194 protein-coding genes, 9 tRNA genes and 1 pseudogene (1 of these 204 running past the window's edge) are annotated in these 225,567 nt (G+C 46.5%); 85 read left to right on the top strand and 119 right to left on the bottom strand.

Annotated features, from left to right (window positions below; genetic code table 11):
• The 5 genes and pseudogenes from XMG48_RS05025 to XMG48_RS05045 form a co-directional block, all read right to left on the bottom strand.
• A pseudogene (locus XMG48_RS05025) lies at nucleotides 1-743 on the bottom strand (SLBB domain-containing protein); its annotated part reaches 1,459 nt to the left of the window's first position; the annotation flags it as partial.
• Complete coding sequence (locus XMG48_RS05030) at nucleotides 697-1,620, bottom strand: hypothetical protein (RefSeq protein ID WP_173480971.1); 924 nt, start codon at nucleotides 1,618-1,620, stop codon at nucleotides 697-699. The pseudogene XMG48_RS05025 and the gene XMG48_RS05030, both read right to left, overlap by 47 nt.
• On the bottom strand, nucleotides 1,610-2,089 hold the full coding sequence (locus XMG48_RS05035; protein WP_173480972.1) for a hypothetical protein: 480 nt from the start codon (nucleotides 2,087-2,089) through the stop codon (nucleotides 1,610-1,612). Before XMG48_RS05035 ends, XMG48_RS05030 begins: the two co-directional genes overlap by 11 nt.
• A 68-nt stretch (nucleotides 2,090-2,157) precedes the next feature.
• Nucleotides 2,158-3,357 carry a glycosyltransferase family 4 protein gene (locus XMG48_RS05040; RefSeq protein ID WP_173483977.1) on the bottom strand — a complete coding sequence of 400 codons (1,200 nt, stop codon included), beginning with the start codon at nucleotides 3,355-3,357 and terminating at the stop codon, nucleotides 2,158-2,160.
• Nucleotides 3,354-4,634, bottom strand: coding sequence for a lipopolysaccharide biosynthesis protein (locus XMG48_RS05045; RefSeq protein WP_173480974.1), 1,281 nt, complete (start codon nucleotides 4,632-4,634; stop codon nucleotides 3,354-3,356). Before XMG48_RS05045 ends, XMG48_RS05040 begins: the two co-directional genes overlap by 4 nt.
• 127 nt (nucleotides 4,635-4,761) lie before the next feature.
• Here XMG48_RS05045 and XMG48_RS05050 point away from each other — a divergent pair, with 127 nt between their 5' ends.
• From XMG48_RS05050 to XMG48_RS05060, 3 genes are read left to right on the top strand one after another with little or no spacing between them, the layout of a single operon-like run.
• Nucleotides 4,762-5,652 (top strand): DUF6492 family protein, encoded by an 891-nt coding sequence (locus XMG48_RS05050; RefSeq protein WP_173480975.1) that lies wholly within the window; start codon nucleotides 4,762-4,764, stop codon nucleotides 5,650-5,652.
• 1 nt (nucleotide 5,653) lies between these two features.
• Nucleotides 5,654-7,054 carry a sugar transferase gene (locus XMG48_RS05055; RefSeq protein ID WP_173480976.1) on the top strand — a complete coding sequence of 467 codons (1,401 nt, stop codon included), beginning with the start codon at nucleotides 5,654-5,656 and terminating at the stop codon, nucleotides 7,052-7,054.
• Complete coding sequence (locus XMG48_RS05060) at nucleotides 7,054-8,367, top strand: hypothetical protein (protein ID WP_173480977.1); 1,314 nt, start codon at nucleotides 7,054-7,056, stop codon at nucleotides 8,365-8,367. The genes XMG48_RS05055 and XMG48_RS05060 overlap by 1 nt, the downstream gene beginning before the upstream one ends.
• 83 nt (nucleotides 8,368-8,450) lie before the next feature.
• On the opposite strand, the gene XMG48_RS05065 is transcribed toward XMG48_RS05060, so the two are convergent.
• The 3 genes from XMG48_RS05065 to XMG48_RS05075 form a co-directional block, all read right to left on the bottom strand.
• A complete protein-coding gene (locus tag XMG48_RS05065; RefSeq protein WP_173480978.1) occupies nucleotides 8,451-9,623 on the bottom strand; it encodes a nucleotide sugar dehydrogenase in 1,173 nt (390 codons plus the stop codon).
• Between the two features lie 74 nt (nucleotides 9,624-9,697).
• Nucleotides 9,698-11,095 (bottom strand): mannose-1-phosphate guanylyltransferase/mannose-6-phosphate isomerase, encoded by a 1,398-nt coding sequence (locus XMG48_RS05070; protein ID WP_173480979.1) that lies wholly within the window; start codon nucleotides 11,093-11,095, stop codon nucleotides 9,698-9,700.
• A gap of 55 nt (nucleotides 11,096-11,150) precedes the next feature.
• Nucleotides 11,151-12,650 (bottom strand): trehalase family glycosidase, encoded by a 1,500-nt coding sequence (locus tag XMG48_RS05075; protein ID WP_173480980.1) that lies wholly within the window; start codon nucleotides 12,648-12,650, stop codon nucleotides 11,151-11,153.
• A gap of 111 nt (nucleotides 12,651-12,761) precedes the next feature.
• Here XMG48_RS05075 and XMG48_RS05080 point away from each other — a divergent pair, with 111 nt between their 5' ends.
• A complete protein-coding gene (locus XMG48_RS05080) occupies nucleotides 12,762-14,333 on the top strand; it encodes a bifunctional GNAT family N-acetyltransferase/carbon-nitrogen hydrolase family protein (RefSeq protein WP_173480981.1) in 1,572 nt (523 codons plus the stop codon).
• 238 nt (nucleotides 14,334-14,571) lie between these two features.
• On the opposite strand, the gene XMG48_RS05085 is transcribed toward XMG48_RS05080, so the two are convergent.
• Nucleotides 14,572-14,910: a HopJ type III effector protein gene (locus XMG48_RS05085; RefSeq protein WP_371731435.1), complete on the bottom strand. Its 339-nt coding sequence runs from the start codon at nucleotides 14,908-14,910 to the stop codon at nucleotides 14,572-14,574.
• Nucleotides 14,911-14,927: 17 nt separating this feature from the next.
• A complete protein-coding gene (locus XMG48_RS05090) occupies nucleotides 14,928-15,590 on the bottom strand; it encodes a phosphotransferase family protein (RefSeq protein ID WP_173480983.1) in 663 nt (220 codons plus the stop codon).
• A gap of 188 nt (nucleotides 15,591-15,778) precedes the next feature.
• On the opposite strand from XMG48_RS05090, the gene thiB reads away from it, so the two are divergent.
• From thiB to XMG48_RS05105, 3 genes are read left to right on the top strand one after another with little or no spacing between them, the layout of a single operon-like run.
• Nucleotides 15,779-16,780, top strand: a complete 1,002-nt coding sequence (thiB, locus tag XMG48_RS05095; RefSeq protein ID WP_173480984.1) for a thiamine ABC transporter substrate binding subunit — start codon at nucleotides 15,779-15,781, stop codon at nucleotides 16,778-16,780.
• On the top strand, nucleotides 16,756-18,366 hold the full coding sequence (locus XMG48_RS05100; protein WP_173480985.1) for an ABC transporter permease subunit: 1,611 nt from the start codon (nucleotides 16,756-16,758) through the stop codon (nucleotides 18,364-18,366). The genes thiB and XMG48_RS05100 overlap by 25 nt, the downstream gene beginning before the upstream one ends.
• Nucleotides 18,356-18,970 (top strand): ATP-binding cassette domain-containing protein, encoded by a 615-nt coding sequence (locus tag XMG48_RS05105; RefSeq protein WP_173480986.1) that lies wholly within the window; start codon nucleotides 18,356-18,358, stop codon nucleotides 18,968-18,970. The genes XMG48_RS05100 and XMG48_RS05105 overlap by 11 nt, the downstream gene beginning before the upstream one ends.
• 175 nt (nucleotides 18,971-19,145) lie before the next feature.
• Here the strand turns inward: XMG48_RS05105 and XMG48_RS05110 are convergent, their stop codons facing one another.
• Together XMG48_RS05110 and XMG48_RS05115 are read right to left on the bottom strand one after the other, a co-directional pair.
• Nucleotides 19,146-20,129 (bottom strand): quinone oxidoreductase, encoded by a 984-nt coding sequence (locus XMG48_RS05110; RefSeq protein WP_173480987.1) that lies wholly within the window; start codon nucleotides 20,127-20,129, stop codon nucleotides 19,146-19,148.
• A 10-nt stretch (nucleotides 20,130-20,139) separates the two neighbouring features.
• Entirely contained in the window at nucleotides 20,140-20,934 is a 795-nt protein-coding gene (locus tag XMG48_RS05115; RefSeq protein ID WP_173480988.1) for a DUF4198 domain-containing protein, read from the bottom strand.
• A 24-nt stretch (nucleotides 20,935-20,958) separates the two neighbouring features.
• On the opposite strand from XMG48_RS05115, the gene XMG48_RS05120 reads away from it, so the two are divergent.
• Nucleotides 20,959-22,089, top strand: coding sequence for a HupE/UreJ family protein (locus tag XMG48_RS05120; RefSeq protein WP_173480989.1), 1,131 nt, complete (start codon nucleotides 20,959-20,961; stop codon nucleotides 22,087-22,089).
• A gap of 255 nt (nucleotides 22,090-22,344) precedes the next feature.
• On the opposite strand, the gene XMG48_RS05125 is transcribed toward XMG48_RS05120, so the two are convergent.
• Entirely contained in the window at nucleotides 22,345-23,475 is a 1,131-nt protein-coding gene (locus tag XMG48_RS05125; protein ID WP_173480990.1) for an aminotransferase class V-fold PLP-dependent enzyme, read from the bottom strand.
• Nucleotides 23,476-23,634: 159 nt separating this feature from the next.
• Here XMG48_RS05125 and XMG48_RS05130 point away from each other — a divergent pair, with 159 nt between their 5' ends.
• Nucleotides 23,635-24,522, top strand: coding sequence for a DMT family transporter (locus XMG48_RS05130; protein ID WP_173480991.1), 888 nt, complete (start codon nucleotides 23,635-23,637; stop codon nucleotides 24,520-24,522).
• A gap of 64 nt (nucleotides 24,523-24,586) precedes the next feature.
• Entirely contained in the window at nucleotides 24,587-26,179 is a 1,593-nt protein-coding gene (locus XMG48_RS05135; RefSeq protein ID WP_173480992.1) for an ATP-binding protein, read from the top strand.
• A gap of 78 nt (nucleotides 26,180-26,257) precedes the next feature.
• Here XMG48_RS05135 and XMG48_RS05140 read toward each other — a convergent pair whose 3' ends face one another.
• Entirely contained in the window at nucleotides 26,258-27,085 is an 828-nt protein-coding gene (locus XMG48_RS05140; RefSeq protein WP_173480993.1) for a PhnD/SsuA/transferrin family substrate-binding protein, read from the bottom strand.
• A 484-nt stretch (nucleotides 27,086-27,569) separates the two neighbouring features.
• On the opposite strand from XMG48_RS05140, the gene XMG48_RS05145 reads away from it, so the two are divergent.
• The 3 genes from XMG48_RS05145 (at nucleotide 27,570) to XMG48_RS05155 (ending at nucleotide 30,635) form a co-directional block, all read left to right on the top strand.
• Nucleotides 27,570-29,027 (top strand): hypothetical protein, encoded by a 1,458-nt coding sequence (locus tag XMG48_RS05145; protein ID WP_173480994.1) that lies wholly within the window; start codon nucleotides 27,570-27,572, stop codon nucleotides 29,025-29,027.
• 142 nt (nucleotides 29,028-29,169) lie between these two features.
• A complete protein-coding gene (locus XMG48_RS05150) occupies nucleotides 29,170-30,276 on the top strand; it encodes a hypothetical protein (protein WP_173480995.1) in 1,107 nt (368 codons plus the stop codon).
• 59 nt (nucleotides 30,277-30,335) lie between these two features.
• Nucleotides 30,336-30,635, top strand: coding sequence for a hypothetical protein (locus XMG48_RS05155; protein ID WP_173480996.1), 300 nt, complete (start codon nucleotides 30,336-30,338; stop codon nucleotides 30,633-30,635).
• Between the two features lie 32 nt (nucleotides 30,636-30,667).
• Here the strand turns inward: XMG48_RS05155 and XMG48_RS05160 are convergent, their stop codons facing one another.
• Both XMG48_RS05160 and XMG48_RS05165 read right to left on the bottom strand, forming a co-directional pair.
• Nucleotides 30,668-32,755 carry an ATP-binding protein gene (locus XMG48_RS05160; protein WP_173480997.1) on the bottom strand — a complete coding sequence of 696 codons (2,088 nt, stop codon included), beginning with the start codon at nucleotides 32,753-32,755 and terminating at the stop codon, nucleotides 30,668-30,670.
• 185 nt (nucleotides 32,756-32,940) lie between these two features.
• Nucleotides 32,941-33,918 carry a calcium/sodium antiporter gene (locus XMG48_RS05165; RefSeq protein ID WP_173480998.1) on the bottom strand — a complete coding sequence of 326 codons (978 nt, stop codon included), beginning with the start codon at nucleotides 33,916-33,918 and terminating at the stop codon, nucleotides 32,941-32,943.
• A 303-nt stretch (nucleotides 33,919-34,221) separates the two neighbouring features.
• On the opposite strand from XMG48_RS05165, the gene XMG48_RS05170 reads away from it, so the two are divergent.
• Nucleotides 34,222-34,309 (top strand) — tRNA-Ser (locus XMG48_RS05170).
• 365 nt (nucleotides 34,310-34,674) lie between these two features.
• Here the strand turns inward: XMG48_RS05170 and XMG48_RS05175 are convergent.
• The gene (locus XMG48_RS05175; RefSeq protein ID WP_173480999.1) at nucleotides 34,675-35,388 is read right to left on the bottom strand and encodes a YebC/PmpR family DNA-binding transcriptional regulator; all 714 of its coding nucleotides are present in this window, start codon (nucleotides 35,386-35,388) and stop codon (nucleotides 34,675-34,677) included.
• A gap of 115 nt (nucleotides 35,389-35,503) precedes the next feature.
• Between XMG48_RS05175 and XMG48_RS05180 the strand changes: the two genes are divergently transcribed.
• The 3 genes from XMG48_RS05180 to XMG48_RS05190 are packed head-to-tail and all read left to right on the top strand — an operon-like array spanning nucleotide 35,504 to nucleotide 37,823.
• Nucleotides 35,504-35,755 carry a Trp family transcriptional regulator gene (locus tag XMG48_RS05180; RefSeq protein WP_173481000.1) on the top strand — a complete coding sequence of 84 codons (252 nt, stop codon included), beginning with the start codon at nucleotides 35,504-35,506 and terminating at the stop codon, nucleotides 35,753-35,755.
• Nucleotides 35,752-37,146, top strand: coding sequence for an anthranilate synthase component I family protein (locus XMG48_RS05185; RefSeq protein WP_173481001.1), 1,395 nt, complete (start codon nucleotides 35,752-35,754; stop codon nucleotides 37,144-37,146). The genes XMG48_RS05180 and XMG48_RS05185 overlap by 4 nt, the downstream gene beginning before the upstream one ends.
• 14 nt (nucleotides 37,147-37,160) lie before the next feature.
• Entirely contained in the window at nucleotides 37,161-37,823 is a 663-nt protein-coding gene (locus XMG48_RS05190; protein ID WP_173481166.1) for an aminodeoxychorismate/anthranilate synthase component II, read from the top strand.
• Between the two features lie 142 nt (nucleotides 37,824-37,965).
• On the opposite strand, the gene gcvP is transcribed toward XMG48_RS05190, so the two are convergent.
• The gene (gene gcvP / locus XMG48_RS05195; protein WP_173481002.1) at nucleotides 37,966-40,830 is read right to left on the bottom strand and encodes an aminomethyl-transferring glycine dehydrogenase; all 2,865 of its coding nucleotides are present in this window, start codon (nucleotides 40,828-40,830) and stop codon (nucleotides 37,966-37,968) included.
• A gap of 170 nt (nucleotides 40,831-41,000) precedes the next feature.
• Complete coding sequence (gene leuA / locus XMG48_RS05200; protein ID WP_173481003.1) at nucleotides 41,001-42,668, bottom strand: 2-isopropylmalate synthase; 1,668 nt, start codon at nucleotides 42,666-42,668, stop codon at nucleotides 41,001-41,003.
• Nucleotides 42,669-42,834: 166 nt separating this feature from the next.
• Here leuA and XMG48_RS05205 point away from each other — a divergent pair, with 166 nt between their 5' ends.
• The 5 genes from XMG48_RS05205 to kdsA all read left to right on the top strand — a co-directional run bounded on the left by XMG48_RS05205 (nucleotide 42,835) and on the right by kdsA (nucleotide 47,358).
• Complete coding sequence (locus tag XMG48_RS05205) at nucleotides 42,835-43,293, top strand: Lrp/AsnC family transcriptional regulator (protein WP_173481004.1); 459 nt, start codon at nucleotides 42,835-42,837, stop codon at nucleotides 43,291-43,293.
• A gap of 47 nt (nucleotides 43,294-43,340) precedes the next feature.
• Nucleotides 43,341-44,303: an MBL fold metallo-hydrolase gene (locus tag XMG48_RS05210; RefSeq protein ID WP_173481005.1), complete on the top strand. Its 963-nt coding sequence runs from the start codon at nucleotides 43,341-43,343 to the stop codon at nucleotides 44,301-44,303.
• The gene (locus XMG48_RS05215; RefSeq protein WP_173481006.1) at nucleotides 44,300-46,033 is read left to right on the top strand and encodes a DEAD/DEAH box helicase; all 1,734 of its coding nucleotides are present in this window, start codon (nucleotides 44,300-44,302) and stop codon (nucleotides 46,031-46,033) included. The genes XMG48_RS05210 and XMG48_RS05215 overlap by 4 nt, the downstream gene beginning before the upstream one ends.
• 75 nt (nucleotides 46,034-46,108) lie before the next feature.
• Complete coding sequence (locus tag XMG48_RS05220; RefSeq protein WP_173481007.1) at nucleotides 46,109-46,315, top strand: DUF2788 domain-containing protein; 207 nt, start codon at nucleotides 46,109-46,111, stop codon at nucleotides 46,313-46,315.
• Between the two features lie 191 nt (nucleotides 46,316-46,506).
• A complete protein-coding gene (kdsA, locus tag XMG48_RS05225) occupies nucleotides 46,507-47,358 on the top strand; it encodes a 3-deoxy-8-phosphooctulonate synthase (RefSeq protein ID WP_173481008.1) in 852 nt (283 codons plus the stop codon).
• A 208-nt stretch (nucleotides 47,359-47,566) separates the two neighbouring features.
• Here the strand turns inward: kdsA and XMG48_RS05230 are convergent, their stop codons facing one another.
• The 3 genes from XMG48_RS05230 to XMG48_RS05240 all read right to left on the bottom strand — a co-directional run bounded on the left by XMG48_RS05230 (nucleotide 47,567) and on the right by XMG48_RS05240 (nucleotide 50,303).
• The gene (locus XMG48_RS05230; protein WP_173481009.1) at nucleotides 47,567-48,034 is read right to left on the bottom strand and encodes a tetratricopeptide repeat protein; all 468 of its coding nucleotides are present in this window, start codon (nucleotides 48,032-48,034) and stop codon (nucleotides 47,567-47,569) included.
• Nucleotides 48,034-48,939, bottom strand: coding sequence for a Dyp-type peroxidase (locus XMG48_RS05235; RefSeq protein WP_173481010.1), 906 nt, complete (start codon nucleotides 48,937-48,939; stop codon nucleotides 48,034-48,036). The genes XMG48_RS05230 and XMG48_RS05235 overlap by 1 nt, the downstream gene beginning before the upstream one ends.
• A gap of 80 nt (nucleotides 48,940-49,019) precedes the next feature.
• Entirely contained in the window at nucleotides 49,020-50,303 is a 1,284-nt protein-coding gene (locus XMG48_RS05240) for a tryptophan--tRNA ligase (RefSeq protein ID WP_173481011.1), read from the bottom strand.
• A gap of 136 nt (nucleotides 50,304-50,439) precedes the next feature.
• Here XMG48_RS05240 and XMG48_RS05245 point away from each other — a divergent pair, with 136 nt between their 5' ends.
• Complete coding sequence (locus XMG48_RS05245; RefSeq protein ID WP_173481012.1) at nucleotides 50,440-50,709, top strand: hypothetical protein; 270 nt, start codon at nucleotides 50,440-50,442, stop codon at nucleotides 50,707-50,709.
• Between the two features lie 48 nt (nucleotides 50,710-50,757).
• On the top strand, nucleotides 50,758-51,534 hold the full coding sequence (gene yaaA / locus XMG48_RS05250; protein WP_173481013.1) for a peroxide stress protein YaaA: 777 nt from the start codon (nucleotides 50,758-50,760) through the stop codon (nucleotides 51,532-51,534).
• A gap of 146 nt (nucleotides 51,535-51,680) precedes the next feature.
• Here yaaA and clpX read toward each other — a convergent pair whose 3' ends face one another.
• From clpX to XMG48_RS05300, 10 genes are all read right to left on the bottom strand, one after another.
• A complete protein-coding gene (gene clpX / locus XMG48_RS05255) occupies nucleotides 51,681-52,952 on the bottom strand; it encodes an ATP-dependent Clp protease ATP-binding subunit ClpX (RefSeq protein WP_173481014.1) in 1,272 nt (423 codons plus the stop codon).
• Between the two features lie 19 nt (nucleotides 52,953-52,971).
• A complete protein-coding gene (locus XMG48_RS05260; RefSeq protein WP_173481015.1) occupies nucleotides 52,972-53,637 on the bottom strand; it encodes an ATP-dependent Clp protease proteolytic subunit in 666 nt (221 codons plus the stop codon).
• Nucleotides 53,638-53,750: 113 nt separating this feature from the next.
• Nucleotides 53,751-55,055, bottom strand: coding sequence for a trigger factor (gene tig, locus XMG48_RS05265; RefSeq protein ID WP_173481016.1), 1,305 nt, complete (start codon nucleotides 55,053-55,055; stop codon nucleotides 53,751-53,753).
• A gap of 221 nt (nucleotides 55,056-55,276) precedes the next feature.
• Nucleotides 55,277-55,361, bottom strand: a tRNA-Leu gene (locus XMG48_RS05270).
• 54 nt (nucleotides 55,362-55,415) lie between these two features.
• A tRNA-Leu gene (locus XMG48_RS05275) sits at nucleotides 55,416-55,500 on the bottom strand.
• A 25-nt stretch (nucleotides 55,501-55,525) separates the two neighbouring features.
• Nucleotides 55,526-55,601 (bottom strand) — tRNA-His (locus XMG48_RS05280).
• A gap of 27 nt (nucleotides 55,602-55,628) precedes the next feature.
• Nucleotides 55,629-55,705, bottom strand: a tRNA-Arg gene (locus XMG48_RS05285).
• 446 nt (nucleotides 55,706-56,151) lie between these two features.
• Nucleotides 56,152-57,537 (bottom strand): cysteine--tRNA ligase, encoded by a 1,386-nt coding sequence (gene cysS, locus XMG48_RS05290; protein ID WP_173481017.1) that lies wholly within the window; start codon nucleotides 57,535-57,537, stop codon nucleotides 56,152-56,154.
• A 12-nt stretch (nucleotides 57,538-57,549) separates the two neighbouring features.
• On the bottom strand, nucleotides 57,550-58,443 hold the full coding sequence (locus tag XMG48_RS05295) for a hypothetical protein (RefSeq protein WP_173481018.1): 894 nt from the start codon (nucleotides 58,441-58,443) through the stop codon (nucleotides 57,550-57,552).
• Nucleotides 58,444-60,120, bottom strand: a complete 1,677-nt coding sequence (locus XMG48_RS05300; protein ID WP_173481019.1) for a glutamine--tRNA ligase/YqeY domain fusion protein — start codon at nucleotides 60,118-60,120, stop codon at nucleotides 58,444-58,446.
• Nucleotides 60,121-60,250: 130 nt separating this feature from the next.
• Between XMG48_RS05300 and XMG48_RS05305 the strand changes: the two genes are divergently transcribed.
• Nucleotides 60,251-60,745 (top strand): peptidylprolyl isomerase, encoded by a 495-nt coding sequence (locus tag XMG48_RS05305; RefSeq protein WP_173481020.1) that lies wholly within the window; start codon nucleotides 60,251-60,253, stop codon nucleotides 60,743-60,745.
• A gap of 2 nt (nucleotides 60,746-60,747) precedes the next feature.
• Nucleotides 60,748-61,488 carry a UDP-2,3-diacylglucosamine diphosphatase gene (locus XMG48_RS05310; RefSeq protein WP_173481021.1) on the top strand — a complete coding sequence of 247 codons (741 nt, stop codon included), beginning with the start codon at nucleotides 60,748-60,750 and terminating at the stop codon, nucleotides 61,486-61,488.
• Here XMG48_RS05310 and XMG48_RS05315 read toward each other — a convergent pair.
• Entirely contained in the window at nucleotides 61,485-62,099 is a 615-nt protein-coding gene (locus XMG48_RS05315; RefSeq protein ID WP_371731436.1) for a tRNA-(ms[2]io[6]A)-hydroxylase, read from the bottom strand. The genes XMG48_RS05310 and XMG48_RS05315 overlap by 4 nt on opposite strands.
• Nucleotides 62,100-62,400: 301 nt before the next feature.
• Here XMG48_RS05315 and acnB point away from each other — a divergent pair, with 301 nt between their 5' ends.
• Entirely contained in the window at nucleotides 62,401-64,998 is a 2,598-nt protein-coding gene (gene acnB / locus XMG48_RS05320) for a bifunctional aconitate hydratase 2/2-methylisocitrate dehydratase (protein ID WP_173481023.1), read from the top strand.
• A 298-nt stretch (nucleotides 64,999-65,296) separates the two neighbouring features.
• On the opposite strand, the gene XMG48_RS05325 is transcribed toward acnB, so the two are convergent.
• The 13 genes from XMG48_RS05325 to XMG48_RS05385 form a co-directional block, all read right to left on the bottom strand.
• Nucleotides 65,297-65,842 carry a DUF1415 domain-containing protein gene (locus XMG48_RS05325; RefSeq protein WP_173481024.1) on the bottom strand — a complete coding sequence of 182 codons (546 nt, stop codon included), beginning with the start codon at nucleotides 65,840-65,842 and terminating at the stop codon, nucleotides 65,297-65,299.
• Between the two features lie 355 nt (nucleotides 65,843-66,197).
• Entirely contained in the window at nucleotides 66,198-66,476 is a 279-nt protein-coding gene (gene yfaE / locus XMG48_RS05330; protein ID WP_173481025.1) for a class I ribonucleotide reductase maintenance protein YfaE, read from the bottom strand.
• Nucleotides 66,477-66,491: 15 nt separating this feature from the next.
• Nucleotides 66,492-67,622 carry a class Ia ribonucleoside-diphosphate reductase subunit beta gene (gene nrdB, locus XMG48_RS05335; RefSeq protein ID WP_173481026.1) on the bottom strand — a complete coding sequence of 377 codons (1,131 nt, stop codon included), beginning with the start codon at nucleotides 67,620-67,622 and terminating at the stop codon, nucleotides 66,492-66,494.
• 64 nt (nucleotides 67,623-67,686) lie between these two features.
• On the bottom strand, nucleotides 67,687-69,954 hold the full coding sequence (gene nrdA, locus XMG48_RS05340; RefSeq protein WP_173481027.1) for a class 1a ribonucleoside-diphosphate reductase subunit alpha: 2,268 nt from the start codon (nucleotides 69,952-69,954) through the stop codon (nucleotides 67,687-67,689).
• A gap of 313 nt (nucleotides 69,955-70,267) precedes the next feature.
• Entirely contained in the window at nucleotides 70,268-71,221 is a 954-nt protein-coding gene (locus XMG48_RS05345; RefSeq protein WP_173481028.1) for a sensor histidine kinase, read from the bottom strand.
• Nucleotides 71,214-71,756: a heme NO-binding domain-containing protein gene (locus XMG48_RS05350; protein ID WP_173481029.1), complete on the bottom strand. Its 543-nt coding sequence runs from the start codon at nucleotides 71,754-71,756 to the stop codon at nucleotides 71,214-71,216. The genes XMG48_RS05345 and XMG48_RS05350 overlap by 8 nt, the downstream gene beginning before the upstream one ends.
• A gap of 91 nt (nucleotides 71,757-71,847) precedes the next feature.
• Complete coding sequence (locus XMG48_RS05355; RefSeq protein WP_173481030.1) at nucleotides 71,848-73,197, bottom strand: Do family serine endopeptidase; 1,350 nt, start codon at nucleotides 73,195-73,197, stop codon at nucleotides 71,848-71,850.
• A 184-nt stretch (nucleotides 73,198-73,381) separates the two neighbouring features.
• Nucleotides 73,382-74,599 carry an FAD-dependent monooxygenase gene (locus XMG48_RS05360; RefSeq protein ID WP_173481031.1) on the bottom strand — a complete coding sequence of 406 codons (1,218 nt, stop codon included), beginning with the start codon at nucleotides 74,597-74,599 and terminating at the stop codon, nucleotides 73,382-73,384.
• Nucleotides 74,600-74,619: 20 nt separating this feature from the next.
• Complete coding sequence (serS, locus tag XMG48_RS05365) at nucleotides 74,620-75,900, bottom strand: serine--tRNA ligase (RefSeq protein WP_173481032.1); 1,281 nt, start codon at nucleotides 75,898-75,900, stop codon at nucleotides 74,620-74,622.
• 22 nt (nucleotides 75,901-75,922) lie between these two features.
• Nucleotides 75,923-76,294, bottom strand: a complete 372-nt coding sequence (gene crcB / locus XMG48_RS05370) for a fluoride efflux transporter CrcB (protein ID WP_173481033.1) — start codon at nucleotides 76,292-76,294, stop codon at nucleotides 75,923-75,925.
• On the bottom strand, nucleotides 76,294-77,646 hold the full coding sequence (locus tag XMG48_RS05375; protein ID WP_173481034.1) for a replication-associated recombination protein A: 1,353 nt from the start codon (nucleotides 77,644-77,646) through the stop codon (nucleotides 76,294-76,296). The genes crcB and XMG48_RS05375 overlap by 1 nt, the downstream gene beginning before the upstream one ends.
• Nucleotides 77,643-78,278, bottom strand: a complete 636-nt coding sequence (lolA, locus tag XMG48_RS05380; RefSeq protein WP_173481035.1) for an outer membrane lipoprotein chaperone LolA — start codon at nucleotides 78,276-78,278, stop codon at nucleotides 77,643-77,645. Before lolA ends, XMG48_RS05375 begins: the two co-directional genes overlap by 4 nt.
• 4 nt (nucleotides 78,279-78,282) lie before the next feature.
• Nucleotides 78,283-80,796, bottom strand: a complete 2,514-nt coding sequence (locus tag XMG48_RS05385) for a DNA translocase FtsK (protein WP_173481036.1) — start codon at nucleotides 80,794-80,796, stop codon at nucleotides 78,283-78,285.
• Nucleotides 80,797-80,939: 143 nt separating this feature from the next.
• Between XMG48_RS05385 and trxB the strand changes: the two genes are divergently transcribed.
• The 4 genes from trxB to infA all read left to right on the top strand — a co-directional run bounded on the left by trxB (nucleotide 80,940) and on the right by infA (nucleotide 83,686).
• Nucleotides 80,940-81,896 carry a thioredoxin-disulfide reductase gene (gene trxB, locus XMG48_RS05390; protein WP_173481037.1) on the top strand — a complete coding sequence of 319 codons (957 nt, stop codon included), beginning with the start codon at nucleotides 80,940-80,942 and terminating at the stop codon, nucleotides 81,894-81,896.
• Between the two features lie 4 nt (nucleotides 81,897-81,900).
• Nucleotides 81,901-82,614, top strand: a complete 714-nt coding sequence (gene aat / locus XMG48_RS05395) for a leucyl/phenylalanyl-tRNA--protein transferase (protein WP_173481038.1) — start codon at nucleotides 81,901-81,903, stop codon at nucleotides 82,612-82,614.
• Entirely contained in the window at nucleotides 82,592-83,317 is a 726-nt protein-coding gene (locus XMG48_RS05400) for an arginyltransferase (RefSeq protein WP_173481039.1), read from the top strand. Before aat ends, XMG48_RS05400 begins: the two co-directional genes overlap by 23 nt.
• A 150-nt stretch (nucleotides 83,318-83,467) precedes the next feature.
• Nucleotides 83,468-83,686: a translation initiation factor IF-1 gene (gene infA / locus XMG48_RS05405; protein ID WP_169450742.1), complete on the top strand. Its 219-nt coding sequence runs from the start codon at nucleotides 83,468-83,470 to the stop codon at nucleotides 83,684-83,686.
• Nucleotides 83,687-83,710: 24 nt separating this feature from the next.
• Here the strand turns inward: infA and clpA are convergent, their stop codons facing one another.
• Both clpA and clpS read right to left on the bottom strand, forming a co-directional pair.
• Complete coding sequence (gene clpA, locus XMG48_RS05410) at nucleotides 83,711-85,975, bottom strand: ATP-dependent Clp protease ATP-binding subunit ClpA (protein WP_173481040.1); 2,265 nt, start codon at nucleotides 85,973-85,975, stop codon at nucleotides 83,711-83,713.
• Between the two features lie 11 nt (nucleotides 85,976-85,986).
• Nucleotides 85,987-86,343 (bottom strand): ATP-dependent Clp protease adapter ClpS, encoded by a 357-nt coding sequence (gene clpS, locus XMG48_RS05415; RefSeq protein ID WP_217362057.1) that lies wholly within the window; start codon nucleotides 86,341-86,343, stop codon nucleotides 85,987-85,989.
• Between the two features lie 195 nt (nucleotides 86,344-86,538).
• Here clpS and XMG48_RS05420 point away from each other — a divergent pair, with 195 nt between their 5' ends.
• Nucleotides 86,539-86,748 carry a cold shock domain-containing protein gene (locus tag XMG48_RS05420; protein WP_173481041.1) on the top strand — a complete coding sequence of 70 codons (210 nt, stop codon included), beginning with the start codon at nucleotides 86,539-86,541 and terminating at the stop codon, nucleotides 86,746-86,748.
• A gap of 76 nt (nucleotides 86,749-86,824) precedes the next feature.
• Nucleotides 86,825-87,454 carry a pseudouridine synthase gene (locus XMG48_RS05425; protein ID WP_173481042.1) on the top strand — a complete coding sequence of 210 codons (630 nt, stop codon included), beginning with the start codon at nucleotides 86,825-86,827 and terminating at the stop codon, nucleotides 87,452-87,454.
• Here the strand turns inward: XMG48_RS05425 and XMG48_RS05430 are convergent.
• Nucleotides 87,414-87,872: a molybdenum cofactor biosynthesis protein MoaE gene (locus XMG48_RS05430; protein ID WP_173481043.1), complete on the bottom strand. Its 459-nt coding sequence runs from the start codon at nucleotides 87,870-87,872 to the stop codon at nucleotides 87,414-87,416. The genes XMG48_RS05425 and XMG48_RS05430 overlap by 41 nt on opposite strands.
• 86 nt (nucleotides 87,873-87,958) lie before the next feature.
• Here XMG48_RS05430 and XMG48_RS05435 point away from each other — a divergent pair, with 86 nt between their 5' ends.
• The 5 genes from XMG48_RS05435 (at nucleotide 87,959) to XMG48_RS05455 (ending at nucleotide 92,689) form a co-directional block, all read left to right on the top strand.
• A complete protein-coding gene (locus XMG48_RS05435) occupies nucleotides 87,959-88,429 on the top strand; it encodes an NUDIX hydrolase (protein ID WP_173481044.1) in 471 nt (156 codons plus the stop codon).
• 4 nt (nucleotides 88,430-88,433) lie between these two features.
• Complete coding sequence (gene mnmA / locus XMG48_RS05440; RefSeq protein WP_173481045.1) at nucleotides 88,434-89,555, top strand: tRNA 2-thiouridine(34) synthase MnmA; 1,122 nt, start codon at nucleotides 88,434-88,436, stop codon at nucleotides 89,553-89,555.
• Nucleotides 89,556-90,230 (top strand): high frequency lysogenization protein HflD, encoded by a 675-nt coding sequence (gene hflD, locus XMG48_RS05445; protein ID WP_173481046.1) that lies wholly within the window; start codon nucleotides 89,556-89,558, stop codon nucleotides 90,228-90,230. It abuts the gene before it with no gap.
• 296 nt (nucleotides 90,231-90,526) lie between these two features.
• Nucleotides 90,527-91,891: an adenylosuccinate lyase gene (gene purB / locus XMG48_RS05450; protein WP_173481047.1), complete on the top strand. Its 1,365-nt coding sequence runs from the start codon at nucleotides 90,527-90,529 to the stop codon at nucleotides 91,889-91,891.
• 69 nt (nucleotides 91,892-91,960) lie between these two features.
• On the top strand, nucleotides 91,961-92,689 hold the full coding sequence (locus tag XMG48_RS05455; RefSeq protein ID WP_173481048.1) for an RNA methyltransferase: 729 nt from the start codon (nucleotides 91,961-91,963) through the stop codon (nucleotides 92,687-92,689).
• A 189-nt stretch (nucleotides 92,690-92,878) separates the two neighbouring features.
• On the opposite strand, the gene XMG48_RS05460 is transcribed toward XMG48_RS05455, so the two are convergent.
• Genes XMG48_RS05460 through XMG48_RS05470 form a run of 3 tightly spaced genes read right to left on the bottom strand, consistent with a single transcriptional unit; the run spans nucleotide 92,879 to nucleotide 94,807 of the window.
• The gene (locus XMG48_RS05460; RefSeq protein WP_173481049.1) at nucleotides 92,879-93,301 is read right to left on the bottom strand and encodes a heme-binding protein; all 423 of its coding nucleotides are present in this window, start codon (nucleotides 93,299-93,301) and stop codon (nucleotides 92,879-92,881) included.
• A gap of 16 nt (nucleotides 93,302-93,317) precedes the next feature.
• Nucleotides 93,318-94,301 (bottom strand): VTT domain-containing protein, encoded by a 984-nt coding sequence (locus XMG48_RS12180; RefSeq protein ID WP_173481050.1) that lies wholly within the window; start codon nucleotides 94,299-94,301, stop codon nucleotides 93,318-93,320.
• Entirely contained in the window at nucleotides 94,298-94,807 is a 510-nt protein-coding gene (locus tag XMG48_RS05470) for a GNAT family N-acetyltransferase (RefSeq protein WP_371731437.1), read from the bottom strand. The genes XMG48_RS12180 and XMG48_RS05470 overlap by 4 nt, the downstream gene beginning before the upstream one ends.
• A 104-nt stretch (nucleotides 94,808-94,911) precedes the next feature.
• Here XMG48_RS05470 and XMG48_RS05475 point away from each other — a divergent pair, with 104 nt between their 5' ends.
• From XMG48_RS05475 to XMG48_RS05500, 6 genes are all read left to right on the top strand, one after another.
• Nucleotides 94,912-95,268, top strand: a complete 357-nt coding sequence (locus XMG48_RS05475) for a hypothetical protein (protein WP_173481051.1) — start codon at nucleotides 94,912-94,914, stop codon at nucleotides 95,266-95,268.
• A 25-nt stretch (nucleotides 95,269-95,293) separates the two neighbouring features.
• A complete protein-coding gene (locus XMG48_RS05480) occupies nucleotides 95,294-96,424 on the top strand; it encodes a cupin domain-containing protein (RefSeq protein WP_173481052.1) in 1,131 nt (376 codons plus the stop codon).
• Nucleotides 96,425-96,875: 451 nt separating this feature from the next.
• Nucleotides 96,876-98,480 carry an isocitrate lyase gene (locus XMG48_RS05485; protein WP_173481053.1) on the top strand — a complete coding sequence of 535 codons (1,605 nt, stop codon included), beginning with the start codon at nucleotides 96,876-96,878 and terminating at the stop codon, nucleotides 98,478-98,480.
• Between the two features lie 227 nt (nucleotides 98,481-98,707).
• Nucleotides 98,708-101,908, top strand: coding sequence for an ATP-binding protein (locus XMG48_RS05490; RefSeq protein WP_173481054.1), 3,201 nt, complete (start codon nucleotides 98,708-98,710; stop codon nucleotides 101,906-101,908).
• A gap of 1 nt (nucleotide 101,909) precedes the next feature.
• On the top strand, nucleotides 101,910-102,608 hold the full coding sequence (locus XMG48_RS05495; RefSeq protein WP_173481055.1) for a fumarylacetoacetate hydrolase family protein: 699 nt from the start codon (nucleotides 101,910-101,912) through the stop codon (nucleotides 102,606-102,608).
• A gap of 36 nt (nucleotides 102,609-102,644) precedes the next feature.
• Entirely contained in the window at nucleotides 102,645-102,833 is a 189-nt protein-coding gene (locus tag XMG48_RS05500; protein WP_173481056.1) for a DUF2892 domain-containing protein, read from the top strand.
• A 243-nt stretch (nucleotides 102,834-103,076) separates the two neighbouring features.
• On the opposite strand, the gene XMG48_RS05505 is transcribed toward XMG48_RS05500, so the two are convergent.
• The 7 genes from XMG48_RS05505 to XMG48_RS05535 all read right to left on the bottom strand — a co-directional run bounded on the left by XMG48_RS05505 (nucleotide 103,077) and on the right by XMG48_RS05535 (nucleotide 112,049).
• Nucleotides 103,077-104,261 carry an NAD(P)/FAD-dependent oxidoreductase gene (locus XMG48_RS05505; RefSeq protein WP_173481057.1) on the bottom strand — a complete coding sequence of 395 codons (1,185 nt, stop codon included), beginning with the start codon at nucleotides 104,259-104,261 and terminating at the stop codon, nucleotides 103,077-103,079.
• The gene (locus tag XMG48_RS05510) at nucleotides 104,258-104,584 is read right to left on the bottom strand and encodes a hypothetical protein (protein WP_173481058.1); all 327 of its coding nucleotides are present in this window, start codon (nucleotides 104,582-104,584) and stop codon (nucleotides 104,258-104,260) included. Before XMG48_RS05510 ends, XMG48_RS05505 begins: the two co-directional genes overlap by 4 nt.
• Entirely contained in the window at nucleotides 104,581-105,495 is a 915-nt protein-coding gene (ylqF, locus tag XMG48_RS05515; RefSeq protein WP_173481059.1) for a ribosome biogenesis GTPase YlqF, read from the bottom strand. Before ylqF ends, XMG48_RS05510 begins: the two co-directional genes overlap by 4 nt.
• Before the next feature lie 112 nt (nucleotides 105,496-105,607).
• Complete coding sequence (locus XMG48_RS05520) at nucleotides 105,608-107,032, bottom strand: glyceraldehyde-3-phosphate dehydrogenase (RefSeq protein WP_371731438.1); 1,425 nt, start codon at nucleotides 107,030-107,032, stop codon at nucleotides 105,608-105,610.
• Between the two features lie 266 nt (nucleotides 107,033-107,298).
• On the bottom strand, nucleotides 107,299-109,842 hold the full coding sequence (locus XMG48_RS05525; protein WP_173481060.1) for an HWE histidine kinase domain-containing protein: 2,544 nt from the start codon (nucleotides 109,840-109,842) through the stop codon (nucleotides 107,299-107,301).
• A complete protein-coding gene (locus XMG48_RS05530) occupies nucleotides 109,835-111,448 on the bottom strand; it encodes an ATP-binding protein (RefSeq protein ID WP_173481061.1) in 1,614 nt (537 codons plus the stop codon). The genes XMG48_RS05525 and XMG48_RS05530 overlap by 8 nt, the downstream gene beginning before the upstream one ends.
• On the bottom strand, nucleotides 111,441-112,049 hold the full coding sequence (locus tag XMG48_RS05535; protein ID WP_173489202.1) for a biliverdin-producing heme oxygenase: 609 nt from the start codon (nucleotides 112,047-112,049) through the stop codon (nucleotides 111,441-111,443). The genes XMG48_RS05530 and XMG48_RS05535 overlap by 8 nt, the downstream gene beginning before the upstream one ends.
• Before the next feature lie 230 nt (nucleotides 112,050-112,279).
• Here XMG48_RS05535 and XMG48_RS05540 point away from each other — a divergent pair, with 230 nt between their 5' ends.
• Nucleotides 112,280-113,065, top strand: a complete 786-nt coding sequence (locus XMG48_RS05540) for an amidohydrolase family protein (protein WP_173481063.1) — start codon at nucleotides 112,280-112,282, stop codon at nucleotides 113,063-113,065.
• Nucleotides 113,046-114,740 (top strand): ShlB/FhaC/HecB family hemolysin secretion/activation protein, encoded by a 1,695-nt coding sequence (locus tag XMG48_RS05545; protein WP_173481064.1) that lies wholly within the window; start codon nucleotides 113,046-113,048, stop codon nucleotides 114,738-114,740. The genes XMG48_RS05540 and XMG48_RS05545 overlap by 20 nt, the downstream gene beginning before the upstream one ends.
• A 4-nt stretch (nucleotides 114,741-114,744) precedes the next feature.
• Here the strand turns inward: XMG48_RS05545 and XMG48_RS05550 are convergent, their stop codons facing one another.
• Together XMG48_RS05550 and tpiA are read right to left on the bottom strand one after the other, a co-directional pair.
• Nucleotides 114,745-115,686, bottom strand: a complete 942-nt coding sequence (locus XMG48_RS05550; protein WP_173481065.1) for an MBL fold metallo-hydrolase — start codon at nucleotides 115,684-115,686, stop codon at nucleotides 114,745-114,747.
• Between the two features lie 48 nt (nucleotides 115,687-115,734).
• Nucleotides 115,735-116,490: a triose-phosphate isomerase gene (tpiA, locus tag XMG48_RS05555; RefSeq protein WP_173481066.1), complete on the bottom strand. Its 756-nt coding sequence runs from the start codon at nucleotides 116,488-116,490 to the stop codon at nucleotides 115,735-115,737.
• 198 nt (nucleotides 116,491-116,688) lie between these two features.
• Here tpiA and XMG48_RS05560 point away from each other — a divergent pair, with 198 nt between their 5' ends.
• Entirely contained in the window at nucleotides 116,689-117,669 is a 981-nt protein-coding gene (locus XMG48_RS05560; RefSeq protein ID WP_173481067.1) for a glutathione S-transferase family protein, read from the top strand.
• 164 nt (nucleotides 117,670-117,833) lie between these two features.
• On the opposite strand, the gene pgl is transcribed toward XMG48_RS05560, so the two are convergent.
• Both pgl and zwf read right to left on the bottom strand, forming a co-directional pair.
• On the bottom strand, nucleotides 117,834-118,520 hold the full coding sequence (gene pgl, locus XMG48_RS05565; RefSeq protein ID WP_217362056.1) for a 6-phosphogluconolactonase: 687 nt from the start codon (nucleotides 118,518-118,520) through the stop codon (nucleotides 117,834-117,836).
• A gap of 18 nt (nucleotides 118,521-118,538) precedes the next feature.
• The gene (zwf, locus tag XMG48_RS05570) at nucleotides 118,539-120,008 is read right to left on the bottom strand and encodes a glucose-6-phosphate dehydrogenase (protein ID WP_173481069.1); all 1,470 of its coding nucleotides are present in this window, start codon (nucleotides 120,006-120,008) and stop codon (nucleotides 118,539-118,541) included.
• A gap of 224 nt (nucleotides 120,009-120,232) precedes the next feature.
• Here zwf and XMG48_RS05575 point away from each other — a divergent pair, with 224 nt between their 5' ends.
• Nucleotides 120,233-121,078: a D-hexose-6-phosphate mutarotase gene (locus XMG48_RS05575; protein WP_173481070.1), complete on the top strand. Its 846-nt coding sequence runs from the start codon at nucleotides 120,233-120,235 to the stop codon at nucleotides 121,076-121,078.
• A gap of 358 nt (nucleotides 121,079-121,436) precedes the next feature.
• Here XMG48_RS05575 and XMG48_RS05580 read toward each other — a convergent pair whose 3' ends face one another.
• From XMG48_RS05580 to XMG48_RS05600, 5 genes are all read right to left on the bottom strand, one after another.
• A complete protein-coding gene (locus XMG48_RS05580; RefSeq protein ID WP_173481071.1) occupies nucleotides 121,437-122,072 on the bottom strand; it encodes a bifunctional 4-hydroxy-2-oxoglutarate aldolase/2-dehydro-3-deoxy-phosphogluconate aldolase in 636 nt (211 codons plus the stop codon).
• Between the two features lie 14 nt (nucleotides 122,073-122,086).
• Nucleotides 122,087-123,910: a phosphogluconate dehydratase gene (edd, locus tag XMG48_RS05585; RefSeq protein ID WP_173481072.1), complete on the bottom strand. Its 1,824-nt coding sequence runs from the start codon at nucleotides 123,908-123,910 to the stop codon at nucleotides 122,087-122,089.
• A 147-nt stretch (nucleotides 123,911-124,057) separates the two neighbouring features.
• Nucleotides 124,058-124,348 carry a hypothetical protein gene (locus XMG48_RS05590; protein ID WP_173481073.1) on the bottom strand — a complete coding sequence of 97 codons (291 nt, stop codon included), beginning with the start codon at nucleotides 124,346-124,348 and terminating at the stop codon, nucleotides 124,058-124,060.
• A gap of 8 nt (nucleotides 124,349-124,356) precedes the next feature.
• A complete protein-coding gene (locus XMG48_RS05595) occupies nucleotides 124,357-124,971 on the bottom strand; it encodes a YitT family protein (protein WP_254442928.1) in 615 nt (204 codons plus the stop codon).
• A gap of 84 nt (nucleotides 124,972-125,055) precedes the next feature.
• The gene (locus XMG48_RS05600) at nucleotides 125,056-128,583 is read right to left on the bottom strand and encodes a response regulator (RefSeq protein WP_173481074.1); all 3,528 of its coding nucleotides are present in this window, start codon (nucleotides 128,581-128,583) and stop codon (nucleotides 125,056-125,058) included.
• A gap of 129 nt (nucleotides 128,584-128,712) precedes the next feature.
• Here XMG48_RS05600 and XMG48_RS05605 point away from each other — a divergent pair, with 129 nt between their 5' ends.
• The 3 genes from XMG48_RS05605 to XMG48_RS05615 are packed head-to-tail and all read left to right on the top strand — an operon-like array spanning nucleotide 128,713 to nucleotide 132,993.
• On the top strand, nucleotides 128,713-130,374 hold the full coding sequence (locus tag XMG48_RS05605; protein WP_173481075.1) for a VRR-NUC domain-containing protein: 1,662 nt from the start codon (nucleotides 128,713-128,715) through the stop codon (nucleotides 130,372-130,374).
• On the top strand, nucleotides 130,371-132,608 hold the full coding sequence (locus XMG48_RS05610) for an ATP-dependent DNA helicase (protein ID WP_173481076.1): 2,238 nt from the start codon (nucleotides 130,371-130,373) through the stop codon (nucleotides 132,606-132,608). The genes XMG48_RS05605 and XMG48_RS05610 overlap by 4 nt, the downstream gene beginning before the upstream one ends.
• Before the next feature lie 55 nt (nucleotides 132,609-132,663).
• Nucleotides 132,664-132,993, top strand: a complete 330-nt coding sequence (locus XMG48_RS05615) for a hypothetical protein (protein WP_173481077.1) — start codon at nucleotides 132,664-132,666, stop codon at nucleotides 132,991-132,993.
• Between the two features lie 36 nt (nucleotides 132,994-133,029).
• Here XMG48_RS05615 and XMG48_RS05620 read toward each other — a convergent pair whose 3' ends face one another.
• The 3 genes from XMG48_RS05620 to uraH all read right to left on the bottom strand — a co-directional run bounded on the left by XMG48_RS05620 (nucleotide 133,030) and on the right by uraH (nucleotide 135,644).
• Nucleotides 133,030-134,328: a uracil-xanthine permease family protein gene (locus XMG48_RS05620; RefSeq protein ID WP_217363822.1), complete on the bottom strand. Its 1,299-nt coding sequence runs from the start codon at nucleotides 134,326-134,328 to the stop codon at nucleotides 133,030-133,032.
• Between the two features lie 221 nt (nucleotides 134,329-134,549).
• Nucleotides 134,550-135,272, bottom strand: coding sequence for a GntR family transcriptional regulator (locus XMG48_RS12000; RefSeq protein ID WP_173481078.1), 723 nt, complete (start codon nucleotides 135,270-135,272; stop codon nucleotides 134,550-134,552).
• 15 nt (nucleotides 135,273-135,287) lie between these two features.
• Nucleotides 135,288-135,644 carry a hydroxyisourate hydrolase gene (gene uraH, locus XMG48_RS05630; RefSeq protein ID WP_173481079.1) on the bottom strand — a complete coding sequence of 119 codons (357 nt, stop codon included), beginning with the start codon at nucleotides 135,642-135,644 and terminating at the stop codon, nucleotides 135,288-135,290.
• Nucleotides 135,645-135,838: 194 nt separating this feature from the next.
• On the opposite strand from uraH, the gene puuE reads away from it, so the two are divergent.
• The 6 genes from puuE (at nucleotide 135,839) to XMG48_RS05660 (ending at nucleotide 141,141) form a co-directional block, all read left to right on the top strand.
• Entirely contained in the window at nucleotides 135,839-136,747 is a 909-nt protein-coding gene (gene puuE / locus XMG48_RS05635) for an allantoinase PuuE (protein ID WP_173481080.1), read from the top strand.
• Nucleotides 136,747-137,268: a 2-oxo-4-hydroxy-4-carboxy-5-ureidoimidazoline decarboxylase gene (uraD, locus tag XMG48_RS05640; RefSeq protein WP_217363823.1), complete on the top strand. Its 522-nt coding sequence runs from the start codon at nucleotides 136,747-136,749 to the stop codon at nucleotides 137,266-137,268. Before puuE ends, uraD begins: the two co-directional genes overlap by 1 nt.
• Nucleotides 137,269-137,278: 10 nt before the next feature.
• Nucleotides 137,279-138,265 (top strand): allantoicase, encoded by a 987-nt coding sequence (gene alc / locus XMG48_RS05645; RefSeq protein ID WP_173481081.1) that lies wholly within the window; start codon nucleotides 137,279-137,281, stop codon nucleotides 138,263-138,265.
• A 12-nt stretch (nucleotides 138,266-138,277) separates the two neighbouring features.
• The gene (locus XMG48_RS05650; RefSeq protein ID WP_173481082.1) at nucleotides 138,278-138,796 is read left to right on the top strand and encodes an ureidoglycolate lyase; all 519 of its coding nucleotides are present in this window, start codon (nucleotides 138,278-138,280) and stop codon (nucleotides 138,794-138,796) included.
• Nucleotides 138,797-138,804: 8 nt separating this feature from the next.
• Nucleotides 138,805-139,983, top strand: coding sequence for a urate hydroxylase PuuD (locus tag XMG48_RS05655; RefSeq protein ID WP_173481083.1), 1,179 nt, complete (start codon nucleotides 138,805-138,807; stop codon nucleotides 139,981-139,983).
• A gap of 261 nt (nucleotides 139,984-140,244) precedes the next feature.
• Nucleotides 140,245-141,141: a prenyltransferase gene (locus XMG48_RS05660; protein WP_173481084.1), complete on the top strand. Its 897-nt coding sequence runs from the start codon at nucleotides 140,245-140,247 to the stop codon at nucleotides 141,139-141,141.
• 207 nt (nucleotides 141,142-141,348) lie between these two features.
• On the opposite strand, the gene XMG48_RS05665 is transcribed toward XMG48_RS05660, so the two are convergent.
• The 11 genes from XMG48_RS05665 to recQ form a co-directional block, all read right to left on the bottom strand.
• On the bottom strand, nucleotides 141,349-141,780 hold the full coding sequence (locus tag XMG48_RS05665; protein ID WP_173481085.1) for a hypothetical protein: 432 nt from the start codon (nucleotides 141,778-141,780) through the stop codon (nucleotides 141,349-141,351).
• An 11-nt stretch (nucleotides 141,781-141,791) separates the two neighbouring features.
• The gene (gene soxA, locus XMG48_RS05670; protein ID WP_173481086.1) at nucleotides 141,792-142,652 is read right to left on the bottom strand and encodes a sulfur oxidation c-type cytochrome SoxA; all 861 of its coding nucleotides are present in this window, start codon (nucleotides 142,650-142,652) and stop codon (nucleotides 141,792-141,794) included.
• Between the two features lie 24 nt (nucleotides 142,653-142,676).
• Nucleotides 142,677-142,988: a thiosulfate oxidation carrier complex protein SoxZ gene (gene soxZ, locus XMG48_RS05675; RefSeq protein ID WP_173481087.1), complete on the bottom strand. Its 312-nt coding sequence runs from the start codon at nucleotides 142,986-142,988 to the stop codon at nucleotides 142,677-142,679.
• Nucleotides 142,989-143,015: 27 nt separating this feature from the next.
• Entirely contained in the window at nucleotides 143,016-143,468 is a 453-nt protein-coding gene (gene soxY, locus XMG48_RS05680) for a thiosulfate oxidation carrier protein SoxY (RefSeq protein ID WP_254442920.1), read from the bottom strand.
• A gap of 31 nt (nucleotides 143,469-143,499) precedes the next feature.
• A complete protein-coding gene (soxX, locus tag XMG48_RS05685; RefSeq protein ID WP_173481089.1) occupies nucleotides 143,500-143,856 on the bottom strand; it encodes a sulfur oxidation c-type cytochrome SoxX in 357 nt (118 codons plus the stop codon).
• Nucleotides 143,857-143,938: 82 nt separating this feature from the next.
• Nucleotides 143,939-144,967: a c-type cytochrome gene (locus XMG48_RS05690; RefSeq protein ID WP_173481090.1), complete on the bottom strand. Its 1,029-nt coding sequence runs from the start codon at nucleotides 144,965-144,967 to the stop codon at nucleotides 143,939-143,941.
• On the bottom strand, nucleotides 144,951-146,291 hold the full coding sequence (gene soxC, locus XMG48_RS05695) for a sulfite dehydrogenase (protein ID WP_173481091.1): 1,341 nt from the start codon (nucleotides 146,289-146,291) through the stop codon (nucleotides 144,951-144,953). Before soxC ends, XMG48_RS05690 begins: the two co-directional genes overlap by 17 nt.
• Before the next feature lie 291 nt (nucleotides 146,292-146,582).
• Nucleotides 146,583-147,515, bottom strand: coding sequence for a tRNA 2-thiocytidine(32) synthetase TtcA (gene ttcA / locus XMG48_RS05700; RefSeq protein WP_173481092.1), 933 nt, complete (start codon nucleotides 147,513-147,515; stop codon nucleotides 146,583-146,585).
• 79 nt (nucleotides 147,516-147,594) lie between these two features.
• Nucleotides 147,595-148,383, bottom strand: a complete 789-nt coding sequence (locus tag XMG48_RS05705; RefSeq protein WP_173481093.1) for a hypothetical protein — start codon at nucleotides 148,381-148,383, stop codon at nucleotides 147,595-147,597.
• Nucleotides 148,383-148,802, bottom strand: a complete 420-nt coding sequence (locus tag XMG48_RS05710; RefSeq protein WP_173481094.1) for a YqaA family protein — start codon at nucleotides 148,800-148,802, stop codon at nucleotides 148,383-148,385. The genes XMG48_RS05705 and XMG48_RS05710 overlap by 1 nt, the downstream gene beginning before the upstream one ends.
• Before the next feature lie 6 nt (nucleotides 148,803-148,808).
• The gene (recQ, locus tag XMG48_RS05715; protein WP_173481172.1) at nucleotides 148,809-150,935 is read right to left on the bottom strand and encodes a DNA helicase RecQ; all 2,127 of its coding nucleotides are present in this window, start codon (nucleotides 150,933-150,935) and stop codon (nucleotides 148,809-148,811) included.
• Between the two features lie 99 nt (nucleotides 150,936-151,034).
• Between recQ and XMG48_RS05720 the strand changes: the two genes are divergently transcribed.
• Nucleotides 151,035-151,613 carry a YecA family protein gene (locus XMG48_RS05720; protein ID WP_173481095.1) on the top strand — a complete coding sequence of 193 codons (579 nt, stop codon included), beginning with the start codon at nucleotides 151,035-151,037 and terminating at the stop codon, nucleotides 151,611-151,613.
• 21 nt (nucleotides 151,614-151,634) lie between these two features.
• Here XMG48_RS05720 and XMG48_RS05725 read toward each other — a convergent pair whose 3' ends face one another.
• Genes XMG48_RS05725 through XMG48_RS12185 form a run of 3 tightly spaced genes read right to left on the bottom strand, consistent with a single transcriptional unit; the run spans nucleotide 151,635 to nucleotide 153,629 of the window.
• Nucleotides 151,635-152,033: a VOC family protein gene (locus XMG48_RS05725; protein WP_173481096.1), complete on the bottom strand. Its 399-nt coding sequence runs from the start codon at nucleotides 152,031-152,033 to the stop codon at nucleotides 151,635-151,637.
• On the bottom strand, nucleotides 152,033-152,497 hold the full coding sequence (locus tag XMG48_RS05730) for a glycine zipper 2TM domain-containing protein (RefSeq protein WP_173481097.1): 465 nt from the start codon (nucleotides 152,495-152,497) through the stop codon (nucleotides 152,033-152,035). The genes XMG48_RS05725 and XMG48_RS05730 overlap by 1 nt, the downstream gene beginning before the upstream one ends.
• Nucleotides 152,498-152,555: 58 nt before the next feature.
• Nucleotides 152,556-153,629, bottom strand: coding sequence for a HupE/UreJ family protein (locus XMG48_RS12185; protein WP_173481098.1), 1,074 nt, complete (start codon nucleotides 153,627-153,629; stop codon nucleotides 152,556-152,558).
• 161 nt (nucleotides 153,630-153,790) lie between these two features.
• On the opposite strand from XMG48_RS12185, the gene XMG48_RS05740 reads away from it, so the two are divergent.
• The gene (locus tag XMG48_RS05740) at nucleotides 153,791-155,692 is read left to right on the top strand and encodes a 5'-nucleotidase C-terminal domain-containing protein (protein WP_217362054.1); all 1,902 of its coding nucleotides are present in this window, start codon (nucleotides 153,791-153,793) and stop codon (nucleotides 155,690-155,692) included.
• Nucleotides 155,693-155,872: 180 nt separating this feature from the next.
• On the opposite strand, the gene XMG48_RS05745 is transcribed toward XMG48_RS05740, so the two are convergent.
• Nucleotides 155,873-156,109: a YdcH family protein gene (locus tag XMG48_RS05745; protein WP_173481099.1), complete on the bottom strand. Its 237-nt coding sequence runs from the start codon at nucleotides 156,107-156,109 to the stop codon at nucleotides 155,873-155,875.
• A gap of 170 nt (nucleotides 156,110-156,279) precedes the next feature.
• On the opposite strand from XMG48_RS05745, the gene aroA reads away from it, so the two are divergent.
• Nucleotides 156,280-157,557 (top strand): 3-phosphoshikimate 1-carboxyvinyltransferase, encoded by a 1,278-nt coding sequence (aroA, locus tag XMG48_RS05750; protein ID WP_173481100.1) that lies wholly within the window; start codon nucleotides 156,280-156,282, stop codon nucleotides 157,555-157,557.
• Nucleotides 157,558-158,062: 505 nt separating this feature from the next.
• Here aroA and XMG48_RS05755 read toward each other — a convergent pair.
• From XMG48_RS05755 to XMG48_RS05780, 6 genes are all read right to left on the bottom strand, one after another.
• Complete coding sequence (locus XMG48_RS05755) at nucleotides 158,063-158,380, bottom strand: BolA family transcriptional regulator (RefSeq protein ID WP_173481101.1); 318 nt, start codon at nucleotides 158,378-158,380, stop codon at nucleotides 158,063-158,065.
• A 1-nt stretch (nucleotide 158,381) separates the two neighbouring features.
• Nucleotides 158,382-159,728, bottom strand: coding sequence for a DUF3422 family protein (locus XMG48_RS05760; protein ID WP_173481102.1), 1,347 nt, complete (start codon nucleotides 159,726-159,728; stop codon nucleotides 158,382-158,384).
• A gap of 10 nt (nucleotides 159,729-159,738) precedes the next feature.
• Nucleotides 159,739-160,089, bottom strand: coding sequence for a hypothetical protein (locus tag XMG48_RS05765; RefSeq protein ID WP_173481103.1), 351 nt, complete (start codon nucleotides 160,087-160,089; stop codon nucleotides 159,739-159,741).
• A 255-nt stretch (nucleotides 160,090-160,344) separates the two neighbouring features.
• Nucleotides 160,345-163,758, bottom strand: coding sequence for an SbcC/MukB-like Walker B domain-containing protein (locus XMG48_RS05770; protein WP_173481104.1), 3,414 nt, complete (start codon nucleotides 163,756-163,758; stop codon nucleotides 160,345-160,347).
• Nucleotides 163,745-164,464, bottom strand: a complete 720-nt coding sequence (locus XMG48_RS05775; protein ID WP_173481105.1) for a DUF4194 domain-containing protein — start codon at nucleotides 164,462-164,464, stop codon at nucleotides 163,745-163,747. Before XMG48_RS05775 ends, XMG48_RS05770 begins: the two co-directional genes overlap by 14 nt.
• Complete coding sequence (locus XMG48_RS05780; RefSeq protein ID WP_173481106.1) at nucleotides 164,464-165,864, bottom strand: Wadjet anti-phage system protein JetA family protein; 1,401 nt, start codon at nucleotides 165,862-165,864, stop codon at nucleotides 164,464-164,466. Before XMG48_RS05780 ends, XMG48_RS05775 begins: the two co-directional genes overlap by 1 nt.
• A gap of 296 nt (nucleotides 165,865-166,160) precedes the next feature.
• On the opposite strand from XMG48_RS05780, the gene XMG48_RS05785 reads away from it, so the two are divergent.
• The 3 genes from XMG48_RS05785 (at nucleotide 166,161) to XMG48_RS05795 (ending at nucleotide 169,842) form a co-directional block, all read left to right on the top strand.
• Entirely contained in the window at nucleotides 166,161-168,425 is a 2,265-nt protein-coding gene (locus XMG48_RS05785) for an Orn/Lys/Arg decarboxylase N-terminal domain-containing protein (RefSeq protein ID WP_173481107.1), read from the top strand.
• A 43-nt stretch (nucleotides 168,426-168,468) separates the two neighbouring features.
• Nucleotides 168,469-169,332 carry an RluA family pseudouridine synthase gene (locus tag XMG48_RS05790; protein WP_173481108.1) on the top strand — a complete coding sequence of 288 codons (864 nt, stop codon included), beginning with the start codon at nucleotides 168,469-168,471 and terminating at the stop codon, nucleotides 169,330-169,332.
• A gap of 90 nt (nucleotides 169,333-169,422) precedes the next feature.
• Nucleotides 169,423-169,842: a hypothetical protein gene (locus tag XMG48_RS05795; RefSeq protein WP_173481109.1), complete on the top strand. Its 420-nt coding sequence runs from the start codon at nucleotides 169,423-169,425 to the stop codon at nucleotides 169,840-169,842.
• Nucleotides 169,843-169,900: 58 nt separating this feature from the next.
• On the opposite strand, the gene XMG48_RS05800 is transcribed toward XMG48_RS05795, so the two are convergent.
• From XMG48_RS05800 to ycaO, 3 genes are all read right to left on the bottom strand, one after another.
• Complete coding sequence (locus XMG48_RS05800) at nucleotides 169,901-170,548, bottom strand: LON peptidase substrate-binding domain-containing protein (protein WP_173481110.1); 648 nt, start codon at nucleotides 170,546-170,548, stop codon at nucleotides 169,901-169,903.
• Between the two features lie 55 nt (nucleotides 170,549-170,603).
• Nucleotides 170,604-171,602 carry an ArsJ-associated glyceraldehyde-3-phosphate dehydrogenase gene (locus XMG48_RS05805; protein WP_173481111.1) on the bottom strand — a complete coding sequence of 333 codons (999 nt, stop codon included), beginning with the start codon at nucleotides 171,600-171,602 and terminating at the stop codon, nucleotides 170,604-170,606.
• A gap of 465 nt (nucleotides 171,603-172,067) precedes the next feature.
• Nucleotides 172,068-173,813, bottom strand: coding sequence for a 30S ribosomal protein S12 methylthiotransferase accessory factor YcaO (gene ycaO, locus XMG48_RS05810; protein ID WP_173481112.1), 1,746 nt, complete (start codon nucleotides 173,811-173,813; stop codon nucleotides 172,068-172,070).
• A gap of 154 nt (nucleotides 173,814-173,967) precedes the next feature.
• Between ycaO and XMG48_RS05815 the strand changes: the two genes are divergently transcribed.
• The 6 genes from XMG48_RS05815 to XMG48_RS05840 all read left to right on the top strand — a co-directional run bounded on the left by XMG48_RS05815 (nucleotide 173,968) and on the right by XMG48_RS05840 (nucleotide 175,174).
• Nucleotides 173,968-174,043, top strand: a tRNA-Asn gene (locus tag XMG48_RS05815).
• A 24-nt stretch (nucleotides 174,044-174,067) separates the two neighbouring features.
• A tRNA-Pro gene (locus XMG48_RS05820) sits at nucleotides 174,068-174,144 on the top strand.
• 18 nt (nucleotides 174,145-174,162) lie between these two features.
• Nucleotides 174,163-174,239 (top strand) — tRNA-Pro (locus XMG48_RS05825).
• Nucleotides 174,240-174,248: 9 nt separating this feature from the next.
• A tRNA-Thr gene (locus XMG48_RS05830) sits at nucleotides 174,249-174,324 on the top strand.
• 89 nt (nucleotides 174,325-174,413) lie between these two features.
• Nucleotides 174,414-174,599 carry a DUF6726 family protein gene (locus tag XMG48_RS05835; protein ID WP_173481113.1) on the top strand — a complete coding sequence of 62 codons (186 nt, stop codon included), beginning with the start codon at nucleotides 174,414-174,416 and terminating at the stop codon, nucleotides 174,597-174,599.
• 92 nt (nucleotides 174,600-174,691) lie between these two features.
• A complete protein-coding gene (locus XMG48_RS05840; protein ID WP_173481114.1) occupies nucleotides 174,692-175,174 on the top strand; it encodes a universal stress protein in 483 nt (160 codons plus the stop codon).
• A 3-nt stretch (nucleotides 175,175-175,177) separates the two neighbouring features.
• On the opposite strand, the gene XMG48_RS05845 is transcribed toward XMG48_RS05840, so the two are convergent.
• Both XMG48_RS05845 and XMG48_RS05850 read right to left on the bottom strand, forming a co-directional pair.
• Complete coding sequence (locus XMG48_RS05845; protein ID WP_173481115.1) at nucleotides 175,178-175,597, bottom strand: DUF4426 domain-containing protein; 420 nt, start codon at nucleotides 175,595-175,597, stop codon at nucleotides 175,178-175,180.
• Between the two features lie 11 nt (nucleotides 175,598-175,608).
• On the bottom strand, nucleotides 175,609-176,175 hold the full coding sequence (locus XMG48_RS05850; RefSeq protein ID WP_173481116.1) for a peroxidase-related enzyme: 567 nt from the start codon (nucleotides 176,173-176,175) through the stop codon (nucleotides 175,609-175,611).
• A 115-nt stretch (nucleotides 176,176-176,290) separates the two neighbouring features.
• Between XMG48_RS05850 and XMG48_RS05855 the strand changes: the two genes are divergently transcribed.
• Nucleotides 176,291-176,695, top strand: a complete 405-nt coding sequence (locus XMG48_RS05855; protein ID WP_173481117.1) for a response regulator — start codon at nucleotides 176,291-176,293, stop codon at nucleotides 176,693-176,695.
• A 98-nt stretch (nucleotides 176,696-176,793) separates the two neighbouring features.
• Here the strand turns inward: XMG48_RS05855 and modF are convergent, their stop codons facing one another.
• Nucleotides 176,794-178,239 carry a molybdate ABC transporter ATP-binding protein ModF gene (gene modF / locus XMG48_RS05860; RefSeq protein ID WP_173481118.1) on the bottom strand — a complete coding sequence of 482 codons (1,446 nt, stop codon included), beginning with the start codon at nucleotides 178,237-178,239 and terminating at the stop codon, nucleotides 176,794-176,796.
• Between the two features lie 97 nt (nucleotides 178,240-178,336).
• The gene (gene ilvC, locus XMG48_RS05865; protein WP_173481119.1) at nucleotides 178,337-179,809 is read right to left on the bottom strand and encodes a ketol-acid reductoisomerase; all 1,473 of its coding nucleotides are present in this window, start codon (nucleotides 179,807-179,809) and stop codon (nucleotides 178,337-178,339) included.
• Between the two features lie 176 nt (nucleotides 179,810-179,985).
• Between ilvC and ilvY the strand changes: the two genes are divergently transcribed.
• Both ilvY and XMG48_RS05875 read left to right on the top strand, forming a co-directional pair.
• Nucleotides 179,986-180,861 carry an HTH-type transcriptional activator IlvY gene (gene ilvY / locus XMG48_RS05870; protein WP_173481120.1) on the top strand — a complete coding sequence of 292 codons (876 nt, stop codon included), beginning with the start codon at nucleotides 179,986-179,988 and terminating at the stop codon, nucleotides 180,859-180,861.
• Nucleotides 180,861-181,553, top strand: coding sequence for a tetratricopeptide repeat protein (locus tag XMG48_RS05875; RefSeq protein ID WP_173481121.1), 693 nt, complete (start codon nucleotides 180,861-180,863; stop codon nucleotides 181,551-181,553). Before ilvY ends, XMG48_RS05875 begins: the two co-directional genes overlap by 1 nt.
• A 514-nt stretch (nucleotides 181,554-182,067) precedes the next feature.
• Here the strand turns inward: XMG48_RS05875 and XMG48_RS12015 are convergent.
• Nucleotides 182,068-183,450 carry a site-specific integrase gene (locus tag XMG48_RS12015; RefSeq protein WP_173481122.1) on the bottom strand — a complete coding sequence of 461 codons (1,383 nt, stop codon included), beginning with the start codon at nucleotides 183,448-183,450 and terminating at the stop codon, nucleotides 182,068-182,070.
• A gap of 35 nt (nucleotides 183,451-183,485) precedes the next feature.
• On the bottom strand, nucleotides 183,486-183,734 hold the full coding sequence (locus XMG48_RS05885; protein ID WP_173481123.1) for a hypothetical protein: 249 nt from the start codon (nucleotides 183,732-183,734) through the stop codon (nucleotides 183,486-183,488).
• Nucleotides 183,735-184,475: 741 nt separating this feature from the next.
• Between XMG48_RS05885 and XMG48_RS05890 the strand changes: the two genes are divergently transcribed.
• The 10 genes from XMG48_RS05890 to XMG48_RS05935 all read left to right on the top strand — a co-directional run bounded on the left by XMG48_RS05890 (nucleotide 184,476) and on the right by XMG48_RS05935 (nucleotide 197,140).
• Nucleotides 184,476-184,946 (top strand): hypothetical protein, encoded by a 471-nt coding sequence (locus XMG48_RS05890; RefSeq protein WP_173481124.1) that lies wholly within the window; start codon nucleotides 184,476-184,478, stop codon nucleotides 184,944-184,946.
• Nucleotides 184,943-186,901, top strand: a complete 1,959-nt coding sequence (locus XMG48_RS05895; RefSeq protein ID WP_173481125.1) for a relaxase/mobilization nuclease domain-containing protein — start codon at nucleotides 184,943-184,945, stop codon at nucleotides 186,899-186,901. The genes XMG48_RS05890 and XMG48_RS05895 overlap by 4 nt, the downstream gene beginning before the upstream one ends.
• A gap of 467 nt (nucleotides 186,902-187,368) precedes the next feature.
• Nucleotides 187,369-187,575, top strand: coding sequence for a hypothetical protein (locus XMG48_RS05900; RefSeq protein WP_173481126.1), 207 nt, complete (start codon nucleotides 187,369-187,371; stop codon nucleotides 187,573-187,575).
• 149 nt (nucleotides 187,576-187,724) lie between these two features.
• A complete protein-coding gene (gene zorA, locus XMG48_RS05905) occupies nucleotides 187,725-189,467 on the top strand; it encodes an anti-phage ZorAB system protein ZorA (RefSeq protein ID WP_173481127.1) in 1,743 nt (580 codons plus the stop codon).
• A complete protein-coding gene (locus XMG48_RS05910; protein ID WP_173481128.1) occupies nucleotides 189,464-190,195 on the top strand; it encodes an OmpA family protein in 732 nt (243 codons plus the stop codon). The genes zorA and XMG48_RS05910 overlap by 4 nt, the downstream gene beginning before the upstream one ends.
• A complete protein-coding gene (locus XMG48_RS05915; protein WP_173481129.1) occupies nucleotides 190,195-191,718 on the top strand; it encodes an EH signature domain-containing protein in 1,524 nt (507 codons plus the stop codon). Before XMG48_RS05910 ends, XMG48_RS05915 begins: the two co-directional genes overlap by 1 nt.
• A 21-nt stretch (nucleotides 191,719-191,739) precedes the next feature.
• Complete coding sequence (locus XMG48_RS05920; protein WP_173481130.1) at nucleotides 191,740-194,775, top strand: DEAD/DEAH box helicase; 3,036 nt, start codon at nucleotides 191,740-191,742, stop codon at nucleotides 194,773-194,775.
• A gap of 41 nt (nucleotides 194,776-194,816) precedes the next feature.
• Nucleotides 194,817-196,367: a lysozyme inhibitor LprI family protein gene (locus tag XMG48_RS05925; protein ID WP_173481131.1), complete on the top strand. Its 1,551-nt coding sequence runs from the start codon at nucleotides 194,817-194,819 to the stop codon at nucleotides 196,365-196,367.
• Nucleotides 196,368-196,370: 3 nt separating this feature from the next.
• Nucleotides 196,371-196,796 carry a hypothetical protein gene (locus XMG48_RS05930; protein ID WP_173481132.1) on the top strand — a complete coding sequence of 142 codons (426 nt, stop codon included), beginning with the start codon at nucleotides 196,371-196,373 and terminating at the stop codon, nucleotides 196,794-196,796.
• An 8-nt stretch (nucleotides 196,797-196,804) separates the two neighbouring features.
• On the top strand, nucleotides 196,805-197,140 hold the full coding sequence (locus XMG48_RS05935; protein ID WP_173481133.1) for a hypothetical protein: 336 nt from the start codon (nucleotides 196,805-196,807) through the stop codon (nucleotides 197,138-197,140).
• Here XMG48_RS05935 and XMG48_RS05940 read toward each other — a convergent pair.
• The 14 genes from XMG48_RS05940 to XMG48_RS06005 all read right to left on the bottom strand — a co-directional run bounded on the left by XMG48_RS05940 (nucleotide 197,137) and on the right by XMG48_RS06005 (nucleotide 215,733).
• Nucleotides 197,137-197,688: an alpha/beta hydrolase gene (locus XMG48_RS05940; RefSeq protein WP_173481134.1), complete on the bottom strand. Its 552-nt coding sequence runs from the start codon at nucleotides 197,686-197,688 to the stop codon at nucleotides 197,137-197,139. The genes XMG48_RS05935 and XMG48_RS05940 overlap by 4 nt on opposite strands.
• A complete protein-coding gene (locus XMG48_RS05945) occupies nucleotides 197,689-197,994 on the bottom strand; it encodes a hypothetical protein (RefSeq protein WP_173481135.1) in 306 nt (101 codons plus the stop codon). It lies immediately after the preceding gene.
• Nucleotides 197,995-198,007: 13 nt separating this feature from the next.
• The gene (locus XMG48_RS05950) at nucleotides 198,008-199,108 is read right to left on the bottom strand and encodes a tetratricopeptide repeat protein (protein WP_173481136.1); all 1,101 of its coding nucleotides are present in this window, start codon (nucleotides 199,106-199,108) and stop codon (nucleotides 198,008-198,010) included.
• Nucleotides 199,109-199,164: 56 nt separating this feature from the next.
• Nucleotides 199,165-199,515 (bottom strand): hypothetical protein, encoded by a 351-nt coding sequence (locus XMG48_RS05955; protein ID WP_173481137.1) that lies wholly within the window; start codon nucleotides 199,513-199,515, stop codon nucleotides 199,165-199,167.
• A 54-nt stretch (nucleotides 199,516-199,569) separates the two neighbouring features.
• A complete protein-coding gene (locus tag XMG48_RS05960; RefSeq protein ID WP_173481138.1) occupies nucleotides 199,570-200,070 on the bottom strand; it encodes a hypothetical protein in 501 nt (166 codons plus the stop codon).
• Nucleotides 200,071-200,353: 283 nt separating this feature from the next.
• Complete coding sequence (locus XMG48_RS05965) at nucleotides 200,354-200,797, bottom strand: hypothetical protein (protein ID WP_173481139.1); 444 nt, start codon at nucleotides 200,795-200,797, stop codon at nucleotides 200,354-200,356.
• A complete protein-coding gene (locus XMG48_RS05970; protein ID WP_173481140.1) occupies nucleotides 200,794-201,225 on the bottom strand; it encodes a hypothetical protein in 432 nt (143 codons plus the stop codon). The genes XMG48_RS05965 and XMG48_RS05970 overlap by 4 nt, the downstream gene beginning before the upstream one ends.
• Before the next feature lie 23 nt (nucleotides 201,226-201,248).
• Nucleotides 201,249-201,770, bottom strand: a complete 522-nt coding sequence (locus XMG48_RS05975) for a hypothetical protein (protein WP_173481141.1) — start codon at nucleotides 201,768-201,770, stop codon at nucleotides 201,249-201,251.
• Between the two features lie 71 nt (nucleotides 201,771-201,841).
• Entirely contained in the window at nucleotides 201,842-205,030 is a 3,189-nt protein-coding gene (locus tag XMG48_RS05980) for a type I restriction endonuclease subunit R (RefSeq protein ID WP_173481142.1), read from the bottom strand.
• 4 nt (nucleotides 205,031-205,034) lie between these two features.
• Nucleotides 205,035-206,252, bottom strand: coding sequence for a restriction endonuclease subunit S (locus tag XMG48_RS05985; RefSeq protein WP_173481143.1), 1,218 nt, complete (start codon nucleotides 206,250-206,252; stop codon nucleotides 205,035-205,037).
• Entirely contained in the window at nucleotides 206,249-207,844 is a 1,596-nt protein-coding gene (locus tag XMG48_RS05990) for a class I SAM-dependent DNA methyltransferase (protein ID WP_173481144.1), read from the bottom strand. The genes XMG48_RS05985 and XMG48_RS05990 overlap by 4 nt, the downstream gene beginning before the upstream one ends.
• Nucleotides 207,845-207,945: 101 nt before the next feature.
• The gene (locus XMG48_RS05995; RefSeq protein WP_173481145.1) at nucleotides 207,946-208,617 is read right to left on the bottom strand and encodes a hypothetical protein; all 672 of its coding nucleotides are present in this window, start codon (nucleotides 208,615-208,617) and stop codon (nucleotides 207,946-207,948) included.
• Between the two features lie 110 nt (nucleotides 208,618-208,727).
• The gene (pbpC, locus tag XMG48_RS06000; RefSeq protein ID WP_173481146.1) at nucleotides 208,728-210,677 is read right to left on the bottom strand and encodes a penicillin-binding protein 1C; all 1,950 of its coding nucleotides are present in this window, start codon (nucleotides 210,675-210,677) and stop codon (nucleotides 208,728-208,730) included.
• The gene (locus tag XMG48_RS06005; protein WP_173481147.1) at nucleotides 210,670-215,733 is read right to left on the bottom strand and encodes an alpha-2-macroglobulin; all 5,064 of its coding nucleotides are present in this window, start codon (nucleotides 215,731-215,733) and stop codon (nucleotides 210,670-210,672) included. The genes pbpC and XMG48_RS06005 overlap by 8 nt, the downstream gene beginning before the upstream one ends.
• A 144-nt stretch (nucleotides 215,734-215,877) precedes the next feature.
• Between XMG48_RS06005 and XMG48_RS06010 the strand changes: the two genes are divergently transcribed.
• Both XMG48_RS06010 and XMG48_RS06015 read left to right on the top strand, forming a co-directional pair.
• Complete coding sequence (locus XMG48_RS06010) at nucleotides 215,878-216,894, top strand: hypothetical protein (protein WP_173481148.1); 1,017 nt, start codon at nucleotides 215,878-215,880, stop codon at nucleotides 216,892-216,894.
• A 626-nt stretch (nucleotides 216,895-217,520) separates the two neighbouring features.
• Nucleotides 217,521-218,702 (top strand): DUF4116 domain-containing protein, encoded by a 1,182-nt coding sequence (locus tag XMG48_RS06015; protein ID WP_173481149.1) that lies wholly within the window; start codon nucleotides 217,521-217,523, stop codon nucleotides 218,700-218,702.
• A 54-nt stretch (nucleotides 218,703-218,756) separates the two neighbouring features.
• Here XMG48_RS06015 and XMG48_RS06020 read toward each other — a convergent pair whose 3' ends face one another.
• Entirely contained in the window at nucleotides 218,757-218,909 is a 153-nt protein-coding gene (locus XMG48_RS06020) for a carbon storage regulator (RefSeq protein WP_173481150.1), read from the bottom strand.
• Between the two features lie 871 nt (nucleotides 218,910-219,780).
• Nucleotides 219,781-222,213, bottom strand: a complete 2,433-nt coding sequence (locus tag XMG48_RS06025) for a plasmid replication protein, CyRepA1 family (protein ID WP_173481151.1) — start codon at nucleotides 222,211-222,213, stop codon at nucleotides 219,781-219,783.
• A gap of 844 nt (nucleotides 222,214-223,057) precedes the next feature.
• On the opposite strand from XMG48_RS06025, the gene XMG48_RS06030 reads away from it, so the two are divergent.
• The gene (locus XMG48_RS06030; protein WP_173481152.1) at nucleotides 223,058-223,792 is read left to right on the top strand and encodes a hypothetical protein; all 735 of its coding nucleotides are present in this window, start codon (nucleotides 223,058-223,060) and stop codon (nucleotides 223,790-223,792) included.
• Nucleotides 223,793-223,964: 172 nt separating this feature from the next.
• Here the strand turns inward: XMG48_RS06030 and XMG48_RS06035 are convergent.
• Together XMG48_RS06035 and XMG48_RS06040 are read right to left on the bottom strand one after the other, a co-directional pair.
• A protein-coding gene (locus XMG48_RS06035; protein ID WP_173481153.1) for an IS3 family transposase occupies nucleotides 223,965-225,040 on the bottom strand; the annotation gives its coding sequence in 2 pieces (ribosomal slippage) (nucleotides 223,965-224,791 and nucleotides 224,791-225,040; 1,077 coding nt in all).
• Nucleotides 225,041-225,342: 302 nt separating this feature from the next.
• A partial coding sequence (locus tag XMG48_RS06040; RefSeq protein ID WP_173481154.1) for an SMR family transporter occupies nucleotides 225,343-225,567 on the bottom strand: 225 nt, incomplete at its 5' end.

Here is a 225,567-nt window from a genome sequence, read left to right on the forward strand (position 1 = left end):
GCCTGAATCAACGTATTCAGTAGCGAACTCATACCACTCACCGTGTAGGTGCCTGGTTGATTGACTTCACCGACCATTAGAACCTGAATGGAGTGAAGCTCAGCTAGCGTTACGATACTTTTCACACCGACTCGGACGCGATCAATGGACTCTTTGATTAACAGTTTAGCGTCTGAAAAATTGAGACCCGCAACTTGAATGGCGCCAATTTCTGGAACCAGGATTTGACCCTCACGAGTGACGACAAGTCGATACTCCAAATCGGTCACACTGAAAATCTGCAGCACAAAGGTATCACCTGGCCCAATGATGTAATCTTCAGGAACAGGAATACCTGCAACGGGTGCAAAGGTTGTGGCAAGCGTAGTGAACATGTCATAGCCAAATTGCTCAAGCGAAGGCTGAGTTTTCAAATCGCGGCTTTTCTCCGTTAACTCAACCGGCTTCAGCGTCTCTGCAATCTTTTTCTCTATCTCAGAAGGCTCTTGTAACTCATCGATGATTAAGCTTTTCACAACCCCCAAAGGGACCTCCTCTAAGGGTAAGTCCTGACCGGTTGGAGCCGCATTAATCGCTGCTTGACGCTGCTGACGCTCGGGCAGTGAATTGGCCGACGCGTTATTGACCGTGAATGCCATTAACAGACAGAGAGCGCTCAGAACAGAGCTATTCGTGTTAAACATATTCATTACCCTCTTACTCATCAGCAAACTTCTCGCAACCGTTAAAGTTGACCAGCGCATTTAAAGCGGTGCTTGGACACTGATCTTTGTAATCAAAAACACCATCGCCATCACTATCTTTAGGTCCTTTATAAAGTACTCTCTCAACAAAATGCGCCATTTGTTCAGGCGGCATTATTTTGTCTGCAGCACTTGAAAAACCACAGTCTCCGATCTGATCTATAAGCGATCTTGATAAAGAGTTACTGATTCCAATCAAATAGATACAGCTACCTTTTAACTCTTTTGGCGACATCCATTTAGGCGTTTTTGATTGAATAAGGTGGCCTTCTGGGTAGCGATATGCCTGACGCAATCGATTAATGGCATTGACTAAATTTTCATCAACGACACTCCAATCCGTCAGAATCACTATCGTTTGAAAACCCCTCACCTGTGCAGACTGTTGATGTAAAGCGTTTAGCAGAGAGATCAAATCCTCAGCGACGAACTGAAATTGCTCACTATCTAATTGATAAGGATCGAGCTTAGATAGTGGCTTAAAGCTGAAGTCCGAGGAGAATTGCGCCAGGTCATTGGCAGCTAGCAAACGGCTTTCAAGGTTTGTCTTGGGTGCCGTTACCAGAAAACGACGCACGACCTCTTCGGCATAATCTGTACTGGGCACACCTCGATACTCTTTACCCTTTAGGGTTGTCCAGTCAGCAATCAGGGTAAATTGGTCAGCTCTTCTCTCAAGCTGAAGTTGATTAACCCGCGGCTCAATATTGAGTGGATCAAAAATATGCAGTGAGCGTTTATTCAATGAAGTGTTGTATTCGTCAATCGACGTTAACAGTGTTCTCTCTGGTACATCGATGGTTCGTTCAAAACCAGAACAACCCGCTAAAAACAGCGTTGTTATCGGTAACAAAAGCTTCAGTAGATCACTTTTCATTTGACGTTCCTTTGAGACCTAACAGGTCCTTAGCCTCCTGAAACAGATCAAAAGGCAGATAATCACTAAGATGAGAATTGGGCATCAAATCGATACCAGCAAAGCTTTTGATTAGATAGAGAGCTGCAGCCAATACAATAAGAGCGGTCATCATTAAACTGCCAGACACCAGCAGGTAGACAGTTCGTCGTAAACCAATGGGCAAACGCTCGATCCGGTTCAACTCTAAATTGTGTGTTTTACGTCTTCGATCACGACCTGCAAACAGAACGAGATAGTAGGCTCTAAAAAAAAGCGGGAGTCGAATGCGGATATCTAGACTGTGTCGTGTTTCGGTGGACTGAGCGACCAGTGCCGACCTGACGTCGTTGAGTTGTTCAACACTGAGACTAGAGAGAGTTTTATGAGGAATTCGACTGATCGTAAAATCAGCAAATACTTCACTACTCTCTCGGGTTTTATCCTGCACACTGCTACCTAATCATTAATTCTCAGATAGCAATAAGCAAAAACCTTGCCAGTTTTGCAAAGTGCAAATCAAATAGCCTGATAGAGTTCACTGTATTTAGAGAGCATTTCTCGGTTAGAGTAATTTTTTGCTTGTTCTAAACAGTGCCTAGAGAGTGTTTCGTAATCCAACTGACCAAAGGTTTGCAGTGCTGATTCAAACTCTGATTGGCTGTTAATATCTATGACAAGACCTGTCTCTCCCTGCCTGACGAGCTCGAGCAATCCACCAGCACCATGAACCATTACCGGTATGCCATGGGCATAGGCTTCAATGACAACGCGCCCCATAGGCTCATACCATAAGGAGGGAACAATCAGCACATCGATCTCTGCAAAGAAATCAGCAGGTTTTGTAAATCCTCTATAATCAATGGCTGGATCACTCTCCAGTTGTGACTCAATCCTTTTCTCACCAGTTCCGGCAAAAACGAAGCGGTAATCACTCCCTTCAGGCAGTTGTTTCACGCGATCAACCAACTGCATTACACCCTTGTCGTACTCCAAACGACCAATGTAACCAAAGACTTTCGCCTCACTCGACCGAGGAGTCTGTGACTGTTCTTCAAAATTGTCATTAGGGGAGATGCTGTTATAGATAACTCGCTGATGACTCTTCTTAAAGTAACCGTCTTCGGTGTGGCTATTTAAGATGAAATTGCTAATCCCTACGATGCCATCGACTCGCTCAGAACCCCACCTTTTTGGCGTCGAATAGCATCTACACTCCTTGCAAATTGCTTCGCAATTTATCTCATTTTTTCTTCTCGACTCTCGATGACACTGTATATAGTAATCCCGCAAGGTATGAACGACCTTGCAGCCTCGTTGCTTAGCAATCTTCCAAACCAATACACTGATTCCTTTAAGATTGTTGGTATGCACAATGTCTGGCTGAAACTGATCAATGACGGATAAAATATCTTTTCGATAACGAAAATTACTAAGATCCAGAAGACGTTGTGCAAGCTTCTGAGCAACACGTTTAACTTTGTTGGGTGTTTCTAGCGTTACGAAAGGCCAGTAGATGTTTCTATCTGGGAAGTAGAAGGCTTTTACGCCATTTTCTAAACGCCGAGAACCAACCAAGCTGGGATCTTTCACGATACTGGCTACTGCCACCTCATAACCCATGGAGACCAGACCATCCGCTAGGTTATAAACTGACTGTTCAGCACCTCCTAGCTTGGTAGGAAAGAAGACAGAATTAAATAGCAGAATTTTCATCATTGGGTTCCTGTTAAATCACTACAGCGTTTGGATTTTTGGTAGACAAACAGGATTAAAGTCCCGTAGAGAAAACCGTTAGCAATGCTTAAATAGATGATCGATTGAAGTGGGCTTTGTGCTAGCACGCCAAGGTAGATGGCTAACACCCGAACAGAGAGTGAAACGATTTCATGAGCAAGCAGATGAGCCTGCAGACCTAGAACGGGGACTGATGCAATGGCAGGCCTTGAGGCCAGCATCATCAATAACCACAGGGCAATCCATTGTGCAAATTCTCCCGACGTTTTCCACTCTTCGCCGTAAAGCAGAGCGAAAATGCTAGGCCCAAGTAGAGCGATGAAACCAAAAGGAAATATGCCCAATAAGAATAAATTTCTCGTCGTTCTATTAAGAAGTGCGGTGATAGTCTGTTTTTGCTCTACCCTATCAACAACCTCTTTGTAGAAGACGTCCCCTACACTTTTCCCCAACAAGGTTGCAGGTACAGTCAACAGCGCGAAGGCGATGGTGTAATAACCTGCAGCAGCTGATCCGAACGCCCAGGCAAACATCAACGTAGGCGCAGCCAACGAGACTGAGTTTAATAGCACCTGTGGTGCGCGATAGATTGGAAAATCGTAATAGCGTTTGAGCAAATCACGATAGGAATCTTTAGTGACATACTCAGTGGATAGACCAGATCGCTTCGCTAGATAGAGGTTTTGAATCATCATACCCAGGGTATAAAACAGGACTAACCATCCACCGGTGGCTTTAATCAAACCCATCAAGGTTTGACTCACTCCAATAAACAGCGCCCTAATGTTGAGTGATTTTGCCAGGTTGGAGAACTTCTTAGTTCTAATCTGCCACTGTTCATTAACCTGGAATATCGCAGCAATAAAAATAGCCACAGGTAGTAGCCAACCCAAACCAATAAGGGACTCGGCATTTATTAATGTCAGGACCTCTTTTTCAAAGATCAGCAAACTTATGAGTAAAGTGGTCGATAGAGATAAGCTTATAAACAGCGATAGCTTAGCCAATTTCCAAGCCTCGGCATCGCTTTTCGCCAGTACGATAGACATAGGTAAGGTCAGAGCAATGGCAGGGGCAAACATATAAATTGACGAGGTGAAAACACCTAAATAACCATACTGTTCAGGACCATACAGTCGTGTAATGACCAATGAAAATAGAAGCGTTAAAGCATTAGACAGCGCCGTGCCACTGGCCAGCACCATTATATTTTTTAAAAAAGCATCCTTATTTAGAAAGTGCTTAAGTCGAGAAATCATCAGTCGTAAACCCAAACATTGATCGATTGAACCTCTACAGCATATTTCGTGCCAATGTATTCATATAAATGAATATAAGTTGGCACGATTAATGCTAATCACCAGTAAATGCATACTGGAGTGAGTAATGAGTTCAAACTCTCAATCTGATCAACTGGCGCTAATCACCTGTTCGTATGGTCCGGACTTAGATCGTTGTAAACGATTGTGCGAATCGGTGGATAGATTCGTTGATTCAATCTACGAACATGTCTTGATTGTTCCTAAACGTGATCTCAAAAAGTTTTTAACGCTCGTAAACGAGCGACGCAGAGTAGTCAGTGTTGAATCTGTCGTACCAGACTCATTTATTCAACTCCCATTTTCGAACAAGTGGTGGTTGGGGGCTTGGGGTTTTCCAACACGCGGTTGGGTCATGCAACAGATTACAAAACTAAGCGCAGGCTTCTCCACTAAGGCTAAAACCTTAATGTTTGTGGACTCAGATCTACAGTTCATACGCCCGCTTGACCTCTCTTTAATTGAACAGTCAGGACGCACACGTCTGCACTCTATTCCAGGGGATATGGACTACGGTGTTCACCTTAAATGGCATGCGAAAGCTGGAGAATTGCTCGGCTGCGACACAGCTTATGCGGGTTCTGATTACGTTGGACAGTTGATCACATGGGATCGAGAGACGTTGATGGCTATGTTAAGGGACATTAGCAGAGAAACCGGTACTCACTGGACAAGAGCGATTGCGCGCTCTTTGACTGTGTCTGAGTACATTCTGTACGGCATGTATGTGACACGAGTGCTAGGTATTAACCGATCAAACCACTACGAAACAAGCAAAGATCTTTGTCACTGTTGCTGGGATTCTGAGGCCGCTAAGGCAGTTTCCAATGGAACCGCCAAAGTTGATCCATCGGCTATCGCCGTTCTAATTCAATCAAATTTAAGCTTCACAACGGATGAAGAGGCCGAATTGATTGATAAGGCATCGAAAATTTCAAACGCAAAGGTTGGTGCATGATATGCAGATATTAGAATCAATCACTCCAATCAATGAATCAGATTTTCGTCAGTACATTGAACTCTCACTTCGCCAAAGCAGTGGCAGTCAAACAGTCTCTTTCATTGACGCTGCAGGGCTTTCAATGGCGAATGAGCAGGCAGATCTCAAGCAGGCATTTTCATCTGTCGATCTGCTCATCCCTCGCGGGCGTGGTATCAATGTATCGATGAACCTGATTAATCGTGGACAAATGCCGTCAGCAAACAGCTCATCACTCTATCGAGAGCTACTGCTATCACTTGAAGCGTTTGAAAAACCGGTCATTTTGTTCACAGACAATAAAAAAGCCGCGCATAAAACAGAGCTCGAGATTACTAAACTTTACCCTAACCTAAATCTCCAGATCACTATTTGCGATACACAATACGATAAAAGCACACAATGGTTTTTAGATAAGATCAAAGAGAAAAACCCAAGCTCGGTACTATTCGCTCTCGAGACTCCCCTTCAAGAGCGTTTAATGTCTCGAGTAAAATCAAAGTGTGAAGTACCTCTGTTGGTCACTTTGGGGCATCCACTGTTTGATGCTATTTTTGAGGTGAGTGAGGGCTTTAACTTATCTCGCCTAAGACACAGCGTCCTCTTCTCTCCAATGCGATTTTTTAAAACCTTCGTAGGAACGCTTTATCAAATCCCTAACAGTGACGAGAAACGAAACTCACGTATCAATACGATTTTAAGACAGTGGGGATGGTCAACCCGCATTAAGCGCCTATCAATACGAACCAAGTCATCTCTGTGGCTATTGCGATGCAAAATGCAAAGCATTTTAAAACGATCTATTGACTTATTAGGCGCCGGTTTGGGGCTGCTATTGCTATTACCGCTGTTAATTCCCGTTGCTGTAGGGATAAAAGTCACTTCGCCTGGACCTCTCTTTTACTCTCAAGTCCGGGTAGGACACCGAGGCAAGCTGTTCAGAATGTGGAAGTTCCGTTCAATGTATATCGATGCCGACGCACGTAAAGCGGCACTAATGGAACAGAATGAATCATCTGACGGCGTCATTTTCAAAATGAAAAAAGACCCTCGCATTACACCGATAGGTCGCATCATCCGTCGACTCAGTATTGATGAGCTACCACAACTCTATAACGTGTTGATCGGTGATATGTCGCTGGTTGGCCCGAGACCCGCTCTAGAAGCTGAAGTCGCTCAGTACCCGGTGCTAGCCCGCGCTCGTTTAGAAGCTATGCCTGGTTTAACAGGTCTGTGGCAAATCTCAGGTCGATCAGACCTCCCCTTTGATAAGCAGGTTCTGTTGGACACTGCCTATGTAAACCAGCAATCAGCAATGAATGATGTAAAGCTGATCGCTAAAACCATACCTGCTGTAGTTAGCGGTAAAGGAGCCTACTAATGACCATTGAACGTGCCATTCTTTTCGCTGATCGAAAAGGGAAAGAGCTAACTCCTCTCAATGATCGCTACCCTATCTGTTTGCTACCCATTGCTGGTAAAACACCCCTAGAGTTCTGGCTTGAGCAGCTCTGTGATATGGGTGTTAAAGAGGTAGATATTGTGATCAATCAGTTCGCTGATCTGATTAAAAAAGCGGTACCCAATGGTGATCATTGGGGGCTAAAACTTAACTACCATTTATCAACCGGTGAAGAGCCGCCTCTCGCTTTTTGGAGTAGGATGCACTTTTCAATGACAGGTAAGATGATTGCTGCACGAGCCGATGTTTTGCCCGTCAAAACAGAACAGGGAGCGATTAGTAATCTATTAACGCTGGACTCTGAATCGGTTGAACAGCTAAACACCCTAGAGTGGAATCGAAGTGAAGATAAACAGCGTGATTCCAACTCACTCGCGTCACTGGATGCATACGTAAAAGCCTATTTTGCTCTGCTAAACGGCGATCACTATGGCCTAGTTCCTAGGGGGTTGCGTGCAGACGATGACAAATGGCTAGCGACACCGACCTTCAGTTCAAGTCGCTCAGACTCAATTGAAGGACCTCTCTACATCGGCAGAGATGTAATGATTGATCAGAACGCAACCTTGTCTCAAACGGCGGTTGAGGCAGGCTCTATGGTCGATAAAGGCGCTCAACTGAATCGAGCTATTGTATTTCCAGGTACTTATGTTGGACAGGACGTCAGTTTAACGGACTCAATTGCGATGGGCAGTTTACTGGTCGACTTGAAACACCAGAGTGTTATACAGATTGCAGATCCTGCATTAATTAGTCCGATCATACCCAGCAGCTCATTGGTTAAAACGAATACCAGCGAACGATTAGTGGCATCTATGCTTATGATCTTATCAGCACCCGTCGCATTGCCACTGGCATTGATTACTCAAAAATCGGGGGTATTAAATAGAGAAGATCAGCTCTCAAACCGAGGATCTCGTCTACACCCGCTCTGGTTTACCAAACTTAACTTCACATCAAATATTGGTTGGGTAAAACGCTGGCCTGAGCTTTTAGGGGTGATCGATGGGGATCTAAAGCTATTTGGAAGCGAGTATGAGTCCATCGAAGATGAGCGCACCCTAACAGAGCTTCCAATTTCCCAGGGTCTGTTTACGCCTCAATCGGTGTTTAAAAATCAATCACTCGATGAGTTTGAACGACAACTTTGGGGGTTAGAGCTGGCGAACGAGAAGCTTGGTCCTTTTCGACTCTTTGCAAGAGCCATCAAAGTAAGCTTAAAGAATATTTAAATAGGGCCACTCTTTTACCGGTCCAGTAACAACAAAAAAGGTGGCGAGCTATTTAGCTGGCCACCTTTTTTATTAGTTAAAAACTAACTGTCGCTATTGAATATATCGCGGGTAAAGACTTTATCAAGAACGTCTTCTAACTCTTCATCCATCCGGTTACAGACGATCACATCCGCATCGGCTTTGAATGCATCCAAGTCTTTGTAAACGATGGAGTTGAAGAATAGATCCTCTTCAAGCACTGGCTCATAAACAACGACCACAATGCCTTTTGCCTTCAGGCGCTTCATCACCCCCTGAATAGCAGAGGCGCGGAAGTTATCCGATCCAGACTTCATGACAAGACGGTAGAGCCCGACAATCTTTGGATTGCGCTTAAGAATAGAGTCCGCAATAAAATCTTTACGGGTGGTGTTGGACTGAACAATCGCACCGATTAAGTTACTGGGTACGTCATTGTAGTTAGCCAGTAGCTGCTTGGTATCTTTTGGCAGGCAGTAACCACCGTAACCAAAGCTTGGGTTGTTGTAGTGAGTGCCGATACGCGGGTCTAACCCTACCCCTTCTATGATCTGTCGCGTATCCAAGCCGTGTGACAGCGCGTAGGTGTCCAACTCATTGAAATAGGCCACACGCATTGCAAGGTAGGTATTGGCAAAGAGTTTGATCGCCTCAGCTTCGGTACTACCGGTGAATAGTGTGTCGATATCCTCTTTAAGAGCCCCCTCAACGAGCATTGCAGCAAACTTCTCTGCACGCTCAGACCGCTCACCTACCACGATACGTGATGGGTATAGGTTGTCGTACAGCGCCTTACCTTCACGTAAGAACTCTGGCGAAAAGATAATATTGGGTGAATTGAACTCTTCACGCAGATTACGAGTGTATCCGACAGGTATGGTCGATTTAATGACGATCGTCGCTTCCGGGTTAATGCGAATAACATCTGAAATCACCGCTTCAACTGAGCGAGTGTTAAAGAAGTTAGTCACCGGATCGTAATCGGTGGGTGTCGCGACAATGACGTATTCAGCACCTGCATACGCCGTTTCCGGATCCGTTGTTGCAACCAGATTTAATGCTTTTTCGGCTAAATAGAGTTCAAGTTCAGTATCTTCAATAGGCGCTTTACGGTCATTGACCAGGGCTACCCTATTCTCATCAAGATCTATGGCTGTCACTTCATTATGTTGAGCCAAAAGAACGGCGTTGGACATGCCCACATAACCTAGGCCTGCAACCGCTATCTTTGTCATATAAAAATCCTAATCGTTAAGTCTGTATCTCTGCTAACAGCTAGCTAGAGTCACACACTCAAATTACAAATGCGTTAAGAACGGCCGTAGAGATCTTCAAAACGGACAATATCATCTTCACCTAGGTAAGAACCTGACTGAACTTCAATCAACTCTAGTGGGATCTTGCCTGGGTTCTCTAACCAGTGAACACAGCCAACCGGGAGATAGACCGACTCATTCTCGGTTAGCATGATCTCTTCGTCATCGCGCCCGACACGAGCCGTACCCGACACAACAATCCAGTGTTCAGCACGGTGGTGGTGCATCTGAACCGAGAGTTTATTACCCGGCTTCACGGTAATGCGCTTAACTTGGTAACGTTCGCCGCTATCAATGGAGTCGTATTTACCCCATGGACGGTAGACTTCACGGTGCAGCTCATACTCACTGCGACCCTCTGCTTTTAAGCGCTCAACGATCTTTTTAACGTCTTGCACCTGATCCTTGCCTGCCACCAACACTGCGTCTTTGGTTTCAACCACAACAATATCTTTAACACCGACAGTCGCAACCAGTTTACTGGTCGATTTGATCAAGGAGTCTTGGGTGTTGTGGGTCATGACATCACCACTGACGGCATTGCCGTCGCCATCCTTAGGGGTAACTTCCCAAAGCGATGACCAGGCACCCACATCATTCCAACCGGCATCCATTGGCACGACTACAACATTGTCAGCTTTCTCCATCACCGCATAGTCGATCGACTCATCCGGACAGGCTTTAAACGCCTCTTCATTAATGCGCACGAAATCTAGATCCGGAGTAAGAGTTTCTAATGAAGCGGTGCAAGCATCTAGGATATCTGGACGGTGTTTACCCAACTCTTCGATGTAACGTGACGCTTTGAATAGGAACATACCGCTGTTCCAGTAGTAGTCACCCGAATCTACATAAGCTTGCGCACGTTCAAGATCTGGTTTCTCAACGAATTCCGCTACCTGATAGCCTTCTGCTTCAGCAGCGCCACGACGAATGTAACCATAGCCGGTTTCAGGACCCGTGGCGACAATACCAAAAGTCACTAAAGCACCCGCTTCAGCAAGGGGTTTGGCTCTGTTCACTTGCTGCTGGAAAACCTCGACATTCTCAATGACATGATCCGCCGCTAACACCAGTAGCAAAGGGTCATCTTCGGTAGTCAGTGCCTGCAGTGCAGCCAATGCAATGGCCGGTGCCGTATTGCGACCGACTGGCTCCAATAGAATATCGGCCTGGGCATCCATCGCACGCATCTGTTCTGCAACGATGAAGCGGTGCTCCTCATTACAGATCACCAACGGCTTTCCATCGCTGATACCGTCCACACGTGAAGCCGTTGTCTGCAGCATGGTTTGTTGGCCTGCCAAGGCTAGAAACTGTTTCGGATAGAGGGAGCGAGACAGTGGCCATAAACGTGAACCGGAGCCACCGGCCATAATTACAGTTTTCATTTAATCCATTCCTTTTATGATCTATCCAAAACACTAAGCAATGATTGTGCCAAAATTAAGTCTCCATTGCGCGCTTTAGTGCCAAATAAGTCCCATTCGTCCAACCGAAACCATCTTGAACGGCATATTCACCGCCACCGGCGATCTCACCGGGTGTGACTACATTGTACTTCTCCAACATTTTGCCCGTTTGGCTAAAGACTAGCTCTAGGGTGCTCAGCCAGCGTTTAGCGCCCTCTTCTGCCAACTCATCAAACTGGTAATGTTTTAAACCTTGGAAACAGATCCACTGCAAAGGGGCCCAGCCATTCGGCGAATCCCACTGTTCTCCCGACTCAACATTGGTCGTTACCCAACCGCCCGGTTTTAAAAACTCTTCATTTAACTTAGCAACGACGCAAGCGGCTCTCTGTGGTGATGCAATACCTGCAAATAGCGGGAAACTCATCGCCAGTGACTGATGGTCTCTCAGTTTAAACCCATCTAGGTCCAAATCGACATAACAACCAAGGTCGTCATTAAAGAAGTAGTATTCAATCGCATCGGTACGCTGATTAGCCAACTGCTCATAGTGGCTGGACAGTTCTGGTAAACCTTTGATCGACGCTGCTTTTGCAATGACTCTCTCTACCATGACCAATAGCGAGTTAAGATCCACAGGAATAATGTTTGACGTTGAGATGGAACCGAGATCCTCACCATTGAACCATCGAGATGAGAAGTCCCAACCCGATTCAGCCCCCGCTCTTAGATCTCGATAAAGGGTCTCTTCATCTCTATCAGAAGCCTTAGCAAGCGACTCATCCTCTCTGAAGCTCTCCTGACGCGGTGTGGCGGCGTCATCCCAGTAGCGGTTCAATGGCCCTTTTTCGGTCATAACAACACGACGATTGGATTCACCAACAGAGAGTTTTGCAGCGCCATCCATCCAGAAGAGAAGATGCTCACGCATCATATGGGGTAGAAATTCAGCCAATACCGATTCATCGGTTTGATTCGCTAGCAGATCGACCATCAAAGCAAAAAACGGTGGCTGACTTCGTGTGGCAAAGTAGCTTCGGTTGCCGTTGGGTATAAAACCGAGTGTCTCGATAAGATGTGCAAAGTTCTCCACCATATGGCGAACAGTTTCCACGTCACCTGACTCTACTAAACCCAGCTGGGTGAAGTAGCTATCCCAGTAGTAGATCTCATTAAATCGCCCACCCGGCACGATGTAGGGATTAGGCAGTGGGATACAACTACTGCCCTCTACATGCTGATCTGACGGGCGCTTCAACACAGACCAGAGCTGTTCGATGTGCTCATGAGGATTGATACTCCCCCGCTCTGATACCGAGGATTCAAGGGCTTCTCGCTTAAAGAAACGTGGAATAAAGTCAGCCAGCTCAAACCCAACTTCACTCTTACACTCTATGAATGCTTGGTTTATTTCATCAGATGAGGCCGTAGGCACTAGATCAACAAAGGTTTTAGAGTCAGGAAATAGACCTGAACGTTGAATGGCAAGAAAGAGTTCCGGAAACATAGCGTCCGGTGGGGTTGGCAATGACACAGTATCCCTCCAATAATCACAAACGCCATTGTAAATAAAACTTCGAGAAAACCCATAACAGGTCTATGCTTAAGTTATCTAAACAGTGCTTAATTTGTTCGAGAGACCTTTATGAGCTACGAAAACCCGAAAGATCTTCAACTGAAACTGCGCAACCTAACCCTGGACGATCTGGATCAACTGGTCGAGTTGATGGATCGCGTCTACGATGATCTGGGTGGCAGTTGGCCAAAAGAGTCCCTTGCTCTTCTTCTAAAACAGTTTCCTGAAGGGCAAATTGTCATTGAAGATAGCGGCACCATTGTGGCTGGCGCGCTCTCTGTTCAATGTGCTTATAACCGCTTCACTCGAGCCCACACCTACGACGATTTGATCGGTCGACGTGAGACCTTCCAACACGATAAGAAAGGCGATGCACTCTACGGTTTGGACCTATTTGTGCACCCAGACTATCGTGAATATCGATTGGGCAGAAGATTATATGATGCTCGAAAAGAGATCTGTATCCAATTGAATTTACGATCAATTTTAGCGGGTGGGCGCATCATAAACTACTACAAGCACGCTGAAGAGATGACGCCTAAAGAGTACATCGAAGCGGTGCGCAAACGTGAGGCTTATGACCCCATTCTAAGTTTCCAGTTTGCTAACCACTTTGAAGTGAAACGTATTCTTCGAAACTACCTGCCAGAGGATGAGCGATCTAAAGGGTTCGCGACTCTGCTGGAGTGGATCAACATCGATTACGAACCAGAAGATGAGTCTCTGCAAGCCGAAAACTTCAGAAAACGATCCGTTCGCGTCAGCGCCATACAGTGGCAGATGCGCACCACAGAATCCTTTGAACACTGGTTAACCCAGGTTGAGTACTTTGTCGACTCTATGGCCGACTACACGGCCGACTTCATTATGTTCCCAGAGTTCTTTAACGCCCCGCTCATGGGGCTCGGCAATCAAGAGAATCAATATGAGGCGATCAGATTCCTAGCAGGCTATGCCGAGAGAACCATTGAAGCGATCTCTGGCTTTGCCGTCGCTTATAACATCAACATCATCTCGGGCAGCATCCCGGTACTGGAAGGTGACACTCTCTACAACAATACCTACTTATGCCGTCGTGATGGCAGCATAGAGGTGCAACCGAAGCTCCACATCACACCGCACGAGCGTCGTGACTGGGTCATTGAGGGTGGTGACACACTGCAGGCCTTTGATACTGATGCGGGTCGTATCGGTATTCTGATCTGTTACGACGTTGAATTTCCTGAGTTGGGTCGACTGTTGCGTGATGAGGGCATCGACATTCTTTTTGTCCCTTTCTGGACAGATACAAAGAACGGATTTCTTAGAGTACAGCGATGTGCACAGGCGCGCGCTATTGAGAATGAGATCTATGTTGTCATCGGAGGCAGTGTCGGCAACCTACCGCAGGTACACAATGTCGATATCCAATATGCTCAGTCGGCTGTCTATTCGCCGTCTGATTTCGCCTTCCCGCACGATGCGATCATCGCGGAGAGTACACCTAATACTGAGATGGCACTGATAGCCGATTTAAACTTGGATTCGTTGTACGACGTCAGGGAGAAAGGGTCAGTGACCAACGGAAAGGACCGTCGAACCGACCTCTACTCTTTGGTGTTGCGGAAAAAAGCGACCGATGCGCTGAAAGAGAGTGAATAAACTTGTTGGAGCATCGCGGCCTTTTCAAGACCGCTCCAACATGCCAACCTTATTGTAGGAGCTAGCCCAAAGGGCGAAGCGACCTGTTGGAGCCTTATCGAAGATGAGGCGAACAGGTGTCAAGCTTAGCAAGAAACCTTGAAGGAGAGCATCGCGGCCTTTTCAAGACCGCTCCAACAGGAACAGCCATGTTTCGACGCAACCTGTTGGAGCCTTATCGAAGATGAGGCGAATTAGCCTACTTAGCCGTCAACACACCTTCAGGTAACTGAACGCCAGCCCAACCCGAATTCATGAAATTACGAATATTGCCGTGATCGGTTCCTTCAGGATTACCCAACACATCATCGCGGTAGTAAGTACCAAAACAGGCCAGCGTCTCTGATTCAGAAAGATTATTCAGCTTAGCAAAGCTCAAAATCTTAGCCGAGCCCTGGTTTTGCTCTGCTGAGTTTTCTAGATCACCGTTTACAAAAGCAGAAGGTTTATGGTCAAACGATGCATCAATAACCGCCATCACCTCAGCGAACTCTACGCTCTCAGGTGCCTGTTTAATCTGTTCCAATAATTCATTCATGTTCATTCTAATTACCCTTAACCTGTAACCTGTGATTTATAATGTGACCAGAGCATCTCAAGCTGATCGACCACCTGAATTGATTGGGCCAGCCAGTGGGTTAACGCCTGCTCGTCAAAAGCGTTCAACAGAGGCAACTGCATCAACTCACTTGCGGTAAAGCCTAGATCTCGAATTAACACCGCGTAATCCAACCATGCGATTCCAACGCCTGCGTACTCCCAATCAATAATGGTGGCGTCGCCATTCTGCCAGCAAATATTACCCGGGTGAAGATCATGGTGAACTAACACCCTAGGCATGTTAGGAAGGGAGAGTAGTTGCTGCTCAGTCTCATCAGTTAACTGTTGATGTCCTGAATCACGCAACTCGTCTCGATACTGCTGAAATAGCGCAGCATAATCTAACATGGGCAGTTCAGTAAGGCTCTGCATCTCAGTGATAGCCTTCAATAGAACCGTTTTTTGAGCCGATGAGAGCACGCCTGAGCACTCTCCTGCGTGACGCATAATCAACACACCCTGCTGAGGCTCGTTGATCATTAACTTAGGGGACCATTGAAAATGAGCGATGGCATCAAGAATGTTTCGCTCACGAAACGGGTCCACCCCTGGGAGGGTCTCTTTGTCAGGTTCTGCCCTAACAACAAACCGCTCCCCTTTTTCCTCAAGTAGATACATCCTATGACGCGTAGCAGACGTATCAAGAGGTGCTATCTGACTGTTCAAAGGAATTTTGTCTGAAATTAATTGCGACAAACTTCCCGAAACCGCCCTAGATGCAATGACAGCCTCTAGCTCACTTAGTATCATTCAACGCCTAACTTAATAATGGATGTTTAAGTTTTTTAAATTACAGGAGTTTCTTGATGGATTCAGCAACCACACTCAAATTATCTGTTGCCGGTGCAATGTTAACTGCTTCTTTTGCGGCAGTCGCTTCCGATAAGCCCGAACTTAACGTGTACACCTACGACAGCTTCGTCTCTGAGTGGGGTCCAGGCCCTCAGCTCAAAACAGCCTTTGAAGCACAATGTGGTTGTACTCTTAATTTCGTCGCAGCAGAGGATGGTGTCAGCATTCTGAATCGCGCACGTGTCGAGAAATCCAACACCCAAGCCGATGTACTGCTTGGCCTTGATAACGGTTTGATGACAGAAGCTACGCAACTGGGTCTGGTTCAATCTCACAGCGTCGACACCTCAAAGATCACCAGCGACTTAAACTGGAACAATAATCAGTTTGTACCCTTTGACTACGGCTATTTTGCATTCATTTATGACGCGCAAAAGATCCAAGCGCCAGCAACAAGCTTTGCTGAACTCTTAGCTTCCGACGCCTCAGTTATCTACCAAGACCCACGTACGTCAACGCCAGGCCAGGGGTTAATGACCTGGGTTAATAAAGCGTACGGTGAGGAAGCGGCGACTGCATGGGCAGATCTAGCTAAGCAGACCGTTACCGTCACCAAAGGTTGGTGGGAAGCTTACAGTCTGTTCCTAGAGGGCGGTTCTGACTACGTTTTGAGTTACACCACATCGCCTGCATACCACGTTGTTGCTGAAGGTAAGGATCAGTACAAGGCCGCAGAGTTTACAGACGGACATGTAGCACAGGTTGAAGTGGCCGCGATCAGCGCATACAGCGATCAAACTGAATTAGCGAACCAGTTCCTTGAGTTTCTAATCTCAAACGAAGCGCAGCAGATCCTACCAGTGACCAACTGGATGCTACCGGTTATTGATAATGTGGAGCTACCAGAAGCGTTTGAGCAGTTGGTAACCCCACAGCAGATCAACCTTGGCAGCGACGAACTGGCCGAAAACCGTGCTCGCTGGATTCGTGAGTGGCGTACAGCTGTTTCACAATAAAGCGAACGCGTGAACCACTTCTGATGTTAATAGGCCGCACTTTCACCCCACTGATGAGTGCGGTTGCTTATCTGGGCACCCTCTCTCTGACGGTGCTCGCCTTTTGGGGGTTGATCGGATTCGAAGAGACCCGATTCACCCCCGAACTGTTACAAGACACATACCTACAAAACATTTTAAGTTTTACCCTCTATCAAGCTCTGTTAAGTGCCTTGGGCTCTCTTCTACTGGCAATACCCATCGCAAGAGCCCTGCATCGTTTGCGACCCGCTGGTAGAGATCAGTTTCTAAGACTCTCACTGCTGGCGTTCGTGATGCCATCACTCATATTGATTACCGGCATCGTCAACCTGCTAGGACCGCAATCGCCATTTATAGATCTGTTAAAAGAGTGGAAACTCTTTGGCCTCAATGGAATCTTAATTGCTCATATTTATCTGAACTTTCCGCTAGCCGTTCGTATTCTCTATCAGGGCTACAGCTCTATCCCTTTAAACCGAGAGCAATTAGCCGACCAGCTTAAGTTCAGTTTTTGGCAACGCCTTCGACACATTGAGTGGCCTGCTATTAAGAGCCAGGTCGCAACACTGGCGGGCTTAATCTTTATTCTCTGCTTTAACAGTTTTGCGATCGTATTAACGCTCGGCGGTGGACCTAAAGCCACCACCTTAGAACTGGCCATCTACCAAGCCCTTAAATACGACTTCAACCTCAACGAGGCGCTAACCCTTGCCTGGCTGCAGTTTGCGATAGCCGGTCTTATCTATCTTGCCCTGATCTATGCCAGCAGAGTGAACTGGCTCGGTTCCACTCGAGAGCAGCCTGCTTATCGATTAGAGCAAGGGGTAAAAGTGCCTATTCAATTGGCTTTCTACCTGCTGGGGTGGGTCTATCTATTAGGGCCGTTAATTGCACTGTTCATCACACTCAATCAAGAGGCACTAATTAACTACCCCTACGCTGCCATGTTGAAAGCAATGGGCGTCTCACTGCTCATCGCATTAAGCGCATCACTGTTGGCACTTCTCACCGCCATCGCACTGCTGACACCCATCAGAAAAGCAGCCCAACAAGTTAAGCCGATACAAGAGACGCTATTCAGTTGGTTAGCCAATCAGTCACTGGTCGCTCCAGCCATGGTGTTATCGACCGGTAGTTACATTTGGCTGATCAGCCGTGGGCTACTCGAGACTTACGCCACACTGATGCTAATACTGCTTAACGCCTTTGTTCTGCTACCCTTTTTGCTCAGCCAGCTACGCCCAAGATTCATTCAATTTGATTCGCAATATGCAAAACTAGTAGGCAATTTAAAACTCACACCGCTGGAGAGAGTGCGCATCATCTACCCGTTTATTCGACGCTCACTACTAGCCGCTTTCTCTTTGGGACTTCTGTTGGCCTTAGGTGATGTCTCCATTTTTGCTATATTTGGCAGTTATGAATCACCGACCCTCCCCTGGCTGATCTACACCTTTGCTGGTACCTATCGTATGTCAGAGGCCGCTATCACATCGGTCATTCTGTTGGGACTTTGCTACCTGCTATTAATTCTACTGGAGCGCAGTGTTCACCATGAGCAATAACCTTGGCCTGCAGATCAACAACCTCATAGTCAGCTACCCCGATTGGGAGTACTGTTACGACTTGTATGTCCCTGACCAATCCAGAGTCGCACTGCTCGGCCAAAGCGGCATTGGTAAAACAACCCTGCTGTTGGCTATTGCCGGCTTTGCACCGATTAAATCAGGTGAAGTGCGCTTCAATGATCAGGTCATTACTAATCAGCCTCCAGAAGAGCGTCCTGTCGCGATGCTGTTTCAGGAGGATAATCTCTTTGAACACTTAACCATCCAGCAGAACTTGAGATTGGGATTGGATAAACGTCAAAACCCGGACAAACGCATCCAAGAGGCGATGCAAGAACTGGATCTGCTCGGCTATCTCAACAAGATGCCTAATCAGCTCTCTGGCGGGCAACGTCAGCGTATTGGCATCATCAGAACCCTACTGCGTCCTGAACCGATTATTGTCCTGGATGAGCCTCTAACAGGCTTAGACAGCGAAACTAAGCAGAAGGTTTTGGACTGGATCGATAGACAATTAACCGAACAACAGAAGATGTTGATTATGGTGACCCACCAGCGCAGCGAAGCTGAGCGATTGAGGTGTGAAATCAAGAGTGTGTGACTAGCACCAAATAATGTTGGAGCGGTCTTAACAAGGCCGCGATTACCTTCCTAGAGGTGTCTGGCTTTAGCCTGACACCTATTTCGCCTCATCTTCGATAAGGCTCCAACATTGCAAACCTGTAGTAGCTGAAAGAGCGGATGACAGGCTAAAGGCCAGTCACCCACTGCCAGTATTAAGGCAACAACACCGTTGAACCGGTCGTTTGACGCGACTCCAAATCGATGTGAGCTTGTGCCGCATCAGCCAAGGGGTAACGCTGATTGACCTCAATCTTCACCTGCCCTGATTCAACGCGCGCGATCAGATCCTTGGCCATACTCTCCAACATAGGACGATCATGAACATAGGTCATCAGTGTCGGGCGGGTCACTTTAAGGGACCCTTTTGCTGCCAACATGCCAATCTCAAACGCAGGGACCGCACCGGTTGCGTTACCAAACGAAACCATCGTGCCACGCGGCGCTAGGCAGTCGAGTGACTGCATAAAGGTATCTTTACCAATAGAGTCGTAGACCGCTTGCACCCCTTTACCGTCCGTCAGCTCACGAGTACGAGCAACAAAATCCTCTTCGGTGTAGATGATCGTCTCATCACAGCCAAAGCTCTTAGCCAAATCCGCTTTAGCCTGATTGCCGACCGTACCTATAACACGCGCACCTAATGCCTTAAGCCACTGCACAGCAATCAAACCGACACCGCCTGCTGCAGCATGAAGCAGGATGGTATCACCCGCCTGCACCTTGTAGCTGTCATTCAGTAGGTACTGAACGGTTAGACCTTGCAGCATCATTGCAGCCCCCTGCTCGAAGCTGATGCTCTCTGGTAGTTGAATCAACGTATCCTGCGGCATTACGCGCTTTTGACTGTAGGCGCCAAGAGGTTGCCCCGCGTAAGCCACTCGATCACCGACGCTGACATAGGTCACACCTGAGCCGATTGCCTCAACCACACCACTGCCTTCCATGCCAATCTTGCCTGGCATCTCTTGCGGGTAGAGACCGGTACGGAAGTAGACATCAATGTAGTTAAGGCCTACCGCTTCATGACGAACCAACACATCAAACTCACCCAGTTCAGGAAGTTCGACATCAACCAACTTCATCTCTTCTGGACCGCCATTCTGCTCAATTCGAATCGCTTTAACTGTCTCGCTCATTATTAATCCTTTATTTTTGACACTGGTAAGTCAAAGAGGCCCAATCACTGACCCAATCCTTACCCTTAGCTCTTGGTTCAGATCCGTAATCAATACGAACGGCATTGATTAAAAATGGACCCTCTTGTGCAGTAAATCTTACTTTACCATTCCGGTTAGTACGGTACTGTTCTGTCCCGCGTTTACCTTTAATAAACCGTCTTACTAGGGCTCCCTCAAGCGGTTTACCCTGCCATAACAGCTGGAATGTTGGGGCGGTGGAACACTGGGTGAAGGATGCAACCGGGATCAGCTCCAAACGGTGACCCAAAGGTTCGGTTAGCCATTCAGCCTCTTCACTGCCTTCAACAGAAAAGAGTGTTTTAGCATGGCGATAGTAGGTCTCTGTTACACCCTCTCTGGACCTACCCTGCTCCTGATACCAATCGAGCACCCACTCGAGGCCTTCGCCGTTGATATAGTCGACAAACTTCTTCTCACTATCAAAGGTTAGGTCATAGGCCTTAGACTCAAGCGCCACCCAGCGAAAACCCATTTCTGGCATTTTAGAGGTGTAAGCCGGCTTATCTCCGGTGATGGCATCAACGTTACGCAGACCAGCTCCATCCCGCTCAATGAACTGCGCTGTCTCATGTTCAAGGTAGGGATAGGCGTACCCTTTGAAGTTTTGCCCAATCCGGATATCCGCTTTTATCGTAGCTTTCGGACGTATCTGATACTGGCTAGGCTCTAACCATTGCTCATGAGCACTTGCGAACGATGAACTAATCGCTACTATCAGTGCTAATGGTTTAACTATTTTCACATCCAGCTCCGTTAAGGAAATTCAATGACTCTACGTGCTCGTCTCTATTTTGGCCTTCTTGGCACTCTACTATTATTAGTCAGCACGTTAAGCCGAGCCCATGAAATTACTCCAACCATCATTGAGATGGAAGTATTACCCGACAATAGTTTGGAAATGCGTGTTGATACCAACTTAGAGGCTCTGATGAGCGAAATCGGGACTAAACATGCGGATACTGATAACGCCCCCACCGCTGAGCAGTATAATCAATTAAGAGCACTGCCCACTGCTGAACTGTCAACTAAAGCAGATCCCTTCGTTGCTAAGCTGTTTAATCAGATCACACTCGCCTCAACAGATGGGCCAGTACCTAAATCACTCCTTAGCTCTGATCTAGCCGTTATCGATCAACCCGATATTGATCTGGCCCGCCAATCTTTAGTCACCTACCGTTTTACGGTCGATTTAGCCTCGTCAGAGATCACCTTCAGCTGGCCAGAGGCCTATGGCGATGCCGTCGTCCGGTTAAGTGAGCAGGGTGAAATCAAAGGGGCATCTTGGGTAGCAGCTGGCACTCAATCAGAAGCGATCAATTTAAATCGTCTTGAGTTGAAGCGCCAAGGTCTTTTGGATTACGTAAAGCTGGGGTTTGAACACATATTACCTTTAGGCCTTGATCACATTCTGTTTGTGCTTGGCCTCTATCTATTGAGCCAACGTCTTAAGGATCTTCTGTGGCAGGTCACCGCCTTCACAGCCGCGCATACATTGACTTTAGCACTGGCCATTTTAGGGCTTGTGAACATACCCCCATACATTGTGGAGCCTCTGATCGCCCTGTCGATTGTCTATGTTGCCATTGAAAACCTGTTTAAAGATCGAGTCTCTAAATCCCGAATTGGGTTGGTCTTTGGCTTTGGATTGTTACACGGACTAGGATTTGCGGGTGTGCTACGCGAAATCGGCTTACAGTCGGATAGCTTCGTGGAGAGCTTAATCGCCTTCAATATTGGCGTGGAGCTCGGGCAACTCGCAACACTTGTGATTGCGCATCTGCTGGTTGGATACTGGTTCTCATCCAAAGCCTTTTGGAATCGATGGGTACGCGTACCGTTAAGTTTGGGGATTTCGCTACTTGGAGCGATTTGGTTTGTAGAGCGGGTGTTTTATTAAAGCTGTTCGCTTCGCCCTGTTGGAGCCTTATCGAAGATGAGGCGAATAGGTGTCAGGCTGAAGCCAGACACCTCGAAGAAGAGCATCGCGGCCTATTCTAGACCGCTCCAACAGTGACGAACCCAATCGTAGGAGCTAGCACGGAGTGCGAAGCGACCTATTGGAGCCTTATCGAAGATGAGGCGAATAGGTGTCAGGCTGAAGCCAGACACCACGAAGAAGAGCATCGCGGCCTTGGTAAGACCGCTCAAACTATTAAAGACCCGCTTTATCTAGCGCCTCTTTCAAGTAGTCCAACGTACGATCAACGTTCATTAGCTTATCGATACCGAACAGACCGATACGGAAGGTACAGAAGCCTTCCGGCTCATCACACATGAGCGGTACGCCCGCTGCGATTTGGAAACCCGCTTGTGCAAAACGAGAGCCATTCTGAATATCACTATCGGTCGTATGGTTAACGATGACACCAGGCGCTCCGAAACCATCAGCTGCTAAGCTCTTAATGCCGCGTGATGCCAGTAGTTCACGAGCCTCTTTACCTAAGCGTGCTTGAGCCGCTTTCAGTTCAGCAAAGCCGAACTTCTCAGCCTCGGCCATAACATCACGTAACTGACGCAAACCATCGGTAGGCATAGTGGCATGGTAGGCGTGGCCACCGTTTTCGTAAGCTTCCATGATCTGAAGCCACTTTTTAAGGTCGCAAGCAAAGGAGTTACTAGTGGTATTCTCGATCGCATCACGAGCTCGTTGACTCATCATCACAAGGCCCGCACAAGGTGAACCACTCCACCCTTTCTGTGGCGCACTGCAGAGCACATCAACACCCAGAGCCTTCATATCAACCCAGATAGCACCTGAAGCTATACAGTCCAGAACAAACAGCGCACCCACTTCATGAGCCGCATCCGCAACCGCTTTAATGTACTCATCAGGCAGAATCATACCGGCCGAGGTTTCGACGTGTGGTGCAAAGACCACATCTGGACGCTCGTTACGAATGGCATCCACCGCCTCTTCAATTGGGTACGGAGAGAGTTGCGCTTGCGCATCGTCTGAATCAAAACGGGCTTTTAAAACCAACTCTTCACGAGGCAAGCCAGCCATCTCAAAAATTTGAGTCCAACGGTAACTAAACCAACCGTTGCGAATCACCATCGCTTTTTTTCCGTTAGCAAACTGTCGAGCCACCGCTTCCATACCAAAGGTACCGCTACCAGGAATGATCGCAACTGCATCGGCGTTGTAGACGGATTTTAACTGACCCGAAAGATCACGCATGACATGCTGAAAGGCATTCGACATGTGGTTTAGGGAACGGTCTGTGTAAACAACCGAGAATTCTAGCAATCCATCTGGATCAACGTTTGGCAGTAGTCCTGACATAGTCTGTCCTTATCAATAATTATTGAGCACATAATGCGAAAGAACCGTTTTTGAATCAAGGCATAATCAGGCAAAGTCACATGATGTAATCCTAGGTGAACAACCATCGGTTCCCTTATGATGGCTAAGCTTGCAAATAAATAGAGATCAACCGATTAGATGCCTACTTCACAACTGCTCAATCTTTTCACACTGTCGCTGCTTTGGGGTGGCTCGTTTCTATTTATCGGTATTGCCGTTCAAGAGATAGATCCCCTTCTACTGGTTTTTTTAAGGGTGATGATTGCAGCACTGGTGATGTTAAGCCTGCTGCCTCTTTTCAAAGTTCCGCTTCCTAAAGATGTTGATACCTGGAAGAAATTTTTTGTTATGGGGCTGCTCAATAACGTCATCCCCTTTACCTTCATCTTTTATGCACAAACTCTGATCAGTGTCTCATTGGCCTCCATCATCAACGCCATGACACCGATCTGCACCTTTATTGTGTTAGCCCTATTTAAAGAGGAGTTACTCAAACCCAATAAAGTCATTGGCAGTCTGTTGGGCGTATTGGGAGTCGCGCTGCTAAGCGGCCTAACCCAATTGGCTCTACACACCGATCCTTTGGGAGTTCTGCTAAGCTTTTTAGCGACCGTAAGTTATGGTTTTTCAGGATTATGGGCGAAACGACACCTCGCCGGACGCAACTCGATCCAGTCTGCGACATGCCAGCTTAGCGCCTCAAGCCTTATTATGATTCCAGTACTGATACTGACCTCAACCGAATTACCCGACACCCTGCCCTCTTTCAGCTCGACCGCTTCAATATTAGCGCTGGCGGTGGCCTCAACATCCTTTGCTTACATACTCTTTTTTGAGTTAATCAGTAAAGCAGGTGCCGCTAACGCCATGCTGGTCACCCTTCTGGTTCCTATTAGCGGCACTCTGCTAGGTATCAGTGTTCTTAATGAGACCATTACACTGATTCAAGTGACGGGAGGTTTGTTCATTGGTTTCGGACTGCTTGTTATCGATGGGCGTATATTTTCTCTACTACAAAAGAAGTAAAACAACTCAGGATCTATAGACTATAGTTAACGAATGAGAAACTGATGTTTATTGAGACAGCGCGTTGATTCGAAACTCCATTAAAACTAAGACGATCCTAGGGGTAGCTGCTATCGAAGCGGTCCTTCTGATCACGCTGATCGTTATGATGCTCGGTTTTATTCGTGATACGAACTTCAACGAGATGGATAAGCGCGCAAACGCAACCGCAAAACTCTTTGCTATTACCGTTAAAGACGCTGTTTTAGCTTACGATCTAGCCTCTCTGAATGCGTTTGTCGATGAGGTCATGAAAAGTGATGACATTCTGTACGCGCGTGTTCTCGATCAACAGGGTCGCACCTTAACTCAGTCCGACACCATCTCTCCGGGTGACGTAGACCTTAAAGCGTCAGAGGTTGATGACGGTATCTTTGATGCAAAAGCGGTCATCGAGGTCGACGGCGATCAGTACGGCATGGTTGAGGTCGGGTTTAGTATCCACCCTATACTCAACAGGATTGAAGAGGCTAAACGTTGGAGTTACGCCATCGCCGCATTAGAGATGGTGTTAGTGGCAATCTTCTCTTTTGTATTGGGACGCTATCTGATTAATAAACTCTCCCTGCTTCGTGATGCTGCAGAGACCATTAGCCGAGGCGAACTTAAGACTCAAATAGAGGTTAAAGGAAACGACGAAATCGATGTCGTGGCAACCGCTTTTAACCGAATGAGCTCCACCCTCAAAGCGACACGCGAACAGGAAAAGACCTTAGAGCAGCAGCTGCGTAATTTAAATGAAGAGCTAGAAAACAAAGTTGAACAGCGTACTCTAGCGCTATCAGAAAAAAACCATCTACTCGAATTAGCCAATCATGAAATCAAGGCCGCACAAGCCAAACTTATTGCTGCTGAAAAACAGGCCTCACTGGGGGTTCTAGCGTCAGGCATTGCGCATGAGGTGAATAACCCACTTTCGATCGTCCGTTCTAACATCGATACCCTGCGCGATTACATAGAGCAGTGTGTGAGCGCGATAGAACAGATTAAAAAAGAGTCAAAAAATCCTGAACAGCTTAATCCAATCTTAGAAAAAGCTGATTTTGCTTACCTCTCATCAGACTATCCGTCACTGATAGATGAGTCCGAGGCGGCTATTTTGCGGGTAACACTGATTATCTCGCAACTTCGCAATCTGGAGTTAAACAGAGAGGAGTCAGAGTTAGAGTTGGTCAACCTACGAAGTCTAGTTGCACAAGGCGCTGAACAAGCTGTACAGCAGTTACCTGATCGCTCTGCAGGTAATTGTCAGATACTGATTCAACTGCCCGACTCTCTATTTGTTCGAGCGAAGTCACGCTTAGCAATGGATGCAATATCTGGCGTCGTTACCAATGCGCTACAGGCTGTTCCGCCTGAACAAAAGGCTCTGGTCAACATTCAATGTGAAAGAGAGGGATCAGAACTTAAACTGACGATCGAAGATAATGGCATGGGTATAGAGGCTCAAGACATCAACAACATCTTTGATCCCTTCTTTACCACACGTGAGATTGGGGCTGGAACGGGTTTAGGGCTATTTAAAGTGCAAACCCTGATGAAAAGCATGGATGGTGATATTGAGCTGGTTAGAGCGAAACCTAGCGCGCTTTTCCAGCTTAGGTTTCGCTTGGATTAAGTTCGCGGCCTTTTCAAGACCGCTCCAACGGTTCGAGATCTTTTTATGTTGGAGCGGTCTTGAAAAGGCCGCGATCGATCAATCCAACAGACTATCCAACAGCGTTAGCTTCAGCGCTCGTACATCATCCCAGTCACTGTCATTTGCGGCTCTAAGAGATTGAATACCCAAGCCTGATAACGCAGCTTTACCCTCTTCAGAATTACTCATATCAGCCAATACCGCTGAAACTTTCTTAGCTATATCGGCATCGACTCTTGGGTGGTTAGCAAAGGCATGGGGGGTGTACTCTTCGGTTTTCCAAAGCACTTTTAATTGGCTCTTAATATCATCTTTGGAGTTATTAAACGTGCGTCCTATTCCGCCTCCAGCCAAGAAAAACTCACGGGACACACCCAAATAAACCGAGTCATGCGAACTGACATAACGGGGAGTGATAGTAATACCCATTTTTGCCAACTCCCCACGTGGAACCAACGAAGCCGCAAAGGCTGCTGGCGAAGGGAACGCGACCTCCTTACCCTCTAACTGGCTTAACTCAGTAATGGAGCTGTCGTTACGCGTTACAAGAAGACCCTGAATTTTCTTATCCGCTCGATGCGCAAGCGCAGTGTAACCCATGTGTTCATTAAAGAAGGTGAAGTGGTAGGGGTTCATGTAAGCAAAGTCATACACACCATCCATTAAACGCTGCTCAAAGGTAGGAATGTCGGTAGCGGTGGCAAACTGAAACTGCACGCCCGTTTTATCTTCTAAATGCTTAAGAACAGGCCCCCAGACTTTAGCTAACTTGGTTGCTGACTGCTGAGGGACAACACCAAAGGTGAACGTCTCTGCCCAAGCTTGACCACTAATCGCCGTCGCCAAAACGCCAACTGACACAAAACGCTTTAATAACTTATTCATCACTCACTCCTCTTAACTATTAACGATTTTGACAGATTGAGAGTGCAAAAACGCCTCAATGCTGCAAGGCTCTCCGCTTTCGTGTTTATATAAAGCGGACTAACAGCAACTCCCGTACTATACTTACTGACAATCAAGTAATTGTAGCGGGAGTTTTATGGGACGGATATCGGGCCAGCGAAAAGAGAAATTCTTACCACCCGCTTCAGGTGATATAAACGTTAACGCATGCTCAAACCCTTCGTGCAATAACTTCAGAATTCCCGTCCAAAAGCCAAAGAACGATCTTCTATACACTTTTACTGGTTCTGGTAGATCGAGCAGTATTCGATGTAAAAGCTGCAAAAAACACATAAGCATAAAAAGTAACATTGCAATAAACGAAGAATACCTTCGTATTCAGAATCTAGAAGAGAAATCAAAAGTCTATAAACAAGACGGAGAAAGCTGCTTCAACATCAATTGCGTAAGCTTCGGCTACAAAGTGGCTCATCATCAAAATCGCTACAGAAAAATTGGTAAAACTCCAGCTGGAAATCAACGCTTCCAATGTAAAGATTGTCTATCAAGATTTACTTTTGGTTCAAACAAACGCGTTTCTCATCCAATGACGAAACGTTATCAGAATGAAGGCTTGTATAGAGCTATTTGTAACAAAACGCCCTTAGCACGCCTTCCAGAAATGCTGGATATGGCAACAGGAACACTTTATCGAAAAATCGATATGTTTTACGAAAGGTCTGTTGCGTTTATGTCAGAGAGGGAAAATCAACTCTCTAAAAAGAATATAGCCCAGCTTAATCTATCCACTGATAGACAGGAATATCATGCTAACTGGACAGATGAGGCAGATAAAAGACATGTCGTTGTAACTGCTATTGGTACTGCTGATAAGAAGAGTCGCTATGTTTTTGGAATGGACGCAAATTTTGACTCAACTATCAATCTTAAAGACCTGCACGAAATGGATGAAGTTGAGAGAGATAGTGAACTACCGCCTTACTTAAGGAAATACGCTCGTTTGTGGACGGAAGCTGATTATTTAAATGCAGCAAAATCAAACGAAATATTCACAAATCACATGAACGCAGAGATCACTCATTCCTTTCTAGATACTGAAGCAAAAATTGAAGCTGTATATTCAGTAAATAGTGATGAGTGGGAATCTGAGTTCGGATATCCACCTGAAGCGTTCAATTATTATTCTTACCTCCCTCAGAACGGGGCTCTGGTTCATCTGGAGTATACGATGTATGCCCACTTTTTGAACTTGCGTCGATTAATAGGTCACTCTCAATCCATTAACTTTTTTGTAGATAGAGAATCAGGAATTCATAGAGCGCTTGCGTTAGCTTTTGGCGATAGGTTTGAAAGTGAAAACTTTAATGCACTATTTGTTGGTTCAAGTAAAAATCTGACCATAGATGAAAGACAAAAGCTTGTTAAAGACACAAAGAAGCTGGTTAAGAAAACCATTAAAGATTATGACTTGCCTAGTGAATTTGAAGCTGAGATGTTTTTAATCGAAGCTGCAACTTATATGCACTCATTTGTTAGTCATGGTCACGAATTTTATGAAATACCAATTCATCGAATCAATGAGGCTCAAAAGCTTATTTCGTTCATCACTAATAAGAACAAGCACGATTTTAGAGAGGTAGCTTATCTCGCTAGACAAGCTTCATTAGCACCTATAGATAGTTACTTCGCTCAGGTGCGTAGACGTATACAGTCACTTGAGCGTCCCATTCATACACAATCAAACAATCAGCGAGTATGGAAGGGATATAGCCCATACAGCCCCTCTTACATACAAAAACAATTGCAAATTTTTCGTTGTTACCACAACTATGTTCTTCCAGGCAAAGATGGAAAAACCCCCGCTGAAAGAATAGGAATTGCAAAGGGACCAGTTGAAATAAGAAAGATCTTATATCCTTGATACGATGCCTGAAAGGCTTGTATCTCATTTCTTGGCAGATAGAGGATAGCTATTGCTTTAGAGAGTTCAATAGGCATTGCACTAAGCTTGTCATACCGTATAATTTCACAATTGGATACTTAATTGAGAGATGGAAAGCAGCATGAGTAGAAGCGGTGAACAAATTTGTTTAAGAGTTGATGCAGAGCTGATCCAAAATCTAAAATTAATGTTTTCAGGTAATAATAAGCGTATACGCCAATTACGCAGTTTCTCTTCACTAGGTGGTAGCACAGTCAAGTTGTGGGGTGATACCACTGGTATGATTGGTATTGAAGGTACAGAGATCATATTGCCTGTTGATCTTGAAGAGGCAATTGACTCTGGAGCTCTTCGTCCTGGAGACAAGTTATTCCTTACCGTGCTTTCTGTTCGTGAAATCGAAAATCATTGGACAAGTGTTCAGTTCTATGCTTTTGAAATAGAAAAACCTTTTTTCTTGCTTCGATTTTATAACTGGCTTCCAAGAAAAGTACGAATTTCTCTGATTGTACTTATAGTAATAGTTAGTGGACTTGCATGGGTTGGCAATAACAGTACCGAGCTAAAAAATGAATCAAGAATCAAAGAGATCGTTAAAAACAATATTTATCCACAAACAACTAGTTTAGATTGTAGCGCCACAGATGGGAGTATTTTTGATGTAGTATTTCAAGATCCCATACATGTATATGATGATAAGTTATTATTCGGAAACTCTCCTGAATTAAATTCTTTTACTTATAAGAATAAAGTTAGTCAAAGAACACTTCGCAATTATGAAGTGAATTCTTTTAGTTACAAATCTTTACATCGACTTATTCCAAGTGAAAAGAAATATTTAGAAAATGGTTTTCAAGAATGGAAAGAGCCTGTACATAGTGATAAGGAATATTATGGGTGGAAGGCGCCTGAAGGTTACTATGCTAGTATTTCAAAACAAGCAGTCGTAACACCTTATCCAGAATATCAAAGTGATTCTGCTAGAGTGTACATAAAAGGAACTATTAATAAAGATTTTCACACTAACTCAAGATACATGATTCTTAAGGAATCAGATTCATACCTAGCATTCACAGAAAATGATAACAGGTTTAATTTAACCATTAAGACTGCGAAATACGATAAGAAAAAAGGTGTATATCAGGAAATCACTTCTAAACTTCCAGCAACAATGGTATTTGGAAACGGTGAAAGCATAAGTGTTAAGTGTGATTACTTAAAAGAATAGTCCTGTGATCACAGTTGAAACTTATATTTTTACTACAGAAATTAGAAAGGTTGGCATAAATGGAAGCAATTATTGATATTTTCGGGACAGTTTTTGCTCTATTAATAGATGCGGTTCAGCACTATGCAGCGCTTGCTTTTAGCCTCTTCAGTCAGCTTTTCGGGACAATTTTCGGAGCAATTTACGCTTTTACGGTTTTTTGTGCAGTCGCACTGATGGTTGTTTTGCCTATTATTGTCTTATTCAGCATGCCTTCTGACATAGCTAAAGGCAGGCTTAGTGGTAGCTTTGCTAAGCTATTCTGGGCAGAGTTGATTTGTTTCTTGTGGATATCTCCAATGGTATTTGATCTGACATAGCTAAAAGGAGGCTTAGTGGTAGCTCTGCCCAGCTATTTTGGACAGTGTTGATTTGTTTTTTGTGGGATTCTCCAATGGTATTTGAATAGTCGCAACAAAAACGATCGGAAATAACACGCATTAACACCACCCTTTACCTCCTCCTTTCCCGCATCAATTTCATCGAAGTTACCAGACTCTTCCTCTGTCGTTAGTTCAATTAATTGAAAATTATGAGCCGCTATATGCGACTCATAATTGCAGAGTAAATATGTCTGATGCTTTGCTTCGCCGCTTGAATACCAATCGAGCTTCGTTTTATCAACACGAAAGCGGAGAGCCTTGTCAATGCTGTCGATTTTTAACGGTTTTGCCAACACAAGATCTGCACCCGCTTTTAATAGCTGATCTCGCTCCCCCCCGATGGTTGCCGCTGTTACACCGATAATGGGTGTATCAACATCCATAGACCTTAGGGTTTTAATCATCTCTGCCCCATCCATGACCGGCATCATCAGGTCAGACAGCATAAGATCAAAGGTTTGTAATTTAGCTTTTTGCAGCCCCTCATCCCCGTTAGAAGCAGTCACAACCGATGCGCCTTTTGATTCCAGCATCTTTTTGGTTAACAGTTGGATTGTTAGGTTATCCTCAACGACCAAAACGGATAATCCTTCTAACACTGAGTGTTCCACCTGAGGTAATTCAGATGTTGGCAAAGAATTCTCAGCCTCTTCAATCGCCAATGAGAGTCTAAAGGTAAAACGGCTTCCCGTTTTTCCGTCGCTCTCTAACACCAACTCACCGCCCATGTTAGTCACCAACTCCTTACAGACACTGAGTCCAATACCGGTCCCCTCAGCCTGGCTATTACCCCGAGTGAAGCTCTCAAACACCCGAGCCTGAAGCTCAGGCATAATGCCCTTACCATCATCGGTAATAGTGACTTCAAGACGTGCAGAGCTTGGGTTAATGCGTTGCAGATCGGCCGAGATAGACAAGGTTTTACACTGGCTGTGAATGATGGCGTTTCGCATTAGATTTGAGACGATTTGACGCAGCGCCTTCTCTGATGTTTTAACATGAGCCTCGCTAAGCACTATCTCATCGACTAAACGAATTCCGTGTGCATAGGCTTGCTGTCGATAGCTGGTAATAAGACCACTGAATAGCTGACCCAAATTGACTGAATCGACGTTCATATCACGACCAGAACCGGCTCGTGCGACCAAACTCATATCATCAATAAGCGATAGAGTATGTTCAACATTTGAGCGAATGCGATTGAGATTAATGGACTCTCTATTCTCTAACTCCATCATGATGATCGATATGGGCGTGCGGATCTCATGACCTAAAATGGCAAACACATCGGCTTCACGCTGTTTGGACTCTTCCGATAGTGCAAGCGCCTGCTGAAGTTCTTTGGTTTTACTTTCGACTTGCTGCGCTAAATTGTCCTGGCTTTGAGCCATAAGTGTATGAGCTTCAACTAACTCTTTGCGCATCGCTTCAAGCAGCTTAGCAAACTGCGAGATCTCATCATCGCCAATAATCTTCACCTTAGTATTTAGGTCACCCTTGGCAATCGATTCGACACTTTTAGAGAGCTCGCGTATGCGATAAGTCAGGTATCGACCAAGCAGGTATGAAAAGAAAGCTACCAACAGAAGCCCGCCAATCGCGATTTGAAAACCTAATACTTTGGCAAAATTGGAGTTATCGTCAACGATTGAGATGTCATAGGTAAATTCGACCCAGCCAAAGGATTGTTGATCGATAATAATAGGTATCTGAACTTCGTATATGGATTCAAGCCCACTAAGCTCCTTCTGTGTCTGGCTCGCCATGACTCGATCATTGGCTGCTATAACCGAAACGCCCAATACCGTTTCACGCTGCATGAATTGAGATATGGTCGATTCTACCTCGGCAATATCAAAACTGATGACCGCATTGGTGATGGACGAGGTAAAGAGCTCTGAGATGCCTCGTGCAGACTCTTCATAAAGCGCTTTATTCGTATCATGAACAATGGCTGACTCTGTCAGAATCAAGAAAGAGAAGGCGCAGATCTCGATTAATGCCACACCAATGATGGTTTTAGCACCAATACTTAACTTAGACACAAACTTAAACATACTGCTCTCTACAAATTTTCGTTAGTAAATTTAGAGCAAGTATCGTGCCAACTTATTAGATGCTGGAGTGTGTATGTAAAGCTATCGCGGCCTTTTTAAGACCGCGATAGAAATTGTTGGAGCGGTCTAGCAAAGGCCGCGATGATAAGTGTAGTAATAGCCCAAAGGGCGAAGCGAATTAAGCGTTAAAACGAAGCAGACAGCGTATAGAAAAGGTAACCCGCATAACCTATATAGACGGCCACCAACAACCCACCCTCAACGCGATTAATGCGACGACGCCCCAACACTCCGTAACCTAGAACAAACAGGGACAGAGTTAACACGCCCATGATGGTCCAATCGCGGTAGAGAGCTGCAGCTTCAATACCCAAAGGCTGAATAGCTCCGGCTATACCCACAACGGCAAGAGTATTGAACAAGTTAGATCCAATGACATTACCCAAGGCTAAATCATGCTCGTTCTTCTTTACCGCAATGATTGACGAAGCCAGCTCAGGCAGCGAAGTGCCTATCGCGACAATGGTCAAGCCAATGATCAAATCACTGACACCCAAAGCCATCGCAATATCGACAGCGCCCCAAACCAACAGGCGTGAGCTACCGATCAGAATCACTAGGCCTAACACCAACCAGAAAAGCGCTCGACTTAACGGCAGGTAGTCGTCATCTTCAAACTCAGATTCAAAGTCCGCAGAGAGTGTGTCGTTTTTGGCTCTCATGCTAGAGTAGATCGACCAGCCCATGATCAGCGCAAAGACAAACAGCATCAGAAAAGCATCAAAACGAGTGATCTCTAAATCGTAGATCAACGCTCCCACAAGCAGGGTTGCAAGGGCTAATAGAGGAAGCTCCGTCTTCAGAATCTTGGACTTAACGCTGATAGGACTTAACAGCGCGGTGATCCCCAAAATTAACGCAATATTAGTGATGTTTGAGCCAAAGCCATTACCAATTGCTAAGCCAGGGTTACCTTGGGATGCGGCCAAAGCAGAGACCACCATCTCAGGTGCAGAGGTACCAAACCCAATAATGACCATACCGATCAATAAGGTTGGCATACCCAAATGTTTAGCGGTAGCAGCCGCCCCATCGACAAAGCGATCGGCACTCCAAACCAATAACACAAGACCCGCAACCACAGCCAAGATAGGCATCAACATCAATCAGTTCCTAATGAAAATATTAAATCTGAGTGTATTCTAAACGAAACCACCCACAGTAACAGCACAAGCCGCGATAAACCCTTGTGATTTAAACCATCTTTGCTAGAATCCGCGCTCGCGTTGAAGAGCACGCCTGAAGAGTGATGTGCCAATAAAAAGTTTAGGTCAGTTGTCCGAGTGGTCGACTAAAAACGCAAGGATAGCGTTTTTGAACGGACGAAGTCCGGCCCCAACGGGGTGTGCGTCAGGAGACGCGAATAACGAGCACGCCTGGAAAGTGTTGTGCCAAATTAAAGTTTAGGTTGAGTGTCCGAGTGGTCGAAGGAGCACGCCTGGAAAGTGTGTATACGGCAACGTATCGAGGGTTCGAATCCCTCCTCAACCGCCATCTAAAACAAAAAGCCTCGCACAAGCGGGGCTTTTTGCTTTGGGTTGTTTGGATAAGAACCCGACCAGAGGGTTCGACAAAAACGCAGGATAGCGTTTTTGAACAGCGAAGCTGGGCAGAGCCCGAGCGACAGGGATGTCGCGAGTTAATCCCTCCTCAACCGCCATCCAAATCAAAAAGCCTCGCACAAGCGGGGCTTTTTGTTGGAGCCTTATCGCAGATGAGGCGATTGGCATCATCGCGGCCTTTACAAGACCGCTCCAACAACAGCGCAAGTACTATCGCGACCTTTTCAAGATCGCTCCAACATAAGGCTTATTCCAACAAAAAAGGCTCCCTAGGGAGCCTTCATTCAACGTCATTCTTTACAGTTGAACGTTGTGGTAAACGTGCTGAACATCATCAAGATCTTCTAGCATGCCTAAGAACTTATCAAACAACACCTGATCTTCTTCGCTGATCTCTGTGTAGCTGTTAGGTACCCACTGGATCTCTTCTACTTCAAGATCCGTAATGCCCATCTCAGTTAGAGCTGTTTTAGCTTTAAAGTAGTCGGTAGGAGCAACAAAGGCGGTTAGCAACCCCTCTTCGTTCTCAAGATCGGTTACATCAACGTCGGCTACCATCAGCGCTTCAAGCACAGCGTCTTCATCATCGTGTTTGAATACAAATACCGCAGCGTGTTCAAACATGTGCGCTACGGCACCTTGGTTACCGATTTTACACTTAGTCTTAGTAAAGGCTTGACGAACATCACCAAAGGTACGGTTCGGGTTGTCAGTTAGACACTCAATGATCGCCATTGAGCCGCCTGGGCCGTAACCTTCATATCGAGCAGGTGCGAAGTCTTCACCGCCACCACCTTGCGCTTTATCGATCGCTTTATCGATAACGTGCGCAGGTACCTGATCTTTTTTAGCACGATCAAGCAAGCTACGCAGAGACAGGTTAGCATTGGGATCCGAACCACCGGATTTGGCACTCATGTAAATTTCACGGCTGTAACGACTGTAGACCTTAGCATTCTGGTCAGAAGTTTTAGCAATCGAGGCTTTTCGGTTTTGATACGCACGACCCATCGGGAAGTCACTCCAGTAGTTCAAAAAAGAGGCGACAGTTTAATCCCCTAGCGCCCTTCAGACAATCCTAAAAAGCGCTGTTCACTGGAAAAGCATTGTGCTATCGTACTAGTACATGAATACATCTAGCCATTTTGATCAACTCATTACTCACCTCTTCTCTTGTCAAAGCGAAGAGACACTTTCCGTTGCGCTGCAGGAACTGTTAACACCCAGTGAAGTCACAGAGATCAGTAAACGATTACAGATCTTCCGACTTTTAGAGGATGGTGTTCCCCAACGCGAAATTGCGAAACAGCTAGGTGTAGGTATAGCGACTGTGACGCGCGGTTCGCGCGCATTGAAAGCCAAAGAAGGTAACGAATGATTAACCGTAAACCGGCCAAAATTAAGCTTCCCCGAAAACCTCAATACGTCAAAATGGCGGCCGACATCGATTTTTTCCAACTGTTTAAGAAGATCGAAAAGCGCTTTGATAACTGCGTGATGCTCGAATCTTTGGGTGAAGAGAGTTACATCTCACGCCACTCCATCATCGGTTTTGATCCTGAGCAGATTTTGTGGGCCGACGAAGGTTATCTTCATATCGAGGATCGCCAGGGCAACCGCGAGTCTTACGCCAGTGAAAACCCATACTACCTTCTACGTGAGATCGTTCCTCAAAACATCATCTCGCGAAAATATGCGGGTGGTTTGACCGGCTATATCGGTTACGACTGTATGAACTACTTTGAACCCTCACTGAACCTACAACACAGTGAGATGTTCGATATCTTCCGTTTTGGTGTTTTTAAAGACGGTCTAATTCTCGACAAAATGACCGGTGAAGTTTTCTACTTCTACTACACTGATAGCCGCATTGAGTTGGTCGATGAGATTCTCGCTTCCGACTGCCCTGCCAATGGCCCGCTGAAGATCTACAACCTCGGCGATACCATGACCCAACAAGATCATGCTGATGCTGTTATGAAGGTTAAACAGGACATCATTGAGGGTAAGATTTTCCAGACGGAAGTGGGCTTTAAAAAGCGTTTCCGCCTCGAGGGTGACACCATCAACATTTACGAACAATTGCGCGAAGTGAACCCATCGCCGCAGATGTACTACGTAAAGTTTGGTGAGCAGAAGCTAATTGGCGCAAGCCCCGAACTACTCTTCCGCTTACGTCAGGGTGAAATGGAGACTTTCCCACTGGCCGGCACAACAAAACGTGGCGCCGATGCCGTTGAAGATCAGCAGTTAGCTCGCGCCCTACTCAACGATCCTAAAGAGATTGCCGAGCACAATATGATCGTCGATCTACATCGAAACGACATCGGTCGAGTGGCACGCTTTGGTACGGTTAAAGTGCGCAACCTTATGGACATCAAACGATTCAGTCATGTCCAACACATCTCAAGTGAGATTGTCGGCATTATCTCTGATGAGCATGACATGTTCTCTGCTTTAGCCAGCAACTTCCCTGCCGGCACACTGACAGGCGCGCCAAAAATTGAGGCGATGACGATCATTGATGAGTTGGAAGCAGATGGCCGGGGCCCTTATGGAGGTGCAGTCGGTCACTTCTCCTTCAATGGTGATTGTACCTTTGCCATTCCTATTCGCACGGTATTTGCCAACGGTGAACAGGCGTATGTGCAGACCTGTGGTGGTAATGTCTACGACTCTAATCCGGAAGATGAGTACGAAGAGATTCGTCGCAAGTTTGCCGGTACTAAAAAAGTACTGGATCAATTTATGGTGGAGGTACAGGCGTGACCGACTCAACAACCATGAAGGTTTACATCATCGATAACTATGACTCCTTCACCTACAACCTCTACCAGTTCATTGGCGAGATTCTTGAAGCTGAGCACCTCGCAGGCAACTTGGATAATTTTGAGATCATTGTAAAACGCAACGATGAGGTCGATGTTGAGGCTGTTCGCCAGGCCAACCCAGATAGAATCATTATCTCGCCCGGCCCTGGCTCACCGGATGACCCTAAATATTTTGGCGTCTGTGCTGATGTGATAACCAGCCTAGGCAAAGAGACGCCATTAATGGGCGTCTGTTTAGGTATGCAAGGCATAGTCCACTGTTTTGGTGGAAAGGTGGTGAAAGCCCCACTGCCGATGCACGGCAAGATCAGTCCGATCACCCACAACGCCGAGGGTGTATTCAAAAATATCCCCGATCAACTTGAGGTGATGCGCTACCACTCTCTCATTGCAGAGTCGGAATCGATTCCAGACTGTTTAGAGGTCACTGCAGCTGTCGGTGAGCTACAGCAGAACGACCTGACCAACATCGATCGAATCCGCCAAGGCGGTGCCTTTGAGATTATGGGTGTTAAGCACAAAGAGTATCCAATCCATGGCATTCAATTCCACCCAGAATCCTTTGCGACCGAAGGTGGTAAAGAGCTGATTCGAAATTTTTTGTTTGTGGAGTGATCTTGTTGGAGCCTTATCGTAGATGAGGCGATTTATAATCGCGGCCTTTTCAAGACCGCTCCAACATTCAAACCGCTCCAACGCTCCAAAAAAAAAGGGGTCTGACCTTTGGTCTGACCCCTTTTTGTTAATACAAAATAACCTACTCTGCGTAGTCACTCACCGGTGGACAGGTGCAGACGAAGTTTCGATCGCCGTAGACGTTGTCGATACGGTTAACCGTTGGCCAGAACTTCGCTTGGCGAACGGCACTGACTGGGAACACCGCCTGCTCTTTTGAGTAGCTACGAGTCCACTCTGCATCCACCAGATCTTCCAGGGTGTGCGGTGCATGTCTAAGAACAGAATCTTCCGCAGCGACTTCACCTCGCTCAACCGCCGCAATCTCTTCACGAATCTTAATCATTGCTTCAATGAAACGATCAAGCTCTTGAATCGATTCTGACTCAGTCGGTTCCACCATTAGCGTACCCGGCACAGGGAAGGACATGGTCGGCGCGTGGAAACCATAGTCCATCAAACGTTTAGCTATGTCCTCTTCCGTAATGTCAGAGACCTCTTTCAGAGGACGAATGTCGATAATACATTCGTGTGCGACAAAGCCATTCGTGCCGCGGTAGAGAATCGAATAGTGATTCTCAAGACGTTTAGCAATGTAGTTAGCATTTAGAATCGCCAGTTCGGTCGATTCGCGCAAACCGCGATCACCGAGCATACGGATGTACATCCAGGTAATCGGCAGAATAGACGCCGAACCGTAAGGTGCTGCTGCTACGGCTCCATTGCTGCCATTACCTGGCACGGGCGATACACTGTGGCTAGCAAGGAATGGCGCTAAGTGTGCTTTCACACCAATAGGCCCCATACCTGGACCACCACCACCGTGAGGGATAGCAAAGGTTTTGTGCAGGTTAAGGTGTGATACGTCAGCACCAATCGTACCTGGCTTACACAGGCCTACCTGCGCATTCAAGTTAGCACCGTCCATGTAGACCTGACCACCATGCTGGTGAATCAGTTCACAGATTTCACCCACAGCCTCTTCAAAGACACCGTGCGTCGATGGGTAGGTAATCATCAGTGTCGACAGGTTGTCGCTGTGCTGTTCCGCTTTGGCTTTCAAGTCAGCCACATCCACGTTACCCACTTCATCGCAGGCAACCACAACCACTTTCATATCCATCATTGCGGCTGAAGCAGGGTTGGTACCGTGCGCCGACGATGGAATCAAACAGACATTACGGTGACCTTCACCGATAGACTCTTGGTACTTACGAATCGCTAACAGACCAGCGTACTCACCCGAAGCCCCTGAGTTTGGCTGCATAGAGATCGCATCGTAGCCGGTGATATCAATCAACCAACGATCCAACTGTTCTAGCATTTCAGCGTAGCCCTGTGCCTGCTCTGCAGGAACGAACGGATGAACATTACCAATTTCTGGCCAAGTGACCGGCGCCATCTCCGAAGTCGCATTCAACTTCATCGTACATGAACCTAGCGGAATCATTCCGTGAACCAGAGAGTAATCTTTATTCTCTAGACGCTTCATGTAACGAAGGATATCGTGCTCAGCGTGGTATCGATTAAAGACAGGGTGAGACAACACTTCATCTTCACGAATCATATCCGTTGGGATCGAAAGAGCCGCATCGACATCACCTAGGTCCTCAACTGAAACAACCTTACCGGTAATGATACTTACAAGTTGCGCGACATCTTCAACGCTGTGCGTCTCATCAAAGCTGACACCGAAACGAGTCTCAGTGATCTTACGAAGATTGATATTGGCATCTAAAGCGCGCTGATAGACCGTTGCGTCGGCATCAAAGCTCAAGGTATCAAAGAAGTGGGTATTGGTCGTTAAGCCAGCACGGTTAAGCTGATTCGCTGCAAGCTGAGCGAGGCGGTGAACACGAGTAGCAATCTTTTTCAGACCCACTGGGCCATGGTAGATCGCATAAAACGCAGCCATATTGGCCAACAGAGCCTGAGCTGTACAGATGTTAGAGGTCGCCTTCTCGCGACGAATGTGCTGTTCACGTGTCTGCATCGCCATGCGGTAGGCTTGGTTACCTCGGGAATCGATCGATACCCCAATAATACGACCAGGAACCGAGCGCTTAAGCTTTTCGCTGGTCGCGAAAAATGCAGCATGTGGACCACCAAAGCCCATCGGTACACCAAAACGTTGTGCTGAACCGAGGGCAACATCTGCACCGAGAGAGCCCGGTGATTTAAGCAACATTAATGCTAAAAGATCGGTTGCCACTGCAACCAGTGCACCTTGTGCCTTAGCATCTTCAACGACGCTGGCAAGATCGATAATCTCCCCCTCACTGCCTGGGTATTGAACCAGACAGCCGAAACAGTCGTGTGAAGAGAGGTTTGTGGCATCATCAACAACGACCTCAATACCAAAGTACTCGGCACGTGTTTGAATAACATCCAAGGTCTGTGGGTGTACCTGAGAATCGACAAAGAAGGTGTCTGATTTCTTACGATTAGATCGCTTAAGCAGAGTCATTGCCTCAGCTGCAGCGGTCGCTTCATCAAGCAACGACGCGTTTGCCAAGTCCATGCCAGTCAGATCCATGACCATCTGCTGGAAGTTGAGCAGTGACTCAAGACGGCCTTGTGAGATCTCAGGCTGGTAAGGGGTGTAGGCGGTGTACCAAGCGGGATTCTCCAGCACGTTACGCTGAATAACACCCGGTACCAAGGTGCCGTAGTAGCCCATACCGATAAAGTTTTTGTTCAGTTGGTTCTTAGCCGCGATCTGCTTAAGTTCCGACAGGGCTTCAACCTCTGTCACCGGATTACCAATCGAGAGCGCATCACTCAGTAGGATCGATTCAGGGACGGTTTTCTGAATCAAATCAGCTCGATCAGAGACATCCAGGGTGCTGCACATCTGTAATTGCTCAGCATCATTTGAGCCGAGGTGGCGCTGAATGAATTGATCAGAATCGCGAAGTTCTTGAAGCGTACTGTGAGAGTGAGGCATGAAGGGTTCCAACTAACAATTAGAAAGTTTCAATTAAGGCCAATATTCTACTCCTTCAGCCTATTTCATGACACTTTTTGATAGATTGATTGAAAATAAAAAGGCCAGTACACATTTCACAATGCGAACCGGCCTTATCAATTAACGGATTAAATCAGTTGTTAGCGTCACTAAGCCGCTAGTTGTACAGCGACCTCTGATCGGTTGATGGCCGAGATCAGTGCCTTTAGAGAAGCCCCTAAACTGTCTGTATCAAAGGCCATACCGACGACACGCTGACCATCAACATTGATTAAGAAGTAAGCTGCTGCCAATGCATCGGTGCCACTACCGACCGCATGTTCAGAGTAGTCGATGACGTTGACTGCCTGCCCAGTCAACGAGGCCCAACCATCAAGGAAAGAGGAGATTACCCCTTCCCCCTGACCGATCAGTTCACGATCTTGGCCGTTGATCGATACTGTCGCTTTGAACTGCTCGTTTTGCTGACGATCAATGGAGAAGCCTTGCAACGCTACTGGCTCAGCCGATTTAATAAAGTTCGCTTTAAGGATCTCAAAAATCGCATCACTGCCCATTTCCGAAGCACTCTCTTCTGAAGCTTTTTGAACCAGCGGAGCCAATTCAGTCTGCATCCAGCGCGGCAGAGTAATGCCATAATCACGTTCAAGTACAAAGGACATACCGCCCTTGCCTGATTGACTGTTAACGCGAATAACCGCTTGGTAATCACGGCCAATATCCTTTGGGTCGATTGGCAAGTAAGCCACCTGCCAGTGCTCATCCTCACCCTGTCGGTGCAAACACTTCTGTATAGCATCCTGATGGCTACCCGAAAAGGCCGTGTAGACCAACTCTCCAATCCAAGGATGACGGGGACTAACCGGCAAGCGCGTACACTCAGTAAAGGTGGTAATAATCTCATCCGGATTAGACAGATCCATTTTAGGATCAACGCCTTGGCTGTATAAGTTCATCGCCATTGTGACCAAATCCATGTTACCGGTACGCTCGCCATTGCCTAGCAACGTCCCTTCCACACGATCAGCACCGGCCAAAACTGCCAGCTCAGCAGCCGCCACAGCACATCCTCGGTCATTATGAGTGTGAACTGAGATAATCGCGCCAGCACGATTCTTCATATGGGTACAGAAGTACTCAATCTGATCGGCAAAAATGTTGGGCGTCGACTCCTCTACCGTTGACGGTAGATTGATAATGCAGCGGTTCTCAGCCGTTGGCTGCCAAACATCCATTACCGCATCACACACCTCGATCGCATAGTCGATCTCAGTTCCGGTAAAACTCTCTGGTGAATACTGGAAGGTCCAATCAACTTCTGGGTAATCTTTGGCACCCTCCATGACCCACCGCGCACCCTGTGTCGCAATCGCTTTGATACCCTCGCGATCCTGATTGAATACGCGCTCACGCTGAATCGTACTGGTTGAATTGTAGACGTGAACCACCGCACTTTTAACACCACGAAGCGCTTCATAGGTACGGTCTATCAGCTCTTTACGGGCCTGTACTAGTACCTGAATCGTCACGTCATCAGGAATCTCACCGTTGTCGATCAACCAGCGAACAAAATCGTAGTCCGGCTGACTCGCTGACGGGAAGCCCACTTCAATCTCTTTTAGCCCAATCTTCACCAACAGACGCCATAGACGCTGCTTCTGTTCAACAGTCATCGGTTCAAGTAGCGCCTGATTACCGTCACGCAGATCCACCGACGCCCAAATCGGCGCGTGGGTGATTGTGTTGTTAGGCCAAGTACGATTCTCAATTTGAATCTGTGGAGCTGGCTGATAGCGGCGGTAATCGAAGTTAGACATACAATCCTCAACAGTGGCTTCGAGTTAATTCATTGCTGCACAGTTTACTGGGGTTACGGAGGTGAATGATTGCGAATTAACTAAGAAATAGATGAATTTATTATCATTAATTGCTATAAATTAATTAATTAAGCAATTTTATTCTAATTTTTTGCGGATTGTAGAAATGGATCGTTACGATAAGGCTATTCTTCAGCAGCTTCAGCTAGATGGACGCATCTCAAACCAAGAGTTAGCGGATAAGGTCGGTCTCTCACCCTCCCCCTGCTTACGCCGTGTCAGAGCCCTTGAAGAGAGCGGCATCATTAGCGGCTATCGCGCCAACTTGGATGCCAAAAAATTGGGGTTAACGCTTACCGCAATCATTATGATTTCGATGGATCGCCACACCCCAGAGCGTTTCGCCAACTTTGATAAGGTCATTAATGATCTACCAGAGGTATTAGAGTGCTTGCTGATTACCGGTCAGGATGCTGACTACCAACTCAAAGTGGTGGTGCATGACATGGAAGATTTTCAACGCTTATTGCTCGAAAAGATCACCCGCATAGAGGGCGTGACCGGCGTGCATTCGAGTTTTGTCATGCGCAATGTTAAGAGTGAATCGGCACTACCCGTTCGATAAAAGCGTGTTATATTTCTGGTCTATAAAAACAGAACAAGGTGTGTGCTATGCCGTTAAAAGCCCTCTCTTTAAGTGTGTCAATTCTCACAAGCCTAGTGTCGACCTCAGCCTTTGCTGTGACGCCCGATGATAAGTACAAAGAGTCCCTACTCTACGATAAACCCGTCAAAGTCGCCGATGATGTCTACTCGGCCATCGGGCAGTTGAAGTTTTACACCTATGAGAATGCCGGCCACAACAATAACCTTAGCTTCGTGATTGGCGATGAGTCAGTCCTGGTGGTGAATGGTTCAAGTACTTACCTATTAGCCAAAGCCCTACATGATGAGATCAAACAACTGACCGACAAACCGGTTAAATACGTCGTTGATGAAAATGGCCAATCCCATGCCGCTCTAGGAAATAACTACTGGAAAGAGCAAGGGGCAACCATTATTGCCCACGTCGATGCGGAAGAGGAGATTCAAGAGCAGGGGTTTCGCGGTCTAGAGATGCTCAAAGAGACACTGAAAGAGCGCATCAATGGCACCGAATTGACCGAGATCGATCAAACCTTTGAAGAGAGCATGACGCTAGATCTTGGGGGCATCACGGCCGAACTTATGCACCTTGGCCCAGCCCACTCAAAAGGGGACATCAGTGTTGTGATTCCTGAGCGCAACGTCATGATTGCCGGCGATATAGCCTTTCACCAACGCATGCTGCCCGTCTTTCCGGAGACCAATACGGCTGAATGGATAGAGACTTGGGTGAATGAGTTTACACCGATAGCACAGGATATGATCATTGTTCCGGGTCACGGGGAACCCACTAACTTTGCCGAGGTCGATCGATATACTCGCGGTTACCTTGAGTACGTTCGGGGTAAGATCGGAGAGTTGATTGATGAGGGCGGCACACTCGATGACGCCTACAAAATTGACCAAACACCCTACCTTCATCTAGAGACAGCCGATGAGCTAGCGGGCAAAAACGCGGGGCGCATCTTTGAAGCGATGGAGTGGGAGTGACACAGCGCTTTACTCTTCGCCCCTATCAACAACAGGCGGTTGATGCGACGCTGACGCACTTCCGCCAAACCTCCGAGAGCGCCGTACTGGTGCTCCCTACCGGAGCCGGTAAAAGCCTAATCATTGCCGAGCTAGCCCGCCTAGCAAAGCGTAAAATATTGGTGGTCACTCACGTTCAAGAACTGGTCGAACAGAATGCTTCCAAATATGCGGCATTAGGGCTGACACCGGGTATCTACTCGGCGGGACTAAAGCAGCGTGACACTGAACATCAAGTGGTGTTTGCCTCGATCCAATCAATCGCCAGAAATCTCGATCAGTTTGATCATCAGTACTCATTGATCATTATTGATGAGTGCCACCGTGTCTCTGATAACGACGAATCGCTCTATCAACAACTGATCAGCCAGATTAAGAAGAGTAATCCATCGCTAAAGGTATTAGGACTCACTGCCACCCCCTATCGTTTAGGCCATGGCTGGATATACCATCGGGATTACCGTGGTTTTTTCCGCCAATCAGAGAGCACCATTTTCCAACACTGCATCTATGATCTGCCGATGCGCAACCTGATCAAACAGGGGTTCTTAACGGAGCCTAAGCTGATCAATGCAGCGACCGCACACTACGACTTCTCAGCACTGACACCCTCACCTAACGGACTGTTTGCAGAGCGGGAGGTCAATGAACTGCTGGCTAAATACCCCAGAGTCACTGAAGCCATTTGTGAGCAGGTCGTGGAACTTGCTAACGATCGGCAAGGCGTCATGTTGTTTGCGGCCAGTGTTAAGCACGCAAAAGAGATATTGGACTACCTCCCTAAAGGGGAAGCGGAGCTGGTGATAGCCGATACCGATGCTAAGCAACGTACAGAGATCATCAACCGCTTTAAACAGCGGCAGTTTAAATACCTCGTTAACGTTGCGGTACTGACCACCGGTTTTGATGCACCACATGTCGATCTAATTGCGATTCTTCGCCCCACTCAATCAGTCAGTCTGTTCCAACAGATGGTCGGTCGCGGCTTACGACTGAGTGAAGGTAAAAAAGAGTGTTTAGTCATCGACTACGCCAACAACGGAATCGATCTATTCGACCCTGAAGTCGGCGTACCCAAGCCAGCACCTGATACCGAGCCGGTACAGGTGTTCTGCCCTATCTGCGACTTTGCTAACCTCTTTTGGGGAAGAACCGATCAAGATGGAGCCGTCATTGAGCACTATGGACGCCGCTGCCAAGGTCTCTCTGATGACGGGGAGCAGTGTCAGTTTCGCTTTAAGTTCAAAAGCTGCCCTCATTGCGGCGCTGAAAATGATATCGCGGCACGAAACTGCCAAGGGTGTCATGAGGCTCTGATCGACCCTGATGATCTGATCAAAAAAGCTCTATCACTGAACAGCTGCAAAGTGATTCGCTGTGCGGGACTTAGAGTCAATCAAGAGGATATGGCGATACGAGTGACCTACTATGATGAAGATGCAAACACCCTATCGGAGAAGTTCAACCTCACCAACCCCAAACAAAGGGTGCTGTTTAATCAACTCTTTGGATCACGGGTGAATAGTGGTCAATCACCCACTCTTTTCAATAGCGTGGAATCAGTACTTGAGCTGAGCAGCGCTTTACCCGTACCGGACTTTGTCGTCTCCAGAAAATCGGGTAAGTATTGGCAAGTGACCGAGCGCATCTTTGACTACCAGGGGCGCTATCGTAAAGCGAACCAGCTGTAAAAAACCCTACCTTTTACAGGGTGTTAATTCTTCTCTATTTGCTATGATGCGCGCTCAAATTGAGAGGAGAGAACTATGCGTTTAGCCGAAATGGAAGCGATCATGTTTAACGTCGGTGTCACCGTCTTCGCTCTCTTCATCTTCTTTATCATCTACGATCTTGCTAAAAAATCGAACGCCGGCAAATTCGGTACTTTTATTCTTTTCTTTGCACTCGGCCTAGGCCTTGCTGCCTTTTTAGCAAAATCGATCATCGTTGAGTTTATCGGCGGCTCGATTTAAAGCAATTGCCGGATTCACCAGTGACTGGCTTTAGCCTGTCATCTGCTTTATCAGCGTTTTCCAGAAGATTGAATGTAATTCGAAAGCGGATGACAGGCTGAAAGCCAGTCACCGTTGCTAAAGTAGTTACCTTCTACAATATACCGGCTAGTTACTTTATAATCGCGGAATCATTTTTATAAGGAACAACAATGGAACAGCGCAGTATCAAAGTCGGTCAAATCGATGTGAATAACGATAAGCCGATGGTGCTTTTTGGTGGTATGAACGTATTGGAATCGCGTGATTTAGCAATGACCATTGCTGAGCAGTACGTTGAAGTGACGAACAAGCTGAATATCCCTTATGTGTTTAAAGCGAGCTTTGATAAGGCAAACCGTTCCTCTATCAACTCTTTCCGTGGCCCTGGCTTGGATGAGGGTTTGAAAATCCTTCAGGAGGTCAAGTCGACCTTTAATGTACCGGTTATCACTGACGTGCACGAACCCTTCCAGTGCCAACCAGCCGCTGAGGTGTGTGATGTGATTCAGCTTCCTGCATTCCTATCACGCCAGACTGACCTTGTAGTCGCTATGGCGAAAACCGGTGCGGTGATTAACATCAAGAAAGCGCAGTTCCTTGCACCGCATGAGATGAAGCACATTCTGACCAAGTGTGAAGAGGCTGGTAACGATCAATTGATTCTGTGTGAGCGCGGCAGTGCATTCGGTTACAACAACCTCGTGGTCGATATGCTTGGCTTTAGCATCATGAAAGAGTTTGGTTACCCAGTCATCTTTGATGCTACCCACGCACTGCAGATGCCGGGCGGACGTTCAGATTCAGCCGATGGACGTCGTGCGCTGGTAGCACAGCTATCTCGTGCGGGCCTTTCACAGGGTATTGCTGGTCTCTTCCTAGAAGCACACCCAGATCCAAACGTTGCAAAGTGTGACGGCCCCTGTGCCCTACCACTATCGAAGCTAGAGCCTTACCTAGCACAGATGAAAGCGGTGGATGAGTTGGTTAAGTCATTCCCAGCGTTGGATACTTCGGCGGAGTAACGCGATCCTGTAGGAACGAATTGCCGAAGGCAAACCGTGAACAATTAATTTGGCGGGTTCGTCCATTCGCGGTTTTTCACTTCGTTCAAATTCGCTCCTACAGAGTGCCGGTGACTGGCTTTCAGCCTGTCATCCGCTTTATCAGCATCTTCCAGAATCTACAATGTAATTCGAAAGCAACTGACAGGCTGAAAGCCAGTCACTGCTGTCAAACCCCGGCATTTTGCCCAAGCTTAGCTTCCCACTGCTGAGCTTTCTCTACATCAATCTCCCTACCCAGCTCGCCCTTGGTATAGATATCCACCATTCGCTGAATAGCAATTGGGTGGCCCTGTTCCGCCGCGGCTTTGAAGTGTTCATAAGCTTTATCAGCCAGTTTAAAGATCACTGGCGGATAGCCAGACTCATAGAGCTTACCCATCTGGTATTGTGATTTTGCATCACCGCGTTCAGCAGCTGCCTGAATATACAAAGCCCCCTGCTCTTTGCTGGCCGCATCAGCACCACGAAAATGCAGCAGAAACCCATAAGTAGAGAGCGCTTTGACGCTACCGCGTTGGGCCCCTACCCTGAAGAGCTTCATCGTCTTATCGTGAATCCATTTAGAGCGACGTGCGAATGGGCTTCTAAATATGGCGTAGGCACTCCAAGCCGCAAGATCTCCTAGCATTGTCATTAAAGTTGCTCCAGCCAGTTAATAGACGGTGCGAAATAGGCACTTCCAGTGACCGCGCGCGTGAAAAGCAAAAGGTTGTCGGCATCTCCATGTTCATCCCCCATTACCATCGAGGTGAGCATTTTTGTGAAGGGAACTGGGGAGGCTCCAAAAGAGATAAAGACAAGCCCTTTACGATGTGCATCCCCATACGGCATAGAGTGACGCAGTATCTCGATAGACTGTCCATTCTCATCTTTTAGTGAGGTGCGTTTAGTGTGAGCGTGTGGTGATTTATCAGCACTGGCAAACTCAACATTATCTTGCTTTGTGCGACCGTAGGTCTTCTCTTGCTCAGAAACAGGTAAACTTCCCCACGATTCGAGATCATGTTCATATCTCTGAACATGCAGGTAGGAACCTCCGGCAAATTCACCTTCAGCCACCAGTGCCACTTCGGCTCGATGATCCCCTTCTGGATTTTCAGTGCCATCGACAAATCCGGTAAGATCTCGCATATCATGATATCTAAAACCACGAATCTCCTCGATCAACGTTACGTTAGAGCCCAACGTATTTTGAACCTCAGCCATTAAATCCATATTGATATCAACAGAATCTGAACGAATAGAAACATATAGATCAGTGGGTGTTGAAGGTGCCACCCGAATGCCGTTTTCCAATGCAGGAAAAGCGGTCAGCTCTGCTGGTTGAGTGGTCGATATTTGATGCCAATAAACAGAACCTACTGCGACGGTCAAAAAAGCACCATTACCCAATGAATCCAAACGAGATTGAATCACCGGAACATTTTTTAAAAAGGCCTTAACTGAGCTAAGAGCTTCGCTATTACGCTTAACGTTATAACTTAAATAAATGGCATGTTGACTAGACTCAGCAATAATACCGGGCTGTGGAGTGGACATAAAAAAAGGACCTATTCAATTAGATCCTTTCATTTAAAAGCGCCGACTCAGATAGATCAAGCGACTAAATCAATTTTTGATTAATTGAGTAGCGACGCCCACTCAGCTTTAAGCGCTTCGAGCTCGTTTTCAGCTTTCTGCTTCGCTTTTTTCTTAAGGCCTGCAACCTCTTCTGTTTTCGCTGCAACAATCGCTTTAGCTTCTGCGGCAGGATATTCTGCATTGGCTACCTGATCCAATAGAGGCTGTGCACCACGGAGAATGGCACGACGGCGCCCCTCTTCAATGCGCGCTAACTCTTCTGCTGTAAGCTCTTTCTGCTTGGCTTTCTGCTTTTCAGCCTTAGGTGCTACATAGGTCAACGGACGAATACCGGCCGCGATACGAACCTTTTCAAGCAGTGGAGCCGCTTCTGCACGTGCCTTTTCAGCCCCTTTGTGAAGCTCAGCTTCAACGGCATCAAGATTGTTCATCAGTTCATTGTAACGTGCACGTGGCGCTGACAATTTGGCATCCAGAAACTCAAACAGCTCTCGCTTTGCTTCACCCCAAGCGATGCCATTTTCAAACGCTGATCGCATTGTTGCACTTTCGTCCTTATTGGCGAACAGATTGTAGAGTTGGAAGATGGTGCTGTTATCGGCATCCTTTGGCTCACCGGGCTCACGCAGGTCGGTTTTAATCTGATTGATGAGCTTGCGTAGCTGATCAGTTGGCGCAAACAGAGGAATCGTATTGTCGTAACTCTTCGACATCTTACGACCATCCAAACCGGGGATCAGTTGAGTCTCCTCATCCACCTGAGCTTCTGGAAGTGCGAACAACTCTTCATAGGTATGATTGAACTTACCAGCGATATCACGCGCCATTTCGATGTGTTGAATCTGATCTTTACCCACCGGAATCTTATGCGCGTTGAACATCAGAATGTCTGCAGCCATTAGAATTGGGTAGCTAAACAGGCCCATGGTGATGCCATCGTCCAGATCCTCTGACCCAGCATCACGGTTAGCATCGACTGAGGCTTTGTAAGCGTGAGCACGGTTCATCAAACCCTTAGAGCACATACAGGTAAGAATCCAAGTGAGTTCTGGAATTTCTGGTATATCGGTCTGACGATAGAAGGTCGCTTTGTCGGTATCCAACCCAAGTGCCAACCAAGTCGCCGCAATTTCGCGTGTTGATTGCGCCACGCGTTCCGGATCGTGACATTTGATCAGTGCATGGTAATCCGCCAAAAAGAAGAACGAATTGGTGTTTGGATTAAGGGTCGCTTCAATCGCAGGTTTAATCGCACCAAGGTAGTTACCAATGTGCGGAGTACCGGTGGTTGTGATACCTGTTAAAACGCGTGTATTGCTCATGGAACACTCAAGAGTCTGTGTGAAAATTAAGGTGCAGATTCTACACAGTTGTGGCTGTAACGCCCACCCCAATCCATTTGCACTTACCGGTTAATGAAGGTTTAATTTAGGCACTGTTAATTTAAGGAATCTTTTGATGGATAGCCAACTTCCGTCCTACATCACTCTGCTAGGCTTTGTAGTGCCTGCTCTAGTCTTTATCATTCGTTTAGACCGATACCAAGCAGCGACTATCGTACACGCACTGTTGATGGCTCTGCTCTGTCTATTTGTTGGCTTCCTGTTCTCTGGGGCCGCCATCAAGTTATTGAGCCTTAGCAACCCCCTACTCACCTCAGGGATGGTGGTTCTTGGATCTACAATTGCCACCCTTGCGAGATTGATCTGGATAAAACGCTTCGCGTAACAGCTATCAAACCCTCTATTTCAAGTACATTATCTGAAGACTGTATCCATGCTACTACTGATATCACCTGCTAAGACTCTCGATTATGAAACACCGGCCAGCACCCAACTGAAAAGTGAGCCGGAGTTTACCGACCGAGCTGAAACGCTGATCAACAACTTGCGTGAATATGCGCCGCAAGATATCGCTGAACTGATGAAGCTCAGCGACAAACTGGCCTCTTTGAACGTAGCGCGTTACCAGAGCTGGGTGAAAGAGCATAACGAGACGAATGCAAAACAGGCATTACTGGCCTTCAAAGGGGACGTCTACACTGGCTTGGATGCTGATTCGTTCGACGAAGCGGACTACCAATTTGCACAGAACCACCTAAGAATTCTGTCCGGCCTCTATGGTCTCCTAAAACCGATGGATCTGATGCAGCCCTACCGCTTAGAGATGGGCACAAAACTTCAAAACGATGCCGGCAAAAACCTCTACAGCTACTGGGGTTCAACAATTACCGATCGCCTCAATGACGAGTTAGCCAGTGATAAAACACCGGTCGTTGTGAATCTTGCGTCGAACGAGTACTTCAAGTCGGTGCAAGCTAAAGCACTTAATGCTCGCCTTATCAGCCCTGAGTTTAAAGACCTAAAAAACGGTCAATACAAGATCATCAGTTTTTACGCGAAAAAGGCTCGAGGTCTGATGACCCGCTACGCCATCAAGAACCGCATTGAGAATCCAGAGGATCTGAAACAGTTTGATCTAGAGGGTTATGCATTTAATGCGTCGATGAGTGAAGGAGATAAGTGGGTGTTTACGCGGGATCATGCGGAGTAACGGAACAACTTGGTGACTGGCTTTAGCCTGTCATCCGCCTGATCCGCCTCTACAATTTAGTTCGAAAGCGGGTGACAGGCTGAAGCCAGTCACCTAACACGGAGTAAAAAAAGACCGCCAATAGGCGGTCTTTTTTATTGCTTAGATCAAGCGTCCGGTGACGCTTTATCGAGCTGTTGTGTCTCGTACATCAGGATCGGATCATTCTTATCTTTAATCACACCCTGATCGATCACCACTTTCGATACACCCTCTAGAGACGGTAGTTCGTACATGATCTCGAGCAGTTTAGACTCTAGGATTGAACGTAGACCACGCGCACCGGTTTTACGCTCAAGGGCCAACTCAGCCACAGCGAACAGTGCATCTTCACGGAACTCTAGATCAGCACCTTCCATCTCAAACAGTGCTTGGTACTGCTTAGTCAGGCTGTTTTTAGGCTCAGTCAAAATCTGAATCAATGCCTCTTGATCCAATTCAGAGAGCGTCGCGATCATCGGTAGACGACCAATAAACTCTGGAATCAGACCAAACTTCACTAGATCTTCCGCTTCAACGTCGTGAATGCGATCGACACCCTTCTCGTCATCTTTACTACGAACGGTAGCACTGAAGCCGATTGAGCTTCGCTCACTGCGATCGGCAATGATCTTCTCTAGCCCAGCAAAGGCACCACCGACGATGAACAGGATGTTAGAGGTATCTACCTGCAAAAACTCCTGCTGAGGGTGTTTACGGCCACCCTGTGGCGGTACAGAGGCAACGGTACCCTCAATCAGTTTCAGAAGCGCCTGCTGTACGCCCTCACCCGACACATCACGCGTGATCGATGGGTTGTCGGATTTACGCGAGATCTTATCGATCTCATCAATGTAGATAATGCCCTGCTGTGCTTTCTCTACATCGTAGTCACATTTCTGCAGCAACTTCTGAACAATGTTCTCAACGTCTTCACCGACGTAACCCGCTTCAGTCAGCGTCGTCGCGTCAGCCATAGTGAAAGGCACATTCAACATGCGCGCTAGCGTCTGCGCCAACAGAGTCTTACCGCTACCCGTTGGGCCGATCAGAAGTATATTGGACTTACTCAGCTCAACGTCACTGTTTTTACCCGTAGCACGTAGGCGTTTGTAGTGGTTATAAACCGCTACCGCCAACACTTTCTTGGCACGCTCTTGACCGATCACATACTCATCAAGATTGTCTTTAATCTGACTCGGCGTAGGGAGCGTTTCGTCATCCTGTGACTCTTCGATCTCCGCCATCTCCTCGGTGATGATGTCGTTACACAGATCGACACACTCATCACAGATGAAGACTGAAGGACCAGCAATCAGCTTGCGTACTTCATCCTGGCTTTTGCCACAGAATGAACAAAATAGCTTGCTGTCGTTCTGATCGTTGTTCTCTTCAGACATGTTAATTCCTCTAAAAAGATTAGCCTTCTCGGCTGCTAAGCACTTTGTCAGCTAGACCAAATTCCACCGCCTGTTCGGCTGATAGGAAGGTGTCGTGTTTCATGATTTCGTACAACTCTTCGTACGACTTACCCGCTGTGTTACGTTCAGCGTAGATCTCGGTCAGACGATCGTTAAGGCGCTTAGCCTCTTCCATGTGACGACGAGCATCTTCAAACTCAAGCTCTTGTACATGAACAGAGCCACGTGTACCTGGTGTACCTGAGCTGACACGGTGAATCATTGTACGTGATTCAGGTAGCAAGAAGCGCTTACCTTTGGCGCCGGCCATTGCAAGGAATGAACCCATGCTAGCCGCTTGACCCAATACCATGGTGCTGACATCCGGTTTAATGAACTGCATGGTATCGTAGATTGCCATACCGGCAGTGATCGATCCACCAGGTGAATTGATGTACAAGTGGATATCTTTTTCTGGATTTTCCGCTTCCAAAAAGAGCATCTGTGCGACGATCAGGTTCGCCATGTGATCTTCCACAGGACCGACCATAAAGATTACTCGCTCTTTTAATAGGCGAGAGTAAATATCGTAAGCACGCTCACCACGGGAACTCTGCTCGACAACCATCGGCACCAAGCCACTGTCTGTTACATCAAATGGGCGGCCTGAGTAGATATCTGACATCAATAGTTTTCCTTATTCACGGCACTAATAACCAAAAAACGACAGCCAGCTTTCGCTAACTGCCGTTTTTTATAGGGATCTAAACGAGGTTTAGATCCATTACTCAACAATAATTACTGCTGAGCCGGCTTAAGAGCTTCTTCGTAGCTGACTTTAACTTCCTTCACCTTAGCAGATGCAAGAAGGTGGTCAACAACTTCGTCTTCTAGAGCAAGGCTACGGATCTGATTTAGCATCTGTTCGTTGCCTTTGTAGTAGCTGATCACTTCATCAGCATCGTCGTAGCTCTCTGCGATATCAGCAAGAATCGCATCAACACGCTCGTCAGTCGCTTCAAGGTTACCCGCTTTGATCACCTCTTGTACTAGAAGACCGATCTTAACGCGACGGATTGCCTGCTCTTCGAACAGCTCTTTAGGTAGAGTGTTTGGATCGATTTGAGCCTGGCCACCAAACTGCTGAACCGCTTGCTGACGAAGTACGTTCACTTCATCATCGATCATTGCAGCTGGTGCTTCGATTTCGTTCTGAGCGATCAGTGCATCGAATACAGCGGTTTTAGTCTTAGTTTTAAGCGCTTGGTTCATTTCACGAGCCATGTTCTTTTCAACTTCCGCTTTGAATTCAGCTTCGTCTGCAGAAGAGACACCGAACTTAGCGAAGAACTCTTCGTTTAGCTCAGGAAGTTCTGGTTTAGACACTTCGTTAAGCTTCATCTTGAAGGTTGCAGCTTTACCCGCTAGCGCTTCAGACTGGTACTCTTCAGGGAAAGTGACTTCTACGTCGAACTCTTCGCCTTTCTTCTTACCGATGATGCCATCTTCGAAACCAGGGATCATGCTACCAGAGCCGATGACTAGGTCTTGACCTTCTGCTTTACCGCCTTCGAACGCTTCGCCATCTACGAAACCTTCAAAGTCGATGTTAACTTGGAAGCCTTCTTTAACCATGCCGCGAGTCGCTTTAAACGTGCTCTGCTGCTTGCGAAGTGTGTCGATCATGTTCTTAACGTCAGCCGCTTTGATCGATGCTGTTGCTTTCTCAACTTCAACGCCCGCTAGATCTTTTAGTTCGATCTCTGGGTAAACGTCGAATGTCGCAACGTATGCAAAGTCTTCACCTTCTTTATCGGTTTTGAACTCGATAGAAGGAGCGCCTGCTGGCATTAGTGATTCCTGCTGAACAGCTTCGTAGAAAGTCTCTTGTACGACGCGGTTTAGTACTTCGTAACGAATCGCGTCACCGTACATACGCTTAATTACTTTTGCAGGTACTTTACCTGGACGGAAACCGTCCATACGGCGAGTGCGAGCCTGCTGTACAACCTGCTTCTCAACGTCAGTATCGATACGTTCGGCCGGAACAGTCACGGTTAGTTGGCGCTGAAGGCCTGAAGTAGTCTCTACAGAAACTTGCATGGAATTCCTCATTAATTCTTTTGAGAGTGTCAAACTCTTCTGTCATCAAAAATGACGCAGTCCGAGTCATTAAAATCAAGCGCGAAATTTTCCGGTAACTGAGCCCATTAGTCAAGTAAACATGCCAACAGAACTGAAAAAGTTACAAGGTATAGAAAACGAAGATGAGCTTGATAATGTGAGCGATAAAAAAGAGGGAACTTCTAAGGGGTGTTTCCAGATGGTGCGGTCGGAGAGACTCGAACTCTCACACCTTGCGGCACCAGAACCTAAATCTGGCGTGTCTACCAATTCCACCACGACCGCATCTGGATTGTTGCGATTCGGCTGAGCCGAATAGTGTTGCTCGTTATAAAAGTATGGTGCGGTCGGAGAGACTCGAACTCTCACACCTTGCGGCACCAGAACCTAAATCTGGCGTGTCTACCAATTCCACCACGACCGCATACTTTTATGATGTACCCAAAAATTGGGGTGGATGATGGGGCTCGAACCCACGACCACCGGAATCACAATCCGGGGCTCTACCAACTGAGCTACACCCACCATTGTGGTACATCTGGACAGGTTGCTTGGCGCGCCCAGCAGGGCTCGAACCTGCAACCTACGGCTTAGAAGGCCGTTGCTCTATCCAATTGAGCTATGGGCGCCTAACGTGCTGCCCGACCTCACAAGTGACTGGATGGAAGTCGTCATCTGCGAGGAGGTGCGTATCCTACGACCTGACCTGCAGGTGGTCAATACCCTGTTTTACTTTTTTAAAGATTTTTTTTCGTTTTGATTAATAGTTGATCAGAAACCGGGGATTTCGGTGCTTTAGCTGGGGTTTCTGGAAGACGGTGAGGTGGCGGATGACAGGCTGAAGACCTGTCACCGGAGAATTAACCAAGCTACGGAGTGGCGGTGACTGGCTTTCAGCCTGTCACCGGAGAATTATGTTCGCGGTTTGTCGCTTCGCGCCAATTCGCTCCTACAGTCTAGCTAAGCAGAAAGACCGTTGCGAAGTCCTACTGTAGGAGCGCTCTGCCTCCAAGGCAGACCGCGATCAGGAGTGGCGGTGACTGGCTTTCAGCCTGTCATCCGCTCTCAAAGGCAACTACCCTTCCCGATACCAAGTCGTTCCTTCTGGCCCATCTTTAAGGATGACTCCCGCTGCAGCCAATTGATCACGAATCTCATCAGAGCGGGCAAAGTCTTTGTTGGCTCTCGCCTCTTTACGCTCTACGATCAACGCTTCCACTTCGTCGCCACTGATCTCTCCAGCACTGCCCTGCTGTAGAAAATTTTTAGGGTTTTGCTGCAGTAGACCCACAACACCAGCAAGCGCCTTAATCTGACCTGCCAATTGTGAAGCCGCTGCCTCATCTTTACCTTTCAGGCGGTTTAGCTCACTGGCCATCTCAAACAGCACAGCAAACGCCATTGGAGTATTAAAGTCATCATCCATCGCTGCAAAGAATCGATCGCTGTAGTCATTTGAGGCGATCTCAACTTCAGGTATCTCTACCCCGTCGAGCGCTTGATAGAAACGATCCAGTGCTGAACGGGCCTCTTTAAGACTATCCAGCGAGTAATCGATCGAAGAGCGGTAATGCACACTCGATAAGAAGTAGCGAACCACCTCTGGATTATGCTCTTTAAGCACTTCACGAATCGTAAAGAAGTTACCCAACGACTTGGACATCTTCTCTTTGTTCACTCGCACAGGGCCAGCATGCATCCAATAGTTTACATAGGTCTTGCCATTAGCAGCTTCCGACTGAGCAATCTCATTTTCATGGTGCGGGAAGGGAAGATCAGGTCCGCCACCGTGAATATCAAAGGTTTCACCTAGACAGCATTTAGACATGGCTGAACACTCAATGTGCCAACCTGGACGGCCAGCTCCCCAAGGCGATTCCCAACTGGTCTCACCTGGTTTAGCCGCTTTCCAAAGTACAAAGTCGAGTGGACTCTCTTTTGCTGCCTCAACCTCGACACGAGCACCTGAACGAAGCTCGTCAATCACCTTATTGGTTAGGCGTCCATAACTCTCGAACTTCTCAACCCGGTAGTAGACATCACCGTTGGCCGCTGCATAGGCAAAACCTTTGTCGATAAGGGCTTGGACCATGTCGATAATGTCTTGAATGTGATGGGTTGCACGCGGCTCTTGATCAGGACGCAGTACGCTTAGCGAAGCCTCATCTTCATGCATCGCCGCGATCATACGCTGAGTCAGCTGATCAGGAGTCTCACCGTTCTCAGCTGCGCGCTTTAGAATCTTGTCATCGACATCGGTGATGTTTCGAACATACTCAACCTCCCATCCACGCGCCCGCAGGTAACGAGTGATCACATCAAACGAGACCATGACTCGCGCATGACCTATATGACACAGATCGTAGACGGTCACCCCGCAGACATACATGCGGATTTTACCCGCTTCAATCGGAGTGAAGGGCTGCTTTGATTTTGAAAGTGTGTTGTATAGTTGAAACATACTCTATCCGTATTAATGCTTTTGAGTTGGCAGCTTAACCTCTGCCAACAACGCGCCACCCAGCGGACTGGTTTCGCGTGAAATCAATAAATGACCTTGGTACCAGTGAATCGCTTCCCACTGCCCCATCTTCGCCAGTGAGTAGCGCACCGCCTGATCAAACTCTGCCTCTCCCTGATACACTGGAACTATCCAGATGAAGGGCTGGGTGACGGCAAAGCCACTGCCATAACCTATAAGCGCTAAACGACGACTCTTTGCGTCATAATCAGCACCGGTAATTAAACCGGCCACATCAAAACTCTGTTGCGAACTTACCGACTGTTGATCAGAGTTTGGATCGACTATATAGAGCCGACTCTTTTGATCTCGCCAATTCTTAGTAAAGAGCCAGTAGTTACCGTCAACCTCTGTGACTGCTTCACAGTCACGATTGTGATCCTGGCGCTCTACCGCTGGCGTGACATCAGCCAATTTCACATTAATGGTATTGGCATCCACCAAGCCTTGGCTCTCCTCTAGCTGATCCCAACTGATTGAGTGGAACTGAAACCAGATACGATCACCGCGATTATTTCCGCAATCAGCAATGACCAGCGCCTCACTGGTGGTAATCAGTGACTCCCAATCAAGATTAGCCGCATTCCTTAGGGTAACCTTTTCCACCTTTGTGGCTGAGTCATCCGTTAAATCAAACCCATAAAGGATGGGATCATTACCGCCATCATTAATGGACCATAGGGTCTGATTGTGAAGCGCCAAACCAGAGCCTTCTGGCAAATTTTCGCCTAAGGAGCGAATCGATGTTGGCATCAATCTCAGCTCTGACCACTGCGCTCGATTCACCGGTGACGATGAACAACCGATCAAGATCAGCAGTGGAAGAGCCAGAGAGATCCAGCGCATCTATTTCGCCATTTTCGCCCAAGAGTCACGAAGACCCACAGTGCGGTTAAAGACTAAGCGATCTGAGTTACTGTCTGGATCAACCGCAAAGAAACCCTGTCGCTCAAACTGATAACGGCTCTCGATTGCCGCATTAGCCATACCAACCTCTACACGTGCATTGGGGAATACCGATAGAGACTCTGGATTGATGAACTCCAAGAAATCGCGCTCTTTATCCCCATCTGGATTCGCTTCAGTAAATAGTCGATCGTAGAGACGCACTTCACAAGGAATTGAGTTGTCTGCACTGACCCAATGAATGACACCCTTGGGTTTGTAGTCGATTGGGTTTTCACCTTTAGTCGCCGGATCATAGGTCACTAATAATTCGGTTACTTCACCCTGCTCATTGGTGATCACCTCTTCACAGGTGACACAGAAAGCGCCACGCAGACGTACGGCAAACCCTGGTGCCAAACGTTTCCACTTCTTAGGCGCTTCCATCGCAAAATCTTCGCGCTCAATCAGAAGGTTCTTAGTAAACGGAATACGACGTACACCCATCGACTCATCTTTAGGGTGTACAGGCACCTCAAACCACTCCTCTTTACCCTCTTCGTAGTTGGTAATGGTCAGTTTTATAGGATCGGTCACACACATAGCACGAGGCGATTTAGCGTCTAGATCTTCACGAATAGCCGCTTCCAGCATACCCATGTCGACCGTTGAGTTAGAGCGTGTCACGCCGATCATGTCACAGAAATTACGAATTGAATCGGGTGTATAACCGCGACGACGCAAACCAGAGATGGTTGGCATACGCGGATCATCCCAGCCTGAAACGTGCTGCTCATCGACAAGCTGTTTCAGCTTGCGCTTAGAGGTGATGGTGTAGTTCAGATTGAGACGTGCAAATTCATACTGACGGGGTGATGCCGGTACTGGCAGATTGGCAACAAACCAGTCGTATAGTGGACGGTGATCTTCAAACTCTAGCGTACAGATCGAGTGTGTAATCTCTTCAATCGCATCCGATTGACCATGTGCGAAGTCGTAGCTCGGATAGATACACCACTTATCACCCGTCTGGTGGTGATGTGCTTTGCGGATACGGTAGATAACCGGATCACGCATGTTCATGTTAGGCGATGCCATATCAATCTTGGCACGCAACGCCGCTTCACCCTCTTCGAAGCCACCATCACGCATCTTTTCAAACAGCGCTAGGTTCTCTTCAGGTGAGCGATCACGGAACGGGCTGTTTTTGCCCGGCTCGGTCAAATTACCGCGGTACTGACGCATCTCTTCGCCATTCAGCTCACAGACAAAGGCTTTGCCCTCTTGAATCAGGTGAACCGCCCAAGCATAGAGTTGATCGAAGTAGTTTGAGGTGTAGCGGATGTCACCATTCCATTTGTAACCCAACCACTCAACATCGCGCGTGATTGCATCGATGTACTCTTGTGACTCTTTCTCTGGGTTGGTGTCATCAAAACGAAGGTTACAGACACCTTGGTACTTCTCAGCCGTACCAAAGTTCAGACAGATCGATTTGGCATGACCAATGTGAAGAAAACCATTGGGCTCTGGTGGGAAACGGGTAACAACCTTACCCTGATGCGTGCCCTGCTCTAGATCCTTTTCAACGATCTGATGAATGAAATTGGTAACGGTAACCGCTTCGTTTTTACTCATAATTCAACTTTGACGTGACTGTAAAATAATAAGCGCGGAATTATATGCCATCCGAACACGTCAATACAGGGCGAAACCTCTATTTGATCTGATATACTTCGCACAAATTTCAACTTAAAGGGAAAAACTGATGATCGTTCTTACGACCAACTTCGGCGAAATCAAAATTGAACTCGATTTTGACAAGACTCCAAAAACTGCGGCGAACTTCGAACAGTACGTTAAAGAGGGTTTTTACGACGGTGTGATTTTCCACCGCGTCATCAGCAACTTCATGATTCAAGGCGGTGGTTTTGAGCCAGGCATGCACCAGAAAAAAACTCGCGAACCGATTGAGAACGAAGCCGATAACGGTCTAAGCAACGAGATGTACACCGTTGCAATGGCACGCACAATGGACCCACACTCAGCCTCTGCTCAGTTCTTCATCAACGTAGCGGATAACGCCTTCCTTGATCACTCTGGCAAGAACACGCAAGGCTGGGGCTACGCGGTATTTGGTAAAGTTGTTGAGGGCCAAGAGGTAGTCGACAAAATCAAACTGGTACCTACTACTATTAAAGTGGGTCACCAAGACGTACCGGTTGACGATGTCATCATTGAGAAGGCTGAAGTTCAGGCTTAATCTTGAAACGTCTATTCATTTCAGACCTTCACCTGCAAGCGGAGCGACCCGAGATCACTCGGGCGCTTCGTTACTTCCTCTCACATATCGCGCCTTCTAGCGATGAACTCTACCTACTGGGTGATATTTTTGAAGCCTGGATTGGTGACGATTTTGCCGACCCTGTTCTCAAAGAGATTCAACCCTACTTCGAAGCCTTAAGCCGAACGGGTACGAGCATCTATCTCATGCACGGCAACCGTGACTTCCTGTTAGGCAAGAAAAGTGCAAGTAAACTGTCAGCCGAACTACTACCTGAACAGATCAAGATTGAGCTACCCAAACGCGGCACCGCCCTACTGATGCACGGCGATGAACTCTGCATTGATGATGCCGCCTACCAGGCCTTTCGAAACCAGGTGAGAGACCCAAACTGGCAGCAAGGCTTTCTAGCGAAAAGTATTGAGGAACGCCTCGCCATTGCACGCCAAATTCGCGATGAAAGCCAACAGCAAAATAGCAACAAAGAAGATTACATCATGGATGTAAATGTAGGATTTTGCGAAGAATTACTTACAAAAGAAGAGTGTCAGATACTGATCCACGGACACACTCACAGACCCAGCATTCATACCAATATCAATGGTAATGATTCGCTTACCAGGGTTGTTTTAGGTGACTGGAGCTCAAGCGGGTATTATCTTCTGAGTCACAAAAAGGAGTTCACACTCTCTAAGTTTGAACCCCCAGTGGATTTCACTTAATTGAGTGTAGGCTTACCCGAATGAAAGCGGAACAGATCATCTTCTGACTCCACTAACTCTTGCTCTCTCTGGCGGAAAAGTTCAATCCGATCGGTAATCGGCTCACCCGCATAATCTTCAGCCAGTTTTAAATAGTCCTGATAGTGACGACCCTCAGAGCGCAGCAGTGAGCGATAGAACTTGGCCAACTCTTCATCAAGGTATGGGGCCAATGCAGCGAATCGCTCACAGGAGCGCGCCTCAATAAACGCACCGACAATCAACGTATCGATCAATCGACCCGGCTCTTCACGTCGAACCAACTCATGCAGACCACTGGCGTAACGCGACGCAGATAGGTTGCCATATTTAAAGCCACGCCTGTCCATCAGACCCAACACCTGTTCGAAATGGATCAACTCCTCCCGAGCGAGTCGTGACATCTTATTGAGAAGTTCTGGACGATCGACGTATCGAAACATCAGCGTCATGGCCGTAGAGGCCGCTTTCTTCTCACAGTGAGCGTGGTCGGTCAGTAGCAGAGATTGATGCTTAGGATCTTTGGCCACCTGGATCCACTGATCCGGTGTCTGGCACCCTAAAAAGCTTTGAATCTCGGTTAACGCGTCCACGTCTCTCTCCATATAATTGTTGGCTGGTGCGAATTATAACGATCAGCGCACGCGTCCGGTAGCCTCTTAGATATGTTGCGCTGCAGCGATATACTTTTTCTTTGTAAAACAATAAGAAAAGGTTCTATAAACAGCCGGTTACAAGCCCAAAGTATAAAGGCCTTTTGGCCTTTGGGTGATTAACAGAGAATGGCGACTCCTGTAGAATAGTGGCGTTTTTTTAATAACCATTGATATCGGGAAGATATCCTCCTTTCGCCTCACAAGGGTGTTAGGTGTAGCCATTAATGAGGGCCATATCGTGCTTGAAGCTTACCGTAAACACGTTGAAGAACGTGCCGCAGAAGGCGTACCGCCAAAGCCACTAGACGCTGATCAAACCAGCGCACTGGTTGAGCTACTTAAAAACCCACCAGCAGGCGAAGAAGAGTTTCTTCTAGACCTTTTAACTAACCGTGTTCCTGCCGGTGTTGACCAAGCTGCTTACGTGAAAGCAGGTTTCTTGGCGGCGATCGCTAACGGTGAAGCTTCATCTCCTCTAATCAGCAAAGTTGCTGCGGTTGAACTTCTTGGCACAATGCTAGGTGGTTACAACATCGAGCCAATGATCAAGAGCCTAGATGACGCTGAACTAGCACCTGCTGCTGTTAAAGGCCTATCACACACACTTCTTATGTTCGATGCGTTCCACGACGTTAAAGAGAAGATGGATGCCGGTAACGCATCAGCTAAACAGGTGATGGAGTCTTGGGCTAACGCTGAGTGGTTCACTAGCAAGCCTGAAGTTGCTGAAAAAATCACAGTGACTGTATTCAAAGTACCTGGCGAAACAAACACTGACGACCTATCCCCTGCTCCAGATGCATGGTCACGCCCTGACATTCCACTGCACGCTAACGCGATGCTTAAGATGGAACGTGAAGGCATTAACCCAGAAGAACCTGGTGTTAAAGGTCCTCTAGCTCAGATCGAAGAAGTTAAAGCGAAAGGCTTCCCAGTTGCTTACGTGGGTGACGTTGTTGGTACTGGCTCTTCACGTAAGTCTGCAACGAACTCAGTTCTATGGTTCTTCGGTGATGATATCCCGAACGTGCCTAACAAACGTGCTGGCGGCTACTGTTTCGGCGGCAAAATCGCTCCTATCTTCTATAACACAATGGAAGATGCTGGCGCACTACCGATCGAGATGCCAGTTGACGACCTAAACATGGGCGACGTGATCGACGTTTACCCATACGAAGGTAAAGTATGTAAGCACGGCACTGATGAAGTGATCTGTGAATTCGGTCTAAAAACTCAGGTTCTTCTAGACGAAGTACGTGCAGGCGGTCGTATCCCACTGATCATCGGTCGTGGTCTAACGGATAAGGCACGTGAAGCACTAGGTCTAGGTCAAACGGATCTGTTCCGTAAGCCACAACAGCCTGCTGACTCTGGCAAAGGTTACACCCTAGCTCAGAAGATGGTTGGTAAAGCATGCGGCATGGATGGTGTTCGTCCAGGCATGTACTGCGAGCCTAAGATGACAACGGTTGGTTCACAGGATACCACTGGCCCAATGACGCGTGACGAGCTTAAAGACCTTGCTTGTCTTGGTTTCTCTGCTGATCTTACTATGCAGTCATTCTGTCACACAGCGGCTTACCCTAAACCAGTAGACGTTAACACTCACCACACGCTTCCTGACTTCATCATGAACCGTGGCGGTGTATCGCTTCGCCCAGGTGACGGTGTTATCCACTCTTGGTTGAACCGCATGCTTCTTCCTGACACTGTTGGTACGGGTGGCGACTCGCACACTCGTTTCCCACTCGGTATCTCTTTCCCTGCAGGTTCAGGTCTAGTTGCATTCGCTGCGGCTACAGGCGTTATGCCACTGGATATGCCTGAGTCAGTATTGGTTCGTTTCAAAGGCAAACGTAACCCTGGCATCACGCTACGTGATCTAGTACACGCGATCCCTTACTACGCAATCAAAGAGGGTCACCTAACGGTTGCTAAAGCCGGTAAGAAGAACATCTTCTCTGGTCGCGTTCTTGAGATCGAAGGTCTTGAAGAGCTAACCGTTGAACAGGCATTCGAGCTATCTGACGCATCTGCAGAGCGTTCTGCAGCAGGCTGTACTATCACACTAGGTGAAGATTCAGTAGCTGAGTACTTGAAGTCGAACATCGTCATGCTTAAGTGGATGATCGCTGAAGGCTACGGTGATGCGCGTACTATCGAACGTCGTATTAAAGGCATGGAAGAGTGGCTAGCTAACCCAAGCCTAATGCGTGCTGATTCTGACGCTGAATACGCTTGTGTGATCGAAATCGATCTAGCAGACATCAAAGAGCCAATCCTTTGTGCTCCAAACGATCCAGACGATGCTCGCCTACTTTCAACAGTACAGGGCGAGAAGATCGATGAAGTATTCATCGGTTCTTGTATGACTAACATCGGTCACTTCCGTGCTGCAGGTAAACTGCTTGAAGCATCAGGTGCCTCTATCCCAACACGTATGTGGATCGCTCCACCAACTAAGATGGATGCGGCACAGCTAAGTGACGAAGGTTACTACAACATCTTCGGTAAAGCCGGTGCTCGCATGGAGATGCCTGGTTGTTCACTCTGTATGGGTAACCAAGCACGTGTTGCTGCGAAATCGACAGTCGTCTCTACTTCGACTCGTAACTTCCCTAACCGTCTAGGTGATGGTGCAGATGTATTCTTAGCGTCAGCTGAACTTGCTGCAGTTGCTGCACTAGAAGGCAAGCTACCAACGGTTGAAGAGTACATGAACTACGCTCAGAAGATCGACAGCATGGCAGGTGACATCTACCGCTACCTAAACTTCGATCAAATGGAAAACTACGTAGAGAAAGCCTCTTCTGTGATTCCAACGGTTCAAGCTTAATCGGTTGATTAACGCTTAAATAAACCCGGCTTTTGCCGGGTTTTTTTGTTTAATAACGAACCGCTCTGCGGTTGTTTCGCGGTTTACCACTTCGTGGTAATTCGCTCCTACAAACGGAGCATTAAATTGTAGGAGCGAATTGGCGCGCAGCGACAAACCGCGAAATTGTAGGAGCGAATTGGCGCACAGCGACAAACCGCGAAATTAAGATAGCGGATGAGAGGCTGAAAGCCAGTCACCGTCACTCCGTAGCTTGGTTAATTCTCCGGTGTCTGGCTTCAGCCTGACATCCGCCCTATCAGCGTTTTCCAGAGATCAACTCTTGAATCCCCTTCTCTCCCATCTCCCGCAACAGCTCCACATTACGTTCCGGCACCGAATCGATGTCAGGGTGTGTCTCGACGGCCCAGGCGACGCTCGCTTCGCGGAGCAGATGCATCATGGGATAAGGGGATCGATTGGTATGGTTTGCTGGGTCGATCTCTGCGACACCGTCAAACTGATAATCTGGGTGGAAGCCAGCCACTTGGAAAACGCCCGAATAACCCAACGCGTCGATCAACTCATCGACACCTGCCAAATAATCTAAGTAGGCATCAAACTCTGTCGTAAAGTTTGGGTGGATCAACAGAGTCGTTTCGATACTCTTATCGTTCACTAGTCGCTCTAGCTCTTCGACCAACAGCTGAGTAATCGATTCAATGTCGTCACCGGTGTAGACAACATAGCGCAACTGATTTTGATCGATGCTTTTCTTGGCAAAGGGGCAGAGATTTAGCCCGACGACCATTTTATCCACCCAATGCTGGGTCGATTTGATTACTTCATTTTCAAAATCAGTCATTTACCAATACTCGTCGAAAATTAGTGATTACTTAATTATACCCAAAGGCGAAGTAAGGCAGTATTTTGATCCCTCTCTGTCAAGACCAAAAAGTGTTTTTTTCACCGTTTTTATTACTCACAGAATCTGTGGATAACTTGGTGAATAATGTTTGGAAGAAGTGCGCTATTACCGATGAACTGGGGCGTTCAGCAAATTGGTTCAATTTTGAACCGGTAAAAATAATTCTTTTAAATTCAATAACTTAAATTATTCAACAGGATTTTATAATTTTTTTTAAATATTTATGTACTTTTTTCTTATAAAAAACTTGCACTGTGAACAAAAATTATTTTTGACTCATTTTGGTGCGGATTTACAGGGGCTGTTCGGCGTCTGGAATTTCGATCTCTATGTGCCCTTTGGGACGACAACAGCAGGTTAAAACCTCCCCCTCTGCACAGTCCACCAGTGCATCCTGAACAGGTTCAACTTCGCCATCTAATAGACGCACCTTACAACATCCACAGTATCCACCGCGGCAGTTGTAAGGTGCAGGTATTTGTTGAGCTTCCAATGCATCAAGCAGTGAAAACTCATACTGGTAGTAGAAGGTATGATGGTTGCTGACTTTGATGCGTGGGATACCCGACATCGTCAAACCCTCAAATTAAAGGTCAAAGCCTTCGAAATCCTCATCCCCTACTTCGTTGTCGATTTGACCGACCAGGTAGGAGCTGATTTCCGACTCTTGAGGAGCCACTTGGACGTTATCGCTGACCAACCATGAGTTCATCCAAGGCAATGGGTTAGCGCGGTTCTCGAAGATCTCTTCTAGACCCAAGGCTTTCATACGGACGTTGGTAATGTACTCAACGTAATCGCCCAGAATTCGAGCGTTTAGACCGATCATTGATCCGTGACTAAAGAGGTACTCTGCCCAAGATTTCTCTTGTTCTGCCGCATCACGGAAGAGCTTGATCACTTCCTCTTTCTGCTCAATAGCGATCTGTTTGAAATCAGGATCATCAGCACCGGAGGCCATGATGTTGATCATATGCTGTGTGCCGGTGAGGTGCAGCGCTTCATCACGTGCAATCAGACGGATAATCTTCGCATTACCCTCCATCACTGCACGCTCTGCGAAAGCAAATGAGCAGGCAAAGCTGACGTAGAAACGGATCGCTTCCAAAACGTTAACAGATACTAGCGTTAGGTAGAGTTTCGTTTTGATATTGTAGAGTGTTGCATCGACCAGATTACCGTCGATTGTGTGCTTACCTTCGCCATGAATCGTGTAGACATTCACTAACTCTATCAACTCATCGTAAAGACGCGTTACCGCTTCAGCACGTTCAACGATCTCTGGATTCGTCACGATGGTATCAAATACTTTAGACGGTTCAGTCACAATGTTGCGAATGATGTGCGTGTACGAACGGCTGTGGATGGTCTCACTGAACGCCCAAGTTTCAAACCAAGTCTCAAGCTCAGGGATAGAGACGATCGGCAAGAACGCAACGTTTGGCGAACGACCCTGAACTGAATCCAGCAGGGTTTGGTATTTAAGATTGCTCAAGAAGATGTGCTGTTCATGCTCTGGCAACGCCATGAAGTCTTTACGGTCAGTACTTAGATCAACCTCTTCTGGGCGCCAGAAGAAAGAGAGCTGCTTCTCGATCAGTTTTTCAAAGATTGGGTATTTCTGTTTGTCGTAACGCGCAACGTTAACACTGCGACCTAGAAACATCGGTTCGCGAGTTGCATCGTGATTACTGGTACTGAATGTAGAGTAAGACATCTGCCCTAACCTCTTCGTAAAAGTTTAAACGGCCGCCCGAAGTACTGGGCGGCGAACTACAGATTTAAAGTTTACAAGCGCCGCCTTCACAGCCACCCATGTCATCGTGCTGATCTTTAGCACCGTCACGAGTGTTGTGGTAGTAAAGTGTCTTAACACCGTACTTGTAAGCGGTCAGAAGATCTTTCAACAACTGCTTCATTGGCACCTTCTCACCTGGGAACTTAGCCGGGTCATAGTTGGTGTTTGCAGAGATTGATTGGTCTACGAATTTCTGCATGATGCCGACCAACTGTAGGTAGCCTTCGTTGTCTGGGATTGACCACAAAAGTTCGTAGTTATCTTTCAGCTCTAAGTACTCAGGTACGATCTGTTTCATCACACCATCTTTACTCGACTTAACCGAAACATAACCACGTGGTGGTTCGATGCCGTTGGTTGAGTTAGTAATCTGCGAAGAGGTCTCACAGGGCATCAACGCCGTAAGGGTGCTGTTACGCAGACCAAATTCACGGATATCTTCGCGAAGTGTCTCCCAGAAGTAGTTCAATGGCTCTTCGCAGAAGGTATCAACTTCACGCTTGTAGGTGTCGATTGGCAGAATACCCTGAGCGTAGGTGGTCTCGTTGAATTTAGGACAGGCACCCAGCTCTTTTGCCAAGTTGTTTGATGCCTTCAACAGGAAGTACTGAATCGCTTCAAAGGTACGGTGTACTAGGCCATTAGCACTGCCATCGGAGTAACGAACAGAGTTCTTCGCTAGGTAGTAGGCCATGTTGGTTACACCGACACCCAGAGTACGACGACCCATGGTTGCAGTGTATGCAGCTGGAACCGGGTAATCCTGGTAGTCCAACAGACTGTCTAGTGCACGAACAATCAACTCTGACAGCTCTTCTAGCTCATCTAAGTTCTCTAGTGCGCCAAGGTTGAATGCTGACAGTGTACAGAGAGCTATCTCACCGTCCGGATCATTCACCTCTTTCAAAGGCTTAGTTGGCAGCGCAATCTCAAGACAGAGGTTGGACTGCTTAACCGGCGCCACTGTAGGATCGAACGGACTGTGGGTATTACAGTGGTCGACGTTCTGAATGTAGATACGGCCAGTCGATGCACGCTCGGATGCAAGAATACCAAACAGCTCTACCGCTTTGATCGTCTGTTTGCGGATATTTGGATCCTGTTCGTACTGCTCATAGAGACGCTCAAACTCATCTTGGTCAGCAAAGAACGCATCGTACAAGCCAGGCACTTCGTGTGGGCTGAACAAGGTGATGTTGCCGCCTTTGATCAAACGCTGGTACATCATTCGGTTGATCTGAACACCGTAATCTAGGTGACGCACACGGTTCTCTTCGACACCACGGTTGTTTTTAAGAACCAACAGTGACTCCACTTCCAAGTGCCAGATTGGGTAGAACAGAGTCGCAGCACCCCCTCGTACACCCCCTTGTGAACAGCTTTTAACCGCTGTTTGGAAGTGTTTGTAGAAAGGAATACATCCAGTATGGAAAGCTTCACCCTGACGGATTGGGCTACCTAGGGCACGGATGCTACCGGCATTGATACCGATACCCGCACGCTGTGATACGTATTTAACGATCGAAGAGGCTGTCGCGTTGATTGAATCCAGACTGTCACCCGTTTCAATCAATACACAAGAGCTGAACTGACGGGTCGGTGTACGAACGCCCGCCATAATCGGCGTCGGTAGCGACAGTTTAAACAGAGAACAGGCATCGTAGAAACGTTTTACATAACCCAAACGCGTCTCTTGTGGGTATTTAGAGAAGAGACAAGCGGCTACCAACATGTAGAGCTGCTGTGGGCTCTCGTAAATCTTACCCGTAACACGGTTTTGTAGAAGGTATTTACCCTCTAGCTGCTTAACGGCCGCGTAGCTGAAGTTCATGTCGCGATCATGAGCAAGGTAGTCATTCAGCTCATTGAATTCCGCTTCAGTGTAGTCTTCTAAAAGGTGCTTATCGTAACGACCGTCATTCACCATGGCTTGGACATGGGCAAATAGGTGGGGTGGTTCGAATTCACCGAACGCTTTCTTGCGTAAGTGGAAGATCGCAAGGCGCGCAGCAAGGTATTGGTAATCAGGCGCCTCTTCTGAAATAAGATCGGCAGCCGCTTTGATTAGGGTCTCATGGATGTCTGATGTTGAGATACCCTCAAAGAATTGCATGTTGGCACTCAGCTCTACTTGAGAGACAGACACAGTCTTTAGACCGGTTGCAGCCCAAGTCACAACTTTGTGGATCTTCTCTAGATCCAGTGACTCTTGGCTACCATCGCGTTTTGTGACCTTTAAACCCTGTTGCATAACGACATTCCACTTCTTAGTCGGTGTTATTATTCGTGCTGCCTGAGGGTGCTGATCGCTACTTCACACAACACTATATCTTGTGGTTGTCTATCCAACATAAATCACTATATATAGTTATTCGACAAACAACAGACACTAAATATAGTGATCTAGACGAACTTTGCAATAGCAAATATGCGTCAAAAATTTCTTGACTTATTGGGCAAGGGGCGAAGATTCAGCTGTGGTGCGGGCTAGAAGAAAATAGATAATTTCGTCACATTTATATGACATTTTTAAGTAAAGAAATGGGTTGTAATATAAGAGGTGTTTAACGGGTGTGAATCGGCACTCTTAGCGTGAAAATTGTGCCCTTATTTGGTGCAGAATCAACCAAAAGCTCACCCTGATGGTGGCTAATAATGCCATAGGAGATGGATAGACCCAGCCCCGTACCTTTACCAATATCCTTTGTTGTGTAGAAGGGTTCAAAAATACGTTGCTGTATCTCTTTGGTCATCCCTTTACCGTTATCGGCTATCGATATCTCAACCCAGCCTTGGTTCTCTTTGGACGCGATCTCTAAGGTTGGTTCACGCTGACCCTCAAGCGCTTGTGCTGCATTGACAAGAATATTTAAAAGGACCTGATTGATCTCACCGGGGTTACAGAGCACTGGAGGAATCTCTTCAAGAGAGAGGTTGACCTTTGTGTTGGCACTGATCTGGTTGTTAATCAATTTAAGGGTACTTCGAATCCCCTCATTAAGATCAGCTTCTGTTCTATCCTGAGCATCCATTCGAGCAAAGCTTCTTAAGTTGCGAACGATCTCCTTCACCCTCTGCACACCGTCATTGGTATCAGAAACCAACTCATCTAATTCATCGGTGAAATATTCAAGATCTTCCTCTTCAAGGAACTTGAACACACGCTCAGCAAACGCTGGTCGTTCAGATTCATCTACCGCTAGAGATTCGATCAATAGAGGGTAGAGTTTAGCGATGGCGTCACTGTGCTGACCCAAGGTGTCTACATTAGAGTGAACAAACGACAGCGGGTTGTTAATCTCGTGTGCCACGCCAGAGACAAGCGTACCAAGCGTAGCCAACTTCTCAGATCGAATCAGTGCATCTTGCTGCGCTTTTAACTGAACCAAAGAGGCTTCGAGCTCCTGGTTTTTTTGAAACAGCTCACGCGAACGAGTCTCCAGCACATCTTCTGCTGCAAGGCGCGCTTTGCGTTCTCGTTCATACGCTTGTTTGTATAGCTCTAACTCTTCAGACATTCACTTTACTTATGCTGAGTTCGCAGTGGTCAGACTCTCTGTGCATACAGATATCGTGCTCAATATTGATAGGGGTTTGATAGTAAGTGGCCGCCCCCTGGATTAACCCCTCTGCCAAAATACAGAGTTTTCGCGGCGAACGATAGTTCATTACCAGTCGGTTGTTGTCACCATTAGCGCAATCAATTGTCGGAAGGTTAGCCTCTGTGTAGAGCTTTTGTACTTCTAAGTGAATCACAGGCTCGATACTTTTCAAGAAACCAAACAGATCGCCCTCAGCTTCAACAAACATAGGGTAACGTTCAGCCAGCTTAGCAAACATGAAATCACCAAAACTGCGAATCACATCCTCTAGGGGAATATCGAGCGCCTGTTGGACTTCATGAACAATCTTAAAGAGTTCGGCATCTTCATAGGTATCCACTGAAATATAGCTACCCGCAACGCCGGCCCTGTTAAGAAGCTGTTGCCAGAGAACAACACCGCCCTTTTCCACTACCATATCCTCAAGGATATTAAACACTACACCTTTCATTAACGATTTCTCTTCAAGCCCTATATGACAATTAGGTAATTAATGTGTTCAGTGTAGAACAGTTTTGAAAAGTTGCTAGGTAATCTCAGATTTATCTTAAGACCAGATAAAACATTGAGCGGCCTCGCTGAAGTTGAATCAATAACTGATTGGAACTGCCAGAGAGTTCACGCTGTAGATCCTCTAGGGTTCGAACCGAACGTCGATTGATAGAGACAACAAGATCGCCAGCGACCAACCCTGCTCGAGCGGCCCGACTTCCCTGTTCAACACCTTTGACCTGAACCCCTCTGCCACTGGTCACTGGCTCAAAGACGGCACCAGACAGTAACGGATGAAGAGCCCCCTGTTCTGGATCAGATTTAGGTTGTTGATAGGCGACGATCAGCTTGGCGGATCGCGGCTCAGCATTGCGCAGTAGTTCCAGCTTTAGTTGATCCCCTTCGGCTGCAAATGCCACGGCGTTAAGAATGGTAGCCGCTGAGATCAGTGCTCTACCATCCAGTGCGGTAATGATGTCGCCGACTTGAAGACCGGCACGATCAGCAGGAGAGCCCTTAATCACCTCTGAAACGATCACACCGTTTTGCTGATCAACCAGCCCAAACGCCTGACGTAAATCAGCAGTTAGCGGTTGCACCGAAAGCCCTGCCCAGCCACGTGTGACACGACCCTCTTCAATCAATTGATCAGCAACACGTCGTGCCATATTACTAGGGATTGCAAAGCCTATTCCGACATTTCCTCCGCTTGGCGCAATAATGGCAGTATTAATACCCACCAGGTCTCCATTCAAATCGACGAGAGCACCACCGGAGTTGCCGGGGTTGATAGAGGCGTCGGTCTGAATGAAGTTTTCATACCCCTCGATACCCAAACCTGAACGCCCTAACGCACTGACGACACCCGTTGTGATGGTCTGCCCAAGCCCAAAAGGGTTACCGATCGCCACAACAAAATCACCGACTCTGAGTGACGAGGAGTCGCGGATCGATAACTCGCTCAACCCCGTGGCATCGATATCCAATACCGCAATGTCCACTTCAGGGTCGGCCCCAATTAAACGGGCTTTAAAACTGCGCCCATCGGTAAGACCAATCTGAACCTCGTCAGCCCCTTTAATGACGTGATAGTTGGTAATGATCGTACCCTGCTCGGCATCGACAATCACACCAGAGCCGGCACTGCTCTGACTACGGCGTTGTTGCGGAAAGGCATCTCTAGGAATGTTGAAAAAGCGTTGAAAAAAGGGGTCGTTCAACAGTGGGTTGACGATCTGACGTGTCGAGAAGGTCGAGATGTTGACGACCGCTGGATTCACCCTCTCCAACATCGGGGCAATAGACGGCAAGGATTGTCCCTGCGAGTCAATGATCGGCAAGCCAGCCTGACTCACTGAGCTGATCAATAGAGAAAAAAACCAAACAACCGCAATCCGCATAACAGACACCTTTAATCGATATAGTTAATTAATAGGAGCAGATCGTTGTTAATTCAAGCTGAAGGTGACGGATTAAAGGGGTCAGACCGAAGGTCAGACCCCGTTTTAGCTCTCTGTTGGAGCAGTCTTGAAAAGGCCGCGATCGGAAGAAAAATCGCCTCATCTTCGATAAGGCTCCAACCGTTTAAAACCGATCAATCCCTGAAGCGATTCGTAAAGCTTTCACACGCGCTGGTTTGGCAGCACCTGCAATACCTAGCATTAGATTGCGTACCAATTTGAGGGGCTTTTTCTGATTACTGAACAGGCGATAGAAGAGATCCATCGATTGCATCATCAATAGATTAGCTTTGCGGCGTTTCTGTTCGTAGCGTTTAAGGACATCAACGGAGCTGATCGACTCATTTCGCGACAGTGCGTCATGAATCACCTCTGAAAACGCAACGACATCCTGAAATCCTAAATTAACCCCCTGACCGGCTAATGGATTGATCTGATGTGCAGCATCACCCAATAGAGCGACGCCCTCTTCTACATAATGCTGGGCATGCAGACGGCGCAGCGGAAAGCTAGCTCTTGCTTGAATCGATTTGATGCCACCCAATCGATCAGGAAAATTGGCTTCGATGGTCGTTTTAAGTTGATCAAACTCCATCGACATCAACTGCTGTACCCGCTCAGGCGCGTCATACCAAACCAAGGATGCATTTGATCCTGGCAGAGGCAGTAGCGCTCTTGGGCCTGACGGGTGGAACTGCTGCCAAGTGATATCTTGTTGCGGCAATAGCGTCTCAACGTTAATGACCATGGCCATCTGCTCGTAGTCCCACTGATGCGCACCTAATGCAGCAGCATCACGCACCATTGACTGTCCACCATCAGCGGCTATCACCAGAGGAATCATTAACGACTTACCCGAATCGAGTTCAATGATGGTCGATGCCGCCGAGTAGTCGATCCGCTCAACCCCGTCAGTGATTAAACTGATATTACTCTGGCCACTCAATTGATCTAATAACGCCCGTTGAACCAGGCGATTCTCAACTATGTAGCCCAGCTCGGACATTGAGATCTCTTGGGCAGAGAATTCTGTTGCTAAATTACGTGCTGCTTGACCTGCTAGACCTGGCGCATCTTCATCCATCTCCCAAACGCGCATGCGTTGATAGGGACAAGCTCGCCAAGAGAGAATGGGCTGCCAAGCACCTAATTGATCCAACAGATCGATAGAGGCAGGACTTAAAGCAGAGACGCGCAAGTCCATAGGTTGATCAGCGCTGAAGGCCTCAGGCAGAGAGCGCTCTAGTAGAGCGATATTAAGTTGGGTATCGGCTAGAGACAGAGCCACCGCAGCACCGACCATGCCGCCGCCAACGATGACTAGATCAAATCTACCTTCCATCTCTAACCTACCCGATTCGATTAGGCGCTGAGCACCTCAGTACCACCCATGTAAGGTTTCAGTACTTCAGGAACAACTACGGAGCCATCGGCTTGTTGGTAGTTCTCAAGCACAGCGACCAGTGTACGACCGACAGCCAAACCCGAACCGTTGAGTGTGTGAAGCAGTTCTGGTTTACCTGTCTCAGGATTTCTCCAACGAGCTTGCATACGACGCGCTTGGTAGTCGGTCATATTTGAGACAGATGAGATCTCACGATACTTAGCCTGACCCGGTAACCAAACCTCGATGTCATAGGTCTTAGCGGCAGAGAAACCTAGATCACCGCCACACAGATTTACCACACGATATGGCAGGTTCAGTGCTTGCAGAATACCCTCGGCATGCCCACACATTTCTTCTAATGCGTTCCACGAAGTATCTGGCTTAACCATTTGAACCATTTCAACTTTTTCGAACTGGTGTTGGCGAATCATACCGCGTGTATCACGACCTGCTGAACCCGCTTCAGAACGGAAACATGGACTGTGACAGGCGTAAGCCATCGGCAGTGTTTCAGCGTCGACAATCTCATCACGAACTAGGTTAGTCACCGGCACTTCGGCGGTTGGAATCAGGTAGTAGTGACGTTCACCGAACGGCACTTTAAATAGATCTTCCTCAAACTTAGGCAGTTGACCGGTACCTTGCAGAGACTCACTGTTGACCATGAAAGGAACATTGATCTCGGTGTATCCGTTCTTCTCAATATGAGTGTCCAGCATAAACTGCGCCAGCGCTCGGTGCAGACGTGCTAGAGGCCCTTTGATCACCGCAAAACGAGAGCCCGTTAACTTAGCAGCTACTTCAAAATCCAGACCGCCTAAGCCCTCACCTAGAGAGACATGATCTTGAACATCAAAATCGAATGAACCAGGCTCACCCCATACACGCACTTCAACGTTATCATCTTCGCTCTCACCCGCCGGTACAGAGTCATCGGGCAGGTTCGGTGTGCTCAGCAGGATATCATCCAACTTAGCTTGTACTTCGTTTAGTTTCTCTTTGGATTGATCAAGCTTAGCGCCTAGCTCGCCGACTTCAGCCAACAGTGGTGCGATATCTTGCCCCTGTGCTTTTGCTTGGCCGATCGACTTGGAACGGGTGTTACGCTCCTGCTGAAGGTTCTCTGTCTCAACTTGAATCTGTTTACGCTCCTGCTCTAGGGCATTAAATGCCGCTAAAGGGAACTCGTAACCTTTCTTTTTAAGCTGTTCAGCAATAGCCTCTGCGTTCTCACGAACCTGGCGTGGATCTAACATCGATCAAATATCCTTACAAAATTTATAGCAGTCGAGTAAACCAAATGGCAGCAGAAAGTGCTGCGACTGATAATACGACGGACAATAGTACATAAAAGATGGCTGCCGTTACATGACCTTCGTTAATCAAGGTAACAGTTTCCAGCGAAAATGTAGAAAAAGTGGTGAAAGCCCCCAAAAAACCGGTCATTAACAGCGGGCGCATCTCAGGTGGCAACTTAGCTCGCTCCATCACCAAAACAAACAGCACCCCCATTAACAACGAACCAACAACGTTAGCCGTCAGGGTACCTACCGGTAACTTTTGATCAGCACTGTTGAGCCAACCACTCAACCAATAACGAGCCATCGCCCCCAGAGCACCCCCTAAAGCAACACTTAATAGATGGACCATCAACTACTCTCCTTAGGGTAACGCTTAGTCGGACTGGCTTGATCAGCCGCTTGTAAGCGGCGCATCTTCTCACTCAGTTTAATCTCTAAACCACGCTCTTCAGGATGATAGTAGGAGCGATCTGCTATCTCCTGTGGCAGGTAGGATTCACCAGCTGCATAGGCGTTGGGTTCATTGTGAGCGTAGCGATACCCTTCACCAAATCCCTGCTCTTTCATTAATCGGGTCGGCGCGTTACGCAAGTGCTCTGGAACCTCGTAACTTGGATCTTTAGCCACATCAGCCAAGCACTGATTAAACGCCTGATAGACAGCATTACTCTTAGGCGCCAACGCACAGTAGATAGCGGCCTGAGCAATGGCTCGCTCACCCTCGGCAGGGCCGACTCGCTCAAAGGCATCCCAAGCACTCAACACCACCTGCATCGCCCTGGGATCGGCATTACCGATATCCTCTGAGGCGATGGCGACTAAGCGGCGCGCAATGTAGAGAGGATCGCAACCCGCATCCAACATACGACAGTACCAGTAGAGCGCACCATCTGAACTGGAGCCCCTCACCGACTTGTGAAAGGCTGAAATCTGGTCATAAAAGAGATCACCGCCCTTATCATAGCGGCGCACCCCAGCAGCGAGCACATCAGATAGCGCGGCGATCGACACGTACTCTTTACCCTCGACGGGTTCAGAGAGGTCCGCAGCGATTTCAAGCAGATTTAACGCGCGACGTGCATCACCATCAGCCGCCTGAGCCAGCGCTGTCAAAGCCCCTTCCTCAAAAATTATATCACGATCTGCAAGGCCTCTTGGGCTACTGAGGGTCTGTTCTAGTAACGCCTCTAAAGTCTCTGCCGTTAACGCTTTTAACGGATAGACACGGGCGCGCGACAGCAAGGCATTATTCAATTCAAACGAGGGGTTTTCAGTTGTGGCGCCAATAAAGATCAGCGTCCCCTCCTCAACATAGGGGAGGAAAGCATCCTGCTGAGATTTATTGAAACGATGAACCTCATCAACAAAGAGGATCGACTGACGACCACTCTGCTGACGTAACATCTTGGCCCGTTCAACCGCTGCACGGACCTCTTTGACGCCATCCATAACAGCAGAGATAGAGATAAACTCAGCGTCTACATAGTATGCAATCAGTCTGGCTAACGTCGTTTTGCCAACACCTGGCGGCCCCCACAGAATCAGCGAGTGGATTGACCCCTGTTCGAGTTGGCGACGCAACGCCTTGCCCTCAGAAAAGAGGTGCTCTTGCCCTCGATACTCTTCTAAGGACCTTGGGCGCATGCGAGACGCTAACGGCTCATAAGCCGTTACTGGAGCGTCTTCGAATAGATCACTCATCCGTTTTGATCCATCAGGATCACATCAACCGATGTGGGGGGCACAAAACGAAACATCGTCTGATCAAAAGCAGCCGGAAAACTCTGTTCACTCAACATAATGAGGGAACGCTGACCTAGCCCATCTTGTATCAACAGTTCGGCAAGTAGATCACCACTAAAGAGTAGGCGCAGGGATTGGAACTCCGCACTCCCTTCCTCTTTTGGCGTTAACTCGAACAGACTGTTTCCGGCGCCAGCCTCAATCTGCTGAACATTAAAATAGCGATTCAACTGTTCAACATCACCACCCAATACGCGAGCCGGGGTCATCACTTCCCCCTCGCCCAATGGGCGTTGAGTCGCCTGTTCTAAATCCGGATCATAGACCCACAACCATTGGCCATCACTGATGATGGTTTGTGGAAAGGGACTCTCTGTCTCCCAACGAAAACGATCAACCCCTTCGATCCACAAGCGGCCAGAGGCATTTTCAGACTTTAAATTATCATCACCTAAGGTGTACTGCTGAAAGGCAGCAGAGAGCCTAGCGTGAGACTGAAGCAGTGCTGATAGCTGATCAGCCGTTTCGGCCCAGGCCATCATCGGCAGCGACAATAGCAGGAACAGTGCGGTTTTAGTGAATCTCAACATCTCGTTAATCCCTTGGGCCAGCCGGTGCCATAACCTCTCGTTGACCGTTCGATCCTGGTGGCGAGACAACACCGGCCGCCTCCATCGTTTCGATCATTCTAGCTGCACGGTTGTAACCAATTTTTAGCTTGCGCTGCACGGATGAGATAGACGCTTTACGAGTTTCTAAGACAAACGCGACCGCCTCGTCATAGAGTGGGTCGGCTTCATCGTCAAACAGGCCACCGCCACCGCCAGCTGCAGCACCACCCTCTGCTTCACCGTTTAGGATGGCATCGATAAATTCAGGTTCACCCAGCGCCTTCCACGCTTCAACCACACGGTGTACTTCATCATCACTCACAAACGCACCGTGAACACGATTTGGCACACTGGTACCGGCAGGCAGGTAGAGCATATCGCCGTTACCCAATAGGTTCTCAGCGCCCGACTGATCGAGAATGGTTCTAGAGTCAATTTTAGAAGAGACCTGAAAACCGATGCGGGTCGGGACGTTGGCTTTAATCAAGCCGGTAATCACATCAACCGATGGACGCTGCGTCGCAAGAATCAAGTGAATACCAGCAGCACGGGCTTTTTGTGCAATACGCGCAATCAACTCTTCCACTTTTTTACCGACAATCATCATCATGTCGGCGAACTCATCAATCACCACCACAATGTAAGGGAGTGGCTGCAGTTCCGGCGCAGGGTCTGTCGGTGAAAGCCCCTGCTCCATAGGATTCCATAGAGGATCCCTCAAAGGCTGACCGGCAGCGGCCGCTTCACGAACCTTATCATTGAACCCGGCTATGTTTCGCACACCCACTTTCGCCATTAGACGGTAACGATCTTCCATCTCTGCCACACACCAACGTAGACCACCGGCCGCCTCTTTCATATCGGTAATCACCGGTGTTAACAGATGTGGAATGCCATCATAGATAGAGAGTTCAAGCATCTTAGGATCGACCAGCATTAAACGCAGCTCTTCGGGTGTCGCCTTATAGAGCAGACTCAGAAGCATAGCGTTTACGCCGACCGACTTACCGGAACCGGTTGTACCTGCTACGAGCAAGTGAGGCATTTTGGCAAGGTTGGCTACAACAGGATTGCCGGCGATGTCATTACCCAGCGCCAGCGTCAATTTAGAGGCTGCACCCAGATAGGGTTTAGAGTTAAGCACCTCAGAGAGACGCACCATCTGACGAGAGTGATTAGGTATCTCAATACCCATCACCGACTTACCGGGAATCACTTCAACGACACGCACGGCACTGACGGCCATTGAACGTGCCAAATCTTTGGCCAGATTTGAAATTTTGCTGGCTTTAACACCAGGAGCTGGTTGAATCTCAAAGCGAGTGATCACTGGCCCGGGATTGACCTCAACCACTTCAGCGACGACACCAAAGTCATTCAACTTCTGCTCAAGAAGACGAGAGAGATGCTCCACCTCCTCTTCCGTATAGCCCTGATCGGTCTGTATCTCTGGTGGATCGAGCAGATCAAGACTCGGAATTTTCACCTTAGGCTTCACAGCGGCTTTGGGTTTCACCGGCTCAGCATCATCATCGCTATCTAAGGGTTTATGAGTCTCAGAGAGGGGCACGATTTTCGGTGTTCGCTTCTCAGCATCCTCGCGGTTAGCATCGTCAAAAACCGATTTCGACGCAGGCTTAACCTCCGCACCGTCTGACTTAGCCTCAGAACCCACAGTCAGATCATCCATGGTCTTGATCTCAAGCGGTTTAGAACGCGAAGAGTCAAACGAAGGCTCTCCGAAATCGACCACCGGAAGTGACTCCATGCTACCCGGCTCAACTTCAAAATCAGGCTCTACCCGTTGCATCGCTGCTCTTTTTGCAACACGAACTTCCATAGGGCGCTCAGAGACTGTCGCTTTTTGAGTCTCCTCTTCGCTCTTCGCAAAAAGACTCTGCCAGAGCGTCTCTAACCCACCACCGATAGAATCCAATACCTGACGCCAGCTTGAGTCAACATAGAGTGTTAGGCCGATTAACAGAGCAATCCACAATACGACGGTGGCACCGGCTACATTCAACCAACGAACCGCAAAATCACCCAGCGCTTGACCGGAAATCCCACCAGCGGAGAAAGGCAACCCAAGATCCGCATTGCTAATGTGAATTGAGGCTAGACAAGAGGCCGAAAGAACAAATAACAGCGCACCTAGGGTTCGCATTACCACAAAGGGCAACATATCTAGGGTGCCAATGTAGCGACGACGCAACCAACGGTAGGCAGGGACAACCAAAATAAAGGGAATAACAAACGCAACTACCCCAAACCAAGAGACCGAGTAGTCTGCAATCCATGCACCGAACCAGCCGGCCCAGTTGCTAATTTCTGATTGATACCCTTGATGTGACCAACCCGAATCACGCGTGTCGTAACTGATCAAACTCAGCATAAACAGCAGGTTTAAACCGATCAGTAACACCAGCAAGGTTTCGCGAACCACACGGTTCAACTGGGTGGTTAGCGTCAATGTTGACAGCGATTGATTACTACTCAAAAAAATACCCTTAATTCAATCAACTTTATGCTGTGGGAAAATACCATAAAGTGGTAGGTTAGGTCTTGTGATTGAAAAAAAGGGATTCACCCCCATAAACCCTTTAGACCCATTTTTATGACATCTTATTTGGAAACATTTCTATGAGTGACGTTAAACACCACAGTCTTATCATTCTTGGTTCTGGCCCTGCCGGATACACTGCTGCTGTCTACGCAGCTCGCGCCAACCTAAATCCGGTTGTTATCACGGGTATGCAAGCGGGCGGTCAGCTAACCACAACCACCGATGTCGACAACTGGCCAGGTGATGCTGAGGGTGTTCAAGGTCCTGAATTGATGCAGCGCATGCAAGCGCACGCCGAACGCTTCAACACCGAAATCATCTACGACCACATCAATAAAGCTGAATTGACGGAGCGTCCATTCCGTCTAACCGGTGATACTGGCGTCTACACTTGTGATGCTCTGATCATTGCAACCGGCGCCTCCGCTCAATACCTCGGTTTGGACTCTGAAGAGGCGTTTAAAGGCAAAGGGGTAAGCGCCTGTGCAACCTGTGACGGTTTCTTCTACCGCAATCAAAAGGTAGTGGTTGTGGGTGGTGGTAACACGGCCGTGGAAGAGGCACTCTATCTCTCGAACATTGCGAAAGAGGTGGTCCTTGTTCACCGTCGCGATACCTTGCGCTCTGAAAAGATCCTGCAAGATAAGATTTTTGAACGTGCCGAGAATGGCAACATCACTCTGATGTGGAACAATCAACTCGATGAAGTGCTGGGCGACGATATGGGTGTAACCGGAATTCGCGTGAAAAGTACCGAAACTGGTGAGACTCAAGAGATTGACGCTCAAGGTGTCTTCATTGCAATCGGCCATAAACCCAACACTGAACTCTTTGACGGCCAGCTGGATATGCAACATGGCTACCTTAAAATCAAAACAGGTCTTGAAGGTAACGCCACTCAAACCAGTATTGAAGGGGTATTCGCAGCCGGTGACGTCGCTGACCACTCATACCGTCAAGCGATCACCTCAGCTGGTTTTGGCTGTATGGCAGCACTGGATGCAGAACGCTACCTTGACGATCTAGCTAAGTAATCCAATGATCCCCTGGCTCACTCCGGGAGAGCCCTATTTCCCAGACACCCGCCTCGCACTCGATGACCCAAACGGGTTGTTGGCTGCCGGCGGGGAACTGAATGCAGCCTGGTTAGCTGCCGCCTACCCACAGGGGATATTCCCTTGGTTTAGCGAAGACGACCCAATTCTATGGTGGTCACCCTCCCCCCGCTGCGTGCTCTACCCAACACAATTCCATGAATCAAAATCGCTTAAAAAACGCCTCAGAAAAGAGCAATTCGCTGTCAGAATCGACTCTCAGTTCGAAGAGATTATTAGGCAGTGTGCTGCGCCCAGAGGTGAAGATGGCACCTGGATAAGCGAGCAGATTATTTCCGCCTACACCGAGCTACATCATCAAGGGATCGCCCACTCTGTAGAGGTCTACCAAGATGATCAACTTGTCGGTGGTTTATACGGCATTGCGATCGGGCGACTCTTTTTTGGCGAGTCGATGTTTTCGCGTGTACCAGACGCGTCTAAAGTGGCCACTAAAATTCTTTGTGCAGAATTAGAAAAAGCGAACTATGCTGTAATTGATTGCCAGATCTACAATCCACATCTGGCCTCACTGGGTGCAGTTGAGATCGAACGGACCGAGTTTGAGCAGCTGTTAACACATTGCAAAAGGACGCCTAGCCATAATCCTTGGGCAAAGCGAAATTGGTATCCCGATGTCGAATCTGCAAACGCTTAAGTTTTTTGTCACGCCTGATCATGACTGCAGCTATATAGAGCGAGCGACAGCCAAAACTCTGTTCGTTGACCCACAAGCCCCCCTAGATAAACCGACCTACTCGCAACTGACTCAATATGGCTTCCGACGCAGTGGCACCCACGTTTACCGCCCCCATTGCGATGGCTGTGCTGCCTGTATCTCAGCGCGCATTCCGGTCGATCGTTTTAAACGCTCAAAATCTCAACGTCGCATTTGGAATAAAAACCAAGACATCTTAGTTGAGACGATCGAACCTCGTTTCGATGAAGAGATTTACGATCTCTACGCCCGTTACATCAACGCACGCCATGATGACGGTGATATGTACCCTCCCTCACAAGATCAGTTCATCAGCTTTTTAGTGGAGAGCAACCAAAGCACGCAGTTTCACCTCTACCGTGATAGTGAGGGTGAACTGCTCGCAGTCGCTGTGACTGATCAGCTCGTTGATGGTCTATCAGCGGTCTACAGCTTTTTTAGTCCTGATCATGATCAACGCAGTCTTGGCGTGTTTGCTGTTCTCTGGCAGGTGGATTACCTGAAACAGATTAACCTTCCCTACAACTACTTAGGTTACTGGGTGAAAAACTGTAAAAAGATGGCCTACAAAACACAGTATCAACCCATTGAGATCTTGCTGGATGATGTTTGGGTTGATGCCACGGACGATATGATCAAGTGATTGTCTAGCCGACCAGAGTCTACGACCTAAACTATTTCACTTTTTTAGCAATTTAGTGCAGAATACGCGACCTTCAGGTCAAGTAACGCACAAAAGCGATCAATTCCACGCTAAGCGATACTTGGTAAAGAATTCCAAAGGTAGGTATTAATGGCTAAAGAAGACGCTTTTGAAATGGAAGGAACGGTAATCGATACCCTTCCCAACACGATGTTCCGTGTAGAACTAGAGAATGGTCACGTAGTAATCGCGCACATCTCTGGCAAAATGCGTAAAAACTACATCCGTATCCTTACGGGTGACAAGGTTAAAGTTGAATTGACTCCTTACGATTTGAACAAGGGTCGTATCACTTACCGCGCTCGTTAATCGAGACCTACAAAAAAATGGCCACTATACAGTGGCCATTTTTGTTTCTGTGCTGGTTTCAAGATCGAGTTCACCTTCAGGGTTCACTACAATCTCAACGGATCCGCCCTCTTCCGACAGTTCACCAAACAGGATCTTCTCGGCCAACGGCTTTTTGATCTTCTCTTGAATTAGGCGACGCATTGGACGCGCACCCATCTTCTCATCATAGCCATGCTCGGCCAGCCAATCGCAGGCTTCATCACTGGCATGAATACTGACCTTTTTATCGTCTAGCTGAACCTGTAGCTCCATAAGGAACTTATCAACCACACCACGCACGATCTCTCTCGTCAGCGCTTTGAACTGAACGATAGAGTCCAAACGGTTACGGAATTCAGGTGTAAAGAGTCGTTTAATCGCCTCCATACCGTCACTGCTGTGGTCTTGTTTAGCAAAACCAAAGCTGGCACGTCCCATATCCTCAGCACCGGCATTGGTGGTCATGATCAGAATCACGTTACGGAAATCAGCTTTACGACCGTTGTTGTCGGTCAAGGTACCGTTGTCCATCACCTGCAACAGTAGGTTAAAGACTTCGGGGTGAGCTTTCTCTATCTCATCAAGCAGCACAACAGCGTGCGGTGATTTAGTCACCGCCTCGGTCAACAGACCCCCCTGGTCAAAACCAACGTACCCTGGTGGCGCACCGATCAATCGGGAGACAGTATGACGCTCCATGTATTCCGACATATCAAAACGAATCAGCTCAATACCTAAAATACGAGCCAGTTGCGATGTCACCTCGGTTTTACCCACACCTGTTGGCCCGGCAAATAAGAAGCTACCGACCGGCTTGTTGGGCTCTTTAAGTCCAGCACGTGATAGCTTGATTGCCGCCGACAGGTTATCGATCGCTTCATCCTGACCCAAAACAACCATTTTCAAATTGGTATCAAGCTTAGCCAGTTGTTGCTTGTCAGAAGCTGAAACCGACTTAGGCGGGATTCGAGCGATCTTAGCGACAATCGTCTCGATTTCGGGCACATCAATCGCTTCAACTCGATCCTCTTCAGGAATGAGTCGCTGATAAGCACCCGCCTCATCGATGACATCGATCGCCTTGTCTGGAAGATGCTTCTCATTGATGTAACGATCCGCCATTTCAGCCGCCGACTTCAGGGCAGCATCGGTGTAACGTATCTCGTGATGCTCTTCAAAGCGTGATCGAAGACCTTTCAAAATTTGGTAGGTATCTTCGACACTAGGCTCTAACACGTCCACTTTTTGGAAACGGCGTGCCAAGGCGCGATCTTTCTCAAAAATGCCGCGGAACTCTTGGAAAGTCGTTGATCCAATACAGCGCAACTGACCTGAGCTTAATAGAGGCTTGAGCAGATTACTGGCATCCATAGAGCCACCCGAAGTGGCGCCGGCGCCAATAATGGTGTGAATCTCATCAATGAACAGAATCGCTTCGCGCTGATCTTTGATCTCGTTTAGCAGTGACTTAAGGCGTTTTTCAAAGTCGCCACGATACTTCGTCCCAGCAACCAGCGCACCCAAATCTAAGGAGTAGACAACTGAATTGGCAATCACATCAGGCACTTGCTCTTCAATGATTAGCTTCGCCAAACCCTCTGCAATGGCTGTCTTACCGACACCGGCCTCACCCACTAACAGCGGATTATTCTTGCGACGACGAGACAGAATCTGAACAACACGCTCAACCTCTGAGTCACGCCCCACCAGCGGGTCGATCTGACCAACCGCTGCCTGTTTGTTTAAATTGATCGCATACTTAGAGAGCGCACTCTCCTGTTTCTGCTCATCTTTCGCATCCGCTGCAGCAGACTGCTGCTCATTGTCTGACTCACTGTCCGAAACGCCATGCGATAAAAAGTTCACGACGTCCAACCGCTCTATCCCTTGCATCTTAAGGAAGTAAACAGCTTGGCTCTCTTGCTCACTGAAAATAGCAACCAGAACATTGGCGCCGGTGACCTCGGTCTTGCCCGACGACTGGACATGAAATACCGCGCGCTGAAGGACACGCTGAAAACCAAGTGTTGGCTGGGTTTCGGACGCTTCGACATTATCGGGAAGCTGAGGCGTTGTCTCTTTAAGGAAGTTGTGCAGCTGATTGACCAGTGCATCAAAGTCAGCCCCGCAGGCAGCCAGTACTTCAAACGCATGACGATTATCGATCAAGGCCAATAACAGATGTTCAACGGTCAAAAACTCGTGACGAGACGTACTGGCTGATTGAAAAGCCTGACTTAGAGTATCTTCTAACTCTCGATTCAACATAGCGAATCTCCTTATGCCTGCTCTACTTCACAGAGTAGCGGATGTTTATTGTCACGTGAATACTGATTAACTTGTGCCGCTTTTGTCTCAGCAACATCTTTAGTATAGACGCCACAGACGCCTTTGCCTTGGGTATGAACGGCCAACATCACTTGAGTGGCTTTCTCTTCGCTCATGTTAAAGAAGCCCATTAACACTTGAACCACAAACTCCATCGGCGTGTAGTCATCGTTCATGAGCAGCACTCGATAGAGCGAGGGTTGCTTCAATTCAGGTTTCGCCTCAGCCGTGGCCAATCCCGGTGGATGCTGTTGATCGTCGTCTTGATCGGACATTTCAGGCTGTGCATGACGCTTTGTAATACTCATTTTCACCAAATTAATCTAAATATAAAAATTTACCGCTTTAGAGTTTATGCATTTTTTGAAAAGCGCTTCATTACCCAGCGCCCGCTAAATACTCTTTAAGTGTAACAAACAGTCAGTGTGTTGAACCCATTACGGATCGTTCATTTAACCAGTTTACGCACTCATGTTACAGATCAGATTGCATAGGAGGATGTCATGCATAGAGGTCAGGTGAAGTGGTTCAACAACGTCAAAGGTTTTGGATTTATTCTGTGTGATCAGTTTGATCAGGAGCTTTTCGTACACTTCAGTGCTATTCAGAAAGAGGGCTATAAAACCCTTAAAGCGGGTCAAGAGGTCGTCTTTGACGCTAAACCCGTCGAGAGCGGCTACCACGCTATCAATATTCAGTTCGACGTAGCCTAAAAGGGCTCATTCTGGGACTTGGGGCTGGCAGACTTATCGCGTACACTGCGCGATACGTTTTGAGTACTCCTACCCTATGTCTACCCTCTATCTACTGAACAAACCCTTTAATGTCCTACCCACCTTTACCGATGATCAGGGTAGAGACACGCTTGCACAGTTCATTGATATCCCCAAAATCTACGCCGCAGGCCGTTTAGATTACGATTCCGAAGGACTACTGGTCTTAACCAGTGACGGCGAACTGCAGCACCGGCTCGCACATCCTAAGTTCAAACTCCCCAAAACCTACTGGGTTCAAGTAGAGGGCAGTATCACTGAACAGGCTTTGGATCAGCTAAGACAAGGGGTAGAGTTAAAAGATGGCTTAACCCGCCCCGCCAAAGCAAACATCATCCAGATCGATGAACCCTGGCCAAGAACACCACCGATTCGTGAGCGCAAAAACATACCAACCAGCTGGATTGAGCTGGTCATCAGTGAAGGGAAAAACCGCCAAGTCAGACGAATGACGGCGGCCGTCGGATTTCCAACCTTACGTTTGATTCGCTATGCCGTGGGTGAGTGGACAATCGATGATTTAGCACCAGGCGAGTGGCGAAAGTTGGACGTTAACCTAGCACCACTGCCTAAAAAGAGAACTCAACCTGCGAATAACAGGCGGACTAGCGGTCGCCCCAGCTCTTCGCGGCCTCGACGTCGCTAGCTTTCTGCTCGACCCAAACCGATCCTTTATCACTCACCTCACGCTTCCAAAACGGCGCGTCACGTTTTAGATAATCCATAATAAAGCTGGCCGCTTCAAATGCAGCATTGCGATGCGCCGAACTCACAGCCACTTGCACAACCTCTTCGGACAGCCCCATAGGACCGACTCGGTGCACAATATAGACACGTTTTAGCGGCCAACGTTCACCGGCTTGAGTCGCTATATTGGCTAAGGCCTTTTCAGTCATGCCTGGGTAGTGCTCTAGCTCCATGAACTCTAAATCGGCATCCGGCAATTCACGCACCATGCCTGTGAATGAGACCAGTGCCCCCACCCCTTCTGGTGACTCTTTCAACCAAGTCAAACCATCTGAACTGTCAATCGGTTGCGTAACGACTTCAATGCGATCTTGCATTCTGACCTCAAAATTAAGAAACACCGCCTAGAAACGGCTTAAAATCTGATATGATAATCAGCTATTTTATTGCAGATAGTTAAACGATGCACGACTCCAAACCAAACCGCTGGTTTCCACATGCGACCGTCGCAACAATTGTTGAGAAAGAGAATCGCTTTTTACTGGTAGAAGAGATCATCAACGGCGATCAAAAGGTGCTTAACCAGCCAGCTGGCCATGTTGAAAATGGAGAAACTCTGTTTCAAGCAGCACTGCGTGAAACCGAAGAGGAGACCGCATGGAGCGTTGAACTGGATGCCCTACTGGGACTCTATGTCTACCGCGTGCCTGAATTAGATCTCACCTTCCATAGGGTGACTTTTATCGCGAATGCGCTGTCGCATAACCCTGAACAGGCATTGGATGAGGGGATTCTCCAAGCGGTCTGGATGACGCGCGATGAGGTAGCAGAGAACAAGCACCGTTTACGCAGCCACCTGGTACTGGACTGCATCGATGACTATTTGGCAGGCAAACGCTACCCACTTAATTTAATACACGATCAATTAGACTGACTTCATGAGCACAAAATCGATCACCGAGACAAAAGTTATTGTCGGCATGTCTGGCGGCGTGGACTCCTCTGTCTCTGCATACCTTTTAAAAGAACAGGGCTACCAAGTTGAAGGTCTGTTCATGAAAAACTGGGAAGAGGACGACGGTACTGAGTACTGTACCGCTCTTGAGGATCTTGCCGATGCACAAGCAGTGTGCGACAAACTTGAGATCAAGCTTCATACGGCTAACTTTGCTGCAGAGTATTGGGACAACGTCTTCGAACACTTTTTAGAAGAGTACAAAGCGGGTCGCACCCCCAACCCAGATATCCTCTGCAACCGTGAAATCAAATTCAAAGCCTTTCTTGAGTATGCCCAACTACTGGGTGCCGACATGATTGCAACCGGTCACTACACACGTCGTCGCCTGCAGGGTGAGAAGGGCGAGCTGTTAAAAGGTCTAGATCCCAACAAGGATCAGAGCTATTTCTTACACCAGGTGGGCCACCAAGAGCTGGCCATGACGCTATTCCCTGTTGGTGAGTTGGAGAAACCTAAGGTTCGTGAGATTGCAGAACAGCTCGATTTAATTACCGCCAAAAAGAAGGACAGCACGGGTATCTGTTTCATCGGTGAACGTCGCTTTACCGATTTCTTAAAACAGTACATCCCCGCTCAACCAGGCAATATCGTCACACCCACTGGGGATGTCATCGGAAAACACCAGGGCTTGATGTACTACACCCTTGGGCAGCGTCAGGGCCTCGGCATTGGCGGCCTGGCCAACTACTCCGAAGATCCATGGTTCGTGGCGGGTAAAGACTTGAACGCTAATGAACTGATCGCAGTGCAAGGCATCGATAATGAGCTGCTCTACAGTGATTGGCTCTATGCGTCCGAGATTTTTTGGATCAACGGTGAAGAGCCTCAGCTACCGATGAGTTGCACCGCAAAAGTCCGTTACCGACAAGCGGATCAAGCCTGCCGCATCGAAAAGCATGAAAAGGGCTACAAGGTCTATTTCGACCAACCTCAACGAGCAGTTACACCGGGACAATCACTAGTTCTCTATCAAGGCGATCTCTGCTTAGGCGGCGGTGTCATTGAACAGAGTTCACGTGATCTGACATGGGGGGATAGATAGATGTCGAGGGCAAAACAGGAGCAGGCGATCGCAATGGCTGCCATCTTTCAAGCAGCCCACCTCGTCGATCAGATTGCGCGCCAAGGGAGCTGTTCAAGCAGCAGTTTCGAAGTCTCTATCGCGTCACTGTTCGAGATGAACCCAGCTACGACTGAGGATATCTTCGGCGGCCGGCAGCAACTTAAAATCAATCTTAATGACGGCTTTAATTCAATACAGCAAATTATTGATAAAAAAGAGAATGCTTACTCACCAATGGTGATGCGCTACGCACTAAGCCTGATCACATTGGAGCGCAAACTGGCCAAGAACAGCGACTACCTGAATACCATTTCAGAGCGTCTGGATGAGCTTGCAAAAAAAGCGGACTACTTCTGGCTGAACAATCACCGTGATGACGAACCGACCGATGCCAGTCGATTTACTCACAGTTCAGTACTAGCTGGTATTGACGCTCTCTATCAAGAGACGATCAGCAACTTTAATTTCAGAATTCAGGTACAGGGTGACCCACGCAATCTGCAGAACAATGAAAATGCAGCCCGCATACGCGCCCTTCTACTGGCAGGCATTCGAGCGGCTATTCTTTGGAGACAGGTTGGCGGCCAACGCTGGCACTTGATCTTCTTTAGATCGCGCGTCGGTGACGCCCTACAAGAGCTGAAGCGTCTTTAAATAGAGACCTCTGCCAGATCCTTTCGCGGTTTCAGCTTTGCTGAATTCGCTCCTACAATTGTGCTTCGTAGAAATATAGTACGGAACTCGGATGTGGGAGCGAATTAGCGCGAAGTTGCGGTGACTGGCTTTTAGCCTGTCATCCACTGACGGGCTTCCAATGGAGGCGCTGGAAATTGCTGATAGAGCGGATGACAGGCTAAAGCCTGTCACCCTAACCTTAGACACTCCCAAACCTCTGCTTTTTTCTATATAATTACGACCCTTAAATTCACGCTATTCAAGAGACCCCATTCATGGAACTCACTGCTCTAACAGCCGTATCGCCCGTTGATGGCCGCTACGGAAGCAAAACCTCTGCCCTTCGTACTATTTTTAGCGAATTCGGATTGATCCGCTTCCGTGTTGAAGTTGAGATCCGTTGGTTGCAGCAATTAGCTTCACACCCGCAGATCACTGAAGTCCCTGCATTAAGCAGCGAAGCCAATGCACTGTTAGATACACTGGTTGCTGAATTCTCTTTAGAACAGGCTGAGCGCATCAAAGAGATCGAGCGCACAACCAACCACGATGTAAAAGCGGTTGAGTATTTCATTAAAGAGCAGATCTCTGGCAATGCAGAACTCAACGCGATCAGCGAATTTGTTCACTTTGCTTGCACCAGTGAAGATATTAACAACCTGTCTCACGCACTGATGCTGAAAAACGGCGTCGCCGTAATGCGCACAGAGATGGAAGCGATTGAACAGGCCATTGCAAAGATCGGACAAGATTTTGCCACTCAGCCAATGCTATCGCGCACCCACGGCCAGACAGCTTCACCATCGACCTTAGGTAAAGAGATGGCTAACGTAGCTTACCGTCTGCGTCGTCAAATCAAGCAGCTAGACAGCATCGAGTACCTTGGCAAGATTAACGGTGCCGTTGGTAACTACAATGCCCACCTAAGCGCATACCCAGAGATCGACTGGGAAGAGAATGCCAAGAGCTTTATTGAAGGTCTAGGATTGAACTTCAACCCCTACACGACGCAGATTGAACCTCACGACTACATTGCTGAGTTGTTCGACCTAGTCTGTCGTTACAACACCATCCTGATCGACTTTGATCGTGACGTTTGGGGCTACATCGCCTGGGGTTACTTCAAGCAGAAAACGATTGCTGGCGAAGTGGGTTCATCAACCATGCCACATAAAGTTAACCCAATTGATTTTGAAAACTCAGAGGGCAACTTGGGCATCGCGAACGCAGTAATGGGCCACCTGACCATGAAACTGCCAATCTCTCGCTGGCAGCGCGATCTAACAGACTCAACCGTACTGCGTAACCTAGGTGTCGGGTTTGGCCACAGTCTGATTGCCTATGCATCGACACTGAAAGGCATTAGCAAACTTGAAGTGAACGCGGCACGCCTAGATGAAGATCTAGACAACAGCTGGGAAGTGCTAGCTGAGCCTATCCAGACAGTGATGCGCCGTTATGCGATTGAAGAGCCGTATGAGAAGCTAAAAGCACTGACTCGCGGTAAAGGGATGACTAAAGAGGTGATGCTCGATTTCATCGAAACACTTGAGATCCCAGAGTCCGCTAAAGCAGAGCTTCGCACACTGACACCGGGTACTTACGTCGGTAATGCAGCAGAACAAGCGTCTCGCATCTAATCGATGAAGCGCTGAATAAAACGCTCCTTATGGGGCGTTTTTATTGTTTAACACAACAGATCACCCATCATGCTGAACAACATTCGAATCGTTTTAGTCGAGACCTTCCACCCTGGAAACATTGGAGCGGCGGCTCGCGCACTGAAGAACATGGGACTGGGCCAACTCTGGCTAGTCAACCCTCGTGAGTTTCCAAGTGAAGAGGCCACTTCGCGTGCCGCTGGCGCTAAAGATTTATTGGAGAGTGCGAAGGTAGTTGCAACCCTCGAAGAGGCGATTGCAGACTGTCAGCTGGTGGTCGGCACCAGTGCTCGTGAAAGAACCTTCGACCTCCCCTTGCAAGACTTAGAGAGCGCTGCACAACAGATTCATACTGAATCACACTCCGGCGAAATCGCGATCATCTTTGGGCGCGAGACTATGGGTTTAAACAATAAAGAGATGCTGATGTGTAATCGACACCTGTTTATTGATGCCAACCCGGACTACCCGGTTTTGAATGTTTCACAGGCGATTCAACTGGTCTGCTATGAGTTACGCCGTGCCAGTCGCCTAGCACCTGAAAAAGTTGAAGAGGCACCCTACCCGCGCCAACATGAGATGGTTCTATTCTTTGAACACCTAGAGCGCGTGCTACGTCGCGTCAGCTTTATCATCCCTCAACACGAAGGACGCGTATTGGATAAACTGAAACGCTACTTCAATCGCACCCGTCCAGAGAAAACCGAGATGGGTATGTTACGAGGCATTCTCAACGCCGTCGAAGAGACCCTGGATCGCGAAAACAAGGGAAGCTAACGCGCGAAACCGGACATCGCCTCATCTTCGATAAGGCTCCAACAACAATCCATCGAACGCATTCTCGATCGCAAATGGCCGAACCCCCGTAGGAGCGATCTCGCAGAGGTCGCGAAACCGGACATCGCCTCATCTTCGATAAGGCTCCAACAACAATCTATTGAACTCGTCTTCCCTTTCACACACGCATTAAGGCTTTTCCAAAAACGCCTCTAAACCCGCAGCGGCAACCGCATGATCCTCTGGCGCTTTAGCACCTGCTACCCCTAGCCCCCCGATGGTTTCATCGCCCAGCTTAACGGGTAGACCACCAGCGATCAGAGAGACTTTAGGATTTTGCGCTAGCCCCTGCATCACCAATGGACGCTCACCCACAATCTCCTGCCACTTAGCGGTTGGCCAGCCATAGCTCGCAGCGGTGTAAGCTTTACGCTCCGCAAACTCCAAAGAGGCATCCGGCGCCTTAGGGTTTCTGAGTACCACTAAAGGCAGACCTGAGCGATCGACGACAACCACATTCATGGCGAACCCTTGAGTATCCGCTTCAGCTTGAACGGTTTTAGCCAATTCAAGTGCCGCTTCCATTGTTAAAGAACGAACCGATTCAAACATAGCTTCCCTGGTTACCTCATACCACTCTATGACTTTGCTTGTGGTACTGATCAAAGAGCACAATGATCAGTAACAGCCCCAACAAACTTAAACTCAGGTATCCCAAGAAGCTACCTGCCATTGCAAGATTATCCCCAACGAAATACCCAAAACCAAAATAGATTAACAACCAACCAAGCCGACCTATTAGACAGTTTAGCCAGTATTTTGTTCGACCTAATGAAGAGGCACCTGCCATCAGGCTGACAACCGCACTGATGTGCGCCACCAAAGATCTCGACAGTATTAGTGTCAAAGAGCCCCAACGGTGAAAAAGATGCTCTACCCTGTGACGACTCTTCTTATTGAAACCAAATTTTGCGCCGTGCTTATCGAACCAAGCGGTATCCATTCGTCGACCCAACTCAAACAACAGAACATCACCTAAAAACGCTGCAACCACTATCCCAACAGCCGCAAAAAAAGCATCGAACAGACCTGAGAAGGCCATTAGCCCCACTATTCCGGTCATTGGACCCGCTGGTACAGGCAAACCTAAAGCACCAAGTAATACAACCGCTAGCACGATAGGAAGACCATAAAGAGCCAACCCCTCATACAAGAGCTCATTGAGCGACGCTGACCAAGAGCCATCATCACTCTGCTGCAAATCACCTGACTGGGGAACTAAAGACTGAACCTTAGCAATCAGAGTCAGTTCACTCATACCTCGACTCTCCGCAATCGATTTTAACGTTGAGCTCTTCTCTGGCAACGGCGCACCTAGCACCCCTACCAATCCCTCTAATGAAACCTGATAATGGTCAATTAAATCACTCAGTGTATCTTTAGCACGGATATCTGCAGCGGTCTCAGAACCCAACAACCTCGCATTGTTAAGCACCGTATAGGTTTTATAACTCTTATTCACATTGAACAGAGTAAATGCCGTCAATATTATGAAAACAACCAAAAAGCTCTTTTTAGAGAGCTTGGGGAGGATGATAAGAGGGATTTTCACGACAGTTTTTTCTGCCAAAAGAGGGCTTCACCCCCTAGTTCACCAAGATCGTAGCCTTTATAGCCCAACCGTTTGTAAGCAGACTGAGCAACGCCATTCTCCTCTAATACTTCCAAGGTAATTTTGCAGCAGTTCAACTCCTTAGCCACCGCTTCGATAGCAGCAAAGAGTGCATCGACAACACCCTTACCTCTCGCTTGGGGTGCCACATAAACGTCGTGAATATTGATCAATGGAGCGGCATTAAAGGTGCTAAAGCCCATAAAGGCATTAAGCAGCCCCACTGGCTGATCATTCACATAGGCAATAAAGCTATTTGCACCGTCTACCTCAGCTAATTTAGCAGGAAGAGCCTGCTTCACTTCATCACTAAGCGGAGTGTCACCCCCCAAGGGATCCAATGCATAGGCATTTAATAGAGTGACAAGATCTTTACCCTGTTGCGGGTCTAGGTAATCGACTCGTGTAATCTGTAATTCATTCATCACTGAATAATAGTAGCTCACCCAGGATCGGTCTATCTAATTCATCTATTGGTGACTGGCCTTCAGCCTGTCATCCGCAGTTAGGTTGTTGGAGCGATCTCGAAGAGGTCGCGATTAATTTTCGTATGCATCTAGCTAGTAGCGACGGTGACTGGCCTTCAGCCTGTCATCCGCAGTTAGGTTGTTGGAGCGATCTCGAAGAGGTCGCGATTAATTTTCGTATGCATCTAGCTAGTAGCGACGGTGACTGGCCTTCAGCCTGTCATCCGCAGTTAGGTTGTTGGAGCGATCTCGAAGAGGTCGCGATTAATTTTCGTATGCATCTAGCTAGTAGCGACGGTGACTGGCCTTCAGCCTGTCATCCGCAGTTAGAATTTAATACCTATCTGGAAAACACCGATAAAGCAGATGACAGGCTAAAGCCAGTCACTGGAATTCTTAACAAAGTAGATATCACCCACCGGCCCTTTAATTTAAAATGAAGCCATCATTTTTAAAGGATTGGCTATGTACACAATTAACTGGGGTGATTTAACGGTTGAGACGTTTCTGCGTGACTATTGGCAACAGAAACCAGTGTTAATTCGCAATGCATTTCCCGACCTTGAACCCGTTGTCAGCTCTGATGAATTGGCAGGCTTATCCCTCGAAGAGGAAGTCGAATCGAGACTGATTCAATTCAAACCGGACAGCTCAGAATACCAGTTGGAATGTGGTCCTCTAAATGAGGAGACCTTCGCACATCTTCCAGAATCGCACTGGACGCTTCTAGTGCAAGCCGTAGACCACTACTCCCCCGAAGCAAAAGCATTGCTAGATGCCTTCAACTTTGTCCCTAACTGGCGCATCGATGATCTGATGATCAGCTATGCAACGCCGGGTGGTGGTGTTGGACCACACTATGACAACTACGATGTCTTTTTAATTCAGGCTAAAGGGACACGTCGCTGGGAGTTGGGTGATATTGAATCTAGCCAATCACCCCGTTTACCGGATGCGCCGGTTATGATTCTGAGTGAATTCCAATGCCTAGAGAGCTTTGATCTGGAGCCGGGCGATATGCTCTACCTCCCTCCACAAGTCGCTCATAACGGCATAGCAACCAGTGAAGATTGCGTCACCTACTCTGCAGGATTCAGAGCACCATCCGATGCCGAGATACTGCGAACCGTATCAGACAGCATCGGTGAAGCCCTGACTAGCGAACACCGGTTTAGTGATCCTAAACGAACTCTTTGCCAATCGCCGGGGGAGATCGATCAAGCGTCCATCACTCAAATCGAACAGCGCCTAAAAGCACTTTTATCCAATCGGGAACAGCTTGAAAGCGCTTTAGGGTCCTTGTTTTCAGAACCTAAGTATCCTGATCAAACTGAACAGCTTGACCCAGAGGATTACGATGATTGGATACTGGGCGCCACCGAGGACGGTATCGAGCTTCTTCCAAACAACCGCCTGCTCTATTCTGATGGTGAACAGTTCAAACTCTTCTGTAACGGCGTTCAGCTAGAGGTCGATGACGCAGAGATAGAACTTGCTAAACAGCTAGCCAATCAAGGTTACCTATCAGCTAATCAGTACAAGATTGGCGAGTCATCGCTCATCAAACAGCTCTTTACTCAGGGAGCCATTCAGTAGGTAATCGTGCCTTCACATTAAACCAGCGGTTCGCCAAAGGACAGCTTATGTCGCTTTTATACTATTTTCCACCTACAACTTCTTGCCATGCACCAAAGGTCTTATAGAAGAAATTGGTATATAAAAAGAGTATTTAATCGCTGTAAAAACAGACAATTTACGACCATTTACTATTAAACTTAAGTCGCTAAACCATAGTCTATATTAAAGTAAGTTATTGTTTTATATGAATTAAAACAAATATCACCACATTGACTGCTTGTAGTTTAACTACAAGAAATACGACCACCCCCTAACTGACACCCTCCATTCTATGCTGCTATGCACAAAAGCACTTTGACAGCAGGTGCAGCAATCCTCATGATGTCGCCATCGGTCAGGTTTGATTTTTTTGAACCGACAGAGATTTAACACATTCGGGTGCACAGGTACCCATTATTGAGGATGAGATATGTCTACATACAAACAAGAGATTGAAGCTCAACAAGCGACTTGTAACCAGTACGGCGGCACTTGGTCAGCAATCAATGCTGAATCTGCTGCACGCATGAAACTTCAGAACCGTTTCCACTCGGGTCTAGATATCGCTAAATACACTGCAGCGATCATGCGCAAAGATATGGCTGATTACGATGCTGATACATCTAAATACACTCAGTCTCTAGGTTGCTGGCACGGTTTCATCGGTCAACAGAAACTAATCTCTATCAAGAAGCACTTCGGTTCTACTGACAAGCGCTACCTATACCTATCTGGTTGGATGGTTGCAGCTCTTCGTTCAGAGTTCGGCCCACTTCCTGACCAATCAATGCACGAGAAAACGTCTGTGCCAATGCTTATCGAAGAGCTTTACACCTTCCTTAAGCAAGCGGATGCGTGGGAACTTAACCACCTTTACCGTGAGCTAGACGCTGCACGTGACGCTGGCAACAACACTAAAGAGCAAGAGATCATCGCTAAGATCGATAGCTTCGAAACTCACATCGTTCCAATCATTGCTGATATCGATGCTGGTTTCGGTAACGCGGAAGCGACTTACCTTCTAGCTAAGAAAATGATCGAAGCCGGTGCATGTTGTATCCAGCTAGAGAACCAGGTTTCTGATGAGAAACAGTGTGGTCACCAGGACGGTAAAGTTACTGTACCTCACTCTGACTTCCTAGCTAAGATCAACGCTGTTCGTTACGCATTCCTTGAGCTTGGCGTAGATGACGGCGTAATCGTTGCACGTACTGACTCTCTAGGTGCTGGCCTAACTAAGCAGATCGCTGTGACTAACGAGCCAGGCGACCTAGGTGACCTTTACAACAGCTTCCTAGATGGCGAAGTAATCAACGGTCCTGAAGATATCAACAACGGTGATGTAGTCGTTAAAGCGAACGGCCAACTAATGAAGCCTAAGCGTCTTCAGTCTGGTCTATTCCAGTTCAAAGCGGGTTCAGGTGAAGATCGTGTTGTTCTTGACTGTATCACCTCACTACAGAACGGCGCTGACCTACTATGGATCGAAACTGAAAAACCACACGTTCAGCAGATCGCTGGCATGGTTAACCGCATCCGCGAAGTGATTCCAAATGCGAAGCTTGTTTACAACAACTCTCCTTCGTTCAACTGGACGCTTAACTTCCGTCAGCAAGTGTTTGATGCTTGGACTGCTGAAGGTAAAGATGTTTCAGCCTACGATCGCGCTAAACTAATGAGCGCTGACTACGATGAGACTGATCTAGGTAAAGAAGCGGACGCTAAAATCCAGAGCTTCCAGGCTGATGCATCACGTGAAGCGGGTATTTTCCACCACCTCATCACGCTACCGACTTACCACACGGCTGCTCTATCAACTGATAACCTAGCGAAAGGTTACTTCGGTGACGAAGGCATGCTTGCATACGCAGGCGGCGTTCAGCGTAAAGAGATCCGTCAGGGTATCGCGACTGTTAAGCACCAGGACATGGCTGGTTCTAACATCGGCGACGACCACAAAGAGTACTTCGCAGGTGATGCGGCTCTTAAAGCGGGCGGTAAAGACAACACAATGAACCAGTTCGCTAACGTTTAATCGTTAGACACTGCTCACAAAAAACGCGCCTTCGGGCGCGTTTTTTTTCTTATAAAAACCTAGATAAGACCAAATTGGTATAAATTCAGAGGGCCTCACTTCTTAAACTCCAACTATAATGAGTTTATAACAAACCAAAAAAGCCGAAGAGACACAGATTAGATGGCACAAAATTTGCTAAGAATAGTGTTCTTATTAACGCTTAATTACTCATAAGTATGCAGTCTATGAATTCACATCTAAGCAATCTGTTACGCCACCCAATCTACTCACTGGCTTTAGCGTTATTCGTCGGATTGGCCAGTGCTGGTTTGACCCCCATACTTTTCTTCGACGCTTCTCATCGTGTTACTTGGTTCGATATTGGACTGTTTTCACCCGTGGTGCTTGTCGCGGCCTCGGCAATAGCGTCTAAAAGCCTAATCCTGCGTAATCGCCAAATTGGGCTCTACCTTTTGGGGTATCTCCCACTCCTTTGGCATCTGACAGCTGAATCACTAGAGCAAACACTTATCAAAGGGGTCATTGTTGCCATTGTGGTTACCGTCGTTGTGCACACTAGCACCCCCATTTTTGATGACTGGAAGAGAGAGATTCTAAGCAAGCGTTTACTGGGTGTACTTTCGGTGATCATCGGATCGCTTTTCATAGCTTATCTTGATGGAAAACTGAGTTACATTAGCTTTGCTGAACAGTTCTTACCGGCCTTTATCGCGATCTTAAGTGCGCGAATCTTCATCACTTGGCTAAACATCGATAAAACAGAGAGAGAGCCTTTTCAGATCTCTCATCTCATTCCGGTTGCACTCTTCATTGGACAATTACTCTTTGTAAACTTAGCACCCGACGCGTTTTTGAGGCCGGGCATTGTCATATCCCTTGCCCTACTCGCTGCTGCCATCACTCTACCCTACAGGCTATTCTGTCTCTTTTTGCCCATTGCCTTGATACTGAACGCAGTAGAGTTCTCTATCAGCCCCTATACCCAGACAATCGTAACCGATCGAGTTCTGCTTACATTAGCCATGGTTGCCTTCGTCGCTAGCTTTATTGCACTTAAAATTAGACAGCTAAATTTTGCTAAACTGAAACTTATCCAAAACCGCTCTGAATTAGAACAAGCCGTTAACCGCTTTGAGAAAGTATCCGCTGTTTCAGAGATCGCTCTTTTCGAGCAGATGGATGCGCAAGGTTCTTTATGGAGTAACCAACAACTTAAGAGTTTGTTGGGCATTGATCAACAGACCAAGCTGACATTACAGGGACTTTTAGGAAAAATATCTTTAAACGATCAACCGGCACGACTTGAAGATCTAACACCTCTGGATGATCAACCCTTCAGATCAATGGTCAGCATTAATGACAATTCAACCACTGCCAAAAAAGTATTATTGACGGTTAATGCCGATAAACAAGGTTTTCTATTTGGTTCACTGATTGATCAAACTGATACGCTTGAACGTGGACTGATAGCTCTAAAGGCTAAGCGTCAAGCAGAGCAATTTGAGAAGATCAATACAGCATTAATGCAGACATTGGAACAGGCGGCTGAAAAGTCAGGTTTCGATCTGGCCACAGTGCACCAAGAGTCAGAGACTATCCACTTCGCTTTCAAGGGTCATAGCGTTAATTTTCCCTCTACCGATTTTGCAGTTCATCAATTAGTAGAGAGAGTAAAACCATCGCACAAAGAGGCAATTAACTATCTCTTACAGGGCAAAATTGACAGCTGCGAAATTCCATTAAACCTTTCGAAAACTGAAACCATTTGGTGGAAAATCGACCGTATTGGCGTTGACCCTGAGAACAATGACAACCTGTTTATTCAAGATATAAGCTTGGAGAAACGAAACCAAGATAGAGTTTTGAAGTCTCGATCTGATGCAGAACTGGCCATTCGAAAACTCAACATCACGACAGATACATCGGGCATTGGTCTCTTTGAGATAGACCCGATCAATGAAAAAGTGCGTCCATCTGCAACCTTGCGAGAGATACTAGATTTACCGGTTAGTGAATTTATCTCTATTAAGGGATTTTTAGGCCTCTTCGACGAAGAAAATGATAGTGAATTTAAATTGACACTTTTGAGTTTGCTTGCCTTCAAAGGACCTAAACATTTTAACGTCACAATCGATAGTCAAAATGGTAAACGCTATTTTGATATTACAATGACCAGTCAGGGGCTATTGTCAGTTGACCGGCAAATCCTAGGTAGCATGATCGAAACAACGGATCGACAGCGACTCATAGAGGAGTCAAAAGATCTCTTGCACCAGGCAAACCTATCGTTTGTTCAACTTCAGGAGCGCTTTGACAGTGAAAAACGGCTATTTGGCATTATTGCACATGAGATTAGAACACCCGTCTCAGCCATAAAAATGATGCTTGAAGATGATAACGACCACAGCCTAGAGATCAATCAGAGTGTAAACCATCTATTGAATCTAATAGATGATCTTCGAAATGTTGTTAAACCTGAACAGCAAACTGCAAGACAGAGAAAAACCGGTCAAATTACACAAACTTTGCTAGAAGTGTGTAACTCAATGCAAATCTCAGCCAAAGAGGCTCAAATTGATTTAGTTGTGTCAGAGTTTGACTGGGAAGACCCTGAAACCTATTTTGATACGACCTCTCTTAAGCAGATGCTGATCAACTTTTTGCGCAACGCTTTTATTCATAGCGGGGCTAGCCAGGTCTCTGTTGAACTCTACAGACCGACGATCGACACCAACATCGTCAACTACACCCTTAAAATAAGTGATAACGGACAGGGGATTCCGAAGGAGTTTCAAGCCAATATATTTAATGCCTACTATCGCGGCGACTCAAAAGCGGATGGCAGTGGTATTGGCTTGTATCTCTGTATGCAAATTGCCCGTGAATTGGGCGGCACTGTCCAATACGAAGATACCCCTGGTGGTGGCGCCACCTTCTTGATCAATCTATCCGTGGATCTTATCTCAACGGACTCTAGCACTAGCGAGCTCGATTCACAGAAAACTTCAGAGCCAAAAGAATCAACTCAATCGACTAAGGCTTTGGACCTTACCAATAAGCGCGTCCTGGTCGCTGAAGACAATCTAATGATTCGCACGCTTACCAAAAAAATGATTGAGGGTCTTGGAGCCGAGGTGATTGCCCAGGAAGATGGTCAGTTAGCTCTTGAGGCGGCTAAAGAGAGCGACTTTGACATAGTTGTGACAGATATTTTCATGCCAAACCTCGATGGATATGGCTTAGTGTCAGCGCTTCGTGAGATCGGTTTTTCCGGACCTATTGTCGGGGTGTCAGCCGCCACAATCGGTGAAGAGCGTGATCGATTAATCGAAGCCGGCGCTTCTGCGGCACTGGCAAAACCTATCTCTGTAGAAAAATTGACGGAAGCATTACAATCCATAGATCAACAAAATCAGAGTCTATGATATGTCGGACAGTTATCTATTTACGCCTCGCCCAGTCACCGCCTTAACGATTCGCGGTGACGAACGTAAATTTCCAGTAAATCGCATCTTTTGTGTTGGCCGAAGCTATCAAGCACACGCGGCCGAGATGGGCGATAAGATTGATAAAACCTCTCAAGAGCCCTTCTATTTCATTAAAGACCTTAACGCCATTCAGGCGTCAGGAACCGATCTACCCTATCCTCCAGGAACTGAAGACCTACACTACGAGATGGAGTGGGTCGTCGCGATCGATCAGCCGGGCTTTGAGGTCGATGAAGAGAGAGCGGAAGCGATGATCTATGGTTACGCCTGTGGGTTAGACATGACACGCCGTGACCTGCAGCAGAAAGGTAAAGATAAACGTCGTCCTTGGGATCTAGGTAAAAACTTCGAAGGCGGTGCCATCATTACCGACCTGGTACCAAAATCGGTCACAGGAGTGCTTGAACGTGGCAGGATCGAACTGCGTGTTAATGGTGAAACCAAGCAGTCAGCTGACATCTCTGATCTGATCTGGTCACCCGCAGAGTTGGTCATGCACCTCTCTAAATATTACCACATACAGCCGGGGGATCTTATCTACACCGGTACCCCTGAAGGAGTGGGCCCCGTTGTCAAAGGTGACCGTATTGAAGGCAGTGTTGAAGCTGTGGGCTCAATTTCACTTAACATCGTATAACGAATTATTAAAACCCTCTCAAAAGGAGATAGTGATATGAAATGTAATGTCGCTGGAATGGATCGCGCTCTGCGCATTATTGTCGGCTTAATCCTGATTGGGCTAGCCTTCACAGAGACAGTGGGTAGCTGGGGTTACATTGGTGTAGTACCGCTGTTAACCGGTGTGTTTGGATTTTGTGGTGCTTACACACTGTTCGGACTGAACAGCTGTAAAACTAAGTAACACTTCATGGGTTGGAGCGGTCTTTCAAAGGCCGCGATTATCGCCTCATCTTCGATAAGGCTCCAACATCAATTCAAAGCTTTAAGCGTTGGAGCGATCTCACAGAGGTCGCGAAAAAGGCATCGCCTCATCTTCGATAAGGCTCCAACATCAATTCAAAGCTTTAAGCGTTGGAGCGGTCTTTCAAAGGCCGCGATTATCGCCTCATCTTCGATAAGGCTCCAACAATTGAACTTAACTTGCCTAAACAACTTCGCCGGCGGCATTTCCTGATGCCCACGCCCACTGGAAGTTGTGTCCACCTAAATGGCCTGTCACATCCAACGACTCACCGATAAAGTAGAGACCTGGGACACTTTTCACTTCCATGGTTTTCTGCGAGATGGCTTGAGTATCTACCCCACCAATGGTCACTTCGGCTGTACGATAGCCTTCGGTTCCCGAGGGTTTCACCTGCCATTGAGTCAGTTGCTTGGTGAGCGCTTCAATTTTCTCATTGGAGAAGTCACCCACTGCCCCAGCAAAGCCCCAGATTGAGCACAATACCTGAGCCAATCGCTTACTCATGTACTCACTAAGCACTCGCTCAATGCTCTGTTTTGGAGTCGCTTGTCGAGCCTCTTTAAGTTGCTCGTCAATATCAATACCGGGAAGCAGATCAATTTCAACACTCTGACCTGGCTTCCAATAGCTCGAGATCTGAAGAACTCCAGGGCCGCTTATGCCTCGATGAGTAAACAGAATAGGCTCTAAAAAGCTCATCCCCGCACAACTGACGCGCGCATTTTGTGCTGTCCCAGAGAGCTCTTTGAGTGGCGTTAAAATATCAGGCTGCAGCGTAAATGGGACCAGTGCGGCGCGGCGAGGGGTAACCGGTAGGTCAAACTGTTCGGCCACATCATAAGCAAAGCCGGTCGCACCACCATTAGGGATGGAGAGTCCGCCTGTTGCAATAACCAACGACTCACATTGAATTGAACCAGTCGAGGTTTCTACGAGAAAACCATGCTCATTCTGGATAAGAGAATGGACACTCACCTCTGTCTCAATCTTTACACCCGCCCAATCGCACTCAGTGGTGAGCATCGTTAGAATCTCTTTACTGGATTCATTACAGAAGAGCTGACCTGGGGTCTTCTCGTGGTACTCAATCCCATGACGATCGACCATATCGACAAAGTGTTGAGGTGTATAACGACTCAATGCCGATTTACAGAAGTGCGGGTTATTCGATAGAAAATTGGCTGGGGTTGAGTGAAGGTGGGTGAAATTACAACGCCCTCCTCCCGACATTAAAATCTTACGGCCCACTTTTTTAGTGTGTTCCAACACCAGAACAGAACGGCCACGATAGCCAGCCGTTAATGCACACATCAGACCGGACGCACCGGCACCTATAATTAGGACATCAACCCTGCGTTTACTCATTCGCTGCCGTTGGTCTGCTCGCTGCTGTTATCGGCTTTTTCAGCACTCTTTTTATCGGCGTTGTATTGACGGATCTTATCCGCTAATCGGCCACCCTTGCGCTCACCACGACGGCCGGCCTCGGTATCACGCTCAATTGCTGATTTTGTTGGTTTCGCATTAATACGTTTCTGATCAACAGACACATGCTTTTTCTTCTGTTTTTGCGCACGCTGTTTTCGGCTCTCATAGCTGTCAGGGTCGGCCAGACGCTCCTGCTTACGGGGCGTTTTATCCAGCACGATTTTGTTAGCCATGCGCTTCTGCTTTTTTAAACGGGTCACTTAGAACTCTCCTCTGCCTTGGCCGCTTCTTCGGCCTCTTGGGCAGCTAATTCAGCGGCAATACGATCTTTCTCTTGCCACTCTTCCACTGTTTCAAAACTGATGCGCCCTAGCTTACCACCGCGCATCTCGTTCATGAGTATCTCGGCCGCCTTGTGTATATCGACCACACCGCCGGGTCGCAAGCAGCCTCGTTTACGGCCAATTTGATCCAATAAGCCTTCACCTAACTCCGGCAGCTCTTTCAATTTATAACGCTCTACTAGTCGCTCAGGGTAAGCATTAAGGATGAAGTTAGCACCATAGACAGCCACCTGATCATAATCGATCGCAGTATCTTTAATCGCACCACTGACCGCCAACCGGTATCCAGAGTCTTGGTCCTCAATTTTTGGCCACAAGATACCGGGAGTATCCGACAGAGCCATCCCCTGAAATACACTGTAGCGTTTATTCGCTTTAGTCACGGCAGGTTCATTACCCACTTTGGCAATGCGTCGGCCTAACAGAGCATTGATCAGAGTCGACTTACCCACATTGGGAATGCCCATGATCATGGCACGCACTGGGCGATCTTTGTTAGCACGGGCAGGCACGGCATCTTTACAGATTTGCGGAATCGACTTGATGGTTCTCTTATCACTTGTCGTTAACTCGATGGCCGTAATGCCCTCTTGCGCATTGAACTCCTGCAACCAAGCCTTGGTTTTGTCGGGATCTGCCAGATCGGATTTATTCAGAATTTTAAGAACCGGTTTGCCTCGACGTAACGAGGTCACCAAGGGGTTCTCGCTTGAGCGAGGCAAGCGTGCATCCAACACTTCAATAACAATGTCGACCTCATCCATAAGTTGCGCAATCTCTTTACGCGCTTTATGCATGTGACCGGGAAACCAGTTAATACGTTCCATAATGACCTATGCCTTTAAGTTGGGCGCATTATACCTGTTTATTAAGAATGAATCAGAGACAAAAAAACCGGAGACCCTCTCGGTGACTCCGGTTTTTTTTACAAAAGAGTAATTACTCTTGTGGGAAAGCCTTAAGCGTACAATTGGTAATCTCACGCGCTAGACGGATAACCTGACAGCTGTAGCCGTACTCGTTATCGTACCAAACGTAGAGAACACAGCTCTTACCGCTTGAGATAGTCGCCAATGCATCGACAACACCTGCAGCACGTGAGCCGACAAAGTCGCTCGAAACTGCTTCAGGTGAGTTAGAGTAGTCAACCTGCTTCTGAAGATCAGAGTGCAGCGCCACTTCACGAAGGTAGTCATTCAAAGACTCACGCTCAGTCTCTTTCTCTAGGTTCAGGTTAAGGATCGCCATAGAGACGTTCGGTGTCGGAACACGGATCGCGTTACCGGTTAGCTTACCTTCCAATTGTGGAAGCGCTTTAGAGACCGCCTTAGCTGCACCCGTTTCAGAGATAACCATGTTAAGCGCGGCTGCGCGGCCACGTCGGTCACCTTTGTGGTAGTTATCGATCAGGTTCTGGTCGTTAGTGTATGAGTGAACGGTCTCAACGTGACCATTAGCAACACCGTACTTGTCATCCATCGCTTTAAGGACAGGCGTAATGGCGTTAGTGGTACAGGAAGCAGCCGATAAGATTTTATCCGATGCTTCGATGTCACCATGGTTAACACCCATAACGATGTTTTTGATGCCTTTACCTGGTGCTGTAAGGATAACGCGATCAACACCTTTAGATTGAAGGTGAAGCGCAAGGCCTTTGTCATCACGCCAGATACCGGTGTTATCAATAACAAGCGCATTGTTAATGCCGTACTGAGTGTAATCAACCTGATCTGGGCCATCGGCGAAGATCACTTTGATCGCATTACCGTTTACGATCAGGGAGTTCGTTGCTTCATCAACTTGGATAGTGCCTTTGAACGAACCGTGAACTGAGTCACGACGCAACAAACTTGCACGCTTCTCTAGGTCGTTATCGGCTTTGCCCTTACGTACAACAATCGCGCGCAGACGCAGCGTGTGACCTGCACCCGAGCGGTTCAACATGAATCGAGCCAGTAGACGACCAATGCGACCGAAGCCGTATAGGACGACGTCTTGACCACCAGTATCTTCTGTTGATGCGCCAGCAAGTTCAGACTCTAAATAATCATTCAAATCCGCTGCACCCGATTTACGGAAATTAACAGCCAATTTACCGATGTCGATGTGTGCGTTGCGGATGCCCATTTGAGACACCTTCTCAAGTACTGGGAAGGTATCTACGACTGAAAGCTCTTCACCCTCAACCTGACGAACGTAACGGTGATCTTTAAGTAGATCGATCACAGATTTACGAACAGACAGTTGGCCGAAAACAGAAATTTCAACGTTTGATTCACGGTACAAACGACCAACCACAGGGACCATCGCTTCGGCGATCGATTCACGAGCATTCCACTCTGCTAGCATCAGTTCTTGAGACACAGCACACTCCTTTATAAAGGTTAAGTAACCCGTTAATTATGACACAGATTGAAATAAAGGATATACAACTTACTGTTCATAAGTTATTGATATAACTTGTAAAAAACCAACAAATGTCGACTACAAAACTACAAAACCCCTATTTTTTTGTGAAAATTACGTAACTATTACAAAAGTTAATTTTTACTTATTATTGAGTTAAAAAATCGTCATCAATTGATACTAAACCACCCCTGATATCGATGTGAGTTAGCTGAGTTACTCAATCAACTCTCCAGCGACTGAATGGCGGCCTGTATTACAGAGCTACTAAAGGGTTTTTCAACAACAGGAACATTTGCATGCTTCTTCTTAAAGCCATCTTTAACGGAGCTATAGCCAGTGGCAAAGATGAAAGGCACACTCTTATTCCGAAGACAATCTGCGACCGTTTCACTCGACTCATCGCCCAAGTTGATATCCAAAACCGCCAAACCTGGAATCTTTTTATTGATCGATTCATGCGCCTCTTGAACGGTTGCAGCTAACTCAATATTTTTGTAACCCATTGCCTGCAGCATTCTCTCCAACTCAAATCCGATGATCATATTATCTTCGACTATGAGAACACTCTCCTTATCCGGTTGCCCCTTGTGAATGATAGATACTGCCTCACTCGATGTAGAGTCGCTCTTATGCTCTGCTTCTGCAGTCTCAAAATGCATCGCAGGTATGACAAATTCTGCAACCACACCGGATCGTTGATACTCAATCTTGGCTACCCCGCCCAAATCATGAGGAATAGATCGATTGATAATGACCGACCCGAATCCAAACTGTGAGGGTGACTGTTCGATCGTTACACCTGATTCGCGCCAATATAAATGCAGTTCCCCTTGGTGAATCTGCCAGTTCAAATTTATTTGACCATTTTCAGATTTAGCCGCGCCGTATTTAACGGCATTGGTTAAAAGCTCATGAATCACCATGGTCATAGTCGTGAAGGCCTTAGGACTCAGTTTGACCTCAGGACCTGATCGTTTCATGAGATTAGTCTTCGCCACTAAAGCTCTCTCTTCATTGTCGAGAATCATTGTGAGCGGAGCGAAATTCCAATTTTTTTCAGTTAAATGCGTCTGTGCAATGGCTAAAGATTGCACACGTCCCCCTAAAATCGATTGAAAATCCTTAATTGATAAATCTTGTGTCGATGTCTGCGAGACAATCCCTGATATCAACCCAAGAATATTACGAACTCGGTGATTAAGTTCGTGTATGAGCATATCTTTTTGACTTTGCGCTTCACTGGCGATGCGGTTGTAATCATCTAAGTTACGTACAATTATTTCCAACAGTACGGTCTTGATCTGTTCAGCCAAGGCAATTTGTTGATCTGTCCAAGGGGCTGAATACCCCTTTCTCATTTCGATCCAAGCTTCGAAACTTTTTCTTGGTGTTAAACGAATACCGTTTGGGCCTAGCTCAACTGGCTTCTCAGGATTGCCAGCCCAGCTCACCTTTTGCGGCTCCTCTTTTCGAAGAAAAATAAGCAGATCCTTAGGCCTTCTAGACATCGGAACCACTAACATACCAGCAAAACGATCAGCGATTGTGAGATCATCATTGAGCCACTCTTGCAGTGACTCCACACTAAAAATACCGCTTTGTGATGAATGATTGAGTCGTTTTACAACCAGTTGGATATCTTCAGAACTAATCGGATCTCCGGCCACTTGGTATTCACCTCCGACCACCAGCACCATGGAATCGGAGGGAATGAGTTTATGAATAAAATTGACATGCGATTTAAGGTTATCAAAGAGTGACAGATCATTGTTTAAGCTTGTCACCAATTTCATATGCAGCTGTCGGGAGAGCTCAGTATCACTGTGACTTTGGCTGTTAAGCTTTACTCTTAGCTCCAATGCCAAGGACTCAACATAGAGCTCTGCAATTGTTCTATCACACAGCGATACGTATTTATTTGAATAGTGGTGACACGCGAATAACCTCCAAAGTTCACCGTCAACAAGAATGCTAATAGACATAGACGCTGCAACACCCATGTTTTTTAGATACTCAATGTGAACAGGCGATACAGAACGAGTTGAGCTAATCGAAAGATCAATGTTGGCGTGTTGCGGATGGATCGGCACGCCCGTGTCATGTACATCAGCAATCAAACGGGTGAGGTTTCTTTTGTAAAGCGCTCTGGCTTGTCGTGGTATGTCCGATGCTGGGTATCTAAGACCCATAAAGGAATCGACGGATGCATTGCGATGCTCAGCGACAACCTCTCCGCTACCATCTCCATGGAATCGGTAGACCATGACTCTATCAAAGCCCGTTAACGTTGAGACGTGTTCGGCCGAAATTGAGAGCAAATCCTCTAAATTATCAGTGTCTGTTACTTTTCTGATCATCTGCTTGAGGACCTGAAGTTGATCTGAAGAACTATCAACACTCTTTTCAAGCTCAACCACTATGGTGCTGCCCGATAAATGGATCGCCAGATCGTATAGCTGACCTGTTTTAAACAGATCAATGTTTGTGAGTCTCTCAGAATGATTAGAGCCATTTATGCCGAGGAATGTGGCTTTAATCCTATTCACTTCAGTCTTATCGAATAGAGTCTCTAAATTTCGACCCAGCATCTTATCCACGGGTACCTTAAACAGCTCTGTGACATTTTCGGAAGCGGCAATGATGCCCCAATCTGAGTTGAACGCGATAAAATAACCAAAGCTCTGTACGCGTCCCAAAAGGTGAATGGGTTCTTTTTCACAGGTACTCAAATCGTATTGTGTATTCAGTTTGACGACGTTAGACATAATGTTTTTGCTCGTTTTCATTAATCACGGGTTGGTATTGATTCAGGCGAACCTTATTAAGAACGGCTTCAATGGCAGTCATTCCCGCGGGTTTATTGAGTATCTCGTTAAATAGATGCGCCGTATTGGTGAGCTCAATAGATGAAGAATCCAGTGCCGTTAGACCAATAATGGGAAGGTCATACCCCTTATCCCTAAGTTGTTTAGTGGCTTCAGGTCCATCTAATATCGGCATATTGAAATCCATAAACACTAGGTGAAAGTCTTTCTCTGATTCCACTTTATCAACGGCCTCAGCACCATTTTTGGCCAAAACCACATCGACATTTCCGATCTTTAATAGCTGTGATTTCAGAAGGATTAGATTGGTCATGCTGTCGTCTACAGCAAGCACCTTCAACATCAACTCTTGAGGGGGGCTCTCTGCTTTTAATTTAACCTGTTGAGCAACTGAATCACTTAAACCACTTTTTGCAAAAAAGTCGTGTAACAGGCTTGGCAAAATAGGCTCAAAAATTTCATCCGTTCGATCGACCAAGCCTGGTGGAAAAGCACTATTCTCAGATCGAATGATCGCTATTCGTCCCTCAAGGATTTTTAACGTCCAATCCCTACAGAGATGATTCTCTTGAATCGCAATTTTCTCTGAGACGACCAACGCATCAATGTTTGTCTTGGTTAGCTGTTTGAAAGACTGGACTCTGATGACCGAGGCACCCCAATCCCTTAAGAAGGTCTCAATGATTTCAAACTTAACTGATTTATCAGCAACAACCGCCACGATCGGGTCTGATCTAAATTTAAGGGGCGCTGAACCAGCTATTGACTGAGAGACAGGTAGCCTCAATTGAAAAGAGGCCTTAGTCCCCTTTCCTAAATCAGATCTCAGAACCAGGCTTCCACCCATTTTTTGGACTATGTCTAAACATATGCCCAAACCCAACCCTGATCCTAGTGGCCTCCCCTTTTGTACATCAACCACCTGTCCAAAGGGCGAAAGAATTTTTTGTATATCTTTTTGATCAATTCCAATTCCGGTATCAATGATCGAGAAATGGATCTCTACTTCTGATCCAATGTGCCCCTTTAGTGCAGCCCAGACCTCGATCGAACCGCTATCGGTAAATTTGATCGCATTACCGATCAAATTGTTTAAAACTTGCTGAAGGTGAACACCATCGACCTCAACATTTTGTCTGAATAATTTCGGATCAATCATCAAACCGAGTTCAATTCCCTTACCCTCAGCAGCAATTGAGAAAGTCTTAACGGTCCTTTCAATAAGGTCCGTTATATCGGTTGTGACGGGATTGATGACAACAGCACCCGACTCACTTCTTGCCGCTTCGATCGCCTTGTTCAGTGAGTCAAGAAGCCCGTTCGACGCCACACTTATTTTATCAACATGCCGTTTCGCCATTGGAGACATCTGTTCCGATTGCAAGAGTTCAGCTAGGCCCATGATGGCATGCAGCGGCGTCCGTAGTTCATGACTTAATGTTGCTATGACTTTTAACTGTTCAGTACGTGATTGGCTTAGCTCTGATTCATTCAATTCTGTAGCAATTTCAGGCTCGACTTTAACGGTCTTTTTTTGACTAGCCATTTGCCACCTCATCCAATTTAAAATATGAGTGACTGACAATATCTAGAGAGTCACTCATGCTTAAAAATAGTTTTTTAGCTGATTCAACTGCCGTCTCAATTTGCTGGGGTTCAATGAGCTGAGAATCGAGTTCATATTGCGTCGCTTTCCAAAGCGCGAAGGTGTTATCTCTGTACCCGTTATAAAAGTGGGTCACATCATGTCTATTCAAACTCCGCTCTATGAGCGGTGCTAACACCCTCCCCCCTAATGAAGCGCCTTCAAAGACATAAATCGCGCCTAGCACCTCAGATAGAGAGTTGTGATGAGTTTCAAAAGGTTCAGATTCAATAATGCAATCCAACGCATTCAGAGACTTAAGATCTTGAATTAACCAAATGTAACGCTCAGAAACACGCTGTTTTAAGGCTTCATTGGAATGATTCAAAAAGAGAGGTAGATGTTTTTTAATCCAATGTTCCAGTGCAACTAGAGCGAGAGTATATTCTCGCTCATTCAGAGTAGGTCGCACTAAAGATCTAAGGATAGGGTGAGCATCTAAGGATCTGTGAGCTGCATTCGTAGACTGTTTCAAACATTCTGACGCATTAACATGGAGCATTGCTAAAGTCCTTCTGTTTAAAAGGTTACTTAAAGTTCCTGTACTGCTCGGAACTATTTTTATTGTCTGACTTAACCATAGATCAAAAATTTGCAAAGCCAGCTTTTTGTTATTTTATAAGCAATTTTGATGCCAACTTTTTAAATGCGAATTGATTTTTTAACAGAACAATCTGGCTAACAACTATCGACGTAAATGCTCAAATGAGATCTCTTTTTGCACCCTTACTGATGACTTTAAGCCTAACTAGCTGGGCTTCTAACATTCCTATTTTCGATACGCACGTTCACCATAACGATAAAACTCAGGACGAGTTTGATGATCAGAGAGTCCTCTCTCTTCTTCGTCAGTACGATATTCAGAAGGCCCTTGTCTCCAGCAGCGGTGATGACAACACTCAACGATTAAAGAGCTTGGCGCCTGATCTTGTGCTGCCAGCACTTCGCCCCTATCGAAAAAGTGGTGAATTAAGAACCTGGATGCATGATGAGTCGGTCATTGAATATTTAGAGACACACCTCAAAAAGAACCGTTACTTCGCCATTGGTGAGTTTCATGCGTTTGGCGATGAGATGCAGACACCCGTGTCAAAAAGGTTAGTGGCTTTAGCCAAAGAGTACGGCTTAGTGTTGCACCTGCATGGCGATCGTCAGGCGATGCAGCAGATCTTCGAACACTGGCCCGAGGCTAAGGTACTCTGGGCACACGCTGGGTTTGAAGCCCCTAGTGATCTGGCTGGACTATTTGATCAATACCCAAACCTCTGGGCTGATCTATCCTTTAGACCAGAGATTGTTACCTGGGGAGGCTTCAACCCTGAGTGGGAAAAGGCTCTACTGGCTAACCCTAATCGATTCACCTTAGGAGCTGATACATTCAACCTGGATCAGTGGCAGAAGATGCCGCTTTACACTCTGGATACACGAGATTGGTTAAGTACACTGCCTTCAGAGGTGGCTAAAAAAATTGCTTACGAAAATGCGGAGAGGCTATTTGATGTTTCCATTTCAGATTAGACAACCGCGTTATCACTCACTGATACCTCTTATCACACTGGGACTAAGTTGCTCTTTATCTTCGCAAGCATTATTCGCCGATGTCACCACCGGTGTCATGTTGAATCAATTTCAGAGTCAATTTCCAACCATCTACCTACCCTCTGTCGGTGAGGTAGATCGTCGTCGTTTTAAGTTGCCAGATGCTACCTCAGGTGATCCCAGCTTGTACGTCAAAGGGTTTGAGTTTACCGGCGTAAGCAGCATCGATATCAAGTATCTGCATCAAGCATTCTCGCCCTTTGAGGAGAGAGCGTTCACCCCTAAGCAACTGCTTGAGCTGACGGATCTGATCACCGACACCTATCGTCAACATGACATTGCGGCTATGGCGCGCATCCCTCCACAGGATGCTAAAAACGGAACGATTGTTTTTGAGATACACGAGTCAAATTTTGTCGGGGCAATACTAGATCATGGTTTTGAAGATCATTTTAATGTCTCACTTGAGCGTGTCGAAGCAGTCGCCTCTCTTCCAGGGTCTGAAGGGGCACCGCTGATACTCTCTGAACGAGAGCGTCAGCAGTTACTGACCATAGATATGCATGGCATCAGCGTATCAGGCGGACTGCAAGCAAACGATGACGGGGATCAGGAGCTAGAACTCTGGATAGAAAACAGTGACAGATTCTCTGGATCCATTGATCTAAACAACCAGGGTCTGAATGGAACGGGTGAAGAGCAAGCCGTTTTAACATCGATGCTATCTAGCCCATTTCAACGGGGTGGTGCTGGCTACCTGAACGCCATTAATAGTACCCAGTCTCAATTTCTTAGTATGGCTTATAGAGGGCCCATTGGGCTTCGAGGAACGACGTTAGACCTGCAAGCAGGAGGGCTTTCGGCCGATACAGACAGCAAACGACATCAATCAATCTCCTACTCTTTAGGCGTTCGCCACCCACTGATTAGAACCCTTGGCAGCAATCTATTCCTATCAGGCATCGCAGAACAACGCTTGCTTGAGGAGAGCTCAATAATCAACAACTCTTCACTGACAGACAGCGATTACGAAGTAAACACATTGAGACTGACGCTCGATGGAAACCGCGCCTTACACAAAGATAGGCTCACGTATCGACTTCAAACCACCTTGGGTAACACTGACCTTGAGGGCTCACCCAACCGCGGTCATGACCTAGCAAATGCTAATACTGCGGGTGCATTCAAAACATTCAGTGGATTCTTAACCTATCGAAAACGGTTAGCCGATAACTGGCAAGTATTGACCCATTTACAAGGCCAAATGAGCCCTAACAACTTAGATGACAGTCAACGATTAATTGCAGGCGGGTCTCAGGGACTTCGGGGTTTCAGTGCTGACGAGTTGATTGTCGATCAAGGCGCGCTGGTTCGTGTAGATATTATTAAACGGCTGAACGATCAATGGCGATTTGGTGGTTTTATCGACTGGGCAAAACTGGAGAGACGCAGCAACAATACCGACATCAATGGTAGCCCATTGGAGTCCCATAACCGAATATCTGCTTATGATTGGGGCGTCGCCTCCAGCTATAGAGTCCATGAGTCACTTCAATTCGACTTATCTGTCGCTCAAGCACTATCGAATACTCAAGGGGTGAACACCGAACAGGGCGATTTAACCACACTACTGAATTTGAAATGGGAGTTTTAAAGCGTCACTCCCACTCCATCTCTTCAAAGACACGCTGTGCATTGCGCCCGTGGATCTCTTCGTAGACGTTCAAATAACTGAATGCACTCTGGTCAATGGATGACACACTCTGCATATCACCACCCTCTTCAATCAACTCACCCACTTGTTCACGCAGAAACCTGAGGTAATCAAGGGTATCAGCCTTAGCTTTTTCCAAGGTTGTTGGTGCTCCATGGCCCGGAACAATCACCTTAGGATTTAACAACTCAATCACCTCAAACGCCTCTATCCAGGTTAGATGTTGTGATTGGGAGGCCACACCAAGCATCCGATCAACAAACACCGTATCGCCTGTATAGAGAGCGGATACTTCAGGTAACCAGACAAAGTTTTCACCCGGAGTATGAGTATGACCGACCGGAATAAACTGAACCGATCGATCACCCAGTGTGAGGGTACTCTCTGAGTCTAAAAGCGTATTGGCGTAGACAGGTTTTGTGCCTTGATAGGCGTCACCAATCAAGTTAGTAATTCGCATGACCTGCTGAGCTTCACGAGCCCTCTGATCGGTTTGGGTCGCAGTGCTACTGATCAATTCAGCGCCCTGTTGCGCAAAATAGTCGTTGCCAAACCAGCGGTGATCTTGGCCACCGGTATTAATCACTTTAATGACCGGTTGATCGGTGACTGTTTTGATCGTAGCTTCGATTTTCTCAGCCCCTCTCCAGCTACCACCTGAGTCAATCAACAGAACCCCCTGGTCAGAGACTACAAAACCAAAGGTGGCATTGTTTCCGAAATTTTCGGGAGATCGATCGGTCAGCGGCCCCACAATAGAATAGGTATTTGGAGCCACCTCTATGACCTGTAACTCATCAGCTTGAACCAGAGATGTTATTGCTAAGGTTAAAATAGCATTGGATTGAGTGGTTGGGGCCTTATCGTAGATGAGGCGATTTCCCATGGAGTGAGGGTCAGGCTGAAGGCCAGACCCTGATAAGGGTTTATGTGATCAGTTTGCAGCGGCTCGACAGATCGTCGCGAAGCTGTCAGCTTTAAGGGATGCACCACCGACCAATCCACCGTCAACGTCAGCCATAGCAAGTAGCTCTGCAGCATTTTTGTCGTTCATGCTACCACCGTAAAGAATGGTCACGCGATCAGCGATATCAGTGTTGTGTTTGGCTATCAAACTGCGAACAAAGGCATGAGCATCCTGAGCTTGTTGTGGTGTCGCAGTTTCGCCGGTACCAATCGCCCAGACTGGCTCATAGGCAATCACAATTTGTGCAAAAGTGTCTGCACCACATAGATCGACAACCGCATTGACCTGCTCTTCTAATACAGCATTCATTTGACCCGATTGACGCTCTTCCAGTGTTTCACCGATACAGAGAACCGGTACAAGGCCGAGCTCTAGTGCTTTAAGCGTTTTTTCTGCCACCAATTGACTGGTTTCACCATAGAGAGAGCGACGCTCAGAGTGCCCCGTCAGTACATAAGCACAGCCAAGATCACGGATCATTTCACCACTCACTTCACCGGTGAAAGCGCCTTTCTCTTGATCACTTAGGTTTTGCGCACCCACTTTTATGGCAGTGTCGGCGGTTAACTCCAGTGCTTGAGGAATATAAATGAAGGATGGACAGACCGCGATATCAACACCTTTTAGAGAAGCGACCTGATCGGCCAAACCAGTCAATAGAGATTCGTTGGTCATCAACGATCCATTCATTTTCCAGTTACCCATAATTAGGGGGCGTCTCATCACGTAACTCCTTAGATCCAAACAAAAAAGACAGCTTAATAAGCCTAGAGAGCCGGATCAACCATTAGTTGCCTAGAAGAGCATTTTATATCAATCTATCTTTCTTATAATTAAGAGTTTCTTTGCGGCCCATTAAACAGGTTGGAGCTCTTTGTCGTAGTGCTTAATAAGATTAATGATTAAACAGGCAATCACTCAATGGGACTTCTAATCGACGGTCAGTGGTATGATCAGTGGTATGACACTAAATCATCCAATGGAAAATTTATTCGAACAGAGGCGCAATATCGAAACTGGGTTACCCCTGATGGTGCCGAAGGCCCAACGGGTGATGCAGGTTTTAAAGCTGAACCGGGTCGATACCACCTCTATGTCTCATTAGCCTGCCCCTGGGCACACCGAACTCTAATCGTCAGAGCACTCAAGGGTCTACAAGACCAGATCTCATTTGATGTGGTGCACCCCTTGATGCTTGAGCAAGGCTGGACTTTTGATTCAGACTTTCCAGCTGCAACCAGTGATCGTGTCAATCAGAAGCAGTTTATGCACCAGATCTATACCCAGTGCGATCCAGAGTACACCGGTCGGGTAACAGTTCCAGTACTTTGGGATAAACAGAATCAGACCATTGTTAGCAATGAGTCCTCAGAAATTATTCGTATGCTCAACTCAGGTTTTAACGAGATTGGCGCAAATGATCTGGATCTCTACCCTGAATCGCTCCAAGCGGAGATTGATCAGTGGAATGAGTTCATCTACGAACCCGTTAACAATGGTGTCTATAAAGCAGGCTTTGCAACGACTCAAGAAGCTTACGATGAAGCGGTGGTGAATCTCTTTAAGCATCTGGACAGACTGGAAGAGAGGCTAACCACTCGTCGTTACTTAGTGGGTCATCAGTTAACCGAGGCTGATATCAGACTCTTCACGACTTTGATTCGCTTTGACCCAGTATATGTTCAACACTTTAAGTGTGACCGTAAACGAATCGCAGAGTACCCGGCACTATCGAACTATATGCGTGACATCTACCAGCAGCTCGGAGTAGCAGAGACCTGTGACCTTGATCATATCAGACACCACTACTACCGCAGCCACCCGACTATAAATCCGCATGGCATCATCTCCTACGGTCCAGAGTTTGATCTGATGGCGCCACACGGACGCGAGTTTTTGTAGTTGTTGGAGCCTTATCTTAGATGAGGCGATTGGTTTGAAGTGCATCGCGGCCTTTTCAAGACCGCTCCAACAGCAAGCAGCTAACCATGTTGGAGCCTTATCGCAGATGAGGCGATTTTAAAGAGCATCGCGGCCTTTCAAGACCGCTCCAACATGCTGTCGGGTTAGGGAGCCCAGTAGATATCGACAGGGGTTTTGCTTTGGCGTAGAACAGCGCGCACAGGCATCTCTTCGGTGTCGCCCTCACCCATCGCTTGCTCAAGTACCGGCAGTTTTGAATCGCCACAAAGGTGAATAAAGATACGTTTAGCGTGCAACAACCTTTGCAAGGTCAATGTCATACGCAAATGGGGAGCGACGGGCGGAGTCACACCCATACAGGCTTTAAAACCATAAGGGTTTAACGCTGCCGTTAGCTCTGGTGCATTGGGAAAGAATGATGCGGTATGACCATCCTCGCCCATGCCTAAAATCACGGCATCAAACTCTTTTGGAAGTTCACTCAGAACCTCTTCTAGCTTGGTTTGACCAGAACAGGGATACTCAGCGTCATTAAAGTGAGGAATAAAATGCGCAGCCGCCGCTCGATTCTGTAGCAAGTGTGTTTTTACAGATAGAGCATTGCTGTCTTCATGGGTATCGGGAACCCAACGCTCATCAGCCAGAGTAATCCAAACCTTAGACCAATCTAGCTCTTGGACAGAGAGCGATTGGAATAGTGCCGCCGGTGTCCGACCACCCGATACGACCAGTGTCGCACGGCCACGCTCTTCAATTCCGGCTTTTAATAGCGCGACTATCTCTTCCGTTAAACGACATTCAAGTGACTCTCGTGTATCAAATTGAAACATATTGGACATCATTAAACCTCACTCGTGCCAAGAACGACCATCACGCTCGATCAGAGCGATTGAACCAATAGGTCCCCAGGTACCGGCGTTGTAAGGTTTCACTTCGTCACCGACATCTTTCCATGCCTGAATCAACTCGTCACACCAAGTCCAAGAGGCTTCAATCTCATCACGACGAACGAACAGTGACTGATCACCGACCATCGATTCTAGAAGCAGACGCTCGTAAGCATCCGGAGTTCGTTGGTTAGGATCACTTTCGCTAAAGTCCAGATTGAGCGCACGGTTTTGTAGATCCATGCCTTGGTGCATACCCAGCTGTTTAGTGACCACGTGAAGACGAATGCCCTCGTCAGGCTGCAGACGAATAACCAGACGGTTGTTTACAATGTCACGCTGCTTAGGATCAAAAATAAAGTGTGGGTTATTTTTATAAACCACCACGATCTCGGTCATCTTTTGCGGCATACGTTTACCGGTACGCAGGTAGAAGGGTACGCCGGCCCACCGCCAGTTATCGACATTGACTCGTAAAGAGACAAAGGTTTCAGTGTTAGACTTAGTCGCGGCACTGCCCTCCTCTTCACCATAGCCAACCACCGCTTGACCACCAATAGAACCGGCTGTGTATTGACCACGCACGGCACGTTTAGTGACATTGGAAGAGTTAATTGGGTGAAGGGCTTTTAGAATTCTGACTTTCTCATCGCGAATTGAGTCTGCATCCAGCTTGCTCGGCGGGTTCATTGCGACCATGCAGAGAAGTTGCAACAGGTGGTTTTGAACCATGTCACGCATCTGCCCCACTTTGTCGTAATAACTCCAACGCCCTTCAAGACCAACGGTTTCAGAAACAGTAATCTGAACGTGATCGATTGCAGAGTTGTTCCACTGCGAACCAAACAGGTTGTTAGCAAAGCGCAGAGCAATAAGGTTCTGAACTGTATCTTTACCTAGGTAGTGGTCAATGCGGTAGATGCGATTTTCATTAAAGTATTGAGCAACCGTGTCGTTGATCACCTTAGAACTCGCCAGATCGTGACCGATCGGTTTTTCCAATACGATACGCGTCGTCTCATTGATTAACTCTGCACTGCTGAGATTTTTACAAATATCACCAAACACAGCAGGCGGTGTTGCAAGGTAGTTAACCATGATTCGACTGTCATCAAGCTTCGCTTTGATCTTCTTGAAATCTTCGGCGGAGGTCATGTCGACCTGAACGTAATCAAGACGCGCTGAGAAACGTTGCCACTCCTCAGTACTCATCTCACCGGGCTCTAAAAATCGAACCAGTGTCGCTTCCACCGCTTCAACAAAGGCAGCCTGGTCCCAATCCGCACGTGCAACGCCGATGATCTTAGACTCAGGGTTCAGTAGCTTCGCTTTGTCGAGCTGGAATAGCGCAGGAAATAGCTTACGCATTGCCAGGTCACCCTTGGCACCGAACAGAACAAAATCACAGGCTTGATGCATTGCATCGTTCATGAGCTACACTCCTTTGGAGGTGAAAACGGTAAATGTAAAAAATTTATGTAATTTTAGTACATTTTGTAGCAAATGATCTACAAAAGTGATGAGCTAATTTTATATTTAAATGCACTATACCCCTTTCAATTTGGTGATTAGAGCAGTAAAACCTACTATTTACATTGAAACTGATACACTTAACAGTCTGTTAACTTTTTTGTAATTTTTATACGTAATCCAATATGAGCATCGATATTATCCGTTTCAAAGAGCAGCTAGACGCTGTTCAACTGACTTTCAAGAGTGACCTTGCCATCATCTCCCTTTCAGGGGGGCACATACTAAGCTATCAATCCAATGGCGAGGAGCGACTCTGGATGAGCCCTAAAGCCAACTTAGAGGCGGGCAAGTCGATACGCGGTGGCATCCCAGTCTGTTGGCCTTGGTTTGGTGCACACCCAAGCGATGAGAGTAAACCAGCCCACGGCTTTGCACGCACGTCAATCTGGACTTTGGTTGATGCTCAGGATCACGAGGAGTTTGCCTCTGTCACGCTTGGACTTGAGAACAGCGTTGCGAATCCCCTATTCCCACACGACTGCAGCCTAGCGATAAAGGTCACTTTGACCGACAAACTCAGTGTTGAACTGATTACAACCAACCTTGGCAATCAACCGATAGAGATCACGCAGGCACTGCATACCTATCTCCCCATCTCTGATCTAAATAACGCCTGCATTGCTGGTCTGAAGGGCGTGGACTATGCCGATAAGCTAAAAGGTTTCGCACGTGCAACGGAAGATCGAGATTCTGTCGATCTAAAAGAGCCAACAGATAGAGTCTATTTTGACGATTCAAATTGCCTGATCTTGACTGACAAGAACCAAGAAACGCGAATCTACAAACAGAACAGCGGTACCACAGTGGTTTGGAACCCAGGAAAAGAGACGGCTAACAATATGGCGGATATAGGCGCCGAGAACTACCGTAGCTTCTTATGTATTGAGGCGGCTAATGCGATGGAAGATAAGGTCCGCATCGAACCGGGTGAAAGTTATACCCTAAGGCAAGGGATTGACGCAGCGTAGGAGCGGTCTTGCAAAGGCCGCGATGATTTTCATAAGATAGTTGCTAACGGAACTGGTGTCTGGCTTTAGCCTGACATCCACTCTTTCCGCGTTTTCCAGATAGACTATAAAGTTGACCCGCGGATGACAGGCTGAAGGCCTGTCACCTTAGATCGCCTCATCTACGATAAGGCTCCAACGCCTGCTCCTTTCCATCCGTGGAACCGCAGGATACCGTCCGTCCTGGACATGCCCTGCTCCTGCGCGTCCTGCGCTCGCAGGATACCGTCCGTCCTGGACATAAAAAAGCCGCCCGGGATGGGGCGGCGAAAGGAGTGCAGATGCACTCAGTTTCCACGACCTTTAGGAAACAGGAGGTCTACAGTGCAGAGGCCTTAGCCACTGCGTCTGAAGCTAGTTTGGTAATACCGTCCCAATCTTTTGCATCGATCAGATCGGTTGGTACTACCCATGAACCGCCAACCACGTTAACGCTGGGCAGGCTCAAGTAATCGGTAAAGTTGTTTTCATTAATGCCACCCGTTGGGCAGAAACGAACCTGTGGGAATGGACCCGAAATCGCTTTAAGCATCTTAGGCCCACCCGCAGCTTCCGCTGGGAAGAACTTGAACGCCTCAAAACCAAATTCCATACCACGCATCATCTCGGCAACCGAGCTGATTGCTGGTAGGTAGGGCATATCAGATTCCAAGCCCGCCTTAAACAGAGCATCAGTTGCACCAGGGCTAATGGCAAACATGCCGCCAGCCTCTTGAACCTGTTGAAACTCTTCCGGTTTAGTCACCGTGCCCGCACCTACAATGACATCGTCGACTTTGTCAGCAATCTCTTTGATCACTTCAATCGCTGAATCGGTGCGCAAAGTCACTTCAAGAACCTTTAAACCACCAGCTTTTAATGCTTCTGCCAAGGGCACAGCATCTTCCACGCGTTCAATGACAAGAACGGGCATGACCGGAGAGGTGGTTAACAACGCATCAACATTAATGCTCATTATTCGAAATCCTTTTACTGTTTAGTTCCGAAGAAGATAGAGGCACCCTCTTCCGCACCTGATACTAGAGAACGCATGCCTGCAAACATCTCACGCCCCATACCGAACTGGTGGGCCGATAGATCCTGAGTCGCGCATTCACGTGCCGCCAACTCAGCCTCATCAACCAGCAGCGTCAGCTCACCGGTATGCGCATCAAGACGAATCAGGTCACCGTCTTGGATCTTAGCAATAGCACCACCGTGCAGAGCTTCTGGTGTTAGGTGAATCGCCGCTGGAATCTTGCCAGATGCACCTGACATGCGGCCATCTGTCACCAGAGCAACCTTGTACCCCTTGTCTTGCAGAGATCCTAAGAAGGGCGTCAGCTTGTGCAGTTCAGGCATACCGATAGCCGCAGGCCCCTGGAAGCGAACAACCACTACACAATCTTTATTGAGCTCACCCGCTTCATAGAGGGCTTTAAGATCATCCTGCTCGTGAAGCACCACAGCAGGCGCTTCCACGACGTAATTCTCTGTCGGTACTGCCGAAACCTTAATCACTGAGCGACCAAGGTTACCGCGCATCACTTTAACCCCACCGTTATTGGAGAACGGCGCTTTTGCAGTTGAGATAACCTCTGCATCCAAAGAGGCTTCAGGGCCTGATCGCCAAACCAATTTACCCTCTTCTAGGAAAGGCTCTTGGGTGTAGTCTTTTAGGCCATTACCCGTCACTGTCAGAACATCCTCGTGCAACAGACCTGCACTAAGCAGCTCACGGAATAGAAGAGACATGCCACCGGCCGCTTGGAAGTGGTTGATATCAGCAGAGCCGTTGGGATAGATACGGGTTAATAGAGGCACTACATCAGATAGATCAGACATATCGTCCCAGTTCACAATGACACCGGCTGCACGAGCCATCGCAATGATGTGCATGGTGTGGTTGGTAGATCCACCGGTAGCCAGTAGTGCCACAATACCGTTTACAATCGCCTTCTCATCGATCACCTGATAGAGCGGACGGTAATCAGAACCCAAAGAGGTAATACGACAGACCTGTTCAGCAGCGGCTTTCGTCAACTCGTCACGGAGCGGTGTGTAAGGGTTGATGAATGATGAACCCGGCAGATGAAGACCCATCGCCTCCATCAATAGCTGGTTTGAGTTCGCTGTACCATAGAATGTACAGGTGCCCGCACTGTGGTAAGAGTCTGATTCACACTGCAACAACGCATCTCGACCTACCTTACCCTCTGCATACTCCTGACGAATACGCGCTTTCTCTTTGTTAGGCAAACCACTCGGCATAGGACCTGCCGGTACAAAAATAACAGGAAGATGCCCAAAGCTAAGCGCACCAATCAACAGACCCGGTACAATCTTGTCACACACCCCTAAGCAAAGGGCAGCATCAAACATGTTGTGCGATAGACCAACCGCGGTAGCCATGGCGATGGTATCGCGACTGAATAGACTCAACTCCATGCCATCTTGACCCTGAGTCACACCATCACACATTGCAGGCACAGCACCCGCCACCTGTGCAACGCCACCCATGCCATTGACCGCTTGTTTAATCAGTTCAGGAAAGTGCTGGAAAGGCTGATGCGCCGAAACCATGTCGTTGTAAGCAGAGATAATGCCGACGTTGGCACTCTCCATCATCTTTAGGGTGTTTTTATCTTGCTCACCACAGGCGGCAAAGCCATGAGCAAGGTTGCCACAAGCGAGTGTAGAGCGAGTTACTTTAGAGCTTTTTGCGGCTTCCATACGAGCGACGTAGTCAGCACGTGAAGCACGGCTTCTTTCAACTATACGTTCAGTAACTTCAGCTAACTTAGGATGTACCACTTCCCACTCCTCTGCACCTAAAGGTGTTCTTATATGTAATTTAATTACATTTTAGAGTGGAACCATCTATCTAACAAGAAAAAATTAAATAAATTACGTAATAAAAATAAAAAGAGCCGCGGATGCGGCTATCAATACCCTATGATATTAGGCTTTCACGTAACGAAACCGAACAACGACACCTATCACTCCGATTAGAGTCAAAAGACCTGAGCCGGTCATGAGAGTATCTGCTAAGCGAGTTTCAGTGAGCTGTTCTGACAAAATGGAGATTGGCAGAACTTGAAAGGCTAGCAAGACCCATAGATAGACGTCATTGGCTAGCTTCAAGGGGGTTTCGCAGGATGGGCAGTCGAACGCCGTAAGGTAGGATTGGCGCTTTCGTGAGTACTCAGGCCCTCTAAGGGACGTTTGGCAGACAGGACAACGACGATTCATTATGACTCCTAAAAACCTGTGTAGCGGCCCGGTTTATGATTGGTGGTCAGGACGAAATTCAATACGATGGCGCCGAGTACAGAGACCGCCAAAAGCCATGGGGTGACTAACCACACACCAGCAATCACGATCAGTGAATCCAGTACCATCTGTAATTTACCAGCACGAATACCGTAGCGTTCTTGAATGAAGAGCACGAGAACATTCAATCCACCCAAGCTGGCTTGGTGTCTGAAGACTATCAGAAGGCCAATTCCAATTAGGAGGCCGCCACCGATACTGGCAAATAGAGGATCGATTCCCTCTATGACCAACCAGTTTGGAACCAATTCTGTCAGTAAGGAGACCAGTGCAACAGAGAGCATGGTTTTTAAGGTGAAAGCCCACCCCATCTGAACGATGGCCAGCAGGTAAAATGGCAGATTGGTTAGAAACAGTGTCAACCCAAAATTAAAACCGGTTGAGTAGTGAATTAAGATCGCTAACCCCGTAGTTCCTCCTGTTAATAAGCCCGCCTCTTTAAGAAATAGAACACCCATTGCAACCGCAAGGGTACCCGTCACTATGGCCTGTAGATCTTCAAACAGTGTGTGCTTGGTCGGTTCTAATTTGAGTTTTTCCAAGGTTTCATCCCTGTTACTAAGGCACGATCGCTACCGGATCGTTTAATTCGTAACGATGATTGTACCTTAGGAATGGGTTGAGAGTTACTGGGTATACTGATCGATGAAACGCCAAGTTTCATCGAGTATCGTTTTTAGTTCATCGATTAAAAGATCAACATCTCCAAGGCTTGGTGAGTTGTAGACATCCATCAACGCTTTAGCCTTGTGACTGATTGCTTGTAAACCTAATACCGCTGCCCCCCCTTTTAACTTGTGTGCTAACTGTTCAGCTGCAACAGGGTCCAGTGTTCTTAGCTGTTCATCAACCGACTGATATTCTGATTTAAACCTAACCAAATAGCTCTTCAGTTTGGCCTCTGTTTTCCAGTAGGTGAGTGCCTGCTCTCGATTGAAAAATTCAGAATCAAACTCTTCAGCATCCTTTGATTGTTCTTTAGAGATGTTTACAGCCTCTTGTCTGAGGTCTGCATTATCAGTACTTTGCTGGAGCACATCATTACGGTCTTGAGTCGCGTGATTTTTTAGACGAAGCTCTAAATCCTCTATCGAAAGCTCATCGACCATAGTTACATTTGACACCCATTTTTTAATGACTTCGATCGACCTATCGATATCAAAAGGTTTAGCGATAAAGTCGTTCATTCCAGAATCCAGAGCGGCCTGCTTATGCTGTTCAAAAGCGCCCGCAGTCAAAGCCACAATTGGAATATCCAGTTTCAACTCTTTGCGTATCATCTCTGTTGCTTGATAACCATCCATGATGGGCATCTGCACATCCATTAAGATAAGATCGACCTCAGTTGCATGACTCTTCAGCCAATTTACCGCCTCTTGCCCATCATTTAGGGTAATAACAGTCGCCCCTTCTGATTCAAACGATAGAACCGCCACCTCGCGGTTAAATTCATTATCGTCTACTACCAACAGTCGTATGTCTTGCAAGGAGTGGGCCGCATCATTTTTGTATTGAATCGTGTTCGGTTGAATCGTTTTTTGATAGGCATCGTATAGATCTGATGCTGTGATCGGTTTTTCAAGAATTAGATCCACGTATTGACTGTCAGATGAGCTTTTAACTTGATCCATTCCGTAAGCGGTCACCATGACGATGATTGGCGTTTTATCGCTAGGCAAATGAGTTTTCAACTGCTTCGCAACCGTTAATCCATCCACATCAGGCATATCCCAATCTAACAGAATAATGTCTTTAATTTCTGATTCCTTGATCACTTTATCAATGACCATAGCACCACCATTGACCACTTCAGAGCGCCAGCCAATCGAGTCGACAATGGATCGAATCGCTTCACGCGCTACCTCATGATCGTCTGCGATTAATACATCCAGTGAGCGGCTCTGGTGTCTAACGGACGCATCCCCCAAAGGCATGGTTAGAACAAATGAGAAAGTACTGCCCTTACCCTGCTGACTCTCAACTTTCAGAGCAGACCCCATCAAGTTAAGGAGTGATTGACTGATTGAGAGTCCTAAACCACTCCCCCCAAATTTTGAATGGGTGCCTGCCTCGCCCTGCTCGAAGGCTTCGAATATCAGATTTAAATTCTCTTCGGCGATGCCAATACCACTGTCTTTGACCGAGAAAAGCAGCTCAACAGAATCGGCCGTTTTACTGAGCGTAATGATCTCTAATTGGACGTAGCCCGACTCAGTAAACTTAATCGCATTGCCGATAAGATTCACTAAGACCTGTTGAATGCGAACTTCATCACCCACTACCTGATTTTCCAGATGGGTGGCATTGTTAATCACCAACTCAACCTGCGGTTTATTCAGTGCAGCGCTGTGCATAATCGCCGATAGGTTGTTAACCAATTTTTCTAAATCAAAAGTACTGGGCGATAAATCCAGTTTATGAACACCCAGTTTTGAGTAGTCCAAAATGTCATTAATCACCGCAAGTAGGGATTGTCCTGCGGCCATTAATCGAGCACCAATGTGTTCAGCATCTAACTCACTGCCTTTGCGCTGTAACATCTGTGACATGGCAATGATTGAGTTCAGAGGTGTGCGAATCTCATGACTCATATTGGTTAAAAATTCACTCTTAACCGCGGCGAGCCTTTCCGCCTCTTGCGAACGACTGATCAGCTCTTCGTTCGTTGCAGCCAATTCCATTGTGCGCTGTTCTACTGCTTGCTCTAGCTCTTCTCGATAGGCTTGAGCTTGGCTTTCCAGTTTATACTCAGCCGTCAAATCACGCAGGTTACCGACAAAATAGGGTTTCTCACCAATCCAGATCTGAGTCACGGCAATTTCGACTGGGAAGGTTTGCCCCTCTTTCGTCAGTGCAAAACTTTTTCGCGAGCTTTCGACTACATGTTTAACGCCGGTTCTTTTATAGCTGTCTAAATAGCCATCGTGATGTGACCTCATAGGATCCGGCATCAGCATTTTGACGTTTTGATTGAGCACCTCTGAGTGTGTATATCCAAAGAGCTTCTCGGCCGCCTGGTTAAACTCAACAATCAGTCCTTTATCGGTGATCAAAATGGTCGGAATCAGTGAATTACTGATGATTTTTTCACGTATCGCAGACTCTTTTTTTAAAGTATTTTCTGCAATCAACTCGTTAACGGCCGCGCGGCTCCATAACAGGCTCAATAACGCCAGGGTTAGTCCAACGCCAATGGGAATGGGTTGAAGCAACTCCTTTTGTACCAGCTTCGGAAGGTTGAGGGGCTCAAACTCGGAGATAAGATAAAGTGATCGGGGTGATTCAACGACCAGACTTCCGATAGAACGTGGGTATTGAAGCCTTAACACCGAGGCTTCCTCTATTTTATTGACCTGGTTATCGTTAGTGGCTTTGAGTGAGTACCAGATCGCCTGGTGAGTATCGGCAAAACTGCTTTGCCCCCCGAGTTGGCGACTCCAATTAAATTGACCTGTCTCATCAAAGATCCAGTAGCCCTCATCATCAACCAACTCAATATTCCCTGGGAGCGTTGCTGCCACATCCATCTCATGCAGAATGTTCTCAGCTAGATAGTTCAGTATTAATACACCCACCAGATCGCCAGCATCATTTATCAGTTTGTGACTTAAACGAATCATCGGTTTATGGGGCTGTTCTATCTGACCATTCTCAACATTCAGGTCAAGCTGTGATGCATAACTCTCATTCGGACCTAGGTTTAAGGCCTCGAAAAAATAGTAACGGTTGGATTTGTCTTGCAGAAACGCAGTAGGAGTTATGACAGTCTCGCCTGAAGAGTAGTTCACTCGAACGGTTTCATACCCAAGATTGGATAGAATTCGAACCTGATCGTAACGTCGACTGACCGTTGAAAGAAGCGCGAAGTAGTTCTCAACACCTCGCCTGGCCTCTTCGCTGGGGTTGTTTGTGTACTCTATGATCTCTTTGGAGTTGATCAAGGTCTCTAAATCTTGTGATAGAAAATCAAGATCCTCTTGGATAACGACCCCAACGGATTCAAGCAGGTCATCAGTGACTTGACGTTCATTTTCATAACGCGCTGTCTCAGTCTCAATAATCGTGTAACTGTAAAGCCCTATTGGGACTAACAGCACGATTAATAATCGTAAAAAGGCATTGATGAATAAATTACTACCAAGAGAGAACTGCATTTATAACTTCCGATAGAAAAGGGATTTATCCTCATTTAAGAGCAGTCCATTTCTGGCATAATGAAACCAACCTTTTGGTTTTTTCTTTCTACTTTGTAGCCTTTACGGTCTAGAGATAAACTCATTAAGATGACCCATTCAATCACTACAGCCGAGTTAACCAACCCTCTCTATTACCTACAAAATGCACAGACACTGATCGACTGGGTCGTGAAGGTTTATCAGGATCTTCTGACAGAAGAAGAGTTAGATCGACTGTCTCAATTTCAGTCATTGAGCGAGCCAGCGAAGGCACTGTTAATAAGAATGGTGATGCGCAGCCAATCTAATTTTTTGATGCGCCACATCGAGCACTACCAAGAGATCACGGAGCCAACTGAAGCGTTAATTGATTCATTAGTCAGTGCCAAACTGATAGCACTCAACCAACCGCTATCCGTTCAAGAGTGTTTCAAACTGCTTAATCGACAAGAGTTGTTAATGTTGCACAACCAACTGAGCTCAAAACCCTTAAGTAAAAGCAGTTCAAAACAGACCCTGTATGACTCACTGCAAATGAGTAACACTGCCCCCCTTCCCCTTCACCAGCATCTACCTCTGCTTGGTGATACTCTCCATCTTTTGTGTGATCCACTATTTCAGCGTCTCAAGTTGATGTTTTTTGGAAACCTACATCAAAGCTGGAGTGAATTTGTCGTTACGGAGCTAGGTTACTTCAACTATGAGCCCGTTGAACTTAGCCTAGAGAGTCGAGCGTTTCACCGCAGAGAGGACCTTGATCAATACATCGAATTAGAGCATCTGTTGTCCGGCGATAGTCTCTTATCGATTGAAGAGAGAATTCTAGCCGCCCAAAAAATCGAACCGATAAGCAGTTGGCTGGCAGGTCGCAAAGATCGTGTGCTCTATCTATTGGCGAGAGAGTTGGAGCGAGAGGATCAAACACAGGCCCTGAGGGTCTATCAGCAACTGAGCATTCAAGATGCTCACATACGCGAACTCCGCCTATTAGAGCGCTTAGGGAAACTGGAAGAGTGTCATGAGCGGACACGGCTATTTCAACAGGACAATCCTACCCCGCTAACTCAACTTGCCTACCAGCGTCTGTTAAAACGTAGCAGTAAAAAACTGGGCGTTGAATACAGTGCGTCTACACTCCTAGCCCCGCCTCAACAGAGATTAACCCTGGATCAAATAGAGGGGGTATCCGTTGAACGACAGGTTGCAGAGCACTTAACGAGCGAAAACTCGCACAGCCATTACGTCGAAAACCACTTAATCAATGGACTCTTTGGCTTGCTCTTCTGGGATGTGATCTATGCCCCGGTTCCTGGCGCTTTTTTTAACCCCTTCCAATCCCGCCCAGCCGACCTCTACCGAAGTCACTTCAAAGAGAGACGCTACCCTCTCATCACTGAGGCGATGACTCAAATAGAAACGGGCCAGTATCGTGAAACCATTCGGCAACGATTTAGAGAGAAACAGGGTATAACAAACAGCTTCATCCATTGGTCTGTACTGACAGAGGAACTTGTTGAGCGGGCATTAAATTTTATCCCTGCAGATCATTTAAAAAGGATTTTTGAACGACTTTTGATGGATATTAGAACGCATCGTAGCGGTCTTCCTGATCTGATTCGATTTAACAGTGACGACGAGAGTTATGAACTGATCGAAGTGAAGGGGCCAGGCGATCGCATTCAAGACAACCAAAAACTCTGGCTCGATTTTTTTGTTCGTCATGACATCCCCTGCTCCGTCTACTGGATCGAGTGGAGCCACCCCGAATGAGAGCCCTCTCCGTTCGCACCCTATGTGAGTTTTGTGATCGATCTGGTGATATCGATCTAAGATATACGCCGGCCCCCACAGCACTGGAGGGAATACAGGGGCATAAACGACTGCAAATGCGTCGTCCCAAGAGCTATATCCCAGAGTTCCCTGTGGCTGTGGATATCGAAGATTTCCAGCTAAAAGGCAGAGCCGATGGTTGGGACCCTAACCAGAATCGTGTTGAAGAGATAAAGACACACCGAGGGGATCTTGAACGCCAGTCAACGGGACAGCGACAGCTTCATATGGCACAACTTCGAAGCTATGGTGCCATGCTATGCATGAGTGAATCATTGCAAGAGATTCACTTGAGATTGAGCTACCTGGAGATCGCTTCCGACGAAGTTACACACTTCGACTTTACTGTGGATGCTGAACAGTTGATCGAAGAGCTCAAACAACGAGTGACTCACTATCAAACTTGGCAGAGCACTCTCGATCAACACCGAGCGGCTCGGCAAAGCCATATTGCGTCGCTCGCTTTCCCTTTTCCAAATTTCAGAAAGGGGCAGCGGGAGCTGGCTGAAGCCGTCTACAAAGCAAACAACAGAGCTAAACAACTGCTTATAGAGGCGCCCACTGGCTCAGGCAAAACCTTGGGCACCCTGTTTCCAGCGATTAAGGCGCTTCAGACCGAGTCGTTGGACAGCCTCTACTATCTGACAACCCGAAATACAGCCCGTAGAGTGGCACTGGATGCCTTTGAGTTAATTCAAAGCGACTCACCCATTCCGCTCTCGCTTGTAGAGATGACCTCAAAAGAGGCAGGCTGCATCGAGCCAGACAAGCTCTGCCAGGGCGATAGCTGCCCACTGGCAAAAGGCTTTTTTGATCGCCTACCGGCTGCTCGTGATGAAGCGTTTACAAAACAACAACAGACCTTTGATCAGACCGCTCTGCAAAGGCTCGCCAAGCAGCACTCCCTCTGCCCCTACTTTTTAGGGCAAGAATTGGCGCGTTGGGCGGATATTGTGGTGGCTGATATCAATCAATTTCTAGCACCTAGTGCTATTTTGTATGGCTACCTTGTACAAGATGAGCGAAAGGTCTCGGCACTGGTGGATGAGTCTCACAATTTGATCAGCCGCTGTCGTGACCTCTACTCGCTGGAACTTCACCAGAGTGATTATCGTTTTGATACTAACAATCAGGATTTACAACGCGCCTTGGATTCTGTGCAACGTGCCTGGCAACAGCTATTTAGTGATCGAACAGGTGAACAAGAGTTTATTAACTACCTACCAGACAAACTAGAGAATGCACTGCAGAAACTCTGCTCAGTCATCGGTGAAGAGCTGGCCATGGACCCATCAAGCATGGAGCTGCAAAATCTACTCTTTGCCTCTTCGGCCTATTTAAAGTTGGCTGAACAGTTTGGCGAGCACTCCATTGCCCGAGTAGAGAAACGCCTTAGAGGCAGAGGCGAGTTAGCCATACTCAATATGGATCCATCGCTATTCCTTGTTGAGCGCTGGCAATCTCTTCACAGCTTGACGCTCTTCTCTGCCACGCTAAAGCCGTTTGGCTACTACCAACAACTGCTTGGCCTAAATGAACCCGTATCAGGGTCACTGCCCTCTCCCTTTGAACCTGACCAGATCCGATTAACCCTTCGCAGAGATATCGATACTCGTTATCAATTCAGAGAGCGTTCGATACAACCTATCGCAGAGTTACTGGTGGAGCTGTATCACCAAAATCCTGGCAACCACCTCTTCTTTGCCTCCAGCTTTAGCTATCTAAACGAGATTGAAAAGGCTATTGCTGAGATGGATCCAGAGATTGATCTGCATCCGCAAAGGCAGGCCATGTCCAATGCCGAGCGACAGGACTTTTTAGATGCTTTTTCACCAACGAGTCGAAAACTGGGTTTAGCAGTACTGGGTGGTCTTTTTTCGGAAGGGGTCGATCTTCCAGGAGATCGACTGATTGGCGTAACGGTTGCCACCTTGGGCCTACCGCCCTTTGATGAGTTTCATGATCTGATGCGAAACAGTTTTGATGAGCGATTCGGAAAGGGATATGAGTACACCTACCTTTACCCAGGTTTGCAAAAGGTAATTCAAGCTTGTGGGCGTTTAATACGCACGGCTGAGGATCGAGGAACGCTGACGCTGATTGATCCTCGATTTGCATCGCGTGAGATACAGGCGATGCTACCGAGCTGGTGGCCATCGCCTCATCTTCGATAAGGCGCCAACACCAACTCGGCGAACGAACCGTTGGAGCGGTCTTATAAAGGCCGCGATGTTTACTGATAGAAATCGCCTCATCTTTGATAAGGCTCCAACACCAACTCGGCGCGCGAACCGTTGGAGCGGTCTTATAAAGGCCGCGATGTTTACTGATAGAAATCGCCTCATCTTTGATAAGGCTCCAACATCAATTCAGCGTGCGAACCGTTGGAGCGGTCTTGAAAAGGCCGCGATTTTTACCGATATAAATCGCCTCATCTTCGATAAGGCTCCAACATCAATTCAGCGTGCGAACCGTTGGAGCGGTCTTGAAAAGGCCGCGATGCGTGCTGATAAAAATCGCCTCATCTGTGATAAGGCTCCAACTGAAAAGGCCCCATAAGGGGCCTTTGATCGATTAGAAAGGTAAGTTAAAAACTTACTCCTCTTCCTTCTTAGGATGAGGCATAAACAGGTTGAGTACGATGGCGCAGACTGCTGCTGGTAGAAGACCTGTTGTTAGCAGTGCTTTTACCGTACCGTCTAGGTGCTGAAGCGCTTCTGGAACCTGCATTAGACCCAAGCCAAGCGATAGCGATACCGCAAAGATCACCATGTTACGGCTGTTCCAGTCTACATCAGCCAGCATCTTCATACCTGAAGAGGCCACCATGCCGAACATCACGATAACACCACCACCCAATACTTCGATTGGCACTGTAGAGATGAGAGCAGCCACTTTAGGGATCAGACCACAGACGATCAGGAAGATCGCACCAATGGTTGCCACGTGACGACTCATCATACGCGTCATTGCGATCAGACCGACGTTTTGCGAGAAGGATGTATTTGGCAGTGCACCAGCTAGAGCAGATAGCGCTGTACCTAGACCGTCGGCATAAGTTGCGCCTTTGATCTCAGTATCAGTTGCTTCACGATCCGCACCACCTTTGGTGATACCCGATACGTCACCCACTGTCTCAATCGCAGAGATGAATGACATGAGTGCGATACCGATGATGGCACCTGCGCCGAACTCGATTCCGAATGGGAAGAGCTGTGGCAGCGCAAAGCTTGCAGCACGGCCAACGTTACCGAAGTTAACCATACCCATAAAGTAGGCCAGAACGTAACCTGCAATCAGACCGATCAAGACAGCCGCTGAGCTGATCATGCCTTTGCCGTAGAATTTCAGACCTAGGGTTACAACCACAACAGTACCGGCAACAGTCCAGTTATCTAAAGAACCAAACTCAGGCTTACCAATCGCTGGAACACCACCTGCCGCGTACTGAATACCCACTTTAAGAAGTGACAAACCGATCATCAGAACGATCAGACCTGTTACCAATGGAGGTAGAGCAAAACGAAGACGACCAATAAATGGCGCTAGCGCTGCTTGGAATAGACCACCGACTAGGACACCACCGGTCACCATAGCCATCGCTTCAACACCCTTACCCGCTACCAGTGGGATAAGAATAGGAATGAATGCGAAACTGGTACCTTGTACGATCGGAAGACGTGCACCCACAGGGCCTGCACCAATTGTCTGAAGCAGCGTTGTAACACCCGCAAGGAACATACACATCTGCATCATGTAGATCATATTAGGGAAGTCAGGTGAATTTGAACCAAAGCCAAATCCCGCTGCACCCGCAACGATGATCGCTGGGGTTACGTTTGCGATAAACATCGCCAATACGTGTTGAATGCCTAGCGGAATTGCTAGATGCATCGGTGGGGTCTAATTCGGATCGCGCATCTGCGCTGCCGAAATCTTTTCATTGCTCATTATTGCCTCCAAACAACTGCTCAATGCAGCCTTCTTATTTTTGTTAGCGCATCAAATGCCAACTTCACTAACCCATTGATATAAATGAATAAATCATTAACCAACAGGTCAGAAACTCAAGCTGTTGCACCTTTAGTGTGCATCCAATTTAACTTGACGCACCATTATGCGCCAGCTTTTTCAGTTCGGCGCCCAAACACCTTAGCCAAATTTCGGTTACCCGGTGACTCATCCAGAGCCAAACGCTCTTCAATATGATCTAGATGCTCACCCATTAAACGCTTCGCCTCCTCGGCATCACCCAGCTTCAGCGCATCCAGCAGACGACTGTGCTCATCAATGGCACAACGACTCCCCTCTTTGGCCTGATAGAGGGCGATGATTAATGAGGTTTGCGGTACCAGGGAGTGAAGAAACCCCTCCAGGGGTTTATTGCCAGAGAGGCGTGCTAACTCTAAATGGAATTCACCCGACAAACGAATGGCCGTGCCCTTGTCGGCTGCCGCACTGCTTTTATGCTCCTGCTCGATCAGATCATAGAGTTTCTTAAACTCGCCTTTGATCGACGAGGCACGTTCTGCCACCCTCTCAACAATGGCTAACTCCATAAGACGACGAGCATCAAGAATCTGACGAGCATCCGAGACATCGGGTTCAGCAACAAAGGCACCGCGGTTGGGTTCAAAAACCGCAACACGCTCGTGCGCTAATCGACTGAGCGTGCGTCGTATAATGGTTCTAGATACACCAAAGATTTCACCCAAGGACTCCTCTTTCAGGCGAGTACCTGGCCAGAGCCGTTGCTCTAAAATGGCGTCAAAAATCTCCTCGTAGATGTGCTGATCTTGAGTCTTAGATTTTTGACGTGTGGATTTAGGCTCAACCACTGTGAAAACTCTTACTTAGCTACCGCGGTAAGTTGAGTAGCTGTAGGGCGAGATCAGAAGCGGTACATGGTAGTGCGCCTCTTCGTCAGCAATACCGAAACGGATAACAACCTGATCCAAAAAAGCAGGCTCAGCGAGCTCAGTGCCGCGACGTCTAAAGTAATCACCCGCCATGAAGTGCAACTCATAGACCCCTTTGACACACTCCCCCTTAGGAAGAATTGGAGAATCAACACGACCGTCGTCATTCGTCACTGCAGAAACCACTTCGATTAATTGCCCCTCTTCAACCTTAAAAAGGGTTAGCTCAATCCCTTCACCAGGACAACCGTTGGCAGTGTCTAAAACATGAGTTGTTAGATAACCGTTCATATGAAATCCTCAATATTGATTAATTATGTATACCGATTTGTATACATAAAATCTAACAAATAGAGCAATAGTCGACTAAAGTCTATCGGATAATTGGCATTATCTGCATGATTAGAGCCTGTTTAATGCTTTTACGCTATTTACCTGACTGACAAATTGTATACAATCTGCTCATCAATATTGGAGTTTTAGGTATGAACAACTACCCTCGCGATCTGGTCGGTTACGGAAAGAATCCACCGCACGCAGCTTGGCCGAATGAATCGCGCATTGCTCTCTCATTTGTACTCAACTACGAAGAGGGAGGCGAGCGCTGCATTCTTCATGGCGACTCAGAGTCTGAAGCCTTTCTTTCGGAAATGCCTTCCGCTGTCCCCTTCCCAGGTCAACGCCATATGAGTATGGAGTCGATCTATGAGTACGGAAGTCGCGCCGGTGTATGGCGCTTATTAGATACCTTCCAAAAACGGGATATCCCTCTGACCATTTTTGGTGTTGCGACTGCATTGGAACGCCACCCTGATGTCACCCAAGCGTTCGTTGATGCTGGATATGAGATCTGTTCACACGCTCTAAAATGGATTACCTACCAAGAGATGCCGATGGAGCAAGAGCGTCAAGAGATGCAGGAAGCCATTGAGATCATCGAGCGAGTAACCGGACAACGCCCACTGGGTTGGTACACCGGTCGAGATAGCCCCAACACTCGTCAGTTAGTCATGGAGGAAGGTGGATTCCTTTACGACTCTGACTCCTACGCTGATGACCTGCCCTACTGGGTCGATGGACCGAAAGGCAAACATCTCGTTGTCCCCTACACACTGGATACCAACGATATGCGTTTTGCGCAGGTGCAAGGCTTTAATACCGGAGAGCACTTTTTCCAATACTTAAAAGACGCCTTTGATGTCCTCTACGCAGAAGGTGAGAGATCCCCTAAAATGCTATCGATCGGCATGCACTGTCGTCTACTGGGTCGCCCCGGACGCATTGCAGCACTGCAACGTTTCTTAGATTACGTACAAAGTCATGACAAGGTCTGGTACGCACGTCGCATCGATATTGCCCGCCACTGGCATCAACACCACAAACCTGAGGCTTAATGATGAGTGTCACCTTTGCATTTGGCTCACCTAGCGAGCTAACAAAACAGGAATTCGTTACCAAATTTGGTGGCATCTATGAGCACTCCGCTTGGATTGCTGAACAAGCATTTGATCAAGGGATCACAGCAGAGCACGATCTCATTGATGAGCTTCACCGATTAATGGCCGACTGTTTCTTGAGTGCTAGCCATGAGGAGCAGCTCGGTGTCATTATTGCCCACCCAGACTTAGCCGGAAAAGCGGCACGAGCAGGCAAACTAACGGCAGAATCGACGTCAGAACAGGCCAGCGCGGGCATCGATACACTAACCGACGAGGAGTTTGCTCGCTTTACCGAGCTCAATGATGCCTACAAAGCCAAATTCCAATTTCCATTTATCATGGCCGTTAAAGGGAGCAACAAACATGCAATCCTCTCTGGCTTTGAGGAGCGTATCAATAACTCGCCAGAGCAAGAGTTTGCTCAAGCGTTAGCCGAAATAAATAAAATTGCCGCATTCCGTCTGGCCGATTTGTGAGGTTGTATAGATGAACGAACAGAAACTGAAACGCTTAGTTAACCTTGCAGATGCTCGCCTAGGAGCCAAAGCGACCTTTGTTACCGATGACTGGTTCGCCGAAGTGAACCGCATGCTAAATCCTGAACCCCCTGTCTGGAAAGAGGGTGTTTACGATGATGCTGGTAAGTGGATGGATGGCTGGGAATCACGCCGCAAGCGTTTTGAAGGTTATGACTATGCAATCATTCGTCTTGGCGCACCGGGCATGATTCAAGCCATAGAGATCAACACAAACTTCTTTACCGGAAACTTTCCTCCGTCAGCTTCTGTCGATGTCTGTTACTCGCCAGATCAGGATCCAGATGATAAAACTAAGTGGTACACACTGCTTCCATCGGTCGATCTTCAGGGCGATAGCGAACACCTATTTGAAGTGAACAACGATCAGCCTTGGTCTCACGTTCGCCTAAACATCTACCCAGACGGTGGCATTGCGCGTTTCCGAGTCTATGGACGTCCGTTTATCGACTGGGATTCGGTCGACAACTCACAAAGCATCGATCTAGTCTCGGCACTGAATGGCGGTTGTGCCCTATCCTGTAGTGATGAGCATTTCGGGAAAATGGGCAACCTAACCAATCCTGGCCGTGGCGTTAATATGGGTGATGGCTGGGAGACAGCACGCCGCCGCTCACCAGGCTATGACTGGGTCATTCTGGCATTAGGTAGTCCAGGGGTTGCAGAGGAGATCGAGATCGATACTGCTCACTTTAAAGGCAACTTCCCTGACAGCTGTGACATTCAAGCGGCCTATGTTCGTGGCGGTTCACCTGAACAGATCGCCACTCAGAGCCTATTTTGGAAAACACTCTTACCTAACCAGAAGCTAAGCGCCGACTCGATTCACAAATTTTCTGTAGATCCTGAGTTTGGACCGATTACTCACGTTAAGCTCAACATCCACCCAGATGGTGGTGTGTCGCGCTTAAGAGTCTTTGGTAAACCAACCCTTTAATAGGAGTGAATGATGAGATCTCTGACCATTGAACCGTTAACAAAAGAGGCTTTAGAACCTTTTGGCCAAGTAATCGAGACGGAAGGCTCTGATCACTTTCCTATTAACAATGGCTCAACTCAGCGGTTTCATCAATTGGCAACGGTTGAACTGAATCGCCAAGAGGACCAAGCCATTATCAGTATCTTCAAGGCAGATACCTTAAGTTACCCGCTCGAAATCAAGATGCTTGAGCGCCACCCTCAGGGGAGTCAAGCCTTCATCCCGATGGAGCGCCAACGCTTTCTGATCGTCGTCGCGCCACCTGCAGATCAGCCTAACCCAAACGATATTCGCGCTTTTATTAGCAACGGGCGTCAGGGTCTGAACTACGGTAAAGGGGTGTGGCATCACCCTATCCTAGCGCTAGAGAACGGCAGTGATTTTCTGATCGTTGACCGCAAAGGCGAAGGTAATAACTGCGACGAACACTTTTTTGCTGACGGAGAGATCACTCTTCTTGATGCAGATATCAATCATTTAAACGCTTAGAGGTCGATATGGATCCGCACTACACAGAATGGCTCAACCTACTGGTCCGCTGGATACACATGATCGTTGGTATCGCGTGGATTGGTGCCTCTTTCTACTTTGTCTGGTTGGAGAACAACCTAAACCGTAAGAGTCCTAGAGAGGGTCTATCGGGCGATCTATGGGCCATCCACGGTGGTGGTATCTACCATCTAGAGAAGTACAAACTTGCCCCGCCACAGATGCCGGAAAACCTACACTGGTTTAAATGGGAAGCGTACACCACCTTCCTCTCTGGTTTTACCTTGTTGGCAGTTGTCTACTACCTAAATGCCGAACTCTACCTACTCGCCCCTGGCTCAGGCCTAACTGCATGGGAAGGCATTGCGATCAGTATCGCGTCACTGATCGCAGGTTGGTTTATTTATGATTTCTTGTGTGAATCACCCTTAGGTAAACAACCGGCACTGCTTGGATTGGTTCTACTGATGCTGCTGATTATTGCGGCCTGGGCCTTTACTCAGGTGTTCAGTGGTCGTGCTGCCTACATTCACATCGGCGCCATTACCGGCACCATGATGGTGGGTAACGTATTCCGCGTCATCATGCCGGGACAGCGTGATCTGGTTGCAGCAATTAAAGAGGGTCGCGAACCTGATCCAAAACAGCCCGCTCGTGCCCTGCTTCGCTCTCGCCACAACAACTACCTGACGCTGCCAGTGCTGTTCATTATGATCAGCAACCACTACCCAAGCACCTATGGCCATGAGTGGAACTGGGCCATTCTATTTGCGATTGCGTTGTTGAGTGTCGGTGTTCGCCACTACTTCAATACCCGCCACGAGAGTCAAAAATTTGCATGGACACTCCCCTTCGCGGCTCTGGGTATGATCTGCCTTGCTTATGTGACGCACCCTAATCGAGGTATGGAAGCTACCCTAAGCAGTAACAACGTCACCCTGGCGCAAGCGACTCAGATCGTCTATGAGCGCTGCACTAGCTGTCACGCTAAGAACCCAACCAGTGAGATGTTCACTGCTCCCCCTGCCGGTGTCATTCTGGAGACAGAAGAGGATGTTCTAATGAGCGCTGCACGCATTCATGCACAGTCTGTCGCGACTCAGGCGATGCCTTTAGGCAACCTAACGGGCATGCTACCGGAAGAGCGCGTCATGCTCGGGCAGTGGTTTAACGCTTTAGATAAATAGTCGAACAATGGGGTCAGACCGAAGGTCAGACCCCAATCGCCTCATCTTGGATAAGGCTCCAACAAAAGCATCCAGTTGGAGCGGTCTTGCAAAGGCCGCGATTCTCTGAAAAAAATCGCCTCATCTTCGATAAGGCTCCAACAAAAGCATCCTGTTGGAGCGGTCTTGCAAAGGCCGCGATACTCATCCATCCAATCACATTCGCTTCGGCTTCGCCTAGATTCTACAATAGGGACACCAACCTTATAGAGGCTCCCAGCTGTGAACCGTCGAATTGCCACTCTGATTGCGACTGCACGACCCAACTTCTTAATCCTTACCTTCGTCTGTGTCTTGTTAGGCATCGCAACGGCGAGCCAGGTCACATCCATAAATCTTGGATTAGCTGCACTAGTTCTTATCACTGCGCTATTGGCTCACATAAGCGTCAACATGCTCAATGAGTACCATGACTACTGCTCAGGCTTAGACTTAACCACTGATCGAACCCCCTTCAGTGGCGGCAGTGGTGCGCTTCCCAGCCATCCTGAGTCTGCTAAAGAGGTTAAAAGTGTCGCATTAACACTGCTTTCACTGTGCACGCTGTCTGGGCTCTATTTAATGCAACAGAACCTTGCTCTGTTAATGCCTTTGGGGATTTTGGGTCTCTTTATTGTTTTAACCTACACCCCGGTACTGAACAGACACCCAATCGCTTGCCTAATCTCTGCGGGAATTGGCTTTGGACCGATCATGGTTTTGGGGACTCACATGAGCCTGACAGGCGGTCTGACAGAACAGGCGGTGCTAGCGTCCATCATCCCACTCTGTCTGGTGAATAACTTACTGCTATTAAATCAATACCCGGATATCGATGCAGACAGTGCCTCAGGCCGATATCACCTGCTCATCGCTTATGGACGCCATACCGGCGCCAAGGTATACACCCTATTTAACGCGGTTATGATCGCTGGGATGGTACTGCTTATTCAGACAGTGGGAACAGATCTATTTGGGCTACTACTTACTGGGGCTGTTTCAATAGCCGCGATCGGGCTCTCTATTTTGGTTTTAAACAATGCCGCTAATCAGACGAAACTCAATCAATTGATGGGCCCCAATGTTGCGCTCACACTGGCTACACCTACGATGTTATCGATCTTAATGATGTGGAGTTAAGGCAAAAAAATGGGGCCAAAGGCCCCAAAGATCACTGCGAAAACGGTTAAATCATTCACAAGAAGAGAGTGATAAATCACGCTCTGGAAAGATGTAAGTATCATAGCACCATTATTACCAAAAACAATAACCTAATCACAAAATGTCATATAAAATTTTGGCACAAAAAAACCCGGCACAATAACCGGGTTTTTGTAAGGAATATGATTAGTTCAACGGAGGAACTGCATCAATCCAATGTTTTTCAGCGTAGTCACGCTGCTCTACACCCTTACGTGCTTGGTAGTGAGCACGAGCAGCAAGATCCATTGCTTTCTGGAATTCACCAGCAGCAATCGCCTCTTTAGACTCTTTCAAGTACTTTTTAGTATCACGCCAAGCAAAGCCTGCTTCTTGTGACTCTTTGTACTTAGCCTTAGCAGCATCGAATAGTGCTTGAGCATTTTCAGCGTTAGCTGGTTTCGATGCCAAAGCTTCTTCGATTGTCTGTGTGCTGTACTTCTTGCCGTTCCATTCAAACGTGCCGTTAGCACCTTGAAGGGCACGAGCTGCATCAAATGCTTCACTGAAGCTTTGAGCAGAAGCCATAGAGCTCAGTGTAAGTGCAGCAACAGCTGCGATCGAAATGATCTTTTTCATCTGTTTGCCCCTTACTTACGTGCGCCAGGACCGTTAACGATGAGACCGTTAGACATGTAAGTCTGGAAGTACTCAAGGTTACGGAAAGTTTCGCTTTGTGGCTTCAAGTACTCTGAACGAGAGTCACGGTGACAGCCTTCGTAACGACGGTGTAGTGTACCGATGTTACCCCATTTAGAACGTACTACAGGGAAGTGTGTAGTGTGACCTAGCGCTGGGCTTGGAAGGTCGGCACGAACCAAACGGTTAGTACCAGTCAAATGACAGTCAGCACATGATAGGTTCAACTGACCACGCTTAGAGTAGAAGAACTTTTTACCATCTAGGTAAGCCGCTTTCGCCTCATCGTTTGGAATCTCAATTGCAAACTCGTTACCGCGTGAAGTGTAGGCCATGTATGCAGAGATCTCTGCAATAGCGCCCTTCTTCCAGCCTAGTGGTTTCTCACCGTTTGTCATACGACACTCGTTGATCGCCATCTCTAGAGTTACAACTGTTTTACGCTCGTCGTTCCAGTATGGGAAGTTTTGACGAATGCCAATACCACCGTTCTCGAAACAGTCAGCGTAACCTTTACCGTTTGCGAAAGGCGTATTGAATAGCTCTTCACCCTTTTCGAGGTCTAGCTCGTAAGGAGGGAACTCTTCAATCTCTTCCCACTGCGCACGAGACGCAGCGTCAACAGCATAGATACCGTTTACGTACTCACTCATTGGAGTGTCTGGGAAACGGTTTTTCATATATTCTTGCAGTGCAATGCGGTCAGCTTCTGGATCGACAGTTGCGACAGTAGCTCCCGTAGTTGCTGCCATTGCCATTTGGCTAGCAGCTGCAACACTCAAACCAAGTAGTGTGCTTTTTATTATATTCATGCGTCCTCCGTAAGCAGAGATCAATTACTTGATCTTTGCAGATTCGGTGCCAGTTGCGCCTGTGTTTTCAGACCAAGCAACAGATAGTTCTTCACCCTTAGCGCCACCTTCGAAAGTGAATGCTAGGTATGGGTTTTTAGAGATAGCTGTGTTTAGGTTCGCTTCAAACACGACTTTGCCGCCGTGAGAAACAGACACAGTATCCAGGAATTTAGCTGGGATAAGATTGCCATCTTTACCCTTCTGAAGACCTGTATCCATGTTGTGTTTAGCCATCATTTTAACGGTAGTTTTACCGCCACGTGCGCTAGCTTTAACTCGAAAAATCTTAGCCATTATACTTCTCCTAATCTAAACCGCTTATTAACCGCCACAGCCACCGATAGTGACTTTAACTTCTTTGGTAGCGCTGTAAGTCTTGCCACCAGCCTTAACAACTGCAGTTACGTTAGTTGTTTTACCCATGCGTACACGAGTAGACACGTCTGCAGCAGTACCAGCAGGGATACCGAACTCAGCCGCTAGAGGCGTTGGGTTCTGCTCTACAAAGATAGCCATTGATTCAACGTTAGCCAGCTTAGATTCAACTGATACAGGTACAACTGCACCGTTCTCAGCGATATCTGGAGCTTTCAACATTACGTCAGCACTTGCTTCTGCAGCGCTTCCGTATAGTGCGTTTAGCGCATCAGCTTGTGATTTTGCGTTAAATGCATCTTTATTCCATGCAGCAACTGCCACGCGTGGCATCATTGCACCTAGACCGATTAGCGCACCGCTTGCAGCGATCGCTTTTACAACTGTACGACGATTCATGCTCATTTTACTCCACCTAAATCGAGTCTAATTAGTACTGATAAATGTATTCTACGACTGCGTCGATTTCATCTTCTGTCAAAATATTATGCTTACCCATTGGTGGCATGATAGACAGAGGATTCTTCGCAGTAGCATCCCAAATTTGAGCACGAAGCTCAGCTTTATTTGGGTAGCGTGCTTTCATAGCAATAATCATAGGACCCTGGTTACCAGCTTGGTTGGTAATAGGATCTTGAATGTTGTGACAAGCAACACAGTTACCACGTGACTTACCGTGGTAGATTGCTTGGCCTTCTTTGATCATCGCTTCGCTATGTGAACCCGCGACTGCAGAACCGGTGAATGCTACACCTGCAACTGCTAGGGCTGAGATCAACTTTCGCATGGTCACTCCTTCAGTGATCGTGCACTTTCGTGCTTGTTATTATAAAAAACAGGGCGGCGTTAACCGCCCCGCCATCCGTCAATTATTGACTAGATTCTGCCATGTAGGCAACCGCATTAGCGACAGCTTCGTCAGATAGGTCCATACGACCACCTTTCGCTGGCATAATGCCGTTATCACCCTGGTAGCCATTGATCGCGTGGTCTACTAGGACATCCATACCTTGTGCGATACGTGCTTCCCATGCAGCCTGATCACCTAGCTTAGGTGCGCCTGCGATACCCATACCGTGACATGCGGCACAAGCACCTTCGTAAGTCGCCTTACCCTCTTTAGCAGCAGCTGATAGCTCAGCAGGCTTAGCAGAGTGAGACTCCTCTTCAACTTCAACACCCAGTGCTTTTAGACGCTCTTTCTCTTTCGCTTGCTCAAGAGCGTGTTGCTCTTCGTGAGAAGCGGCAGGACCGTCAGCACCTTCAACGAAGTGACCGACTGGGGTTACACCACCGATAGTACCGGTGATCATGATCGCATTAGGATCTTTACAGTCAGACATACAACGCGTGTTCTTAACATCAGGACGCGGATCTACGAAGAAATTCTCTTCGTTTGGCATCTTGATGTCAGCAAGGTTTTCATTTGTTAGTACGAAGTCATCTTCTACGATCTCGTTCATGTACAGAATGTACGCAGAGATTGCGTATGTCTCATTCGGAGTCAATGAACGTGGAGCCGTAAATGGCATCGCACGGTAGATGTAATCGTAAAGAGTCGAAGCGAAAGGCCAGTAAGAGCCTACAGTTTTAGTAGGACGGTCCTGAGCAAGAGTACCCTGACCACCTACAAGCACTGGCCAACGGCCTTCACCTTCACCAAATAGACCGTGACACACAGCACATTTAGCTTCGTAAAGACCTTCACCGTCTTCTACCGAACCTTCACCTACTGGAAGACCCATACCGTCAGGACGTACATCGATGTCCCAACCAGCGATCTCTTCAGCAGTCGCGGTACGACCGAAGCCGAATGATTCACCCGCGTTTACAGAACCAGCAACTAGTGAGCCGGCAACTGCAGCAGCAACTAGGGTTGGCTTAAGAGAGTTGAACATTCGAAACCTCCCCAGTGTTAGCAACTTTCCAAGTATGGATAGCGTTCTTGTGGTAGATAGACTCAACACCACGAACTTCACGAAGCTGCTTAAGTGTTGGCTGTACGTAACCTGTCTCATCGATCGCACGCGCTTGTAGCAACCATGGCTGACCATCCCACTTAGTCACAAGACTGAAGCGAGTCAGAGCTTTTTCAAGAACTAGACCTTTCAGGTTAGCTGGCGTCCAAGAGACACCGCCGTCGAACGAGATATCTACCTGTTTGATCTTACCACGACCAGACCATGCAAGACCTTCGATCTCGATCATGCCTGGGCTAAGGATTGGTTTTTCAGGACATGGGCTAGTGATAACCGAGTTAGTTTCCTGAACGAATGTAAATCGACGCGCACGGCCATCAGCCATGAGGTCTGTGTACTTAGACGTCTCTTCACGGTGGTGCCAAGGCTTATCACCGACTTCAAGACGACGAAGCCATTTAATAGAGGTATTACCTTCCCAACCTGGGTTAAGAAGACGAACTGGGTAACCCTGTTCTGGACGAAGCATCTCACCGTTCTGTGCGTAAACAATCAGAGCATCATCAAGACACTTCTCGATTGGGATAGAACGAGACATGTGCGCACCGTCAGCACCTTCAGCAAGTACCCACTTACCTTCTGGTTTAACGCCCGCTTCTTCAAGAAGAACGCGTAGAGGAACACCTGTCCACTCACAGCAGCTTAGCATGCCGTGTGTAAACTGAAGCGCTTCCATCTGCGCACCACGCCACTCCATACCACCGTTCGCTGGACACTCAAGGAACTTGATGTGCGACTCAGATGGGAAGCGCATTAGATCTTCCATAGTGAAGATCAGTGGGCGCTCAACAAGGCCGTGGATGATTAGACGGTGCTCTTCAGGATTAATTGTTGGAACACCACCGTGGTAGCGCTCGAACACAAGTCCGTTTGGCGTAATGATACCTTTCAGCTCGTGAAGAGGTGTCATTGAGATTGAAGAGATAGACTCAGCTGTCAACCAAGGTACGGTACGACGAACAACATCACTTTCGAATTTCGAAGGGTTGCCGTACGGGTATTCAATAACACCGTGACCTAGCTGCTTACCCCAAGTTGGCTCATTTGGTGGCAAGTTGTTTGAGTTAAGTAGAGCATCAGATGCCGTTGCAGTGCCTGCGACACTAGCAGCAGCAACACCGCCTACAGCAGCGATACCCTTGCGGAGAAAATCACGACGATCGTTAGTAGAGAGTCCTTCTGACTCGCTCGCAAGCTGGGACATTAGCTCACGTGTCGTCGGCCCTTTGATGATTTTGGCCATCAATTGCCTCCCGGCTGTTTGTGAATTATCAAAATTAGTTCTAGCGGAACGAATTCTACGTTCCCAATCACCATATATGCAAATTAATTATAGCTATATAAAGCTTTTAGCTATAACGAATCGATATAAGTCGGTTTAGTGACAATAAAATGACAGCCAAACCCACGGAACTACAAGGATTAACCTACCACACAGGAAACTTATGACCATCAATAAGCTATCGGCATTAGCCTAAAGGACTAGTGCGGTGCAACATAATAAAAATCGGGATTTTAGAAGATTTGCAGCCTTTTACAGGGAGGTGATTTCTATCTTTTCGACCACTTGAACGGCCGACTGTTTGTCAACTGTATCGGCGTGTGATGTAGTCAATTTTAGAATGGTTGACTCATCCTCAATACCGTGAGCATATCCGGTTTTGAGGGATTTAAAATCAAACAGCTGCTCATCGGCCAGATGCGACGGAACGACATTGCACATCGCCCTGAACATAGACTCAATACGACCCGGAAACTGCTTATCCCACTGATTCAACATCTCTTTAATGGATGCACGCTGCAGATTCTCTTGCGAGCCACACAAGTTGCAAGGAATGATCGGGAAGCCCTTTATCTCAGCGTACTCGGCAATATCCTTTTCACGCGAGTAGCTCAGCGGGCGTATCACCATATTTTTTCCATCATCTGAGACCAGCTTGGGCGGCATCCCCTTCAGCTTACCGCCATGGAACATGTTTAAGAACAGCGTCTCAATAATGTCATCACGGTGATGTCCTAGCGCTATCTTGTTGGCACCGATCTCATCTGCAAAGCCATACAGCGTGCCGCGGCGCAGACGCGAGCAGAGACCACAGGTGGTCTTGCCCTCAGGAATAACCGACTTAACCACCGAGTAGGTATCTTTCTCGATGATGTGGTACTCAATATCTAAAGAGTCGAGGTAGGCTGGAAGAATGTGTTCAGGGTATCCCGGCTGTTTCTGATCCATGTTGACGGCAACCAGATCAAAGTGGATCGGCGCACTTTTCTGTAGGTTGATCAGAATATCGAGAAGCGTGTAGGAGTCTTTACCACCGGACAGACAGACCATCACCTTATCGCCCTGCTCGATCATGTTGAAGGCCTCTATCGCCTGTCCCATTTCACGTCTGAGTCGCTTATGCAGCTTATTGAAGCGAAGCTTCTGCTTGCGATTGAGCTCATCTTGCTGGGTGTCGTCTTTCATGGTCTATCCGATCTAAATAATGTTTTGCCTAGTTAAATGGCGGCGCAAGTATAACGAAAAGGCAACAAAGCGACAGCCCTTACTGATCGCCTAACGCATCGAGCCAACCTATTTCACTGGCAGTCGCGGGCCCTATGTGAGCAAAACTCAAATCGGAGGGTAATACAGCCACTCCGGGCACAAGCGGAATCCTACCCCCCATCACCTCAGCTCGAGATTGAGGATAGAGCGGCACTTGAACAGGGTCGGCAAATCCATCCGGCCAAACCGGCTCAGCGGTTTCGGGATCATAACGATCCAAAGCCCCCAAAGTATGCAGCGCCTCATGGACCGCTACAAAGTGATTCAAGCCCTGAAAACGATCTGACGCGAAACCATTTACCAGCCCGATCCTACCCTTTTGCAAACCCAAGGAGTGTTTCATGGTGCTATTAAGCGTTGGTGAATAGTAGTTCATGAAGACACGAATAGTATTGTCATCCGCATCAAACTGATCATTCCCAGCCACCCACAAGCGCATTCGCAAACCCCACCATAGAGAGTCCAAAATACTCGCAGATTCTGGCGCTTCAGGCGGAAGTGACGTGACCACAGGATAGAGCTCGACCGACAGAGGCTTTTCAAGGGGAAGACCGTAGCGCCTAGACTCATCAGAGAAGAACTGCTCGATGTCGTTAAAATCGTCATCAGATAGCGTTGCAAGGTACTCTGCTGTTGCGATCGTTTGATCCGCATTCACAGGATAGATTCGCAGTGAGACCGGCTCTTGCCAATCGGGCGTTATCGACTCACTCTGCAAGCGATTGAGCCACAACACGAGCGCCAGCAACATCAGCGCAATATAGGAGATTGTCCGCCAACTCCACATCAGACAGCGACCTCAAGCGCCAGCCATGCGATGACAAAGTAGCGTATCGACTTTCCGATCAGTATAAACAGAAAACTGCTTAGCGGATTTAGGCGCAACCAACCAGCCATTAGACAGAGCGGATCTCCCACTACAGGTAACCAAGCCAGCAGCAGTATCACAGCACCGTATTTCCCTATCCAGCGTTTCGCTCTTTGATGCTGTGGCTTGTCCAACAGTGTCAGAGGGTATTTCAGAGCGATTAACCACCCCATAAAGAAGGAGAGCATCGATCCGGCCAAATTACCGACAATCGCAGTCAAGAGAAGTGGGTAGAAGTTCGCAGGGTTTTCAGCAACGTACCATGCCAGCAATAGCTCGGAACCACCGGGCAAAAGCGTTGAAGAGATAAATGCAGCGAGCAGTAACTCCCAAGCCATTCAACCCTACTCCATTGCTGCCTGAACGCAGCGTAATACGCCCAAACTGTAGACGTTAGAGAAGTGCTCAAAAACGGGTTTGAGTGACGCGCCATGTATACTTGAGCTTTCCAAAATCTGCTGCTCAATTTGACTGATCTCTGATAGAGGCAGTTCAACCACGTCCGTTAACGCGAGATCACCCAAAGCGATCCAGTGCGCCAGAATATTGAACACCTGCTGTTCGGATAGATGAATCTGCCTAGCCACTTGATCGGTGGTCATGCCAGCACGATAGAGCTGTAGCACCTCCTCCTTCTGGTAATCCACCTCTTTCTCGCGTTCATTGGAGAGCGACTCGTTAATAACCTCTAGGAAGGCATCGCCGTAGAGTTCCAGTTTACGATCACCAATCCCAGATATACGACGCATCTGAATCAGCGAGGTTGGTTTGCGCTCCACCATCTCCATCAAGGTAGCATCATGGAAGATGACATAAGGTGGCACATTTTGTTCGTCAGAGAGCTGTTTACGACAGGCTCGGAGACCTTCCCAGAGTTTAAAGTCCTGATCATCCAGCTGCATCTCTGGTTTACGAGAGCGCCCACTGGCCATCGATGTGCGCAACTTGCGTTTATCTTTGCGTAACTGGATCTCCGTCTCGCCTTTCAGCAACGGACGGCATTTCTCAGCTAAGGAGAGCGAACCATGCTCTGCAGATACTTGTACCAACCCTTGAGCCACCAGCTGTCGAAACACTGATCGCCAGGTGTTTTTATCGATCTCTTTACCAATACCCCAAACCGAGAGCTTATCGAGACCGCGATCACGCGAACGATCCGAATGTTCCGCATGTAAAATTTCGATAATCGCATTAACGCCAAACTGCTGACCGGAACGATAAATAGCCGACAGCGCTTTCCGAGCCGCCTCTGTACCATCCCATACCTCGGGGGGTTCTAGGCAGTTGTCACAGTTACCACAGGGCTGGTGCTCTGTCTCACCAAAATAGGAGAGCAACACCTGACGTCGACAACTGGTGATCTCACACAGCCCCAACATCGCCTCAAGCTTTTGTCGCTCTATACGCTTCTGCTCATCAGGCGCCTGCCCTGATTCCAACATCTGCCTTTGAAAGATCACATCCTGAAGGCCATAAACCATCCAAGCGTTGGCCGGCTCACCGTCTCGACCGGCACGACCGGTCTCTTGATAGTAGGCCTCTACCGATTTCGGTAGATCCAGATGAGCCACGAAACGAACATTGGGCTTATCGATCCCCATACCAAAAGCGATCGTCGCGACCATAATCACCCCCTCCTCCGTCAGGAATCGGTGCTGATGATGCTCACGCAGTTGTGCATTCAATCCGGCATGGTAAGGCAGTGCATTAAAACCCTTTTCAGATAGCCAAGCGGCAGTATCTTCCACACGCTTGCGGGACATGCAGTAGACCACACCGGCATCCTGGGCATGCTCGGTGCGAATAAAGTTGAGAAGCTGCTCCCTTGCACGATCCTTCTGCATGATGCGATAGCGAATATTGGGACGATCGAACCCCTTAATAAAGACACGACCGGTCTGAAGTTGCAGTTTATCAATGATCTCCTGCTGAGTTCGAGCATCCGCCGTGGCGGTCAGCGCCACCCGAGGCACATTAGGGAAACGTTCCGCTAGAGAACCTAATTGAAGATACTCAGGTCTAAAGTCATGCCCCCATTGCGAGACACAGTGCGCTTCATCAATCGCAAACAGAGCAAGTTGTGATTGCTGCAACAGTGACAGGGTTCTTGGTTGAAGAAGGCGCTCGGGTGCGACATAAAGCAGATCCAGCTCACCATTTAACAGCGCCTGCTCTGTGGCCTGTAACTGGTTAAAATCGATGGCCGAATTGAGACAACCTGCGCGTATACCTAACTGTGACAGCGCACTGACTTGATCTTGCATCAAAGCGATCAGCGGCGACACCACCACCCCAACACCCGATCTGACAAGAGCGGGTAGCTGATAACAGAGGGATTTACCTCCGCCAGTCGGCATAATCACGAGTGCATCCTGCCCCTCTAACAGGGTCTCTACGACGGACTGCTGCGGATCACGAAACTCATTAAAACCGAAGGTGTGTAACAGTTGATGGCGGGCTTGTTCAATCATGCGCTCATTATCGGATATGCCGTGGATTAAGTCACTCAAACATAGGCACTTAATCGAGATCGGGGTACAATTAAAAGATTCAATCTATGGAAAACAGTAATGAATCAAAGTGTAGCTCTAATTAGCGAAGACGAACTGGATCAACTAGAGAACTTTTTAGACTCTGAAGCGGTGGCAGAGACCGCTCTTGATCTAGTCGGTGCACACGGGCTTTTATGCGCTCTTAATATCGCACCTGAAAAAGTCGACGAGTCGACGTGGATGACGCTTATCTTCGACGAGAAGCCTAACTGGAGTAGCGCAGAGCAACAGGCAGAAATAGAGAACCTGTTGAGAAAATTGAACTCTACCATCGCCAACGATCTCTACAGCGATCAGGAAATCTACCTGCCTTGTGATCTCAGCCTTGAAACTGACGAAGAGGATGAGATTCCTGAGATCACACTCTGGGCTGAAGCCTTTATGGAAGGCGTTTTCAGCAATGAAGAGGCCTGGTTTAGTGATGACGAAGAGTCGGTGGCCGGCCTTCTACTACCGATTATGGTCGCATCCGATCTATTCGATGAAGGTGAAGTAAAAGATATTCGTAAAGATCGCGCGTTAAGCGAAGAGATGTGTGAACAGATCCCAGAAATCCTGATCGATCTCTACCTACAGTTTAACGCACCAGAGAAGTAGACCTCTCTTCAAAGGATTCAGTTAGGCCTGCTCGTACAACTCTAACGGCAGGTCATCCGGATCAGCAAAAAAGAGAAAACGCTTGCCGGTATAAGGGTCAACCCTTACCGGCTCATGCCCTACCCCATTGTCAGCCAACCATTCGACCCACACCTCAATATCGCTTACGGCGAAGGCCAAATGGCGCAACCCCTGAGCTTCAGGGTAACTCAAACGTTGCGGAGCTCCGGGCATTGAGAAGAGTTCAACCTGGCCACCATCCGGTAGCGCTAGATCAAGCTTGTAAGAGTCACGCTCAGCTCGATAATTCTCATCCAATACCGTCAATCCAAGAAGTTCTGTGTAGAACTGCTTGGATCGTTGGTAGTCACTGCAGATAATCGCCGCGTGATGAATCGAGTTGAGCTTAGGCTGCTTCATTAATAGCTGACACGAACGATATTGCCAGAGCGCAACACACGAACCTTATCGCCCGGTCTGAAGAAGAGATTGTTCTGCACACCCTGGACGATGGAGATGCGACCACCCTTATCCATTAACAACTGAATCTCTTGCCCTTGAGTTTGTGAGCTGTTCTCTTGGATTTTAGAACCAGCAATACCGCCGGCTACTGCACCCAAGACCGTCGCAATAGATGATCCTTTACCGCCACCAATGGTTGAGCCTGCAATACCACCGACAATAGCACCAGCACCCACACCAACAGGATTGTTAGGATCACCATTAATGATCACCGGTGTCACCTGCTCGACAGTCGCGTACTCAACCGTCTGAACCTGGCGTGCATCGGCAGCGGTGTAGGCTGTTCCTTGCAGGTTCTGCTGCATACAACCAGTTAATGCAACTGCGGCCACTGCACCAATCAACACTCTATTCATTCGCATAACAGACTCCCAATCGTTATTGATAGATTAAGCTTAGACAGAAAGCACGAATTCTGCATTAAAAAATGGCGAGTCGATCAACAAACCAGATCATTCCCATGATACCGATCACCAGTGAAGCCGGAACCACAACAATACGGTGGTAGAGTTTCTCTGAGCTAAACCAGTAAGCGACACCAAAATAGGCAATCAACACCACGGCGAGCTGGCCCAACTCAACGCCAACATTAAAGGCTAATAACGCAGCTACAAAATCATCCGTCGGCATCCCAAACTCCGACAGCATGGTGGCAAAGCCGAGACCATGAAGCAGACCGAAACCGAACACGACGGGAAGACGGAAACGATTAATTTTGGATGAGAAGAGATTCTCTATAGCAACGTAGGCGATCGATAACGCAACCAGAGGCTCTACGATACGAGGCGAGATCGAAATAATCTCCAAAGTACCCATTGCCAAGGTAATCGAGTGGGCAATGGTAAACATCGTAATCTGTAGGGCAATCGGCTTTAAACGACGACTCAGTAGGAAGATACCCAGCACGAACAGGATGTGATCCAACCCTTTGGGAAGAATGTGCTGAAAACCACCTAGGGTGTAAGTTTTCACCACCTGCGCAAAACTCGGTTTGGCAAACACCTCATTCAGCATGAACGGTTCAGTTGGCTTATCCTCTTTTACCCACTGGTGTGACGACCAGTGCCACTCGTTATTGGCCTCATCTACCTGTCTGACTCGAGTCGCATGATCGCCAAACGCCATGGGGTAGTACCAGGTTAGACTTTGAGTCTCCCGGGGGATTCGCCCTTTCAAGATAATCACACTATTGCGAGGCACCTTGGTATAGCCTGGGGGTGGCACGACTAGCTCTTTTAGCTGCAACTCAGCGGGCGTTCCATCAAGCTTCAACTCAACACCCTCTAGGAGCGTCGGCATGAACTTTTTAAACTCCGCCTCAAGCTCTGCCGACTCCATTGCACGGTAATGGTCGTATTGATCTGAGTTAGGCGCCTCTTGAGTGTTTCGATACTGTCCATTGATACCGGTCAGAAGTGCTTCGAGGCTGGCACGGATCTCAATCTCTACCACTTCAGTCGTATTTGCAGAGATCTCTATCAATGCAGGCTTCACAACATCAGCCCTAACTGGGTAGAATAAGGATGTAACTAATGTGCATATAACGAAAATGCCTGGAATTAGTCTCACTGGTATGTCTCTAGTAATAAGCATGCGTGCTTTTGGTGGATTTCAGCCTGTGGGCCCTTTAAGAAGAGTGGGAAACTAAGATAACTATGAATCGTCGTCAACTATTGAAGGCTATGGCCGCCGCTGCTGCAGCAGGAAGCCTACCAGCAATTTACACTTCTCGCGCGCTAGCAAGCAACACTGCTCCAAGCGGATTTTATGATGTTCCAATGGAAGGTGATGTTCGTATCCTTCACATTACAGACGTTCACGGCCAGCTAAAGCCTGTCTACTTCCGTGAGCCAAACGTCAACCTTGGTGTCGGTGATGCATTTGGTCGTCCACCACACGTTGTCGGCAAAAATTTCCTTAAGGAGATGGGTCTTTCAGAGAACTCTCCTGAAGCTTACGCATACACCTACCTTAACTTCCTAGAAGAAGCTAAGAAGTACGGTCGTACGGGCGGTTTCGCACACGTTAAAACACTTCTAGATCGTCTACGCGATCAAGCGGGCGGACGCCAAAACACACTAACCCTTGATGGTGGTGACCTATGGCAGGGATCGGGTACTTCACTGTGGACACGTGGTGTCGACATGGTTGAGGCATCTAACATTCTTGGCATCGACGTTATGGTTGGTCACTGGGAGTTCACCTACCGTGAAGAGGAAGTTCTTTCGAACGTTGCTCTGTTCAAAGGTGACTTCATCGGTCAGAACGTTAAAGTACTAGAAGACTCACTGTTTGGTGATGAGTACTACGAAATGGTTGAGCGTTTCGATGGCCGTGGTCTGTACGACGAAGATACGGGTCATGCGTTCCAGCCATACGTGATTAAAGAGATCAACGGCAAGCGTATCGCTGTAGTAGGCCAAGCCTTCCCACGTACCTCAAACGCCAACCCTAAAGAGTTCTTCCCAGACTGGTCTTTCGGTCTTCGTGAACCAGAGATGATCGAGCTTGTTCAGCAGATCCGTGAAGAGGAGCAGCCAGACGCGGTTGTTCTTGTATCGCACAACGGTATGGACGTCGACATCAAGATGGCTGAACGTGTTCCTGGCCTGAATGCTGTATTCGGCGGTCACACTCACGATGGTGTTCCACAACCGATCAAAGTTAAGAACGTTGACGGTGGCGAATGTTGGGTAACCAACGCAGGTTCAAACGGTAAGTTTGTCGGCTGTATGGACTTCTCGATCGAAGATGGCCAGATCACCAACATGACTTACAAACAGCTACCTGTTATCTCTGATTGGCTTGAAGCTGACGGTGAGATGGAAGCGTACATCAACCAGATGCGCCAAGGTCGTTACGATGAGAACATCATCGAAGCGCGTAACAAGAAGTGGCAGAACAACCCAATCCGTGTCGGCAAAACCTTCGAAGAGATTCTTCAAGAGAAACTGGCTAAAGCGGATCGTACTCTTTACCGTCGCGGTAACTTCATGGGCACTTGGGACCAAGTTATCTGTAACGCACTTCGTTGGGAGTACAAGGCAGACATCGCACTATCAGCCGGCGTTCGTTGGGGTACCACTACTCTAGAGGGTGAGTGGATCACAATGGAAGATGTCATGAGCCAGTGTGCAACAACCTACTCTGAAACTTACGTTCAAGAGATGACTGGTAAAGCGATCAAAGAGATGCTTGAAGGCGTTGCCGACAACCTATTCGATCCAGATCCATACCTACAATCAGGTGGCGACATGGTTCGCGTGGGTGGTCTTGACTACACCATCGATCCAACCAAACCACTTGGCCAGCGTATCTCTGAAGTACGCCTAGACAACGGTGAAGTGATTGCTGATGACAAGAACTACAGCGTCTCTGGTTGGGCAACTGTTAACCGCACACCAGAGGGTCGACTACTCTGGGATATCATTGCTGACTACCTAAAAGCAGAACGCGATGAGAACATGGTGATCAAACTACCTAAGGTGAACAACCCTAAAGTGGTGGGTGTCTCTGACAACCCAGGTTTCGCTGACTACCCAGGTGATTGGGCATAACAGCCTACCCCATTAAAAAACCCGCCTAGTGCGGGTTTTTTATTGCTATGAGAAACCTGGACAAATAGCAGTTCAGAATATCGCGACCTTTTTAAGATCGCTCCAACAAAAAATTGAAGCAAAAAAAACCCGCCTAAAAAGACGGGTAACGTTCAAGCAACGAAAGGACAATGAAAAGGGTTAACCCTGAAGCATTTTGAAAAGCTCATCTTTCAGTTCAAGACGACGCTTTTTAAGTTCCTCTTCACGACTGGTCGTGGTCGGTTCAACTTCAGCTGCAGCAAGCTCAGCCTGCTTAGTAATTTCGTGGTACTCATCAAACAGACGAGAGAAGTGGTTGTTTGATGTTTTAAGCTCATGAATACGTTCGCGGTACTCTGGAAGTTCATGAACTAGATCGTGGTGTTCTCCGATCATTTTTTACTCCTAATTCCATACAGTGTTGATGGTTCTAATATGCCCTACTCTTCTCCATCGTCCATTGATTGAAATCAATTAAAACGAATCTCTCTGAACAATGGACTTAACAGACGTTTACCTGTACCTTTTTCGATCCTTTTTTGGCGATCAACTACACTTTTAAGATTATGGAAACTCTTTCACTCCAACCTCGCGATTTTGCAAACGGTGACGTTCAACTGCCAGGCTCAAAAAGCCTATCAAACCGAATTCTTCTTCTAGCTGCACTGGCGGAAGGTGAAACCAAGGTAACCAACCTGCTAGACAGCGCAGACGTTACCCACATGCTGAATGCACTAAAAACGTTGGGTGTCTCTTATGAGCTAGCTGATGATCGTCGCTCGTGCGTTGTCACCGGTGTGGCAGGTCCTTTCAAGCAGCAAAGTGCTGAGATGTTCCTGGGCAACGCCGGTACTGCAATGCGCCCACTAACCGCCGCACTGTGCCTTGGTTTAGGTGAGTTCACACTGACCGGTGAACCTCGCATGTACGAGCGTCCTATCGAGGACTTGGTTGATGCTCTGCGTCAAATTGGCGCTGATATTGAGTACCTAAAAGATGAAGGCTACCCGCCACTAAAGATTAACGCTCAACAGCTAAAAGGCGGACGAGTATCGATTCGAGGCAACATCTCGAGCCAATTCTTGACTGCGCTACTGATGGCCGCTCCAATGGCACAGCAGGATCTAGAGATCGTTGTCGATGGCGAGCTGGTCTCTAAGCCTTACATCGATATCACCCTGCACTCGATGAAGCTGTTTGGTGTTGAGGTCGAGAACAACAACTACCAGAGCTTTGTCGTTAGAGCCGGACAGACTTACCAGTCGCCCGGTGAAGTGATGGTTGAAGGTGATGCCTCATCAGCCTCCTACTTCCTAGCTGCAGCGGCTATTGCTGGCGGAACGATTCGCGTCTACGGCGTCGGTTCTGAATCGGTACAAGGCGACAAAGCCTTCGCTGAAGTGCTCGGTAAGATGGGTGCTAAGGTCACTTATGGCCCAACTTGGGTAGAGGTCTCTAAAGGCGAACTGAACGGTGTAGACCTGGATCTGAACGCCATTCCCGATGCTGCAATGACGATTGCCACAACCGCCCTGTTCGCAAAAGGCCCTACAGCCATTCGTAATGTCTACAACTGGCGCGTCAAAGAGACCGATCGCCTAGCCGCAATGGCAACCGAACTGCGTAAAGTGGGTGCGGAAGTGGTGGAAGGCGAAGATTTCATCGAGATTACACCACCAGCCGAAATCCAGAGCGCCGCGATCGATACCTACGACGACCACCGCATGGCCATGTGCTTCTCACTCGCCTCGTTCGGCAACAGCGAGATCATCATCAATGACCCGGGCTGTACCAGCAAAACCTTCCCAGAGTATTTTGATCTGTTTGCTGAGGTTACGAAGTAACCTGCCCTTTAGGTGGTGACTGGCTTTCAGCCTGTCACCCGCAAGTAGGCTTTACTACCTTTCTGGAAAACGCTGAGAGAGTGGATGTCAGGCTAAAGCCAGACACCGGTGCTACTAGCAAAGTTATAATTAGTACCAATCGCGGCCTTTTCAAGACCGCTCCAACAGTGCCGAACTCGAGTCTCGTGCCGATTTGTCCACGTCCGATCGAGAGTGAGTACGATGGTTTTTCACGGTTAAGAGTTCAATCGGCTGAGGCCCGGATGGCCGAAGTCTGCAACGGAGGCAGGAGCCGACTTTGCAGTGTCCTATTGGACTTCAGTGAAAAAGCATTGAACGGAGCGTGCCGCAGGCCGAGTGAGCGTGGTCAGTTTTTGGGTACTTTTTGCTGACCAAAAAGTGCCAATGGCCAGCCTTTAGGCTGGGTATTCGTTTTTGATCTTGATCTAGCTTTTGATCTAGATCTTAAAGAAAAGATCGCCACATCGTCGATATGGCTCCAACACTACTTATCCTGCTTTGAACCACCCATACACTTAGGACTCGCCGGAACTAAACCAGACTTTTCGGCCCACTCTGCTTGGGTGTATAGATGCATTGAGAGTGCATGAATGGGGTTTTGCATAAGATCTGACAGCAGGCCAAAAATGGTTTGGTGACGCTGTATCAGCCGTTTACCTTCAAAATCATCGCTAACGGCGACGAGCTTGAAGTGAGTATCCAAACGGTTACCACCGTGCATGTGGCTCTCGTTCTCTAACTCCATGTGAACAAGATTAAGACCTTCATTGAGACGGGTTTGGATCTGATCTTCTACTGACAACTTACTGATCCCCTTTCGCTGTTGATTCGGTTTTCACTTCAGCGAGTTTCTTAAATCGGTTTTGAATTTTACGAGTAATGAACCATACCGCACCAATCACCAGTGGGACAGAGACACCAGTCGCAAGACTCTTATCGAATTCGACACCGGCACCGTGTACCGCATCAATGAGGTACTTCACTAGGCCAACTGCGTAGTAGCTGATCGCAGCAACCGACAGACCCTCTACCGTATGCTGCATCATTAGCTGTATCTTGGATCGACGATCCATGGAGCTCAGTAGCTCTTGGTTCTGGTTCTCAATCGCCATCTCAACTCGGGTACGCATCATATCGGCTGCGCGGTTTACACGACGCGATAGGTCGTCGAGTCGATTGTGCATGGTCTCACAGCCACGCACAGCAGGCGTCAATCTACGGATCAAAAACTCTTTCAAGGTCAGGTGACCAGAGACCTCATCCTCACGCAATTCATCCAATCGTGCCGCCATAACATCATGGTATGAGCGGCTAGCATTGAAACGGAAGGTGGTTCTCGCACGTTCAGCTTCAATATCGGCCGATAGGTTGATGAGCTCTGTCAAAAGCTGACTGTCATCTGAGTTATCACCCGTTGACAGGCGACGCGTCAGATCGGCCATTCGATTATCCATATCAGCAACAACCGGTGACAGCTTACGCGCTTCGCGAAGACCGAGCAGCGCTAACAAACGGTAGGTCTCAACTTCAATTACACGCTGCACCATTCGGCCCATCTGCCCTTTCGACATGCTGTTATTGAAGATTAGGAAACGGCCAAAGTTGTCGCTGTGCGTTCTAAATGTCGTCCAGATTTGTGCTGCACCATTCTGTGGCAGACTGCCGATCATCTGCATATCATCGAGCTGAGAGCGAACATCTTTGGGCTCTGGTAGTTCATCACCCTGAATGTTCTGAATGCGCATATGAAAAGCGGCTACCGCTTTACCTGGGTAGTTACTTAACCAGCCGTCTGGCAGTCGATCCAACGCCGTTGTGAAAAAGGGTTGTGTCGACGCTACCCCTTCACGTGAATCGGTGATGGTCAGTGACGTAAACTCGAGATGCTGCTCCCAACGGATGCGCAGATCGCCCGCTGTGTAGATATTACACGCCTGATCCACTCCGTCGTGTTCGATGTTGAGGGTATCTAGCAAGCGCTGGATGTGCTGACTCTGAATGGCACGCTCCTGTTGGTTTGCCAGCACCGCAATGTGGGTAATACTGGCATCCCCTGAAATGCGCTGGAACGGGCGCGAGTGCAGCTCGTCATAGAGCCAATCACGGTCTTCATGCCATTCCAATCCGTGTTGCTGCTGTGCGACAACCATCAGAGACTCCTTACTCTATATCCAGATTAGCCCGCATCAGGGGCTGATCGCTCAAATCAAAACTCATCAGTTGTAAATCGATGTCAAACCAACTCTTAAAGAGATCAAGCGAGAGCGGTTTGGGCCAAAAATCCTGAAACTCATCCCAGGCAGAGAGTTCGTTCTCAAAGATCGTCAACCAGTGCTGTTCAATCTCTGAGGTGAAATCCTCATCAGAATCGACCTCATCAAAGAGGTAGAGGTTGGCTTCACTGCGCAGCTCCTCTAGTGAAGGAACCGGCTCTTCTGAGCCCGCCAAAAGCCACTCATGAAAAGGAGCCTTGGGTTTAATGCTAATACCCGAGCGGTTGATCAAACGCATAGACTCTCCAATACATAGATTTACTTATAACCATATAACCTGACTATACCGCAGTTGCACAAAGGGAGCACTAGTAGATTTCGCTGAGTGGAAAAGGAACAATAAAAAAGGGGTCTGACCTGGGCCAGTCCCCTTTTCGGGCAATCGATCGCCTCATCTTCGATAAGGTTCCGACACTTAAGTTGTTGGAGCGATCTTAAGAGGCCTCGATTAATACCTGTTGGAGCGGTCTCATTGAGGCCGCGACGCTATTTGTTAAAGCTCCGCCGCTTCCTCTTCTGCCATTACCTTGTAAGGGTGATCAGACGCCAATAGCGCTTTACCAAGATCCGTTGGGAACTCGACATCAATGTCGACCACACGACCGTCACGACAGACGTTAATGATAGTATCCATGCAAGTACTGAGCAGAGAGTACTTCTCATCCGGCGCAGCAATAATGGTTTGGAGACCCAAATCACTCATGAAGCCAAGCGAGGTAACGGTGTTCTCTGAATCCAGCTTGTTGAACGCCTCATCGAATACCGACAGGCTGAAGCCACCAACAGGCTTACCATCACTACCCTCTTTTAGGCGGTAGGTCGCACCCAAGGCGGCCGCCATCGCGACGTAGAACGGTACCTGGTGCTCACCACCGGAACCGGTCTTGATACGCTGCGACAGGGTTGTCTTACGATTGCCGTCAAGATCTTTAACCACCAACTCGAAGTTGTAGAAGTTACGGTAGTCCTGAAGCAGACTGCTCTCGCCTTCATCTTTAAGTACTTCGTGAATTCGTTCTAGAGCATCCTTGTGCTGCGCATTGTCATCAAACTTCATATCAAACAACGAGCCCACATTGGCAGAATCGAGCTGCGTATAGGCCTCAACCAATTCAAGAATGTCTTTCAACTCAGGGTTAGGTGACATCTCAAAGCTGTACATCTCTTTATGGAAAGGACGGTTCTTCAAGTGCGAGTTTAGCTCACGGATCAGATCACGAATCTTATTGATCTGGTCATTCAGATGGGCCACGAAGTCAGAACGGAAAGCAGACTCAGCCTCTAGACGAGCTCGCTCGGCCTTCTCTGTGTACTCTGCCAATTCAGATTCACGGAGTGCCTCAACGGTCTCGTTAACGTAACCCTCGAGATCTTCATGACTGGAGTCTGGTCCAACCTTATCCAACTCATGGTGAGTCAAACCGCCACCGTGGTGACGCGCTTTATACTGTGCAACGGCATCACGGACACCGTTCTTTTTCTTCTCATGCAGAGCCAGTTCAGACTGAGCTTTCTTGGCCGCTTCGAAGATGATGCGTTCCAACTCACCATCACAGCTCTCATCGAGGTAGTCGCGTTTCTCCTGCGCAGACTGAGCGTCGAACTCATTCTTCGCTTCACAGGCTGCACGCGCTTCAGCATGCTCTGTTAGATCGGTCTCTAGCACCTCTAGCTGAGCAGTATCACGGATCAGGCCTGTACGGGCTTTTTGCAGTTTATCCATCAACGCAGCTTGAGTGGACTCGGTCTCTTTCTGCTTAGCCGCCAGATCGGCAATGCGCTGCTGAATACCGGTATCGTCATGGTTACGGAGATCGACAATAGTCTGCTGGTACCCTTCAATCTGATGCGTCAGTTTCTTACGCTGTTCTGTCAAATCAAACAGAGGCTCGTTCACTTGAGACAGACCGCCATCAAGGCTTATTAACGCATCACGTAGCTTCTCTAGAGATTCGTGCTGACGACCTAGCAGTGTGAACTCATTGACCAGCTGATCGACCTGCTTGCCCTGCAGTTCAAGTTGATCACCACGACGACGAATACCCATAATTGGTGTCAGTTCATTAATTGATGTGGTTGAACCTTCGGTCTGCAACATGCAGTCATAGGTCAACGCACGCTCCTGTTTCAAAAGCTCCGCTTCCGTCTCAACCGCCATGACACCGCCCAGTGCGCGATTCATAAATGCGCGGGCATCGTCAGAGTCAGACTCGATAAACTGAGCCAGAGAACCTGGCTTAGTGCGGTGTAACCAGTCACCCGATTTAGTGGTGTTGATGATACGACAGCCTTTCAGGTGACGCCCTTTACGGCGGTAGAGTGTAATCGCCTCTTTGACACGATCAGGATCGACGACCAATGCTTCGCGGCGAGCACCTAAGAAGGACTCAATTGCAATGCGCCACTTGTCATCGGTAATATCAACCAACTCACAAATGGGTGTTGAGTCGATACCGTACTCACTCAACAGCTCCATCAATTCAGCCGTGTTACGACGAACGGGGGCGCGCCCCTGCTGAAGCTGTTCTACGGCACTCTTCTGGTTCTGTATCTGAGCGCGCAGTTCAGAAATACGGATAACTGACTCTTCATAACGACGCGACACTTTACGACGAACGTTCTCAATCGACTTACGCATTGCGTTTAGCGTGTTATCGACGCTGACAGGATCTGAAGGCCAAGCGTCTGCCATTAGGTTTTCACCCGAGCGCCAGATCTCTGATGCTTGATCCACCAGTGCTGCAAACTCTTCAGGCAAGAACTCACGATTCTGATTAAAGCTCACCGCTGTGCGCATCAGCGAGTAGGCCTTCTGAATGCGCTCTTCGATGACATTGAGTTCGTGTTGACCAACGCGTATAGAAGATTCCATCGCGTTAATCTGATGCGCAGCATCGGTGTTGTTTAGCGCTGCACGTGCGTTGGCAAGATCCTGCATAACCTGATTGAGATCAGCACCAATATTGGTTAGCTCTCGCTCAACTTCCGCCTCTTGCTCTTGCCACTTCTCTAGACGCTCTTCAGCCTCCTCTTTACGAAGGTCGGCGCTTTCAAAACGTGACTCGTGAACAACCCACTCGTACTCGACGGCGTTTTTGATGTTACGACTGATACCCTGGCAGAGCTCTTGTACTTTAACCAGTTCATCAATACGGTTAGCCACATCACGCGTCTTCTCCTCCATCGCTCGATACTCATCCAGCGATTTACGGAAGGCTCCGACATGCACTACGTTCTCATCCAAGACAAACTCGCGAACGAATCGAGTCGGACTATCAATGGGTACAAATTTAAGAGCGTTTTTGAAGTTCTTGATGAATTTGTCATCGTCATTCGGCATCGCTGGATCGTGACTCAAGTGGGTCACAACCTCACGAATGTAGCGGCTTGCACGCTTCTCTAGCGTCATATCCGGACACTGTTTAAGCAGGCTTTCACGAACTTCATTCCAAGGACGCGGCATACGACCACCGCCCTCTTTTCGACTAAAGTCATCCAGCGAAACAGAGAAGTTAGGCAGAATAAAGCGACCCAAAACCTCTTCATCTGGGCTGGCGGTTGATGCACTGATCGCAACACCAATACAGCTCTCTTGTGCCGTCTCAGTATCAAAGAAGCTCATCGCCAGATAGCTGATAGAATCTTCACGGGCACTGTTGCTTTTACCACCATCATCCATAAAACCGAGACAGTAGGTGCGCAGTGAACGCTCAGACTTTTCACCCGCCGAGGCGTTAAAACTTAAGTGGCGCTTATGGCCACCCATCAAAATGGTCTGCATGGCGTCCAGTAGTGACGATTTACCTGAGCCGTTAGGACCTACAATCGCGACATTACCTTTGATCGGGATCTCTTGAGCACCCAATACATACCAGTTAACTAGAACGATGCGATTAAGCTGTTTCATCGTCAGACTCCTCTACTGCACCCTTCTCTTCTGACTCCACTGACTCATCAGCTGGCTCACTCACCTCTTCGATCGACTCCTCTGGAGTGTCAGCAATATCATCCATCAAGGCCGCATCAGCGCTTTCGATGTCACAGAGCGCCTCAAGCTGTCGGATGTAATCTTCGACCACCACTTGACGAATGGTGGGGTAGATGCCGATTGGAATGTTTTTAGGGTCGGTCTCATTCGCCTTGCCGCGTTCAATCAAACCGTGACGTGAGAAGAGCGACAGGATCTCTTTTAGACGCGTCTCATTAGGGATCTCTTTACCGGTTAAACTCTCGTAAGTGCTCAACAGATCATCAGACGTGGTGTACGCCTTACCGCTCTCTACTTCGAAATTTTCCAGTTTCTGTTCATACATTTGACGCATACAGAGCATCAACAGAGACTCATCGAGCTTCAATCGCATGACTCGCTCTTCACCCTGGGGTAGCACACCCAAATAGGCTTCATCAGGTTGATAGACCAGAGACCAACCCAGTGCCGCGAACAGGTTACGGAAGTACTCCATATTCTGCGAAATAAGGAAATAAGTATCACGCTGTGCAGGGCGATCCGCATAGAGGAACTGGTTTGTCAGTAGTGAGTTTGCAGCGCGAACGAAATCGGCTTCTGTACTCTTTTCATTGCGCGTCAGCGCTTTTTGTAAATCACCAAGCATCAGGCGTTGTTCCTGTGTATTTTGAAACCACGGCACTCCACCATATCGGCAACGCGCACGTACTCTTCATCAAATTCTATTTGGTAGCGTTCAGCTGTCTTACGCGCTTTCTTACCTAACGAATTTAGGTGTCGCACATAGCTGAAGCAGATGTAATCTTCGATTGAATCAATGGTAAATTCAGACGCCGAGACCAGGGTTTCACCATTTAAAAAGTGACGATCTAGGTAGGCCTCAATTCGATCCACTTTCACCTCACGGCGTGCCTTCCACTCTTTGAAGAGCTGACGCATGTAAAGAACCTTAGGATCGATCTGCTGTTGGGTAATGACTCTAGGCGCTGTCTCAACACGTCGACGCACTGGCGAGCGAATGGACGAAGGCGAGATAAAGCCATACTGATCAAGCGACTGAACCGGTGGTATCTCCCGACCATCTTTCTCCGCCAATTTGGCAATGACACGCGACAGTCGAGCCGCCATACCCGGCGTTGTCTTGTCCATGTAACGAACTGTGTCGGCTACCCGTTTCTCTAGCTGGTAACGGAAATCATCAATGATCGCCAGACGCTGGTCGACCGACTCGAAGATCCGGATGATGCGATTGATGTGCTGGTGCACCATCGCTTCCGCAGTTTCAGATTCGATTTCATACTGCATCTGATAGTGCTCAGTCAGCATCTCTACCTTCAGCGTATCGAACTGAAGATCACGCAATAAAGAGAGAATTTGACGTCTAAAACGGAAGGGGTTGTTCTTTGTTTTCAACGTCTTATAGTCAGAAACAAGAATGTGCTCAACGAAACGATCAAAGAAGCCACGGACAATCTCTTGCGGGTTATGCGACTCAGCCAATGATATTTTAAGTTCGCGCAGACCCAACATCATATCGGTCAGGTGTGCACTGAACTCGGCTGCTGTGTCTGCCGCTTCCGATAGGGTAATACCACGACCCACCGGATCATTGATGGCCGATTCCAGAGACGACAGCACGTTAAGAACGGTGCCACCGTAACTGCGTTTTTCCAAACGCGCGATCGAAACCAGGTTACGCAACAGGTAACTGACCGAAGGAGAGAGCAACACATAGGTGCGATAGATCTTCTGCTCTTCCTCTAACCAGCCCGTTTGCACTAGGCGTCGGTAGATACGGTTTGTGTAATCTGCGCTAGAGGTAGGCAGCTCCGCCTCCTCTTCAGACTCAGCCACCCAGCGACGAACACCAAGCTTAACAACGGCATTTTCGATGGTTGAACGGACTAAATCTTTGGCAATAAAGGGGTCTATAAGATCTTCATCAAAGAAGAGATCGGCCAATTCAAGAATAACAGACTGGTAAACCTGTCTATTCTGCCCAGAGAGCGGCGCAAATATATCGTCTGGTAGCTTATTGAAAAGCACTAAAAATCCACCATTTGAGGGCTGCCCATTCAATAGGCAGCAAATCGAATAACCATCGATTCTAACAAAAAAAGGAGTGCTGTATAGGCCTCTTAGATGAGACTTTGGCGTAAAAGAAAAATCTTTAACCCTTGAGTCAAAAAACAGCCCTCAACCACCCTGCCACAAGAACTGTTTTACCTAACATGAAAGCTTGTTATTATCTGCTTTAAAGCGGGCCAACATGGCCCATCAGTACCGCAGAGTGACCTATCTCACCGAAGCGGATTCGTTTCACCACCTTAAAGGCGTTGTGGATGAAATTTCGTTTCCCTGTCGTCATCATTGACGAAGATTTCCGTTCTGAAAACATCTCTGGCTCAGGCATTCGTGACCTTGCAGCCGCTATTGAAAAAGAGGGTATGGAGGTTGTCGGCTTAACCAGCTACGGCGATCTTACAGCATTTGCTCAACAGGCGAGCCGCGCCAGCTGCTTCATCATCTCTGTCGATGATGAGGAGTTTGATTCGGGTGAAACGGATGATCTGTCCGACGAAGTACTGAATAACATCCGCGACTTTATTAGCGAAGTTCGCAAGCGTAATAACGAGATCCCAATCTTCTTGTACGGTGAAACTCGTACCTCTCGTCATGTGACGAATGATATTTTGCGTGAGCTTCACGGCTTCATCCATATGTTCGAAGACACTGCCGAGTTCGTTGCACGCCACATTATTCGTGAAGCGAAAAAGTACCTCGAATCACTAGCACCGCCCTTCTTCAATGCGTTGATGAACTACGCAAGCGACTCTTCATACTCTTGGCACTGCCCAGGACACTCGGGCGGTGTTGCCTTTTTGAAAAGTCCGGTTGGGCAGATGTTCCACCAATTCTTCGGGGAGAACATGCTGCGTGCCGATGTCTGTAATGCGGTTGAAGAGCTTGGACAGCTTCTGGACCACACAGGCCCTGTTTCAGATTCAGAGCAGAGTGCTGCGCGCATATTTGGCGCTGATCATCTCTTCTTTGTCACTAACGGTACCTCGACGTCGAACAAAGTAGTCTGGCATTCAACCGTTGCCCCTGGCGATATTGTGGTAGTGGATCGTAACTGTCATAAATCGATTCTGCATTCGATCATCATGTGTGGTGCGATACCGGTCTTCCTAATGCCAACTCGTAACCACTACGGCATTATCGGACCGATTCCAAAGAGTGAGTTTGATCCCGAGACGATTCGTCGCAAGATCGAAGAGAACCCCTTTGCTCGTGAAGCACTGAACAAAAAACCTCGCGTACTGACACTGACGCAATCGACCTATGATGGCATTCTCTACAACGTAGAGACGATCAAAGCGATGCTGGGCGACACCATTGATACGCTGCACTTTGACGAAGCTTGGCTGCCTCACGCAGCATTCCACAAGTTTTACAACCACATGCACGCGATTGGCGGCACAGAGAGCCGTGAACGCTCTGACGACACCCTGGTGTTTGCAACACAGTCAACGCACAAACTGTTGGCAGGTTTGTCACAGGCCTCTCAGATCCTAGTACAGGACGCTAAGAACCGTAAGCTGGATACCTTCCGATTCAACGAGTCCTACCTGATGCACTCATCGACCAGCCCTCAGTATGCGATCATCGCCTCTTGTGATGTTGCCGCTGCGATGATGGAGCCTCCCGGTGGTACAGCACTGGTCGAGGAGTCCTTGTATGAAGCGATCGACTTCCGTCGCGCCATGGTTAAGGTTGAAAAAGAGTTTGGTGAGAACGACTGGTGGTTCAAGGTTTGGGGGCCTCAGAAGTGGGATGATGAAGGTCTTGGCGATCGTGATGCTTGGGTCATCCATGAAGAAGACACTTGGCACGGCTTTGGCAAGATTGAGTCTGGCTTTAACATGCTCGACCCAATTAAGGCGACCATTATCACACCGGGATTGAACATCCATGGTGAGTTTGATGAGCACGGCATTCCCGCGGCGATTGTGAGCAAATACCTTGCAGAGCACGGCATTATCATTGAAAAAACGGGACTCTACTCATTCTTCATCATGTTCACCATCGGCATCACCAAGGGCCGCTGGAACTCCATGGTGACTGAACTTCAGCAGTTCAAAGATGACTTTGATAACAACCTACCCATGTGGCGGGTTATGCCTGAATTTGTCGCACAGCACCCTGAATATCAGCGCATTGGTCTGCGTGATCTTTGTCACTCACTGCACGACATCTACCGCAAGTACAATGTCGCAAAAATCACGACAGAGATGTACCTCTCTAAGATTGAGCCTGCTATGACACCGGCAGATGCTTGGTCGAAGATGGCGCACCGTGAAGTTGAACGTGTCTCAATCGATGAACTAGAGGGTCGAACCACCGCCATGCTCGTGACACCTTACCCACCGGGCATACCACTGCTTATACCGGGTGAGCGCTTTAACTCAACCATCGTTGACTACTTGAAGTTTGTTCGCGAATTTAACGCCCAGTTCCCTGGCTTCGAAACAGACTGTCACGGACTAGTGCGAGAGAACATAAACGGCGTCGATCACTACTACATCGATGTCGTAAAAGACTGATTCAACAAGACGAGATAACGGCACCTTCGGGTGCCGAATTTTTATGAAAATAGAGTTCGAAAAATCCATCACCACTGAACAAGCCGGCAGCAATGTCACCGACTTTCTGGCGCAAGAGACCGCAATCTCCAAACAGAAAATTAAGGACGCACTGAGTAAAGGTGCCTGCTGGCTGAAGCGTGGCCAAAAAGGTCGTAAGCGCCTGCGTAAGGCCAAGGAGATTCTGCAAAAAAACGATCGGATCTCTCTCTTTTACGATTCTGAACTCTTAGGCCGTAAACCAGAAGGCGCGCAATGTTTGGTGGATGCTCAAGGTTACTCTGTCTGGTTCAAACCAGCCGGTATGGTTGCACAGGGAAATGACTGGTGTGATCACCTTGCCATTACTCGTTTAGCCGAGCAAACACTTGAACCGAAACGCGCTTCGTTTTTAATACACCGTTTGGATCGTGAAACGGCAGGTCTGATCGTGATCGCTCATAAACAGGGTGTTGCAGGCGCCATCTCGCGCGAATTCCAAAACCGTAAGGTTGAAAAATTTTACCGCTGTCTTGTCTCAGGCCAGGCACCCGAGTCCGGTGAAATCATCAATAAACTGGATGGTAAACCGGCCCATACCAAATTCACCCGACTGCACTACAACTCCGATCGTGACTATTCGGATCTCTATGTAGAGATACTGACCGGGCGAACACACCAGATCCGACGTCATCTCAATCAGATCGACCACCCTGTTATGGGTGATCCACGCTACGGAAGTGACAACAAAAACCTAGCAGGCATGCAGTTATTTGCTGTCAAATTGGCATTCAACTGCCCTATTCAACGCCGCAAAGTCACGTTTGAACTCTCCAACGAGTTTTTGAAACAGCACAGCAACTCGGAGTTGTCTGACGCAACGCCTTAACAAAATTGCCAAGACAGTTGGGTGTAGCATCAAGGGCAGATGACAGGCTAAAGCCAGTCACTGGTTTAGCGACTTGGCTTCGGAGCTGCGGTGACTGGCTTTCAGCCTGTCATCCGCCAGACCAGCCACTCAATAGATATCGCCAACCACTGCGCAAAGCCTTACAATACTCGGCTGACCTATTTGGATGGAATCATGTTCGACAAAAAGACCAAAGCCCAGATCCGCGCCGAGCTTGAACAGCAAGTTCAGGATTTTCTGCGCTCTGGTGGCGAGGTTAAAGAGATTCCTCAGGGTCAGAGTGGAGTTCCGCACGGAGGACTGATACGCCCCGTCTTTAATGACGGCAAACCGCGCGAGTCGAGAACCCCCTGCGAGGGTGTGTTGCAGACCATCGATGCAAGACGCCTAATCAAAGAGCGCCCTAAATTAGCTAGAAAACTGAGTAAACCTAAACGCAAAGTCATTTACGACGATTTCGGAGAGCCTATCCGAGAAGTTTGGGAGTAAGAAACCTGCGAACAAGTCCCGCAGAGAAGATGCGAAACTTATTCGCAGATTCCCTAGGTCAGCGATTCATTAAATCCAGTGTGAATCTGAGTCGCTCCACCGCACTCTCCATCTCCAGTGCTTGCTGCAAATAGTGAGCATCAAATCGAATTAATCCAAACAGCTCAAAACTGAACGCTTGTGGCGATTTTGTTAACCACTCCTCTTGATTGAGAATGTCTCTCAATTTATTGGCCGCTCGGCTATCACCTTGCACCATTGCCAGTACACGATGGCGCACCTTATCAACCAGCTCAATCGCTTCTGATAACTCATCTTCAGTCATCTCACGATCAGCCATTGGTTGACACTCATACACCGAGTAGGGAATCTGCTGCAGTGATTGACCCAAACGGTATCGCTGATCGATATGGACATCCACCACTAGACGCCCATCATCTAACTGCTTAATCAGCTCGCACTGACCAGCACTAAACACTGTGTAGGGTCGATAGGTTGCTTGGTTTGTCTGCAACGCCTCTTTCAGAGGCAATCCCGATTTGGCAGGACTGATCTCTTTTTGTGTGTGACAAATCGCTACCGGCATACCTGTCTCCAAACAGTGATTGATCATCTGTCGGTAACGAGGTTCAAATACATGCAACGGAAACACGGTGCCAGGAAAGGTGACACAGTCGGGAATGGGAAAAATGGCGATTTGAGTCACGCAGCCTCCTTAAAGTAGTTAAAGAGATTACGCAACTCAATTAGGGTCGGACTACTTAAACTCGGTGACCGACTTTAAGGGCCAGTTCGGCCGTACGGTTCGCGTAGCCCCACTCATTGTCATACCAGAGGTAGAGTTTCACCTGAGTGTCGTTAACCACCATGGTCGAGAGCGCATCGACGACACTTGAACGAGGATCCGTCTTGTAATCGATCGAAACCAGTGGACGCTCTTCATAGCCCAAAATGCCTGCTAAATAGCTCTCTGATGCGGATTTAAGCAAATGATTAACCTCTTCAACACTGGTCGCTCTGTTGACCTCAAAGACACAGTCTGTAATCGATGCATTGGTTAGAGGTACACGTATCGCGTGGCCGTTCAACTTACCTTTTAGGTCTGGGAATATATGCGTAATTGCCGTCGCCGAACCGGTTGTGGTGGGAATCAAACTGGTACCACAAGAGCGAGCACGACGCAGATCTTTGTGCGGAGCATCAATAATAGTCTGGGTATTGGTAATATCATGAATGGTCGTCATAGAACCGTGTTTAATACCTAAATTCTCATGAATTACCTTCACCGCAGGTGCTAGACAGTTGGTAGTACAAGAGGCGGCTGTCACAATTCGATGCTGCTCAGGGTCAAATAGGTCATCATTCACCCCCATGACACAGTCCAGCACACCCTCTTGCTTGACCGGCGCAGTGACGACGACACGCTTAACCCCTTGATCAAGGTAGGGCTGGAGTGCCTCTTTTGATTTGAACTTCCCTGACGCCTCTATGACCAGGTCACAGCCACTCCAGTTGGTCTCATCAATGGTCTTGTGCGAGCTAACGGCAATGAACTGATCTGCCACCTGCATGCCACCATCAACGGGAAGTGCCTCTCTGCTCCAACGTCCATGAACGGAATCGAAATTCATAAGGTGAGCCAAGGTTGCCGCATCCCCAGCGGGATCATTGATCTGAACAATCTCCACATCCGCACTATCAAACAGTACACGAGCTGTCAGACGGCCCATTCGACCAAACCCATTGATACCAACGCGCATAAAATACTCCTTCATAAGATGACAGAATTATTTCAGCGTTTTGTTACAAATTGAAGACAAATGAATCTTTTGACACATATCAATGCGGCTATATTAGAAAGGCGTAATCTACAGTTAACCAAACAAACAGAAGGAGCAAGCAAATGGCTGCTATTTCAAAAGATCACACACCGGCAACTGTATGGGCACTGGATCTAGTCTTTCTACTGATCGCGATTTCACCCGCCCTAATTTTTGTAGGCTCACTGATCGCAGGTTAATGGTCGATAAGGGTTAACTGCCCATAGGATAAAAGGTCAGCGGATGCTGGCCTTTTTTGTGGAAAAAAAAAGCACCCACTGCGGGTGCTGAATTGTGCTGCTAATAATAGGAATCGAACTAGACAGCCAAGGGACAATCACAAATTAAAACTAGCATCTAAATAGAGCCTCTGCGACCGCAACTGTGCTGACTGTCCCTATTGTCTTAATACCGTTTTTCATAAGAACCTGACTTCACATCATGCAAACGCTTATAGACTGTTAGCAGAGAGTGATGAGTGTTTAGGTTAGAGAGTGTCTCATCAAGCCCGGACAGAGCATCGAACAGCTTCTCTCCAGCAATATTAGCCAGAGCTTCTTGGTATAGCGCTTCACCATAGAGCGCAACCAATGGGCGTTCATACTGTTCTCGTTCACGATTGGAATCTATCTCTAATCGTATCAATTCAGAAAGACAGCGGTGCAATTTAATCTCATCGTCTGTTAGGTGACCAAAGTTTAACATCCAGTCAACTTGCTCTAGGGCTAACTCTAACTCGCCAGACTTAAGCGCGAGCTTGAACTTAATATCCCCAATGCGAACACGATCCCAGGGCGAATCAGAGTCCGTTGCGACCCCTAACAGCTTAGCAAGACGCTGTTGATCATCAAATCCACCCTGCTCTAACTCTTCCAACAGATCCAACGCCATCTCCTGATCAAGTTGAGCGGGCGATAACAGTCGTGATCGCAGAGGCGCAGCTAGATTGTTGTTTCGCCAAATTAACTCATCAACAGGATAGATCTCTGACATCCCTGGGACCAAAATCCTGCAACAATCGAGCCCAAGGTGTTGATAGTCAGCAATATAGATCTGTAAATCTACGCCATGAATGATTCGACAGAGCTCGTCAAACTCATCCTCAGAACTTCCCTCTATATTCCACTCGGTAAAGGGGTAATCAGGCTCATCGGCGAACATATCCCATGCGACAACCCCACTGGAGTCGATAAAGTGCGTCTCCAAGTTTTGAGGCTCTGCCGCCTCATCAATATCAAAGGTTGGGTGCGGGAAATCGTTCAGAGAGTCCAAAGCCCTACCCTGCAACAACTCAGTGACGGTTCGCTCCAGTGCCACTTCAAACTTAGGGTGAGCACCAAATGAAGCGAAACAGCCACCATCATTGCGATTAAAGAGCGTGACATTTACCAGAGGGTATTTTCCCCCAAGAGAGGCGTCACGCACATCAACCAAAAATCCTTGAACACGCAGTGCTTTGATGGATGCTTCGATGCGAGGATATTGTGCAATCACCTTAGCCGGAATGCGCGGCAGTGTAATACCACTGGAGATAATGGTGTTCTTTATATGACGCTCAAAAATCTCAGACAGCGCTTGAACGCGCGCTTCAAAGAGATTATTGCCGGCAGCCATACCATTGGAGACATAGAGATTCTCCAACACATTGACTGGAAACCAGACTGTCTGTTTATCCGACTGACGAACAAAGGGTAAAGCGCACACACCTCTATCAGCTCGACCCGAGTTTAGGTCGACCAACATATCGGCACTGAGCTCCTCATCAGGGTCGTAGTGATTTCGGCTGTTTTGATCCAGCAGGCCTTCTGGCCATTGACCTGCAGAGGCTGGGAACCAGCGCTCATTGGGATAGTGAACAAACTCACCATCGGAAATATCTTGACCGAAAAAGTAATCGACAAAAAAGTAATTAGTACTCAATCGTTCATAGAACTCGCCCAGCGCACTGGCAAGACAGGCTTCCGGAGTAGACCCTTTACCGTTAGTAAATAATAGTGGGCAGTGACGATCACGAATATGCAGTGACCAGACGTGAGGCACAGGATTGAGCCAACTCACCTCCTCTATGTCAAAACCAAGATCCTTCAGCCCCTGACTCATGCGCTCGATCGACTCTTCAAGCGGGGCATCTTTTCCTGGAATTCTGGTCATTTTTTGTACTCTTTGTGGACTAACAGAGGTGTCAGCTAACTTATTATTTATTCGAAAGATTATACCTGAAGAAATAGTAGGAAAAAGTTCAAATGAGCGCTTGACGAAGGTCCGCCCCGTAATTAGTATATGCGCCCTCAGTTGAGCAAACAGTTCCTCGATAGCTCAGTTGGTAGAGCAGTAGACTGTTAATCTATTGGTCGCTGGTTCGAGTCCAGCTCGAGGAGCCAACTTTACTCAACAAGAGAAAAAGTCGGAGTATAGCGCAGCCTGGTAGCGCATCTGCTTTGGGAGCAGAGGGTCGTAGGTTCGAATCCTACTACTCCGACCACTTTTTCTCACTCCTCGTCGGAGTATAGCGCAGCCTGGTAGCGCATCTGCTTTGGGAGCAGAGGGTCGTAGGTTCGAATCCTACTACTCCGACCATCTCTTTGTGCCGGTATAGCTCAGTTGGTAGAGCAACTGACTTGTAATCAGTAGGTCCCGAGTTCGACTCTTGGTGCCGGCACCATTTATTACCTCTTATCACCGTTCATTTTTTCTTTAAGCACTCTGCGAACATAGCCACTTTTATAGGCATTTTTAAGGTATAGTGCTCGCATGAATATTAAGCTCATTACCTTATCCCTTGCAGCCCTGACTCTTCAAGGCTGTGTACTTACTAAAGTCGTGACGGTACCTATGCGCGTTGGTGGGGCAATCATCTCTGTTGTACCCGTGGTCGGTGACCCAATTGACGAGTCAATCGACACCGTGGCGGATGGAATTGACAAAATCCCGATTTAAAATTGCTCTAAATCAGACAAAGATGTTCTTTTTCTGACACCCTACTAAACACTCTCTAAAGTACAGGCATTAGACCCAATCTGGAGAGTGTTATGCTACCTGCCGTAAACAATATTCTTTACGCATCAGACATTAATGATGGCTCACGCCCTGCGTTTCGACACGCTGTTAAACTCGCCGAGCTGTACGATGCCAAACTCACCTACTTGCACGCCGTAGAGAAGATCAGTGACGGCGCAGCTGCTGTTCTACAAAATGTCATCGATCGTGATGAGCTTAATGAGTTAGAGAGAAGTGGCTCTGCCCGTTTGATGGAAAAAGTGGAACAACGCATCAAAGCGTTTTGCGAGGACGAGGTTCCAGAAGGGTCCATTAATCCTAGCGACATTGCCACCTGCGTCGATCAAGGCACACCTTGGCAAGTCATCATCGATACAGCTGACAAGATCAATGCGGATATGATTGTCATGGGTGTACGGACCCATGCGACCCTTCAGCACATGTTATTGGGCTCAACGTCACGCAAAGTCATGAGCCACAGTGTAATACCTGTGTTGATCGTCCCTTTAAGCTAATAGTTAGCGATTAAACAGACGCTGCTCAAACTGATGATTGAGTTGAGCGTCTGTCTCTTTGAGATCAGTTACAACACTAAACCGAGTCACCTCACCATGCGTGAACGGAAAATTAGCCGTGTACATGATGCGCATCCCTTCATAAAACTCACGCATCTCCAATACCACGTCTCCTGTTGATCCTGACACTCTTACCTTTGGATCCTCAAATTGATAAGAACCGAAGGTCACAGGATCAACGCAAGTGATCGTCAAGTAGCCCAATGAGGGCTTACGTTCGAATCCATATAGATCTGCCACATGTTCGGAAAGCTCTTCACTCGCAGAAACATAGGTTTTAACCTTACAATCTTCTGCCCATACACCGGTTGAAACAAAGGCTAAAGAGCCAGCAAATAGTGAAGCAATTACCTGTTTTTTCATAACAATCCTTACTAGCGACCTAAACTGTAAAATTCATCATTAGGGCGCAAACTCATGACATTGGCCATGCGATTAGAGAAGCCAAACAACCCTGTGATTGAAGTGATATCCCAAATATCATCATCACTGAACCCCTGAGCATGCAGCCTATCAAAGTCTGCCTCACCGACCTCATTAGCTGATTGAGCGACCTTCATGGCAAAGTCCAACATGGCGCGCTGGCGGCCAGTAATATCTGCTTTACGGTAGTTGGCAACTATCTGATCGGCAATCAATGGATTTTTCGCACGTATTCTCAAAATTGCGCCGTGCGCAACGACACAATATTGGCATTGGTTCAGGCTGCTAGTGGCCACCACAATCATCTCACGTTCAGCCTTTGTCAGCCCTGATTCCCGCTCCATAAGCGCATCATGATAAGCAATGAACGCACGAAACTCTTCTGGCCTCCTAGCCAATGCCAGAAAAACATTAGGAACGAAACCGGACTTTTCCTGAACCGTTAAAATAAGATCACGGATATCTTCAGGTAGATCACTTATATCCGGGGTACTAAAAACACTAATCTGATTACTCATTAGAAGAGACTCTTATTCTAAATTTTTCCTATTTATACCAGAAACATGATCTGTGCAGTATTGAACTGATTCAATCAGTGCTAGGATGAATTCATAGCATAAAGTAGATAAAAAAATGACAGACAACACCCGGAAGCCAAGAGTACTAATTGTTGATGACGATGAGTTTTCTCAAGATTTCATCAGTGGAGCTCTAGATACATTAGCAGATGTAAATGTCGCAAAAAGTGGCGAACAGGCGCTTCATAAATTGAGTGACACCTGTCAACTGCCAGATCTAGTGGTTGTCGACATTGTCATGTATTCAATGAACGGTATCGAGATTACCCGTTATATCCGCCATGATTTGAGCGAACATAAAATACCTGTCTTTGTTCTGTCATCACACGCTGATCCAGAAATGGAGCGAATTGCCTACAGTGCTGGTGCTACCGTGGTGTGTAAAAAAGGTCTATCAGCACAAGCTTTGTCACAGCGCATTCGCGGGCTTCTGGATATTTCATTTAATCCCCACTCTTAAGAAACATTGCGTACACAGGTATATTGGACCGTCAATAACTACTAAAAATCTTATTCCAACCGCACTACTCATTGCACTATGGGTGGTTCGTTAACGGATTAGGATTGGCGTTTCTGCATCGCCATAAAGTGCTCTATCCCTTTGATTTGATCTTCAGCGTGGTGGTTTACATACAAGACGGTCGTCTCGTTACCCTCACAGATCTTCTCAATCAGAGCCAATACCAACTGTCGGTTCATATCATCTAGCCCTAGACAGGGCTCATCCAGAATTAATAGCGGTGGATGTTTTACCATGGCACGCGCAATCAACAAGAGTCGCTGATCACCGTAAGAGAGCTTGTTGAACGGCACATCGGCGCGATCCTGCATACCCAGCAGTGCAAGCCACTGATCGGCAATCATCTTCTGATTATCGGTTGATTTGGTGTACATACCAATGCTGTCAAAGAAGCCCGAGATAATGACATTTTTACAACTGATGCTGACACGATACTCCCATTGCAGTGCGGTCGACACATAACCAATAAACTGCTTAATCTGCCAGATACTCTCGCCGTTACCGCGCTGAAAACCGAACACAAAGATGTCGTTGACGTAACACTGCGGGTGATCGCCAGTAATCAATGAGAGCACACCTGTTTTACCACTGCCGTTTGGACCGCTCAGTTGCCAATGTTGGCCAGGATTTATCGTCCAGTTGAAGCCCTCAACAATTACTGCATCACTGTATTTGATCGAGATATCGGTCAGTTTGACCAGTGGATCATTCGGATTCAGTTCTGGAAGCGGGTTAGCAGGATCCGCCGGTGGAACCTCTAGATCTGTCGTTTTCAAGTGAAGCAGTTGGTATAGCTCTGCATAAGCCGATTCATCGCTGCGATCGACCTGAAATGCTAGACGTCCCGCATCGTTACCCACCTTCTCCATGTAGGCAACATGAGTAATAAAATCAGGCATTTCGTCGAAGCGGTTTAACACCAGTATCATCGGCGTGGTATCAATGATGCTGGCTAAATGCTGCTGCAGCATCGCAAGCGTATCAGCATCTAACCCATCAAATGGCTCATCTAAAATAAGAAGCTCTGGGTTATTGGCCAACGCACGGACCAACATCATCTTGCGGCTCTCACCGGTCGAAAGCTTGCGGAATGCTCTATCCAACAGCGGCGACAAACCGAACTGCTCGACTAATTCAGCCGCTAACAGTTGATCTTCACAATGCTCAAAGATCATTTCCCGAACGGGGGTTCCTTCTGAGATGACATCTAAAATATCGGCGTCATCCTTTTTAAGCTCCTGTTTGATCAACTCTGCCTGAGCTTCGAATGAAACGAGTCCAACTCTATTTGGGACTCCCTCTATGGATCCATTCAATGCATCACCAAACCCTGCTAACACCGCTGCAAGCGCCGACTTACCAGAACCATTGGTACCGGTGATGACCCAATGCTGATTGGGCTCAATGGTCCAATCGACCCCTTTAAGGTCAAAGCGTTCATCAAAGTTTACGTCAAGGTTTTCAATGTGAATGGATGTCGACATGGGGATTCCTAATCAACAAATAGAGTTTATAAAAAGCATAAAGCCGAGTACTCCTTGCGAGGCACTCGGCTTTGAGTCGTTTAAATTTTATCTAAAATTAAACGATCTTCTTCATGTCAGCCATGTGGCCACGAAGAACTGTACCGATCGCTTCAACTGGGTGAGCGCGTAGTGCAGCGTTAACTTCGATTAGACGAGCGTTATCTACGCCGTTGTCGTCAAGATCTAGGCCTTTACCGATCACGTCTGATTTGATGCCCTTCATGAAGTCACCTAGTAGCGGCACACACGCGTGGTTGTATAGGTAACAGCCGTACTCTGCAGTATCAGAGATTGTTGCGTTCATTTCGTAAAGCTTCTTACGAGCGATAGTGTTTGCGATTAGTGGAGTCTCGTGAAGTGACTCGTAGTACGCAGACTCAGCGATGATACCAGCAGCCGTCATTGTTTCGAATGCAAGCTCAACACCTGCTTTGACCATAGCAACCATAAGGATGCCTTTGTCGAAGTACTCTTGCTCAGAGATCTCTACGTCGCCTGCTGGAGTCTTCTCGAAGTTAGTCTCTGCAGTCTCTGCACGCCATTTAAGAAGATTAGCGTCATCGTTCGCCCAATCCTCCATCATGACACGTGAGAAAGTGCCGTCGATGATGTCATCCTGGTGCTTGTTGTAAAGCGGACGCATGATCACTTTTAGCTCTTCAGCAAGGTCGAAACACTTGATCTTAGCTGGGTTAGATAGACGGTCTAGCATGTTGGTAACGCCGCCGTACTTAAGTGCTTCAGTGATGGTTTCCCAACCGTACTGAATCAACTTAGATGCGTAACCAGCGTCGATACCCTCTTCAACCATCTTGTCGAAACATAGGATCGAACCAGTCTGCAACATACCACAAAGGATAGTCTGTTCACCCATAAGGTCAGACTTAACTTCTGCGATGAACGATGACATTAGAACGCCCGCTTTGTGACCGCCAGTACCTACAGCGTAAGCTTTAGCCAGTGCTAGACCTTCACCCTTAGGATCGTTATCTTCGTGAACCGCGATTAGAGTTGGAACACCGAAGCCACGCACGTACTCAGCACGTACTTCTGAACCAGGACACTTAGGTGCAACCATGATAACGGTTAGGTCGTCACGGATCTGCATACCCTCTTCAACGATGTTGAAACCGTGTGAGTAAGATAGGCAAGCGCCCTCTTTCATCAGAGGCATCACCGCGTTAACAACGGCTGTGTGCTGCTTATCTGGAGTTAGGTTAAGTACGACGTCTGCAGTAGGAATAAGCTCTTCGTAAGTACCAACAGTGAAACCGTTGTCCGTTGCGTTTTTCCATGACTGACGCTTTTCAGCAATCGCTTCAGGACGCAGAGCGTAAGAGACATCTAGGCCTGAGTCGCGTAGGTTAAGACCCTGGTTAAGGCCTTGCGCACCACAACCTATTACAACCATTTTTTTGCCTTTAAGCGCTTCAACGCCATCAGCAAATTCAGACATATCCATGAAACGGCACTTTGCCAGTTCCGCTAGCTGCTCACGTAGTGGCAGTGTATTGAAGTAGTTAGCCATGCTAAACAGATCCTAATTTAATTGGGAGGTGCGTCGTTGAACGACACGGACAACTGACTAGAGTTCTAATCAAAGTGGGCAGATTATAAGCAAAACCAATAGTTTCTTAAATTGATATATTTGCAACACAACATCCCGATTTGCGCAACAATAGACAATTTAGATAGACTACCCCCATGAATTTAAAGAATCTGAAACAGTTTTTAGCATTGGCCGACACTCTGCACTTTGGACGGGCCAGTGAAGAGTGCCATGTCAGTCTATCAGCCCTCTCTCGAAACATTCGCCAACTCGAAGAGGAGCTGGGCGTAGAACTGTTCAAACGTGATAATCGGACTGTAGTTCTTACCCAAGAGGGGCAACGCTTTCTACAGTACGCCCGCGAAACTTACAGTCAGTGGAATATTATTCGCAGCGAATTGACGGACAAAACAGGACAGCTCAGCGGTGAGATCAGTATCTACTGCTCGGTAACAGCTAGTTACAGCTTCCTGTACGAATTGTTAAACCGCTTTCGCCAAGTACATCCGCATATCGAGATTAAGCTTCATACAGGGGACCCTGATCGCGCCATTGCACGTATCCAAGAGGGTATAGAGGAGATCACCATTGCCGCTCAACCCGACAACCTGAGCAAAAGCCTCTCATTTAAACCGATTACCCAATCTCCCTTAGTATTTATTGCACCGGCAGAGGCACAACCCAACTTACCCAACAGCTCACCACAAAGCGTTGAGGATTGGCAGAGCACCCCTATGATTCTCTCTGAAGCGGGTGTTGCTCGAAGTCGGGTCGACGACTGGTTAAACGAGCAAGGCATCACACCCAATATCTATGCTCAGGTTGCAGGTAACGAGGCGATCGTCAGCATGGTGAGCTTGGGGTTCGGCATTGGTGTCGTGCCCAAAATTGTTTTGGATAACAGTCCACTGGTCGAGCGAATCAGAATACTGGATGTACAACCCGCTCTAAAACCCTATGAGATCGGACTATTTACACTAACACGTAGCTTAAAAAACCCATTGATTGAAGCGTTCTGGGAGCTAAGCTAATGATGAAACTGATCGCTGTTGCATTTCTGCTTCTCACCACTCCTCTTCAAGCCGCCAGTTTCAGGGAGACCTGGCAAGCACTGTTCAGTGAACAGTATTCAGAAGCTATCGCCGGTGCTCGTGATCTTCAGCTCAATGAAGACCCCAGAGGCAATTTTCTGTTTGGTTATATGTATCTGTTTGGTAAAGGGCTGGAACAAGATCCTGTTAAGGCTGAATCCTATTTCAAACGCGCCTCGGAGGCCGGCTTTAATGGTGCAACCTTTCGATTGGGAAAGATGTACCGGGAGGGACACCCTGGCGTACCGAAACAGACAGCACTGGCCTATCAGCTCATTTCACAAGCCGCTGAAAAAGGCGGACCCAACGCACAGTTCAACTTAGCGCAGATGGTCGAAAACGGGGAAGGTACCGAGATCGATTGGGAGAGAGCGTTTAAGCTATACCAAGGCGCAGCTTCCAAAAAACACGCCTTCGCGCACTGGAATCTAGGCTACTACTACCTCACTGGAAGAGTCGTTGCTAAAGACGTCAACAAAGCGTCTGAACACTTTGAGATCGCCTTCAAGGAGGGATCCGCTAAGTGGCTGTCTGTCGAGATCAATAGACGCCTGTTGGACGATATAAGTGATGAGGTGCGTAAGGTGCTAGAAGAACAACTCATCAGCTTGTCTCGAAGCCTCCGTGACTGACTTCAGTCTGTCATCGGCTCTATGAGCGTTTTCCAGACAACCCAATTAACCGGACAGCGGATGACAGGCTAAAGCCAGTCACCGGAAAACACAAAGGGCCACCCTAACGGGTGGCTAATTTCCTGTTGGAGCGATTTTGAGCACAGCGAAAAGTCGCGAATTTGAGATGAGAGGATTACGAAATACACCCCTGTATTTCGCCCCTTCGGGGCCGCGCTTTGATCGCCTGCGACGTGACTGACTTCAGTCTGTCATCGGCTTTATGAGCGTTTTCCAGAGGGTCCATTTAAGCCAACAGCGGATGACAGGCTAAAGCCAGTCACCAGAAACACAAAGGGCCACCCTAACGGGTGGCCCTTTGTGTTTGTATGGTCGGAATGAGAGGATTCGAACCTCCGACCACTTAATATAAAAGCCCTATATTTAAAGGCATATAGGAGCTAAAATCTCACCATGGGGTTCTCGTGGGGTTCAGTAGGTATTTTACACACTATTGGCACATTTAATGCAGACATCAAAAACCAAGCCTTTTTTTCTTCGCTTCAACATCGCTTTCTCGCTCTAGTTTCTTAATAAATCGACCGTATTTTTGAACTAGCATTTCTACAGTTGAGTGCCCCATCTGCCTGGAGATACTTTGGAGATCACCGCCATTTGAAATAGCAGTAGATGCGAATGTATGGCGAGCCTGCTCTAGTGCAATTTTAACTCCAGACCACTTTTTAACGTTTTCCCAAGCTCCACTTATAGATGAAGAGTTCCAAGGCTTACCTACCTCTCGACGATGCCAGCGCGTTTCGCTGAAGTTCTGAAATATAAAACGAAGCTTCTCAGTTTTGTATCGGCTCTCAGATCTCAAGCGCACTTCAACTTCGAATGGATCACTATTGAATGTTCGTTCCTTCGCTCTATACAACATATCCATCGCACGACCTGGTAAAACAATATCACGGTATGAAGCAGTCTCTTTCGGCTCTTTATATACATTATTAGTAAAAGCTCGCTTAATACTTATGGTTTCGTCTTCCCAATTAACATCTTCCCATGCTACAGCCAACAACTCCTCAATTCGCAGACCAGTATTGCAATCAAAAATAAACATCTCTGCAAGCTCTGACTTTTCTTTCTCATTCAGAACTTCTTCTATATGGTTGATATCGTCTTCAGTGAATACTTTCATCTCTTCATGCGTTAGGGTCTGCACCGACAAGTATTCGAAGTTTCGCATTGGATTGTCTTCAATTTCTTTCAACGCCACTGCGTATTTGAAAACAACATTTAGCGCTTCGAAAACATTGTTAACTGTTTTTGGCTTCAGACCCAGCTCGCCCTTTCGAGCACCGCGAGTGATCTCTTTCTTATGAAATAAGAAAGTCTGCAGCGAGTTAAGCATTTGAAGTGATATATCACCAATTGGTGTTTCGCGAAGACCTCGAAACGCCAGAACACGGTCACCTGTCCCTCTAAAAGGTCCAAGATTATCCCCTGTTAAGATCCGATATCTTCCTTCAGTTGTATTTGGTTCGATTCTAAACTTCAGAATGTCATCTTGCTGCTTGCGATACCAAAGATCTATAACATCACCAAATGTCTTGGTAACCCTATTCTTGGATTTTTTGGCATATGCACTTTCGGGCAAAAGATTTATGTATTCACGACTGTCGAAATCATTTGTTCGAAGTCCACGATCGATTCGCTCCTTTGCAAAATTCGCCTTATCTAAAACATATTGAAAGTCAGAATCTGACTTAACATCTTTGATACTGCAAAACCTTGCCTTTTGAACTTCGTGCAGAAATAAAAATTCAATTCGTATTGAATCGCCGTGAATGTTTACCCCAGGCATTCCAAGACCAACAAAGTCTTTGTATCTCACCTTTCGACGCGTATCTTTCACAAATTCTCCAATAATTTCATGAAGTCTTTATTTGGTTATAGCCCAAGCTCTCGCACGACATCATTCATATCATCAACCATCGCAACATCACCATCCTTCATCATCGCCTCAATACCCTTTGCCACCAAAAAGTTGAGGACAAGTTGACTATTCCCCTTAGTGTGGTCATCGATCCACTTATCCAGAGCCTTGTGAAGATAATACGTGTTGGCCTTGGCATAATGCTCATTACGATCTTTGATGCGACCAGTAGCCAAGACTCTCATTTGTGTAGGTACTTTCATGCAACTTCTCATTGTTAATACTTGTATGGCCTTATCATACAATTTATACATCCCCTCTCCAATCACCTTCGCTCCTCAAACATTCGGATTGCTTTGTGTCGATAGAGGATAGAACAAGATTTGAGAAATCATTCAACTGAATGAACATTGATCACAAATGAAGAAGTTTTGAGAGGATCAAGTCAGCACACAGGCTACCAATGGAAGACCTCTATTCCACAAAAAATTACAGTCGTTCGTATTCCTGATAATTCTCTTAAGTTACTTTATAAATACTCCCCATAATCTTTTTTCTAGATTTCATTTCCCTGGTTTCTAACTCCTTAGGATCAACATTAAAAACCCCATTTAGAAATTTCATTAGATCATCATCCTTTACCTTTTGAACTTTATTATTTTTGAAATCGACAGTTAATATCATAAAAACCTCTCTTATTAATTTTTATTTATATTAACAAATACAAAGTTAAAATAAAACAAACACTGTACAAGCAACCAGTTATTATTTATATTAGATGATCAATTTAATACAAAATGAGAATTTGATTCTCTTATTTTTTAAATTGAAAACGGAAAGCAAGCAAAATCAAATGATATCACTTCGCGATAATCATTTGAGCTTATTTTAAATCCTGATACCCGCACTTCGTTTGGTATCAAGATTTAAAAAGGCATCCTCTCTTCGATTGGATGCTTTATTACAAGGACGTACACCACAACTACAATAACTACAGGTGTACTATGAACGACATGACAAGCACGCTAGTGCGACTAGCAAAAGATAAAAAGAAAAATTGGAAGCAAGAAGCTAAGCATCACAATGTATCTTTAAATAAATACATTATTATGCGAGTTGAAGGTGAATATATTGAACAACCAGCACAAAAAATCAATAAAAACAGCAAGCTTGCTCTAAAACGAATAAAAAATAATTATCATCAAATAATTACAGCAACAAAGCTAAAACATCCTGATAATTATTCTCGCATTCTAAATGAATTCCAGAGCTCGATGAGCTCTTGCTTTCAAAAACTATCCACGAAATTAAAAAGCAAAAACCTTGATGACAATATAACAAGCCAAAAAATTAATGCGTACGGACATTTCGTAAATAAACTCGCGCTCGAACTAAACAATAATGGCTTTGTATTACCGATAGAATACACCGAACTATGCATTAAATTCGAAAAGCTACTAGGTGATCTCCAATGATCACCAAGGCAAAAAAGCTGGTAAGCGCTGTGAACGTTGCCATCAAAATTAACTATTTACTCAACGGTCATACCGAAGAGAACAATAGAGTCCTACTGGTTGAGTTCGATGAGAATACATATATCTCTCCTTACCAGGCACCCATCGTGATTGCTGATCAGTTTGCTGCGGAAATGGAGGAATACACAGAAGAAGCACGTAATGGAGAGGATATGCCGTCCGTCCTAGCTCAAGATGTATTTATTTCATTCTCCGTAAATGATGTGGTCTCCCCTCGTGAAGCTGTAGATCGATTAAAAGAAGCTGTTTCTCTTGTTATGGGAGATTCCGCAAGAATGGGAATTTTTGTAGTTCATGGAGATCATGAATATATCCACGTACATGGTGTTTTCTCAGTGGTTGATGAGAATGGGAAAATATTCTCAAAGTCCCCTCTAACACCGACTATTCAGAGTGATTGGCGAGCATGGGAGCGTGCCAATGAAATCATTGAAAACAATTATGGGTACGAAAAGGTCAAAACTAGGATTTCCGAAAAGCGTTACGGAAACGAAAAAGGACTAACTCAATCCGAGTACCACCAACAACAGAAACTGGATAAAGAGGGAAATGGTCAGCTAGTTACCCGAAAACATCTGCAACGAGTTCTGAAAAATGCTTTAGATAGCAGCAACGGGGACTTCAAGCGATTCATGCTCAACTGTCAAAAGCAGGACATCAGCGTAAATATAAGGACCAATAGGAAAGGCATTCAAGGTGTAACCTACATTGCTAATGGCGTCACATTTAAAGGTAGCAGTGTGGGCAAGGCATTCACTGGAGGGGCGCTCAAAAAAGCACTCAATTTTGACCTCAAAAATCCTAACCATACCGCCCTGCTCGAAAACGCTAGCAAGGTATTCAGCAAGACTGCTGTAGTAAGAGACCTTGAGAGAACTATACATAGAGCTGCTAAAGCGCGTAGCAGAATGTACTCACCTAAGAAGACAAAATCAGCCAAAGAACGCCTTATCGATAGAAGTATCCAATCCACAACAACCAACGATAAATCTATTCTCTCATCTCCCGCCATAACCAGTGAGGACCCCAAGGTTAGAGCTGACGCATTAGCCGCCTGGTTCGATCAGCTAGAAGCACTTGAGAAGGATAAATTGGAGCAAGCCATAGGCCACATGGAATCAAGAATCGAAGCAGAGAAAGCTGATCAAAAGCGCCTATTAAACATTGCTCTTGAACTGCTAGGCTCTGGAACTCAGGCAGCTCAAATTCTGAAAGACGACATGCAAGTTTTAAGTGACTGGGTAGATCATATGAGCAAAGCAGATCCTTATGACCTGTCGGTGTTGATGGATGATGAGTCTCGAACTACTGAGAACCCGAAGCAAAGTTGCAGCGACCAGACCAACGCCCATCAAGCGTTTAATGGAATGGATTATTCACCCGATGAATTACTACCGCCCCCAGAACATAGCTTCATGACTCGAACAAAAATCAGCACAACCGACATTGATAACAAACTCTCAGATATCCAAACCAAACTAGCTGATAGAAAAGCTAATGAGACTGATAATCTGTTGCAGCAATCTCTTCTTGAGAAGAATAACGACAAAGCCTTGAACAACATGCGTTCTATGAACAGAACTTATGACGATCTACCTGAGCTCACAAAGAAAACACTCGGGAATCAGGCATATCGATACGTGTTCAATTTCGTGCTCAACGAAGGAATCAAAGTATCGCATTTGAACGCAAAACTGCATAAAGATATGTCGTTAGAGGACATCCTTACCGATGATTACCAAGCGGAAGAACAAAAGCTGAATGACTTGCGACTTTTTTTGCAAAAGGCCAAGGTTGAAGCCAATAGGCTTAAAGAACTTAATAAGGATTCGAGTGAAAATGCCTGCACATCCGACTTTTCTGTTCACTTAAAGGGAGCAAAAACTGATAAATAATTTTGTATTGGTAGTCTTACCAGAAGACTCCGTCAGGTATTGGTAGCATTACCTTACAAAAAACTAGTATTGGTAGGACTTCCTTAAAAAACAAATTCGTTAACGGTAGTAAAACCTTAGATCAGAAGGCTCAATCGCAAGAAATCATTACTTAAACGACTTAAATAAAACTATTGCGACTTTAATCGAGGGTTTAATCAGTTTCTACTACCTATAGCAGAAATTTGAGTAAGGTAATGCTACCAATACAGGTGATTTCATCAGGCTTTGCTACCAATACTCCAAAACGGCTTTAAATGATGAGGATGTTTTTGTTATTCGACAACGTAACAAGCTGATTAACCGCGCTTAGATCAAAAGGTTAAGCCCTACTTACCTCAGTAGCTTTCGTGTTTTTGAATTTATCGCTTTCTCAATAAGAACTGGTATAATACTGTACATTCATCCATGCATACTAAGAGTTTTACATGCATCAGAGAAATCAAAATTACTCGAACTCACTCCGTCGATTCGCAGAGCAATGGACTGATTCGCAAATTCGCGAAGCAATTGCTGATGAAAAACGCATCCTAGCCGATCAATCGCTATCCCCTCTCGAGTTCGAAAACTCTAAGCTAATATGTGAAATCTACGAAGAAGTGCTCAGCGAACGCAACCCAAATACAGCAGCATAAAAAAGACTAGAAGTTAAGCCATGCCTCTTAAGACACGCTAACGCACGCAATTAATTATTCGACTTTTCAGAACGCACAGAATATTAATTAATACAGTTTAAATATGATAAAGTGGATTTAATGCACTATTAATGTCATGAGATCCCGAAATGTTTGAACTTCTGATTCATCTACTTCCTTCTTTCGAACTTTTAAACACACCAGAATTTGAAACCAAAGAGTTAACAGTCTACTTCTGGATCTTCATGATGGGTGTCGTAGGGCTAGCCTTCAGCTTCCTTACTATTCACTACATAAAAGCTCGTGGCAGAATCTCCGCAATTACTTCTTTAATCACTTCTCAGACCAGAGCTGATCTTGCGATCAATCGACAAGAAACTCTGGAGAGAGCACTTAAACTCAAGAGCAAAGAAGCTGGAAACCTTTGGCGTGAGTTTGATGAGAGCTTGGTTTTCTCTTCTGATCAGAAATTTTTATTTAACACATTAGATGCTGAACACTTCTTCAACAGCCAAAGCCTTGCCCATGGTCTAACATCAAGTCGACTACTAGCTGCTACCCCATCCTTCCTGACAGCCATAGGCGTGTTGGGTACTTTCATCGGTCTAACCCTTGGTCTTAACCAGCTTCACGTAAATAGTGGTGATGTGAACTCATTGAAAGAAGGTGTTTCAATGATGATTAACGGTGCTGCCGTAGCATTCATGACTTCTGTTTGGGGCGTTGGACTAAGTCTCATCGTTAACTTCGTTGAGAAGCTAATCGAACGTTGGGTTCTGGGACATGTTACCAATCTCCAACATAAGATTGATTACCTATATCCTCGCATTCCTGCTGAACAGACTCTTGTTCATATCGCAGATTCCTCACGTGAAAGTAAAGAAGCACTTCAAGAGTTACATGAACGAATTGGTGATCGTCTACAAGAAACTGTTGAAGGACTTTCTACTACCCTACAAGAAGCGATTGCTGAGTCTTTGGAGCGAGTGGTAGCCCCCGCTCTGAAATCGATCTCTGATAATGCGAGTGAGAAATCCACTGAGGTGCTTGAGAAACTCATTCAAGACTTCATGAGCGGCGTTAACTCTGCAGGTAAAGCCCAAGGTGAACTCCTTGAGCAAGCAGCTTCATCAGTTACAAATGCAGTTGGTGATATGGGCCAGCGCATGGACACCCTATTCTCACAAATTGAAGCTCAGAATACTGAGATGCAAAGACGATCTTCGAATGCGTCTGCCGATTTTACTGAGAAACTAAAAGCTCTCTCGGAAATGGCAGATGAGCGCGAGCAAAATCTTAGTGAGAAGTACCAGGCGCTTCTTGAACAGCATGGCTCTATTACGGAAGCTCTTATCAGCGCATCTTCTTCTATTGAATCAAGCAGCAGCCATATGAGTGACTCAGCACAGCACCTTGGTAAACTGGGAGCTGATCTAAACATGGCAAGCACTACATTGAAAGATCGACTTACTGAGCTTATGGCTAGCGTTGAGAAGGCTAGCTCTATTAACTCTGATTTTGCAGAACAGCTATCTTCACATTCTGAGGCGCTACATACACTTCAAGAGAGCATTAAACATACATCTGAACAGCTTGCACGGTCTGCAGAAATGGCAACAGATGGCTTCAGCAAACTTGGAACTCATCAAGAACAATTTCTGCAAGGCATCAATCGCGAGTTCACCCAACTTTCTGATAGCTTGGCTAATCAAATTAAGAATATCGAGAAGCAAGCAGAGGAATGGCTTAAAAGTTACTCTGACGAAGTTAGCGGCCAAGTTAGCCACCGTATGGAGCAGTGGAATAAAGAAACACTGGCCTTTGCTACTCAGATGCGAAATACCGTTGTTGCAATTAGTGGCTTAGTAGATGACTTGGAGCGTAAAGAATGAGACTAAGCCGCCGTCACAGAGTACAGGCTGACGAGGATAATCCTTATTGGATGTCATTCTCTGACATCATGTCGTCCCTACTCATTATCTTTATTTTGGCTGCAGTGGTCCTAATCATGCAGTTAATGCAGGCTCAAAGAGAGTTTGATGAAGAGCTTGAGATACTCAAGGCTGCAGAAGAAGTTAGAAAAAGCATTATTGTCGAGGCTGCAGAAGAACTTCAAAAACGTGGAATCAAAGTTACCGTATCAGAAAACAACTCCGTACTGAGTATTCCAAATGAGATATTAGGTTTCGAGACTGGAGCATATAACCTTGAAGAGCGCTACGAGCCTACAGCCAAAGAAATAGGTTTGGTTTTGAACAACGTGATTTCAAAAGACAATCGAGTTGATTACCTAGACACGATTTTCGTCGAGGGGCATACGGATAATCGTGCATTTAAAGGCTTCGCTGGTAAAGGCAACTGGGGCTTATCCGCATTTCGAGCTATCTCACTTTGGCAATTTTGGATAGAGAGTCTTCCACCACGTTCGAGTCTCAGTAAGATGGAAAACAAAGATGGATTACCTCTTTTCTCTGTGAGCGGCTATGGTGAAACACGCCCAGTGAAAGAAGTTCAGATCACTGAAGAAGACTATCGAATAAACCGTCGTATCGATATTCGATTCACAATCAGGCGTCCAACCAGCGAAGAGTATCAGGCTCTTAAAAACAGGTTGAACTAATGCTGAAACTTCCTAGCTTTTCACATGTAAGCACTATCTTTGAGTCATCGCTCAATACAGTGTCTTGGGTGACTTTGACTAAAAAAGTTAAAAAAGCACAGGAAGATGCAGGTAAAGGGGACGCTTTCCAGGAAGCAAAAACAGCTATTGAACGTATGTCGGGACGTGCTGATTTCTCAGGATTAAGAACCCTGCTCAAGAAGAGATCTGCCGCTCGAGCACTCAGTCAAATTTGGGTTGAAGGCGGATCTTTGGGGGATGCCTTATTCAATGTAAAATTACTGATGTTCTTAATCGAAGCACAGGCTCCTCGACTTGGCCGTATAGTTCTTATCAATTTGGTTACGATCTACTTCAAGAAATTCGATTTACTCAACAATCCATCATCCGCTGCTACTAAGAATTTCTTAGGCTATTACGCAGGTTTGCTCAAAGATCAGCTAGCCCTATTACCTGAAAAAGACTCCGAAATGGATGTTCTTCAAACCTTAAAAAAGAACAAAGATTGGTTGATCTCTCCAAACGCTCCTAGCGAAGTCGTTTCAAGAACAAGAGCCAACAACCAGGATCTTGATGACTATCTTGAGCAATTGGGTATTCGTGATATTGCAGATGGCCGATTCAGTGACATTTGTCGTTCTTCATACTACTTGGAAACTCTCAAAGAAATTCCCGTTGGTGCAGAAGATCCAGTTCTTCACGAACTTCAAAAATCCAGCGTTTATAGTGCACCTTACGAAGAAGGCAAAACGATTGGCATTGCTGCTCTCGAAATAATGATAGATCGAGCAACTGAAGCGCCTGGCGATTCTTGGGAGAAAATGATTTTCTCTATTGCAGGCGATCCTCGCATTTCTGATAGAGCAAAATCTTACCGCGAATGGTGGACACCTCTTGGAAGCAATCGCGTCCAAAAAGTCCGAAGCTGGCTAGCTAAAGCTGACTTGAAACTCTTCCTAAGAGCTGTTGAAGAGTATGGTTTTGTATCAGGTAACCACGAACTTCAAAGAATGTTTCCTGATAGAAAAGTGTTTTTGGAGGGATTATTGTCTCAAGGCGTCATTCGTAATACACGCCTGATGCTTGGTGATACTGCGAAGCGCATATTAAGAAATATTCTGGATGAAGACCTCAACACTTCATACGTCAGACTAACTGACTCTCAAATGTCTGATAAGTCAGTTATCTATGTTGATTGTGGCGATTTCCATATTATTGAAGGATCACACGATTTTAAAATTTGGATATATTTGAATAAGCCTTCAGAACTTGTAACTGACTACTCAACGAATGATTTTACTTGGCACATTCTAACTAAAACGATACCCAAATCTTATTGGAAAACGTTTAATAAATCTCCTGTAGATATCATCCATAACAAACAGTGGCAGAGTAAGGTTATTAAGCATCTAGCTGACAACGGCGTAGATCTTGATATAGAACAACTCTTTACAAAATCTGGGTATAGAGAATACCTAAATAAACATGGAATACCTGTAGTAAAGCCTCGTGTTCCTCGCTGATTTTTAAATAAGGATTACTTCATGGGTCTAAAATCACTTCTGAGCAGCCTTCTAGGCAGCACATCCCAAGAAGATCTTGCAGCTGAGGGTTTTCAGCACGCGATTGATAGCAATGGTATTAATTTTTACTTAGATAAATCAGATTTCGAACAACTCCTTGGTGGCAAAGGCTCACCAATTGCTCTCATCCAGTTAGTTGTTTTAAAAATGCTCGAAGAGCAGGGACTGACTGAACGCCTACCAAATGGCTTCTCATTAAATTCAGCTTCAGTTGCTGGTCTAGATGACGAGCAGGCAGAGCTTTTACAGCTTCCTAGTCGATTTACTGGCCAGTTTGTTACCAATGTTAAAGGACTATCTAAAAGTAGCTCATTTGCTGTCGATATCAGTATTAATAAAGATGGCCAGCCAATACCTTTTAGAGTTCGCGGGGCAATTCTACAAATCACCTCTAGCGAGCTATACAGACTCACTCCAGCTGAGCTTGTTGCTTTTGAAGCTTCTGAACATCATTCAGAATTATCGCCTGACGATAAAGGCGAAGCAGCCAATCTTCGTTTGATCGCAGAACTTCAGACTGCACAACGTAGCGGAATGAATATCGATCTGAGTCACTTCGAAAAGTTCGACGTACACATCCCTAAAGAGATTGGTGTTGTTGCCACTCAGTTACCAGACGGAAGCTTAGAGTTATGCCCATCGCTTGGTGACGGTTCTACACCAGATCAACTTGGCAAACGTTGGGGACAACTTGAGCTCTCAGATAACAAAGGTGTTTTGAGGGTCGAAAACCGTATCGTTCTATTTGAACCTGAACGAATGGAAGCAATTAAAGAGGTACTAGGTAACCGCCGCATCCCAGCCGATAAAGTAGCTGAGTTCATTGCAACTCCTAGTGCATTTCTTGACGCAGCATTGGTTAATCTCGATCTCGGTTTTTCAATCCGAGTCCTTGGGGTTGGTAAGCTCAAACATATAGATTTTGGTACAGATGACGCTAAAAAGGCTGACTGGTTTGCTGCTGGAGACACTCCCCTTCCCACTAAAGCCATACCTAATCTAGTTACTACTGCTGAAGATTTAGAAACATTTGAACAGACTCTTCAAAATGCTCAGAAGCAAGGTGCAGACTCCGTTGTTTTCGAAGGTGAAACAATCGACATCTCTGATGCAAAAGCTGTCGAAGAAGCCATTCAAGAAACAAAACATAAACTTGAGCAAGCCAAAACAAGACCAGTGGACGATATAGACATCGATGAACCCACTGAAAAGATAGCTGCTACTGTTGTCCTCAAAGAGCTAGAAGATTCTGACGTTTCTCTTCTTGAAAAAGCTAAAAATGCTGCCGCTGTGACAACTCCTGACTGGACTAGATATGCACGCACTCCATTCCCTCACCAGTTAGAAGGTATCGACTGGATGACGGGACTTGTTGAAGCAGCTTTGAAGGAAGATCACAACAATCCTTATCGACTTCAAGGTGCTCTTCTAGCTGATGATATGGGACTCGGCAAAACGTTCATGACTCTTGTTATGCTCGGTGAGTACATACGGTCCGTCAAAGAGAGTAAAAAGCGAAATCCCAAACCGATGTTGGTCATTGCACCTTTAAGTTTGTTAGAAAACTGGGAAGATGAAGTTTCCAGTACATTCAAAGATATCCCATTTAAAGACATCGTAGTTCTTCAAAGTGGACGCGATCTCGCAAATTTCCGAACTAAGGGAGCTGATAGAGAGTCTAAGCAGCTAGCTGATTTGCTTGATGAGAATGAGATGTTCAATGAATCCGATATTCGATACGCACTGAATATTGGTCCTGAGGCAGGTCCTCACCGCCTCGATATGGAAGGACGTCTTGTCCTCACAACCTATCAAACGCTAAGAGACTACCAGCTTTCTCTTTGTATGATCGACTGGGGTGTTGTCGTTTTCGACGAAGCTCAGAACATTAAAAACCCAAATACACTTCAAAGCAGAGCGGCCAAAGGACTCAAGGCTGAATTCAAGCTTCTAGCTACTGGTACCCCTGTAGAGAACAGCCTTGCTGACTTCTGGTGTCTTATGGATACCGCTCAACCTGGGCTATTAGGCGGCTGGGCTGATTATCGCGAGAATTGGATTAAGCCAATTGCTAACGCCGACGAAGAAAGTTCTGCAGAAGTTCGAGCAAATGTAGGGTCTGCTCTTAGAGACGCTGTAGGACCGTTTATGCTTCGTAGGGTCAAAGAGGATCAACTCAAAGGGCTTCCTACCAAAACGATCCACAGTGGACTCCCTCAGCCCGAGGGAAGCACAATTATGCTTACGCCTCAGTTATCTACACTAATGCGTGGCAATCAGCTTCAATCATATGATGCTGCCATTGCAGATCATCGTGCGAGAAGCCTCGGTACTGAAGGCAGAAATGAAGCTTTGAGAACTCTATCTTTGATTCGCCAAATCTCTCTTCACCCGCGACTATCCGAAGAAACGAAACTGCTAACATCTAACGGCAAAGCCGCACGTGAAGTCATGGCAGAGTCAGGCAAGCTAGATGTCTTGTTGGACATACTAGACGACATCAAATCCAAGAAAGAAAAAGTCATTCTTTTCATGGTCACAAAGAGACTCCAGGCACTTCTAAAATTATGGCTTGACCAAATCTATGGATTGAATGTTTCCATTATCAATGGCGATACTGCTGCCGTTCAGAAGAAAGCGGATGACACTACCCGTAAAGGACTCATCACCGAATTTGAAGCCAAAGATGGATTCAACGTCTTAATCATGTCACCTGTTGCTGCAGGTGTTGGCCTCACTGTCGTTGGAGCTAACCATGTAGTCCATTTAGAACGTCATTGGAACCCAGCCAAAGAGGCACAGGCTACAGACCGTGTATACCGCATTGGGCAGAAGAAAGATGTTCATATTCATCTTCCAGCAGTCACACATCCAGAGCTCGATTCATTTGATGTGCACTTGGACAGATTGCTACGAGGAAAGATGATGCTAAAAGATGCAGTTGTTACGCCTGAAGTCGTTTCAGAAAGCGCGATGATGAACTCTCTCGGCTTATAGGTAGTTATCTAATAGTGACATTACACAAACGAAGATTAATCATGAATAAAGCCTATTTACCCTTATATAGATTATTGAGCACAATTTTTCTTTCAGCTTTGACAGTTTTCACAGCAGCTGCCGACACCGCTTCTAACTGCTCAAATCCAACCTCGAAATCTGAAGAAGTTATCTGTACGAATTTTGATCTTAGTATTGAAAACAGAGTTCTAACTTACTTCTACAACCTAAGAATTGAAAGCCCTCGGGGTTATTCAGAAAATGGAAAATATCTTGACTCCAATAAGACCGATGAAAGTCTCATAGCAGATATCAAAGGTAGACAACGGGAGTGGATTGAAAGCCGAGATAAATGTAACGGTGAAATTAGCTGCTTAGAAAGTTTATACAAAACTAGGATTAGTGCACTTTCTGAAAAAATCAGATTAGACGGTCCTTCGGGTTCAAAGTGGGATGCATATTTGGATAGTCCTGATCAGCGTATTAAAGCATCTACTTTAATTGCCTCATTCCTTGAAAATGCTTCGAGACATGGTCTTTCACCTCATTTTGAGCCCGCTAAGTCAGCAATTGGGGACTTACAAATTGTTTCTCAGTTCGGACTATCTAAAGAGAGTTTCTTACTCCCCACGCTTGAACTGAAGGGTAAAGAGAACTCTTCCTTCAAAGACCCTATCAACTTTTCCAATCTTGCTGAGATCGATTCAATTGCGCTAGCTGAGTGTCTTAAAAACAAATCATTAGATGATTTCTGGTGGCACGGAAATTGGGTTTACCTTCAGTCGGCAGCACAAAATGAGTGTATCGAATTCCTATGGCCTGATATGGGTACAACGAATGAACTTGAAAGACCTTATATCCGCTCAAAGTTTTTGAAAAAGATATCAACCATAGAGTCTGCAACATCTGATGACTGTGAAATACTGAGCACTAATAGTGATGTTAACTTTTGTACCGATAAGACTATTCAAACTCTCATTTCATCTATTAAAGAATTTCTAAAACAGTCCAATTCAGATCTATCAGAGTCGCTCTTAGCAGAATCACATTTATCATGGAGAAATAAAGCTGTTCACCAACTTAATTATTGCAATAACACTGTCGGATGCCTTCAAGAGGTTTTAATTGAACGATTGAAAACACTCAGAATGTCAGCGATAGCAAAAGGAGATACAAATAAATTCTTTTGTCATTTTAATGACTCTGGAATCTATGTCTGTCCTTTTGGTTGGAACCTCGATGGTGCGTCCATGTGCGTCACGGATTCTGGTAATTTTTATCAACTCTCAAAAAAATCTGAAAACAAATTCCAGCTATCAGTCAGAACTAATGGTGACTTTCTTTTTGACCCAGAAGATCAAGGTTTTGAATCTTCTACTTTAGGTACTCCAGCAGCTAATGGAACCTATCCATGCAACCTAAATTTAGAACTTTCATTCCCTGAATGGGGACTCCGCTGGGGTCAAAGCAGTTGCTACGGAGGTGATGATCCGACGGTAATGGAAGAAGCAATAATGACGTCAATCAGTTGTGATGAACATCATGAATATTGCCCGCAAGAAAAAATGACATGTTTAAAAATTATGTGGTGAACGATGAATAAAGCTTTTTACTTCCTAGCCCTGCTAAATTTTTCTAATTCTGCATTTTCTGATCAAAGTAATGATGCTTTAAATGAATTGATGTATCTGTTTAATTCTGCCGAAGAATTCTGTTCTATCAAGGCAAATTATTTTACTAGTAAGATTCTTGAGTCTGATAAACCCAATGCAACTATGGATCCACTAGAAACTGTTAATTTTCTTATGAAAGGCATTGGAGATCGGCATGAAGCTGCCAAAAATCAACTTGATCGTTGGAAGGTATCTGGTGAAGGCTATGCCATGAAAACAATTATTGAAGAACTTAGAAACGGAAATGCTGTAATAAAGTCGCTAAATGACAAAGCTACTAAAGAATGCAGAATGAATATTCAGAAGAACATAACTGGATTAATTTTGAAGTACAGTTCTGAGAAATAGTAACAGCCATGTCAACGTTTAGCGTATTTCTTAAATGGCTTGCATTAGCAGCCACAACCGTAGTGTCTCAAAATGTAGCTTTTACTCTCTATACCATCGCAAATCCACAAACGATGGGGTTCATGGGAGACGAAACACCTTATGGCTTTGAAAAAATGATTGTGGCCGTCATTTTACTTGGATTCTTAGCTTTAAATTTCATTCAAACTGGAATTTGGCAGCGAAAAAGAGAACAAAATGTTGCCCTAAAGGTACTGCTTTACACCTTCATAATTCAGACGATGGTTACTTCTGCAGTTCTAATTGGACCGCTTTATTACTACAGATGGTTTGTAGCCAATTAGGCATCACCCAAAACGTATTCGCCAATAAAAGCTTTAACAGCTTCATGACTTAGCATGTGTGTTTCGTCATTAAGAATAATTGCTGAGCCCTCACCAAAGTAATCATCAATTAGAGCGAACTGCTCTTGGTTATAGAGCTCATCCTGATTACCCATAAGCACTTTAAAAATTTCAGGCTTAGCTAACGAGCTCGACTCAAAGGCTTCTTTGAGTCGTCCCGTTAATGGAGGTCGACTCATGTACATTCGATCTTTAGCTTGTGCGATACCTAGGACAGGCGATAGTAGAAGAACTTTATTTGGTGTTACCTTGAGGTCAACTAGGGCTTGAAGAGTTAAATAAGCACCATAGGAATTGGCGACAACAATTCGATCAGGATTCTCGATTATTTTGGATTGGATCTGTTCCACCTGAGTGAGTGGTGGTTGCTTAAGAAATTGTACATCGACAGCGATACCATCGAAGGAATGAGCGATTTTATTCAGTTCAGGTGCCAGTCCTTTTTCTAAGCTTCCTCCTCGGCCAGTTATGTATAGTATTTCGATCACTTAAAGAGAATCCACAAGATGTGTTCGAAAGACCCATTCGCTAATCGGGATTTTACCTAACGCCTCAAGGAAGTCGGCTAGAATCCCATGTTTCCGTGCTAATTGTAACTGTTCCTTTAGACGATCCAGCTTATCTTCATCTGTTGATGGATACCAAGCCGCTAATATTAGGGGTACAACCTCTTTAGCCTCATGTCCAACCTTAAGCTTAAGGAGTTTGTATGCTTGATCCCAATATTCAGGATTTGGACAAATTAATAATCCTCGGTCGATCGCTTCAAGGAGCTGATAATCCTGTTCTCTCATAGGAAAGGACACCTCATGAGTCTAAATTGCCATTTGCTCTAGCGAAAAACGCTTCGAGCTGCCTTAAAGCGACCTTCGAGTCTTCATCACCATGGCTTGCTGCATATTCGAAATATCGAATAGCACGAGGAATATCAGTCGGAACACCATCTCCATTTACCAATCGAGATCCTGCATTGAACGCGCCCGTTATATCACCTGCTTCAGCAGCTTGAATATACAACTTAGCAGATTTAACCCTATCTTGCTCACAACCTAGACCTCGTCCTATTAAAGAACCAAGAGAGTTCATTGCCTGAGCCAGTCCAGATTCAGCTGCGAATTGATAGAATTTCTGAGCAGTTTCGTAATCAACTTCGCAGCCTTTACCCATTTCATACATAGCACAAAGATAATAATGACCTTTGGGATGTCCCTGCATCGATGCTAAACGATAAAGACTAATTGCCTGCTCATAATCTTTATCAACCGCTAACCCATGCTCATACATTTGGCCAAGCTCGACTTGAGCAATGGCATTTCCCTCCAGCGCTCCTCGTTCTAGAAACCCAACAGCAGAAGATGGGTCTGCTTCAACGCCTTGCCCATACAGATATAGAACACCCATATTTGCACAAGCTCTCCCATCCCCCATGTGAGCGGCAGTGCCCCACCACTTCATGGCGTCTGCAATGTTTTGCTCGAGTAAGTCACCTTCATAAAAGCGTTTTCCAAGATCTAGCATTGCATCTAGATCTTTTCGTTTAGCCGCATATCTTAAGTAAGCTAACCCTTTGTCTTGATCAAAAACACTATTCTGTTCATTCAGATATATTTGAGAGAGAACATTGACGGCTGAAACAGCACCAAGAAGAGCGGCAGCCTCAAGGTAAAAGATTGCCTTTTCCAGATCTATTTCGCCTAAAACACCTCTCAAATGAGCCAACCCAAGATCGAAAGCCGCAAGAGGATTCCCGTTTTGTGCAGCGGGCTTCAGGAGTTCAACTGCATCGCAAAATTTCTCGGCACGAATACAGTCCATGGCAGCAGAGTTTTGAGCTATAAACTCATCATGCCTATCTTCACATGCCTTGATTGCTTCATCTGTAATAGAATCTAGTTCAAACTCTTTCATTTAGTCCTAACCTAATAGTTAGATTTAATCAGTCATTCAATTGGTACGGGTGGCTACTAAAATCCCACAACAAAGCTCAAAATAGCAAATGAGGAAGTGAACACCAGGAAAGCAGCATAAAGCCTTGCGACGTATTTCCAAAAACGCCATTCATGGGCAACATTCTTTGCACACTTCCACAAGCCAATACCAACAAAAATATTGGCAACGACAAAGAAGGCCAGGACTATTAGCAATGCGATTGCACCTAAACCATCGGGCGAAATTAGGCTTTCACTTTTTATATATCTGAATCCAAATTTAAAAATTTGAAATAGCACAAAAAGATGCAAACTCACAATCGCAGCTTCTTTAAGCGATAGTGTTCCTCTGTACAGCTTAACTAACTTTAAAAGCAAGGCATCCATATCAGTCTCCTTGAATCGACCAGTCGTCCCTATAATTTCAGTTAAACAAACAAGTTATCCAATCAACACTATTTGTTCATAGGCTTCTGTATCCAAAACAAGGTCTTCACCATCCCAAATAGCAAAACCATCGTCTGCAGCAATTTTCCCCCAAAAATCTGTAGCTACAACATCTTCAATTAGGTCTGACAAATAAACTTTGGTTCCAACCTCTATAGTTGAAGGGATAAGGTATGCTCCGTAGTATGCATCCCTTAGTTTTCTGCCATAAGATTTGAAGCGTCCGATCTCGATCCATTCAGATTCAGGGTAACTCAGAATACGTCCGTATTGTTGGAATACCTCTCGACCAGTCGTTTCGACAAGTTCAAGACTCTCTTTATTTTGAAAAAGGAACATTGTTTGTTCTAGTTCACAATTTTTCTCAACTGCTCTAAAAACTATTCTGCATCCATCATAAAGGGCTTTTTGGATTTCTTCTTTCGAATAAGTGCTCGAGATGATTGGTATAGTTAAATCCTTCATCCGATCAAAGCTAACTAGTCTGTATCCCATGAAATTTAAGCCTTTTGGATATCAAAAATTGGGTTCAAAGGGTGAATACTTGCACATGCACCAGGATCCCTTTCAAATAACTCGACTATCTCCACTTCCGTCATTCGATCAGTGTCGTGAATAATCTTTTCACACTCTAAACAACGGAATTGACTATCCGCTTGACGATAGGCGATTAGGTCATTCTTTGTGATGTTCTTTGGACAATTGAGAGTCTTAATTAACCTTCCAGATGAGTTATAGAGCTGATTATCTATGATCTTAATCATACGGGGTGGCCTCATCAGTCCCTTTCTATTTCTGGTATGAGCAGGTGACTGACGAACCAAGAGAAAGCTGACCAATCTCGATAGCTCTTGAGCCGATCATGGACTTCCTCATCACGTTGGATGTCTCTAACAAGACCAAACGATAAGTAATCATCTACATCTCGCAGAAAATTGATTACGTCCCTCGTCTGAAGATCAAGCTGATCAATCTTGTTGATTGGTCGCTCACAGATGTCTGTCACCTCAAAGATCTTCAATAGGGAACCGAATTTTTCCAGATCCATACTCTGGGCGTTTTTAAGGTGCTGCTTGAGCGCAACCAAAGTCACGAAGGCAATAGCATGCCAGTCCTGATACCCATCGTACCTTCCAGCACCACCCATACGATGGAAGTAATCTGTGACTTCTCGACAGATATAGAACAGACCTTTTGACTTCTTACTATGGAGTTCGTTCATTCAGAGATTAGCTCATTAAGAGGAATAAGCTGCGAAATTTTAGGAAAAAGCCCAAATCCTCTCATCAGTGGCATCCCATATTCTGAATTTGGATCAAAGATCTCAAATTCATTTGCTAGAGCAACCCCAACCCAATAGCCATCGTAGCCTTCATCTTTCAGATTCTTCTTAACTTCAGAAAGATTCTGCGGAGGTTGCGCATTATTCGGGTAGCGAGAGAAGGAAACAATAACATAACTTATTTCACCGTTACGTTTTGACCAGATCGCGGGAATCGAACCAAGCTCTCTGTTGACCTGAAGTATTTCTGCACCATCAGAATGCAGCTTTTGAGCAACGATCGTAACAGCAGCGTGAAACACCTCAGCATCGGACATTTCTTCTTTTTGCTCAGGCGTTGCATTCAAAAAAACTTCAAAATCTTGCAATTGAAGCTCCTCTTTAGGTTTATTTAATTGAGTCGCTCGCTAACGTATTTATGATACAAGGCACTTAGAGTCTCATCAGGGAAGAATTCAAAATTTCCAAAATCAAAGACGTAACCTAAATCCCTAAGTTCCTTAAGGCGATCATTTTTTGAACGTGATATCGCGACATCGCTAAAATGTATACCCGCTTGCCCATGCGATTCACCCCGAAAGGAAACGACGCTTTTATTTAGTTCCATGAAATGGAAAGTCGGCATCTCATCGGCATACGCAAGCGTCTCAATCCGATTTGCTACCCAAGAGCGAATTTCTTCATCAGACAACCCGATAACTTCCTCTTTTTCGAAATAGTCGAGAATGTTGTCACCAACCAGAAACAATGAATCAACGTCAGTAGCGAAAATAAAATCATAGAGATCTTGATCAATCGTCCAAGCGTTTATTGATTCTTCATCTTGATTCAGTTCCTTTAATTTCTCAGCTACATCAAATCCAGATTCAAATCGCTCAACTAACATTGGCAACTCAATAGATAGGTCTTTCATTAGCCTTCGTCCAATTCTGATTGTCTAATAGCGCTATTCTCTCTTGATTGCCCGCAATCTAGACCGTAGTGCTATGAATAAACGTTTTGCGACACATTAGGGTACTTCTCATAAACATGCATAAAGACTTCGCCACACGTCTTCGGCCACAATTCTTCGTCATACGCTTCAGGAAGCTCGTCTAATACCTCTTCAATGAGGTTTTTAATACGAGCCTTAGTACGTTGCTTCTTGCGCCAATCAATAACCAATGCTTCCTGCATTTTCTCAATAAGCTGCTTAGCAATTATTTTTACTTGATCACGTTCTTTCTCGGATAAAACAACCTCTTGCAGAAGAAGGTCTACAACAGCTTGTTCCTCTTCAGTAAGACCACTGCGTGCAGCACGTCTATCTTCTTCGTCTAACTCTTTAATAAAGTCAGACAGTTTGCGGAAAAGCTCTTCTGCATTTGATGCACCAAGGTTGTACTCATCAATTATCTCTTGAAACTTCTCTTGGAGATCTTGGCGAGTTTTATTCTTTTGAACCATTGGCAACAATTTGCGTTCAATAATGTTCTTAAGTCGCTCTGCATCAGAAGGTTTAGGTGATGTGATTTTGGCAACCATCTCTGCAAGCGCGTCAAAATCTATTCCAGCAATATTAATTGGTTCTGGTAGATTCGGATGGATTGCGATAGTTTCAATAGACTCATCTAAGAGTTCGTTAACCTGATTACGCACCACATCGAGAACATCTTCATCATCGATACTTAAGCCCGATTTCTCGCGAATCTGTTTATAAATAACGTTGATGGCAATTCGCTGCGGGGTGAAAGCTGAAGCAGAATCATCAGGAAGTATCGCCTTAAAGATCCTATTGATCTGACGTAGGAAAGATATGAATTCACTCTTATGCTCAGGATCCATCAGAATTTCACTCGCTTCATCAAGAAGCGTCAGCTTAGTGAAGTCGTTCGTCGGAGCATCAATAATGGCTTTTAGATCGATCTTTCTCTTCAGAAGGAAATCGGTGACTTCAGCAATAGCGATACGTAATGCTGATAGGAGCTCACCTTTATCTTGGGCTGGTGAGTCCACATTACCCGAGCCACCCTCTACAGAACCGCCACCATACAAACCTAATGCTGACTGAAGAGCGCCAAATATATTAATGTAGTCGACTACCTGGCCTGCGGACTTACCTGGATACACTCGGTTAGCACGAGCGATGGTCTGCATCAAAGTATGACTCTTCAGCGGCTTATCAATGTAAAGTGTAGAAACTGCAGGAGCGTCAAAGCCAGTTAGCCACATTGCACAGACGAACACTATGCGTAATGGATCATCTGGATCTTTGAACTTCTCATCAAGCTTCTCTTTCAAAAAGCGTTCACGATGAGGTTTGTAATCAATCCCTTTCTTAGCCAGTTTCTCATCATCATTTTGACCACCTGATACAACCACAGCCATATCGACTGATTTCATATGTTCTAGCTGATATGAGATCCGATTCAGGCGAGATCCTGAGAGAACTCTTGCTTGAGTCTCTAACTGGGAAATTTTCTTCTTCCATGCTTTCTGAACGTAGTCATACATTCGAATAGTGGTAGCTTTATCAATAGAAACCACCATTGCTTTACCGAGGCGCCCATCATGGAAGGGTTCACGATTGATATAGTGCTGAACGAGATCTTCTGCGATATGTTCAAGACGGTCTTCACGAGTGATGATGTGGTATTGCTTGGCAAATTCGCTTTCCAAACGTGCTTCTTGCTCATCTGATAGATCTGCGTCATCAAGAATATCAGCTATCTGCGAACCAACATCATCACCCAACATCGTTACTTCAGGAACACGGTTCTCATAGTAAAGAGGAAGTGTCGCTCCATCATCTACAGCATCGGCGAAGTTGTAGATCGAGATGTAGTCACCAAACACCTCTCTGGTTTTTTCCTCTCCACTTAAAAGAGGTGTACCCGTGAACGCCATGAAGGATGCATTGGGCATCGACTTGCGCATGTTCATAGCGAGAGAGTCGTACTGACTACGGTGAGCTTCATCCGTAATTACGATAATATCGTCTCTCTCTGAGAGTATCGGGTAGTTACCCTGATCATCACCTTTGAACTTTTGAATAAGCGTAAAGATGAAGCGATGGTCTTCAGAAAGAAGCTGTTTTAGCTCAGTGCCTGACTCTGCCTGGCACTCTTCTGTAATCAATCCAGAGGCATTGAAGGTCTTATAGATTTGATCGTCCAGATCTGTTCGATCGGTCACAAGAACGAACGTCCAGTTACCCGTGTACTTACGAAACGCCTTGCGGGTAAAGAATACCATTGAGAAGCTCTTACCTGAGCCTTGAGTATGCCAAAATACGCCCAGCTGGCCTTTAGATAGCTTTTTAGACTGTAGTCGACCGTCAACTGCATCTAGTCCCTGGAGGGCTTGATTGACCCCAAGATACTGATGGTACTTCGCAACTATCTTGATCGTCTCTTTGGCATCAACATACAGGATGTAGTTTTCGATGATGTCCAGCAGACGATCTTGCTGACACACTCCTCGAATGACTACCTCTAAACTAACCTTTCGAGCCTCATCTTCAGACTCAATCTTCTTCCATTCAGCGAAGTGCTCCCACTGACTGGAGATTGTCCCTACACGGGACTGGATGCCGTTGGAGATAATGATGATCTGGTTATAAACAAACAGCTGAGGGATCGTATTTCGATAGTCACGAAGATTGTTCTTGTATCCGTTGATAAGCTCCCTGTGACTCGCCTTTAGCTCGATAAAGACAAGTGGCAACCCATTCACGAATCCCAGCAAATCTGGACGGCGAGTCTCAATCTCGCCAGTGATCGTCATTTGGCTGCAAAGAAGAAAGTCGTTATTACTAGGTTCGTTCCAATCGATGAAACGAACGGTTACATCCTCTTCACCTTCTTCATTGCTGATATAGTCGTAGCCATCCTTTAAAAGCGCATAGACCTCTTCATTGGCGGCAATGGGGCTCATAGCGCTTCGATCACGACTGATCGTATCGATAGCTTCTTGGATGATGCGTGGCAATACCGAAGGGTTTAGCCTAGTGAGCACTTGCCGTAAGCGTGTGTATAGAACAACATCGCTCCGCGTTTCACGTCCAAGGGACTCACCTTCAGCAGCCCCCTCCTCACCGAAGGTCTCTTCCCAGCAAGTGACAGTGCTCCAATTGAGGTCCCGAAAAAGATTAATGGCAGGCTGTTCGACTAAGGCATCTTCGGTGTAAGGCATGGGCTCAGCTCAACTCTATTTGGCCAGAGATTAGCTTCGGTAGAAGCAAATCTCGTTGGGAAACAAGATTTAAGTTGATCGATTCAAGTACAACAAGCTGATCAAAAATGGGATCGATTATTTCACTGAATTGCTTTAGATATTTGGTACTAGGGTGGAGAAGCTTAATATTCTCCATATCACTCTTGGTAACGGCATTGAAAATCGCCCCGTTACCGATGATATCTTCCTTCTGAAAAATGTGTTTTAACTGTTGGAACAAGAAGCTCTGAAAGCCTTCATTATGCTTAATAGAAGCGAGCCCACGTCCAATAGACACTTTTTCAGTAGAGATATTGAGTCGTCCAACAGGTGCACGGACACTAAAAAGAATATCTCCCTTCTCGGAAATCCTTGTTGGCTTGTTGCACCAAACACGAGCAACAGGGAATCGTTTCCCGTAGTCTTTTACTCCTTGATAAAAAGGGAGTCCATCTCCAACCTCGTTATAAAACTCAGATTTTGGAGATTGCCCCATTGTGAGACGACATACCTCCTTGAGAGTTCGCATCTGCCAACCATCGGGTAGCATTTCAAATGAGTAGCCGCTGCGATCAAGACCAGGGGCATTGAACTCAACAAACCACTCCCGATAGATCACTTGAGCCATCTCTTCGAGGATGGCGATGCGGCGGGTGTTGTTTTCAATGAGGAGGTCATAACTCACCAATGTTTGCCCAATCAATCGCTGAGTTTCAAACGGTGGAAGTGGTATTACGACGCTTTCAACCTGGCTAGGACTTACGTTCGCCTGACTTGCTGCCCCATGAGCAAATTGAGCTATCTCTCGTCTTACTGCGTCAGATAGCATCACGTAATAAAGGTAGTCAGTATCAACTATTTCTGGATTGGGAATCACTTTGCCAGCACGTTGATTCAAAAGAGCAGTAGGCAACGAACGAGGGTATCGACCTACACGGCCAACCACAGAGTTTGGTTGAGTGATGTGTGAGCCCGTAAGTGAAATTAAAATGTCACCTGATTGGACTCTAAATTTCGGATCAAGCGAGTCTAAGTATGTAGCTGCTACCGTCGCTGCATCGGAAATATCCGCCGTTCCAATCTTGATGTTCTTAATCTTTATGACAGGAACAACCCCTTCCAGCGTGAATGCTGCACTAGGGAACGCATAACCCGATATGACTTTCGCTAGAGACCCTATTTGGGCAGTTTGATAACTCATAGAGTACCCATGAGTTTTACTAAGTTTGTCTCAATCTGTTGCGACAAATGAATTGAACGGGCATTTAATTCAGAAAACTCCTCGCTAAGCTCTGAAATCTTCGCCACAAAATCAACATCACTTAACTCGTTTGAGCTCTCTGTTCCCACATAACGACCAGGACTGAGTGACCAACCCTGCGCCTCAATTTCATCAAATGTAGCCACCTTACAAAGACCTGCAATGTCTTCATAAGTGCCCGCCGCAAAGTGCGTCTCTACATTCCAGTCGCCTGTATTACCCTCATCGGGATATTGTTCTAGATAGGTAGTGTCAACTTTTGCGCCACGATATAGACGCACAATGTTGGCAATAAAATTAAGCTGCTCACTGGTGTAGTCCCGAACAGATCGATTCACTTGCCTAAAGATATTTCGGGCATCAATGAAGAGCACTTTCTTCTCTCGATCCGTACCAATTTTGGACTTATCAAAGAACCATAATGTGCATGGCAGGGTCACGGTGTAGAAGAAGTTTGATGACACTGAAATCACCACGTCCACCGCACCGCTCTGGATTAACTCCTTGCGAATTTCCATCTCTGATGCTCGAGCATCCGAAGCAGAGTTAGCCATAACGAAGCCAGCTCGACCCTTTTCGTTGAGGGCGGCATAGAACATTTGAATCCAAATGTAGTTACCGTTATCAACCCTCGGCATACCCCAGGGGAAACGGGCTTTGTCATCAGCTAATCGGTCTTTCTGAATCGCATCTACGTTGAACGGAGGGTTAGCCATCACGAAGTCAAACTGTCCCGCGCAGTTATGAATATCCTCGTAGTACGAGTTACCCTCTCTGATGTCGCCTTGAAGTCCATGTACTGCAAGGTTCATCTTGCTCAAACGAACAGTGTCACCCGTCTTTTCCTGACCAAAAATTGAGAGTTCATCAGAAGCATCCTTGTTGTGACCCGCCACAAAGTTGGCACAGCTGACGAACATGCCACCAGACCCACAAGCTGGATCGAATACTTTACCGTGGTATGGCTCCAATATTTCTGTAATGAGTCGTACCAGGCTAGAGGGCGTGAAGAACTCACCTCCACCTTGACCTTCACTCTTGGCGAATTCGTTGAGGAAGTATTCATAGATTCGCCCGAATACATCTGACCCAAGGCCAAAATCGATGGCTGCAAAGTTTTTCAGAAGGTCCTTGAGAATAGTATTGTCGAAGCGGGTGTAGGTCTTAGGCAGAGCATCTTTTATCGATTCGTTCTCGGCTTCGAGAGCCTTCATCGCTTCGTTGACTGCAAGACCGATGTTCTGCCCCTCAGGGAGTTTGAGTAGATTTGAGTAAAAGGCTTCATCAGGGACATACATCGCACCCTCAGCCTGAATCCGACTTTTGATGTCTCCACCGCCACGACGCCGTGATGACTGTTCACCCATTCGTTCTTTGGCATTTTCGAATCGAAACTCAGCATATCTAAGGAAGATAAGTCCCAGAATTGGACGGCTGTACTCTTGAGCTGTAAGACCAGTATTTGCTCGCAAGTTGTCAGCTGCTGACCAAAGTCGTTTTTCTAATTCGGCAATTTTTTTGAAGTCGGACACGTTGAAACCTGTGCATGAATTTTTACTTAGTAGATAGGATAGCTTATGAGAACCAGCAACCCAATGTCTAATCTTATCGACTTGATATAAGTTAGCGTTTCTTACCTTTTTAAATGATTTTTTAGCTCTATTTCAATCTGAGAAATTGCAGCTAAAATCCGTTTCGTCAAAGGATTTTCATCGCCTAGCTTAATATCATTAAGACTCGACCTTACCTTTTCAGCAAAGTCTTTATTTTCAAAATCTTGCCCTCCATGCAGTTTATCTGCAATAAAAGCATCAATGTCGATATGCAAAGTATGCGCACATTGACGCAATTCCATTGCTTTATTTTTAATATCTGCACCCCAAAGTGCTTCAGCCTCGAGAACAGCCATGTCGAATTGACGAATCGCATCCCCAACTGGATTCCATCTTTTACTGTAAACATGCGCCCAAGCGTCTGCGTTCTCTTTATTACTTACACTTTCCGAGCTATTGTAATTTTCTGGAAATTCATTCGACGAAACAAATGGTGAACGACAATATGCCAACTCATCTCTCAACTTATAAGTAGCTCTCATCAAATCACGCGCCACCTCAAACTCAGCCTTACCATGAAGTTCAGACTGCCATTTATTGATCCCTTTATAAGCAACTATTGCAGTTATACCAGCCGCTAAGGCAACCACAATATCTTTAACAATCGTAATCCACTCAGCGCATATCATAGAGATTTCAAATCCATTAAAAACGATGATTAAAAAGAATATTCTGATGACAATACATGCCATCTACTAGCATAGAAACACCAAGTTGGTTTCAAGGTTAATTACGCAAATAACAACCTAAGAACGAAGCGTTTTTTCATACTCAAATTTTTAAAAACATATACCTAACCAGATCAGTGTATTTCCACATAAATCTTATGATTTGTAATGCAGTTACCTACTCTAGCTGAAATTACATGTGCTCCAGGGCTATCAATTGGCAGTGACTGATCTTTTGCATTAGTTCTCTCACCGTCTAAATACCAAATCAAGCTATCAACGCTTGCACTTACTCGCATTCTATTACCTGTAATGACAACGAGCTCATCATTCTCAGGATACTGTATTAGCCTAGCGCACTCCTTGGGCTCAATGATTCTGAAAGACAATTCATTCTCTACGAACTGTGAATACTGAGGCTCATCGAGATCTAAGTTGGCTATCAAATCCTGTCCGATGGGAGCAGCAGATTTCACCCCTACCAGTTCATCTGTAATCTGATTATCAGCTGTACCCAACCATACGAGAACAATATGATCCTGTGTTACATAAATCGACCAAGCATCACGTTTGCCATTCGAGGTACCAGTTTTAAGTATGTACCTACGACCTGACGAATCAACCTGTGTCATTAATGAGAGTAGATCACTCGAGGCACTACTTGAGATCAATGGCTCTTTAAGCGAAGTATCACCTTCATTGCTAAAATTTATACTGGCGGATGGCTGCTCAGTTATCCCGAGATACAAATTAGCGATGTTCTCAGCAGTTAAGTAAAGACCTCCTACCGCAAGAGATAAACCTGGCTTATTGCTCTGATCAGAACTTAGTTCCAAGTATCGTCTTATCTGGTTGTCGACGAGCTCTGCACCTAATTGATTCAAAGTCTGTATTGCTGGGATATTCAGCGACTGAATCAAAGCATCCCTAAGAGTCACGTTGCCATGAAACCCATCATCAAAATTTGTAGGAGCATAGCCAGCAACTTGAATCTCACTATCTTGGAGAACTGAATTTGGTTTCAACAGGTTGCGATTCAACGCCATACCATAGATCAAAGGCTTTAATGTAGAGCCTGGGCTTCGAGGCGTAGTTAGGTAATTGATTGCTCCCTTCCTGACCTTGTTATGGTATCCCTCTGATCCAACATAAACTTTTACATCTCCAGATCTACGCTCTATAACCATCACAGATCCATTCACAAATTCTGGATACTTCTCAACATGACGTTTGAGAATGGACTGCGCTACAGACTGCCATTGATTGTTGATGGTGGTGACCAACTCTCCTTCACGAAAGCTCATGAGTCGATCTATGAGATGCTGATCGTTATAGGATAGTGAGCCTACACGAAGAGGCAAAGGCTCCTGAGTGGACTCTTTCAAACGTTCACGAGATAACCCGACATCACCAGCAATTGTATATAGAACCCGAGAGGTGGCTTGCTCCGCGATTGAGGGATGCTTATCAGGTCTTCGCGATTCTGGTGATTGTGGTAATGCAACAAAGAGGGCTGCTTCGCGATCAGTTAGGTATTTTGGATTTCGAGATAGCCATGCTTCAGACCCTGTAATAATCCCTTCTATATTTCCTCCATAGGGAGCGAGAGTGAAATAAGCTTCTAGGATTTGTTCTTTGGACCAGTGATACTCAATTTTAATGGCCACCGCCATCTGCTTGAGTTTAGTTAGAATAGTTTTCTTTGCTAATTCTGGATAAAGCAAACGAGCAGTTTGCATTGTTAGAGTAGATGCACCCGACTTAACTTCGCCAGATGTAATTAAATCCCAAGATGCTCTAGCTAAAGCTATAGGATCGACTCCTATATGACTCCAGAATCTTTTATCCTCATAAGCAACAAGAAACTTAACAAGCTTGGGATCAATGTCATCAAGCTTTGCAGGCAATCTCCAGTAACCATCCACACTCGTTCGAGATGCTAGAGGCTCTCCCTCTTCCGAATACACCTTATAGGATAAGTGGCTTAATCGGGATGGTGGTAATGGTTGGGACAGCCACAAAAATGAAGCCATCCCAAGAGTTGTAATTAGCGCAACCGAGAGCGCCGCCCAACGTTTATTCACCTACAGAAATTGATCCTGTTGTAGATGCACTGCGACCATTAATTTCAGGACGGTACATCAGTTCTGCATGGGCATCAGGGATAACCATTTCACCAGTGTAAACAGCTCGCACTTGGTAGTAAGCAGCGACCATATCACCTTTATCCCAAGATCTTGAGAAATTAGCTATGAAGCGATCGTCCATAGACTCAGACCAGTTTGGTTTAGCTCGATAAACCCTATCTAATACAATCTTCTCACCATCTTTATCGATAAAAAATGGATCAAAGCCAGCTTGTGTCTCAATCTCAAAACCAGTTGGCAACAAGTCGGTCATCATTAGATTCCCATACCCATGATCATCAGTTGGTTCGATTGCTACGATTACTGTAAACAAGTCACCCTGCTTAACGTTCAGTGGGCGCTGGTTATCATTAAAGGCTCTGCCATTTGCATCAACCCAAACTTTGCCTAGTTTGAAACCGTTATCAATGCTGTTGTCATGAGCGCGTCTACCAACAACTTCAGCATTGAGATAAACATCACCATCAACAGAGTGATCAAGTTCGAAACCTTGAGTGACTTTATCTTTACCAATAGCTACAGAATTGTCTGCAAGTACAGGAATACTCATACCATCAATTTTGATTGATAGCGCATCAAGCTTAGCCTGTTCTCCACTGAGTAAAGATGCAAAGTTTGCGTTATCCAGGGTAGAGCGATAATCAGCTGTAGCAAGTTTATTGATGGACTTAGCTACGTACTGGTTGATCGCATCAGAGCGTTCTGAAGCTGACAAAGCTCCTACCATGACACCTGAACGTGGGTACCAGTATCTAAGCTTATCGAGCGTCTCTCTTAAGCTTGATGGTTGGAACCAATCATCTGATCCATTGAACCAATCAGGTAATGACAAAGTTTCGCTCTCTTCAAGCAAAGCCTGCAATTGGATAGATAACGCATCTGCACGTTTCTGATCTTTGATCTGAATTGCTAGCCAATATCCTGCAGCAACCAAATCCAACTGCCTTCCTAGCCATTTATTGCCAGATAGTGCTTTGGGAAGTTGTTCGTCGATAGCATATCGAGCACGAGAAGTTACCTCGTAACCTGACTGAGCTAATACACCATAAGCATACATACCTGTCCAAGCATCTTCGAAGAACTGACGATCGATGTAATGAAGTGCATTCTTAATACTTTCATCAACCTTGCTTGTATCCTTTAGATACTTGCGAGAACTGATAAGGGTATCCACAGCATACGGAAGATATTCTAGTTCAACTCGGTCATTTCGATCCCAGTAACCAAAAGCGCCATTAGTTTTTTGCTTAGCAATAATTCGCTCTACGCCCGCAGCAATCTTTTCTAGAACGTCTGCTGACTCTTTGGTGTTATCGGCAGAAACAAACAAACCTCGAGTAACACTCGATGTCTGTTCTATACAGCCATATGGGTAACGATTTAGCGACTGAACTACAGAGTTCATTGAAGCACCTGGAAGCGGGCTTAGTGACCACAAAACTTCAGCATTATCAGTGTTACTGAAATCTGAAAGATCTAGTGCGCTAATAGACTGACTGTTTGAGAAAACACCATTCTCCAGCTTAACCGAGAACATTTTGGTTAACGGGTAAGACGGTTCACGAACAACGAGATTGTAATCACGATCGATCTTAGTGTTTCCATACTTGAGACTAAGATCGACTGGGATGTTACCGCTTGGCAGTGCATTCAAGCTGATACTCTGACTTAGCGGTTTGCCGCCAACGCTTCCTGGCAAAGTAGTCTCAGTTTCTTGCTCACCAACTTTCTGAGTCAGAGTCACCTGATCAATTGGATCATTAAAACGAAGTCCTAACTTACCTGATATTTTGTCTCCAGCACCGACAAAGCGAGGCAGAGATGTATCGATACTTATCTGATCTTGAACAGCAATATCAGCCTGCTCAAAGCCCACACCACTTTCACCTGCGACAATCACAACTGCTCTTAAACGTCCTTCAAAATCAGGCGCATCAAATGAATATGAAACAGACCCATTTGAAATATTTAATACTGGCGAACTAGCAATGACTGTTTTGAAGAAATCAGATTTAGCTACTGCAGAGCCTCCAGCCGCCTGGTCACCACCCACTCCGTATGCAGCGAGTGAATCATCTTGTTGCACTAGAGAACCGAAATTCGAGAGGAATCCGAGTGACAACTTTCTTGGTCCATAGAAGAACTTAGATGGATCTTCATTTGAATAACGAGTAATTGCGTGAATACCATCATCAACGAGGAAGATACGCGCCTTACCCGAATCAACATCAAGTTTAATCGTTACATCTGTTGACTCAGTTGAGCGCTGTTTGGCATCAACGACTATTTGAGTATCAATAATGCGATTATCTGATAGCTGTGAAATCCATTTGGTTCCCATCGCGATTTGAGGAAGGTGTTCCTGACCTCGCGTGATTGGTCTGATCAAAGTACCTAACACATGGAACCCTGGCTCAGCGTTTACCTTTGAAGGTACAAGGATTTCATTTTCACCCTTGGAAACTTCGTGGAACGAAATAGATTCGATATCACCTGTTGCTTCCATGAGACGAAGCTGCCCAGCAAAAGGCGCTTTTACTCGAACCTTAAGTTGACTCTTATTAACTCTTTCCGCAGAAAGAGCCAAATCAGTTGGTTCTGTAACGGGTTTATCTCCGTACCAGCCTGCCCAGAATGGAACAACGGTATTGAAGCCATCAGCACTTTCAATACTTAGTTCATATGCACCCCAACCAAAGGTTGTATCCAAAGCCAAAGTTTCAGAGTCTGAAGTACCTTCAGCAATGATTTCAGAACCTAAGCGAGTTCTTCTGTAACGCCAACCGTTATCGTAGTACCAGTTGAAGTCATATTCGACGCGCTGAAGTTTGTAGTTGTAGGTTTGAAGTGGCTGTTTCGTTCCATCGATATCAACGTTCACAACTTTGAACGAAGGTGAAGCACCATCACTTAACGCACCATCAAAGAGAGTTTTTGCTCCGAGATAACTTGAATTGGTATCAAGTGGAACATCAAGAACTGCTGTATTGGGTCGCCCACCGATATCGAACGTTGAGCCTTTTATACGAACAGAATAGATACCACTCTTAGCGTATTTTTCTGCATCGATAGTGAGCTTAGCCGTGTAGGTACCGTCATCACCTAACACGTTATCATCATAAGAATTAAGCGCATCATTAGACGCAGCCTCGTTGAGGCCAAAATAGTAACCACTCAATTCAGGATTAGAGTGTGAGGATTTTCTAATTAGAGACGTCTGCACTTCTGCTTTCAAGCCAGCAGCTGCGCCGCCTGAAAAATACGAAGACTTCAATTCGAAATAGTTATCAGTCGTTGCAATCCAAGGGCTTGGGATTGATAGCTTGGTCTCAATAGTCAAAGGAACAAAGTCCTGAAGCTTTATTTCATGAGAAGCCAAAACGACTTCATCCATTCCCAAAACGCGTAACTCATATTTACCTAGACGAGCAGAATCACTGAGAGGAATGGTTCCAGAATTGAAGCCTACATCTCCACTATTAATAACTTCGGTGTGAACGACCAGACCCTCTGGATCTCTCAATTCCACTTTGAAGTCTTTATCGGACAAAGCGTTTAAAGAAGTGTCACGAGCAATGGATAAAAACTCTACCTTTTCTCCAGCTCGGTATAATTTTCGATCAGTTGTGAGGTATACATCACGGGAATCCTTTTTCTCTTCCCCGTTCTGACCAACGCTTAAAGTATTTCCTTTAGCTTTGAACTCAACAAGGGCTATCTCGTTATGGTTACGTTTAGCGATCAGATACTTGGGTGCATGATCACCATTGCCTGCGATTAGTTTAGATGGAATCGATGCCAGGCCATTTCTGTCTGACTTGCCCTCGAATAAGACTCGATTATTCCCTGCAAGGACAGTTACCTCAGCGTCTGAGATAGCAGATGTCGTATCGAACTCTGATAGCAGAACTTTAGTGCTTTCAATTCCGTGATAAGTAGAAACAGCGATATTTGAACGGATTAACCATTGAGTTGGTCGAGTCTGATAATTACTTAAACCCAGCGCCTCGGATTCGAAGATAGCAACATATAGACCTGGCTCATCAACTGGAATCATCTTAGAAAGATCTAAGTTAATTTTCTTACCTACATTAGGCTCAACAGAAACTGGAACTGTGTAGCTTCCAACTTTTAACCCAACATTGTTTTCAAAGCCCTTAACATCATACCCATCAAGTGATTTGAAATTGTAGTAACCAGAGTTAATGCTTCGAAGATCAACTTTAAAGATCTGAACATCGATCTCTTTCAAATTTGTAACAGTGATTGGTACCAATGCTGTTTGCTTGGCTGGAAGTATGGTTTGGCCACTAGAAATATTGATGCTTGCAGGCTTAGAACCAGTTTGAGCCCAAGAGGTAATCTCTTTGTCTAGCTGGAATGGCTTACATTCTTCAGCAGTACAACTGACAACTGAAAGACCTGATAGAAACTTAACTGAATAAGTCGAATCGTATTCTAAGCCTTGAATACATAGATCAGTGCTACTGCGAGAAAATCGCTCATAGCTCATGTCTTGGTAATAAAGCTCTGTCTTGGGTGCGATGAAGTTTGCATTGACGCGATTGCCATCACTAAAAACCTGGATGTACTTTGCAAGATCTTCAGATTCAGGATTTAAACGTGCTTTGTCGGTCGTCCGATACAGTGTCGAACAGACCTGAGCATTACCACCCTTCGATGGCACAAATTCAAATGGCGTTAACGATAAGTTTGAGTCTTGAATTGTCTTTTCAAAGTTCGCAGCGTCAGCAGTAAAGACCTCTCCACCTTTTAAAAAGGTGATTAATTTTCCACTCTGAGCCACTGATGATGGAACATCGTTTATACCAAGCACTTCGACTATCGAACCAACTGTTAACAATTGGTCACCTAAAGCCTTAACGGGCTTAATCACAACATACTGATCCATTGCTGAAACGTTAATGCTAGTAGCGATTATGCCTGTCGTAACAAGCGATAGAAGGGCTGACCGAATAGATAACCAAGACATGACTTTAGCCTTTTTAGATAAATCTATTTAACTATACCTTGAGAAAGCCTAACCTAGTATTAATAGATTTAAGTTAATTGAGCTGTGTTAGCTGATGTAAGGTTAGCCACAGAATGTAATCGCCTTGAAAAGAGGAAGTAGAGTTTGAGACGTTATCTAGCATTATTATTTTTCTTACTTTATTCATTTAATTCTTATGCGAGCACAAATCCGTACCTTACCCTGAAGCAGCAAGAAATTATTGAAATTGTACTTGGCACGGGAACTCTGTTGACACGTGAAATGCATACTGAGTTCTGGGCAGAAGTACCTAAAGACATAGACCTTACAAGCCCTTCGTTCAAAGGAACTTACAACAACTATATTGAAGATATCGCAGGGCTATCCTTGAAATATCAACGAGAGCTTTGGACCTCAGCATTGAATTCAATCCGCGCAGGACGAGTTGTAAAGACCCCTAATTACGAAAAGACATTTCAAGAACTCTATTACTCTGGAAAAATTCCAAAAGAATTTGATGTAAGCGAATTTGCCGCTAAAGGAGAGCGCTACCTTCAAGCCGCAGCTAATAGAAGTCCCATTGAGCTCAAAGGACAAAAAGTATTTGTAACTGAGGAGCTTGTTCAATCTGCTCTATCAAGGATTGATTCAGGGTTGGCAAATGCTAAGAGACTACTAAATCCTGTCTGGACTGATGAAGAACATGAATATATCTACTCAGCCTCAAAGCTAAAAATCCTCAGCGACTCGCCTTTCCAAGAAAGTAGCCAGGAGCTTCAAGCCAATGGAGTGACCGTAACCATTAGATCTCTTCAGAAAATGGTTAGTGAGAATCTTTTTATTGGCTACAACACTGCATTTTATCCAAGAAGTATTAAGGCAAATATTGATGGAGCTCTTATTGGTTCAATTGCTGAAGTAGAAAGAATGTACCGTCTTACCCCATCCCCACGAGTCTTCACTTCCTGGAGAGGCTACAAAACTTTAACTAGTAGCTACACTTTCAGAGATGGTGCTGATGATATGTACTTATCTATACACGCTTCTTTTATTCCTGAATGGAACGGCATGTTTCAGGTAATTACTGTTTCAATGAATGAAAGCGCTGCAGGAGAGGTGCTTTTGGAGCAGTCGTTATTCAGAACACAGATATTGCGCTAAATAACCCTTAGTAAAAAGCCTTCCGAACAGCGCCAAATTCACGGTGAATACATTAATAAAAAATGACTTTAATTACAGAAAGTGGATGTTCCAATTTGAGTACATGTGCTTGATCCACCCCCGAATGAGTTAAAGCTACTACCGCCGATCTGCGTACTAGTTCCTGACTGCCCACCAAAGTTATGAAAGGTACTGCCTCCAATGTTAGTCGAGGTACCTGAACCTATATCGGTATTATGGAAAGTAGTCCCACCAATTCTAGTGCTTGTGCCATTAATGTCTCCACTATGAAAAGTTGTCCCACCAATGTTGGTAGAAGTATAGCTGGAACCATCAGTACAGTTAGTGAATGAAGAACTTCCTATTCGATTTGTGGTACAACCAGCAATAGCTTCATAAGAAACAACACTCAGCGTGCACATTAATATTAACGCTTTCATTTTTACACCCCCTAAATCCTAAATACATATTTCTATACTAAAAACCATATATAGTCCACGAATAATTCTAAGACCATTCAAAAATTCGACACCTAGCTACTAGTATACTTATACCCCCTGGATAACTGATCTATGTTTATGGTCTAATCAAAATCATACTAAGTGAATACAAGGTTTGAGGATTTTATGTCATCTTGGAAGAAGAACGGATTTCTTAGACTGGCAGTTTATGTGCTTTTAGCATTAGGACTTACCTATTTGAGCGACAATTACAAAAACTGGCTGGGGAAAACTGCACTATATTTATGGGTAGTTTTGGTAGGCTACGTAGTAATTTTTGAGGTGATTTTACCTAAATTTAGAAAAAGTCAGCATACACATAAAAATGCTCATTTTTGGGGTCGCCAATACGCGGTAATGACAGATCCTGAAACCTCACCAACACACTCGTACGATCCTGAATTCAATTACATTGTTCTTTCAGAAACCGAATCTGACGAACAATATTCTGGAACAGAGGAAATTCTGCACCCTGAGAATTTGATTCAGCCATCAGATGAATTACTTCAAAAACTTAAAAATGACGAATCTATAACTGCTAGCGAATTCATTTCTTTAGTATCGTATTCAGATCAGCCATCCATGCTATTTCAGCGTTTAATAGAGTCGGATCAATCAGATAGAAATGTAATTAAAGCTGGCGTGACGAACATGGGAACTTTTCTTCGATACGTACCAGAGGTGTTTCAGGATGACCCCGAAATTGTAGATCTTGCGGTCAAGAATGGTTGTAATGCATTTGATTTCGCATCTACACGATTACGTTCAGATAAAGAAAAATGGGCAGAAGTATGGCCAGAAATGAGAGGGATGTTATTCGACAAGAACTTCTCTCAGCTTACTGATAACGATGACTCACTTATCTTTTGGGACCGTCTTATTGAAGTAATGGCTCATGAGGGTTTTGATTTCGCAGAAATGAATGCTGGAGATGTAGCGGGCTTCTTTGGTAATGGATTTACTCAGACAATTTGTCATTACAAACACGTTTATGTCGAAACGCCCGAGGGCCAAAAAGCATATGATCCTAGTTCATACAATGGCGAAAACATATTTGTTGAGCGCTTAGTAAGAATCTATTTTAAATTCATAACCAATGGGAACTTTGATGATCAACCATTCATTAGAATGACCCACCAGATCCCTGGTTCAGCCAAAGGATTTGATGCTCTGCCTAAAGGCTCTTTAATAGATCTTCGCTGGTACGACAATTACACCCATTCAGACAACCCAACAGTTCACCCAGTATTTTTTGCTCGGTTATGCTGGGACATCAAAGGCTTCTTACCGAATTTTCAAAGCAATTGATATCGGTTGACTAAGAAACATTATGGAGGGAAGCGGATGCTTCCCTTCTTGATATCAATCCAACAGTTCTTTGCGAACAATCGGCACATCCTTCGGCGCTTCAATTGCCACTTTGATTTCGCCACTAGCGGTCTTTGATACGACGACTTCGATGTTGTCGCCAATTAAGATTGTGTCGTTTTCTTTGTTGCGGGTTAGTACAAGCATTTTGATCTCCTTATCTCTGCTTACCACTTAAAAGTAGTCGAGATCTCGGGAAATACAAATTTGAATTCAAAGTATTCGTAACGAATACCCAAAAAAGTCTAAGCTAACTATTCGTTACGAATAATTCCATTGCCAACGCTACCAACTATTCGCAACGAATAGTTAATGATTCTCTTTGATAAAAAGGAATCAAGCCTTCCACTGGGATGACAGTAACTGAGCTGCCGAGCGGTATTATCGTTTGAATACATGCGTAAATCTGTGAAGCTAGTTATTGATACACCAAAGTATTCGCAGCGAATACCCAACAACTATAATGCTAACTATTCGTTACGAATAATCGATCATCTTCTTAGCCAAAGTGCTAGCCACGCTTTCACCTATATTATTCGCTACGAATAATTCTACAGCGACGTTTCCAACTATTCGTTACGAATAGTTAGTGATTTTACTTAGCTCTTGTGGATTCAAATCACCCGCAGGCTGATGTTTTACTAGTAGGCTAAGATGTATTCTCGTCTGAATTCAATCCCAGAGCAGCTAAGCTAGTTACTAATGTAAGATGTTATTCGTAACGAATAATCTTACAGAACTGACATCCAACTATTCGTTACGAATAATTCTATAGGCCACGCGACTAACTATTCGCAGCGAATAGTTAATGATTCTCTTTGTTACCAAGGAATCTAGCCATCCACTGGGGTCACAGAGACAGAACTGCCGAGAGTATTATCGTTTGAATACATGCGTAATTCTGTGAAGCTAGTTGTTGATTCACCAAAGTATTCGCAGCGAATACCCTGACCTTCCCCCCCAACAAAGACGAGGCAAAGTATTCGTTACGAATAGTTCAAAACAGCCCAACAACAAATTATTCGTTACGAATAACTGCTCTGCTCCTAGCTCTTCGCTCTATGATATCCATCATTCGATCATATGAAACATCATTCAAGATGTACGACCTTTTGTCTTCACGGTTTTGCTTTGTGACCAAATCGAGGTTGAAGAACTTCAAAAGTAGCTTCTTTACTGTTCGCACGGGGTGAGATGAATTGCGCCATTTCTCAGTTACCTTAATCTCGCTGATCAAGTTGAACTCGTTCCAGTTATCACAAATTGAATTCAATAAATCGAATGCATGTTCACTAGTAAACGATCCTTCACCGCTCTTCAGATCTAGGTTGAGAGTATCTTTAAATAGGTCGAAAAACTTCCTTTTGGAAGCAACGTAACTTCTACTCAGGATGTCACGATGGGAATCCATTTCTAATTGAACCTTGAGATCAGAGCTACTCATCAAAGCGATTTCAATATTCTCTAGCTTTTCGACTAGCGCCCCCCTACTCCAAAGATTCAAATCTTCTTCAGCAAGATCATTTGAGGCCAACTCTTGTTTCATATCCTCATATTCAGAAAGATATGCAGAAGAAGCAACTAATGAGTTTTCGTCAAACTCATAACCATCAGAGTTGTTGATTATTTTGAGCATCTTTTCGCGGTACAACGCATCAACCAACTTTGTTGCAGAGTTCAGAATGCTCTTGCCATTTTTGCTATCCACTTCACTGTATTCATCAATTAATACTTCAAATCCATCTTCTTCAGCATTGCTAACAAAAGCAGGGATAAAATGGTTTCTCAAAAATGCGCTGTGTGATCTGATTTTCACTGCGATGTCCATGAAGTCTTTGTCCTCAAGGTCCCCATTCTGAACATCAACTTCGTTAGCATATCCAAATTGAGTAGCCTGAATTCCCGCCTCGTAACGGTCTCTTTGGTAGCTTTCAGATTCCGCTCCGAAATCACGGTAAATTGACCCTTTGACTCCAACTTCAAGAACCTTAGCAGCCCTAATTCTGCGCAACATTTGGATGGCATCCGATGGGCTCACGACACCACTGAAAAGACCAAATACTCGTGAGAAATGATTATTGGTAATTGATAAGTTGGAGGTAATCACAGGTGAAAAAATCACGACATCATATTTCTTTGATTCACGATTTGGATTCTTAATGAATGCCTTCTGCTGCTTGCCGTTGATGTTGTCTGAGGTAACCAGGAGAACTTTCTTCTTATAAGTGTCTTGAACCTTTGCAGCCAAGCCTACTGCAGTCTCTTTGTTATCAATTGCTAGGATACAAGTCTCACCATTGTGAACAGCGTTCAAAAATTTAGAGGACACTGCTGAGTAATCCCCAACCCTTATTTGTATATCAGTATGCGCCCTAGGCATCTCGATAATTGTTACGTCATCCCTACCAGATCGATGAACAAAATCGAGTAATGTATCGTCCGCATCAGCATCGGCAAGAACCGCAACATCTGTTGAGTTGATTGTTTCTTTGAGTTTATTGAATACCTCTGCTCTTCTTTCAACTTTGGATTCAAAAATATGATTCAAAGTTTGAGTAGCTTCATCTACAAAAACAAAATCGAGATCTTTGGTGGCAGGCTGCAAATTCCATTTAACCAGGCTATTTACAACCACATTTAGAGCACTAACTTCTGTCTCAGTTTCAGGGGTTACCGACTGGTAATGTATTAACCCCTGAATACCAGATAATCCCTCATTGGCTGCAATAGAGCGTCTATGGGAAATATGAATCGCTTTTTGAGCATTCCCTACTGCACTTGAAAGCAGCGGGTAAATCAATTCGAAGCTTTTACCTGATGCTGTTGGAGCTTTAAGAATTACCACGCCTCGCTTGAGCTCTTTGATGTATTCATATGCGTCTTGGATCGATGAGATGGTTAGCTTTTCTGGATGGTTAATGCGTTTGCCTTTTCGCACTTTGTCATCAATGTGCTTAATAGCTGCATCCAGATGTGACTCAACTTCTTCGCGGATGAGTTGATCGTTTGAATTCAAAATATTGGCGACAACTTGGTTACGGGTAAATCGAACAGGAATCATGTCTGCGAATAGCTTTGCTATGAAAGCTAGATCGATATCATCAACTGATTTGAATTGATTCTTATAGAGCTCTTGCTCTGATCTTCGGGTTAGATTTTTACTGCAGAAGAGAGTGCTTTCATTGGCAACAAGAACGTCAGTTTTGTGCTCAACAAGAGTGTCGATTAGAGGAGCAACCTCTTCTCGATTTTTGACCACAAGAACGCGGTCATAGCGTTTGTAGGATTCAGTAATTCCTGCAATGAGATCGGCCATATCGCTTGACTCATCTGCGTGGTGATTCGAATCAGGCGCCATCTTTCGAAGGAGATCTTCTTCTGATGACATGTAAATTGTATTTCTTTTTTCAGCGGCTCCTTTAGCTGCTTGCGAATATGTGTAATAAAGCATTTTTCTACTTACCTTTTTCTAATTAAACATTTGTTTCCTCTCTCTTGTTTAATCTCTCAGAATTAATATTATAATTATTAATACTAAATTACAACTATTATTTATTTTAATTTTATTAATTATATTAATATTACTATTTATTTTGTCCGATACCTGCCGATCTAATTAAACAAACCTATGCGTTACAGAGTTTTGGGATTGAAATAGGCATTGAAGCCACGCTGAAGCGAGCTTGCTGAATATATAGGAGAAACCTATGGAGTCTTGAATTCCACAAAAACGAAGAGACCAACCATTTAAGGAAATGCGTATGTAACACATACGATGATTACTTATAAAAAATCGTATGTGTTACGAGAGATATGAAATTTTATGTGGATCTGAAGTATCCATACGTGTCTCTTCAATGCACCTCTCTCTGAATTGAATCTAAAAGTGATATGGAACACACCTATGGAGCAATTAACTCCAAAAGAACTAACAAATTTCGAACGTTGCACAAAATAAAGTGGGTGTAACACATACGATGCTTACTTATAAATAATCGTATCTGTTACATCCTTTGGATTAAATTTTTATGTGGATTGGAAATAGCCATTCTGGGGGTATAGTTGCTACCTAATTGCATATTCCTCACAGCGAAAAGAGATTCTTTATCCTCATTAAATTACTCGCCTAGTATCTAAGGTAGTAAATCACACCAGCCTTCCCCATAACTAAGTGTTTTTTGGATGTAAGAAAATTTTGACGTTGCAATGTGCAATGTTATATTGCTTATTGATATTGACTAATGCAAATAGATATGTAATGCTGGTAACATAGTTAAACAATACAGGAGCAAACTATGACTACTACATTCACCAAAGAATTCGAAAATTTCATAAACCCAATCGACATCAATGAGATTCAGGAAAGAATAATCCCCTTTGACGGATTAGCACTTTCATTAACGATCTCCAAGGATAACGATGGTTATTTCGTTGAGTGTGATGAAATAGGCTTGGGTCTGAGTGTCTGCATCAACGTTAACGGCTCAATAAATATTGAAAACACGGGCGAGCGTGAGCGCTATATAGGCTTACAAATTTTGAATATAAAAGGACTGACAGAAGCTGAAACAGATGCATTCAGTGAACCAAGCAACCTCGGCAGTCAACTGTTGGGAGTTGTCACACAAATGCTTCAAGATCATGTTTACCGTTCACTTCACGGTAATGACATCACCCTGAAAGCGGCATTTGAATCAATGCATGATCAGGTTACAGTCACCGAGCTAAGCAATAACGTTTACGAATTCGAATTTGGGGGCAAAAAGGTTGAGAGGCACTCAGTTACCCTTCGCCACGAACTACAGTTGAAAGACATTTGGCACCAACTGGAAAATTTCATTGAAGCAAATGAGGATATCGTATTTAGCATAAAGCTAGCTGAGCTTGGGATAACTAAGGCGGATTTAGCTCATGCGCTAAACTACAACCCATCAAGTTTCTATCGACTGTTAAACAAAAAAGATGCTTACATCCCCTCGTTTGTATGGCTTGCACTTGATGGTCTGAAATACCGACAGGAGAACAAATAGTATTGAGAAACCAGTTACTCACCACTTTCACATCTTAACCTAATTTAAAAGGCAACATCGCTATTCAGTGCTCTGCAACATTTATCTAGTGGTCTTGTGACAAGATTTTTGAATTATAGGGTGATTATTGACCTTTCCCCTTAGTTAGTACCACTTCTTCGATGAGATTTTGCTAAGCAGCACGCTTAGCGAATTCCTCTGGTGGCACATAGCCAAGTGCACTATGTGGTCTTACTTTATTGTAATGATCTCGCCATAAATCGATCTCATATCTTGCTTCATCCAGCGTTCTAAACCAATGCTGATTTAGGCATTCGTTTCTAAATTTGCCATTCAAGCTCTCAACAAAAGCGTTTTGAGTGGGTTTGCCTGGCTGAATAAATCCTAGCTGCACAGCTGTCTCTTTGCTCCAAAAGAACATCGCCTTGCTAGTAAACTCTGTTCCGTTGTCACAAATAATCTTTTTAGGCTTGCTACGTGACTCAATCAGCTCCGATAGGAATCTGGCAACTTGTCGTCCACTGATTGATATAGAGACCAACTGCCCAACCATCTCTCTTGAATAGTCATCGACAACATTCAAAACCCTAAATCTGCGTCCGCCAGCTAATTGGTCGGCTACAAAATCCATGGACCAACGCTGATTTACTTCAGTAGGCACCTCTAGAGGCTGTCTAGGACGAGTTAGCTTCTTACGCTTCTTAGTTCTGACCTGAAGTCCTTCTTCCGTATAGAGGCGATATGTACGCTTCTTGTTAATGACTAGTCCCTCAGTCTTAAGAAGACTGTGCAACATCAAATAACCGTAAGCTGACTGCTTTGCAGCCAGTTCTTTTAGCCGATCCCGAAGTGCTGAATCATCAGTTGGCGTGGCCACATATCGAAAGCTCGATCTGCCTAAACAAGCCAGTCTGCAAGCAGCTCTTTCACTTAAGTTATGATGTTCAATCAGATGTGTGACCACCTCTTTACGCTGAGCGGTCTTTACCACTTTTTTGAGAGAACATCCTTCATAGCATCGACCTCAAGTAACTTCTCCGCTAGAAGCTTCTTGAGTTTATTATTTTCAGCTTCAAGCTCACGAAGGCGTTTGGCTTCGTTAACCTCAAGACCAGCATATTTACTTCGCCAGTTGTAAAAGGTTCCAGCTGATACATTTAGCCTACGGCAGATGTCATCTACCTTGGCTCCTGCCTCATGCTCTTTGATCGCCTTAATGATCTGTTCTTCGGTGTAACGCTTCTTCATATCGAGATCTCCATCCCTTTAGGTTAAATGGAAATCTCATCGAGGTCATGGTCTAGTTTTTGGGGGAGAGGTCAGGGCATTTCGAAAAGACTCTAAAGAACCGTTAAGCGAGAATTAGAGCGTAGCTTAACGGTCAAATACTATCAAAACCATCTCTCCTATGAAGTCTGAATGAGCGGTCAAAGACGACCCAAAGCTGACATTAACGCCTTGCTAGGTGGCCTGAAAAGTAGCTATAACTGCCCCTCTTAGCCAGGTATAGCAGACGCAGTACACTTGAGTAACTTATTAGATGCACTGGATTAATGTGCGCTAGTTTTTGAAAGCAAGTTGAGAACAACAACGCCACTAACGATTAACCCCATCCCAACATATCCCCAAAGGTCAAGTTTTTGACCGTGCATAAACCATGCGACTAGAGTAACTAAAACTATGCCAAGCCCTGACCAAATTGCATATGCAATACCAACAGGGATTGATTTCAGAGTAAGTGAAAGTAAATAGAAAGCTGCGCCATAACCAATAAT

This window comes from Marinobacterium sp. xm-g-48, from assembly GCF_013282925.1.
Taxonomy (GTDB): Bacteria; Pseudomonadota; Gammaproteobacteria; order Pseudomonadales; family Balneatricaceae; genus Marinobacterium_E.

Coding starts and splice junctions, on each gene's coding strand:
- XMG48_RS05030 (WP_173480971.1), bottom strand. CDS start 1,620: ATGAAAAGTGATCTACTGAAGCTTTTGTTACCGATAACAACGCTGTTT.
- XMG48_RS05040 (WP_173483977.1), bottom strand. CDS start 3,357: ATGATGAAAATTCTGCTATTTAATTCTGTCTTCTTTCCTACCAAGCTA.
- XMG48_RS05045 (WP_173480974.1), bottom strand. CDS start 4,634: ATGATTTCTCGACTTAAGCACTTTCTAAATAAGGATGCTTTTTTAAAA.
- XMG48_RS05050 (WP_173480975.1), top strand. CDS start 4,762: ATGAGTTCAAACTCTCAATCTGATCAACTGGCGCTAATCACCTGTTCG.
- XMG48_RS05055 (WP_173480976.1), top strand. CDS start 5,654: ATGCAGATATTAGAATCAATCACTCCAATCAATGAATCAGATTTTCGT.
- XMG48_RS05060 (WP_173480977.1), top strand. CDS start 7,054: ATGACCATTGAACGTGCCATTCTTTTCGCTGATCGAAAAGGGAAAGAG.
- XMG48_RS05065 (WP_173480978.1), bottom strand. CDS start 9,623: ATGACAAAGATAGCGGTTGCAGGCCTAGGTTATGTGGGCATGTCCAAC.
- XMG48_RS05070 (WP_173480979.1), bottom strand. CDS start 11,095: ATGAAAACTGTAATTATGGCCGGTGGCTCCGGTTCACGTTTATGGCCA.
- XMG48_RS05080 (WP_173480981.1), top strand. CDS start 12,762: ATGAGCTACGAAAACCCGAAAGATCTTCAACTGAAACTGCGCAACCTA.
- XMG48_RS05085 (WP_371731435.1), bottom strand. CDS start 14,910: ATGAATGAATTATTGGAACAGATTAAACAGGCACCTGAGAGCGTAGAG.
- XMG48_RS05090 (WP_173480983.1), bottom strand. CDS start 15,590: ATGTATCTACTTGAGGAAAAAGGGGAGCGGTTTGTTGTTAGGGCAGAA.
- thiB (WP_173480984.1), top strand. CDS start 15,779: ATGGATTCAGCAACCACACTCAAATTATCTGTTGCCGGTGCAATGTTA.
- XMG48_RS05105 (WP_173480986.1), top strand. CDS start 18,356: ATGAGCAATAACCTTGGCCTGCAGATCAACAACCTCATAGTCAGCTAC.
- XMG48_RS05110 (WP_173480987.1), bottom strand. CDS start 20,129: ATGAGCGAGACAGTTAAAGCGATTCGAATTGAGCAGAATGGCGGTCCA.
- XMG48_RS05120 (WP_173480989.1), top strand. CDS start 20,959: ATGACTCTACGTGCTCGTCTCTATTTTGGCCTTCTTGGCACTCTACTA.
- XMG48_RS05125 (WP_173480990.1), bottom strand. CDS start 23,475: ATGTCAGGACTACTGCCAAACGTTGATCCAGATGGATTGCTAGAATTC.
- XMG48_RS05130 (WP_173480991.1), top strand. CDS start 23,635: ATGCCTACTTCACAACTGCTCAATCTTTTCACACTGTCGCTGCTTTGG.
- XMG48_RS05140 (WP_173480993.1), bottom strand. CDS start 27,085: ATGAATAAGTTATTAAAGCGTTTTGTGTCAGTTGGCGTTTTGGCGACG.
- XMG48_RS05150 (WP_173480995.1), top strand. CDS start 29,170: ATGAGTAGAAGCGGTGAACAAATTTGTTTAAGAGTTGATGCAGAGCTG.
- XMG48_RS05155 (WP_173480996.1), top strand. CDS start 30,336: ATGGAAGCAATTATTGATATTTTCGGGACAGTTTTTGCTCTATTAATA.
- XMG48_RS05160 (WP_173480997.1), bottom strand. CDS start 32,755: ATGTTTAAGTTTGTGTCTAAGTTAAGTATTGGTGCTAAAACCATCATT.
- XMG48_RS05165 (WP_173480998.1), bottom strand. CDS start 33,918: ATGTTGATGCCTATCTTGGCTGTGGTTGCGGGTCTTGTGTTATTGGTT.
- XMG48_RS05175 (WP_173480999.1), bottom strand. CDS start 35,388: ATGGGTCGTGCGTATCAAAACCGAAAAGCCTCGATTGCTAAAACTTCT.
- XMG48_RS05180 (WP_173481000.1), top strand. CDS start 35,504: ATGAATACATCTAGCCATTTTGATCAACTCATTACTCACCTCTTCTCT.
- XMG48_RS05185 (WP_173481001.1), top strand. CDS start 35,752: ATGATTAACCGTAAACCGGCCAAAATTAAGCTTCCCCGAAAACCTCAA.
- XMG48_RS05190 (WP_173481166.1), top strand. CDS start 37,161: ATGAAGGTTTACATCATCGATAACTATGACTCCTTCACCTACAACCTC.
- gcvP (WP_173481002.1), bottom strand. CDS start 40,830: ATGCCTCACTCTCACAGTACGCTTCAAGAACTTCGCGATTCTGATCAA.
- leuA (WP_173481003.1), bottom strand. CDS start 42,668: ATGTCTAACTTCGATTACCGCCGCTATCAGCCAGCTCCACAGATTCAA.
- XMG48_RS05205 (WP_173481004.1), top strand. CDS start 42,835: ATGGATCGTTACGATAAGGCTATTCTTCAGCAGCTTCAGCTAGATGGA.
- XMG48_RS05210 (WP_173481005.1), top strand. CDS start 43,341: ATGCCGTTAAAAGCCCTCTCTTTAAGTGTGTCAATTCTCACAAGCCTA.
- XMG48_RS05220 (WP_173481007.1), top strand. CDS start 46,109: ATGCGTTTAGCCGAAATGGAAGCGATCATGTTTAACGTCGGTGTCACC.
- kdsA (WP_173481008.1), top strand. CDS start 46,507: ATGGAACAGCGCAGTATCAAAGTCGGTCAAATCGATGTGAATAACGAT.
- XMG48_RS05230 (WP_173481009.1), bottom strand. CDS start 48,034: ATGACAATGCTAGGAGATCTTGCGGCTTGGAGTGCCTACGCCATATTT.
- XMG48_RS05235 (WP_173481010.1), bottom strand. CDS start 48,939: ATGTCCACTCCACAGCCCGGTATTATTGCTGAGTCTAGTCAACATGCC.
- XMG48_RS05240 (WP_173481011.1), bottom strand. CDS start 50,303: ATGAGCAATACACGCGTTTTAACAGGTATCACAACCACCGGTACTCCG.
- XMG48_RS05245 (WP_173481012.1), top strand. CDS start 50,440: ATGGATAGCCAACTTCCGTCCTACATCACTCTGCTAGGCTTTGTAGTG.
- yaaA (WP_173481013.1), top strand. CDS start 50,758: ATGCTACTACTGATATCACCTGCTAAGACTCTCGATTATGAAACACCG.
- clpX (WP_173481014.1), bottom strand. CDS start 52,952: ATGTCTGAAGAGAACAACGATCAGAACGACAGCAAGCTATTTTGTTCA.
- XMG48_RS05260 (WP_173481015.1), bottom strand. CDS start 53,637: ATGTCAGATATCTACTCAGGCCGCCCATTTGATGTAACAGACAGTGGC.
- tig (WP_173481016.1), bottom strand. CDS start 55,055: ATGCAAGTTTCTGTAGAGACTACTTCAGGCCTTCAGCGCCAACTAACC.
- cysS (WP_173481017.1), bottom strand. CDS start 57,537: ATGTTTCAACTATACAACACACTTTCAAAATCAAAGCAGCCCTTCACT.
- XMG48_RS05295 (WP_173481018.1), bottom strand. CDS start 58,443: ATGCGCTGGATCTCTCTGGCTCTTCCACTGCTGATCTTGATCGGTTGT.
- XMG48_RS05300 (WP_173481019.1), bottom strand. CDS start 60,120: ATGAGTAAAAACGAAGCGGTTACCGTTACCAATTTCATTCATCAGATC.
- XMG48_RS05305 (WP_173481020.1), top strand. CDS start 60,251: ATGATCGTTCTTACGACCAACTTCGGCGAAATCAAAATTGAACTCGAT.
- XMG48_RS05325 (WP_173481024.1), bottom strand. CDS start 65,842: ATGACTGATTTTGAAAATGAAGTAATCAAATCGACCCAGCATTGGGTG.
- yfaE (WP_173481025.1), bottom strand. CDS start 66,476: ATGTCGGGTATCCCACGCATCAAAGTCAGCAACCATCATACCTTCTAC.
- nrdB (WP_173481026.1), bottom strand. CDS start 67,622: ATGTCTTACTCTACATTCAGTACCAGTAATCACGATGCAACTCGCGAA.
- nrdA (WP_173481027.1), bottom strand. CDS start 69,954: ATGCAACAGGGTTTAAAGGTCACAAAACGCGATGGTAGCCAAGAGTCA.
- XMG48_RS05345 (WP_173481028.1), bottom strand. CDS start 71,221: ATGTCTGAAGAGTTAGAGCTATACAAACAAGCGTATGAACGAGAACGC.
- XMG48_RS05350 (WP_173481029.1), bottom strand. CDS start 71,756: ATGAAAGGTGTAGTGTTTAATATCCTTGAGGATATGGTAGTGGAAAAG.
- XMG48_RS05355 (WP_173481030.1), bottom strand. CDS start 73,197: ATGCGGATTGCGGTTGTTTGGTTTTTTTCTCTATTGATCAGCTCAGTG.
- XMG48_RS05360 (WP_173481031.1), bottom strand. CDS start 74,599: ATGGAAGGTAGATTTGATCTAGTCATCGTTGGCGGCGGCATGGTCGGT.
- serS (WP_173481032.1), bottom strand. CDS start 75,900: ATGTTAGATCCACGCCAGGTTCGTGAGAACGCAGAGGCTATTGCTGAA.
- crcB (WP_173481033.1), bottom strand. CDS start 76,294: ATGGTCCATCTATTAAGTGTTGCTTTAGGGGGTGCTCTGGGGGCGATG.
- XMG48_RS05375 (WP_173481034.1), bottom strand. CDS start 77,646: ATGAGTGATCTATTCGAAGACGCTCCAGTAACGGCTTATGAGCCGTTA.
- lolA (WP_173481035.1), bottom strand. CDS start 78,278: ATGTTGAGATTCACTAAAACCGCACTGTTCCTGCTATTGTCGCTGCCG.
- trxB (WP_173481037.1), top strand. CDS start 80,940: ATGAGTGACGTTAAACACCACAGTCTTATCATTCTTGGTTCTGGCCCT.
- aat (WP_173481038.1), top strand. CDS start 81,901: ATGATCCCCTGGCTCACTCCGGGAGAGCCCTATTTCCCAGACACCCGC.
- XMG48_RS05400 (WP_173481039.1), top strand. CDS start 82,592: ATGTCGAATCTGCAAACGCTTAAGTTTTTTGTCACGCCTGATCATGAC.
- infA (WP_169450742.1), top strand. CDS start 83,468: ATGGCTAAAGAAGACGCTTTTGAAATGGAAGGAACGGTAATCGATACC.
- clpA (WP_173481040.1), bottom strand. CDS start 85,975: ATGTTGAATCGAGAGTTAGAAGATACTCTAAGTCAGGCTTTTCAATCA.
- clpS (WP_217362057.1), bottom strand. CDS start 86,343: ATGAGTATTACAAAGCGTCATGCACAGCCTGAAATGTCCGATCAAGAC.
- XMG48_RS05420 (WP_173481041.1), top strand. CDS start 86,539: ATGCATAGAGGTCAGGTGAAGTGGTTCAACAACGTCAAAGGTTTTGGA.
- XMG48_RS05425 (WP_173481042.1), top strand. CDS start 86,825: ATGTCTACCCTCTATCTACTGAACAAACCCTTTAATGTCCTACCCACC.
- XMG48_RS05430 (WP_173481043.1), bottom strand. CDS start 87,872: ATGCAAGATCGCATTGAAGTCGTTACGCAACCGATTGACAGTTCAGAT.
- XMG48_RS05435 (WP_173481044.1), top strand. CDS start 87,959: ATGCACGACTCCAAACCAAACCGCTGGTTTCCACATGCGACCGTCGCA.
- mnmA (WP_173481045.1), top strand. CDS start 88,434: ATGAGCACAAAATCGATCACCGAGACAAAAGTTATTGTCGGCATGTCT.
- hflD (WP_173481046.1), top strand. CDS start 89,556: ATGTCGAGGGCAAAACAGGAGCAGGCGATCGCAATGGCTGCCATCTTT.
- purB (WP_173481047.1), top strand. CDS start 90,527: ATGGAACTCACTGCTCTAACAGCCGTATCGCCCGTTGATGGCCGCTAC.
- XMG48_RS05455 (WP_173481048.1), top strand. CDS start 91,961: ATGCTGAACAACATTCGAATCGTTTTAGTCGAGACCTTCCACCCTGGA.
- XMG48_RS05460 (WP_173481049.1), bottom strand. CDS start 93,301: ATGTTTGAATCGGTTCGTTCTTTAACAATGGAAGCGGCACTTGAATTG.
- XMG48_RS05475 (WP_173481051.1), top strand. CDS start 94,912: ATGCATCTAGCTAGTAGCGACGGTGACTGGCCTTCAGCCTGTCATCCG.
- XMG48_RS05480 (WP_173481052.1), top strand. CDS start 95,294: ATGTACACAATTAACTGGGGTGATTTAACGGTTGAGACGTTTCTGCGT.
- XMG48_RS05485 (WP_173481053.1), top strand. CDS start 96,876: ATGTCTACATACAAACAAGAGATTGAAGCTCAACAAGCGACTTGTAAC.
- XMG48_RS05490 (WP_173481054.1), top strand. CDS start 98,708: ATGAATTCACATCTAAGCAATCTGTTACGCCACCCAATCTACTCACTG.
- XMG48_RS05495 (WP_173481055.1), top strand. CDS start 101,910: ATGTCGGACAGTTATCTATTTACGCCTCGCCCAGTCACCGCCTTAACG.
- XMG48_RS05500 (WP_173481056.1), top strand. CDS start 102,645: ATGAAATGTAATGTCGCTGGAATGGATCGCGCTCTGCGCATTATTGTC.
- XMG48_RS05505 (WP_173481057.1), bottom strand. CDS start 104,261: ATGAGTAAACGCAGGGTTGATGTCCTAATTATAGGTGCCGGTGCGTCC.
- ylqF (WP_173481059.1), bottom strand. CDS start 105,495: ATGGAACGTATTAACTGGTTTCCCGGTCACATGCATAAAGCGCGTAAA.
- XMG48_RS05525 (WP_173481060.1), bottom strand. CDS start 109,842: ATGTCTAACGTCGTCAAACTGAATACACAATACGATTTGAGTACCTGT.
- XMG48_RS05530 (WP_173481061.1), bottom strand. CDS start 111,448: ATGGCTAGTCAAAAAAAGACCGTTAAAGTCGAGCCTGAAATTGCTACA.
- XMG48_RS05535 (WP_173489202.1), bottom strand. CDS start 112,049: ATGCTCCATGTTAATGCGTCAGAATGTTTGAAACAGTCTACGAATGCA.
- XMG48_RS05540 (WP_173481063.1), top strand. CDS start 112,280: ATGACTTTAAGCCTAACTAGCTGGGCTTCTAACATTCCTATTTTCGAT.
- XMG48_RS05545 (WP_173481064.1), top strand. CDS start 113,046: ATGTTTCCATTTCAGATTAGACAACCGCGTTATCACTCACTGATACCT.
- XMG48_RS05550 (WP_173481065.1), bottom strand. CDS start 115,686: ATGGGAAATCGCCTCATCTACGATAAGGCCCCAACCACTCAATCCAAT.
- tpiA (WP_173481066.1), bottom strand. CDS start 116,490: ATGAGACGCCCCCTAATTATGGGTAACTGGAAAATGAATGGATCGTTG.
- XMG48_RS05560 (WP_173481067.1), top strand. CDS start 116,689: ATGGGACTTCTAATCGACGGTCAGTGGTATGATCAGTGGTATGACACT.
- pgl (WP_217362056.1), bottom strand. CDS start 118,520: ATGTTTCAATTTGATACACGAGAGTCACTTGAATGTCGTTTAACGGAA.
- zwf (WP_173481069.1), bottom strand. CDS start 120,008: ATGAACGATGCAATGCATCAAGCCTGTGATTTTGTTCTGTTCGGTGCC.
- XMG48_RS05575 (WP_173481070.1), top strand. CDS start 120,233: ATGAGCATCGATATTATCCGTTTCAAAGAGCAGCTAGACGCTGTTCAA.
- XMG48_RS05580 (WP_173481071.1), bottom strand. CDS start 122,072: ATGAGCATTAATGTTGATGCGTTGTTAACCACCTCTCCGGTCATGCCC.
- XMG48_RS05590 (WP_173481073.1), bottom strand. CDS start 124,348: ATGAATCGTCGTTGTCCTGTCTGCCAAACGTCCCTTAGAGGGCCTGAG.
- XMG48_RS05600 (WP_173481074.1), bottom strand. CDS start 128,583: ATGCAGTTCTCTCTTGGTAGTAATTTATTCATCAATGCCTTTTTACGA.
- XMG48_RS05605 (WP_173481075.1), top strand. CDS start 128,713: ATGACCCATTCAATCACTACAGCCGAGTTAACCAACCCTCTCTATTAC.
- XMG48_RS05610 (WP_173481076.1), top strand. CDS start 130,371: ATGAGAGCCCTCTCCGTTCGCACCCTATGTGAGTTTTGTGATCGATCT.
- XMG48_RS05615 (WP_173481077.1), top strand. CDS start 132,664: ATGTTTACTGATAGAAATCGCCTCATCTTTGATAAGGCTCCAACACCA.
- XMG48_RS05620 (WP_217363822.1), bottom strand. CDS start 134,328: ATGCATCTAGCAATTCCGCTAGGCATTCAACACGTATTGGCGATGTTT.
- uraH (WP_173481079.1), bottom strand. CDS start 135,644: ATGAACGGTTATCTAACAACTCATGTTTTAGACACTGCCAACGGTTGT.
- puuE (WP_173481080.1), top strand. CDS start 135,839: ATGAACAACTACCCTCGCGATCTGGTCGGTTACGGAAAGAATCCACCG.
- uraD (WP_217363823.1), top strand. CDS start 136,747: ATGATGAGTGTCACCTTTGCATTTGGCTCACCTAGCGAGCTAACAAAA.
- alc (WP_173481081.1), top strand. CDS start 137,279: ATGAACGAACAGAAACTGAAACGCTTAGTTAACCTTGCAGATGCTCGC.
- XMG48_RS05650 (WP_173481082.1), top strand. CDS start 138,278: ATGAGATCTCTGACCATTGAACCGTTAACAAAAGAGGCTTTAGAACCT.
- XMG48_RS05655 (WP_173481083.1), top strand. CDS start 138,805: ATGGATCCGCACTACACAGAATGGCTCAACCTACTGGTCCGCTGGATA.
- XMG48_RS05665 (WP_173481085.1), bottom strand. CDS start 141,780: ATGAAAAAGATCATTTCGATCGCAGCTGTTGCTGCACTTACACTGAGC.
- soxA (WP_173481086.1), bottom strand. CDS start 142,652: ATGAATATAATAAAAAGCACACTACTTGGTTTGAGTGTTGCAGCTGCT.
- soxZ (WP_173481087.1), bottom strand. CDS start 142,988: ATGGCTAAGATTTTTCGAGTTAAAGCTAGCGCACGTGGCGGTAAAACT.
- soxY (WP_254442920.1), bottom strand. CDS start 143,468: ATGAATCGTCGTACAGTTGTAAAAGCGATCGCTGCAAGCGGTGCGCTA.
- soxX (WP_173481089.1), bottom strand. CDS start 143,856: ATGCGAAAGTTGATCTCAGCCCTAGCAGTTGCAGGTGTAGCATTCACC.
- XMG48_RS05690 (WP_173481090.1), bottom strand. CDS start 144,967: ATGTTCAACTCTCTTAAGCCAACCCTAGTTGCTGCTGCAGTTGCCGGC.
- soxC (WP_173481091.1), bottom strand. CDS start 146,291: ATGGCCAAAATCATCAAAGGGCCGACGACACGTGAGCTAATGTCCCAG.
- ttcA (WP_173481092.1), bottom strand. CDS start 147,515: ATGAAAGACGACACCCAGCAAGATGAGCTCAATCGCAAGCAGAAGCTT.
- XMG48_RS05705 (WP_173481093.1), bottom strand. CDS start 148,383: ATGTGGAGTTGGCGGACAATCTCCTATATTGCGCTGATGTTGCTGGCG.
- XMG48_RS05710 (WP_173481094.1), bottom strand. CDS start 148,802: ATGGCTTGGGAGTTACTGCTCGCTGCATTTATCTCTTCAACGCTTTTG.
- recQ (WP_173481172.1), bottom strand. CDS start 150,935: ATGATTGAACAAGCCCGCCATCAACTGTTACACACCTTCGGTTTTAAT.
- XMG48_RS05720 (WP_173481095.1), top strand. CDS start 151,035: ATGAATCAAAGTGTAGCTCTAATTAGCGAAGACGAACTGGATCAACTA.
- XMG48_RS05725 (WP_173481096.1), bottom strand. CDS start 152,033: ATGAAGCAGCCTAAGCTCAACTCGATTCATCACGCGGCGATTATCTGC.
- XMG48_RS05730 (WP_173481097.1), bottom strand. CDS start 152,497: ATGCGAATGAATAGAGTGTTGATTGGTGCAGTGGCCGCAGTTGCATTA.
- XMG48_RS05740 (WP_217362054.1), top strand. CDS start 153,791: ATGAATCGTCGTCAACTATTGAAGGCTATGGCCGCCGCTGCTGCAGCA.
- XMG48_RS05745 (WP_173481099.1), bottom strand. CDS start 156,109: ATGATCGGAGAACACCACGATCTAGTTCATGAACTTCCAGAGTACCGC.
- aroA (WP_173481100.1), top strand. CDS start 156,280: ATGGAAACTCTTTCACTCCAACCTCGCGATTTTGCAAACGGTGACGTT.
- XMG48_RS05760 (WP_173481102.1), bottom strand. CDS start 159,728: ATGGTTGTCGCACAGCAGCAACACGGATTGGAATGGCATGAAGACCGT.
- XMG48_RS05765 (WP_173481103.1), bottom strand. CDS start 160,089: ATGCGTTTGATCAACCGCTCGGGTATTAGCATTAAACCCAAGGCTCCT.
- XMG48_RS05770 (WP_173481104.1), bottom strand. CDS start 163,758: ATGAAACAGCTTAATCGCATCGTTCTAGTTAACTGGTATGTATTGGGT.
- XMG48_RS05775 (WP_173481105.1), bottom strand. CDS start 164,464: ATGCTTGGTGATTTACAAAAAGCGCTGACGCGCAATGAAAAGAGTACA.
- XMG48_RS05785 (WP_173481107.1), top strand. CDS start 166,161: ATGAAATTTCGTTTCCCTGTCGTCATCATTGACGAAGATTTCCGTTCT.
- XMG48_RS05790 (WP_173481108.1), top strand. CDS start 168,469: ATGAAAATAGAGTTCGAAAAATCCATCACCACTGAACAAGCCGGCAGC.
- XMG48_RS05805 (WP_173481111.1), bottom strand. CDS start 171,602: ATGCGCGTTGGTATCAATGGGTTTGGTCGAATGGGCCGTCTGACAGCT.
- ycaO (WP_173481112.1), bottom strand. CDS start 173,813: ATGACCAGAATTCCAGGAAAAGATGCCCCGCTTGAAGAGTCGATCGAG.
- XMG48_RS05835 (WP_173481113.1), top strand. CDS start 174,414: ATGAATATTAAGCTCATTACCTTATCCCTTGCAGCCCTGACTCTTCAA.
- XMG48_RS05840 (WP_173481114.1), top strand. CDS start 174,692: ATGCTACCTGCCGTAAACAATATTCTTTACGCATCAGACATTAATGAT.
- XMG48_RS05845 (WP_173481115.1), bottom strand. CDS start 175,597: ATGAAAAAACAGGTAATTGCTTCACTATTTGCTGGCTCTTTAGCCTTT.
- XMG48_RS05850 (WP_173481116.1), bottom strand. CDS start 176,175: ATGAGTAATCAGATTAGTGTTTTTAGTACCCCGGATATAAGTGATCTA.
- XMG48_RS05855 (WP_173481117.1), top strand. CDS start 176,291: ATGACAGACAACACCCGGAAGCCAAGAGTACTAATTGTTGATGACGAT.
- modF (WP_173481118.1), bottom strand. CDS start 178,239: ATGTCGACATCCATTCACATTGAAAACCTTGACGTAAACTTTGATGAA.
- ilvC (WP_173481119.1), bottom strand. CDS start 179,809: ATGGCTAACTACTTCAATACACTGCCACTACGTGAGCAGCTAGCGGAA.
- ilvY (WP_173481120.1), top strand. CDS start 179,986: ATGAATTTAAAGAATCTGAAACAGTTTTTAGCATTGGCCGACACTCTG.
- XMG48_RS05875 (WP_173481121.1), top strand. CDS start 180,861: ATGATGAAACTGATCGCTGTTGCATTTCTGCTTCTCACCACTCCTCTT.
- XMG48_RS05885 (WP_173481123.1), bottom strand. CDS start 183,734: ATGAAAGTACCTACACAAATGAGAGTCTTGGCTACTGGTCGCATCAAA.
- XMG48_RS05890 (WP_173481124.1), top strand. CDS start 184,476: ATGAACGACATGACAAGCACGCTAGTGCGACTAGCAAAAGATAAAAAG.
- XMG48_RS05895 (WP_173481125.1), top strand. CDS start 184,943: ATGATCACCAAGGCAAAAAAGCTGGTAAGCGCTGTGAACGTTGCCATC.
- XMG48_RS05900 (WP_173481126.1), top strand. CDS start 187,369: ATGCATCAGAGAAATCAAAATTACTCGAACTCACTCCGTCGATTCGCA.
- zorA (WP_173481127.1), top strand. CDS start 187,725: ATGTTTGAACTTCTGATTCATCTACTTCCTTCTTTCGAACTTTTAAAC.
- XMG48_RS05910 (WP_173481128.1), top strand. CDS start 189,464: ATGAGACTAAGCCGCCGTCACAGAGTACAGGCTGACGAGGATAATCCT.
- XMG48_RS05915 (WP_173481129.1), top strand. CDS start 190,195: ATGCTGAAACTTCCTAGCTTTTCACATGTAAGCACTATCTTTGAGTCA.
- XMG48_RS05920 (WP_173481130.1), top strand. CDS start 191,740: ATGGGTCTAAAATCACTTCTGAGCAGCCTTCTAGGCAGCACATCCCAA.
- XMG48_RS05925 (WP_173481131.1), top strand. CDS start 194,817: ATGAATAAAGCCTATTTACCCTTATATAGATTATTGAGCACAATTTTT.
- XMG48_RS05930 (WP_173481132.1), top strand. CDS start 196,371: ATGAATAAAGCTTTTTACTTCCTAGCCCTGCTAAATTTTTCTAATTCT.
- XMG48_RS05935 (WP_173481133.1), top strand. CDS start 196,805: ATGTCAACGTTTAGCGTATTTCTTAAATGGCTTGCATTAGCAGCCACA.
- XMG48_RS05945 (WP_173481135.1), bottom strand. CDS start 197,994: ATGAGAGAACAGGATTATCAGCTCCTTGAAGCGATCGACCGAGGATTA.
- XMG48_RS05950 (WP_173481136.1), bottom strand. CDS start 199,108: ATGAAAGAGTTTGAACTAGATTCTATTACAGATGAAGCAATCAAGGCA.
- XMG48_RS05955 (WP_173481137.1), bottom strand. CDS start 199,515: ATGGATGCCTTGCTTTTAAAGTTAGTTAAGCTGTACAGAGGAACACTA.
- XMG48_RS05960 (WP_173481138.1), bottom strand. CDS start 200,070: ATGGGATACAGACTAGTTAGCTTTGATCGGATGAAGGATTTAACTATA.
- XMG48_RS05965 (WP_173481139.1), bottom strand. CDS start 200,797: ATGAACGAACTCCATAGTAAGAAGTCAAAAGGTCTGTTCTATATCTGT.
- XMG48_RS05975 (WP_173481141.1), bottom strand. CDS start 201,770: ATGAAAGACCTATCTATTGAGTTGCCAATGTTAGTTGAGCGATTTGAA.
- XMG48_RS05980 (WP_173481142.1), bottom strand. CDS start 205,030: ATGCCTTACACCGAAGATGCCTTAGTCGAACAGCCTGCCATTAATCTT.
- XMG48_RS05985 (WP_173481143.1), bottom strand. CDS start 206,252: ATGAGTTATCAAACTGCCCAAATAGGGTCTCTAGCGAAAGTCATATCG.
- XMG48_RS05995 (WP_173481145.1), bottom strand. CDS start 208,617: ATGGCATGTATTGTCATCAGAATATTCTTTTTAATCATCGTTTTTAAT.
- XMG48_RS06005 (WP_173481147.1), bottom strand. CDS start 215,733: ATGTCTTGGTTATCTATTCGGTCAGCCCTTCTATCGCTTGTTACGACA.
- XMG48_RS06015 (WP_173481149.1), top strand. CDS start 217,521: ATGTCATCTTGGAAGAAGAACGGATTTCTTAGACTGGCAGTTTATGTG.
- XMG48_RS06020 (WP_173481150.1), bottom strand. CDS start 218,909: ATGCTTGTACTAACCCGCAACAAAGAAAACGACACAATCTTAATTGGC.
- XMG48_RS06025 (WP_173481151.1), bottom strand. CDS start 222,213: ATGCTTTATTACACATATTCGCAAGCAGCTAAAGGAGCCGCTGAAAAA.
- XMG48_RS06030 (WP_173481152.1), top strand. CDS start 223,058: ATGACTACTACATTCACCAAAGAATTCGAAAATTTCATAAACCCAATC.